This is a genomic window from Sphingomonas sp. (assembly GCF_029239295.1).
Taxonomy (GTDB): domain Bacteria; phylum Pseudomonadota; class Alphaproteobacteria; order Sphingomonadales; family Sphingomonadaceae; genus Sphingomonas.
This window is the reverse complement of record NZ_JAQZBC010000007.1, coordinates 1-166644: the sequence shown is the minus strand read 5'-3', so window position 1 is coordinate 166644 and position 166644 is coordinate 1. Positions and strand designations below refer to the sequence as shown.

165 protein-coding genes, 1 pseudogene and 2 riboswitches are annotated in these 166644 nt (G+C 66.4%); of the genes and pseudogenes, 65 read left to right on the top strand and 101 right to left on the bottom strand.

Features of this window, described 5'->3' with window-relative positions:
• Positions 1-150 precede the first annotated feature (150 nt).
• The 10 genes and pseudogenes from yut to K0S66_RS16775 all read right to left on the bottom strand — a co-directional run bounded on the left by yut (position 151) and on the right by K0S66_RS16775 (position 7693).
• Positions 151-1185 carry an urea transporter gene (gene yut, locus K0S66_RS09505; RefSeq protein ID WP_301075106.1) on the bottom strand — a complete coding sequence of 345 codons (1035 nt, stop codon included), beginning with the start codon at positions 1183-1185 and terminating at the stop codon, positions 151-153.
• An 18-nt stretch (positions 1186-1203) separates the two neighbouring features.
• A complete protein-coding gene (locus K0S66_RS09500; protein WP_301075105.1) occupies positions 1204-2139 on the bottom strand; it encodes an urease accessory protein UreD in 936 nt (311 codons plus the stop codon).
• Positions 2140-2141: 2 nt separating this feature from the next.
• Positions 2142-2789: an urease accessory protein UreG gene (gene ureG, locus K0S66_RS09495; protein WP_301075104.1), complete on the bottom strand. Its 648-nt coding sequence runs from the start codon at positions 2787-2789 to the stop codon at positions 2142-2144.
• Positions 2790-2811: 22 nt separating this feature from the next.
• Positions 2812-3525, bottom strand: coding sequence for an urease accessory UreF family protein (locus K0S66_RS09490; RefSeq protein ID WP_301075102.1), 714 nt, complete (start codon positions 3523-3525; stop codon positions 2812-2814).
• On the bottom strand, positions 3515-4156 hold the full coding sequence (locus tag K0S66_RS09485; RefSeq protein ID WP_301075101.1) for a hypothetical protein: 642 nt from the start codon (positions 4154-4156) through the stop codon (positions 3515-3517). Before K0S66_RS09485 ends, K0S66_RS09490 begins: the two co-directional genes overlap by 11 nt.
• 44 nt (positions 4157-4200) lie before the next feature.
• A complete protein-coding gene (locus K0S66_RS09480; RefSeq protein ID WP_301075100.1) occupies positions 4201-5919 on the bottom strand; it encodes an urease subunit alpha in 1719 nt (572 codons plus the stop codon).
• 138 nt (positions 5920-6057) lie between these two features.
• Positions 6058-6375: pseudogene (locus tag K0S66_RS09475) on the bottom strand (urease subunit beta); the annotation flags it as partial.
• A 15-nt stretch (positions 6376-6390) separates the two neighbouring features.
• Positions 6391-6693, bottom strand: coding sequence for an urease subunit gamma (locus K0S66_RS09470; RefSeq protein WP_301075098.1), 303 nt, complete (start codon positions 6691-6693; stop codon positions 6391-6393).
• Positions 6694-6896: 203 nt separating this feature from the next.
• The gene (locus tag K0S66_RS09465) at positions 6897-7295 is read right to left on the bottom strand and encodes a CrcB family protein (RefSeq protein WP_301075097.1); all 399 of its coding nucleotides are present in this window, start codon (positions 7293-7295) and stop codon (positions 6897-6899) included.
• On the bottom strand, positions 7280-7693 hold the full coding sequence (locus K0S66_RS16775; protein WP_366520808.1) for a hypothetical protein: 414 nt from the start codon (positions 7691-7693) through the stop codon (positions 7280-7282). Before K0S66_RS16775 ends, K0S66_RS09465 begins: the two co-directional genes overlap by 16 nt.
• Between K0S66_RS16775 and K0S66_RS09455 the strand changes: the two genes are divergently transcribed.
• Together K0S66_RS09455 and K0S66_RS09450 are read left to right on the top strand one after the other, a co-directional pair.
• On the top strand, positions 7620-7820 hold the full coding sequence (locus K0S66_RS09455; RefSeq protein ID WP_301075094.1) for a hypothetical protein: 201 nt from the start codon (positions 7620-7622) through the stop codon (positions 7818-7820). The two genes, K0S66_RS16775 and K0S66_RS09455, sit on opposite strands and share 74 nt — an antisense overlap.
• Before the next feature lie 217 nt (positions 7821-8037).
• Positions 8038-8658: a HupE/UreJ family protein gene (locus K0S66_RS09450; protein ID WP_301075093.1), complete on the top strand. Its 621-nt coding sequence runs from the start codon at positions 8038-8040 to the stop codon at positions 8656-8658.
• Positions 8659-8781: 123 nt separating this feature from the next.
• On the opposite strand, the gene K0S66_RS09445 is transcribed toward K0S66_RS09450, so the two are convergent.
• From K0S66_RS09445 to K0S66_RS09420, 6 genes are all read right to left on the bottom strand, one after another.
• Positions 8782-9486 (bottom strand): hypothetical protein, encoded by a 705-nt coding sequence (locus tag K0S66_RS09445; RefSeq protein WP_301075092.1) that lies wholly within the window; start codon positions 9484-9486, stop codon positions 8782-8784.
• An 86-nt stretch (positions 9487-9572) separates the two neighbouring features.
• Positions 9573-9839, bottom strand: coding sequence for a hypothetical protein (locus K0S66_RS09440; protein WP_301075091.1), 267 nt, complete (start codon positions 9837-9839; stop codon positions 9573-9575).
• A gap of 247 nt (positions 9840-10086) precedes the next feature.
• On the bottom strand, positions 10087-10737 hold the full coding sequence (locus tag K0S66_RS09435; RefSeq protein WP_301075090.1) for a hypothetical protein: 651 nt from the start codon (positions 10735-10737) through the stop codon (positions 10087-10089).
• A 194-nt stretch (positions 10738-10931) separates the two neighbouring features.
• Entirely contained in the window at positions 10932-11489 is a 558-nt protein-coding gene (locus K0S66_RS09430) for a glycine zipper 2TM domain-containing protein (protein WP_301075089.1), read from the bottom strand.
• A 64-nt stretch (positions 11490-11553) separates the two neighbouring features.
• Positions 11554-12018: a thioredoxin-like domain-containing protein gene (locus tag K0S66_RS09425; RefSeq protein WP_301075088.1), complete on the bottom strand. Its 465-nt coding sequence runs from the start codon at positions 12016-12018 to the stop codon at positions 11554-11556.
• Positions 12019-12064: 46 nt separating this feature from the next.
• Positions 12065-14161: a TonB-dependent receptor gene (locus K0S66_RS09420; RefSeq protein WP_301075087.1), complete on the bottom strand. Its 2097-nt coding sequence runs from the start codon at positions 14159-14161 to the stop codon at positions 12065-12067.
• Between the two features lie 95 nt (positions 14162-14256).
• Between K0S66_RS09420 and mntR the strand changes: the two genes are divergently transcribed.
• Positions 14257-14688, top strand: coding sequence for a manganese-binding transcriptional regulator MntR (gene mntR / locus K0S66_RS09415; protein ID WP_301075086.1), 432 nt, complete (start codon positions 14257-14259; stop codon positions 14686-14688).
• Between the two features lie 48 nt (positions 14689-14736).
• Here the strand turns inward: mntR and K0S66_RS09410 are convergent, their stop codons facing one another.
• From K0S66_RS09410 to K0S66_RS16770, 3 genes are all read right to left on the bottom strand, one after another.
• Entirely contained in the window at positions 14737-16689 is a 1953-nt protein-coding gene (locus K0S66_RS09410) for a S9 family peptidase (RefSeq protein ID WP_301075085.1), read from the bottom strand.
• A gap of 75 nt (positions 16690-16764) precedes the next feature.
• Positions 16765-17898: an N-acetylglucosamine-6-phosphate deacetylase gene (gene nagA / locus K0S66_RS09405; RefSeq protein ID WP_301075084.1), complete on the bottom strand. Its 1134-nt coding sequence runs from the start codon at positions 17896-17898 to the stop codon at positions 16765-16767.
• Positions 17895-19679, bottom strand: a complete 1785-nt coding sequence (locus K0S66_RS16770; protein WP_366520807.1) for a copper homeostasis protein CutC — start codon at positions 19677-19679, stop codon at positions 17895-17897. Before K0S66_RS16770 ends, nagA begins: the two co-directional genes overlap by 4 nt.
• A 316-nt stretch (positions 19680-19995) precedes the next feature.
• Here K0S66_RS16770 and K0S66_RS09390 point away from each other — a divergent pair, with 316 nt between their 5' ends.
• Positions 19996-20541: a TetR/AcrR family transcriptional regulator gene (locus K0S66_RS09390; RefSeq protein WP_301075083.1), complete on the top strand. Its 546-nt coding sequence runs from the start codon at positions 19996-19998 to the stop codon at positions 20539-20541.
• A 65-nt stretch (positions 20542-20606) separates the two neighbouring features.
• Here K0S66_RS09390 and K0S66_RS09385 read toward each other — a convergent pair whose 3' ends face one another.
• Genes K0S66_RS09385 through K0S66_RS09375 form a run of 3 tightly spaced genes read right to left on the bottom strand, consistent with a single transcriptional unit; the run spans position 20607 to position 24819 of the window.
• Positions 20607-22079 carry an efflux transporter outer membrane subunit gene (locus K0S66_RS09385; protein WP_301075082.1) on the bottom strand — a complete coding sequence of 491 codons (1473 nt, stop codon included), beginning with the start codon at positions 22077-22079 and terminating at the stop codon, positions 20607-20609.
• A complete protein-coding gene (locus tag K0S66_RS09380; RefSeq protein WP_301075081.1) occupies positions 22079-23638 on the bottom strand; it encodes an MDR family MFS transporter in 1560 nt (519 codons plus the stop codon). The genes K0S66_RS09385 and K0S66_RS09380 overlap by 1 nt, the downstream gene beginning before the upstream one ends.
• Positions 23639-23640: 2 nt before the next feature.
• Entirely contained in the window at positions 23641-24819 is a 1179-nt protein-coding gene (locus tag K0S66_RS09375) for an HlyD family secretion protein (RefSeq protein ID WP_301075080.1), read from the bottom strand.
• A 181-nt stretch (positions 24820-25000) separates the two neighbouring features.
• On the opposite strand from K0S66_RS09375, the gene K0S66_RS09370 reads away from it, so the two are divergent.
• Both K0S66_RS09370 and K0S66_RS09365 read left to right on the top strand, forming a co-directional pair.
• Positions 25001-26641 carry a mechanosensitive ion channel family protein gene (locus K0S66_RS09370; RefSeq protein WP_301075079.1) on the top strand — a complete coding sequence of 547 codons (1641 nt, stop codon included), beginning with the start codon at positions 25001-25003 and terminating at the stop codon, positions 26639-26641.
• A gap of 31 nt (positions 26642-26672) precedes the next feature.
• A complete protein-coding gene (locus K0S66_RS09365; RefSeq protein ID WP_301075078.1) occupies positions 26673-27959 on the top strand; it encodes a glycoside hydrolase family 130 protein in 1287 nt (428 codons plus the stop codon).
• Positions 27960-28045: 86 nt separating this feature from the next.
• Here K0S66_RS09365 and K0S66_RS09360 read toward each other — a convergent pair whose 3' ends face one another.
• The 8 genes from K0S66_RS09360 to K0S66_RS09325 all read right to left on the bottom strand — a co-directional run bounded on the left by K0S66_RS09360 (position 28046) and on the right by K0S66_RS09325 (position 35836).
• Entirely contained in the window at positions 28046-28429 is a 384-nt protein-coding gene (locus tag K0S66_RS09360) for a VOC family protein (RefSeq protein WP_301075077.1), read from the bottom strand.
• A 77-nt stretch (positions 28430-28506) separates the two neighbouring features.
• Positions 28507-29613: an S-(hydroxymethyl)glutathione dehydrogenase/class III alcohol dehydrogenase gene (locus tag K0S66_RS09355; RefSeq protein WP_301075076.1), complete on the bottom strand. Its 1107-nt coding sequence runs from the start codon at positions 29611-29613 to the stop codon at positions 28507-28509.
• An 84-nt stretch (positions 29614-29697) separates the two neighbouring features.
• On the bottom strand, positions 29698-30723 hold the full coding sequence (locus K0S66_RS09350; protein WP_301075075.1) for a histidine kinase dimerization/phosphoacceptor domain -containing protein: 1026 nt from the start codon (positions 30721-30723) through the stop codon (positions 29698-29700).
• Positions 30723-31166 carry a response regulator gene (locus K0S66_RS09345; RefSeq protein WP_125946616.1) on the bottom strand — a complete coding sequence of 148 codons (444 nt, stop codon included), beginning with the start codon at positions 31164-31166 and terminating at the stop codon, positions 30723-30725. The genes K0S66_RS09350 and K0S66_RS09345 overlap by 1 nt, the downstream gene beginning before the upstream one ends.
• A complete protein-coding gene (locus tag K0S66_RS09340) occupies positions 31163-32674 on the bottom strand; it encodes a sensor histidine kinase (RefSeq protein ID WP_301075074.1) in 1512 nt (503 codons plus the stop codon). Before K0S66_RS09340 ends, K0S66_RS09345 begins: the two co-directional genes overlap by 4 nt.
• A gap of 58 nt (positions 32675-32732) precedes the next feature.
• Positions 32733-33491 carry a 3'-5' exonuclease gene (locus tag K0S66_RS09335; RefSeq protein WP_301075073.1) on the bottom strand — a complete coding sequence of 253 codons (759 nt, stop codon included), beginning with the start codon at positions 33489-33491 and terminating at the stop codon, positions 32733-32735.
• Positions 33492-33560: 69 nt separating this feature from the next.
• Entirely contained in the window at positions 33561-34928 is a 1368-nt protein-coding gene (gene pgmG, locus K0S66_RS09330; RefSeq protein ID WP_301075072.1) for a phosphoglucomutase/phosphomannomutase PgmG, read from the bottom strand.
• A gap of 185 nt (positions 34929-35113) precedes the next feature.
• Positions 35114-35836 carry a cytochrome c family protein gene (locus K0S66_RS09325; protein WP_301075071.1) on the bottom strand — a complete coding sequence of 241 codons (723 nt, stop codon included), beginning with the start codon at positions 35834-35836 and terminating at the stop codon, positions 35114-35116.
• A 100-nt stretch (positions 35837-35936) separates the two neighbouring features.
• On the opposite strand from K0S66_RS09325, the gene K0S66_RS09320 reads away from it, so the two are divergent.
• Both K0S66_RS09320 and K0S66_RS09315 read left to right on the top strand, forming a co-directional pair.
• Positions 35937-36827 (top strand): prephenate dehydratase, encoded by an 891-nt coding sequence (locus K0S66_RS09320; RefSeq protein WP_301075070.1) that lies wholly within the window; start codon positions 35937-35939, stop codon positions 36825-36827.
• Between the two features lie 85 nt (positions 36828-36912).
• Positions 36913-39024 carry a S9 family peptidase gene (locus tag K0S66_RS09315; protein ID WP_301075069.1) on the top strand — a complete coding sequence of 704 codons (2112 nt, stop codon included), beginning with the start codon at positions 36913-36915 and terminating at the stop codon, positions 39022-39024.
• A 172-nt stretch (positions 39025-39196) separates the two neighbouring features.
• On the opposite strand, the gene nudC is transcribed toward K0S66_RS09315, so the two are convergent.
• The 3 genes from nudC to K0S66_RS09300 are packed head-to-tail and all read right to left on the bottom strand — an operon-like array spanning position 39197 to position 42434.
• Positions 39197-40063 carry an NAD(+) diphosphatase gene (gene nudC / locus K0S66_RS09310; RefSeq protein ID WP_301075068.1) on the bottom strand — a complete coding sequence of 289 codons (867 nt, stop codon included), beginning with the start codon at positions 40061-40063 and terminating at the stop codon, positions 39197-39199.
• The gene (locus K0S66_RS09305; protein WP_301075067.1) at positions 40060-41400 is read right to left on the bottom strand and encodes a serine hydrolase domain-containing protein; all 1341 of its coding nucleotides are present in this window, start codon (positions 41398-41400) and stop codon (positions 40060-40062) included. Before K0S66_RS09305 ends, nudC begins: the two co-directional genes overlap by 4 nt.
• A complete protein-coding gene (locus tag K0S66_RS09300; RefSeq protein WP_301075113.1) occupies positions 41391-42434 on the bottom strand; it encodes an A/G-specific adenine glycosylase in 1044 nt (347 codons plus the stop codon). Before K0S66_RS09300 ends, K0S66_RS09305 begins: the two co-directional genes overlap by 10 nt.
• A gap of 56 nt (positions 42435-42490) precedes the next feature.
• Between K0S66_RS09300 and K0S66_RS09295 the strand changes: the two genes are divergently transcribed.
• From K0S66_RS09295 to K0S66_RS09285, 3 genes are read left to right on the top strand one after another with little or no spacing between them, the layout of a single operon-like run.
• Positions 42491-43003, top strand: a complete 513-nt coding sequence (locus K0S66_RS09295) for a DciA family protein (protein WP_301075066.1) — start codon at positions 42491-42493, stop codon at positions 43001-43003.
• Entirely contained in the window at positions 43000-43671 is a 672-nt protein-coding gene (locus K0S66_RS09290; protein ID WP_301075065.1) for a thioredoxin domain-containing protein, read from the top strand. Before K0S66_RS09295 ends, K0S66_RS09290 begins: the two co-directional genes overlap by 4 nt.
• A gap of 37 nt (positions 43672-43708) precedes the next feature.
• Positions 43709-44452: a thioredoxin domain-containing protein gene (locus K0S66_RS09285; RefSeq protein WP_301075064.1), complete on the top strand. Its 744-nt coding sequence runs from the start codon at positions 43709-43711 to the stop codon at positions 44450-44452.
• A 45-nt stretch (positions 44453-44497) separates the two neighbouring features.
• On the opposite strand, the gene dapF is transcribed toward K0S66_RS09285, so the two are convergent.
• The 3 genes from dapF to K0S66_RS09270 form a co-directional block, all read right to left on the bottom strand.
• Positions 44498-45421, bottom strand: a complete 924-nt coding sequence (gene dapF / locus K0S66_RS09280; RefSeq protein ID WP_301075063.1) for a diaminopimelate epimerase — start codon at positions 45419-45421, stop codon at positions 44498-44500.
• A 58-nt stretch (positions 45422-45479) separates the two neighbouring features.
• Positions 45480-45935 (bottom strand): DUF6456 domain-containing protein, encoded by a 456-nt coding sequence (locus K0S66_RS09275; protein ID WP_301075112.1) that lies wholly within the window; start codon positions 45933-45935, stop codon positions 45480-45482.
• Positions 45936-46034: 99 nt separating this feature from the next.
• Positions 46035-46769, bottom strand: a complete 735-nt coding sequence (locus tag K0S66_RS09270; protein WP_301075062.1) for a phosphatase PAP2 family protein — start codon at positions 46767-46769, stop codon at positions 46035-46037.
• Between the two features lie 110 nt (positions 46770-46879).
• Here K0S66_RS09270 and K0S66_RS09265 point away from each other — a divergent pair, with 110 nt between their 5' ends.
• Positions 46880-47161, top strand: a complete 282-nt coding sequence (locus K0S66_RS09265; protein ID WP_366520805.1) for a type II toxin-antitoxin system prevent-host-death family antitoxin — start codon at positions 46880-46882, stop codon at positions 47159-47161.
• Positions 47158-47424 (top strand): Txe/YoeB family addiction module toxin, encoded by a 267-nt coding sequence (locus tag K0S66_RS09260; protein WP_301075061.1) that lies wholly within the window; start codon positions 47158-47160, stop codon positions 47422-47424. The genes K0S66_RS09265 and K0S66_RS09260 overlap by 4 nt, the downstream gene beginning before the upstream one ends.
• On the opposite strand, the gene K0S66_RS09255 is transcribed toward K0S66_RS09260, so the two are convergent.
• The 4 genes from K0S66_RS09255 to K0S66_RS09240 all read right to left on the bottom strand — a co-directional run bounded on the left by K0S66_RS09255 (position 47418) and on the right by K0S66_RS09240 (position 52715).
• The gene (locus K0S66_RS09255) at positions 47418-48329 is read right to left on the bottom strand and encodes a GIY-YIG nuclease family protein (protein WP_301075111.1); all 912 of its coding nucleotides are present in this window, start codon (positions 48327-48329) and stop codon (positions 47418-47420) included. The two genes, K0S66_RS09260 and K0S66_RS09255, sit on opposite strands and share 7 nt — an antisense overlap.
• Before the next feature lie 212 nt (positions 48330-48541).
• Positions 48542-50401, bottom strand: coding sequence for a phosphomethylpyrimidine synthase ThiC (gene thiC / locus K0S66_RS09250; RefSeq protein WP_301075060.1), 1860 nt, complete (start codon positions 50399-50401; stop codon positions 48542-48544).
• A 45-nt stretch (positions 50402-50446) separates the two neighbouring features.
• Positions 50447-50555, bottom strand: a riboswitch (TPP riboswitch).
• 62 nt (positions 50556-50617) lie between these two features.
• The gene (locus K0S66_RS09245) at positions 50618-51610 is read right to left on the bottom strand and encodes a ferritin-like domain-containing protein (RefSeq protein WP_301075059.1); all 993 of its coding nucleotides are present in this window, start codon (positions 51608-51610) and stop codon (positions 50618-50620) included.
• Positions 51611-51659: 49 nt separating this feature from the next.
• Positions 51660-52715 (bottom strand): ferritin-like domain-containing protein, encoded by a 1056-nt coding sequence (locus tag K0S66_RS09240; RefSeq protein WP_301075058.1) that lies wholly within the window; start codon positions 52713-52715, stop codon positions 51660-51662.
• Positions 52716-53002: 287 nt separating this feature from the next.
• Between K0S66_RS09240 and K0S66_RS09235 the strand changes: the two genes are divergently transcribed.
• The 6 genes from K0S66_RS09235 (at position 53003) to K0S66_RS09210 (ending at position 61541) form a co-directional block, all read left to right on the top strand.
• The gene (locus tag K0S66_RS09235; RefSeq protein WP_301075057.1) at positions 53003-55315 is read left to right on the top strand and encodes a TonB-dependent receptor; all 2313 of its coding nucleotides are present in this window, start codon (positions 53003-53005) and stop codon (positions 55313-55315) included.
• A 3-nt stretch (positions 55316-55318) separates the two neighbouring features.
• Positions 55319-56626: an MFS transporter gene (locus tag K0S66_RS09230; RefSeq protein ID WP_301075056.1), complete on the top strand. Its 1308-nt coding sequence runs from the start codon at positions 55319-55321 to the stop codon at positions 56624-56626.
• The gene (locus K0S66_RS09225) at positions 56623-58269 is read left to right on the top strand and encodes a carboxylesterase family protein (protein ID WP_301075055.1); all 1647 of its coding nucleotides are present in this window, start codon (positions 56623-56625) and stop codon (positions 58267-58269) included. The genes K0S66_RS09230 and K0S66_RS09225 overlap by 4 nt, the downstream gene beginning before the upstream one ends.
• The gene (locus K0S66_RS09220; protein WP_301075054.1) at positions 58266-59837 is read left to right on the top strand and encodes an AMP-binding protein; all 1572 of its coding nucleotides are present in this window, start codon (positions 58266-58268) and stop codon (positions 59835-59837) included. The genes K0S66_RS09225 and K0S66_RS09220 overlap by 4 nt, the downstream gene beginning before the upstream one ends.
• Positions 59824-60582 carry a TetR/AcrR family transcriptional regulator gene (locus K0S66_RS09215; RefSeq protein ID WP_301075053.1) on the top strand — a complete coding sequence of 253 codons (759 nt, stop codon included), beginning with the start codon at positions 59824-59826 and terminating at the stop codon, positions 60580-60582. The genes K0S66_RS09220 and K0S66_RS09215 overlap by 14 nt, the downstream gene beginning before the upstream one ends.
• A 65-nt stretch (positions 60583-60647) precedes the next feature.
• Complete coding sequence (locus tag K0S66_RS09210) at positions 60648-61541, top strand: SDR family NAD(P)-dependent oxidoreductase (protein ID WP_301075052.1); 894 nt, start codon at positions 60648-60650, stop codon at positions 61539-61541.
• Positions 61542-61583: 42 nt separating this feature from the next.
• Here K0S66_RS09210 and K0S66_RS09205 read toward each other — a convergent pair whose 3' ends face one another.
• From K0S66_RS09205 to K0S66_RS09185, 5 genes are all read right to left on the bottom strand, one after another.
• A complete protein-coding gene (locus K0S66_RS09205; RefSeq protein WP_301075051.1) occupies positions 61584-62267 on the bottom strand; it encodes a Fe2+-dependent dioxygenase in 684 nt (227 codons plus the stop codon).
• A 60-nt stretch (positions 62268-62327) separates the two neighbouring features.
• A complete protein-coding gene (locus tag K0S66_RS09200) occupies positions 62328-64736 on the bottom strand; it encodes a TonB-dependent receptor (protein WP_301075050.1) in 2409 nt (802 codons plus the stop codon).
• 84 nt (positions 64737-64820) lie between these two features.
• Positions 64821-65075, bottom strand: a complete 255-nt coding sequence (locus K0S66_RS09195) for a ribbon-helix-helix domain-containing protein (RefSeq protein ID WP_301075049.1) — start codon at positions 65073-65075, stop codon at positions 64821-64823.
• A 120-nt stretch (positions 65076-65195) separates the two neighbouring features.
• A complete protein-coding gene (locus K0S66_RS09190) occupies positions 65196-65468 on the bottom strand; it encodes a hypothetical protein (protein WP_301075048.1) in 273 nt (90 codons plus the stop codon).
• Between the two features lie 55 nt (positions 65469-65523).
• Positions 65524-65793 carry a hypothetical protein gene (locus tag K0S66_RS09185; RefSeq protein ID WP_301075047.1) on the bottom strand — a complete coding sequence of 90 codons (270 nt, stop codon included), beginning with the start codon at positions 65791-65793 and terminating at the stop codon, positions 65524-65526.
• A gap of 162 nt (positions 65794-65955) precedes the next feature.
• Here K0S66_RS09185 and K0S66_RS09180 point away from each other — a divergent pair, with 162 nt between their 5' ends.
• Together K0S66_RS09180 and K0S66_RS09175 are read left to right on the top strand one after the other, a co-directional pair.
• Positions 65956-68007, top strand: a complete 2052-nt coding sequence (locus K0S66_RS09180) for a carbon starvation CstA family protein (protein ID WP_301075046.1) — start codon at positions 65956-65958, stop codon at positions 68005-68007.
• Entirely contained in the window at positions 68004-68183 is a 180-nt protein-coding gene (locus K0S66_RS09175; RefSeq protein ID WP_301075045.1) for a YbdD/YjiX family protein, read from the top strand. Before K0S66_RS09180 ends, K0S66_RS09175 begins: the two co-directional genes overlap by 4 nt.
• Positions 68184-68205: 22 nt before the next feature.
• On the opposite strand, the gene metH is transcribed toward K0S66_RS09175, so the two are convergent.
• From metH to K0S66_RS09130, 9 genes are all read right to left on the bottom strand, one after another.
• Positions 68206-70926: a methionine synthase gene (gene metH, locus K0S66_RS09170; RefSeq protein WP_301075044.1), complete on the bottom strand. Its 2721-nt coding sequence runs from the start codon at positions 70924-70926 to the stop codon at positions 68206-68208.
• A gap of 87 nt (positions 70927-71013) precedes the next feature.
• Complete coding sequence (locus K0S66_RS09165; protein WP_301075043.1) at positions 71014-72087, bottom strand: homocysteine S-methyltransferase family protein; 1074 nt, start codon at positions 72085-72087, stop codon at positions 71014-71016.
• A 45-nt stretch (positions 72088-72132) separates the two neighbouring features.
• Positions 72133-72858 carry an ABC transporter ATP-binding protein gene (locus tag K0S66_RS09160; protein WP_366520804.1) on the bottom strand — a complete coding sequence of 242 codons (726 nt, stop codon included), beginning with the start codon at positions 72856-72858 and terminating at the stop codon, positions 72133-72135.
• Positions 72859-72875: 17 nt separating this feature from the next.
• Positions 72876-73844, bottom strand: coding sequence for an iron ABC transporter permease (locus K0S66_RS09155; protein WP_301075041.1), 969 nt, complete (start codon positions 73842-73844; stop codon positions 72876-72878).
• Entirely contained in the window at positions 73841-74662 is an 822-nt protein-coding gene (locus K0S66_RS09150) for an ABC transporter substrate-binding protein (RefSeq protein WP_301075040.1), read from the bottom strand. Before K0S66_RS09150 ends, K0S66_RS09155 begins: the two co-directional genes overlap by 4 nt.
• A gap of 79 nt (positions 74663-74741) precedes the next feature.
• A complete protein-coding gene (locus K0S66_RS09145) occupies positions 74742-76589 on the bottom strand; it encodes a TonB-dependent receptor (RefSeq protein ID WP_301075039.1) in 1848 nt (615 codons plus the stop codon).
• A 120-nt stretch (positions 76590-76709) separates the two neighbouring features.
• Positions 76710-76910: riboswitch (cobalamin riboswitch) on the bottom strand.
• 21 nt (positions 76911-76931) lie between these two features.
• Entirely contained in the window at positions 76932-77546 is a 615-nt protein-coding gene (cobO, locus tag K0S66_RS09140; RefSeq protein ID WP_301075038.1) for a cob(I)yrinic acid a,c-diamide adenosyltransferase, read from the bottom strand.
• A 43-nt stretch (positions 77547-77589) separates the two neighbouring features.
• The gene (locus K0S66_RS09135; protein ID WP_301075037.1) at positions 77590-77991 is read right to left on the bottom strand and encodes a hypothetical protein; all 402 of its coding nucleotides are present in this window, start codon (positions 77989-77991) and stop codon (positions 77590-77592) included.
• Positions 77992-78053: 62 nt separating this feature from the next.
• Positions 78054-78347 carry a hypothetical protein gene (locus K0S66_RS09130; RefSeq protein WP_301075036.1) on the bottom strand — a complete coding sequence of 98 codons (294 nt, stop codon included), beginning with the start codon at positions 78345-78347 and terminating at the stop codon, positions 78054-78056.
• 101 nt (positions 78348-78448) lie between these two features.
• Here K0S66_RS09130 and K0S66_RS09125 point away from each other — a divergent pair, with 101 nt between their 5' ends.
• From K0S66_RS09125 to K0S66_RS09090, 8 genes are all read left to right on the top strand, one after another.
• Complete coding sequence (locus K0S66_RS09125) at positions 78449-79393, top strand: J domain-containing protein (RefSeq protein WP_301075035.1); 945 nt, start codon at positions 78449-78451, stop codon at positions 79391-79393.
• Between the two features lie 27 nt (positions 79394-79420).
• The gene (locus K0S66_RS09120; protein WP_301075034.1) at positions 79421-80386 is read left to right on the top strand and encodes a YihY/virulence factor BrkB family protein; all 966 of its coding nucleotides are present in this window, start codon (positions 79421-79423) and stop codon (positions 80384-80386) included.
• Positions 80383-81186 (top strand): enoyl-ACP reductase FabI, encoded by an 804-nt coding sequence (gene fabI / locus K0S66_RS09115; protein WP_301075033.1) that lies wholly within the window; start codon positions 80383-80385, stop codon positions 81184-81186. Before K0S66_RS09120 ends, fabI begins: the two co-directional genes overlap by 4 nt.
• Positions 81187-81190: 4 nt before the next feature.
• A complete protein-coding gene (locus K0S66_RS09110; protein ID WP_301075032.1) occupies positions 81191-81715 on the top strand; it encodes an N-acetyltransferase in 525 nt (174 codons plus the stop codon).
• Positions 81712-82788: a chorismate synthase gene (gene aroC, locus K0S66_RS09105; protein WP_301075031.1), complete on the top strand. Its 1077-nt coding sequence runs from the start codon at positions 81712-81714 to the stop codon at positions 82786-82788. Before K0S66_RS09110 ends, aroC begins: the two co-directional genes overlap by 4 nt.
• 153 nt (positions 82789-82941) lie before the next feature.
• A complete protein-coding gene (locus K0S66_RS09100) occupies positions 82942-83238 on the top strand; it encodes a hypothetical protein (RefSeq protein WP_301075030.1) in 297 nt (98 codons plus the stop codon).
• Between the two features lie 120 nt (positions 83239-83358).
• The gene (locus tag K0S66_RS09095) at positions 83359-83571 is read left to right on the top strand and encodes a hypothetical protein (RefSeq protein ID WP_301075029.1); all 213 of its coding nucleotides are present in this window, start codon (positions 83359-83361) and stop codon (positions 83569-83571) included.
• A gap of 110 nt (positions 83572-83681) precedes the next feature.
• Positions 83682-84725 carry a cell wall hydrolase gene (locus K0S66_RS09090; RefSeq protein WP_301075028.1) on the top strand — a complete coding sequence of 348 codons (1044 nt, stop codon included), beginning with the start codon at positions 83682-83684 and terminating at the stop codon, positions 84723-84725.
• A 27-nt stretch (positions 84726-84752) separates the two neighbouring features.
• Here K0S66_RS09090 and K0S66_RS09085 read toward each other — a convergent pair whose 3' ends face one another.
• The 3 genes from K0S66_RS09085 to K0S66_RS09075 are packed head-to-tail and all read right to left on the bottom strand — an operon-like array spanning position 84753 to position 86406.
• On the bottom strand, positions 84753-85388 hold the full coding sequence (locus K0S66_RS09085; RefSeq protein WP_301075027.1) for a heme exporter protein CcmB: 636 nt from the start codon (positions 85386-85388) through the stop codon (positions 84753-84755).
• Positions 85385-85987, bottom strand: a complete 603-nt coding sequence (ccmA, locus tag K0S66_RS09080) for a heme ABC exporter ATP-binding protein CcmA (RefSeq protein WP_301075026.1) — start codon at positions 85985-85987, stop codon at positions 85385-85387. The genes K0S66_RS09085 and ccmA overlap by 4 nt, the downstream gene beginning before the upstream one ends.
• On the bottom strand, positions 85984-86406 hold the full coding sequence (locus K0S66_RS09075) for a metallopeptidase family protein (protein WP_301075025.1): 423 nt from the start codon (positions 86404-86406) through the stop codon (positions 85984-85986). The genes ccmA and K0S66_RS09075 overlap by 4 nt, the downstream gene beginning before the upstream one ends.
• Before the next feature lie 42 nt (positions 86407-86448).
• Here K0S66_RS09075 and K0S66_RS09070 point away from each other — a divergent pair, with 42 nt between their 5' ends.
• Positions 86449-86742 (top strand): 4a-hydroxytetrahydrobiopterin dehydratase, encoded by a 294-nt coding sequence (locus K0S66_RS09070; protein WP_301075024.1) that lies wholly within the window; start codon positions 86449-86451, stop codon positions 86740-86742.
• 39 nt (positions 86743-86781) lie between these two features.
• Here the strand turns inward: K0S66_RS09070 and K0S66_RS09065 are convergent, their stop codons facing one another.
• Positions 86782-87990: an MFS transporter gene (locus tag K0S66_RS09065; protein ID WP_301075023.1), complete on the bottom strand. Its 1209-nt coding sequence runs from the start codon at positions 87988-87990 to the stop codon at positions 86782-86784.
• A 149-nt stretch (positions 87991-88139) separates the two neighbouring features.
• On the opposite strand from K0S66_RS09065, the gene K0S66_RS09060 reads away from it, so the two are divergent.
• From K0S66_RS09060 to K0S66_RS09040, 5 genes are all read left to right on the top strand, one after another.
• The gene (locus K0S66_RS09060) at positions 88140-89864 is read left to right on the top strand and encodes a DEAD/DEAH box helicase (RefSeq protein WP_301075022.1); all 1725 of its coding nucleotides are present in this window, start codon (positions 88140-88142) and stop codon (positions 89862-89864) included.
• Between the two features lie 98 nt (positions 89865-89962).
• Complete coding sequence (locus tag K0S66_RS09055) at positions 89963-90967, top strand: NAD(P)-dependent alcohol dehydrogenase (RefSeq protein WP_301075021.1); 1005 nt, start codon at positions 89963-89965, stop codon at positions 90965-90967.
• A gap of 109 nt (positions 90968-91076) precedes the next feature.
• Positions 91077-94310 carry an amidohydrolase family protein gene (locus K0S66_RS09050; RefSeq protein ID WP_301075020.1) on the top strand — a complete coding sequence of 1078 codons (3234 nt, stop codon included), beginning with the start codon at positions 91077-91079 and terminating at the stop codon, positions 94308-94310.
• A gap of 83 nt (positions 94311-94393) precedes the next feature.
• Positions 94394-96223: a DUF885 family protein gene (locus K0S66_RS09045; RefSeq protein ID WP_301075019.1), complete on the top strand. Its 1830-nt coding sequence runs from the start codon at positions 94394-94396 to the stop codon at positions 96221-96223.
• Positions 96224-96358: 135 nt separating this feature from the next.
• Positions 96359-97039: a nitroreductase gene (locus K0S66_RS09040; RefSeq protein WP_301075018.1), complete on the top strand. Its 681-nt coding sequence runs from the start codon at positions 96359-96361 to the stop codon at positions 97037-97039.
• Positions 97040-97170: 131 nt separating this feature from the next.
• On the opposite strand, the gene K0S66_RS09035 is transcribed toward K0S66_RS09040, so the two are convergent.
• Together K0S66_RS09035 and K0S66_RS09030 are read right to left on the bottom strand one after the other, a co-directional pair.
• Positions 97171-98187: an alpha/beta hydrolase gene (locus K0S66_RS09035; RefSeq protein WP_301075017.1), complete on the bottom strand. Its 1017-nt coding sequence runs from the start codon at positions 98185-98187 to the stop codon at positions 97171-97173.
• The gene (locus K0S66_RS09030) at positions 98184-99266 is read right to left on the bottom strand and encodes a zinc-binding dehydrogenase (RefSeq protein ID WP_301075016.1); all 1083 of its coding nucleotides are present in this window, start codon (positions 99264-99266) and stop codon (positions 98184-98186) included. Before K0S66_RS09030 ends, K0S66_RS09035 begins: the two co-directional genes overlap by 4 nt.
• A gap of 164 nt (positions 99267-99430) precedes the next feature.
• Between K0S66_RS09030 and K0S66_RS09025 the strand changes: the two genes are divergently transcribed.
• Positions 99431-100957, top strand: coding sequence for a hypothetical protein (locus tag K0S66_RS09025; RefSeq protein WP_301075015.1), 1527 nt, complete (start codon positions 99431-99433; stop codon positions 100955-100957).
• Between the two features lie 47 nt (positions 100958-101004).
• Here K0S66_RS09025 and K0S66_RS09020 read toward each other — a convergent pair whose 3' ends face one another.
• Complete coding sequence (locus K0S66_RS09020; protein ID WP_301075014.1) at positions 101005-101865, bottom strand: SDR family oxidoreductase; 861 nt, start codon at positions 101863-101865, stop codon at positions 101005-101007.
• Complete coding sequence (locus K0S66_RS09015; RefSeq protein ID WP_301075013.1) at positions 101862-103079, bottom strand: LLM class flavin-dependent oxidoreductase; 1218 nt, start codon at positions 103077-103079, stop codon at positions 101862-101864. Before K0S66_RS09015 ends, K0S66_RS09020 begins: the two co-directional genes overlap by 4 nt.
• Before the next feature lie 157 nt (positions 103080-103236).
• On the opposite strand from K0S66_RS09015, the gene K0S66_RS09010 reads away from it, so the two are divergent.
• Positions 103237-103905, top strand: coding sequence for a TetR/AcrR family transcriptional regulator (locus K0S66_RS09010; protein ID WP_301075012.1), 669 nt, complete (start codon positions 103237-103239; stop codon positions 103903-103905).
• Between the two features lie 65 nt (positions 103906-103970).
• Here the strand turns inward: K0S66_RS09010 and K0S66_RS09005 are convergent, their stop codons facing one another.
• From K0S66_RS09005 to K0S66_RS08965, 9 genes are all read right to left on the bottom strand, one after another.
• On the bottom strand, positions 103971-105293 hold the full coding sequence (locus K0S66_RS09005) for a cystathionine gamma-synthase family protein (protein WP_301075011.1): 1323 nt from the start codon (positions 105291-105293) through the stop codon (positions 103971-103973).
• Between the two features lie 74 nt (positions 105294-105367).
• A complete protein-coding gene (locus K0S66_RS09000) occupies positions 105368-105796 on the bottom strand; it encodes a hypothetical protein (RefSeq protein ID WP_301075010.1) in 429 nt (142 codons plus the stop codon).
• 51 nt (positions 105797-105847) lie between these two features.
• Positions 105848-106624, bottom strand: coding sequence for a hydroxyacylglutathione hydrolase (gloB, locus tag K0S66_RS08995; protein ID WP_301075009.1), 777 nt, complete (start codon positions 106622-106624; stop codon positions 105848-105850).
• Positions 106590-107021 carry a VOC family protein gene (locus K0S66_RS08990; protein ID WP_301075110.1) on the bottom strand — a complete coding sequence of 144 codons (432 nt, stop codon included), beginning with the start codon at positions 107019-107021 and terminating at the stop codon, positions 106590-106592. The genes gloB and K0S66_RS08990 overlap by 35 nt, the downstream gene beginning before the upstream one ends.
• Positions 107021-107479 (bottom strand): VOC family protein, encoded by a 459-nt coding sequence (locus tag K0S66_RS08985; protein WP_301075008.1) that lies wholly within the window; start codon positions 107477-107479, stop codon positions 107021-107023. The genes K0S66_RS08990 and K0S66_RS08985 overlap by 1 nt, the downstream gene beginning before the upstream one ends.
• Before the next feature lie 10 nt (positions 107480-107489).
• Positions 107490-108245, bottom strand: coding sequence for a hypothetical protein (locus tag K0S66_RS08980; protein ID WP_301075007.1), 756 nt, complete (start codon positions 108243-108245; stop codon positions 107490-107492).
• A 10-nt stretch (positions 108246-108255) separates the two neighbouring features.
• Positions 108256-108972 carry an alpha/beta hydrolase gene (locus tag K0S66_RS08975; protein ID WP_301075006.1) on the bottom strand — a complete coding sequence of 239 codons (717 nt, stop codon included), beginning with the start codon at positions 108970-108972 and terminating at the stop codon, positions 108256-108258.
• Positions 108973-109045: 73 nt separating this feature from the next.
• Positions 109046-109324, bottom strand: coding sequence for a DUF6356 family protein (locus tag K0S66_RS08970; protein WP_301075005.1), 279 nt, complete (start codon positions 109322-109324; stop codon positions 109046-109048).
• Entirely contained in the window at positions 109321-110730 is a 1410-nt protein-coding gene (locus K0S66_RS08965) for a Mur ligase family protein (protein ID WP_301075004.1), read from the bottom strand. The genes K0S66_RS08970 and K0S66_RS08965 overlap by 4 nt, the downstream gene beginning before the upstream one ends.
• A gap of 86 nt (positions 110731-110816) precedes the next feature.
• Here K0S66_RS08965 and K0S66_RS08960 point away from each other — a divergent pair, with 86 nt between their 5' ends.
• The gene (locus K0S66_RS08960; RefSeq protein WP_301075003.1) at positions 110817-111638 is read left to right on the top strand and encodes an LD-carboxypeptidase; all 822 of its coding nucleotides are present in this window, start codon (positions 110817-110819) and stop codon (positions 111636-111638) included.
• A gap of 15 nt (positions 111639-111653) precedes the next feature.
• Here the strand turns inward: K0S66_RS08960 and K0S66_RS08955 are convergent, their stop codons facing one another.
• Positions 111654-112376: a folate-binding protein gene (locus K0S66_RS08955; RefSeq protein WP_301075002.1), complete on the bottom strand. Its 723-nt coding sequence runs from the start codon at positions 112374-112376 to the stop codon at positions 111654-111656.
• A 49-nt stretch (positions 112377-112425) separates the two neighbouring features.
• Between K0S66_RS08955 and pyrC the strand changes: the two genes are divergently transcribed.
• On the top strand, positions 112426-113466 hold the full coding sequence (pyrC, locus tag K0S66_RS08950; protein ID WP_301075001.1) for a dihydroorotase: 1041 nt from the start codon (positions 112426-112428) through the stop codon (positions 113464-113466).
• Between the two features lie 21 nt (positions 113467-113487).
• Here pyrC and clpS read toward each other — a convergent pair whose 3' ends face one another.
• Together clpS and K0S66_RS08940 are read right to left on the bottom strand one after the other, a co-directional pair.
• Positions 113488-113814: an ATP-dependent Clp protease adapter ClpS gene (clpS, locus tag K0S66_RS08945; protein WP_301075000.1), complete on the bottom strand. Its 327-nt coding sequence runs from the start codon at positions 113812-113814 to the stop codon at positions 113488-113490.
• 93 nt (positions 113815-113907) lie between these two features.
• A complete protein-coding gene (locus K0S66_RS08940) occupies positions 113908-114456 on the bottom strand; it encodes a DnaJ domain-containing protein (protein ID WP_301075109.1) in 549 nt (182 codons plus the stop codon).
• A gap of 78 nt (positions 114457-114534) precedes the next feature.
• On the opposite strand from K0S66_RS08940, the gene K0S66_RS08935 reads away from it, so the two are divergent.
• From K0S66_RS08935 to K0S66_RS08920, 4 genes are read left to right on the top strand one after another with little or no spacing between them, the layout of a single operon-like run.
• Entirely contained in the window at positions 114535-114825 is a 291-nt protein-coding gene (locus K0S66_RS08935) for a BolA family protein (protein WP_301074999.1), read from the top strand.
• Positions 114822-115526, top strand: coding sequence for a glutathione S-transferase (locus K0S66_RS08930; RefSeq protein ID WP_301074998.1), 705 nt, complete (start codon positions 114822-114824; stop codon positions 115524-115526). The genes K0S66_RS08935 and K0S66_RS08930 overlap by 4 nt, the downstream gene beginning before the upstream one ends.
• 25 nt (positions 115527-115551) lie before the next feature.
• Positions 115552-115980, top strand: coding sequence for an NUDIX domain-containing protein (locus K0S66_RS08925; RefSeq protein WP_301075108.1), 429 nt, complete (start codon positions 115552-115554; stop codon positions 115978-115980).
• On the top strand, positions 115970-116872 hold the full coding sequence (locus tag K0S66_RS08920) for a pirin family protein (RefSeq protein WP_301074997.1): 903 nt from the start codon (positions 115970-115972) through the stop codon (positions 116870-116872). Before K0S66_RS08925 ends, K0S66_RS08920 begins: the two co-directional genes overlap by 11 nt.
• Before the next feature lie 39 nt (positions 116873-116911).
• On the opposite strand, the gene K0S66_RS08915 is transcribed toward K0S66_RS08920, so the two are convergent.
• Positions 116912-118051 (bottom strand): DUF2332 domain-containing protein, encoded by a 1140-nt coding sequence (locus K0S66_RS08915; RefSeq protein WP_301074996.1) that lies wholly within the window; start codon positions 118049-118051, stop codon positions 116912-116914.
• Between the two features lie 75 nt (positions 118052-118126).
• Here K0S66_RS08915 and hisG point away from each other — a divergent pair, with 75 nt between their 5' ends.
• The 4 genes from hisG (at position 118127) to K0S66_RS08895 (ending at position 120784) form a co-directional block, all read left to right on the top strand.
• Positions 118127-118792, top strand: a complete 666-nt coding sequence (gene hisG, locus K0S66_RS08910) for an ATP phosphoribosyltransferase (protein WP_301074995.1) — start codon at positions 118127-118129, stop codon at positions 118790-118792.
• Positions 118789-120072, top strand: a complete 1284-nt coding sequence (hisD, locus tag K0S66_RS08905; protein ID WP_301074994.1) for a histidinol dehydrogenase — start codon at positions 118789-118791, stop codon at positions 120070-120072. The genes hisG and hisD overlap by 4 nt, the downstream gene beginning before the upstream one ends.
• Positions 120073-120136: 64 nt before the next feature.
• Positions 120137-120592: a transcription antitermination factor NusB gene (gene nusB, locus K0S66_RS08900; RefSeq protein WP_301074993.1), complete on the top strand. Its 456-nt coding sequence runs from the start codon at positions 120137-120139 to the stop codon at positions 120590-120592.
• A 15-nt stretch (positions 120593-120607) separates the two neighbouring features.
• A complete protein-coding gene (locus tag K0S66_RS08895; protein ID WP_301074992.1) occupies positions 120608-120784 on the top strand; it encodes a DUF4169 family protein in 177 nt (58 codons plus the stop codon).
• A 25-nt stretch (positions 120785-120809) separates the two neighbouring features.
• Here the strand turns inward: K0S66_RS08895 and K0S66_RS08890 are convergent, their stop codons facing one another.
• Complete coding sequence (locus K0S66_RS08890; RefSeq protein WP_301074991.1) at positions 120810-121250, bottom strand: MAPEG family protein; 441 nt, start codon at positions 121248-121250, stop codon at positions 120810-120812.
• 192 nt (positions 121251-121442) lie between these two features.
• Here K0S66_RS08890 and rpmF point away from each other — a divergent pair, with 192 nt between their 5' ends.
• The 5 genes from rpmF to K0S66_RS08865 all read left to right on the top strand — a co-directional run bounded on the left by rpmF (position 121443) and on the right by K0S66_RS08865 (position 124447).
• Entirely contained in the window at positions 121443-121622 is a 180-nt protein-coding gene (rpmF, locus tag K0S66_RS08885; RefSeq protein ID WP_046409716.1) for a 50S ribosomal protein L32, read from the top strand.
• 76 nt (positions 121623-121698) lie between these two features.
• Positions 121699-122730, top strand: a complete 1032-nt coding sequence (gene plsX, locus K0S66_RS08880; RefSeq protein WP_301074990.1) for a phosphate acyltransferase PlsX — start codon at positions 121699-121701, stop codon at positions 122728-122730.
• Positions 122727-123695 (top strand): beta-ketoacyl-ACP synthase III, encoded by a 969-nt coding sequence (locus K0S66_RS08875; protein ID WP_301074989.1) that lies wholly within the window; start codon positions 122727-122729, stop codon positions 123693-123695. Before plsX ends, K0S66_RS08875 begins: the two co-directional genes overlap by 4 nt.
• Before the next feature lie 84 nt (positions 123696-123779).
• Positions 123780-124082, top strand: a complete 303-nt coding sequence (locus K0S66_RS08870; protein WP_301074988.1) for an integration host factor subunit alpha — start codon at positions 123780-123782, stop codon at positions 124080-124082.
• Entirely contained in the window at positions 124079-124447 is a 369-nt protein-coding gene (locus K0S66_RS08865; protein WP_301074987.1) for a MerR family transcriptional regulator, read from the top strand. Before K0S66_RS08870 ends, K0S66_RS08865 begins: the two co-directional genes overlap by 4 nt.
• A 60-nt stretch (positions 124448-124507) precedes the next feature.
• Here the strand turns inward: K0S66_RS08865 and thiD are convergent, their stop codons facing one another.
• Genes thiD through K0S66_RS08840 form a run of 5 tightly spaced genes read right to left on the bottom strand, consistent with a single transcriptional unit; the run spans position 124508 to position 128062 of the window.
• Positions 124508-125275 (bottom strand): bifunctional hydroxymethylpyrimidine kinase/phosphomethylpyrimidine kinase, encoded by a 768-nt coding sequence (gene thiD / locus K0S66_RS08860; protein ID WP_301074986.1) that lies wholly within the window; start codon positions 125273-125275, stop codon positions 124508-124510.
• Positions 125276-125307: 32 nt separating this feature from the next.
• Positions 125308-125547 carry a DUF1272 domain-containing protein gene (locus K0S66_RS08855; RefSeq protein WP_301074985.1) on the bottom strand — a complete coding sequence of 80 codons (240 nt, stop codon included), beginning with the start codon at positions 125545-125547 and terminating at the stop codon, positions 125308-125310.
• A 9-nt stretch (positions 125548-125556) separates the two neighbouring features.
• Positions 125557-126000, bottom strand: a complete 444-nt coding sequence (locus K0S66_RS08850; RefSeq protein ID WP_301074984.1) for a thioesterase family protein — start codon at positions 125998-126000, stop codon at positions 125557-125559.
• 40 nt (positions 126001-126040) lie between these two features.
• On the bottom strand, positions 126041-126820 hold the full coding sequence (locus K0S66_RS08845; protein ID WP_301074983.1) for a sulfite exporter TauE/SafE family protein: 780 nt from the start codon (positions 126818-126820) through the stop codon (positions 126041-126043).
• A gap of 33 nt (positions 126821-126853) precedes the next feature.
• Positions 126854-128062 carry an LL-diaminopimelate aminotransferase gene (locus tag K0S66_RS08840; RefSeq protein WP_301074982.1) on the bottom strand — a complete coding sequence of 403 codons (1209 nt, stop codon included), beginning with the start codon at positions 128060-128062 and terminating at the stop codon, positions 126854-126856.
• A 113-nt stretch (positions 128063-128175) separates the two neighbouring features.
• Between K0S66_RS08840 and K0S66_RS08835 the strand changes: the two genes are divergently transcribed.
• Together K0S66_RS08835 and K0S66_RS08830 are read left to right on the top strand one after the other, a co-directional pair.
• Entirely contained in the window at positions 128176-129870 is a 1695-nt protein-coding gene (locus K0S66_RS08835) for an alpha/beta fold hydrolase (protein WP_301074981.1), read from the top strand.
• 137 nt (positions 129871-130007) lie between these two features.
• Positions 130008-130448 (top strand): phasin family protein, encoded by a 441-nt coding sequence (locus K0S66_RS08830; protein WP_301074980.1) that lies wholly within the window; start codon positions 130008-130010, stop codon positions 130446-130448.
• Positions 130449-130646: 198 nt separating this feature from the next.
• Here the strand turns inward: K0S66_RS08830 and pnp are convergent, their stop codons facing one another.
• From pnp to K0S66_RS08805, 5 genes are all read right to left on the bottom strand, one after another.
• Positions 130647-132992, bottom strand: a complete 2346-nt coding sequence (gene pnp / locus K0S66_RS08825) for a polyribonucleotide nucleotidyltransferase (RefSeq protein WP_301074979.1) — start codon at positions 132990-132992, stop codon at positions 130647-130649.
• 152 nt (positions 132993-133144) lie between these two features.
• Entirely contained in the window at positions 133145-133414 is a 270-nt protein-coding gene (rpsO, locus tag K0S66_RS08820; protein ID WP_301074978.1) for a 30S ribosomal protein S15, read from the bottom strand.
• Between the two features lie 21 nt (positions 133415-133435).
• On the bottom strand, positions 133436-134329 hold the full coding sequence (truB, locus tag K0S66_RS08815; protein ID WP_301074977.1) for a tRNA pseudouridine(55) synthase TruB: 894 nt from the start codon (positions 134327-134329) through the stop codon (positions 133436-133438).
• An 11-nt stretch (positions 134330-134340) separates the two neighbouring features.
• Positions 134341-135027: a site-2 protease family protein gene (locus K0S66_RS08810; protein ID WP_301074976.1), complete on the bottom strand. Its 687-nt coding sequence runs from the start codon at positions 135025-135027 to the stop codon at positions 134341-134343.
• A 63-nt stretch (positions 135028-135090) separates the two neighbouring features.
• Positions 135091-135687, bottom strand: a complete 597-nt coding sequence (locus K0S66_RS08805) for a thymidine kinase (protein ID WP_301074975.1) — start codon at positions 135685-135687, stop codon at positions 135091-135093.
• Positions 135688-135844: 157 nt separating this feature from the next.
• On the opposite strand from K0S66_RS08805, the gene K0S66_RS08800 reads away from it, so the two are divergent.
• Complete coding sequence (locus K0S66_RS08800) at positions 135845-136309, top strand: DUF4126 domain-containing protein (RefSeq protein WP_301074974.1); 465 nt, start codon at positions 135845-135847, stop codon at positions 136307-136309.
• Here the strand turns inward: K0S66_RS08800 and purT are convergent.
• Positions 136306-137478 (bottom strand): formate-dependent phosphoribosylglycinamide formyltransferase, encoded by a 1173-nt coding sequence (purT, locus tag K0S66_RS08795; RefSeq protein ID WP_301074973.1) that lies wholly within the window; start codon positions 137476-137478, stop codon positions 136306-136308. The genes K0S66_RS08800 and purT overlap by 4 nt on opposite strands.
• A 130-nt stretch (positions 137479-137608) precedes the next feature.
• On the opposite strand from purT, the gene K0S66_RS08790 reads away from it, so the two are divergent.
• Positions 137609-138334 (top strand): haloacid dehalogenase type II, encoded by a 726-nt coding sequence (locus K0S66_RS08790; protein WP_301074972.1) that lies wholly within the window; start codon positions 137609-137611, stop codon positions 138332-138334.
• 15 nt (positions 138335-138349) lie between these two features.
• Here K0S66_RS08790 and rbfA read toward each other — a convergent pair whose 3' ends face one another.
• The 6 genes from rbfA to rimP form a co-directional block, all read right to left on the bottom strand.
• Positions 138350-138739 (bottom strand): 30S ribosome-binding factor RbfA, encoded by a 390-nt coding sequence (rbfA, locus tag K0S66_RS08785; RefSeq protein ID WP_301074971.1) that lies wholly within the window; start codon positions 138737-138739, stop codon positions 138350-138352.
• Between the two features lie 44 nt (positions 138740-138783).
• Positions 138784-141636 carry a translation initiation factor IF-2 gene (gene infB / locus K0S66_RS08780; RefSeq protein ID WP_301074970.1) on the bottom strand — a complete coding sequence of 951 codons (2853 nt, stop codon included), beginning with the start codon at positions 141634-141636 and terminating at the stop codon, positions 138784-138786.
• Positions 141633-142379, bottom strand: a complete 747-nt coding sequence (locus K0S66_RS08775) for a DUF448 domain-containing protein (protein ID WP_301074969.1) — start codon at positions 142377-142379, stop codon at positions 141633-141635. The genes infB and K0S66_RS08775 overlap by 4 nt, the downstream gene beginning before the upstream one ends.
• Before the next feature lie 72 nt (positions 142380-142451).
• Positions 142452-142688 carry a 4-oxalocrotonate tautomerase family protein gene (locus K0S66_RS08770; RefSeq protein ID WP_301074968.1) on the bottom strand — a complete coding sequence of 79 codons (237 nt, stop codon included), beginning with the start codon at positions 142686-142688 and terminating at the stop codon, positions 142452-142454.
• Positions 142688-144310 carry a transcription termination factor NusA gene (gene nusA / locus K0S66_RS08765; RefSeq protein ID WP_301074967.1) on the bottom strand — a complete coding sequence of 541 codons (1623 nt, stop codon included), beginning with the start codon at positions 144308-144310 and terminating at the stop codon, positions 142688-142690. Before nusA ends, K0S66_RS08770 begins: the two co-directional genes overlap by 1 nt.
• The gene (gene rimP / locus K0S66_RS08760; protein WP_301074966.1) at positions 144310-144861 is read right to left on the bottom strand and encodes a ribosome maturation protein RimP; all 552 of its coding nucleotides are present in this window, start codon (positions 144859-144861) and stop codon (positions 144310-144312) included. Before rimP ends, nusA begins: the two co-directional genes overlap by 1 nt.
• A 246-nt stretch (positions 144862-145107) precedes the next feature.
• Here rimP and K0S66_RS08755 point away from each other — a divergent pair, with 246 nt between their 5' ends.
• The gene (locus K0S66_RS08755; protein WP_125945859.1) at positions 145108-145251 is read left to right on the top strand and encodes a lmo0937 family membrane protein; all 144 of its coding nucleotides are present in this window, start codon (positions 145108-145110) and stop codon (positions 145249-145251) included.
• Between the two features lie 30 nt (positions 145252-145281).
• Here the strand turns inward: K0S66_RS08755 and K0S66_RS08750 are convergent, their stop codons facing one another.
• The 4 genes from K0S66_RS08750 to K0S66_RS08735 all read right to left on the bottom strand — a co-directional run bounded on the left by K0S66_RS08750 (position 145282) and on the right by K0S66_RS08735 (position 149587).
• Positions 145282-145680: a polyketide cyclase gene (locus K0S66_RS08750; RefSeq protein WP_301074965.1), complete on the bottom strand. Its 399-nt coding sequence runs from the start codon at positions 145678-145680 to the stop codon at positions 145282-145284.
• Positions 145680-147005, bottom strand: coding sequence for a dihydrolipoamide acetyltransferase family protein (locus tag K0S66_RS08745; RefSeq protein WP_301074964.1), 1326 nt, complete (start codon positions 147003-147005; stop codon positions 145680-145682). Before K0S66_RS08745 ends, K0S66_RS08750 begins: the two co-directional genes overlap by 1 nt.
• A gap of 103 nt (positions 147006-147108) precedes the next feature.
• A complete protein-coding gene (locus tag K0S66_RS08740) occupies positions 147109-148113 on the bottom strand; it encodes an alpha-ketoacid dehydrogenase subunit beta (protein ID WP_301075107.1) in 1005 nt (334 codons plus the stop codon).
• A 190-nt stretch (positions 148114-148303) separates the two neighbouring features.
• Entirely contained in the window at positions 148304-149587 is a 1284-nt protein-coding gene (locus tag K0S66_RS08735; RefSeq protein ID WP_301074963.1) for a 3-methyl-2-oxobutanoate dehydrogenase (2-methylpropanoyl-transferring) subunit alpha, read from the bottom strand.
• 222 nt (positions 149588-149809) lie between these two features.
• Between K0S66_RS08735 and K0S66_RS08730 the strand changes: the two genes are divergently transcribed.
• From K0S66_RS08730 to K0S66_RS08710, 5 genes are all read left to right on the top strand, one after another.
• Complete coding sequence (locus K0S66_RS08730; RefSeq protein ID WP_301074962.1) at positions 149810-150565, top strand: protein ImuA; 756 nt, start codon at positions 149810-149812, stop codon at positions 150563-150565.
• Entirely contained in the window at positions 150474-152699 is a 2226-nt protein-coding gene (locus K0S66_RS08725) for a DNA polymerase Y family protein (RefSeq protein ID WP_301074961.1), read from the top strand. Before K0S66_RS08730 ends, K0S66_RS08725 begins: the two co-directional genes overlap by 92 nt.
• Before the next feature lie 36 nt (positions 152700-152735).
• The gene (locus K0S66_RS08720) at positions 152736-156089 is read left to right on the top strand and encodes an error-prone DNA polymerase (protein ID WP_301074960.1); all 3354 of its coding nucleotides are present in this window, start codon (positions 152736-152738) and stop codon (positions 156087-156089) included.
• A 72-nt stretch (positions 156090-156161) separates the two neighbouring features.
• Complete coding sequence (locus K0S66_RS08715) at positions 156162-157472, top strand: cytochrome P450 (protein WP_301074959.1); 1311 nt, start codon at positions 156162-156164, stop codon at positions 157470-157472.
• A complete protein-coding gene (locus K0S66_RS08710; RefSeq protein ID WP_301074958.1) occupies positions 157469-158338 on the top strand; it encodes an acyl-CoA thioesterase domain-containing protein in 870 nt (289 codons plus the stop codon). Before K0S66_RS08715 ends, K0S66_RS08710 begins: the two co-directional genes overlap by 4 nt.
• Before the next feature lie 47 nt (positions 158339-158385).
• Here the strand turns inward: K0S66_RS08710 and K0S66_RS08705 are convergent, their stop codons facing one another.
• Together K0S66_RS08705 and K0S66_RS08700 are read right to left on the bottom strand one after the other, a co-directional pair.
• A complete protein-coding gene (locus K0S66_RS08705; RefSeq protein ID WP_301074957.1) occupies positions 158386-159390 on the bottom strand; it encodes a fumarylacetoacetate hydrolase family protein in 1005 nt (334 codons plus the stop codon).
• Between the two features lie 64 nt (positions 159391-159454).
• A complete protein-coding gene (locus K0S66_RS08700) occupies positions 159455-161386 on the bottom strand; it encodes an energy transducer TonB (RefSeq protein ID WP_301074956.1) in 1932 nt (643 codons plus the stop codon).
• Positions 161387-161530: 144 nt separating this feature from the next.
• Here K0S66_RS08700 and K0S66_RS08695 point away from each other — a divergent pair, with 144 nt between their 5' ends.
• Together K0S66_RS08695 and K0S66_RS08690 are read left to right on the top strand one after the other, a co-directional pair.
• Positions 161531-161869 (top strand): hypothetical protein, encoded by a 339-nt coding sequence (locus K0S66_RS08695; RefSeq protein ID WP_301074955.1) that lies wholly within the window; start codon positions 161531-161533, stop codon positions 161867-161869.
• Between the two features lie 83 nt (positions 161870-161952).
• Positions 161953-163107: an acyl-CoA dehydrogenase family protein gene (locus tag K0S66_RS08690; protein WP_301074954.1), complete on the top strand. Its 1155-nt coding sequence runs from the start codon at positions 161953-161955 to the stop codon at positions 163105-163107.
• Positions 163108-163170: 63 nt separating this feature from the next.
• Here K0S66_RS08690 and K0S66_RS08685 read toward each other — a convergent pair whose 3' ends face one another.
• Together K0S66_RS08685 and K0S66_RS08680 are read right to left on the bottom strand one after the other, a co-directional pair.
• A complete protein-coding gene (locus K0S66_RS08685; RefSeq protein WP_301074953.1) occupies positions 163171-164715 on the bottom strand; it encodes a methyl-accepting chemotaxis protein in 1545 nt (514 codons plus the stop codon).
• Complete coding sequence (locus tag K0S66_RS08680) at positions 164712-164906, bottom strand: hypothetical protein (RefSeq protein ID WP_301074952.1); 195 nt, start codon at positions 164904-164906, stop codon at positions 164712-164714. Before K0S66_RS08680 ends, K0S66_RS08685 begins: the two co-directional genes overlap by 4 nt.
• A 403-nt stretch (positions 164907-165309) precedes the next feature.
• Between K0S66_RS08680 and K0S66_RS08675 the strand changes: the two genes are divergently transcribed.
• The coding region (locus K0S66_RS08675; protein WP_301074951.1) for a DEAD/DEAH box helicase at positions 165310-166644 on the top strand (1335 nt) is incomplete at its 3' end.

Genomic DNA, 166644 nt, shown 5'->3' with positions numbered 1-166644 from the left:
GAACAGCGCCAGCGCGGGCGTCATCATGAGGACCAGCGCCGTGCAGCCTAGCAGAAAGGCGGTATCGCCCGGTTCAATTCCTCTCATCAGCGCTTCCTCTCAGGAATAGGTGGTCAGGCAGGAGCTTTCATGTGCAGGCGGCGCGCGGCCCTATCGGCTGCGGTTGGTGACGGGTGGAAGGGGCGGAGGGTCGGCGGGCGCGTGACCGGCAGGCTTCAGCGCATGGTCGGTCACGGGCTTGTGCGGATGCGGCGGCGCGAATTTGCGCGGCGCGATGAAGAGGTACATCGTCAGCACATAGGCGGCGGTGTAGGAGGGCAGCCCAATCGGCGCGAGGATCAGGTCGAACGCGCCCTGGAAGAACACCGTGACGATCACGCCCAGCGCGGCATAGACGACCACGACCGGTGACGGCTGAACGAAGACGACGCTCAGCGCCATTGCGGTCAGCACCGGGCTGAACCCGTATAGCCCCTGCGACACCAGCGCCGGATCGGCGCGCATCACGAAGGCTGTCACCATGGCGAGAAGCGATCCGCCGACCGCCGCAATTCCGGCCGGGCGTGAAGCGATGAAGATACCCAGCAGGATGATCGCGCCGCTGATCCAGCTGCCCAGCAAATAGACCTGCCCGATGTTGCGGAAGAAGATCTCCACGCCCTCGACCGGCCCGGGCAGACTGGCGGCGCCAAGCTGATAGTCGGTCGCCAGTTTCTGCGTTTCGCTCAGGATGCGCAGCGATCCGAAGGAATAGGCACCGGCCAGCATCAGCCAGGCGATCAGGACGAAGGGGCCGGTCGATCCCGGGACCCCCCAGCTCTTGGTAAGCGTCGCGGCGAAGGCTGCGGTGACGACCGTGGTGAGCGCGGCGCCGATGATGATGTAGAGCCACAGTTCGGGAGACGGTGCGACGAAGGTCGGCAGCGCGATCCCGATCAGGATGCCGTTGAAACCGAACAGGCCGGACAATCGCGCGGGCTCGTCGAACGCGAGCATGTTGGCGACGGCCGTCGCGGCGATCACACCAACGACGGCGCCGATCGAGGTTGCCCATACACCGGTGACAAAGGACGCATAGAAGATCGCGAGGAAGAACAAGGCCCCGGTGATCGCATTCTCCATGAAGAAGACTTGCGAGGTGCCCTTCAGACAGGTCGTAATGAAATTGTTGTTTTCACCACGCATGATCATTCCCCAAGAATGTCATTGCCAAAGGAAATCTGTTGCCAGTGTTCGCCCGCAGGCTTCTTCGCGAACCACCGCCCAGAAGCGCCTGACCTCTGCACGCACGTCGTAGCTTTCGATTCCGACCGCGCGGAACATGAGACCAGCGCCATTGGGCAGCCGCGACACGCCTGACATCGCGCGGGGATGGTCGGAGCCGGCGTTGATTGTCATCCGCGCGTCGATCCGCGCCGTCGTGTCGGGCGGTGTCAGGCACAGGACATTGGCGAAGGCGTCGTAGCCGCGCGCCACCGCCGGCAGGTCGAGCGTGTCGTTGCCCTTCTCGATCAGCAGCTTCTCGGCGAACAGCAATCTGCCGTCGGGCCGTCGCGCGCGCACCCGCATCGACAGAAGGTCGAAGCCGAACCGCTCCAGCGCATGGTGATGCTTGCGCCCGGTCATCACCATTTCACCGTAGAGCACGGTCGCCGTCTCATCGGCGGTGATCTCGGTTTCGCTGATGAAGCGTGACGTCCGATAGGGGATGGTGAAATTAGGCAGATATTCCAGATAGGATCCCGCCGCTGCGCGGATCTCCTGATGCTGGGACGCGTAATTGGCGTCCATCTGGTGAATACGGTTCGCGCCCTGCGAGGTGACATGCGCGCACGCCCCCTCCCCGACGCGGATCGCGATATGATAGCGATCGCCCTGCAGGATCCCGCCGCCAACCGAGATGATCGAGACAATCGGCAGCTCGGGCATCGCCTCGTCCCAGTACAGCGCCTGCTGCACCAGCAGCGGCGCCACCCGATAGAGATCGTCGAGCACCGAGCGGTCGTCGCGTCGCGAAAAGCCGAGGCGCAGCTCGCCGATCTTGCCCGGTCCGGCGGCGCGCATTTGCGCGGGTTCGGTCTGGAAACCTGCGAGCTCCCGGTATCCGTCGATCCGTGCCAGTTGCTCGTGCAGGGCCATGGCTATCCCTGCGCCGCCACCAACGGGGCCGGGCTCACGTCGAACAGCGCCATGTCCATGATCATGTCCATCAGCGTCTCGACGCCCTCGCCGGTCTTGCAGTTGGTGAAGACGAAGGGCTTGGTCCCCCGCATCAGGCGGGAGTCGCGATCCATCACCTCAAGGCTTGCGTCGACGTAAGGCGCCAGGTCGATCTTGTTGATCACCAGAATGTCCGACTGGCAGACCCCGGCGCCGTTCTTGCGCGGGATCTTGTCGCCCGCCGCCACATCGATGACGTAGATGTAGAAATCGGCGAGCGCGGGGCTGAACGTCAGCGTCAGATTGTCTCCGCCGGATTCGATCAGCACGACATCGCTGTCGGGATAGCGGCCCTCCAGTTCCTCGACCGCGGCAATGTTCATCGACGGATCCTCGCGCACCGCGGTGTGCGGGCACGCGCCTGTCTCGACCCCGACGATCTTCTCCTCCACCAGAATGCCCTGCAGCGTGCGCCGGACCTGCTTGGCATCCTCGGTGGTCACCACGTCGTTGGTGATGATGAGCGGCCGGACGCCGCGCTCGATCAGGCGCGGGGTGATCGTCTCAATAACCGCCGTCTTGCCGGACCCGACCGGCCCCCCGATGCCAATGCGCGTGATCTTCTTCATCTCTTGCTCCTGGTTGGGCAGGTCAGTTCATGAACAGGCGCAGGTGCGTCTTGGTGTGATGTGCGACGACGACTTCGAACACCGGTGCGAAGCTCGACATCTCCTCAAGCTCGAGCGAGCGGACCACGCGGTAATGGTCGCGGGTCGAGCCTTGCGCCTCGAACAGCAGCCGCTGCGTGGCGACGTGATCGATCCGCATCAGCCGAAGCGCGGCGTTCAGGATCATCGACGCCAGCCCATATTGGTGGACGGTGAAGGCGTCCGCCTCATGCGCGCCAAGGCTGTCGAGCACGATCGCCTGCGCCACCGGCAGGCAGCCCGGCGTTGCGCCGCTACGTATGTCGTCCAGCCAGCGGCTGAGCAGCGGCGATGGCGCGATGGCGGTTGCGAGTTCAGCGAACTTCTTGCCCATCCGGGCCAGCATCATCTGCTGTTCCTCGCCCACCCGGCGGATCCACAAGGCGCTGTCGGCCTCCAGCAGCGCATCATAATCGCCGCGCGCCGCGGCGCGGCACGCGTGGAGCAGCGCGACACCGTCCATATAGGCGGCCTGCCGTAGGATCAGCGTCAGATAATCCTTAAGGCTCGCGGCATCGGTGACGATGTTCAGCTGGACCGCCGATTCCAGCCCCTGCGAGAAGGAGAACGCCCCCACGGGCAAGGTCGAATCGGCAAATTGCAGCAACCGCGCCAAACGGCCCACGTCGGGGCCGATCAGCTGCGCCTCAGCGTTCATTGGCCAGGATCCGTTCCTGTCCCTGAACTTGCCCGTTCACCTGCCCGCTCACCGGGCCGCCTGCCTGCGCGCCCGCCGGCCCATCTGCCTGGCCGTGATGATGGTGCGGCGTGGCGTCCGCCCCGCCGAACAGCAGCCGGATTTCACTCGGATCAAGGCGCTGGGCGACATCCTCGCCCGGCTCGAACCGGATCGATGCATGCTGGAACGCATGCGTCCGCATCACCGATGACATGACCTTTCGATCGACCGACAGCGGCACGTAGATCGTCTGTTTCTTGATCACCGCCGGCCAATGCTGGTTGCCCAGCGCATGGCCGATCTCGAACACGAGGCGAAGCATCTCGGACTGCGGCATCAGCGCCGGCATGTCCAAGTCGATGACCATCACCTCGCTCAGCGGGATGCGCGCGACGACGATGCGGCTAGTGGCCGGATCATGGTAGAGAACGTCGCCGTCGTGGAGATGCTCTGACCGCGGCAGCGAAATGGCGAGTTCGATCCCGCTGGGCGTGTTCTTGCGCAGCCGGCTCTTGGGTGCTTCCCATTGTTCGAGGACGAGATCCTCGACATTCGCCCCCTTCCACACCTGATCCCTGATATTACCGAGCGTCTTTTCGACCAGGATCATCATTCTCTCCGCTTGGTGTCGAACTCTCGTCCTCGCGCCGGACGTCAGCTGAAGAAGTGCAATTGCGTCAGCGGCAGCGTCTGCGCCGGCTCGATCGTCGCGTGCGTGCCGTCGACCGTCACCGCGAACGTCTCCGGGTTCACCTCGATCACCGGCAGCGCATTGTTGCGCACCATGCTCGACTTGCCGATCGTCCGCGTGGCGTAGACCGGCATCACCTGCGACTGGAGCTCGTACCGGTCGGCGATGCCGTCATCGAATGCCGCGCGCGAGGTGAAGGTCACCCGCGTGCGCGCCAGTGCGGAGCCCATCTGTCCGAACATCGGGCGGTAGATCACCGGCTGCGGCGTCGGCAGCGACGCGTTGGGATCGCCCATCAACGCCCAGGAGATGAAGCCGCCCTTGATCACCATCTTCGGCTTCGCGCCGAAGAACGCCGGCGACCACAGCACCAGGTCCGCCATCTTGCCGACTTCGACCGAACCGATGATCTGGCTCACGCCCTGCGCGATCGCCGGGTTGATCGTCACCTTGGCGACGAAGCGGAGCACCCGTTCATTGTCGTTGTTCGACTGGTCGCCTGGATAAGCGCCGCGGCGGACCTTCATCAGATGCGCCATCTGGACCGTGCGCAGCCAGGATTCGCCCACCCGGCCCATCGCCTGGCTGTCGCTGGAGATGATCGAGATCGCGCCCAGATCGTGCAGCACGTTTTCCGCCGCGATCGTCTCGGGCCGCACGCGGCTCTCGGCGAACGACACGTCGGTCGGGATCTTCGGGCTAAGGTTATGGCAGATCATCGTCATGTCGAAGAGCTCGGCCTGCGAGTTCACGCCATAGGGCAGCGTCGGATTGGTCGAGCTGGGCAGGACATTGGGCTGGCCGGCGACGCGGATGATGTCGGGCGCATGGCCGCCGCCCGCACCCTCGGTATGATAGGTGTGGATCGTTCGCCCTTCGAAGGCGGCGATGGTGTTTTCGACAAAGCCGGCTTCGTTCAGCGTATCGGTGTGGATGCAGACCTGCACGTCGAACCGGTCGGCAACGCTCAAGGCGGATCGGATCGCCGCAGGCGTGGAACCCCAATCCTCATGGATCTTCAGCCCCATCGCACCGGCGACGAGCTGCTCCTCGATCGGCCCGGCGGTCGAGCAATTCCCTTTGCCCAGAACACCGGCGTTCACCGGCCACCCGTCGAACGAGCGAAGCATCGCCTCGATGTTCCAGGTGCCGGGCGTGATGGTCGTTCCGTTGGTGCCATCGGTCGGCCCGATGCCGCCGCCGAACAGCGTCGTGATGCCATTGCTGAGCGCGGCCTGCGCCTGCTGCGGCGAGATGAAATGGACGTGCGCGTCGATGCCGCCGGCCGTCAGGATCAGATGTTCGCCAGAGATGGCATCCGTTCCCGGCCCGAGCGCCAGCGCCGGTGTCACATTGGGCATGATCGACGGGTTGCCCGCCTTGCCGATGCCGCAGATCAAGCCGTTCTTGATGCCGACGTCGGCCTTGATGACGCCCTGGATCGCATCAACGATGGTGACGTTGGTGATGACGAGGTCGGGCGCGCCACCGATGCTGGTCAGCTCATTGTCGAACCCCATGCCGTCGCGCAGCGTCTTGCCGCCGCCATAGACCGCCTCTTCGCCATAGACCCGCAGATCCTTTTCGATCTCGATATAAAGGTCGGTATCGCCAAGCCGGATCTTGTCGCCGGTGGTCGGACCATACAGGTCCGAATATTGACGCCTGGAAATGTTCGCCATGGTTCAGCTGCCTGTTCTTGAGGGGGGCAAAAGGATCGGCGCTGCTCAGGACTGATCCTTGAACCCGTAGCGCGCGATCCGCTCCTTCGCGTCGGCCAGCCGCGGGCGGAAAGCGTCGTAGCTTTCGTTGCCGACCCAGCCGTTCACCAGCCCGTTGAACCCGATGGCCCGCTGCCTGCCCTGGAAGGGAACAAGCACGATTTCCTTCTCGTCCCCGGGCTCGAACCGCACGGCGGTGGTCGCCGGGATGTTCAGCCGCTGGCCGAATGCCTGTTCCCGGGGGAATTCGAGCGCCGAATTGACCTCGAAGAAATGGAAGTGCGATCCGACCTGGATCGGCCTGTCGCCGGTGTTGCGAACCTTGATCGTGGTCGTCGGATAGCCGGCGTTGATCTCGATATCGCCCGACGCAAGCACGAGCCCGCCGACCGGCGCCTTATCTGTTTTGGCCGCCATCGCAGCGATCCTTCCTTATTGGACGGGATTGTGGACGGTCACCAGCCGGCTACCGTCGGTGAAGACCGCCTCCACCTGGACGTAGGGGATCATGTCGATCACCCCGTCCATGACGTCCGCCTTGGTGATGGTCTTGCGCGCCAGCTCCATCACCTCCTCCACCGTCTTTCCGGCGCGCGCATTGTCCAGCGCGGCAGCGGCGATCAGCGAGACCGCCTCGGGGTGATTGAGCTTCAAGCCGTCGTCCTTGCGGCGCTGGGCAACCATGGACATCATGTAGATGAGCAGCTTGTCGGTTTCTCGCGGCGTCAGATGCATGGCTAACCTCTGAAGTCTGGATATCTTTCGGGCGACGCGCATCTTCTTGTTCCGCGTGAAAAAACCGGCGGAACACCTGATGTTATCGACACCGATACTGCATGTTATCGCTGGTGCCGTCTGTGATATCTACGTAGCGCCTGCGATCATCTCGGCAGCGTCCGCCACATCGGCCTTTGCCATGCGGTGCGACGCTGCGTTGCTCAGCGGTGCGCGTCGCGAGCGCCCATCGACTCGCCCACTTTGAGGCCGGCCATGACCAGAACGAAACCGACGATCAGATTGGCGCCGACATAGACCAGGCCGACACGCATGCCGACGGCTGAACCTGCCATCAGGACAAACGTGGCATAGACCAGGCTGGAGAAGGTCGACATGCCGCCGCACACGCCCGTTCCCAACAGCAGGTTCGCATCATTCCCCAATGCCTGGCGGGAATGCAGACCGTTGATCAGGCCGAGGATGAAAGACGCGACGACGTTGGCGACGAAGATCGACCACACGAACCCGTCCCTGGCGGTTGGCACGCCCAGCATCAGCAATTCCCTGATCACCGCGCCTACCGCGCCGCCGACAAACACCAATGCTATTGCGCGGACCATGATGGCCTCCTTGTTGCGCGACTCCAGCTTGCGTCGCCGCAGCGCTCACAGCCGCGGCTGCGGTGTGTTTGACTAGCCACCCGCGCGCGCCAGCGTCGCGCCAAGCCTGGCTGCGGCGATGCCCACGGCCAGCTGGACGATAATGTACGCTGCTGCCTTTCCTGCCCCGCCCCGCGCTCCGCCCGCGCGGAACAACTTAGCGGTATCGAGCTCCATGGTGCTGAAGGTGGTATACCCCCCCGCACGCCAGTCAGGATCGCTGATTTCAGGAAGCTTCCATACCGGTCATGCCATTCGACCGAGAACAGGATCGACAGATAGCCGATGACAAAGGCGCCGGTGATGTTGATCACCACCGTGGACCAGGGAATGCCGCCGGGTTTGGGGCTGGACACCATCTTGCCGACCAGCCAGCGGAGCAGCGAGCCTGCACCACCACCCAGCGCAACAAGGGCTATGTCGGTCAACACCATATCCACCCACCTGCGCAAAGGTTTGCGGCGCGTGACGCATCCCATCCGGTGAAACCGCTGAACCCGGCGGGAGCTACGCCCCGACCGAAACGGGTCACATGGCTGTGATAATCACCTGCCCGATGCGATGAACCCGACGACCGGGTTGCTTTCGAACGACGTTACTGCCGGCCACCCGCGTGGGCACCATAGTAATATCCCTGATCAACTTCTGCATAACGTTCCGCCATTCGTTCGCCGGGGAAGCGACAAGCGAATGGAGCGATGGGATGACTGGTAACGCCTCCAAGGCCCTGACGAATTCGATCCGCCTGCTGGGGGGTGGCCTGCTCATGCTTCCCGGCGTAGCGCTCGCGCATCCTGGCCATGACGTGGCCGGCGGCGCCGTCCACGGCCTCATGCACCCGTTCACGGGACTGGATCACGCGCTGGCGATGCTGCTGGTGGGCATCTTCGCCTATCAGCGTGGCGGCCGCGCCCTTTGGTCGCTGCCGCTGGCGTTTCTCGCGGCGATGGCCGTCGGCGGCATCCTCGGTTTTGCCACCCCGGCGTCCGCGATGGTGGAGGTCGTGATCGCCTTGTCGGTCGTCGTTCTCGGCGCCGCCGTGGCGCTCAACGTCAAAACCCAGACCGCGGTGGCCGCTGCGGTCGTTGCGCTCTTCGCGATCTTTCACGGTTTTGCGCATGGGTCGGAAATTCCCGCAGCCTCGGGCGCGCTTCCTTATGCCGGCGGCTTCCTGCTCGGCAGTTCGATTCTGATGACGATCGGGATCGGCTCAGGCGCCGTGTTGAACAACGCGATTGCAGGGCGCGGCGTGGCTCAGGTGATGCGCTCCGCAGGCGCCGTCGCAGCAATAGTGGGCGTCGGCCTGCTCACCGGCATCGCCTGATCGCGGCATCGTGGCCGGGCGGCGATCGGCCGCCCCGGTCCCTCCTGCCCTTCACCAGCGCCGCGCGTCTCGCCGGCGCTGTCGTCGTTTTCCCGACTGCTGCCGAGGTGCGTCGTTGATCGGTCAGGCGCCGGCGGTCAGTGCGTGGACACGCAGGCGGGGGAATACGTCTTCCAGCGGCTTGCTGTCGGGCAGCACGTAAACATAGCCGCCGTTCTTCTGGAACAACGGACGCAGGCTGTTGCCGAAGAAGGCGCGCGGCACGTTGATGCAGCCAAAGGTGATGCGATTGTCGTCGGGTGTTTCCGACAGCATCCGCTCGCGCCGCTTTTCCTTCTTCGCGGCATCCCCGGGGATGGGGTGAATGGCGACGCTGTTGGCGTAATCGACCCACAGCACGCGCTGCTGGCCATAGGCGTAGCCGAACTTCGCCAGAAAGCGGCCGGCCGGCGTGGTCTTCTCAGCGGGGCCGATCTCACCCAGCTTCTTGCTGCCCACCCCCGGCGTCGCATCGTCGCCCGGGGCAATGCCAATCAGGGTTGGCACCTGGGCCAGCGGCTTCCCCTTGGCATCGTACAGGATCAGCGATGCCGTGTTCTTGTCGAGAATGGCATAGGGCAGCTTGCGATTATCACCGGATACGGCGATCCATGCCGCGACCCGCTGCGTGTCGGGCGAGGGGTTGATCACCACCGGGGCGGCGGCTGCCGCGGCCGGGCGCGCCTTCGCCTTCACCTTGGGCTTGGCAGGCGGGGCCTTCTTCGGCGCGGCACCTGCGCCGGTGGCGACCAGCGCCGCACCGGCGAGCATCAATACGATCTTGATCATCAGATCCCAGGTCAAGAATGGCCGCCCGCTGCGGGACGGCCACCCATTTAGTCACAATGCAAGTGTCGGCGACAGGCGCCGGTGCATCAGTGGCGCGGTCGCTTACCCCGGCGCTCCTGCTCCTGCATGCGCTGTTCGACACCGTCGACCCGGCCGTTCAGCTGATCGAGCCGCTGCCCGTTCTGCTGCGTCTGGCCGGATGCCGCCTGTGCCTCTGCCAGCGCCTGCTTGGCGGTGCTGTCGGTTGCCTGCAGCTGCGTTTCGATGGCGTCGACGCGCTGGCTCACCGGCGCGATCTGTTCGCGCACGTAAGACTTCGTCGCGCAGCCACCAAGCATCGTGGCCGCAGCCATAATCACAATCACAGGGGCAAGTTTCGTCATTGCTGGGAGCATTGCTCTCTTCCATTAATTATTAGCCAAGTGAAGGAGCGCCTGCAGACACATTCCTGCAATAGAGATGTCGGTGAATTGGGGCAGTTGCACGGTGAAATGAGCGCTTGAAGCCACTAAGCGCCAACCTTAACTTAGTTAATCTTACCTACTGCATAACGCTGTTCTTTTCAGCTGAACCGATCCTGAACCAATTCATCGCAACTTCTTACCGTTTCGAATCGCGCCGCTGCGCGGACGCGAACGGATCCAGCGGGATTCGCCCACCGTCCTTGGTCCCCTTCGTGACCTTCGCCGGCACCGCCCGATAGACGTCTACGCACTTGCGAAGTTCCGCGACCGCTGCCCCGCTGCCGTCGAGCGTCAGTTCCTCGACCGGCACATCCCCGCGTCGCACGTGAAGAAAGGTGGATGTCGCCATGGTACGCGGAAAGGTGTCCCCGAAACTGGTCACGAACCCCTTCTTGCCGTTTGCCGCGATCCCGATCGCCGCCCGCTTCGGAAAGGAAGCGTTGGAGAAGCGGTAGGTGAGCCTCAGCTGCTCTTTCTCCCGGATCGACCAATTCGGGTTCAGCAGGGTCAGCCGATTGCTACCGTCGGTATCCAGTCCGAACAGCAGCGTGGTCTGACGCGCCCCGCCATAGCTGCGCGTGAGGAAGCAGCCGTTCCGGTCGCTGCTCGGCGCCACCACCCAGGCGCCGACATCGCGCGTCGCATATTCCTGCGCACCGGCCGCCCCGCTCACCGACAAAGCGGACCCGGCCACCGGAAGGAGAAGCAACGAGCGGCGGCGGATCAGGACGCCGATCGGTCGGCCGGTCAGGCGGAGAGACTGCAGAAAGAAAGAAACGGCGGGCAACGGGGGCTCCTTCGGCTGCAAATGGCGCATCAGCGTGCTGAGGCACACCAACGCACGTGCATCCATATCATTCCCGTTGATGAACCGCCGATGGGCAGCAGGCACCGCCACCGCCCCCGCAACCCAGATCGATGATCGTCTCGGCGATCAGCAACCGGGTTTGCGGAGGCGGCGGTTCGTTCAGCGTGCAACGTCTAGCGGCAGATCACCTGGCCCTGGTCGATCGCCGTACCCAGCGCGGCACCGGCGCCGGCACCGATCAGCGCGCCCAGCGGGCTGGAATCGCCGTTGTCCAGCAATCCGCCCAGCAATCCGCCACTGATGCCGCCAATGATCAGACCCGTGGTCCCGTCGCTGCGCCGGCAATAATAACGCCCATTATAGCCGCGATAGATACGGTCATACCGCCCAAGCCGGCGCGGCCTGTAATAGCGCCCGTTGCGATAGAATTGGTCGGCATAATACCATGGCTGCCCTGGCGGCGGCCGGTTGTAGTCATAGCGTACCCATGGGCGACGGTTCTGGCCCCAGTTCGGCGGCGGAGGCGGCGGCGGCCGCGTACCCGGCGGCCGGCTCCAGACAGGATTACCGGGCGGCCGGGCAGGCCCGCCCATCTGCGGTGGACCAGGCGGCGGGTTGGCTCCCGGCCGCCCTGGGCCACCGCCCGGCGGCGGTCCCGGAGGTCCCTGCGCCTGCAATGGTCCCGCAAGGGCGGCGGTGGCGATCAGGGCACCAGCAATCAGCAGACGCATGTTACTCTCCCAGCGTACTCTCCGGGAGCATCGGCCCACATGGCCGACATTCCGATTCGATAAATCACGTACCGGCGCCCGCCGCAGGTCTGCCTGAACCGGGCGGCCGGTCCAACAGCCAGCGAAGCGTCCCGCGGGGCGCGCTGTCGTCATCCGCCCTCCAGCTCGTTGCGCGTTGCCGTCCATCGCGATCAACGACGACCAGCCCCGGCAGCGCCGTTCCGCCCAACGCGCGTAACGCGCGTCGCCGGTGCGCATCGCACGGCAGCAGCAGCCACGGCATTCGGCTGGCCCGCGCATAGTCCAGCGCCGCCGCACAGCTGCGATCATCGCTGACGAAGATCACTTCCGTGCCCATCGCCCGCAGCCGCGGATAGGCGGCGATCAGCTCGGGAACGAACGCGCGGCACGGTCCACACCAACTGGCGCCATAATAAAGCGCGACCTGTCGCACGTCGTCTGCCACCGCGCTGCGCGCGACCCGGCCTTTGTCCAGCCGATGCAGCGTGCCCGCAAAGGGGTCGGGCATGGTCGCGCCGCCGCCGAGGCAGCAGGCGGCCAGTAGAAGCCACAGCCTAGAAGTGCGCATTGATCCGCACGAACAACGTGCGGGGCTGGCGTGGGCCATAGACGTAATCGCTGTCGCGCTCGGGCCCTGACTCCAGATCGCGCTGACGCACATCGGTCAGGTTCTTGATCCCGAACGTCACGTCCACTTCGCGGCCGGTGTCGCCCACCGGAAAGTGCCGCGTCCCGGTGAGATCGAGCACCAGGAAATCGTTGCTGCGGCGAACGGCCCCCAGTCGGTTGTTCAGCACCCGCATTGGCCCGGTGTAGCGCGCCGCCAGAAACGCGTCGAAGGACGGCGTCATCCGCCAGACCGCCTGCCCCACCCCGGACAGGCGCGGCGATTTCAGATACCGCCGCGTGGCGAGCACCGTTCCTGCTTCGTCGAAGACCACCTGCGGATCGTCATAGCGCGCGTCGATATAGGCAGCGCCCACGCTGGCATTCAGCGTCGACGTGAAGCGGTAACCCAGCGTCATCTCCGCGCCCGCGACGCGGCTACCGCCGGCATTCACCCGCGTCTGGAACAGCGATCCGTCGTTCGCCGTCTCCACCGCCCCCAGGAAGAAGGTGTCGCGCAACCGCGTGAAATAGGCCTGCCCGTCCAGCGTGACCGCCCCGTCATTCCACGTCGGCCGCCAGTCAAAACCGATCGCCACGCTGTCCGCCCGCTCGGCCGCCAGCCCAGGAGCATTCACGACCCTGATCGGCGCCGCGCCCAATATGGCGACATGGATATCCTCGCTGAACACCTCCGGCGCGCGATAGCCGGTCGAGTAATTGGCCCGCAGCACCAGCGAGGGGCTCGGCGACGCCCACAGGCCGATACGCGGTGAGGCGATCACCGACGACAGCGCTGAACTCTTGTCGAGCCGCGCCCCGAGGATCAACCGAAGGCCCGTGCCAAGCGTCCATTCGTCCCGAACGAACGCGCCCAGCGTGTCGAAGCTGCCCGACACCAGCGTCGCCAGCCGGGTGCGATCGACATCTTCGGCGCGGTCAGTGACGCTTTCACGGCGATATTGCACTCCGCCCAGCAGGGAATGAGCGCCGGCACTGGCCTCCAGTCTGACCTCGCCATAGTCAAAGCTGTCATGCGTTCGGCCATATTGCCGCCGGCTGATCGCGACCGCCTCCGCCAGCGCCGCCGCGTCGAAACCGCTCGCCCCCGGATCGGTTTCCACATCGCCCAGTCCGCCATAGAAGCTGCGACGCTTCAGCCGCGACAGGGCGTAGGTGGCGATGGCGCGCAAATCCGGGCCCAAATCCTGCGTGACGCTGATCGTGCCGCGATGCACGTCGCTGTCGATCTGCTCGGCAATGTTGGCGAGATAGGCTGCGCGATCGAAGGCGTTGCCGCCCCGACGGCGTTCGCTGGTAAACTGGTAATCCACCGCAACCGTGGTGGCGTCACCGGGCCGCCATTCACCGCGCGCACCCACGGTGACCAGCTTGCGCCGCGCAAGCTCGCTGTAGCCGTCATCGTTCAGGTCGATCGCCGGGCTGTGCTCCGCCTGCGCGAACAGGTTGATGAAGCCGGTGGAAAAGGTCTTCGCCCCCAACAGTGAACCGAACACGCTGGATCGCCCCGCCAGATGCTGGACGTCCATGGCCGCGCGGATCGTGTCGCGCTCGGGGCGCAGGGGAATGACGTTCACCACCCCCGCCACGGCGCCGGGACCATAAAGGACCGACGCTCCGCCCTTCACTACCTCGATCCGGTCGACCAGCACCGCCGGGATCTGCTCAACCCCATAGACCGCGGCGACGCCCGTCATCAGCGGCAATCCGTCGAGCAGGATCTGGTTATAGGCGCCCGGTAGGCCGAGCAGCTGGATCTCGGTCGTGTTGCAATTCTGGCAGTTGCTCTCCGATCGCGCGGCGGGAAGGAAATCGATCGCGTCGGCCAGATTGCGCGGCGCTGCGCGCTCCAGCACCGCGGGCCCGATGATGTCGGTTCGCACCGGCGCTTCCCGCAGGGATCGCGGCGTGCGCGTTCCCGTCACCACGATCGCCCCGTCCGGCGCTGCTTGCGGTTCCGCGTCGACCGCCGTCGCTGTCAGCGCCGTTGCCGCCGTCACCATCGCCGCTGCCAGATTCATCATTCCCTCCACTAAGGGAGTTAGCCATTGCTAAATTATCGGCATGGATGCAAGTTCCCTGCTTGGGCTTTAGCTAGGACAGCGGTTATGGAGCGCGCATGTCGCTTTCCGCTGCTGACCGTGCTGCCGCCTTCCGCAAGACGCGCGAGGCGAACCTGACCGAAGTGTCGGAGGATTATGTCGAGCTGATCGGCGATCTGATCGCCACCGAAGGCGAAGCGCGGCTGACCGATATCGCCGAGCGGCTCGGCGTGGCGCAGGCAACCGCGTCAAAGGTGATTACGCGGCTACGGCGCGACGGCCTGGTCGAGAACAAGCGATATCGCTCGATCTTCCTGACCGAACGGGGGCGCGAGATCGCGGACGCTTCCCGCGAACGGCACCGCGTCGTGCTCGATTTTCTCCTAGCGCTAGGGCTCGATCCCGCAGTCGCGCGCGCGGACTCGGAAGGGATCGAACATCATGTCAGCGCCGAAACGCTGGCGAAGCTGGAGGCGCTGACCGCGCGCCTCACCAGCGAAGGCAATTAACCGGGCGACTGCGGCCCCCCGGCCCGACCTTCGCTGGGCGCGGCGGCCTCAGCGCGCCGGCTGCTGCTCGAACAGGCGGCGCAGGAACACCGTTTCCACCTCGCGGCGAAGGTCGTTGTTCGGCTTCTTCATGAAGCCATGCCCCTCGTCGGCGAACAGGACGTACCAGGTCTCATTGCCGTTCGCGCGCAGCTTCTCGACCACCTGATCGGATTCCAGCTGCGGCACGCGCGGGTCGTTGGCGCCCTGCATTACCAGCATCGGCTTCTTGATGCGATCGACGTTGGTGATCGGCGAGACGCGCTGCAGCACCGCGCGCATCTTGGGATCGCGCTCGTCGCCATATTCGGCGCGGCGATTGTCGCGGCGATAGGCCTCGGTCTTCTCAAGGAAGGTGATCCAGTTGCTGATGCCATAGCGCTCGACGCCGCCGACCAGGCGATCGGAATAATGCGTCATCACGGCGAGGCTCATGTACCCGCCATAGGATTGGCCATAAACCGCGACGCGATTGGCATCGAGGTTCGGCTGCTGCGCGATCCAGTCGAGCAGCGCGCCGATGTCCTTGACCGAATCCTCGCGCTTCTCGGCATTGTCGAGGTTGAGGTAGCGCTTGCCATAGCCGTCGCTGCCGCGGACGTTGGGCAGGATCACCGTCGCCTTCAGCACGTCGGCGAAATATTGCGCGCCATAATTCCAGATCGGCCGCGTCTGCGCCTCCGGCCCACCGTGGATGTCGATGATTACCGGGGTGCGCGTGCCCGCGGGCACGCCCTTCGGCCGATAGACGAAGGCCGGCACCGACAGGCCGTCGAACGACTTGAAGCGAATGAGCTCCGGCTCGGCGAGCTGCGCCGGATCGAGATCGCCGAGTTCCGACGTCGTCCAGCGGGTGAGCTGCCCCTCGTCGACGTCCCAGCTCCAAACGTCCCCGGCCGAGGTGGCGGAGGTAAGGCCGATCGCGAGCTGCTTGCCGTCGGGCGAGAATTTCAGCGCGGTCAGCACGCCCTTGGGCAGCGTCGGCTGCGGCAGCGCGCGGCGGGTGATGCGATCCTGCACCACGACGCGGGAGAAGCCGTCCTCGTTCACGGCATAAGCGAGCACCCGGCCGTCATCGGTCAGGTCATAGCTTTCGACGTCCCACTTCAGGCCCGGCGTCAGCACCATCTGCGCGCCGGTCGCAAGGTCAATCTCGACCAGCTGGCGCGTGTCGTTGCCGCGATCCGAAATGGCGATCAGCTTCTTGCCGCCGGGCAGGTAGCGCGGATCGTTATAGACCGCCGCCTCCGCTTTGGGTGCGATGCGACGTGCCTTGCCGGTGGCGAGATCGAGCTCGAACAGCTGGTCCTCGCGGTTCGACAGGCTGCGCACGAAGATCAGCCGCGACTTGTCGGGCGCGATATCCGCCGGGGCGACGGCGCCGTCCGCCTGATACAAGGTGCGCGGCGCGCCGCCGGCCTTCGGGTCGACGCCGAGGATCGTATAGGCTGCGCTGCCCTTCGTGGCGCGTGCCCAGGCGAGGAGGCTGCCGTCCTTGCTGAACACAGGCGAGCCGTTGCGCGTGCCCGCCTGCGTCAGCTGCTGCGCGGTGCCGGTGAGGCCACGGGTGTAGAGCTGGAACCACTCGTCGCCGCCGGTGTCACGCGTCATCACGAAGCGATCGGTACCGGGGATGACGGTGGCGCTGGCGATCGGTTCGGCGCCAAAGGTGATCTGGGTGCGCGTCGCACCGGGCTTCGCCACATGATGCAGCTGCTGCGTCGCGCCGAAGCGCGTGGCGATCAGCATCGAGCCGTCGGGCAGCCAATCCTCGAACTGCGCCGCCCGGCTGTTCTGGTAACGCTGCACCGCCTCGCGCACATCGGCGGGGATCTCCGGCACGCCCGACAGCGTGGCGCTGCCCACCTGACGCTGGCTGACGGTCTGCTGGCTGATGGTCTGGGCGGAGGCGCCGGCGGCAAGCGCGACGAGGGTGAGCGATGCGGCGAAGTGCTTGAACATAGGGCCCTGATCGAACAGCTACCGTGCCACCGTCAAGCCATGGTGGCCCGGAATGACCCCGCGCCGCTCGAGACGCTACGCTTCACCAACGCGGCGACCGGCGATCCACGTGCCCCGCGCGCCAAGATCCGCGCCCAGCCAAACCATATCGGCCCGCATGCCCGGACGCAGCGCGCCGCGATCGCCAAGGCCCAGGAACGCCGCCGGCGCGCCGGACGCCATCATCGACGCTTCCGCCACCTCGAGCCCCAGCATCCGCACTGCGTTGCCAACCGCCGTCGCCATGTCGAGCGCTGACCCGGCCAGCGTCCCATCGGCCTCGACGCACACGCCATTCTCGATCCGTATCGTCTTGCCCTGCAGCACGAAATGATCGGCATCGGTGCCGACCGTCGACATCGCATCCGTGACCAGCATGAAGCGATCGTGCGGCCGCGCGGCCAGCGCGATCCGCAGCGCCGCCGGCGCGACATGCCGACCGTCGACGATCAACCCGGCATAGGCCGTCCGGTTCTCGATCGCCGCGCCGACCACGCCAGGCTTGCGATGGTGCAGCGGTGACATCGCGTTGAACAAATGGGTTACCCCCGTCACGCCGGCCTCGAACGCGCTTTGCATCGTCGCGTAATCGGCGTCGGTATGCCCCGCCGCCACGATCACGCCGGCCGCCGCGAGCGCGCGGATATCGTCCGGTGTGGTCATTTCCGGCGCCAGCGTCACCAATGTGCGGCCGTGGGTCAGGCTGGACAGCAGCGCGATCTTCTCCGCGTCCAGCCGGATGAAGTGCGCCACGTCATGCGTGCCGCGCCGCCGGGGATTGAGGAACGGCCCCTCGATATGGATGCCTAGCACCCCCGGCACGCCGGCGGCGATCGCCTGTTCGGTCGCCCGCAGCGCACGATCGATCTTCTCGGGCGTGTCGGAGATCAGCGTCGGCAGAAATCCCGTGGTGCCAAAGCGCGCATGCGCCGCGCCGATCGCCGCGATCGTCTCGACGCTCGGATCGTCGTTGAACAGCACGCCGCCGCCGCCGTTCACCTGCGTGTCGATGAACCCCGGCAGCAGCCATCCCTCGGCTAGGTCGATCCGTTCTGCCCCGGCGCGATCAGCATCTGGCGCCGCGACGCGATCATCCTCGATCAGCAGATGCTCCGCCGTCCGGCCGTCGCCGAGCACGACGGTGCCGTTCTCGAACAGGAACTTGCTCATCGTGTTTCGGTCACCTTCCTCAAATGCGGCGGCGCGTCGGGATCGACCCCTCGCGCAATCGCCAGGGCGTTTACCATCCGATAGAAGCTCTGGATCTGCAGGATCGGTTCCAGCACCGGATCGCACGCAATCGCCGGCAGCGCGCCGGCGCCACCCGCATCTGCCAGCAGCGTCACCGCACCGCGCTTGCCAAATTGCGCCGCGGCGGCACGCACGTCATCGCCGGTCGCATCCGAGCTGGCAAAGCCGAGCACCGGAAAACCGCGTCCGACGATCGCCATCGGCCCGTGGCGAACCTCGGCCGCCGAAAACGCTTCGGCATGCAGCCCGCAGGTTTCCTTGAACTTGAGCGCCGCTTCCTGCGCCACGGCAAAGCCATAGCCGCGCCCGAGCACGAACAGGTCGCGCGCACCGACCAGCGGCGGGATCGCCGCGCCCCAGCGCAGCGCGAAGGCCCGCGCCAGCGCGTCGGGCAGCGCTGCCAGCCGATCCTGCAGCGCGGTGTCGCCTGCCCATGCAGCGCCCAGCGCCGCCTGCGCCACGAGCGAGGTGATGTATGATTTCGTCGCAGCGACGGACCGCTCGGGGCCGGCGCACAGCGGCAGCACCTCGTCGGCGCAGGCCGCCAGCGGCGATTCCTCGTCATTCACCATCGCCACCACGAACGCGCCGCCGGCCTTGTACGCTTCGGCCGTGGCGAGAAGATCGGGGCTTTGGCCGGACTGCGAAATCGCCAGGCACAGCGCGCCTCTGGCGTGAAGCGGCGTGCGATAGAGCGACGCGATTGACGGCGCGGCGGAGGCAACGGTGATCCCTGTCTTCGTCTCGAACAGATATTTGCCGAACGTGGCGGCATGGTCGGACGATCCACGCGCACACGTCACGACAAAGGGTGGCGGGTTCGCTCGCAACCGCTGTGCCAGCCTGGCGATCACCTCGCCATTGCGCGCGAGGAAGCGGGCGGCGGCCTCGGGCCCCTCGCTCGCCTCAGCATGCATCAACGTGCCTGACGGACCACGCGGGAGCGACCCGGCGACCATTGGTTTCCCCGGCACCGCGGCCGGACGGTGCAGCGCGGCGCGCAGACGGGCGACTTCCTCCCAATCGGTTGCGCGCGCCAGTTCGCTGTCGAACCCCAGCTTGAGCGCCGGTGCCCAGGTGGCGCGCGGACGCGACGCCGATGCCTGAACCGCGCGGACCCCGGTCTGCGTTGCCAGCGCGGCAACGGTCGCGCCGCGGATGCCGCCACCAGCCATGATCTCGACTCGCCCGCCCGCCAGTTCGCCCATCCGGCGGATGGTGGCCGCGCCCTCCGCGGCGGTGGCAACGCCGCCCGATGTCAGGATCGTCGCGACGCCAAGCCGCGCCGCGATCGCCACCGCCACTGTCGGGTCGGGCAACAGATCGACCGCACGGTGCAGCGTCACATCCATTCCGACGGCACGGGCGACCAGCTCCTCCAGCATCGGAACGTCAAGCTCGCCCTGCTGTGTCAGCGCGCCGATGACGACACCCGCCAGGCCCTCGGCCCGCGCTGCATCGATGTCGTGCAGCATCGCAATGCGCTCCGCCGCGTCATAGCAGAACCCGCCGTCGCGCGGCCGGATCATCGCACGGACCGGAACAGGTGAGCTGGCCGCCAAGCGCATCAGCCCGGGCGTCGGCGTCAGCCCTCCCAGCCCGAGTGAGGAACACAGCTCGATACGATCGGCCCCGCCGGCGATGGCCGCCGCAAGGCCGGATGCGTCGTCGACGCAAATCTCGATCAGGACCTCACTCATGCGCTCAGCCTTCCGTCAGCTCGTGCGCCGCGCCGGTTCGCTGCGCCGGTTGCCTGGTTGCGCCACCTGCCCGATGTCCACCGGCCGCGTAATAGAGGATATGTGCATGCGCGCGCGCTCTTTGGGTTCGAGAGCTCATACCGCCGAGTTATATGGGTCGCCGACCGCGCTCCCGCGAACGGTGACCGGTGACCGGCGACCGGTGGCGCAGCATCAACCGTCGCCTGCCCGCCTGATCGCCGCGCCCGGTTGCCTTTCCGGCGCTCGCCCGCCTAATCAGCGTCCATGATCGCGCGCAACACCGGAGCACGCCGCCATGCGCCGTGATGCGCGCGCGCGGCGCGAGGCGCTGCTGGAGGCTGCGGCCGCCTCTTTCGATGCCGAGGGTTTCGGCGTCCCGCTGGAGGATATCGCCGCGCGCGCTGGCGTAGGGCGCGGCACGCTGTACCGCAACTTCAAGGACCGGCTGGACCTCGCCTTCGCGATCTTCGACCGCCAGATCGCGGTATTCGAGGAGCGGTTCGATCCCACCATGCCGATCGCAGAGCTGCTGCCGCTGCTGGTGCGCGACGGGCTGTTCTCCTGGCAGCTGTTCACCCGGCTGCGGCTCGACATGCAGCTGTCGCGCGACAATCTGGTCACCTTCGCCGCGCTGGGCGACCGGTTGGAGCGGCTGTTCGCCGGCTCGGTGGAACGGGCTATCGCCCGCGGCGAGCTGCGCCCTGACGTCACGCCGCGGCATCTCGTCACCGCGATGCGGATGATGTGGGGCTTCATCGTCGACAAGCAGGTGAATGACGCGGTCGAGGCGGAGATCGCCGAGGCGCTGGATCTCGTTCTGCGCGGCCTGGCCCCCCGCTAACGGATGTCCCGCTGACGGATGCCGCGCTGCCTGGTGCCAAGCTGACCGGCGCAGCACCGCGACGATCAGCCGCCGGTTGATGGCGGCGCCTCTCCTGCCGGTGTCTGGGGCGTCCAGCCCAGCCCCAATGCCTTGTTCACCGCCACGAAGCTGTTGGTCAGCTGCGCCTTGGCCTGCGCGACAGCCATCGCCGCCGACAGCCGCTGCCTCTCGATGTCGAGCTGGTCGATCATCGTGCTGGTCCCCGCCTCCACACGCTGTCGGTTCAGCGTGGCGGCGCGCGACGCCGATTGTTCGGCACTCACCAGCCGCGCCAGCTGGCGGCGCGTCGCGGCGAACCGCGACAGGCTGGTCTCCGCATCCTGCAACGCGGCCAATACCGTCTGCCGGTAATTGGCCTCCGCCTCATCGCGTTGCGCTTCGGACTGGCGGACGGCCGCGGCGGTGCGGCCGAAATCCAGGAACGACCAGCTGATCTGCGGCGCCAGCAACGTGGTGAGGTTACCGGGGTCCAGCACATCGCCCGGCGACGTGCCGCCCAGCCCCAATATCCCCATGAACCGGATCGCGGGATAGCGTTTGGCCTCGTTGACGCCGATCGCCGCCGTGCTGGCGGCCAGTGCCCGTTCCGCCGCCCGGATGTCAGGCCGGTTGGCGATCAGCGTGCCCGGATCACCAACTGCCACCATCGCTGGGGGCAGCGGCACAGCAACCGGCGTTGCCAATGTCGCGTCCAGCGTCCCCGGTGTGCGGCCGGTCAGCAGCGCCAGCACATCGCGATATTCGTCCGCCTGCGCGGTCAGCGGGATCGCCTGCGCGTCGGTGCTTTCCAGATCGGTCTTCAACCGCTCGACCTGCAACGCCGATACCGTCCCCGCAGCGAACCGCTGCTGCATCAACGCCAGCCCCTGACGCTGAAGCGAGGCGGACTGCGCGTTCAGCCGAATCCGGTCCTGCACATCGCGGTAATTGACGTAGGCCTGCGCCACTTGCGCAGACAGGCTGACCTGCGCATCAGCCAGATCGGCATAGCGCTGACCAACCGCCGCCTGCGATTGCTCGACGCCCCGCCGCAGGCCGCCGACCAGATCCGGCTCCCACGACGCGTTGAGGCCAAGGTTGTAGAAATCGAGGCCGTTCGTCGCCGATCCGGTGCCATTACCGGCCGAACCCGCCTCACTTTCTCCCAAATCGATGCCCGGCAACTGGGCCCGCAGATAGGTACCGTTGGCGCTGAGGCTCGGCGCGCGATTGGCGCGTTGCTGCCGCGCCTGCGCTTGCGCCTGGCGGATCCGCGCCTCCGCTGCGGCAATGGTGGGGCTTTGCGCCAGCGCATCGTCGACCAACCGGTTCAGCGTCGCATCGCCCAGCGTTTCCCACCAGCGCGCCACTGCCGGCGCCGGCGCAACCGCTTCCTGGCCCCGCACGAAATGCCCCTTCCCTGCGGCCCCCGCGCCGACCGCCGGCGGCCCCTTATAGTCCGGCCCGACGGTGCAGGCGCCAAGCAAAAGGAACGAAAGCAATAGGGTGGAGCGCATCAGTGCATCGCCGCGGGCGCGGCATCCTTGGGTAAGGGACGTAGGAACAGGACCAGCGGCAGCACGATCATCGTGCCCACGCCCATGATCCAGAAGATATCATTATATGCCATCACCAGCGCCTGTGCCTGGATCTGCTGCGCAACCGAGCCGATCGCGGCCGGCGCACCGCCAAGCGTCTGGCTAAGCGCGGAAACATAATCCTGCACCATCGGCGAATTGGCATTGAGCGTTTCTTCCATCCGCCGTGAGTGGAGCCATACGCGCTGCTCCTGCAGGATCGAGATACCGGCCAGTGCAAAGCTGCCACCCAGGTTGCGCACCGCGTTGAACAACCCGGATGCGTCACCCGCATCCGCCGGCGGCACTGACCGTACCACCGCCTGGCTCAGGAACAGCATCCCCAGGATCTGGCCGACGCCACGCATCAACTGGGACACGGTGAAGTCCCCGCCACTCGTTCCGGTCGTCAGCGCGGAATCCAGAAAGGCCGACCCCGCCATGATCAGCAGACCCGCACCCACGGCCAGCCGGATGTCGACGCTGCGCAGCAGGAAGGGAACGATGGCCATCATGACCAGACTGGGCAGGCCGGAAAGCAGCACGACCTTGCCGGATTGCAGCGCGTTGTAGTCGGCCAGCGCTGCCAGAAACTGCGGAATGACATAGGAGGTGCCGTACAACACCATGCCCAGCACCAGCCCCATCAGTGCGACCGAGCCGAATTGCCGGTCGAGCAGCAGGCTGAGCTTGATGATCGGCCGCGTCGCGGTTCGCTGACCGATCAGCAGCAGCACGAAACCGATCACCGACACCAATGCCATCAGCCGGATCAGGCCGGAATCGAACCATTGCTCGCGCTGACCATCCTCAAGAAACACGGTCAGCCCGCCAAGCCCCAGCGCCAGGCCGGCAATGCCAAGCCAATCGGCATTGCCCAATTCGGTCATGTCCGCCTTCTCATGCTTCAGGCCGACGAGCAGCATCGTGACGAGGATCGCGCAAATCGGCACGTTGATGAAGAAGGCGTAATGCCAGCTGATATTCTCCGTCAGCCATCCGCCGACCAGCGGGCCGACCACCGGCCCCAGAATGGCGGTGACGCCGAACAGCGCGATCCCGATCGGCTGCTGGCGCGGCGGCAGCCGCTGCGCGATGATCGTCTGCGCGGTGGGGATCATCGCGCCGCCGGTGAACCCCTGCCCCACCCGCCCGATGATCATCATCGACAGCGTGGTGGCGGTGCCACAAACCACCGAAAACAGTGTGAACAGGCCCGCCGCAGTCAGCAGAAAGGTGCGCAGACCAAGCAGCCGCTGCAGCCATGCGGCCATCGGGATGACGACGATTTCCGCGACCAGATAGGCTGTCGCGACCCACGTCCCCTCAGTGCCGCTTGCCCCGATCTCTCCCTGAATCACCGGCAGCGCAGAATTCACGATCGAGATGTCGAGCGTCGCCATCAACGCGCCCAGCGTGCCTGCGGCCACCGCGACCCAAGCCGACGCGTCAGCACGCTCCGGCACGGCGGATGCCGTCGGGATCGCTGCACTGGCCATGTTCAGCGCTTCCGGTCCGTCAGCTGTTCCTGCTGCTTGCGGATCTGATCCAGCTGCCCCTTCGCGCTCCGCGTATCGACTGTCACCGTCACGGACAGGCCCGGCACCAGCAGCCGCCGCGCCGCCGGGGTCGCCTCCAGTTCGATACGGACCGGCACGCGCTGGACGATCTTGGTGAAGTTGCCCGTCGCATTCTGCGGCGGCAGCAGGGAGAATTGCGCGCCCGTGCCCGGCGACACACTCGCAACGCGCCCAAGCAACTTGGTGCCATCAAGGGCATCGACTGCAATCGTCGCCGGCTGCCCGGGACGCATCAGCGCGAGCTGCGTTTCCTTGAAATTCGCTGTCACATAGATCTGCCGCAGCGGCACCACCGACATCAATCGCGTGCCCGCTGAGGCGAACTGCCCGACGGTGACTGTCCGATCGCCAATGCGGCCGGCGACCGGCGAGCGGATGATCGTGGACGAGACGTCCACATTCGCCGCCTCTAGCTGCGCGGCCGCGCCCTGCCGCTGCGCGCGCGACTGGCCGATCTGCGCCTCAAAAGTCGCGACCTGACGTTGTTGCGCGGCAAGCGCCGCTGCCTGAGCGCGGGCGTTGGCGGCGGACTGCTCGGCCGCGGCGCGCAGCTGTGCCAATTGCTGGCGGCTTTCAGCGCCGGAGGCGGCCAGCGGTGTGTAGCGGCGGACTTCTTCGGCATCGTAACGCGCCTTCGCTTGCGCGGCGGCAAGCTGGGCCTGCGCCTGCTCGATCGCTGCGCGCTGCTGGGCGATCTGGGCGCGCGTCGCGTTGGCGCTCGCCTCTGCCTGGGCGATCTGCGCCTCGGCCTGCGCCGCGTGCGCCCGATACGAACGCGGGTCTATGCGCACGAGCGGCTGGCCGGCGACAACATCCTGATTGTCGCTTACCAGTACCTCGGCAACATAGCCGCTGACCTTAGGAGCGATGGTGACCAGATCGGCGCGGATATAGGCGTCGTTCGTCTCCTGCATGAACTTGCCAGTGGTTTCGTAGCGCACGAACCACAGCACCCCGCCCCCCAACACGAGCAGGACGACAAGGATCAGGATCAGTCGCGTGCGCCCGCTCAGGCGGCGGCGCGGCTTTGCCAGATCCTCGTCGCCCTGTGCCTCAGCGACGGTCGCCTGTTCTTCGGTCTGCTGTGGGTGCTCGCTCATGTGGCCTTTGTCATGCTGCCATTCGCGCGGCCCTATAAGCGGACAGCGTGTCCGCTATCAACCTTCCTGCTGCCACCGTGGCGCTCAGTGCGCCCAGTGGTTCCTCGGCTGCCACGACCGGTGCGACCGTTCGGGTAAGACTGGCGTTGTTCAACCGGCTCCCTCAACCCAGCAGGTCTTCGTGGCTCGAACCATTCGTCACTTCCTTCTTCTGTTATTCCTTGTCGGCCTGACGCCGGCGATCGCGCCCGCGCAGGAAGCGGCGACGTCGAACAGTACCGCCCCGACGGTTGCCCCCGATCCGTTTGGCCGCGAAACCCCGCGTTCGTCCGTCACTGGGCTGATCGAGGCGCTCGCCAAGCGTGATTATGCACGCGCTGCCAATTACTTCGATCTGCCGGTGCAACAGGACGCGCGCGTTTTGGACGGCGCGTCGGAGCTCGCCCGCCGTTTGCAACGCCTGCTCGACAGCGGCGGGTCGCTGACGCCCTTTGCCGGCCTCTCCAACGAACCCGGCGGCCGGATCGATGATAATCTGCCTGTCGACCGCGAGTTGATCGGCGATTTGCGGATTGGTGAGGGCGAGGCGCCAATTACTCTGGTGCAACGCGAGGTTGATGGCCGCCGGGTTTGGCAGATCTCCCACGACACGATCCGCCGGTTGATGACCGTGCCCGCGACGCATGTCACGCCGCCGCCGACGTCCACTGTCCCGAGCGTCAACGTTGCCGGCGCGCCCGTCGAGGATTGGGGCCTGCTCGCCGGCGTCGCCGCACTCAGCTTCGTTGTTCTACGCCTATTGGCGACACTGGCGCTCACCCTAATGCGGCGCGGTATCTCCGATCCCGATTCCAGCGGCGTGTACCGTTTCTTCCACGCCGCCCTACCGCCGCTCAGCCTCTTTATTGCGGTGATTGCGTTCTACGGCTGGGCGGAACGGCTCGAGGTCGCGATCGTCGCGCGGCAGACGCTGCTTCGTTATGCGGGCGGCGTTGCGGCGATTGCGCTGGTCTGGTTCGGGTTGCGATTGGTCGATGCCATCGCCGACGTGACTATCGCGCGCATGACCCGGCGGGCGCGCCGTCAGGCGGTATCGGTCGTGACCCTGCTTCGCCGCGCGGCGAAGATCCTGCTGCTGGTGTTCAGCATCGTAGCCGTCCTGGACACCTTCGGGATCGATGTGACGACCGGCATCGCAGCGCTGGGTATCGGCGGTATCGCGCTGGCGCTAGGCGCCCAGAAGACTGTGGAAAATCTCGTCGGCAGCGTGACGGTAATCGCCGACCGTCCGGTGCAGGTGGGTGACTTCTGCCGGGTGGGCGACGTGGTCGGCACGGTGGAGGACGTCGGTATCCGCTCCACCCGCATCCGCACCAACGATCGGACGATCGTCACCATCCCCAACGGCGACTTCTCATCGCGGCAGATCGAGAACTACGCCAAGCGCGACCGCTTCCTGTTCAATCCGGTCATCCGGCTGGATTACGGGACCCCGGCCGAGAAGATTCGCGAAGCGGTCCGCATCATCGAGCAAGTGCTGAAAAGCCACGATAAGGTACTGCAGGATGGGCCACGTGCCCGTTTCGCCAGTTTTGGCGAGAGTGCGCTGGAGGTGGAGATCTTCGCCTACATCAACCTCGGCGACTTTGGCGAAAGCACGGTGGTTCGGCAGGAACTGCTGCTGTCGATCTATGAGGGGCTGAGCGGGGCGGACATTCGCCTGGCAGTGCCCGCCCGCAGGCTCTTCTTCGTCAATGATAATGCCGAGGAGGCAAGCAGCGACGACCCCGCGGTACCATCGGCCGAACTCGACCGTTCATGATCATCTTCTTCACCGGACAGGAAAACACCTGATGAAAGCAGCGGACGTTTTCACCACGCTGGATATCGAACTAAAGCCCGATCCGTCCCGCACCGTGATCCGCCCGTTCAGCTTCGACTATCCCGATGGTTTCGCCGACAATCGGCCAGCCCGCATGAAGCAGGTGGCGGATCGCCTGCTCGCGCTGAGCCCGGCGATGCGCAAGCGGATGCGCATGTTGTTGGCGAAGCCGATGCACGAACGCCATCGCAATGCGGACGAGACGTTCTTGCGCCGGTATGACGAAGTTGCCGCATCGCTCGACCTGCCGACAACGATCGACAGCACTGACCGCCTATTGCTCGGCGCCTATTACAGCCAGGAATATGCCTTCGAATCCGCGGCGCTCTTCAACCCCAGCATCATCCGCGTGCCCGACGCCGATCCCGATGACGATAAACTGCCGTTCCTGCTGTCGCTGCGCGGGATTGGCGAAGGCCATATCTCATCGGTGACGTTTCGCACCGGTACGTGGGACGGCAGCGACCGGATCGAGGTCGCCCCGGCCAGCGAACATGGCATCCCGCCCCGCATCGATCGCGAACATGAGGGGTGGACCCGCCTGCTGTGCAACGACAGCGACGATGTCTCCGAAACCGTGCTCTTTCCCGTGTTGCCCAGCCAGCGGTCAGGCATCGAGGATCTGCGGCTCGTCAATTTCACCGACGATGATGGCGCGCGCAGCGTTATCGGCACTTACACCGCCTATGACGGGATGAACGCGAGGGCGGAACTGCTGCGCGGCGTCGATATGCGGACGGTGGAGATGCGCGCACTTACCGGCCGAATGGCAGCCTATAAGGGCATGGCGCTGTTCCCGCGCCGTATCGATGGCCAGTTCGTCATGCTTGGCCGACAGGACAATGAGAACATCTGGCTGCTGCGGTCCGACACGCTGGAGAATTGGGAGAACGGTGAGCGCATCATGGGTCCCAAATACCCGTGGGAATTCGTCCAGATGGGCAATTGCGGTTCACCGATCGAAATCGACGAAGGCTGGCTGGTATTCACCCACGGCGTCGGGTTGATACGCGGCTACAGCATTGGGGCCTGCCTGCTCGACAAGCAGGATCCGTCGAAGGTGCTGTTCCGGACTGCGTCGCCGCTACTGTTCCCCAGCGCCGAACAGCGCGGCGGCTATGTACCCAACATCACCTACAGCTGCGGCGCGTTGCTGCACGGTCGTCGAATCCTGCTGCCTTATGCGATCGGCGACGAATACAGCGCCTTCGCCATCGGCAATGTCGACGATCTACTGTCCGTGATGGTCCCCGCGTAACCCCGCCGCCGGACGTCCGACGCTTCCTGTCCCGCTGATTAGCCGAACCTCCCTCTCCCCCACGATGGGGGAGAGGGACAATGCGATCAGGCAGCCATGCGGTGCATAGCGCACAGCTTATTGCCGTCGGGATCGCGCAGATAGGCAAGATAGAGGTTGGCAAATCCGCCCTCGCGCACGCCTGGTGCGTCCTCGATCGGGGTGCCGCCATTCTCGGTGCCGGCCTTGTGCCATGCGTTCGCCTGCTCCGGCGATTCCATCGCGAAGCCGATCGTGGCGCCGTTGGCGTGCGTCGCCGGCTCGCCGTCGATCGGCTTGGTGACGAGGAACAGCCCGCCATTGTGCATGTAGATCAGGCGGCCCTTGTCGTCCTGCATCGCGGGCTTGCCACCGACCGCGGCGAACAGCGCGTCATAGAATTTCTTCGAACGATCGATATCGTTCGATCCCACCATCATGTGGCTGAACATTAAAACTCTCCCCTAGAACTCCGGTCCAACGCCGGTACGGACGCCATAGTCCGTGCCGGCGCCATCGTCATCACGCCTCAGTAAACCACCACGCTGCGGATGCTCTCGCCCGCATGCATCAGGTCGAACCCCTTGTTGATCTCCTCCAGCGTCAGCCGGTGAGTGATCATCGGATCGATCTCGATCAGCCCGTTCATGTACCAGTCGACGATCTTGGGGACATCGGTCCGCCCGCGTGCACCGCCAAAGGCCGTTCCCTTCCAGACACGGCCCGTGACCAGCTGGAACGGACGCGTCGCGATCTCCTTCCCGGCCTCGGCGACCCCGATGATGATCGACTCACCCCAGCCGCGATGCGCCGCCTCCAACGCCTGGCGCATGACCACCGTGTTGCCGGTGCAATCGAAGGTGTAGTCTCCGCCCCCATCGGTCATCGCGATCAGATGCTGGACGACATCGCCAACATCCTTCGGGTTCACGAAGTCGGTCATGCCGAACTTGCGGCCCCATTCCTCGCGGTCCGGGTTGATATCGACACCAACGATACGCGCGGCACCGGCGAACTTGGCGCCCTGAATCACGTTCAGACCGATGCCACCAAGGCCGAACACGATAACGGTCGCGCCGGGCTCAACCTTCGCGGTATTCACGACCGCGCCCACGCCGGTGGTGACGCCGCAGCCAATGTAGCAGCTGGTGTCGAACGGCGCGTCGGGGCGAATCTTCGCGACCGCGATTTCGGGCAAGACGGTAAAGTTCGAGAAGGTCGAGCAGCCCATGTAATGGAAGATCTGCTGGCCCTTGTAGCTGAAGCGGCTGGTGCCATCCGGCATCAGGCCCTTGCCCTGCGTCGCCCGGATCGCGGTGCACAGGTTGGTTTTCTGGCTGAGGCACGACTTACATTGGCGGCATTCCGGGGTGTAGAGCGGGATGACGTGATCGTCGGGAGCGACGCTGGTGACGCCGGGGCCGACCTCACGCACGATGCCGCAGCCCTCATGGCCGAGGATCGAGGGGAAGATGCCCTCGCTGTCGAGGCCGTCCAGCGTGTAGGCATCGGTGTGGCAGATGCCGGTGGCCATGATCTCGACCAGCACTTCGCCAACCTTTGGCCCTTCGAGATCGAGCTCGACGATCTCCAGCGGTTTCTTCGCCTCGAACGCGACGGCGGCACGGGTCTTCATGGAGCGCTCCTTTGCTGATGCGCGGCCTTTAGAGAAAACGCCCGCGCATCGTCACCCCGCGTCAGCCCTAATCCGGGCGCCGTGTCAGGCCAGCGCGGCCCGCAGAATCGCGCGTGTGCCGCGATGGGCGGAATCATACTCCACCGTTGTCTGCAGGCTCTGCGCCATGGCGCGGATCAGCTTCGTGCCGACGCCCGTTCCGCCAGGCGAAATGCCGCCAGTCATGCCCACGCCATCATCTTCGACCGCGAGCAGGAACACGTCGTCGCCGTCGCGGTGCAATGCCACGCGCACTTCGCCGCTACCGCTGGGATAGGCATATTTGCAGGCGTTGCTGACAAGTTCGGTAACGATGACGCCAAGCGATACGGCCCGATCCGTGGGCAGCAGGATGGGATCGGCCACCAGACGAAGGGCCCGCGGCTGCTCGACCGTCGACCAGGTCAGCGCCAGTTCGTCGACCAGGGCGCCGAGATACTCGCGCATGTCGACATGTTCGACATCGCCGCCGGTGTACAAACGACGGTGGACCTGAGCGATCGCGCTGATCCGACGCTGCGTATCCTCCAGCGCCGCGCGGGCGCCCGGATCCGTGAGCGCGCCGGCCTGCAATCGCACCATAGCGGATACAAGCTGGAGAGAATTGGCCACGCGATGATTGACCTCGGCCAGCAGTGCCTCGAGCCGGCGGTTCGACAGGCGCAGCTCCTCCTCGGCATCAGCCTTCTGCCGTTCCAGCTGCGCGCGTGCCACCACTGCCTTGAACGAAGCGTCGAGCAGGTCGAAGAAATCGTCGCCAACCGATTTGACGACATATTCCGACGCGCCCGCGCGCAGCGCCGCGACGGCCACCCGCTGTTCTTCGGAACCGGTCACATAGACGACGCTGGGCGGATCCGGCAGCTCGCGCAGGCGCGCCAGCGTCTCCAGCCCGTCGATACCCGGCATATAGTGATCAACGGCGACCAGATTGAACTTCTGCTCGGCGGCCAGCTGCACACCGAGTTCACCGCCGTCCGCGGTCGTGACGTCCCATCCACGTCGCGCGAGGGCACGCGACGCCAACCGGCGTATGCCCTCGTCATCGTCGATGTAGAGAATCCGGTTCATCAGTCCGCGACGTCAGGGACCTGGATCACCGACAGGAACAGGCCGAGCTGACGGATCGCCTGGGCGAAGCTCTCATAGTTCACCGGCTTGGTGATGTAGACGTTCGCGCCCAGATCATAGCAGCGCTGGATCTCGCGGCTGTCGTCGGTGGTGGTCAGCACAACGACCGGCGTCCGCTTTACGGGGCCGTCCGACCCCTTGATCTTCGCCAGGATGTCCGTGCCGCTCATGTCAGGCAGGTTGAGATCGAGCAGCACCAGCGCCGGCCCGTTCAGCATCGGCCCCTCGGGCGAGTTAAACAGATAATCGAGCGCCGAGGTGCCATCGAGGAAATGCTTGATGTCGTTCAGGATGCCCGCGCGACGAATGTTCTTCTCGATCAGTCGGGCATGACCTTCGTCGTCCTCGATCATCACGATGCTGACGGATTGATGTGCGTTCATGACTTTTCCTGCAATGTCAGCGTCGATGGAAGCGATACGCGGAAGGTTGCGCCTTCGCCAAGCGCAGACCGCAATGTGATGGTGCCGCCCATGCGATACGCCAGTGCGCGAACGTGTGCCAGACCGATGCCCTCTCCGGGCTGATCCTGTGCGCCCGACCGGCGAAACAGATCGAAGACGCGCTCATGGTCGCGCGGGTCGATGCCCCGGCCGTTGTCGGCCACTTCGATCCAGATCCTGTCGCCAACCGTCCCGCCGCTCACGTCGACTTCAATGGGGCGATCGGGGCTGCGATACTTCACCGCGTTCTCGATAAGGTTGGACAGGATCTGCTCCACCGCGACGCGGTCGGAAACGATGCGGGGCAGCGTGCCGCGAACGTTCAGCGTTGCGCCGGTCTCGTCCAGCTTGTGCGCCATCGAATCGCGAATGCCGTCGACGAGACGGTTCAAGTCTAGCGGCTCGGGCGCCAGCACGCGGCGCCCCTGACGAGACAAGGCCAGAATCGCATTGATCAGGCGATCCATCTTCTGCGTCGATGTCCGGATGAAGCTGATCGATTCCGGAAGGTCTTCACGCGCGGCGAGTTGCGCCTCCTGCGTCAACAACTCCGGCGCTTCGGCTTCGATACGCTCGATCTGCTCGCGCAGCGCAGCGGTCGCCGATTCCAGCTCGGCCGTGAAGCCCATGACGTTGACCAGCGGCGAGCGAAGGTCGTGGCTGACAATATATGCGAAACGCTGAATCTCGTCATTGGCCCGCGAAAGATCCGCGGTGCGATCGACGACGATCGCTTCCAGGCTTTCGTTGAGCTGCTGAAGCTGTTCGCGCGATTGCGTCAGATCGGTCGTGTACCGCACGACGACCAGCAGCGATGCGATGGCGACCGCGAGCAACAGCAATCCGGCGATCGTCAGCACCGAATAGAACAGGTTGATACCCCGTTCCTGTTGCCGATCACGATCCGCCAGCAGCGCCCGCTCCTCCTGCGACATGACGTCGAACAGGTCGCGGATCTCGCGGAGACGCGCGGCGCTCATCTCTTCGCGGAACTCCGTCGCGGCCTGTGCAACCTCGCCATTGGCGACGAGCTCAACCGATCGCGCACGCAGATCGAGAAGCTGCGACAGCTCGCTCTCCAGCTTGCGGATGTTCGCCTGCTGCTTGGGATTGTCGTACGTCAGCTGCCGAAGGCGCTTCGCCGAGCGCGGCAAGGCAGCGGCCGCCTCGCGATAGGCCTGCAAAAAGCCCGCTGTCTCGGGGGCGAGGATGAAGCCGCGCCGCGTTGTTTCGCCTTGCTCGATCAATCGCCGCATATCGGCAATCGCAAGCTCGACCTCATAAGTGTGCGAGACAGCGGCGCTATGGCGCGAGAACTCGCGCGTCATCCACGCAGCAGCAATGCCGGCAACGATCAGAGCAACGAAGCCCACCGCCATGAAAGCGATGAGCACGCGTCCGATCCGCCCTTCGCCAACGGCGAGGCCTTGCTCCTTTTCCGCCGCCATCTGCAGAGCGTCTACGGGCGCACCGCACGGAACGCCAGAGGCACTGTCCTGTCATGCATCAAAGAAGCAGGTCCTGCGCGCTCATCCGGCCGACAAGTCCCCCGCCCCGGCGCCGGGCCAGTTCGGTTTCGGCGGTGAAGCGGACATCCGGGTCACGATCGCCGAGGAACTTGATAAGACTTTCGTCCTCGACCTCGTTCCAGGGTTTCCCTCGATCGGCGCCAAAGCGCACGCGGGGCAGCAGCGCCGGAATGCTCGACCATTCGATCAGTTGCGCGACACTGGCTTCGTTCAGCTGATCACGCAGATGGTGCGCGGTGACATAGGCGTCGGGGAAGGCGCGGTGCGCGGGAAGACCGCGCTCATGATCCAGCCCCTCGGGCTTGCGCCAATAGCGGAGCACCTGATTGGAAAAGCTGGGGCTGTCCGGCCACAGCCGCAGCGCGCATTTCCAGGTGCAGATCCACTGTGCGCCATGAGTCATGGCGGATGTGCAGAATTGCTGTTCGAAATCGGCGCGATGGGCCGCCAGCGCGACCCGCCGGGGATAGGGATCCAGCACGGCCCGCGCGACGTCATGCCACCAGGGCGCATCGGCGACGTCTTCGTCGCGAATGTGGTGGATCGCCTGGGTGATCGGCGGCATCGATCGGCCCGGATTGACCAGCCGGCTCCCGCCCTCTCCATAAAGCTCCCAGCGCCCGTCGGCGCCCAGGGCGACATCCTGCCACCCGATCTCACAGACGCCATGAGTCGGAGGGGCGTTACCGGTGGTCTCTAGATCGACGACACGGATGATACTGGGTTGCTGACGCATGGCCCCCATGTGGAGATTGCAGATGGCGCTGTCATCACCCGCGATGTCACCGCGCTTACACGCCCACGGTTATGCGCGGGAAACCCCGCTTTGCGCCAGCTGCTCGTCGATCGCCGCGACCAGGCGGGCAAGCGCCTCTTCGTCCCGCGCTTCCGCCCGTGCGGTCAGCATGGCCTGGGTATTGGAAGCGCGAAGGAGCCACCATCCATCGGACGTGGTCACCCGCGCACCGTCGGTCCGGTCGACCTGTGCGCCGCTCGCCGCCAGCCGCGCCAGAACCTCCTCCACCACGGTTTCCCGGCGGTCCTCGTCCACCGCGAAGCGCATCTCGGGCGTGGCGACCGACTGCGGCAGTGCGTCGCGCATGTCACTCAGCGCGCACCCGCTTTCGGCGACGGCCCGGATCAACGCCACCGCGGCGTAAAGCGCATCGTCGTGGCCGCCCAGTTCGCCGAAGAAGATGTGACCGCTCATCTCTCCCGCAAGCGGCGCGCCAACCTCGTGCATCATCGTCTTGATGTTGCTGTGGCCGCTCTTCCACATCACCGGTCGACCGCCGAGTTGCGCGATCCGGTCGAACAGGGTGGCGCTGGCTTTTACGTCGGCGACGATCGCCGCGCCGGGGATAGTCCGCAGCGTCGATTCGGCCAGGATCGACAGCAATTGATCGCCTGCGATTGTCCGCCCCTGCCCGTCGACAACTCCGATGCGATCGCCGTCGCCATCAAAGGCAACGCCAAAGTCCAGCTGCTCCGCCTCCACCAACGATCGCAGGGCCGCCAGATTGGCGTCCTCCGTCGGATCGGGATGGTGATTCGGGAAGTGGCCGTCCACCGTCGTGAAAAGCAGGTGATGCTCGCCGGGCAGTTGGGCGGTCAGTTGCTCGATCGCCGGACCGGCTGCACCATTGCCAGCGTCCCAACCGATACGAAATGCCGGCAAATCACGGGCGCTCGCCAGCAAAAGACCGACATATTCGTCCAGCACGTCGGCCTTGCGCACCGTTCCGGCACCGCTGGCCAATTCACCTTCTTCCGAAAGGACCGCCAAGGCTTCGATCTGACGACCGAAAAAGGGGCGGTTGCGAAGCACCATCTTGAAGCCATTGTCGTCGGCGGGGTTATGGCTTCCCGTCACCTGGATGCCGCCGTCGACGGAGCCGTGCCGCTCGGCATGGTAAAGCATCGGCGATGGGCCGATCCCGATGCGGACGACGTGAATGCCGGCCTGCATCAGCCCTTCGATCAACGCTTCCTCGAGGGTTGGCGAGGATAGCCGGCCGTCGCGCCCGACAACGATATGGCTGCCGCCCGCCCCATGGACGATCGTTCCAAAAGCGCGGCCGACCGCGGCCGCATCCGCCGCGCCGAGATTTCGGCCGAAGGTGCCCCGGATGTCATATTCTCGAAGGATCGTTGGGCAGAGGCGATGATTCATCGCGGCAGCCTAGGGATGAGCCGGTCGAACCGCCATCCGGGACAAGGGCTGTCGCCCTGCAAATCCGTCACATTGCGGCACGACGTTTCCTGATCGTGCCGGACGCTCGTCGCCCGCCGCCGCAACGGGGCGCGCCTCCCGCAGGAAGGTAGGTCCGGCGCTTGGTCACGCGCCGGACGATACCGTTACCGGCCGGTCTGCTTCTGTGCCGCCGGGTCGACCGACGGGGCACCGCTGGCCGGCGTGCCAGTGTTGGCGATGTCGCCCGTTTCGCCGCGCACGTCCGTCGCCACCGCATCAACGGCGTTGGCAGCATCGGGTGCTGCGCCACCAGCGCCCTCGACGGCATTGCCGCCGTCGGTCGCGGGAGCAGCGTCGGCAGCAGGTGCGGCCGGCAGCGGCAGGTTCGAGCCCTGCTGGTTCATGTAGAGGATCAGATTGGCGCGATCCTGCGGATTGGACAGGCCGGCAAAGGTCATCTTGGTACCCGGTGCGAACTTACGCGGGCTGGTGAGCCACGCGTTCATCTTGTCGAAATCCCAGTTGCCGCCGACCTTCTTCAGCGCGTCGGTGAAGGCGAAGCCGGCGCGGCCATGCGCAACCGGATCGCCCATGATGGCATAAAGGTTCGGCCCGATGCCGTTCGCGCCACCCTGGTTGATGGTGTGGCAGGCAGCGCACTTCTTGAAAACGTCGCCGCCCTTCGCCGCGTCCGCGCTGGCGAGCAGGGTCGCGATCGGAACCTCGGCTGCGCCGCCGCCACCAGCCTCCTCGGCTGCTTCGATCGGGTAGCCCTGCTTCTCCACTTCGCCCGAATGGAAGATCATGCCACCGGCGATCGACAGCCCCAGCGCGGCGCCACAGGCAGCAAGAACCCAGCCTGCAATCGTGTTGGTGCGATCATCCATTGTCTAAGGTCACCCCTCCAAAGTCGTGCGTCCATAGAAAAGCCCTCGGCAGACGGCAAGCGCTTGAGACGAACAAGATCGTCGCTTAGCGGTCAGAACGATGGAAAACTTCGCAGCGCCCGCCCGTCCGATTGTCGCCCGCATGATCGCGGCGGCCGCGAATGCGCCTGAGCGGACGGTCGCTTTTCAGGGCGCGCCCGGCGCCAACAGCCATGTCGCGGTGCGAGAAGCACTCCCCGACGCGCTTCCGCTCCCCTGCTTTTCCTTCGAGGATGCGATCGACGCGGTGAAGCGCGGAATTGCCGATCGCGCGATGATCCCGATCGAAAATTCGCTCCATGGGCGCGTCGCGGACATTCACTTTCTGCTGCCCGAATCCGGGCTGGTCATCACAGGCGAGCACTTCCTGCCGATTCGCCATGCGCTGATGGGCGTGGGCGGGCGGGCCGACGTTCGGGAGGCGATGAGCCATCCGCAGGCGCTGGGCCAGTGCCGTCACTGGCTGAAGGCGCACGACATTCGGCCAATCGCTTACCCCGATACGGCCGGGGCGGCCGCCGAGGTGGCCGAACGCAACGTTCCCTCGATCGCCGCCCTCGCCCCGCCCGCGGCGGCGGACATCTACGGGCTCAATCTGCTCGCCACCGACATTGCCGACGCTGATCACAACATGACCCGCTTCGTCGTGCTCGCGCGCGGCGACAAGCCGCCGGTCGGGGATGGTCCGTGGATGACCACCTTCATCTTCGAGGTGAAGAACGTGCCTGCCGCCCTGTACAAGGCGCTGGGCGGATTTGCGACCAACGGCGTCAACATGACGAAGCTGGAAAGCTACCAACGCGGCGGCACCTTTGCGGCGTCGGATTTCTACGCCGATGTCGAAGGAAAGCCAGGCGACGTGAATTTCGACCGGGCGCTCGAGGAACTGGGCTTCCACACCAAATGGGTGCGCGTCCTTGGCACCTATCGGCGGGCCAGAAAGCGCGGCTGACCGGCACGCAAGCGCGCCTCTGCATCCGCTTGCGTCCTGTCGCGCCTATCGTATCAGCAGTGACAAGGTTTGTTGGGGGATGATGATGCGGAAGATGTTGCTGGCCGGTGTGGCCTTCACCCTCGCGGCCAGCGCCGCCGCGCAGATGCCGGCGCCGCCCCGTGCCGCGAAAAAGCCGTATCAGGTCACATCGCCCAACGGCGCGCGCACCGACGAATATTACTGGTTGCGCGACGACACCCGGAAAAACCCGGAGATGCTCGCCTATCTCCAGGCGGAGAATGGCTACACTGACGCCGCGCTCGCCGCGCTGAAGCCGTTGCAGGACAGGCTGTACCAGGAGACGGTCAGCCACATCAAACAGGACGATACCAGCGTCCCCTATCGCAAGAACGGCTATTGGTATCAGACGCGCTTCGAAACGGGCGCCAACTATCCGATCGTCGAACGCCGCAAGGGCGAGAAGACCGCGCCGGCAGAGATCATGTTCGATCAACCCGCCATGGCGAAGGGCCACAACTTCTTCGCGCTCAGCGATTGGCAGGTCAGCCCCGACAACCGCCTGGTCGCTTATGCCGAGGATACCGTTGGCCGCCGCCAGTACACGCTGAAGGTGAAAGACCTTTCGACCGGCCGGCTGCTGACCGATACGATCACCAACGTTGAACCCAACATCATCTGGGCCGACGACAATCGGACGATCCTCTACATCGCCAAGGAGCCGACAACGCTCCGCGGCTACAAGGTGATGGCGCATGTCCTCGGAACGCCGGTGGCGCAGGACAAGCTGCTCTACGAGGAGAAAGACGACACCTTCCAGATGGGTATCGGCCGCACCACGGACGACCGGTTCATCTGCGTCTTCACCCAATCGACCGTCAGCGACGAGCAGCGCTGCGCTCCCGCTGCGACCGCACCCACCGCATTCCAGACGCTGGCGCCGCGCAAGCGCGAACTGCGCTATACCGCGGATCACATGGATGGCCGCTGGATCATCCGAACGAACCTGCGCCACAAGAACTATACGCTGATGTCCGTGGCCGACGACGCGATCGCCAGCGGCACCGCCACGTGGAAAGACGTGACGCCGGCGAGCGACACGGTCTTCATCGAGAATTTCAAGCCGTTTGCGGGCTTCATCGCGATCGACCAGCGCGAAGGCGGCAATCGCATCATTCGCCTGCTCGACAGTGCGGGCAAGTCGCTGCCCGTGAAGGCGGACGAGCCCGCCTATCGCATGGCGCTGGACGTCAATGAGGAGCCGGACACGCCGTGGGTGCGCTACACCTACGGTTCGCTCGTCACGCCCACCACGACCTATGAGGTGAACGCCAAGACCGGTGAGCGCCGCGTGCTGAAGGTCGCGCCGGTACCCGGCTACGATCCCGCCAATTACGTCACCGAACGCGTCTGGGCGACCGCGCGAGACGGTACGAAGATCCCGGTCAGCGTGGTGTACAAGAAGGGCGTGAAGCGCGACGGCACGGCGCCGCTCTTCCAATATGCCTATGGCAGCTACGGCAGTTCAACCGATCCCGCGGTGGACCCGGGTCGTATCGGCATGCTCGATCGCGGCGTCGTTTATGCCATCGCGCACATCCGGGGCGGGCAGGAGATGGGCCGCCAATGGTATGATGACGGCCATTTGCTCAACAAAAAGAACAGCTTCACCGACTTCATCGACGTGACGCGCCACCTCGTCGCGCAGAAATATGCCGCCAAGGGCCGTGTCGCCGCGATGGGCGGTTCTGCGGGCGGGCTGCTGATGGGCGGCGTCGCGAACATGGCGCCGGAGGATTACAAGGTGATCGTCGCTCAGGTGCCGTTCGTCGATGTGGTGACGACGATGCTGGATGCTTCGATCCCGCTCACCACGTTCGAATATGACGAATGGGGCAACCCGGCGCAGAAGCAATATTACGACTATATGCTGAGCTATTCGCCCTACGATCAGGTGGCGGCGAAGGCATATCCGTCGATGTATGTCGGTACCGGGCTGTGGGACAGCCAGGTACAATATTACGAGCCAGCCAAATGGGTTGCGCGCCTGCGTGACAAGAAGACCGACAGCAATCCACTGCTGTTCCGGGTCAATATGGAGGCGGGGCACGGCGGCAAATCGGGGCGTTTCGAGCGGTATCGCCAGAACGCAGAATGGGGCGCCTTCGTTCTCCAGCAGCTCGGCGCGGCCGACTGAAAACGGGGGCGCCGGTCGGCCTCGTCAGGAGGTCGGTCGGCTGCCCCTCGGCCGCACCAATGATACGAGCGGCCTGCCTCCGGATGCTTTCGGCCTCTTGCCGAAAGGGCGACGCTGACCGGCGCCAACATGTCCGTGACCCCGACGCTGCGCCGGGGTCACCACGATCATCTCACCCCTCTGCCGCCCAGCGCGTCAGCAAGGTATGCGCGATGGCATAGCTGGGCGGGGCCACGAACGGGCCGTCGCCAGCGAGCGCGGCGCGCACCTCGTCGCGGGTGAACCACCCCGCGGTTTCCAGCTCATTGTCATCCAAGGTGATCGCATCGTCCTCGGCAATGCCGACACAGGCGATCATCAGCTGCGAGGGGAAGGGCCAGGGCTGGCTGGCGACATAGCGCACACCCGATACGCGCACGCCGGCCTCCTCCTGAATCTCGCGCGCGACCGCTTCCTCGATTGCCTCGCCTGGCTCCAGGAAGCCGGCCAGCGCCGAATAGCGGCCGGCGGGCCAGCTCGGCTGGCGGCCGAGCAGCGCGCGGCCATCATGTTCGGCGATCATGATGACCACCGGATCGACGCGCGGAAAATGCTCCGTCCCGCAACTGCCGCACTTGCGGCCCCAGCCGGCGCGAAAGGAATCGGTCAGCGTGCCGCAATTGGCGCAGAAGCGGTGCCGGGCATTCCAATCGAGCACCGAGCGCGCCATGGCGTAGGTCGCAGCCTCACCCGCCTCCAACTGATCGAGCGCGCGGAACAGCGCGGGCGAGCGGAGCGGCGGGGCCGGTACGCCCTCCGGCGCGGCGGCGAAGCGTGGCCGCCCCTCATCAAAACCGAGCAGCACGATATGGGCATCGTCCGGCGCCTCGGTCACCATCGTCCAGCTCAGCCGGCCGTCCTCGGTGATCTCCGGATCATAGCCGTCGAGTTTCAGCAGCCGTGCGCGCCAATCGCCCATCGCGGCGGAAAATGCCTCGGCATCGTTGCGGTGATCGGCGACGCGCGAGAGGGTGCCGCCGGTAAAGCCAGGCGCGCTCATCGAGCCATCAGCCGCTGCACGTCGCTGGCCAGCGCCGGGGGGATGCTTTGCCGCAGTCCCCACTTCTCGGCCGGAAAATATTGCACCATCACCGTTCCCCGCATCTTCTTCACCGGATCGACCCAGGCGATCGTTCCGGCCGCGCCGCCCCAGCCGAACGTGCCCTTGGACGGCGTGCCGCCGGGCGCATCGCTGAGGTAAACCGAGCCGCCGGCGCCGAAACCCATCTTCGCCGACATGGCGCCGCCGGTCCCGCCGCCGAGCCCCTCGAAGAGGACGCCCTGTGGCAGCAGGTTCGACATGGCGAGCGCCGCCGTCTCGGGCTTCATCACCTGCTTCCCGTCCAGCGAGCCGCCGTTCGCGAGCATGTGGAGGAAGCGATCATAATCGCGCGCCGACGACACCAGGCCAGCGCCGCCATACGGGAAGCTGGGCGGGTTAAGATACACCGAGCCGACGCCCGGATCGATCGGGGTGCGGTTATCGCCGACAAAGGCATAATTGGTCGCGAGACGGCCAACCTCGCTGGCCGGCACCGACCAATAGGTCGATTTCATGGCCAGCGGATCCAGCAGGCGGGTCTGGACGAAGCGGTCGAACGGCATGCCGCTCGCCTTCTCGATCACCGCGCCCATGACATCGAGGCCGATCGAATAGCTCCACTTGGTGCCCGGCTCCGCAATCAGCGGGACCGAGGCCACACGGTTGGCGAACTCGGCAAGATTGGTCGGGCGCGCGGCGCGGGCGCGGCCCTCCAGCTGGCGGTTCACCTGCCCCGGGAGGATGCCGAGCCGCTCATATTCCTTCAGCAACGGCCCCTTGGCCGAGATGTTGTACGCGAGCCCCGCGGTGTGGGTGAGCAAGTGACGGATCAGGATCGGGTTCTTCGCCGGCACGCTGTCGAGCGAGGTGTCGGGATTGGTGAGCACCCGCATGTTGGCGAAGGCAGGGAAATATTTGCTGACCGGATCATCGAGGTTGAGCTTCCCATCCTCGACCAGCAGCATCGCGGCGATGCCGGTGATGGGCTTCGTCATCGAGTAGATCCGCCACAGACTGTCGGGGCCGGCGGTGCCGGCGTTGGCGCCGTCGGCTATCCGCCCAGCGGCGACGAACTCGGGCGGGCGATCACCGATACCGAACGCGGCGACGATGCCTGGCATCTTGTTTGTCTGAACCAGATTGTCGAACAGCGCCTGCGTTGCCGGGAGGCGGGCATTGCCCGCCGGCTTGATCGCAGGTGCGGGTTGCGGCGCCAACTGCGCCTGTCGCGCGATGCTGGTACCCGCGATCACCGCCGTCGCGGCAACTGCCGCAGTGAGCCACCTTATGTGCATCCCATCCTCCCCATCGCTGCCGCCGCCTTGGCGAATATCGTCGGAAGACCAGCCGCATCGAGATCATCGACCGGCCACCACTCTCCCGCATCCACCGCTGAATGCGCGTCCCAACGCCCGCGGGCAAGCGACAGTTCAAGCGTGAAATGGGTGAATCCGTGGGTCACGCGATCGTTGAGCATGACCCAATCGCAGCCTTGCGGCGCGCCCGCCAGACCGGGCGGCGCATCGCACCACTCACCGGTCGGAAGCGCGCGCATCCCGCCGAGCAGGCCACGCGGCGGACGGCGGACGAGCAGCACTTCGCGCAGCGCGGCGCCGTCGGGCGCCCCCGTCGCGATAGGCGCGGCGTCGCGTTCCAGCCAGAAGATCGTGCCGAAGCGGACCGGCCGGGCCTTCTTCGCCGGCTTGACCGGATAGGCTTCCTCGACCCCGGCGGCATGCGCGGCGCATGCGTCCTGCAGCGGGCACAACAGGCATTTGGGCCGTTTCGGCGAACAGATGGCGGATCCCAGATCCATCATCGCCTGGGCAAAATCGCCGGCGCGTGCCGGCGGCGTGATCGTCTCAGCGGCCACCCGCACCGCTTTCTTGTCCGCGGCACGGAACAGGCGAGCGACCACTCGCTCGACATTGGCGTCGATCACCACCGCGCGCCGCCCGAAGGCGATCGCCGCCACCGCCGCAGCGGTATAATCGCCCAGGCCCGGCAGCGCGCGAAGCCCCGCCTCGTCATCGGGCAAGCAGCCGCCATGATCGGTGACGATCGCTCTTGCCGCGCGCACCAGATTGCGGGCCCGGGCATAATAGCCAAGCCCGGCCCAGGCAGCCATCACCGCCGCCTCGTCGGCCGCAGCAAGGCTTTGCACATCGGGCCAGCGCGCCACCCAGGCCTCGAAGCGCGGCCGCACCGTCGCCACGGTCGTCTGCTGGAGCATGATCTCCGACAGCCACACGCGATAGGGGTCCGGCCGCTCACCCGGCAGGGCACGCCACGGCAGGGTGCGGCGGTGCCGATCGTACCAGCTCAGCAATTTGTCGGCGATCGAGCGCTTGGCGTCCACATGCCGGCTATGGCATGGGACGCGGGATGAGCAAGCGGGTCCGCGCCTCCGAAGCTGAACCGGCACGATCCAATCGTTCGCGCCAGGTGTCAGAACTGCTCCCCAGCGTGGGGGGCGCGGCGTTTCGTCGCTTCGGTTTCGTGCAATCGTCGATCGTCACCCGCTGGCCCGAGATCGTCGGCGAGCGGCTGGCCGCCGCCAGCGCGCCCGAATCGATCAAATTTCCCGTCGGCAAGAAGCAGGACGGCACGCTGACGCTGGTCGCGCGCGGCGCGCATGCGGTGATGATCCAGCATGTGACGCCCGAGATCATGGAGCGGGTGAACCTGTTCTTCGGCTATCCGGCAGTGGCCAAGGTGGCGATCCGCCAGGGCGACGTCGCCGCCCGGCCCAAGCCGCGCACCGCGCCCGAGCCACGCCCCGTGCCGCCCGAACTGGGGGCCAGCCTGAAAACGATCGAAGACCCCGAATTGAAGGCCGTACTGGAGGCGCTTGCCGCCGGGATCGGCGCCACCAGTGGATTGCCCAGCATCAGATGAAGAAGCTCGCCCTGCTCGCCGCGCTCGCCATCACGGCGCCCTTGTCCGCAGCCACCCAGCGCCCCTGGGCCAGTGTGGCGACCCCTGCACCGCAGGGAAGCTTCGTGATCGGCAACCCCGCCGCGAAGGTGAAGCTGGTCGAATATGTCAGCTACACCTGCCCCCATTGCGGGCATTTCACGCGCGATTCGGCCAAGGTGCTGAAGGACCAGATGATCGCATCCGGCTCCACCAGCGTGGAGATCCGCAGCTCGGTCCATGATCGCTACGATCTGGTTGCCGCGACGCTGGCGCGCTGTTCGGGGCCCGCACTGTTCCCCCGGATGCACCAATTGCTGTTCGACCGGCAGGAGGAGTGGCTGAACAAGGCCGTCGCCTTCGATCCCGTCGGTGGCCAGAACCCGGCGGGCAACAGCCAGGGCGAAAAGATGCGGACGCTCGCCAAGGGCGCGGGGCTGGTGGACATCGCCAAGGCGGCCGGGATGACCGAGCCTGCGATCAACGCCTGCTTCACCAACGAGGCCAATGTCGCCGCGACGCTGAAGGTCGCGCAGGCGATGCAGGGGAAGATCAAGGGCACGCCGACCTTTGAACTGAACGGCAAGCTGATCGAGAACGCCGACTGGACGACGCTCGAACCAATGCTGCGCAAAGCGGGCGCGAAGTAAGCCCGACACCCGAATAATCGTTCAACGGAGTAAAAGCATGAACCTGCGTCTTGCCGCCACCGCACCGATCATGGGCGCCGCGCTGGCGCTGCTCGCCGCCTGTGGCGACGGCAACACCACCAACACCGCAGCGCCCAATTCGATCGCGGCCGCGCCGGCACCAGCAGGGCAGGATTGGACGCAGACCGTGTCGAAGACGGCGGATGGCGGCTATGTGATGGGCAATCCCAACGCGCCGCTGAAGCTGGTCGAATATGGATCGCGCACCTGCCCGACGTGCGGCAATTTTGGCCGGACCGCCACGCGGCCGCTGGAAGACAATTACATCAAGAGCGGCAAGGTTTCGTACGAATTCCGCGACTTCCTGGTCCATGCGCCCGATCTTGGCGTCGCGCTGCTCGGCCAGTGCGCCGGTCCGGCACCGTTCTTCGGCATGCTGGAGCAGATGTTCGTCGACCAGGACCAGTTCCTGTCGAAGCTGGAAAGCGTGCCGCAGGATTTCCAGCAGCGCCTCCAGAGCATGACGCCGGCGCAGCAGGCGACTGCCTGGGCCGAGCATCTGGGCTATCTCGATTTCGTGAAGCAGCGCGGGCTGACCGAGGCGCAGGCGCGCCAGTGCCTGACCAACACGCAGCAGATCGAGGAACTGGCCAAGGTTTCCGAAGTGGCGATGCGCGACAAGCAGGTGACCGGCACGCCGACGTTCTTCCTCAACGGCGAGAAGATCGACGCGGCTAGCTGGCCGCAGATCGAACAGGCGTTGAAGGCCGCCGGCGCCTGATCCCGCCTGTCGGTCCCGCCGCCGCCTGCGCAGCCGGCGGCGGGATCAGATCCGTGACCAGGCCTCGATCTCGTCCGAACGGCGCTCGGCCACGATCAGGTCGCTGGCGCGGCCCGCCTCCACCGTTACCGACCCCGACCATTCAAAAGTCGCATTGCCGCTGAGCGTGACCATGCCGTCGGCCGCGGCCGAGGCACGCACCAGGCCGCCGCGATTGCGCACCGTGACCGGCTGATCGAACGGCAGCCGCCCGGTCAGCCCCGCCACGAACGTCGACGCGCCCATCGCGCTGCCGCACGCATTGGTGAGGCCGACGCCGCGTTCGAAGGTGCGGACGAACAGCTCGCGATCGCTGCGCTGCTGGACGAAGGAGACGTTGGCGCGATTGGGCAGCCAGTCGGGCGCGGATTCGCAGATGGTGCCGATGCGGACCAGTTCCGCCTCATCAACCTGGTCGACGAAGGCGATGAGGTGCGGGTTGGGGATGGCGACGGCGGTGAAGGCGAGCGTCGGCGACAGGCGCGCGATCGGGCGGTCGATGATCTCGTCCCCCTCGCCATGGAGCGGCCAGTCGGCGATCGAGAGCGTCGCGGGCCCGGCGGTCTCGCGCACGGTATAGACACCGGCGGCGAGATCCCCATCGCGCGCCACCGCCGCGCGGCTGGTCTTCAGCTGAACGATCGCCTGGTCGAGCCCGAGCGCCTCCAGCCCGGCGCGCGCGACACAGCGCAGGCCATTGAGGCAGGTTTCGGGTTCGGAGCCGTCGGCATTGAAGATGCGCATGCCGAAGGCGGCGGCGTCGTTGCCATCGGTGAGCAGGAGGATGCCGTCACCACCGACCGGGCCATCGCGATCCGCCAGCGCGCGGGCGACATCCGCCCAGGCGTGATCGGAAAGGTCGGCGCCGCGCGCGTCGATCAGCGCGAAATCGTTTCCCGAGCCGTGGCATTTGATGATGTCGAAGCGCATGGCGCCGGCATATCGGCCGCCCGCCCCCGCTACGCAAGCGGCGGCGGGGGAGTTGCTGCTATGCCAGCCGGTAGTGATCGGCGAGGCGATCGAGCGCCATGGTAAGGACGAGGCGGCCGGAGCGGGCGGGCCAGCCGAGCGCCTTTTCTGCGACGGGCAGCCCCTCGCCTGCGCACACCACCCGCCACAGCACGTCGGAGAGGCCGCGCCCGACGCCGGCGATCGCCGCATCGAAGCGCCGCTTGGCGGCGAGATGGGCGGTGGTCGGATCAAGCCCGGTGCCCGAGCCGCCGTCGACGCGCGCGGACCAGCGCATCGTGACCGAGGGTGCAATCGCGGCGCGTTCGTAATCGGCGCGCAGTCGCTCGCCCGCCTCCACCTGCCGTGCGTCGACGAAGCCGCGCGCGCGCAGCCACGACAGCGGCGATTCGGCCACGTTGACGGTGACGCTGCGCCGCCCGCGCTGGCGCGCCACCAGCCGTCCGTCCGGCGCGATCCCGCGCTCCTCCAGCATCCGCATCGGAAATGTTCTCCTTGTGTTCCGGAGCATCCCCTGCCACGGCTGGCCGCGTGTAGGACAGCGGCAGCGTTGTCGTCGGTGTGCTGGCGGCGATCAGCTGTGTCGCCGCAGCCGCAGCCATGAGCCAAGCGCCCACCAGGCGAACGCCCAAAGGATGCCAGCGCTCCATCCCGCCAGCACGTCACTGGGCCAGTGCACGCCCAGATAGACCCGGCTGAACCCGATCAGCCCGACCAGCACGATGGTGGCGCCGAACAGGTACCAGCGCGCGGCGGCACGCGGCACGATCTGCATCACCATCAGCGTGATGGTGAAATAGATGATCGCGCTGTTGCCGGCATGGCCACTGGGAAAACTGGCGGAGGCGACCTCCACCAGATGATCGACCAGTGCCGGCCGATCGCGCCCGACCAGCTGTTTGCCCAGCGAGATGGCGAGCGAGCCGGATACGGTGCCGCCCAGCACCAGCGCCGCGGTGAGGAAGTGGCGGCAGGCCACGAGAAATCCGAGCGCGAGCACGACGATGAGCGTCAGCACGGTGCCGCCACCCAGCGCGGTGATATCGATCATCGCCCCCTGCAGCCATGAGGGGCCGATCGGCACGGACTGATCACCCGGAGTGCGCAGCGCGAGCATGATCGCATGATCGAAATCGAACTGGGTCCCGCGTGCGATCGTTCCGCCGAGCAGCGTGACGATCAGCACTGCCCCGGCGAGCGCCGCGAGCGCGATGAAGACGTAGGGCGGATGACTGATCCCGCCGGGCGCGGTCTGATCCGGCGTGGCGGGCGTCGCGGCGAGTTGCTCGAGCGGGGATTCGGGAGGCATGGCGGGGGTGTAGCAGGGATGTGCGGGAGCGCAGTCCCCTTGTTGGGCTGTGTGTGGCGGGCGGGTTTTGCTGACGGGCGCCCCGCTCGCATCGCGACACCGCTTGAACAATGTACAAAGATACGTACATTGCCTTGATGCAATCGATCAGCATTTCCGAGGCGCGTGCCAACATGAAGGCGCTGGTGGATCGTGTGGTGGCCGACAAGGCGCCGATTGCGATCACGCGCCAGAAGGGCGAGGGCGCGGTGCTGATATCCGAAAGCGAATGGGCCTCGATCGAGGAGACGCTCTACCTGCTGCAATCGCCGGCGAACGCACGCGAATTGCTGGCGAGCATCGCCGAGCTTGACGCGGGCAAGGGCAGCGAGCGCGACCTGATCGAACCGTGAGGCTGATGTTCTCCGACCGCGCCTGGAACCAGTATTTGCACTGGCAGGGCGACGATCGGCGCGGACTGGAGCGCGTCAATGCGCTGATCAAGGAATGCCAGCGCGATCCGTTTCGCGGTACCGGCAAGCCGGAGCCGCTCGCCGGCAACCTGACCGGCTGGTGGTCCCGCCGGATCAATCGCGAACATCGTCTGGTGTATCGGGTGAGCGGCAGTGGTGAGGCCCAGACGCTGGAGATCGCGCAGTGCCGGTATCATTATTGAGAAGTCGGGGTGTTCACCGCCTGTTGGATCTTCCAGTCGGCATACGTCTGTTTAGAGTCTTTCACCTTCCACTCTGTTCGTCCGTTTGAATTCCGATCGAGGATTACTGCGGCTGCCGCAGACGGACTACTGAACGAGTAAGGCCTGACGAACTCCAAGAGGCCGTCTCCCGCCGGCTTCAGGAATTGCTCGTCGATTAGCGTCTGCTTCAGTACCGAATAAGTGGTGCCAACGTATCCAGTGTCCGTGAGACATCGGGAGCCTTCGAGAACGACAAACTCCCCGTCCTCTTCAACCGCCTCCGCCGTGACACCCGACCGGTGCCGGATTTCAAATTTGATGTCGTGCGCCGTTCTCTGCGCTGCCGGTGTTGACAGTTCAGCCACTGCTCTTGGCTGAGGCTTCAGCATGTCCAAACCCACCACCGGCAAAATGATCTGCAGGTTCAAAAGAAACTGCTCCATGTTTGCCTGATCAGCCTCGGGCAGACGACGGCGGTGCTCGGCAGGGAAGGTGCCGTTGTCGAGTTCAGTGCGCTTTGCGCTAAGCGCCATCTGAATCAGCCGTGCTTCAAGATACTCGACGTGTCCCTTTGAAAGATCGTCATCGCTGGTGGTCACGGCAATTGCGGTTTGCCAGAATCCCCGCTGGCCCGCGCTTTGTTTGATTCTCTCGGCGACGCTGTTCGCTGAGCCGATGTAAGCACGAGTAGCCCCGTCCTTTATAGGGTCGGGACCATAGAGAATGTAGACTCCGGTTCGATCCAGTTCTGGCCGCGCCGTCAGTGCAGCAAACGTGGCATCGGTCGCCACAAACGTGAGCCCCGTCCATCCGTGGATTGTGGCCTTGCGCAATCCCGTAGGTGTGCCATCGACCAAGAAGAGCTGGATCGTTCGACCGAACACGCTAGCCAAACTCTCGCTCCCCTTTTCGCAACACTGAGGTGGTAGCGGCCGGCTTAAGTATGCTCAATCGTGTTCGCGTCCGCTAGGACGCATGTAGAGTCCGTGAACGGTTCCAACGCTAGCCGGGCACCCCGCCGGGCGTGACCCCCAAAACGATTGTACCCGCGGCTGGTGGGCCGCGGGTACGTGAGGTTCAGCGGTGTGACACCGACCTAGTCGTGTTCGCGATCGCCGGCGCCCATGTAGAGTTCGCGGCCGGTTTCCTCGTAGACGTTGCTCATCTTCGCCATGCCGGCCTCTGCCTCGGCGGTGGCGAGGAAGCCTTCGCTGCCCTGGTTCTGGAGGCGCGCGAAGTCGCGCACTTCCTGCGTGATCTTCATCGAGCAGAACTTCGGGCCGCACATCGAGCAGAAATGCGCCGTCTTGGCGCCTTCGGCGGGCAGCGTCTGATCGTGATACTTTTCCGCCGTGTCGGGATCGAGGCTGAGGTTGAACTGATCGCGCCAGCGGAATTCGAAGCGGGCGCGGGATAGCGCGTCGTCACGCATCTTGGCCGCAGGATGCCCCTTGGCGAGATCGGCGGCGTGGGCGGCGAGCTTGTAGGTGACGACGCCGACCTTCACGTCATCGCGATCCGGCAGGCCGAGATGCTCCTTGGGCGTGACGTAGCAGAGCATCGCGGTGCCGTACCAACCGATCATCGCGGCGCCGATGCCGCTGGTGATATGGTCATAGCCCGGCGCGATGTCGGTCGTCAGCGGCCCCAATGTGTAGAAGGGTGCTTCGCCGCACACCTCCAGCTGCTTTTCCATATTCTCCTTGATCTTGTGCATCGGCACATGGCCGGGGCCCTCGATCATCACCTGCACGTCCTGCGCCCAGGCGCGGTGGGTCAGCTCGCCAAGCGTATAGAGCTCGGCGAACTGCGCCTCGTCATTGGCGTCGGCGATCGAGCCGGGGCGAAGGCCATCGCCCAGCGAATAGGCGATATCATAGGCCTTCATGATCTCGGTGATCTCGTCGAACCGCTCGTAGAGGAAGCTCTCCTTGTGGTGCGCGAGGCACCATTTCGCCATGATCGAGCCGCCGCGGCTGACGATGCCGGTGACGCGCTTGGCGGTGAGCGGCACGTAGGGCAGGCGGACGCCGGCGTGGATGGTGAAATAATCGACGCCCTGCTCGGCCTGCTCGATCAGCGTGTCGCGGAAGATCTCCCACGTCAGGTCCTCGGCGATGCCGCCGACCTTTTCGAGCGCCTGATAGATCGGCACGGTGCCGATCGGCACGGGCGAGTTGCGGATGATCCATTCACGCGTGTCGTGGATGTTGCGGCCGGTGGAGAGGTCCATCACTGTGTCCGCGCCCCAGCGGATCGACCAGACGAGCTTGTCCACTTCGGTGGCAACGTTCGATGCGACGGCGGAATTGCCGATGTTGGCGTTGATCTTCACGAGGAAGTTGCGGCCGATCGCCATCGGCTCGCTCTCGGGATGGTTGATGTTGCTGGGGATGATCGCGCGGCCGCGGGCGACCTCGTCACGGACGAACTCGGGGGTGACGTAATCGGGGATGGCGGCGCCGAAGCTTTCGCCGTCGCGGGCATATTCGCGCAGCATCTCGCGGCCGAGATTTTCGCGCGTGGCGACATATTCCATCTCGGGCGTGATGATGCCGCGGCGGGCGTAGTGCATCTGGCTGACGTTGGCGCCGGGCTTCGCACGCAGCGGACGCTTCACGACATTGGGGAAGGGCTGGACGCCGCCGGAGCGGTCGGGGCCGAGCTGGCCGTTATCCTCCGGGCGAAGCTCGCGCGCGTCGTATGCCTCGACATCGCCGCGGGCCATGATCCAGTCGCGGCGCAGGGGCGCGAGGCCGGCGTTGATGTCGATGCTGACGGTCGGATCCGTGTAGGGGCCGCTGGTGTCATAGACGTTGAGCGGCGGCTCTCCACAGCCCGGCTCCAGATCGATCGCGCGCATCGCCACCTTGAGTGGACCGACGTGAATCTTGCGGGAGCCCCGGATGGGTCCGGTGGTGACACCGATTTCGGTGCGTGCGGGTACATCGGCCATGCGTCACTCTCCTCATGGTCGAAGAGTGAAAGACGGATTGCCGGTAGTGGCTTGCCGCTCCCTCCCTCCGCCGGTGTCAACCGGATCAGGTTCAGCGGGTCGGGGGCTCGTGCCCCCCTCTCAACCGCCGTCAGCGGTCCCCCGGGGATGTGGCCGTTCTACGCGCCCCGAGCGGCGCGGTAAAGCCGGGCGCGGGGATGCCGCGCCCGAGAATGATCAGTTGGCCGCGCTCGACTTCACGTCGCCGTTCAGCCCGGCGGGGAAGAAGCCGCCAGACGTCACCGCTGCCTTGTTGAGATAGAAGACGTTCAGCACCTGCGGCGCCGAGCGGCTGAAGATGATGCCGTTGCCGTCCGCCGGGGTGATGTTGGCCGCGCCGCTCGCGCTGACGACGCCCTGGTCGAGATCCGCGCCGCCATCGAGCGAATCGCGATAGTCGCTCAGCAGCCCGGCACGCGCGCGGATCGAGGGCCGTTCGTAGATGGCGGTGCGGATGAAGCCGGCGTGATATGCCTGCGCGCCCGCGATGCCGGTGAACGCCAGCCGCGTGGTGTTGAGATTGGCGAGTGCGACCAGCCCCTTGTAGGCGGTGACGATCACGTCCTGCAGGAAGAAGGCGGCAAGCAGGAAATTGTCCTCATTGGCATAGGGGCTGAACAGCTCCCCTGCCCCGACCGCCGTGGCGTTGCGCGCGGCGACGGTGAAGGCGCCATCGGCCGCACCGGAAATGTTGATCGCTGGCTGGGCCACGCCCTCGACCCCGATCAGGCTGCGCAGGAATGCGACGCGCGCCCGCGAATCCTGCGCGATCTCGCGCGCGCAGGCACCAATCACGCGATCGGCGAAGGGCACTGCCGCCCCGCCCGTCACGCCGCCCAGCGCGCCCGTGCCGCTCAGCAGCGCGGCATCGAGGCCGGTGCCGGTCGTCGCGTAGGAGAAGAATTGCGCCTGGAGATATTCGAGCTGGAGCGCGAAGTTCAGCGCGGCGCGATCGGCGTTGCTGGTCGACGTCGGCGTCGGTGACGGGGTGGGCGACGGACCCGGCGCGGGGCCATCGCCGTCATCGTCATCGCCGCCGCAGGCCGACAGCAGGGCAAGGCCGCCAGCGGCGATCGAGGCGCCCCCGGCAAGCTGGAGGAAACGGCGGCGTTCTGCGCGGCGCGCCTCGGCGGCGTCGAGCATCGGCGGAATGGTGTCCTGGTCGGTCATGGCGAAAGGATCCTGGAAACGGGGACAGACGGGCGCGGCAGGCGCCGCCTCAGCCGCGGGTCGGGGTCGGTGACGGGGTTGGCGTCGGCGTAGGGGCCGGCGTCGTGGTCGACTTGATCGTGCCGTTCAGCCCGGCGGGGAAGAAGCCGCCGGTCGAGATCCCGGTCGCCGCGTTCAGGTACAGGATGTTCAGCACCTCCGCCGGGGTGCGGGTGAACACCTGCCCCTTGCTGTCGAGCGGCGCCACATTCGCGACCGTCGCGCCGGCGGCGTCGGTGGTCGGGCGAACCCCCTGGTCGAAATCGCTGGACGTGCCGTCCAGAGTGTCGCGATAGTTGGAGATCGCCTCCGTCGCGTCGATCAGCGACGGCACGGTCAGGCCGCGGCGGTACAGCGCGAGACGCACGGTGGCGGCATGTTCGGCCTCCACCTGCATGATGCCGGCCACTGCCTCCGCCGTCGTCGGCGTGCCAAGGAAGCCCAGGATGCCGGCGTAAGCGGTGACGCTGACGTCCTTCAGCATATAGAGGCCGAGCAGGAAGTCGTCATCGCTGCCATAGGGATCGAAGCCGGCGCCGGCACCGATGAGGCCGGCCGCGCGGGCAAGCGTGCTGAACGCGCTGGTCGGCGCGGTGCCGAGATCGATCGCCGGCTGCGCGACGGCATAGACCGTGCTGGCCTGCGAGCGCAGAAACTTCACATGCGCCAGCGCATCGGCGGCCATTTCCTGCGCGATGGAGGCGAGCGCGGGATCGGCAAAGGTCTTCTGCCGGCCGCCGTTGGCCGCGCCAGCGGTGCCCGTGCCCGAGATGTCGGCGGCGACCAACACCTTGCCGGTCGTCGCGACGGCGAGGAAATTAGCCTGCAGATATTCCAGGTTCAGCGCGAAATTGATCGGATCGACTTCGCCCAGCGATTGCGCGCTGGCCGGGGTGCCCAGCGCCAGTGCGCCCGCACCGACGGCAGCGGCGCCAGCCACGGCAGTGAAGAAACCGCGGCGGTGCACCCCCGCAGTGCCGGACGCCTGCGGCGCCTCAATCAACGGATCCGTCTGCGACATCGCGGCTTCCTTCTTCTTGTGCACGCACACCGGCAGGCGCGTCACCGCCGGTGCCTAACTCCGTTCGCTGTCGAGTTCCTGAACGGATCGACAGCGTATCGCTAGCGGGAAACCGCGCGAAGGGGAATGACTTACGCGACCGACAGCGCTGCACTCCCGTCCGAGAGGATGTCCAGCCCCTCCCTAAGTACCCCTGCGCAAAACGTTCACCCGCTTGAGAGTGAGTATTGACTCGATCCGGGATCGTGGGCAATCGAGCAGCATCAAACTCGCATTACGGGTTTCAGGGAGGGGATTACGTGAGGGCCATGTTGCTCGCGTCCGCCACGGCGATGACGCTTTTTTCCATTGCACCGGCAGCTGCGCAGGACGCGGCAGTTCCAGCGCAGACCGCAACCGATGCGACCGTGGGCCAGGCGGCTGACGAGACGACGGAAAGCGGCGACATCTTTGTCACGGCGACGCGCCGTGCGGAGCGCATCCAGGATGTGCCGATCAGCGTCAGCGCCTTCCAGCAGCAGGAGCTGACCGAAAAGGGCATCGTCGGTTTCGAAGGCATTGCGCGTGAAACGCCGGGCGTAGTGCTGAACCGCCCGACGCAGAATTTCAACAATTTCACCGCGCGCGGCATCGCCACCAACGGCTATAATGCGAACCTGCAGAGCTCGGTCGCGGTCTATATCGACGAGCTGCCGGTCTCCACGATTGGCAACACCACCGTCGTCGACCCGAACCTGTTCGACGTCGAGCGGGTCGAGTTCCTGCGCGGGCCGCAGGGCACGCTGTTCGGTTCGGGTTCGCTGTCGGGCGCGATGCGCATCCTGACCAAGAGCCCGGACCTCAATCATTTCGACACGTCGGCGCTGATCGACATCGGCCTGACCGGCCGCGACAGCCTGCGCCAGCGGTATAACGTGATGGTCAACGTGCCGATCATCGACGACAAGCTCGCGATCCGCGCGGTCGGTTTCTACCGCCATGAAGAAGGCTATCTCGACAATGTCGGGACCGGCGTGCGCAATTCGAACACGCTGGTGAACGCCGGTGGCCGCGTGGCGCTGCTGTGGAAGCCCACCGACCGCCTGTCGATCAAGCTGCTGGGTTCGTACGAGGACAGCGATCCGAAGGATTCCTCGCTCACCAGTCCGTCGCTGGGCCGCGAGAAGCGCATTTCGGACCAGCCCGACCGCTTCACCGGCAAGCAGCTGATCGCCAATGCGACGATCGACTATGAGTTCGATTTCGCGCGGCTGACCAGCTCCTCGACCTTCTCGGATTTCGACCAGCGTTTCTGGCTCGATCTGGCCGGCACCTTCCCGCAGGGCGCCTTCCCCGGCTCGCCGATCGCCTTCGGCCTCGATGCCAACGCCTATGACAAGGTGTTCGTGCAGGAGACGCGACTGGTATCGACGCTCGACGGTCCGCTGCAATTCACGCTGGGCGGATTCTATCTCAACCGTCGCCGTGACACCGATTTCTTCTACCGTTCGTCCGACTCGTTCCTGGCGGCGCGCGGCCTGACCGGCCTGCCGGATCAATATTATCAGAAGCAATATACCTATCAGAAGAACGAGGAACTCGCCGCCTTCGGTGAGCTGACCTATCGCTTCTCCGATCGCTTCTGGGTGACCGGTGGCATGCGCTACGGCCGCATCTCCGCGCAGGGCTTCACCGAGGCCGGTGGCTATCTCGCGATGGCGACCTATCCGGAATATGGCGTCGACCTGAACTATCTGCAGCTGGCGTTGGGCGATGGGCGCAACCTCGCGTTCAATCGCTTCCCGGCATACGAAGCGGTCACCGGCGTGAAGGCCAAGGGCCAGAAGCCGCAGTGGAAGGCCAGCGCATCGTACAAGCCGACCGAGACGGTGACGACCTACGCCACCTTCTCCACCGGCTTCCGCGCCCCGATCGTCAACGCCTTTGCCGGCCGCGCGAGCGTGGTCGACCAGAATGACATCATCATTCCCGACGGCGCGTCATCCGATCGCCTGGAAAGCTACGAGATCGGCGCCAAGGGCCGCTGGCTCGACGGCCGCGTGACGATCAACCTGGCGGCGTATCTGATCGACTGGAGCAACATCCAGGCGCAAGCCAACCGCGTGTCGGATTCGGTGCAGTTCGCCACCAACATCGGTGCGGCGCGCAGCAAGGGCTTCGAGGTCGAGATGGGGATCATTCCCGCGACCGACGTCTTCATCGGCTTCAACGCGGCGTACAACGATTCCAAGATCACCAGCCTGACCGCGGAAGAAGCCGCGATCTCCGGCGCGGTGCTTGGCCATCGCCTGTCCGCACCGCGGCTTCAGGGCGCGATGTACACCTCGATCGGGTTTGACCTGGGCGAAAGCAGCAAGGGCACCTTCGCGGTGAACGCGCAATATGTGGGGTCGTACAACAGCTCGTTCCCCAACACGCCGGGCAACCCGAACCTGCGCCTGTCGACCTTTGGCCAGACCGACGAATATGTGAACGTCAATCTGAACCTCGGCGTGAAGCGGGGCGCATGGACGGGGCAGCTGTATGTCGAGAACGTGTTCGACGATCACTCGATCACCTACATCCACCCGGAGGCGTTCCTGGTCAGCCGCTTCGGCACGCTGCGCCCGCGCACCGTGGGCATCCGCCTCGGCTACGGGATCTGATCGATGAGCGCGGCGACGGGCGCGCCGGTTGAAGCGCACGGGGCTGGTCCCCGTGCGCAGCGGCCGGCCTGGGTGCTGGTGACGTTGACCTTCGTCTATGTGCTGAACTTCCTCGATCGCCAGCTGATTGGCATCGTGGCCAAGCCGATCCAGGATTCGCTGGGCGTTACCGACGGCCAGCTGGGCCTGATCGGCGGGCTGTATTTCGCGATGTTCTATTGCTTCATCGCGATCCCCGTCGGCTGGCTGGCGGATCGATCCAGCCGCGTGACCGTGCTGTCGCTGGCCTGCGCGATCTGGAGCGGCGCGACCGTCGCCTGCGGGCTGGCGCAGAATTACACCCAACTGGTGATCGCGCGCATGACCGTCGGCTTCGGCGAAGCGGGCGGCGTGCCGCCATCCTATGCGATCATTACCGACACCTATCCGCCGGGCAAGCGCGCGGCCGCGTTCGGTATCTTCAATCTCGGCCCGGCGATCGGCGCTGCGATCGGCGTCGCGTTCGGCGCGCTGATCGCGGAACATTTCGGCTGGCGGATGCCGTTCATCATCATCGGCGTGATCGGCATCGTGACTGCCGTGCTGCTGCGCATCTTCATGCGCGAACCGGCGCGCGGCGCGACCGATCCGGAGGGGGCCAAGGCGATCGCGGCGGTGCCGCCGGCAGGCTTCTGGTCCACCGTGCGCATGTTCCTGACCAACCCCGTGCTGATGCTGGCGGCGCTGGGCAGCGGGGCGACCCAGTTCGTCACCTATGGCCTGGGCAATTTCGCCGTCCTGTTCCTGATGCGCGAAAAGGGCATGGAGCTGAGCGACGTCGCCATCTGGTACGCGCTGGTGCTCGCGATCGGCATGGGCGGCGGCATGGTGCTCTCCGGCCGGATCATCGATCGCATGACGCGCCGCACGCGCACTGGCTATGCGACCGCCCCGGCGATGTCGCTGGCGATCGCGATGCCATTCTACCTCGGCTTCATCTGGGCGCCGAGCTGGCCGATGGCACTGATGCTGCTGTCGGTGGTCATGGTGTTCAACTATTTCTACCTCTCGGCGTCGGTGGCGCTGGTGCAGGAAGAGGTGCGGCCGGACCAACGCGTGCTGTCGGGCGCGCTGCTGCTGCTCATCATGAACTTCATCGGGCTGGGCCTGGGGCCGACGTGGGTCGGCCAGGCGAGCGACTGGTTCAAGGCGCAGGGCGATGCCCATGCGCTGCAGACCGCGCTTTATACCCTGACGCCCTTCTATCTCATCGCGATCGCGCTGTTCCTGTGGCTGGCGCGGCTGCTTCGCCGCGAGGGAAATCGCGCATGATATCACTGACCGGCGCCGCACTGGCGGCGTCCCTGCTCAGCGCGGCCGTTCCGGCGGCCGCCTCCGCCGCGCCTGCCGGTGCCCCGATCGTCCGCGCGCCCGATGGCGCGGTGGCGGGGAGCACGCAGGGCAAGGTGCGGGTGTTCAAGGGCATTCCCTATGCCCAGGCACCGATCGGCCCGCTGCGGTGGAAGCCGCCGGTGCCGGCCACGCCATGGGCCGAGGTACGCGAGGCGACGTCGTTCGCCGCCGCCTGCGTCCAGCCGCGGTCCTCTGCGCCCAGCATCTACGCCAATCCGCCGCAACGGATGAGCGAGGACTGCCTGGCGCTCAACATCTGGGCGCCGCGCGAGGCGAAGGACCTGCCGGTGATCGTATGGATCCACGGCGGCGCGCTGGTCAGCGGCTATGGCCATGAGGCGATGTACGACGGCGCGAAGATGGCGGCGCGCGGCGCGATCGTGGTGTCGATCAACTATCGGCTCGGCATCCTCGGCTATCTTGCGCATCCCGAATTGAGCCGGGAATCGCCGGACGAGATTTCGGGCAATTACGGCCTGATGGATCAGATGGCGGCGCTGCGCTGGGTCCAGCGCAATATCGCGGCGTTCGGCGGCGATCCGGCCAATGTCACCATTGCTGGCGAGTCCGCCGGCGCGCTCAGCGTCATGTATCTGATGGCCAGCCCCGAAGCGGGCGGCCTGTTCCAGCGCGCGATCGCGCAGAGCGCCTACATGATCACCGCGCCCGAGCTGAAACAGGCGCGCCATGGCCTGCCCTCGGCGGAGGACGCCGGCGCGCAGATCATGACGACGCTGGGTGCCAAGGATCTCGCCGACCTGCGCGGCATGGACGCAGAGACGCTGACGCAGAATGCGGCGATGAAGGGCTATGGTCCGTGGGGCACCGTCGACGGCAAGCTCCTGAAGCGCCAGTTGGTCGACACGTGGGATCGCGGCGAGCAGGCGCCGGTGCCGGTGCTGACCGGCTACAATGCGGGCGAGATCCGATCGCTGCGCATGTTGCTGCCCCCCGCCCCGGCCGATGCCGCGGCCTATGAGGCGACGATCAAGGAGCGGTACGGCGACCTCGCCGAGCCGTTCCTGCGGCTTTACCCGTCGAGCGACGTGGGCGAATCCATGCTCGCGACGACGCGCGACGCGCTCTACGGCTGGACGTCGCAACGGCTGGCGATCGGCCAGACCGCGATCGGGCGGCCCGGCTACCTCTATTATTTCGACCACGCCTATCCGGCGACGAGCGAGAACGGACTTCACGCCTTTCATGCCGCCGAGATCCCGTACGTCTTCGGCACCAATGGCAGCACGCCGCCCTTGTGGCCGAAGAACCCCGATGGGGTGATCGACCGGCGGTTGTCGGCGGCGATGATGGATTATTGGCTGTCGTTCGCGCGCACTGGGCAGCCGGTGGCGGACGGCCAGCCCAAATGGCAGCCCTATGGCGAGGCGGCGCATTTCATGGCGTTTGCGCAGGCGCCAACGCCGGGCACGAGGCTGTCGCCCGGCATGTTCGCGCTGCACGAGGCGGCGATGTGCCGCCGCCGCGCAGCGGGGAACCAGCCGTGGAACTGGAACACGGGGCTTGCCTCCCCCCTACTGACAAAGGCGGCCGGTTGCCGATGATCGACGGAACGATGCAGGATTTCCCGCTGACGCTGGACAAGTTCCTGGCGCATGCGGCCAAGTGGCATCCCGACGCGGAGGTGGTCACGGCCGGCGACGACGGCGCGCTCACGCGGATCGGCTATGCCGCGCTGCATGCGCGCGCAGGTCGCGTGTCGGGCGTGCTGGCGGATCTGGGCATCAGGACGGGCGACCGGGTAGCCACGCTGGCGTGGAACAGCCAGGCACATGTCGAAACATGGTATGGCGTCATGGGCATGGGGGCAGTCTGCCACACGCTGAACCCGCGCCTGACCGCGGCGCAGCTGGCCGACATGGCGATGCAGTCGCAGGCCAAGCTGCTGGTGGCGAGCGCCGACCTGCTCCCGCTTGCCACGGCGATCGCAGAAGCCGCGACGACAATCCGGCACGTCCTGGTCATTGACGGCGAGGTGCCGGACGGCGCGGTGGGCGAGGCGCTGGAACCGATGATCGTGGCCACCACCACTCATGTCGCCTGGGGGAATTTCCCCGAGACGGCGCCGTCGGGCCTGTGCTTCACGTCCGGCACCACCGGCGCGCCGAAGGGCGTGACCTACACCCATCGCTCCAGCTTCCTGCATACGCTGCGAACCTTGCAGGCGGACGTGATGGCGATCGCGCGGACGGACGCGGTGCTGACGGTGGTGCCGATGTTCCATGCCAACGCCTGGGGCCTCCCCTTTGCCGTGCCGGCGGCGGGCGGCCGGCTGGTACTGCCGGGGCGGCGCAATGATGGCGCGAGCCTGGCGCGGCTGATCACGCAGGCGCAGGTGACGGTCGGCGTCGGCGTGCCGACGGTGTGGCTCGGGCTGGTCGAGCATCTCGACGCGACGGGCGGTGAGGTGCCGAGCCTGAAGCGGATCATCGTCGGCGGCACACCGATGCCGCCCGCGCTGATGGAGCGGCTGGAACAGCGGCTCGGCGTGACCGTGCAGACCAGCTGGGGCATGACCGAACTGTCCCCGTCTGGCACCGTGGCGCCGCCGCATGATCCGGCGCGCACCGCGGCGGTTTCGGGCAAGCCCGCGATCGGCGTCGACCTGTTGCTGACCGATGCGAATGGCGTGGCGCTCCCCGAACAGCGCGATGTCGAGGGGCATTTGCGCGTGCGCGGCGCCGCGGTGATCGAGCGCTATTTCGGGCAGGACGCCCCTGCCACGGATGCGCGTGGCTGGTTCGCCACCGGCGATCTCGCGCGGATCGACCGCGAGGGTAACCTCATCATCACCGGCCGTGCCAAGGACCTGATCAAGTCGGGCGGCGAGTGGATCAATCCGGCCGAGATCGAGGCGATCGTCGGCGCGCTGCCGGAGGTGGCGCAGGCCGCGGTGATCGGGCGTGTCGATCCCAAATGGGGCGAGCGGCCGGTCCTGCTGGTCGAACTGCGCGATGCGGCGCTCAGCGACGACGACCTGCTCGGTGCGCTTAGCGGGCATGTCGCGCCCTGGTGGGTGCCTGACGCCGTCGTCAGGCTGCCTGCCATGCCGCTTGCCCCTACGGGTAAGATCGACAAGATACGCTTGCGGGCCGAGCATGGAGGCGCTTGAGGAGAGCGGCGGGCGAGGCGTGCCAAGAAAAGGGACAGTCGACCGCGTGACCGTTACCGAAAAGCCGGAGAAGAAAACGCGCCGGCGCGCGACCAAGGCCGAACAGCGCGCCGACACGATGGAGCAGATCCTCGACGAAGCGGAGTTCCTGTTTTCCAAACACGGCCTGCACGGCGTGACGCTGAAGGATGTCGCCAAACGCGTCGGCGTTCATCACACGCTGATGAATTATTATTTCGAGGACAAGAAGAAGCTGTTCGACGCGGTCTTTGCGCGCCGCGCGGTGGTGACGAGCGAACAGCGGATGCGCGCGCTGGACGAGTATGAGGCGGCGAACGGCGAGAAGCCGACGGTGGAAGGCGCGTTGCGCGCGTTTCTCGACACCGACCTCGACCTGTACATCGAGGGCGGCGAGGGCTGGAAGAACTATGGCGCCCTCGGGGCGCTGGTCGCCAATACCCCCGAATGGGGCGCCGAATTGATGGACGAACATTTTGACCCCGTCGTCCTGCGGCTGATCGCACTGCTCAAGCGGGCGTTGCCCGACTGTGCGGAAGAAGACATTTACTGGGGCTATCACTTCGTCACGGGCGCGCTGATGGTCACGCTGGCGCGCACGGGCCGCATCGACAAACTGTCCAACGGGCTGTGCCGGTCGGATGATTTCACCGCGGTAAAGGCGCGCATGGCATCGTTCATGGCGGCGGGGCTGCGCGAGATCTGTGCGGAACGGGCAAAGGGTTGAGGCGGCACGACGCCGCCTCGCCACATCTACAATATTCACTGGCTGGTTAGTGAAGGTCTAGAAGGATGAGCAAGATGCTGGACGGAAAGGTCGCAATCGTCACGGGCGCAGGCGGCGGGCTGGGCCGCACCCATGCGCTGTACCTCGCCAGCAAGGGGGCGAGTGTCGTCGTCAACGATCTGGCGCTCGAGGCGGCCGAGAAGGTCGCGGACGAGATCAGGGCGCAGGGCGGCCGCGCGATGGCGATTGCGGCATCGGTTACCGACGAAGCGGCCGTCGGCGCGATGGTCGCCAAGGTGACCGACGATTGGGGCCGGATCGACATCCTGATCAACAATGCCGGCATCCTGCGCGACAAGAGCTTCGCGAAGATGACGATCGACGATTTTCGCCTGGTCGTGGACGTTCACCTGATGGGTGCGGCGATCTGCTGCAAGGCAGTGTGGGAGACGATGCGCGCGCAGGGTTATGGCCGGATCGTGATGACGACGTCCTCCTCTGGCCTGTACGGCAATTTCGGTCAGGCGAATTATGGCGCGGCGAAGATGGCGCTCATCGGCCTGATGCAGACGCTGGCGATCGAGGGCGAGAAATACGGCATCCGCGTGAACAGCCTGGCGCCGACCGCGGCAACGCAGATGACCGCGGGTGTGCTGTCGAGCGAGAGCCTCGCCGCGCTCGACCCGGCGCTGGTCAGCCCCGGGCTGCTCGCGCTGGTCGGCCCCGAAGCGCCGACGCGCACGATCCTGAACGCCGGCGCCGGGCATTTCGCCTGCGCCAACGTGACGCTCACCGAAGGCTGCTACGTTGGTGGCGGCGCGGACGCGGGCGAGACGTTGCTGGCGAAGTTCGAGCAGGTATCCGATCGCAGCGGCGAGATCGTGCCCGCTTATGGCTTCACCCAGGCGGAGCGCGAAGTTGCCAGCGCGCAGCGTGCAAGCGACGGCGCACCGGCCTGATCCAGTCCCGCTGCCGGCCGGGTCGTGACGATCCGGCCGGCGTCAGGCGTCGGCCCAGCGGCGCAGCAGATTGTGGTACACGCCGGTCAGCTGGATCACCGCCTGGTCACCCTGCCCCCGGTCGGCGCCGATCGTCTGCACCGCGCGGTCGAGATCGAACAGTATCCGCCGGTCGCCGTCATCGCGCACCATGGATTGCAGCCAGAAGAAGGACGCGACCCGCGTGCCGCGAGTCACCGGCGTCACATGGTGGAGGCTGGACGAGGGATAGACGACCGCATGGCCCGCGGGCAGCTTCACCCGTTGGACCCCGAACAGATCCTCGATCACCAGCTCGCCACCGTCATAGTCGGCCGCGTCCTCCAGGAAGAGGGTGCAGGATATGTCGGCGCGGATGCGAAAATCGGTCCCGCGCTGGATGCGGATCGCATTGTCGACATGCGTGCCGAAGGTCTGCCCGATGCCGTAGCGGTTGAACAGCGGCGGGAACACCTTCAGCGGCAGCGTCGCGGCGAAGAACAGCGGCGAGCGGCCCAGGGCGTCGAGCACCATCTGCCCCGCCTCGCGCGCGGCCGCGCTGTCCTCCGGCAATTGCTCGTTGCGCTTGGCAAGCGCGGACTGGTGGCCTGACGTCACATTGCCGTCGACCCAGTCGGCCGCGTCGATGATACCGCGCAGCCGGGCGACCGCTGCGGCATCGAGCAGGTCGGGGATGGCGATCAGCATGGCCTGTCGTGCGTCCTTCCGTTTGCGGCGGGGAAGGATGCGCCCTCCCCGCGCTGCCGATCAATAGCGGTAGGCGACCGTCAAGACCGCCGACCGCGCGTCGCCGGGCGTCGCCCAGCCATTATTGCGGATACGCGTGAAATACAGTTCGTCACCGATGTTCTTCACGTTCAGCTGCGCGGTGAGCCTGGGTGTGATGTCATAGGCGAGATAGCCATTGTGCACCCAATAATCGTCCGAGCGATATATGGTCGGCGCAGTCACCGTCGGCAGGTTGAACGCGAACGATCCCTGATACGTGACGCCATAGCCGATCGTCAGCCCGAACGGCAGGCGATAGGTGGTGAACAGGCTGCCGGAATGATCGGGCGTGTTCTGCAGCGGGGCGCCGCGGGCGGGATCGGGATTGGCCGCGGTGTTGCCGCATGCCGCGCTGGGATTGGCGAGGCAGAAATCGGACACCGACTGGAGCAGCTTCGGCTTCAAATAGGTGTAATTGGCGGTGATGTCCCAATCGGGCGTGATCTTGCCGACCGCGCCCAGCGAGATGCCGTCGACGCGCGAGCGGCCGTCGAGCGCCTGATCCGGCAGGGTCGGATCGTTGGAGGCGACGCGATATTTGTCGCGTTCGTTGCGGAAGGCCGCGGCGGTCAGCAGCAGGCGTCCGCCGAACAGCTCCGCCTTCGCGCCGATCTCGTAATTTTTGGCGGTTTCGGGATCGACGTTGCAGGTCGCGATTGTGCACGCGCCGTTCACGGCATTCTGCGACGGCGTCATCGAATTGCCGTAGGCGGCGTAGAGGCTCACCGCCTCGATCGGCTTGTAGACCAGCCCGACGCGGTACGAGAACAAGGTCGCATTGTTGGTGAGGCGCGGGCCAGGAATGATCGGGCCCTGCGGCGTGGTGGCCGTTGCGCCGGTGTTCGCGGCGAGTGCGTCGGTCTGGTAATTGCCGCGATTGTCCTCAAGCCGCAGCCCGCCGTTCAGCTCGATCTTGCCGAGCTTCATGGTGTCGAACAGATAGACGGCCCAATTGCTGACCTCACCGCGCTGGCGACCGGATTCGAGGCGGTTGATCGGGCCGGTGTAGACGTTGCTGCCGTACACGCGCCCCGCCGGACCGGGCACCACGACGTTGGGATTGGTGTAGTTGATCAGCGGGAAGGAGGCATAAGCAGCGGTGCCGTTCGGGTTGCGGTACACATTGCCGGTCGACAGCGTGAATTCCTCCCAGCTGTACGATCCGCCGAGCACCAGCGTATGTTCGATCGCGCCGGTGCTGACCGTCGCCCGCAGATCGAGCTGGTCGTACATCAGCAGGTTGGTGACATCGCGGTAATTGCCGCGCGGGCCGCTGATCAGATAATAGCCGACCGGCGTCGTTGCCGGGCAGTCCGCGCCCGTCGGCTGGACGTTGCCGGGCAGGCAATAGGTACCCTGCGGCGGGCCAACGATCGATAGCTGCTGCACATTCTGCCACCGCGCCAGATTGCGCAGCGACACCCGGTCGCTGAATTCATGTTCGAAGATCAGCGTGGCACGGTCGATCGTGATGTCCTGCGTATCGACATTGCGATAGCCGAAATAGTCGCTGCGATCGACGCCGGGCAGCGGCCCGTTGTTGAAGGCATTCTTGTAATAGGGAACGCCATATTGCGGGATGTTGTCGTCTTCCTCGTGGAAGTAATGCACCGTCAGCCGTGTGGGCCCGCCGAGGCCGAGCGTGGCGGAGGGCGCGATGCCCCAGCGCTTGTTGTATTCGACGTCGCGGCCCGGCACGTCATTGTGGTGCGCCATGGCGTTCAGCCGCAGCGCCAGCGTGTCAGTGGCACGCACGTTCGCGTCGATGGTGGTGCGGTAGTAATCGTCGGTGCCGATCCCGCCATCGACGCGGATCGCGGTGTCCGCCTGCGGCAGCTTCGTCACCAGGTTGATCGAGCCGCCGACCGAGCCGGCGCCGGAATAGACCGAGTTGGCGCCGTTCACGACCTCCACCTGTTCGATCACGAAGGGGTCGCCGCGGGTATATTGCCCGCTGTCGCGCACGTTATCGACCGTGATGTCGCTCGACGCCGAATAACCGCGAAGCGTGATCTGGTCGGACGGCGCCACCCCGCCCTCCGCCGCGCCAAAGGTGATGCCCGGCACGGTCGACAGGACGTCGCGCAGGGTGAGCAGGTTCTGCTCCTCGATCGTCTTGTTGGTGAGGATGGTGACGGTCTGCGGCGTATCGCGCACGGGACGCGTCGTCCGGGCGCTGGCCTGTTCGGACGTCACTTGTTGGCCAGTGACGATGATGTCGTCGCGGCGGCGATCCTCAGTGGTGACCTGCTGGCCGGCGGGATCGGCGCTGGCGGACGCGGCCGGGGCAGAAACAGCCTCCGCGTGCGCCGGTGCCGTCGCGATGAAGCCGACTGCCGCCAGCGCCAGGAACGCCGGTGCGCCTGCCGATCCTACTCGTTCAACCATGGATGGTGCCCCCGAACTGTATCAAATTATGTCCGAGAAGCTATTGAGAGTCGTTCGCACTGTCAACGATAATGCGAGTGATTATTATGTTTGTAGCGCCTCCGAGAGGATCCATGTGCGCAGCGCACTGGCAAGATTGGGAGGGTCGTCGTCGGCAATGCGCAAGGCGTCGATCTGCGCCACCAAGGCAGACAGCGGAAGCGCGCGCAGAACGGCGGCACGCTCCAGCGACTGCCAGAATAATGGTTCAAGGCTGATCGAGGTCGCGTGGCCGGCGATGGTGATCGATCGCTTGATCGGACCGACGAAGCCGCCGTCTGGCGGATGAAGCTTGCTCATCGCAGGCCGGCGCGGAAGCGGAGGGGCAGCGCCATGGCTGCCGGTGGAAAGTGCATGCAACGGTCTCTGGCTGCCGAGTGGTGGCGCGGGGATCGCGCGCACCACCGGCCGCCCCTTGGACTATTCCAGATCGGCCTCGCTGACCACAATCGGGTTCGCATCGGAGTTGCGCGACAGCGCCGACAGCGCGGCGTCGCTTACCTGATCGATGAAGCGGTTTACCATCTCCACCCCGTCGCCGTCGGGCCGGTCGCCGCTCAGCGCCTCCAGCAGATCATATTGCACGGCGAACTCGTAATCATCCCCATCGACCTCTGCGGTGAACTCGACCAGTTCGGCGTCGATGTTGTCGAGAATGCTGTTGTTGTCGATTTCAATCTGGCCTTGCGACATCGTGCCTGTCCTTCTGTTCGTCAAAATCAATGGCCATGCCCCGGCGGACCGCTGGTCACGCGGGAAGCATGCGCACCAGATCGCCAATGCCGTCCCCGGCGAAGGTGTCCAGTGGCATCTCGGGCGTCAGCCACACCGGACGCTCCAGCTTCAGCACCGCGTCGGCCTTCATCGCGGGGTCCAGATCCTGCCATTCGCGCACCGCAGCCTCCAGATTGGTGACCTCGGGCACCGCCGCATCGCCGCGCGTGACATTCTCCAGCGAGGCACTCATTTTCCAGTCGATCGACGGCGGTTTTCCCTCGCCCCATGTCGCTTCCGCCATTCCAGTCTCCGGCTCGCTGAGTTTTCAGAACTGCCTTATCGCGGGAAGCGGCGGCGCGGTTCCGCGACACGCGCACTGGAGATGGCCGAGCGCTTGGATTAGGGGCGCCAACAGAACGGCCGGGCGTACGATGCAAGCCAGGCGTGGAAGAGAGGATCGATCATGACGCGGCATCTTCCCTGGATCGTGCTGGCCATCGTCGGCGCTATCAGCCTGGGCGTCATCGCGACGGTCAGGGGTGAGCCGATCAACGCGCTGTGGATCGTCGCCGCGGCGATATCGGTCTATCTCATCGCCTATCGTTATTATGCGCTGTTCATCGCGCGTGCGGTGGTCGGCATCGATCCGTCGCGGCCAACGCCAGCGGTACGCCGCGCCGACGGCCTGGATTTCATCCCCACCGACCGGCGCGTGCTGTTCGGGCACCATTTCGCCGCGATCGCCGGTGCCGGCCCGTTGGTGGGCCCGGTGCTGGCGGCGCAGATGGGCTATCTTCCCGGCACCTTGTGGATCCTGGCCGGCGTCGTGATCGCCGGGGCGGTGCAGGATTTCATGATCCTGTTCATCTCCATGCGCCGCGACGGCAAGTCGCTGGGCGAACTGGTGCGCATGGAAATGGGCGCAATCCCCGGCACGATCGCGCTGGTCGGCGCCTTCATGATCATGGTCATCATCCTCGCCGTACTGGCGCTGATCGTGGTGCGTGCGCTGGCAGAAAGCCCGTGGGGGCTGTTCACCGTGATCGCGACGGTGCCGCTGGCCATGGTAATGGGCGTCTATACCCGATGGATCCGGCCTGGCGCGATCGGCGAGGTATCGGTGATCGGTTTCATCGGCCTGATCGCCGCGATCATCCTGGGCCAGTCGGTCGCGGAAAGCGCCGTCTGGGGGCCGATCTTCACGCTGACGCCGGTGCAATTGTGCTTCGGCCTGATCGCTTATGGCGCGATTGCCTCGCTGCTGCCGGTGTGGCTGCTGCTGGCACCGCGCGATTACCTGTCGACCTTCCTGAAGATCGGCGCGATCGCGGCACTGGCGATCGGCATCGTCGTGCTCGCCCCGCCGCTGCGGATGCCGGCGCTGACCAAATTCGCCTTCACCGGCACTGGGCCGGTCTGGGCCGGGCCGCTGTTCCCGTTCCTGTTCATCACCATCGCGTGCGGCGCCGTCTCCGGCTTCCACGCGCTGATTTCCAGCGGCACCACGCCCAAGCTGATCGCAAGCGAGGGTGATGCGCCGTTCATCGGCTATGGCGCGATGCTGATGGAAAGCGCCGTCGCGATCATGGCGCTGATCGCCGCGTCGATCCTCGATCCCGGCATCTATTTCGCGATGAACGCGCCGACCGCGATCACCGGGGGCGATCCTGTCACCGCAGCCGCCGCGGTAACGGCGATGGGCTTCCCGGTGTCAGCGGAAACACTGGCGAACACCGCGCGCGAGGTGGGCGAGACGACCATCGTCAGCCGCGCCGGCGGCGCGCCGACACTGGCCGTCGCCATGGCGGAAATCTTCAGCGCGATCCTGGGCGGGCCGGGCATGAAGGCTTTCTGGTACCATTTCGCGATCCTGTTCGAGGCGCTGTTCATCCTGACTGCGGTCGACGCGGGCACGCGCGCCGGCCGCTTCATGCTGCAGGACCTGCTCGGCCTTGCCGCGCCGCGGTTCAAGGAAACGTCCAGCTTCATGCCGGGGTTGATCGCAACGCTGCTGTGCGTCGGCGCCTGGGGCTTCTTCCTCTATCAGGGCGTCACCGATCCGCTTGGCGGGGTGAACACGCTGTGGCCGCTGTTCGGCATTTCCAACCAGATGCTCGCGGCCGTCGCGCTGATGCTGGCGACGGTGGTGCTGTTCCGCATGAAGCGCGAGCGGATGGCCTGGGTGACGATCGTTCCCGCCGGCTGGCTGGTGCTGTGTACCGGCACGGCGGGGCTGATGAAGCTGTTCCACCCCGATCCGAAGATCGGCTTCCTGGCGCATGCGCAGGTTTTCTCCGATGCGATCGCGCGCGGTGAGGTGCTGAAGCCGGCCGAATCGATGGGTGAGATGGCGCGCATCGTCTTCAACGACCGGATCGACGCGGCACTATGCGCGCTGTTCCTCGTCGTGGTGGCAGCGATCCTGTTCTACACCGTGCGAACCTGCCGCGCGGCGGCACGCATCGACCGGCCGAGCGTCACCGAAATTCCGCCTGCCCTGGAGGTCGCACGATGAGCTTTCTGGCGATGGCGGCACAGACCGCGCGGCTGATGGTCGGCCTCCCTGATTATGACGCTTATTGCCGGCACCTGGCCGATCATCACCCGGAGCGTACGCCGATGACGCGGGCGGAATTCTTCCGCGATCGCCAGCAGGCGCGCTACGGGAGCGGCGGCGGGCGCTGCTGCTGACCCGCCCGCCTGAACAAAACGCCTAGCTGAGGTTAGGGCGCAACCAGCGTTCGACCTCGTCCTTCGGGCGGCCACGACGCGTCGCATAATCGGCCACCTGATCCTGGCCGATCTGCGCGACACCGAAATACGCCGCCTGCGGATGCCCGAAGTAGAAGCCGGAGACTGCCGCGGTCGGCAGCATCGCCATACTTTCGGTGAGCGTGATTCCCGCGACGTCGCCGGCCTCATCGGCCAGCATCTCGAACAATTCGGGCTTCAACGTGTGATCGGGGCAGGCGGGATAGCCCGGTGCCGGGCGGATGCCGCGATATTGCTCACGGATCAGCGCCTCGTTGGTCAGCTGCTCGTCGGGCGCATAGCCCCATAAAGTCGTGCGGACATGCTGGTGCAGCCGCTCGGCAAACGCCTCGGCGAAGCGATCGGCCAGCGCCTTCAGCAGGATGTCGTTGTAATCGTCGACGTCGGCCTTGAACCGGGCGAGGTGCGGATCGATGCCGTGGATCGCCACCGCGAAGCCGCCCATCCAGTCGCCGTGCGTATCGATGAAATCGGCAAGGCACATATTGGCCCGCCCCTCGCGCTTCGCGATCTGCTGGCGCAGGAAGCAAAGCCGGCGGCTGTCCTCGTTCCGGCGGTCGAGATCGGGCACGCGGATATGCTCGGGCACGCTGCCGCCGTCGGGCGTGCGATGGTCGTCCGAATGGCGATGCTGGACGAACACGTCGTCGCCCCATGGTCCCTGGCCCCGATGGCACGGCCACAGCCCCACGACGCCGCGCGCGGTGAGCCACTTTTCCGCAATAATGGTGTCGAGCATTGCCTGCGCATCGGCGTAGAGCGACCGCGCGCTTTCGCCGACGATCGCGTCATCGAGGATAGCCGGAAAATTGCCGGCGAGTTCCCACGAACGGAAGAATGGCGTCCAGTCGATCAGCTCGCGCAGGTCGGCCAGATCCCAATCGTCAAAGCGGTGGAGGCCGGGCTGGAGCGGCGCGCCAGGCTTCAGCGCCATATCGGCGACGAAGCCGTTGGCGCGCGCCTTTTCCAGCGGGACCAGGTTGGATCCGCTGGCGTTGGCGCGTTTGACGCGCACGTCCTCGTAATCGGCCTTGGTCTTCGCGGCGAACTCGATCGATTGCGTCTCGGACACCAGCGACGTGCACACGCCGACCGCCCGGCTCGCGTCGAGCACATGGACCACCGCGCCCTTGTACGCCGGATCGATCCTCAGTGCGGTGTGGACGCGGCTCGTCGTCGCGCCGCCGATCAGCAGCGGCATCGTCATGCCCGCGCGCTGCATCTCCTCCGCCACCGTCACCATCTCGTCGAGCGAGGGGGTGATGAGGCCCGACAGGCCGATCATGTCGGCATCATGCTCCACCGCAGCCTCGAGAATGCGGGTCCAAGGCACCATGACGCCCAGATCGACGATCTCGAAGCCGTTGCACTGGAGCACCACGCCGACGATGTTCTTGCCGATATCGTGGACATCGCCCTTCACGGTCGCGAGCACGATCTTGCCCTTGCCCTTGGCCCCCGGCTCCTTCGATGCCTCGATGTACGGCAACAGGTGTGCCACCGCCTTCTTCATCACGCGCGCGGATTTCACCACCTGCGGCAGGAACATCTTGCCCGAACCGAACAGGTCGCCGACGACGTTCATGCCGTCCATCAACGGGCCTTCGATCACCTCGATCGGCTTGGTGGCCTGCTGCCGCGCTTCTTCGGTATCCTCGACCACGAAGGCGTCGATGCCACGGACCAGCGCGTGTTCCAGCCGCTTGGCGACCGGCCAGCTGCGCCATTCCAGTGCGGCGGTGTCGTCGGCGACGGCGCCCTTCTGCCCGCGGAACCGCTCGGCAATCGCGATCAGCCGCTCGGTCGGTGTCTCATCTTCGCGCCGCGCCGGACGGTTGAGGATCACATCCTCGCACGCCTCGCGCAGTTCCGGATCGATCTGGTCATAGACGTCGAGCTGACCGGCGTTGACGATTGCCATGTCGAGGCCCGCGGGAATCGCATGGTAGAGGAACACCGAATGCATCGCGCGGCGCACCGGCTCGTTACCGCGGAAGCTGAACGACAGGTTCGACAACCCGCCCGAGAAATGGACATGCGGGCAGCTCGCCTTGATCCGCTTCACCGCATTGATGAAATCAACGCCGTAATTGTTGTGCTCGTCGATCCCGGTCGCCACCGCAAACACGTTGGGATCGAAGATGATGTCCTCGGGCGGGAAGCCGATGCCGGTCAGCAGCTTGTAGGCGCGCTGGCAGATCTCGACCTTGCGATCCTCGGTATCGGCCTGCCCGACCTCGTCGAACGCCATGACGACGACGGCGGCGCCATAGGCCATGCACTTCCGGGCCTCGGCGAGGAACTTCTCCTCGCCCTCCTTCATGCTGATCGAATTGACGATCGGCTTGCCCGACACGCATTTCAGACCGGCCTCGATCACCTCCCATTTGGAGCTGTCGATCATCACGGGGACTCGCGCGATGTCGGGTTCGGCGGCGATCCGCTTCAGGAAGGTGGTCATCGCCTCGACCGCGTCGAGCAGACCTTCGTCCATGTTGACGTCGATGATCTGCGCGCCGTTCTCGACCTGGTTGAGCGCGACGGTGACGGCGGCGTCATAGTCGCCCGCCATGATCAGCTTCTTGAACGCCGCGGAACCCGTGACGTTGGTACGCTCACCGATGTTGACGAACTGGGTGGAGGAGGTCGGTTGAGAGGCCATGGTATCAGAAATTCCGTTCGCACTGGACGTGTCGACGCGCGCGCCCGGACCCGCCCCGACACGGGCGAACGGGCGGAAAAGGACGGCCTAGGCCGCCATGGTGAACGGCTCGAGCCCCGCGAGGCGCGTGCGCACCGGCGGCACCGGGATCGTCCGCGGCGACAGCCCGCGCACTGCATCGGCGATGGCGTTGATATGCGCCGGCGTCGAACCGCAGCAGCCGCCCAGCACATTGACCTGGCCCGCGTCGGCCCATTCCTTGACCAGCCCGGCGGTCGTCTCCGGCGCCTCGTCATAGGCGCCCAGTTCGTTGGGCAGCCCGGCGTTGGGATAGACCATGATCAGCGTGTCGCAGATCTCGCTCAGCGTCTTCACATGCGGACGAAGCTGCTGCGCGCCGAACGAGCAGTTCAGCCCGATCGTCACTGGCTTCGCATGGCGAACGGCGTGCCAGAACGCCTCAACCGTGTGACCCGACAGGTTGCGGCCCGACAGGTCGGTCAGCGTCATCGACAGCATGATCGGCACGTCGCGCCCGATCGCGGCGCCGGCCTCCTGCGCCGCCATCACGCCGGCCTTGGCGTTCAGCGTGTCGAACACCGTTTCGATCAGGATGAAGTCCGCCCCGCCCTCGATCAGGGCGTCGGCCTGTTCGCGATAGACCTGCTTCAGATAATCGAAGTCGATCTCGCGAAAGCCGGGATCGTTGACGTCGGGCGACAGCGACAGCGTCTTGTTGGTCGGGCCGATCGCCCCAGCGACGAAGCGGCGGCGGCCATCACGCGAAGCAAATTCGTCGGCGATGCGGCGCGCCATCGCGGCGCTTTCGACGTTGATCTCGCGCACCAGATTCTCGGCACCGTAATCGGCCTGGCTGATGCGATTGGCCGAAAAGGTGTTGGTCTCGGCAATGTCCGCGCCCGCCTCGAAATAGGCGCGGTGAATCGATTCGGGCACCTCCGGCTTGGTCAGCGCGAGGATGTCATTGTTGCCCTTCTGATCGTGCGACAGCCCCAGCGTGCCGGCGTAATCCGCCTCCGACAGCTTCCAGTTCTGGATCTCGGTGCCGAATGCGCCGTCCGTGACGAGGATACGTTCGCGCGCGGCAGCGAGCAGGGCTTCGCGGGCGCCATCGGGCGCAGATTGGGCGTGGCTAGGCATGAAGCGCATCATATAAAGATATCTTTATATGTTCAAGCCAGGTGGTCAGAGCGTGTTGGTCGCCACGATCACCCGGCGCCCATCGGCGCGATCGAGCACCTCCACCGCTACGCCATAGGCCTGGGCGAGATGCTCGGCAGTCATCACAACATCGGTCGGCCCGTGCGCCAGCACCGCACCGTCCTTCAGCAGCAGCACGTCATCGGCGACGGCCGCCGCCTGGGTCAGATCGTGCAGCACCACCACGACGCCCATGCCCCCCGCCGCCGCCGCACGCAGCAACGCCAGCGTTTCGAGCTGATGGAGTGGATCGAGGCTCGCGAGCGGTTCATCGGCCAGCAGCCAGTGGGGCGCGCCGGCGAGCACCCGCGCCAGCAGCACGCGCGCCCGCTCGCCCCCCGACAAATCGCGCACCGCGCGCTCTCCAAGGTCAGCTGTGCGGGTAGCCTCCAGCGCGCGGGCCACTGCGCCCGCGTCACCATCGCCGTGCGGCAGACGGCCGAGCGCCACCAGATCACGCACGCGCATGTTCCAATGCACGACCGAATCCTGCGGCAGATAGCCGATCGTGCAGGCCCGCTCGCGCGGCGAAAGGGCGGCGACATCCCTACCATCGATCGTCACGCTGCCCGCCGCGCACGGTACCAGCGCCGCGGCGGCGCGCAGCAGCGTGCTCTTGCCCGCGCCATTCGCGCCCAGCACCACGGTGACCCGCCCCGGTGCAAAGGTGGCGTTGATCCCATGCAGGATGCGCCGTCCCCGTAGGCTCACGGATAGGCCGCCGGCCGTCAGCCCCATGATCGCCCCCGCTCACCCAGCAGCAGCGCCAGGAAGAAGGGCGCGCCGATCAGCGCCATCGCCACACCCAGCCGCACCTCGCCAGCGCCGGGAACCAGCCGGCATAGCGTGTCGGCGCCCAGCACCAGCGCCGCGCCGCCCAGCGCACTTGGCACCAGCAGCGCCGACGGACGCGCGCCGACCAGCGGGCGCAGCAGATGCGGTACGACCAGCCCGACGAAACCGATCACGCCGGTCACCGCCACCCCGGCGCCGACCGCGAGGCCGGTTCCCGCGATGACCAGCGCCTGCAAGCGCCGCAGGTCGACCCCGAGCGACCGCGCCGCATCGCTGCCCAAGGTCAACGCATCAAGGCTGCGCCCGGTGATGAGCAGCAGCACCGCGCCGGCCAGCATGAACGGCGCGGCATGGCCCAGATCTGCAAAGCTGCGATCAGTCAGCGCGCCCATCAGCCAGTCGAGCACTTCGGCGACGACATAGGGATTGGGCGCAATCGAAATGAGAAAGGCGGTGAGCGCGGCGGCGAGGCTGGCGAGCACCGACCCGGCCAGCACGAACGCCGCCGCGCTTTCCGCGCGCCATGTCAGCGCCGCCAGCAGCGCCATTGCGCCGATCGCCGCCGCCATTGCCGCTGCAAACACTCCCCATTGGCTTCCCACGCCGAGCACCAGCGCAGCGACAGCACCCAATGCTGCTGCCGAAGACACGCCGAGCACACCCGGATCGGCCAGCGGATTGCGCAGCCACCCCTGCAACACCGCGCCCGACAGCCCAAGGACCGCGCCCAGCACCAGCGCCAGCAGCGCGCGCGGCAGCCGAAGTTCGACAATGATCATCCAGCGCGGATCGCTCGACCACCAGGCATCCAGCGGCACCCATGCCTTGCCCGCCATCAGCGAGCCGGCGAACAGCAGCGTGACCAGCAGCACCAGCGCGAGATTAAGCGATAGGCGGCTCATGCACCGGCGCTCCGGCGAACCGCGGCGAGCCGTTCAAGCGCCGCCGGAATGGTCGGCCCGCCGCAGTTAACCAGCGCGCGGGGGAATGGCGCCTCGCGCGTCGGTGCACCGGTCGCGGCGAGAAGGCGCCGGCGCGTCTCTGCTGTCCGCCCCCCGTTGTCGGGAGACAGGATCAGCGCGGGGGGATCGGCAACGATCGTCTCGATCGGCAGGCGGCCGGTCATCGCCAGCCCGTAATCGGCCGCGGCATCGCGTAGTCCGGCGTGGCTCATCATCTCGTGCAGCAGCGTGCCGTCGCCATTGGCGAGGTCACCGCCGATGAACAGCAAGGTCGGGAGCGGCTTTCCAATACCCCGGCTGTGCGCCAGCGCCCGCGCAATCCGCGCGTCGAGCGCGTGGCCACGATCCGCTGCGCCGACCGCGGCGGCGACTTCGGCGATCTGTGCGCGGCTCGCCGCAATGGTGGTCGGCGAATCGAGGTACAAGGTGCGAAGCCCCGCGCGGTCGAACGCCGCGCGAGTGGTGGGCGACGTGAAGCTGCTGGCGATCACCAGATCCGGCGCCAGCGCAATCACTTCCTCCGCCGTGCCCGCCGTGGCGCGGAACCGCCGCGCCACATCAAGCGGGAGCGAGGTCGCGCGGGGATCGTGCGAATAATGGCTGATCGCCGCGATCTGTCGCGGCGGCACCAGCGACAAGAGCAACTGATCGGCACAGGGATTGAGCGAGACGATCCCGCCCCGGCTCATCCCCTCACGCGTCGGCACCCCGCCGGAGCAGCCGGCGAGCAACAGCGCAAGGAGAAGGACCAGCCGCATCGTGCACCAGCCTACCGCCCCGCGACCCGCCGCGTCGCGACCAAAATGGCCGCGCCAAGGCGGACGGGATGGCGATGGCTCAATCCAGTTTCACGCGCAGACCGCCATAGGCCGCGCGCCCGATCGTGCCGTAATTGGCCACGACGCGATAATCGGCGTCGAACACATTCTCGAACCGGCCATAGATCGACAAGCGGTCATTCAACGGCAGCTCGGCGCGCAGGTTGGTCAGCGTATAGCCGTCGAGCCGCACGGTATTGGCCGCATTGTCGAAACTGTCGCCCACCGTCAGCACCGTTGCGCCCAGCGCGAGGCCGAAGGGGAAGCGGTAATCCGCCGACACGCTGACGCTGTCCTCGGGCCGGCGCGCCAGATCGTTGCCGACGAAGCCGGCACTGCGGTTCTCGCTGTCGATATGGCTATAGGATGCGTTGATCGTGAAGCGATCGACCGGACGCATCAGCAGCCCGATTTCCACGCCTTCCGCGTTGGTCCGCGCGATGTTGCTGTAGGTGAAGGTCAGCGCGTCGAAATCGATCTGGTTGCGCGTGTGGCGGTTGAAATAGGTCGCGCTGGCGACCAGCCGGTCGTCGATCAGCCGCTGTTCCACCCCTGCGTCCCAGCTCCTGGCGGTCTCCGCATCCAGCGTCGGCGTGCCGTAGAAGGGCGCGTACAGCTGGTACAGCGTCGGCGCCTTGAACCCTTCGGCATAACTCCCGCGCAGCGTGGTGCCGGTCGGCAGCGTATAAGCGGCGTTGGCGGCAAAGGTGGTGCGCCCGCCAAAGGCATCGTCATCGTCGTGGCGCACACCGCCAGTGACGGCGAGCCCGGCGAGCGGGGTCAGGATCACTTCACCCCAGAAGCTGGTGGTGCCCCGGCTGAACCGGTCGGTGCCGTCGTTCAGACGCGTCGTCTCATGCTCGGCGCCGAGCACGACGCGGATCTGGTCGTTCGCCTGCAGGTCGCCCTTGTAGGTGTAGCGTTCGCTGCGCCCGCGCGACAGGAACAGCGGGGCGGCCCCGACATCACGATCGTAATTGTCGCGGTCGATGTCGGCGATCTGGAACGCCAGGACGTTGCGGAACCGGCCGTCGAGGAAATCCGCGTTCAGCCCGGCATAGCCGTACAGTTCCTGCGCGGTCGAATATTCGCGGGTGTCGGCAAAGGCGAAGGCGGGCGCGGGAAAGCCATCCAGCTCCGTGCGGCTGTCGGCCCAATAACCACGCAGGTCGAGGCGGATGTTGGGCGCGAACGCCACTTCCACGCGGCCGCTGGCGCCATATTGGCGATAGCCGTCACGCTCGGTCCCGCGATCATAGGCGGAGATCCCATCGGTGCGCAGGTAACCGCCGGTGAGCGAGCCCGAAACGATCCCGCTCCCGCCCGAAATGCCGCCGCTGGCGAACACCGTGTCCATCGCGCCATATTCAACATTGCCGCGTGCGCGCAGCTGCTGCGTCGGCGCCTGGGTGATCACGTTGACCACGCCGCCGATTGCCTGGCTGCCCCATGGCACCGAATTGGGCCCGCGCACCACCTCGACCCGCTCCACCGAGGCAGTGAGCAGATTGGCGAAATCGAATGCGCCGCCCGGCGACGACGGATCGTTGACGCGCACGCCATCGATCAGCGTCAGCGTCTGATCCGCCTCTGCACCGCGGATGCGCACGTAGTTGACGGTGCCGACGCCGCCGTTGCGAGTCACGGTCACCCCCGGCGTGGTCTGCAACAGGTCGCTGAGCACCACCGTCTGCCGCTGTTCGATCGTCTCGCGGTCGATGATGGTCACCGCCTGGCCGGTGGTATCGACATCCTGCGGCACGCCGCTGGCCGTCACCACGATGTCGCCGCGCGGCGATGCGTCCTGCGCGAGCGCGGGCGCCGCGATCAGGGTGGCGGATGCCGCCAGCCAGTGGATGGTCTTCATTGTTATTGCCCCAACAAAAGGGCTGCGGCCGGCGCCTCCATGCACCGCCCGTCAGCCGATCCCTCTTGTCGTTCGCTCGAGGGTTTCGGCCTCGTCCGCCCGGCACACCCCGTCCGCGCGATGGATCGACGTGCGACCGGCAGGTCTCCTGGCTCTCGGGTCAGCGTGCCGCCCGGCCTTCCCGGAAGCCTCAGGCTCCAGTGGCGCGGATGGACGGCACTCGCCGATCACAGTTGCGGGGGCAGCGCGGGCATGGGGCTGATGCCCTTCCCGACTTCCCTTTTCATCCCGTCTCCGGGAACCGTTCGCGGCCGCGCCCCTAGGGCCGGCGGCCCGGCTTCGTCAATATTCGACGCCCTTCTGCGCGTTGAAGCCCGCGTTGAAGGGGTGCTTCACCTCGCCGAACTCGGTCACCAGATCGGCGATTTCGACAAGTTCGGGCCGCGCGCCGCGCCCGGTGACGCAGATATGCTTGGTCAGCGGGCGATCCTTGAGGAATGCCAGCACCTCGGCCGAAGGCAGCGTATCATCAGCCAGTACGATGTTGAGTTCGTCGAGGATCACGAAGTCGATCTCGGGATCGAGGATCAGCTCCTGCGCCCGCTCCCACCCGCGCCGCGCCGCGGCGATGTCGCGCGCGCGATCCTGCGTGTCCCAGGTGAACCCCTCCCCCATGCTTTCGAAGCTGACGAGGTCGGACGGATGATCGGTGAAGAAGTTGCGCTCGCCGGTTTCCCAAGTGCCCTTCACGAACTGCAGGATCGCGACTCGCATTCCCCAGCCGATCGAGCGGATCGCCATGCCGAAGGCGGCGGAGGACTTCCCCTTGCCGTTGCCGGTGTGGACGATCAGCAGCCCGCGTTCGAGCGTGCGGCGCGCCTGCATCCGGTCGCGCGCCACCTTCATGCGGCGCATCCGTTCGTTGTGGCGGGCGTGATCGTCGATCTGGTCGGTCATGCCCGCGCTATCGTCATGTGCCGCGCGGCTGGCAACCGGCCGCTTATTTCTTCGCCGCTGGCGCCCTTCTGTAAGGCACGAAATCGCCGAGCACGACAAATCCACGCTGGATCCGCGAATTGCGGTCGAGCAGCTGGAGCGTATCGAGGCGGCACAATTGCGTTCCGGTCGTCCGGTTCAGCAGCACGTCGAGATCGTCGAGCTGGTCAGCGCCGGTCTGCGGCTCGTTGACGTAGATGGTGCTGCCGACGCGGTAGATGATTGCTTTCTTGTCGATGATCTGCGTCGACGTGATCGCGGTGGTGCTGATGCAGCGCACCGGCTCCCCCGCGACGCGCCCGGCGAGCGCCTTTTGCAGCTGAACCTCCGGCGTGTCGCGCGCGGCGGCGGTAGCAGGGGCGGCCAGGACGGTCGCGGCGATCAGGACGGGTGCGAACATCTTCATGGCGCAACGATCAACCCCAATGGCTGAACGTGCGCTGACCATTTGCCCGCGTCAGCCGGCGATCAGCAATGCGCATAGGCCGCGTCGGTCGGCGGAGACACACCCTCGCCGTCCAGCGTGACCAGCGCGGCATTCAGGTGAAGGCTGGTGGTCGACAGCCCGAGCACGTCGGCCATACGCAATGCTTCACGGATGACATCGACCAACGGGCGGTCGGAGCCACAATATACCTCGGCGTTCATGGTCCCGTCCTTTGCCGTGCCGGGCAAGCGGCGGAAAGCCCGATAGATGGTAAATCCTGTCAGCCGTGCCGATGGCCGGGCCAGCTGCCGATCCGCCGCGCCCAGCGCCGGCATCGCCGCTCCGCACCCAACCGGCGCAGAGATGGCGGATAACCTGCATTGCACTCAACCCGGCGCTGCCCCACATAGCCGACTAATACACCAACGGGGCTACAATGGCGGATCCATATTCGACGCTCGGCGTGGCGCGTGGCGCCTCCGAGGCCGAGATCAAGAATGCATATCGCAAGCTCGCAAAGGAGCTGCATCCCGACCGCAATCAGGACAATCCCAAGGCGGCGGAGCGGTTCAGCCAGGTCACCAACGCCTATGACCTGCTGAGCGACAAGGACAAGCGCGCCCGGTTCGACCGCGGCGAGATCGATGCCGATGGCAATCCCACCTCGCCGTTCGGCGCAGGGTTCGGCGGCGGCGGCTTTGCCGGTGGACGTTCGACCAGCGGCGGCTTCCGCAGCGAGGATTTCGGCGGCGCCGAGGGCGTCGACATGTCCGACATCTTCGAAGGGCTGTTCGGCGGCCGCACCGGCGGGCCGGGCGGCGGGTTTTCCAGCGGCTTCGGCCGGCGTCAGCGCGCTGCGCCAAAGGGCGAGAATGTCGCTTATCGGCTGCGCGTCCCCTTCGTCGATGCCGCCGCGCTCGAACCGCAGCGGATCACGCTCGCCGATGGCAAGACGATCGACCTGAAGCTGCCGCCGGGCGTTGAGACCGGCACCCAGATGCGGCTGTCGGGCAAGGGCGAGCAGGGCCCGGGCGGCGCCGGTGACGCGATCGTCACGATCGACATCCAGCCGCACCGTTTCTTCACCCGCGACGGCGACGACGTCCGCCTCGACCTGCCGATCACGCTCAGCGAGGCGGTGAAGGGCGGCCCGGTGAAGGTACCGACCGTGCAGAAACCGGTGATGCTGACCGTGCCCAAGGGCTCGTCGTCGGGTCGCACGCTGCGGCTGAAGGGCAAGGGTTTCCACCGCAAGGACGGCACGCGCGGCGACCAGCTTGTCACGCTGATGATCCAGATCCCGGCCGACGACGCTGCGCTCGACAGCTTCGTGGACAGCTGGTCCGGCGGCGGGAACCCGCGCGCCGACATGGGCGTCTGACCTTTCACAGCGACAAGGGAGCATGTTTTGAGTGAGGAAGCGGGATCGCTGACGCCGGAGGATCGCAAGCATCACGGCCACGCCCGCACCAAGCTCGACCATCAACTCGCGAAGGTTCGGCCCGGCAGCTACGCCTATGAGGTGGTGAAGCGGGCGTGCGTGGGCGTCTACAACGACGGGTTCATTCACGCCGGCAACCTTGCCTATCTCGCGCTGATGACGGTGTTTCCGTTCTTCATCGTGGCGGCCGCCGTGCTCGGGGCGCTGGGGCAGGATTACGGCACGCGGCAGGCGGTGGAATCGTTTCTCCACGTCCTGCCGCCCGACGTTGCCAGCATCCTGCGCAAGCCGATTTCCGATGTGCTCGCCGCGCGGACGGGGGGGCTCCTGTGGCTCGGCGCGCTGATCGGGCTTTGGACCGTCGGCAGCTTCGTCGAGGCGATCCGGGAGATTTTCCGCCGCGCCTATGGCACGCGCAGTTCGCAGTCGCTGTGGCGCGCGCGGCTTGGCCTGACGTTCGGCATCGTCGTCTCGGTCCTGCTCGCGCTGATCTCGTTCCTGGTGCAGGGCATCCTGACCGCCGCGGAACAATTCATCTACAATCTGCTGCCCTTCGCACAGGACATCGCGCGCTGGATCGGGTTCAGCCGCGCGATCCCGGGCGTCGTCATGTTCGGCGCGCTGTGGATGCTGTTCTACTTCGTCACGCCGTCCAAATATCGCTATTCGGGCAACCGGGTGTGGCCCGGCGCCTTGTTCACGACCGCGTGGTGGGTGGGCATGACGGCGGGCTTGCCCATGGTTTTGTCCAACCTTGGCGGCTATGATCTCACCTACGGCAGCCTTGCGGGGGTGGTAGTCATGCTGCTGTTCTTCTATCTGATCGGGCTTGGTCTCGTCTTCGGCGCGCATCTCAACGCAGCGCTGGCGGAACCACCGGAGAACGGGCTAGAGGGAGCCCCCCCGGGTTCGGAAGCAAAGGCAACGATGTGAATGGATTGATGGCGGGCAAGCGTGGGCTCATCATGGGCCTCGCCAATGACAAGTCGCTTGCCTGGGGGATTGCGCAGAAGCTGGCGCAGGCAGGCGCGGACCTGGCCTTTTCCTACCAGGGGGAATCGCTGGCGAAGCGGGTGCGCCCGCTGGCTGAGCAGCTTGGCTCCAGCCGGCTGATCAATTGCGACGTGTCCGACATGGCGGCGCTCGATGCGGCGTTCGACGAACTGGCGAAGGACTGGCCGACGATCGACTTCGTCGTCCATGCGATCGGCTTCTCGGACAAGAACGAGCTGCGCGGCAAATATGTCGACACCAGCCTCGACAACTTCCTGATGACGATGAACATCTCCGCCTACAGCTTCGTCGCCGTGGCGAAGCGCGCGCGCGCGATGATGCCTGAGGGCGGCAGCTTGCTGACGCTGAGCTATTACGGCGCGGAAAAGGTCGTTCCCCACTACAACGTCATGGGCGTGGCGAAAGCGGCGCTGGAAACTAGCGTGAAGTATCTGGCGATGGACCTTGGCCCGGAAAACATCCGCGTCAACGCGATCAGCGCCGGCCCGATCAAGACGCTCGCCGCCAGCGGGATCGGCGATTTCCGCTACATCCTGAAGTGGAATGAGCTGAATTCACCCATGCGCCGCAACGTGACGATCGACGACGTCGGCGGCGCCGGCCTTTACCTACTGTCCGATCTGGCGAGCGGCGTGACGGGCGAGATCCATCATGTCGACGCCGGCTACAATGTGATCGGCATGAAGGCCGAGGACGCGCCCGACATCGCGCTGTCGTAACGCCGTGACGATTGCGATCCGTCCGGCCGCCGGCAGCGATGTCGCCGCGATCGATGCGCTGCTGCGTGCCAGCTTCCCCTGTCCGGAGGAGGCCGATCTGGTGCGCGACCTGTGCATCGCGGGCGACATGGTGCTGACGCTGATCGCACATGACGAGGACGACGATACGCTCGCCGGCGCCATCGTGTTCAGCCGGATGGACGTGACCGTCGCGGGCAAGCAGGTGGCGGCGGTCGCGCTGGCGCCGCTCGCCGTCGCTCCCGCCTATCGGCGGCAGGGCGTGGCGGAGGCGCTGGTCCAGGCGGCGCACGAACAGCTTGAGCGGGCGGGCGTGGTGCTGAGCTTCGTGCTGGGCGATCCCGCCTTCTACAACCGCTTCGGCTATGACGCCGCAGTCGCCCGTAACTTCGAATCGCCCTACGCCGGCGACAATTTCATGGCATTGCCGCTGCAAGGCGGATTGACGCCATGTGGCGTACGCGAGGGGGCGCGCCACGCGCCGGCCTTTGCACGACTGGGGGCGGCATGAGCTTCAATACCTTCGGCCGGATGTTCCGCTTCACCACCTGGGGCGAATCGCACGGGCCGGCGCTGGGCGCGGTGGTCGATGGCTGCCCGCCGGGGATCACGCTGGAAGAAGCGGATATCCAGCCATGGCTCGACAAGCGGCGCCCCGGCACGTCGCGCTTCACCACTCAGCGGCGTGAGCCCGACCAGGTCCGCATCCTGTCGGGCGTGTTCGAGGGGCGCACGACCGGCACGCCGATCAGCCTGATGATCGAGAATGTCGACCAGCGATCGAAGGATTATTCGGAGGTCGCGCTGGCCTATCGGCCGGGCCATGCCGATTATGCCTATGATGCCAAATACGGCTTCCGCGACTATCGCGGCGGCGGGCGATCCTCCGCGCGGGAGACGGCGGCGCGGGTCGCAGCCGGCGCGGTGGCGCGCGCGGTGATCCCCGGGGTGCGGATCCGTGCCTGGGTGGAGGCGATCGGTGGCGACTCGATCGACCCGGCCGCCTTCGACGACGCGCAGATAGACGCCAATCCGTTCTTCTGCCCCGACGCCGCCGCCGCCGCGCGCTGGGAGGAAAAGGTCGATGCCGCGCGCAAGGCCGGCTCCTCGCTGGGCGCCGTCGTGGCGTGCGAGGCGACCGGCGTCCCTGCGGGTTGGGGCGCACCGCTCTATGCCAAGCTCGACAGCGAGCTGGCCGCCGCGATCATGTCGATCAACGCCGTGAAGGGGGTGGAGATCGGCGATGGCTTTGCCGCCGCGGCGCTGTCCGGCGAAGAGAACGCCGATGCGATGCGGCCGGGCGACGGTGCGCCGCAGTTCCTGGCCAATCACGCTGGCGGCATCGCCGGCGGGATCGCCACCGGTCAGCCGATTCGTGTGCGCGCCGCCTTCAAGCCGACCAGTTCGATCCTGACTCCGGTGGAAACGATCAGCCGCAGCGGAGAGGCCGCGCAGATCGCCACCCGCGGCCGTCACGATCCGTGCGTCGGCATTCGCGGTGTGCCGGTCGTGGAAGCGATGGTCGCGCTGGTCCTTGCCGACCAGTTCCTGATGCATCGCGGACAGATCGGAACGGCCCGCTGAAACAACATTCGCCCAGTGGTGAATGGTCGAATCCGACGCTCGGCTGACGACTTTGGGATGAATTGACGTGAATCCCGCGACGACTGGAAGAACTTTCTGTGATCTGATGCATTCTACTCTCAGCACTTAGATAGAACAGCAGGAGAGTATCACATGAAGTATCTTGGACTCGTAGCAGCTGCTGCCCTTGTCGTCCCGACCGTCGCGATGGCACAGACCGCAACTACCACGCCGCAGTCGGCCCCAGGCAGCACGATGCCGGGTGACACGACCACGGGCACGACCGGCACGACGACTACGGAAGACGATACGATGACGCCGTCCACCCGTACGCCGACCTCGCCGTCAACCACTCAGTCGACGATGGATCCCAATGATCCCACCGATAGCACGATGAGCCCGTCGACCTCGCCGTCGACCACCTCACCTACGGTCCCGCCGCGCGGCTAATCCCCTGTCACTGCGGAATATTTGGGCCCGGCAGCAACCCTGCCGGGCCCTTTTCGTTTTCTCCCGCTCCACTCCCCTCGTCTTTTCGACCTGCACTGTTTTTTTGCCGAGTATGTTTGCATGCGCCTTGCCGCCACCGTCAGCGTCACGCTGATCGCACTGTCGACCGCCGCACTGGCCCAAATGGCCGATCCCGCGCTCTATCGGGAGCGCGGCCACGATCTCGAAGCGGCCGACCGAACGCCGCTCGCAACGGCCCCGCCCGGTCAGCCCGCCGCCATGCCCGTTGCAGCGCCAGTGCCCCAACGGGCGATCCGCACCGCCGCGCATTAACCAGAATCTGTTCAATCGCTGGACACTGCCAAAACAGGCGGCGCGCGCGGCCGCGTGATCCGCTACAGCGCGCGCATGACGTCTCCTAGTCATTCCGGGCAAGGCTGACCGTGGCAGTCGCGCTGCATTCCAGCGAGCGTGCGGCGCTGCGCCGTCAGCGCGCGCCCGGTGGATGGCGTGTATGGCGTCAGGCAGCGCTGATCGCGCTGCCGATCACGCTTGTCCTCGCCGTCCTGCTCGCTGCGGCACTTGTCTGGTCGGGGGCGATCGACCGGGATGGATGGACGTCCTCATCGCGCATGACCGTGCCGATCAGCGGGAGCGATCCGGCGCTGGCATCGCCTGGCAGCGGCACCACGGGCACGGCCCCGCTTCCGGCCGAGCCTGCGGGGCGGCTGATGGCGGCCAACAGCGCGGCGACCGGCGTGAGCCCGGCCGCGCCCTTCAGCCTGCGCGGCGCAAGCGCGCTCGATCGCGCGCGGGCGACCGAATGCCTCACCGCTGCGCTCTATTATGAAGCGGTGTCGGAGCCCGACGACGGGCTGCGCGCGGTGGCGCAGGTGGTGTTGAACCGCGTGCGCCATCCCGCCTTCCCCGCCAGCGTCTGCGGCGTTGTCTATCAGGGCGTGGAGCGCGGACGCGGCTGCCAGTTCAGCTTCGCCTGCGACGGTGCGGCGACGCGCGTCCCCGCACGCGCCGGCTGGGCACGCGCGGCACGAGTCGCGGCGGCGGCGCTCGGCGGCTATGTCTATACGCCGGTGGGGCTCGCCACCCATTACCATACCTATGCGGTGACCCCGGCCTGGAACCGGACGCTGGTGATGACGGACGTGGTGGGCGCGCACTTCTTCCACCGCTGGAAAGGGTTCTGGGGCACCGCCGCCGCCTTTCATCAGCGCTACGCCGGGTCAGAGCCGGTCGCGGGCCCGGCCCCGCGGATCGCGACGCCGGTGATTGCGCTCAACCACGCGATTGCGATCGCCCCCACCGCGCCGCTTGTCGGGCTGGCCGCGGCGCAGATCCAGCCAAAGCATCGCGACAGCAGCACCCCCTTGCAGCCGGAGGGCACGCCAGCGCCAGTTTCCGTTGCGCCGCCGACACCTGAGTCGCAGATCCTCGATCGGTGGAAGGACAGCGGCAAACCGCTGCATTAAGCGTCACGCGGGCGAGCGGCGGCGCGGCTATTCCATGCCGATCCGGATCGCCGCCGCCGCGACGAACGGCGCCCCTGCGACCAGCAGCAGGCTGACCGCTCCCAGCAGCTTCAGCCCGCCCGCGCCGCCGTCGATCGCGCCCGCGCCAAATATCAGCAACGGGATGGCGAGCGGCAGCAGCACCAGTCCCGCGATCGCGCCCGCGCCGCGCAGCCCGGCGGTGAGTGCGCCCGTCGCCACCGCCAGCGCGGCCAGCCCCGGCGTGCCGATCGCCAGCCCCGCCTCCACCAACAGCAGCGTTCGCGCGTCGACTCCCATCAACCCGGCCGCGATCAGCGCCGCCACCATCACCGGCGGCGCAAAGGCAAGCCAATGCCCGAGCATCTTCGCCGCCGCCGCCGCCGCCAGTGACTGGCCCCGCACCGCGAGCTGATCGAACACACCCGCTTCCAGATCCGGCCCGATCAATCGATCAACCGGCAGCAGCGCCGCCAGCAAGGCGGCCGCCCAGATCACCCCGCCGCCGATCCGCGCCAGCAAAGCGGCGTCAGGACCAATGGCGAAGGGAAAGAGGATCGCAACCAGCAGGAAAAAGCCGACCGTCATCGCCGCACCGCCCCCGGCATAGCCGCGCCGCGCCTCGCGCAATGCCAATGCGATCATGCCGCCATTTCCTGATGGGCCTGAAGGTCGAGCACGATTGCGCCCGGCACGTCGAGCGGCTGATGAGTGGCCACCATCACGATGCCGCCCTCTGCCCGATGCCGTGCCATCGCTTTTTCGAGCAGGTCGATAGAGGCGACATCCAGCCCGGTCGCCGGTTCATCGAGCAGCCAGATCGCCGCCCCCGCCGCGATCACCCGCGCCAGCGATGCCCGCCGCCGCTGGCCGGTCGACAGCATCCGCACCGGGACATCGGCCAGATCGCCCAGCGCGACCATGTCCAGCGCGCGCGCCATCCGGTCGGCGGGCGCGGGCAACGCATCCAGCCGCGCCCATAGCAGCAATGCCTCACCCAGCCGACGTTCGGGATCGAGCGCGCTTGCTTCCCCCAGCAGCGCCAGTCGGCCACGCGCCTCCACGGTTCCGGCAAACGGTGGCAGCAGGCCGGCCGCCAGCCGCAACAGGCTCGATTTGCCGCACCCGTTCGGCCCGGTCACCAGCGCCGCATCGCCCGCGCCCAACGTCAATGAAACGCCCGCGAACAGCAGCCGCCCACCCCGCCTGCAGGCGACATCATCCAGCGCGAGCGAGGCGCTCAATCGCTCACTGCGTCCTCGAGCGCGTGCATGTCATCGTCGCTGAGGCCGAAATGATGGCCGATCTCGTGAATGGTGACATGCGCCACCAGATCGTCCAGCCGCACCCCCGTTTCGCACCATTCCGCCAGGATCGCCTGACGATACAGATGGATGCGATCAGGCATCGCGCCGCTGTCGAACGCCGATTTCTCGCCCACCGGCCGGCCGTGATAGACGCCGCTCAGCTCGAGCGGATGCTCCAGGCCGAGGCTGGCGAGCGTTTCCTCATCCGCCTCCTCCTCGACCAGCAGCACCACATCGCCGAGATGCGCACGGAATGCGGGGGGCAGGCGATCGATCACACCAAGGGCGTGTCGTTCGATCGCTGCCAGCGAGGGCGGTTCGCCCGGAAGCTCTTGTCCGCTCATGCCTGTCGCCATAGGCGTTGCGCCTTGGACGCGACAAGCTTTGGGAGCGCAGCGATGGTCGATCAATTGAGCGAAGCCGAACGCGCAGAGGCGCTCGATGCCCTGGCCGACTGGGATTATGACGAGGGACGCGATGCGATCACCCGCTCAATCGTGTTCACCGACTTTGCCGAAGCGTTCGGGTTCATGACTCAGGTCGCGCTGATCGCGGAGCGGGCCGACCACCATCCTGAGTGGACCAACGTGTGGAATCGCGTCGAGATCACGCTGACAACGCATGACGCAGGCGGGCTGTCGGCGCGCGACATCGACCTGGCGACCGCAATCGACGCCATCCTGGACGGCTGATTGATGCCACTGGCGTGCGTCAGCGCAGCGGCGCCGACGTCACTGTCGGCTGCGCACGCCCAGCATTGCCAGCCCGCCGGCAAGCGTCAGCGCCGCCAGTACCAGCAGCACCGCGCTGAAATCACTCGGCGTCGCCAGCATCCAGGCGAGCAGCGGGCCAAGCAGCGCTGGCAGGGTATTGGTAAGGTTCAGCAGACCCAGGTCGCGCCCGCGATGCGCCGGGCTGGGCAGCAATTGCATGGCGAAGGCCGCGTGCAGCGCCAGGAATACCGCAGAGCCGATCGCATAAGCGACAAAGGCACCCGCCGCCCAGCGCCAGTCGGGCGCCATCGCCATGCCGGCCAGCCCGACTGCTGCCACCACCGCGCCGCCAATCAGCGCAGGCTTGCGCCGCGCCGATCGGTCCGAGGCGCGCCCGGCGATCAGCGCGATGGGCAGTGACAAGACGAAGCCGACCGTCAGCAGCTGCCCCACCCGCGGCGCCAGCGCGGCGGCCGACGCACTCGGCACGATGCTCTGAAAATAATAGAGCAGGTACAGCGACAGCGCATTGCCGGCGACCTGCACCAGCAATCGCGCGGCAAAGGAGATGACGATGTCCTGCCGCCGCATCGCTACCTCGCCCGCGGGCGGCGCCGACGACGCGGCCCGCCGCGCACGGATCAGCAACAGCGGCGTCACCGTTGCCCAGGTGATCGCCGCGACCATCGCCAGCCGCATTCCCTCGCTCGCCCACGCGAGGCCGACCAGCATGGCGGACACGGCCGATGCGATTGGCACCGCGGCCGCGAGCAGGCCGCCGGTCACGCCTTTTTGGCCGTCCGGCACCTCGTCCGCCATGATCGCCAGCATCGGTCCGAGCAGCGCGTTGACTGACGCCTGGAACACCGCAACCGCCGCCATGATCGCCCATGGCGTCTGGGCGAAGGTGATGCCGGCGAAGGAGACGGCGGTGGCGACCAGTCCGAATGCGATCCAGCGTCGCCGCCCGCCGCCGCGCACAACCGATCGATCGCTCAGCCATCCGAACAGGATGTTTGAACCGCTCGCCACCAAGGCGCCGACGATGACGATCGCACTGAACAGTCCGATCCGTGCGTCGCCGGCGATCTGCTCGATCTTCAGCGGCAGCAGCAGTGCCAGCAGCGGTTGATAGGCGATGACACCGCCCGCATTCGCGAGCGCAAAAAGCAGCAGGAAGCCAGCCGATCGCCGATCGCCGGGTGCAAAGAGGCGCGTATCAACCATCAGATCCGCACGATCGTGCACCACCCCAAAAAACCCGAAAAATTGCGCACAACATGGCGCGACTGGAATACAACGCCGTTCATTTTAAGCACGATCGCACACAAACAAGCCTTGCAGTGCGCGCGGAACGGGCCATTTAGCGTTCAATCATGACATTTGACACTCTTCCCGCGCCGCTTGCTGGCGCGTTAGCCGAACGCGGCTATCAGGCGCCTACCCCAGTTCAGGCCGCCGTAATCGAACCCGAGGCCGCCGGACGCGACCTCATCGTTTCCGCCCGGACCGGTTCCGGCAAGACCGTCGCCTTCGGCATGGCGATGGCATCCGAGCTGCTGGGCGAGGACGATCGCATCATCCCGTCGCGCGAACCGCATGCGCTGGTCATCGCGCCGACTCGCGAACTGGCGCTTCAGGTCAGCCGCGAACTGATCTGGCTTTACGGCCCCACGGGCGCGCGCATCGTCACCTGCGTTGGCGGCATGGATGCTTCCAAGGAGCGTCGTAACCTCAACCACGGCGCGCACATCGTCGTCGGGACTCCGGGCCGCCTGCGCGACCATCTGGAGCGCGGCGCGCTGGAACTTTCAGCGCTGAAGGTCGCGGTGCTCGACGAAGCGGACGAGATGCTCGACATGGGCTTCCGCGAGGATCTGGAGGAGATTCTCGATGCGACGCCCGATACCCGCCGCACGTTGCTGTTCTCGGCGACGATGCCAAAGCCCATCGTTCAGCTGGCCAAGCGCTACCAGAAGGACGCGCTGCGCATCTCCACGGTCGAGGAAGATCGCGGCCATGGCGACATCAGCTACCAGGCTGTCGCCGTCAGCCCGTCTGACATCGAACATGCGGTGATCAACCTGCTCCGCCTGTACGAAGCGGAGACGGCGATGCTGTTCTGCGCCACGCGTGACAATGTCCGCCACCTTCACGCCAGCCTGGTCGAGCGTGGCTTCGCCGCCGTCGCCCTGTCAGGTGAGCACAGCCAGAACGAGCGTAACGCTGCGCTTCAGGCGCTGCGCGATCGCCGCGCCCGCGTCTGCGTCGCGACCGACGTCGCCGCGCGGGGCATCGATCTGCCGAGCCTCAGCCTCGTCATCCACGTCGAGCTGCCGCGCGATGGGGAGACGCTTCAGCACCGGTCCGGCCGTACCGGGCGCGCGGGCAAGAAGGGCACCGCCGTCCTCATCGTACCGTACCAGCGCCGCCGCTGGGCCGAATCGATGCTGCGCAACGCGCGCATCCCGGTCGAGTGGGTCGAGGCGCCGACACCCGAGGACGTGCGCGCCAAGGATCGCGACCGGTTGCTCGAACAGTTGCTCGCCCCGATCGAGGTGGATGAGGAAGACGCCGCGCTCGCCGAGCAGGTGATGGCGCAGAAGACGCCGGCCGATATCGCCGCCGCGCTGGTGCGCGCTTATCGCGCCGCCATGCCGCAGCCCGAGGAACTGGTCGCCGCCACGCCGGAAGCACACCGCGCAGCGCAGCGCGAGAAGCATCGCCCCGGCTTCGACGATGTGGTGTGGTTCCGCATGAACCTCGGCCGCCGGCAGAATGCCGATCCGCGCTGGGTGCTGCCGCTCATCTGCCGCCGCGGCAATCTGACCCGCAACGACGTCGGTGCGATCCGCATCGGTCCGAACGAAACATCGTTCCAGGTTCCACGTCAGCTGGCCAACAAGTTCATGGCTGCCGTCGCGAAGAGCGCGGGCGACGATGATGTGATGATCGAAGTGTCGGATCAGCCACCCGCACAGGGCCGCGCCCCGTCGGGGCCGCGCGCCTCCGGTCCGGCTCGCAGCGGCCCCGCCCGCAGCGGCCCGCCGCGCAGCGGTCCTCCCCGTGGCGGCCCGCGTCGCAGTCACGACCGGGGCTGATCGCCCCACTTTAATCGCATCGACTTAAATCTCATTGCGCGCAACTTCCGCGCGCATTACCCCCGGCGCAACGGCCACGAGCGCCGGGGGAGAGATCGATGCGCACCATCAAGTTACAGAAGCCCGGCGGGCTGGACCGCCTTCAGGTTGCCGAAAGCGAGCGGGTAGCGCCCGGCCGCGGCGAAATCGTCGTGCGCATCGGCGCCAGTTCGCTCAACTTCCACGATTACGCCGTCGTCACCGGGATGATCCCGACCCCCGAGGGTCGCATCCCGATGTCGGACGGTGCGGGTGAAGTGGTGGAGGTGGGCGAAGGCGTCACCGAATTTGCCGTGGGGGACAAGGTGGTCTCCACCTTCTTCCCGCACTGGATGGATGGCGAACCCGCACTGGAAGTGATGCTCGACGTGCCGGGCGACGGGGCGGACGGCTTCGCGCGCGAATTCGTTACTGCGCCGACCACTTCCTTCACCCGCGCGCCGAATGGCTTTTCGGATGCCGAATCCGCCACGCTGACCTGCGCCGGCCTCACCGCCTGGCGCGCGCTGGTGGTCAACGGTCAGATGAAGGCCGGCGACACGGTGCTGGTGCAGGGCACAGGCGGCGTCTCGATCTTCGCGCTTCAGTTCGCCAAGGCCGCCGGCGCAACGGTGATCGCCACCTCGTCCTCGGCCGAGAAGATGGAGCGGCTACGCAGCATGGGCGCCGATCACGTCATCAATTATCGCGAAGACGAGAAATGGGGCGAGACCGCGCGCCGGCTGACCGGCGGCCGCGGCGTTGACCATGTGGTCGAGATCGGCGGGTCCGGCACCATGCCGCAATCGATCGCGGCCACGCGCATCGGCGGCCATATCGCGCTGATCGGCGTTCTCGCCGGGATCGCCGGCAACGTGCCGACGATGTACGTGATGCAGGGCAATCAGCGGATCATCGGCCTCACGGTTGGCGCCCGCCGCCATCAGCAGGACATGGTGCGCGCGATCGAGGCGAATGGCATTCGCCCGATCATCGACCGCCATTTCCCGCTCGAACAGATCGCCGACGCCTTCCGCCACCAGGAATCGGGGAAGCATTTCGGCAAGATCGTCCTCGACATCTGACCCGCTGCGGTGCGCCCGGGCGATGTGGCCCGGGCGCACCTAAGCCATTGCACCCGGGCACCTTCGCGCATTAGGTGCGGCAATCTTATTGTCGTAATCCGGGGACATCATGAAATTCACGGCGGCTTCGCTCGTCTCTCTCGTCGCGCTTGTTGCGCACAGCGCCTCCGCCGAAACGCCGGCCGCCAAGCCCAAGTGGGATGTCAACGCGCCCGCCGGCGCCACCATCCGCGAGGTTCCCATCCGCACCACCGAGGGCAGCTGGATGGACGTGGACGTCAGCCCCGATGGCCGTACCCTCGCCTTCTCGCTGCTGGGCGACATCTATACCATGCCGATCGCCGGTGGCACGCCGACGCGGATCGCCGAAGGCCTCGCTTATGAGGTGCAGCCGCGCTTCTCCCCCGACGGCCGGCGCATCGCCTTCACCTCCGATCGGGGCGGCGGCGACAACATCTGGGTGATGAACACCGACGGCAGCGACAAGCGCCAGGTGACCAAGGAGGATTTCCGCCTCCTCAACCAGCCCAGCTGGAGCAAGGACGGCCGCTTCATCGTCGCCAAGAAGCATTTCACCACCGGCCGTTCGCTCGGCACCGGCGAGGTGTGGATGTACCACGTCTCCGGCGGCAGCGGCGTGTTGCTGGTCAAGCGCCCCAACGAAACCCACCAGAAGGAACTGGGCGAGCCGGTGTATGCGGCGGACGGCAAGTCGGTGTTCTACACCCGCAACGTCACGCCCGGCCCGATCTTTGAATACGCGCAGGATTCGAACACCAACCTGTTCGATATCGAGCGTTATGACCTCGACAGCGGCGAAGTGACCAAGGCGGTGACCGGCGCCGGTGGCGCGGTCCGTCCGACGCCGTCGCCCGATGGCAAGAAGATCGCCTTTGTCCGCCGCGAGGCAACCCGGTCCAAGCTGTACGTCAAGGATCTCGCCTCGGGTGAGGAGCGCAAGATCTACGACGATCTGGACCAGGATTCGCAGGAGACCTGGGCAGTCACCGGCGTCTACCCCAACATGGCATGGCTGCCCGACAATTCGGGCGTCGTGTTCTGGGCCAAGGGCAAGATCCGTCGCATCAATGCCGATGGCAGCAACGCGCGCGAGATCCCGTTCACCGTCAACGATACGCGCGGCATCCTCGATGCGCCGCATCCGCAGATCGCCGTCGCGCCGGATCGCTTCACTACCGCGATGCCGCGTTTCGCCAGCGTCTCGCCCGATGGCCGACAGGTGGTGTTCGAAACGCTCGGCAAATTGTGGGTGAAGCCGGTCGCAGGCGGTGCCGCTCGCCGGCTGACGCGTGACACGGACGCGTTCGAGCTGTTCCCCAGCTGGTCGCGTGACGGCAAGTCGCTGGTTTATGTCAGCTGGACCGATGATGGCCTCGGCCGGCTCCGCGTCATCGGTGCCAATGGCGGCACCGCGCGTGATGTGATCGGCCAGCCAGGCCATTACGCGCGACCGCGCTTCTCGCCCGATGGCAAGACGATCGTGTTTGAGCGCAGCGGCCATGGCGGGCTCACCAGCCCGAAATGGGCGCAGGATGCCGGCGTGTACCGCGTGGCGAGCACCGGCGGCGATGTCACGCGCGTGCTGCGCGGCGCCGCCTCGCCGCAGTTCGGTGCGGGCAACGACCGCATCTTCATGCTGGAGGATGAGCGCAAGGACGGAAAGTCGGTGCGCCAGCTCGTCAGCACTGACCTGTCGGGTCAGGACAAGCGCGTCCACGCCAATGGCGAACTGGCGACCGACTATATCGTGTCCCCGACCGGCGAATATGTCGCCTTCCGCCAGAATTACGCCGCTTATGTCGTGCCGCTGATGCCGGGCGGACAGACGGTCTCACTGTCGCCCGACAGCAAGACGCTGCCGGTGACGAAGGTCAGCGCCGGCGGCGCCGACTATATCAACTGGTCGACCGACGGCACGCAGCTGCACTGGAGCCTGGGACCGACGCTCTACACCGCGTCGACCGCCAGCCTGTTTCCCGCCGCGCCGCGCGCGGACGGAACGCCGGCCTTTACCCCGCCGACCAGCGGCATCAGCCTCGCGATGGAGCAGGCGGCGGCCAAGCCGACCGGCACCGTCGCGATCACCGGCGCGCGGCTCGTCACCATGGCCGGCGAGGATGGCGGCATCATCGACGATGGCGTGGTGGTGATCCGCGGCGACCGCATCGTCGCGGTCGGTCCGCGTGCCTCGACCGCGATCCCCGCCGGCGCAACCGCGATCGACGCGGCGGGCACGACGATCATCCCCGGACTGATCGATGCGCACGCACACGGGCCGGCCGGCACCGATGAACTGGTGCCGCAGCGCAACTGGTCGATGATGCAGAACCTGGCGCTTGGCACCACGACGCTGCACGATCCGTCGAACCGATCGAGTGAGATCTTCGCTGCCGCGGAAATGCAGCGTGCCGGCCTGATCCTCGCCCCGCGCATCTTCTCGACCGGCGAGATCGTCTATGGCGCAAAGGCCGCGGACGTGTACGCGCAGATCGACAGCCTCGACGATGCGCTGGCGCACGTCCGCCGGCTGAAGGCGCAGGGCGGCCACAGCGTGAAGAACTACAACCAGCCGCGCCGTGACCAGCGCCAGCAGGTGACCGAGGCGGGCCGGCGCGAGAACATGCAGGTCGTGGCGGAGGGCGGATCGCTCTTCGGCCTCGACATGACTCACATCGCCGACGGCAATTCGACGCTGGAGCACAATATCCCGCTCGAAACCTTCTACGATGACGTGCTGCAGTTCTTCTCGGCGTCGAAGACGAATTACACGCCGACGCTGGTGGTCAGCTACGGCGGGCTTGCCGGCGATCCTTATTGGCGCCAGGCGACCGACGTCTTCGCGCATCCGCTGCTGAAGGCACACACTCCGCCAACGCGATTGCTCGCCGACAACGCCCGCCGCATCAAGGCGCCGGACGATAACTTCGTCGACGACGACAATGCGCGTGAGGCGCACAGGCTCGCCAAGCGCGGCGTGCTCGTCTCGATCGGCGCGCACGGCCAGCAGGCCGGCATCGGCGCGCATTGGGAATTGTGGTCGTTCGTGCGCGGCGGGATGACCCCGCTGGAGGCGCTGCGCGCAGGCACGATCGTCTCTGCCCAGTCGCTTGGCATGGCGCGCGACATCGGCTCGCTGGAGGTGGGAAAACTCGCCGATCTGGTGGTGCTCGATGCCGATCCTACGGCCGACATCCGCAACAGCGACAAGGTCCGTCAGGTGATGCTGGGTGGGCGCCTGTACGATGCCGCGACGCTCAACGAGGTCGCGACCGGATCGGCCAAGCGCGGTCGCTATTTCTGGGAAAATGGCACCGCCGACTGAGCCGTCTTCCTTCCTAACATTCAGTTGCAACCTTGCGTTCGCCGCTTTCCGGCGGCGAACGACTGTCCCCAGGAGTAAGAACCATGGATCGTCGCACCTTCCTCGGCAGCACCGGCGCCGCCGCACTGGCGACTGCCGTTCCCGCCGCCGCGCAAAAGGCGACCGCGACGGCTGCCGCCGGCGCCAACGACCAGCAGCTGCGCACGCTGCTCGACCGTTTCTTCTATGAGCGGATCGGCGAGAACCCTGAGGGCGCCACCGCACTCGGCCTCGACACTGGCGAGCGCGCGGCGCTGAAGTCGCAGCTCAACGATGGCTCGGCCGCTGGCGCGCAGAAGGATCTTGCGCGGGCGAAGCGCGAGCTGGCCGCGCTGCGCAAGATCAACCCCGCCTCGCTCTCCCCCGCCGCCCGGCTCGATTATGAGGTCGTCTCCTACCAGCTCCAGCGCAGCGTCGCGGGTGGCGAGAAGTTCACCTACGGCGCCAGCATGGGCCGTTTCACGCCTTACGTCCTCACGCATCTGACCGGCGCCTATCGCGAGGTACCCGATTTCCTCGACGCGCAGCATCGCATCAAGGATGCTGCCGACGCCGACGCCTACGTCGCCCGCGTCGCTGCCTTCGCCACCGCGATCGACCAGGATACGGAGCGCCAGCGCGCGGATGCCGCGCGCGGCGTCTTCGCGCCCGATTACGTCCTCGATACCACGCTGAAGCTGATGGGCGGTTTGCGCGATCAGCCGGCGAGCGCCACCGTCCCGGTGACGGCACTGGCGGGCAAGCTGAAGGCCGCGAACCTCCCCGACGCGCGCGTCGCCGAAGCGACCAAGATCATGAACGAGCAGGTGTTCCCGGCGCTCGATCGTCAGCGCGCGCTGGTCACCGAGCTGCGCGGTCGTGCGGTCCATGATGCGGGCGCTTGGCGTCTGCCGGACGGCGAGGCTTATTACGCCGCCGCGGTCGAGGCCGCGACGACGGTCGCCATGTCCGGCGAGGAAGTCCATCGCCTCGGCCTCGCCCAGGTGGCGGAGATCAGCAACCGGATCGACGGCATCCTGAAGGCGCAGGGCATGACGCAGGGCAGCGTCGGCGAGCGGCTGGTCGCGCTCAACAAGCGCCCGGATCAGGTCTATCCCAACACCGATGCCGGCAAGGAGCAGCTGGTTGCGCAGCTCAGCGCGCAGGTCGTCGCGATGCAGAAGCGCCTGCCCGAGCAATTCTCCTTCATCCCCAAGGCGCCGGTCGAGGTTCGCCGCGTGCCCAAGTCGATCGAGGCGGGCGCGCCGGGCGGCTATTACCAGAACGCCTCGCTCGATGGCTCGCGCCCGGGCATCTATTACATCAACCTGCGCGACAGCTTCGATCGCCCGAAGTTCGGCCTCGCCACCTTGTCCTATCACGAGGCAGTCCCGGGCCATCACCTGCAGGTGATGACTGCGCTCGAATCGCAGGACATCCCGCTCATCCGCCGCCGCGGCGGGTTCAGCGGCTATACCGAAGGGTGGGCGCTTTATACCGAACAGCTCGCGGATGAGATGGGCATGTACGAGGGCGATCCGCTCGGCCAGGTCGGGTATCTCCAGTCGCTGCTGTTCCGTGCGACGCGGCTGGTCGTGGACTCGGGCATGCACCACAAGCGCTGGAGCCGCGAGAAGGCGACCGATTACTTCATCGCCACCACCGGCATCGCGCGCGGCCGCAGCCAGAATGAGATCGATCGCTACACCGTCTGGCCGGGCCAGGCGTGCAGCTACAAGATCGGCCACACCGTCTGGGTGCGCCTGCGCGACGCGGTGAAGCAGAAGCAGGGCGCCGCCTTCGACCCGCGCAAATTCCACGCGGTGCTGCTCGACGGCGCGATGCCGCTGACCATCCTGGAACGCATGGTGACGGAGCGGATGCTGAAGGCGTAACGCCGCCACCTCTTTCCGCCATCTGTGCCACCATCTGCGCCACCATCGCGAGGGAGGCAGGATCCAGTCGATCCTGCACCTTTGCGGCGGTGGCGTTTGTGTTAGGGCTCGACGCAAAATACGGGAGAGGCACCAATGCAGACCTATGACGACGTCGTGAACGGCCGCCGCAGCATCCGCGGGTTCAAGCCCGATCCCGTCCCCCGCGCACTGATCGAGGAAGTGCTGGCGCTCGCGATGCGCTCGCCCTCTTCGCTCAATACGCAGCCGTGGAACTTCACCGTCCTCACCGGCGAGCCGCTCGACCGCATTCGCCAGGGCAATACCGAGCGCAACCTCGCCGGTGTGCCCCATTCGCGCGAATTCCGGCTGGGCGACGACTATGGCGGCGTCCACCGCGAGCGGCAGATCGAGATCGCCAAGCAATTGTTCGGTGCGATGGACATCGCGCGTGAGGACAAGGCGAAGCGGCATGACTGGGTGCTGCGCGGCTTCCGCCAGTTCGATGCGCCCGTGTCGATCGTCGTCACTTATGATCGCGTGCTGCTGGGCAGCGACATTGCACCGTTCGATTGCGGCGCCGTCACCACTGCGCTGGTCAACGCCGCCTGGTCGCGCGGGCTGGGCTGCGTCATCAACAGCCAGGGGATCATGCAATCGCCGGTGGTGCGCGAACATGCCGGCATCCCCGACGATCAGGTGATCCAGACCTGTGTCGCGATGGGGTGGCCCGATGACAGCTTCCCCGCCAACGGCGTCGTCTCGCACCGCAAATCGGTCAGCGAAGCGGCGCGCTTCGTCGGTTTCGCCGACTGACGCGCGCGCGCGGGCAGGCTGCGATCCGGAAAAAAGAAGAGCCTGCCGGCGTTCCGAACCGACGTGGAGTGCCGCGGTTCGGTGCCGACAGGCCCAGATGAACGGGCGGGAGCCCCTCCTCCCGCCGTCGTTCAGCGCGGAAAGCGCTTGTCCATCCAGCCCAGGATCGCGCGGTTCACCTCCTCGGGATATTCCTGCTGCGTCCAATGGCCGGATTTTTCGACCAGCACCTTGTCCAGATTGGGTACGTAGCGCTCCATCCCCTCGGCCATCGCCGGGCTCAGCACCACATCATTCTCCGCCATCACCATCAGCGACGGCACCTCGACCTTTTCGACGAGGTTCGCCGACGCCTGCCAGTTGCGGGTGAAATTGCGGTACCAGTTGATCCCGCCCGTGAAGCCGGTCGCGGCAAAGGTCTGTGCGAAGGCTGCGATCTCGTCATCGGTCAGGAATTGCTGATGGTCGGTCGCCGGGTCATAGAGCTTCAGCCCCTCGCCCAGTGCCAGCGTGCGCTGCTCGGCAGGCAGCTTCTCGTATTCCTTCAGCGTCAGCATCGGCTTGCGCATGAAATAGCGCATTGACCGTTCCGGATCGGCGCCCAGCGCAGCATCCGCCTCGCCCGGTTTCTGGAACCAGACGATGTACATGTCGTCGCCATAGACGTGGCGCATTGCGGCGATCGGATCGTTCTCACCGCGTGGCAGGAACGGCGTGTTGACCCCGATCACCCCCGCGCACCGCTCCGGAAAACGAAGCGCGAATTGCCACACGACCATCCCGCCCCAATCATGGCCGCAGGGAATCGCCTTTTCGATGCCCAGCGCATCCATCAATCCGGCGATGTCGCCAGTCAGGTGTTCCAGGTCGTAATCCTCGACCTTCTCCGGCCGGCTGGTCAGCCCATAGCCGCGCTGGTCCGGCGCGATCGCCCAGCGCCCCGCCTTCTCGAACGCGGCAAGCTGATGCCGCCAGGAAAAGGCCAGTTCGGGAAAGCCGTGGCAGAAGATGACGGGCACGCCCTCGCCCCGCGGCCCGACCTCATAATAGGCCATGCGGATGCCGTTGGTGTCGACATATTGCACCGGCGGCATCGCCTCGGCGAGCGCGCGCGGCGCTTCCATCGCATCGTTCATCGGGGCGCTCATGCGCGCAGCTCCGGCCGAACGACGACCTTGCACTGCTTCTCCGGGTCGGCGAGCGCGACAAAGGCGGCAGGCACGTCATCCAGCCCGACCTCGTCGGTGATCGCCGGCAGCACGTCGATCTTGCCGTCGGCGATATTGACCAGCGTCGCGGCGAATTCGCCCGCGGTGTAGCCAAGCACGAAGCGGAAATCGATTTGCTTGTTGATGCACAGGAACGGCTCGATCTTGTCGGTTTCCATGCACACGCCGGCGACGATCACCTGCGTCCCGACGGGCACCGATTCGATGATGTTCTGCAGCACGCCGGGGACGCCGACGCATTCGAAGACGATTGCCTTCTTGCCCGTCTGGCCGCTCATCATCGCGGCCATCCGCTCGGACGAGGTCCGGGGCACGCCCAGTTCGCTCCACTTGCTATGCGGCGATTCCTTCGCCGGATCGACGATGACGTCGGCGCCCATCTTTTCCGCCACCGCGCGCCGCGCGGGCGAGAAATCCGCTGCGACGACTGGTCCCAGCCCGCGCGATTTCAGCGCCGCGATCACCGCAAGGCCCACCGGGCCGCACCCGATGACCAGGTTCACCGTGTCAGGCCCCGCGGCCGACATCGCGACGGCATGTTCGCCAACCGCGAACGGCTCGGTCATCGCGGCCTGCACGTCGCTGAGCCCGTTAGGCACCTCGATCAGCATCGCCTCGCTCAGCACCATCTGCTCGCTGTAGCCACCGGGATAATTGTTCGAATAACCGATCGCCTCATAGCCCTGCGGCTTCATCGCGATCGGCATGGAAACGACACGAGTCCCCGCCTTCAGTGTCTTTGCCGATCCTGGCCCGTGATCGAGGATCTCGGCCGAGAATTCATGGCCGAAGATCATGTCCTTTGACGGGTCGGTGCGCGATTTCTCGCCGGTACGCTCGCCCAGTTCCAGCATGTTCTCGAACGAATGGACGGCGTGAAGGTCGGAACCGCAAATGCCGCAGGCCAGCGTCTTGACCAACACCTCGCCCTGGCCGGGTATCGGATCCGCTACCTCGCCGCACACCAACTGCTTGTTGCGTCTCACCACTGCGCGCATCGCAAGCCATCCCTCTCCTGTCGCCCGGCGTGGTCCGCCGGATCATCCCGCCATCGTGGCGCGGGGTGGCGTCCTGCGCAACCCCATAATCATAACATGTTTGTATTTCTTGCACGTGATCGGATTTTGCCGTATTTCGCCGTGATCAATGGTCGGAGGGATGAATGACTAGCGGTTCGGGCAGTGGATCGGGCGAACGGCAGGAGCAGGTCATCGTGGTCGGCGCCGGCATCGCAGGGCTGTGCACCGCGCTGCGGCTGGGCGGTGGCACCCGTCGTCTGACGCTGCTGGAGCGCGACGATGCGCCGCCCGAGGGTGGGCCGGACGTCGCCTTCGATCAATGGCAGCGCCGCGGCGTCGGCCAGCTGCGCCAGAGCCACGCCTTCCTCGCGCGCCTGCGCAACATCATCCGCGACGAACACCCTCAGCTGCTCGCCGATCTCTACGCCGCCGGCTGCCGCGACATCGCCTTTCCCGACATGCTGCCCCCGGCGCTGCGTGCGCGCTATGTCCCCGCGCCCGGCGACGAGGATCTGACGATCCTGACCAGCCGGCGCACGACGCTCGAACTCGTCATCCGCCGCTATGTGGAACAGCTCCCCGGCGTCGCGATCCGCAGCGGGGTAAAGGTGCGTGAGCTGATCCAGCAGCGCGACGAGCATGGCGTGATCCACGTCACCGGGGTGATCGCCGATACCGCCAACGGGCGGGAGGAAATCCACGCCGACGTGATCGTCGATGCCGGTGGAAAGGCCGCCAATCTGATCGAGCAATTGATCAAGGCCGGCGCACCGATCGGCGAAACCGCGGAAACCGCCGGCGTGCTTTATTTTACCCGCCACTATCGCCTGCACGACGGGCAGGAAGAGCCGCCACGTGGCGAAATCGCCGCCTCCGGCGATCTCGGTTATCTGAAATTCGGCGTGTTCCCGGCCGACAACCACCGTTTCTCGATCACCTTGTGCGTGCCGGAGATCGAACATGGCCTGCGCCGCGCGGTGATGGACGGCGACATGTTCCAGCGTATCTGCATGGCGATGCCCGGCATGGCGCCCTGGGTCGATCCGGCGAAATCCGAACCGGTCGGCAAGGTCATCGGCATGGGCGACCTGCACAGCCGCTGGCGCACCCTGGTGACGGACGGAAAGCCGGCCGTGCTCGGCTATTTCGCGATCGGCGACGCGCTGGTGCGCACCAACCCGCTTTACGGACGCGGCTGTTCGCTCGCGGCGGTCAGCGCCGGCGTGCTTCGCCGTGCACTCGATTCCAGCGCCGATCCGGCCGCCCGCACGCTTGTTTATGACGGCGGCATCCAGGCGGAGGTGAAGCCCTATTACGATCTGATGCTGAAGCAGGATCGCTCCGCCATTCGCCGCGCGCGCGCCACGCTGACACCGGGTCATCGCCCGCGCGTGAAGGCACGGCTCGCCAAGAGCTTCGTCGATGACGGCATCACGGTCGCTGCCCGGTCCGACATCAATCTGATGCGCGCGATGATGCGCGGCTTCCACATGCTCGAACATCCCGAGGCATGGCTGAAACGGCCGCAGAATCTCGGCAAGGTGCTGAGCTATTGGGCGCGCGGCCGCCGCCGCAACGCCGCCGCTTATGCCCCGACGCCGGGCCCGGATCGCCCCGAACTGATGGCGCGGCTGGGGCTTGATGCACAGGCGGACATGCTCGCCGCCTGACCAAGCAGGACAGGGGCAGGCGGCCGCGCCACCTGCCCCATTCCCGCTTATCCCGCCGTCGCGCCGATCGGGATCGGCGTCGCCGCCGCCACTTCGGCATCGATCGTGGCGAACAGCTTGCCCGCGGCCATCTCGTCGCGCGTCCGCTCCGGCTGCAACGTCGCCATATGGTCCAGCCGCACCAGTTCGCGCGGCACATACCAGTGCAATTTATCGCTGTGGTACGCCTCCCACACAGTCTCGGCCACTTCGCGCGGCGGAATGGCACGGAAGACGCCCGACTTGGGCGCACTCGCCGCCGCGCCCTGCGGCAGGATCGGCGTATCGATTAGCGCCGGCAACACGTCGGCCACGCGCACGCCATAGGGTTTCAGCTCGATCGCCAGCGCCTCGGTCAGTCCCTTCACCGCGTGCTTGGTCGCGGAATAGACCGCGATCATCGGCATGCCGTACGTGGCCGAGGAGGAGGATGTGGTGAAGCACATCGACCCCGGCGTCGCCTTCAGCAGCGGGATCGCCAAATGGATGCCGATCAGCACCCCGACGAAATTCACCTGCACCACCGCCAGCACATCGTCCCAGGGCTGGTCGGCGAACGGCCCGCCGCGCCCGATCCCGGCATTGTTGTAGAGCAGGTCGAGCTTGCCGCCGGTGCATTGCGCAAAGGCGTCGAGCGTCGCGCGATACGCCTCGCGATCGGTGACATCCAGCCGCTGGACGAAGCAATTCTCCGCGCCCAATTCGTCCTTCAGCCGCGCCAGCCCGTCGTCGTTGACGTCCACGCCGCCGACGAACCAGCCGTGGTTGGCAAACAGCCGCGCTGTTTCCAGCCCCATGCCCGACGCAGCACCGGTGATGAAGATCGCCTTGCGACCATTGGCGCGCGCGCCCTCGCTCGCGCCGCTCATTCCGCCGCCTCCGATTTCTTGTCGAGGCCCATCGCGACCAGGATTTCCGGCCGGATGTTCTCCGTGCCCTTCTTCTGGATATGGTCCGCCAGTCGGGCGCCGACTGCCGCCTGCGCCTCGCCGATGAAGCGCGGGCGGTTCGCAGCCGCCCAATCGATCGAAGCCTCGCGGTTCGCATTCACCCCGTTCACCGCCGGCATGACGTAACGCGCGATCAGCTCATAGGATTTCTTCTTGTTATCCCATTCGGCCCAATTGTGATCCATCATCAGGAACGCGCCGAACCCGCCCGATTGCTCGCGCAGCCGCTCGATCTGCTTGATCGCATCCTCGGGCGTGCCGATCACCGCCATGCCCGAATTGACCAGCGCGTCGACCGGGTCGCTGCCATCGGCTGGCGCAAGCGGCAACGCCGCCACCTCGCGAAAATAATACAGCCATTTGTCGAGGCCGAAGCGCACCTGCGCGCGCGCTTCCTCGCGCGTGGCGGCGACATGCATCGGCCCGACCAGCCGCCACTGGCTGCGGTCGACGCGCGTGCCGCTGTCGGCCGCCTGTTGCTCCGCGATCGCCCAGTTCGATGCCAGCGCGTTGAACCCGCCGCTCTGCGTCGCGCCGATCGACAGGAGGCCCAGGCCATGCCGCCCCGCCGCGGTCGCGCCCGATGGCGACACCTGGCTCGCCACGCTGATCTCCACCGACGGCCGGCTGTACGGCAGCATCTGCAACCGCGCCTCGTTCAGTTCGAACCAGTCGGTCTTCTTCGACACCTGCTCGCCGCGCAGCAGCGGCACCAGCACGTCGATCGCCTCGTCCATCCGGTCGCGCTGCTTGGCCACTGGAATGCCCATCATGAACGCGTCCGAAGGCAGCGCACCCGGCCCCACGCCGAACATCACCCGCCCGCGGGTGATATGGTCCAGCTGGTTGATCCGGTCCGCCAGCATCAGCGGATGATGGTACGGCAGCGAGGACACGCCGGTGCCCAACCGGATGTGGCGCGTCCGCTCCGCCAGCGTCGCAATGAACAGTTCGGGACTGGCGATCAGCTCGTAACCGGCGGAATGATGTTCGCCCAGCCACGCCTCGTCATAGCCGAGCTTATCCATGTGGACGACGAGATCCAGGTCGCGCTCCAGCGCCAGCGTCGGGTTCTCGTTCAACGGGTGAAAAGGCGCAATGAACGCCCCGAAGCGAATCTTGTCCGCCGCCATTTCTCTCTCTCCTCCTGCCCTGTTTGGCGCGGATGCTACGCCGCGCCACCAGCCGAGGCCATATGGATTCTGCAACATGTTATGATAATTTGCCGCGGCGCGGCGTTGCGGCTATTGGTTGCGGTGCCTAGGGTCACGCCATGCAGAGGAATTACGGATGAGCCGCCGCGAGGAGGCGAAGGCAGAACGCCGCCACCGCATCATCGCGGCCGCGCGTGATCTGATCAAGGAAACCGGCGATACCGGCCTGTCGATGCGCGCCATCGCGGCGCGCGCCGGCGTGTCGCTCACCACGCCCTACAATCTGTTCGGGTCGAAGCGCGCGATCGTCATCGCGCTGCTCGAGGACGTGCGCGAATTCCACGAACGTTTCTCGCAGGTGCGCAGCGCGGGCCCGGTCGACCGCATCTTCCAGGCGGTGTCGATCACCATCGCCTATCTCGCTGACGATCCCGATTTCTACCGTACGCTGTGGACCGAGGCGCTGCGCTTCGACAGCAAGGAATTGCGCGGCGAACTACAGTCGCCGCAACGCTACGGCTTCTGGTTCTCGCTGCTGAGCGAGGGCCGAAACGAGGGCGCGCTGCTCCCCGCGCTGGAGATTGATCCGCTGCTGCACGCGCTGGACGGCGTGTACGTCGCCGCCATGCTCGCCTGGGTGCTGGGCGCAATCGAGGTGCAGGAAATCGAGGCGCATGTCGGCTTCGGCTATGCGCTGGTGCTGCGCGGCGCCGCGACGCCCGAGTTCAGCGCGAAGATCGAGGAAAAGCTGATGGCCTATCAGCGCGATCTGATGAAACTGCGCCCGGCGGTCGCCGCCGCCTGAAACGTTCCGGCCGATAGCGTCGGGTGGCGCCACCCCGGCCGTTGCCGGGATGACGCCGCGCCGGGTCACGCCTTGATCGCGGCCAGTGCCTGCTCGAAATCGGCGATCAGATCGTCGGCATCCTCGACGCCGATCGAAATGCGCACCAGATTGTCGGTGATGCCCAGCGCCGCCTTGCGATCATCGGCCACCGACAGGTGGGTCATGCCGGCCGGGTGGCTCGCCAGCGTCTCGGTGCCGCCAAGGCTGACCGCCAGCTTGGCGATCTTCAGCGCATCGAGGAACGCGAACGCCTCGGTCTCGCCGCCCTTCAGGTACAGCGAGAAGGTCGAACCCGCACCGCTGCAATGGCGACGATAGATGTCCGCCTGGCGCTTGTCCTCGCCCCGCTCCAGGAAGCCGAGGTAGCCGACCTTTTCCACCTTGGGATGCGCGGCCAGGAATTCGCACACCTTGGCGGCATTCTCGCCCGCGCGGCTCATGCGCAGTTCCAGCGTTTCCAGCGACCGCAGCAGCATCCACGACGTGTTCGGGTCGCAGATCGTGCCGATCGTGTTGCGCATCAGCCGGATGGTGTTGATGTGCTCCTTCGATCCCAGCACGCCGCCCGCCACCAGGTCCGAGTGGCCGCCGGCATATTTGGTCAGCGAATAGACGACGATGTCGGCGCCCTGCTGCAACGGCTTGGCCCACAGCGGCCCAAGGAACGTGTTGTCGATCGCGATCGGCGGCTTGTTCTCGCCGGTGAAGATCGCGTCGCGGCTCGCCGCGACGGCCTCTACGTCGACCAACGCATTGGTCGGGTTGGCCGGGCTTTCGAGATAGATCAGCGCGACATTGCCGGTCGCCGCCTCGGTCAGCACCGCGTCGATCTCCTCGCGCGTCGCACCGGCTGGGAAGTCGAGCCACTTCACGCCGAACTTGCCCAGGATGCGCGCGATCAGTGTCTCGGTCGCGGCATAGAGCGGGCCCGAATGGACGATCGTGTCGCCCGGCTTCGTCATCGACAGGAACAGCGTGGCAATCGCGGACATGCCGCTGGAGAAGGTAAGCGCGTCCTCGGCATCTTCCCACACGCTCAGGCGGTCTTCCAGGATCTCCTGGTTCGGGCCGTTGAAACGCGAATAGACGAGGCCCTCCGCACCGCCTGGGCGCTTGCCCGTCACGCCTTCGAAATGGCGCTTGCCGGCAGCGGCGTTGGGGAAGACGAAGGTGGAGGTGAGGAAGATCGGCGGCTTCAGCGCACCTTCCGACAGCGCCGGATCATAGCCGTGGCCCATCATCAGCGTCGCCGGCTTCAGCTTGCGCCCGCCGATCTCTTCGACCGCCGGCTTGGGCGATACGCGGGGGGCGACGCCGGTCAGGTCGGCTTCGGTTTCCTTGGTCATTCGATAACTCCGGTCGGTGGCACGTTGATGGCCACCTTACCGTCTGCCTTACGGCCAGTGGCCATTCCCCGCCATCACTTGGCGACATACGGGGTGAAGGCTCCGATGACACAGCTGCCGGTGGGGAAGCGCGCGGTGCGATCCACCGTCTGCGCGATATCGCCGCGGCACAGCCGCGGCCCGAACTGGCGCGTCACCAGCACGTCGCCACGTGCCACGCCCTCGCAGCCGCCATTGGTGTCGCTGACGTAGATCCGGTTGCGCCCCTCACGATAGATCAGCTTGTCGCCGACCGCCCTGAGCGAGACGGTGCGGAACCGGGTATCGATGCAGTCGACGGGCGGCTGCGGGGTCAGCCGCGCGAGGTCACGTTCCAGCTGGGCACGGTCGCGCTCCTGCGGACTGGGCCGGTCGCTGCCCGTACCGGTGGCGCAGCCGCTGGCGGAAAGCGCAGCAGCACCGGTCACCGCGGCAAGCGCAAAGGATATCAGCACCTTGGCCATCGTCATCCCTCCATGCCCGCGCAGGCGGATCCTGTCGGGTCAACAACGCATCTAGCCGCGAAAACTATCCTTGGCCGCTCGTAGTTCACCCAGTTGGGCGGCGCTGCCGGCGCGAAGGAACGGATTGGTGGCCAGTTCCTCGCCAATCGTCGTCGGGATCGTCGCCTCGCCGGCGGCGCGCGCTTCATCGACGCGCACCATCCGCGCGCGGATCGCCTCATTGTCGGGCTCGGCGACCAGTGCGTAGCGCCCGTTCGACTGGGTATACTCATGCCCGCAATAGACGCGCGTTTCCGGCGGCAGCGTGGCGTAGCGCTGCATGTTGCCGAACATGTCGGCGGGCGTCCCCTCGAACAGCCGCCCGCATCCCATCGCAAACAGCGTGTCGCCAGTGAAGATCGCCGCATCGTCGGCAAAGTGGAACGCGACATGGCCCTGCGTATGCCCCGGCACCGTCGTCACCGTCGCGCGACGCGCGCCCAGCGACACCACATCACCCTCGCCCACGCCCTGATCGAGATGCCCGATCTTCTCGCGCTCCGCCTCCGGGCCGGTGATCCGCGCGCCGGTCGCGGCGACGATCGCACCATTGCCGCCGACATGATCGGGGTGCCAGTGCGTGTTCCAGATGTCGGTGATCGTCCAGCCCCGTGCCGCCGCCGCATCCAGCACCGGCTGCGCCTCGCCCGGATCGATCACCATCGTCGCGCGCGATGCGGGATCGTGGACCAGCCAGCTGTAATTGTCGCTCAGCACCGGCACGCGCACGATCTCCAGCGCGCCTGTCGCCGTGTCAGCCGGCGTCCTCTCCTGTGACAATGGCATCATAGCCCCTTTCATTAAATTCGATCAGGCAGAAACCGTGGCCGAACGGATCGGCAAAGCCGGCGATCCGGCCATAGGGTGCCGCACGCACCCCCGTCTCGTCCACCGCGCCGGCCGCGATCGCTGCCGCGCGCGCGGTGTCGAGATCGTCCACCGCGATATCGAGATGCACCGGCGTCCAGTGCCGGCGGTAATCGCGCCGCACGGGCGACGTGTCGCACGCGACGCTGCCATCGGCCTGTTCCAGAAGGTACAGCGGCGCTTCCAGCCCGAGCAGCTCGACCGCCGCGGCGCCGATCCGCCGCCCGACCCGAAGGCCGAGCGCGCGGCAGTAAAAGGTCTCCGCCCGCGCGAGATCGGGAACGTCGAGGTTCACGATCAGTCGCGCGGGCGCCGGCATCACCAGGTCCCGGTATTCGGCATCGACGCCCAGGGTTCCTGCGGCGGCTTCGGCCCGTTGAGCTGAAGCAGCTCGATCGAGATGCCGTCGGGCGTCTTCACGAACGCCATATACCCGTCCCTCGGAGGACGGTGGACGGTGTAGCCGGCGTCGAGCACCGCCTGGCACGTCGCGTAGATATCGTCGCAATCATAGGCGAGGTGCCCGAAATTGCGCCCGCCGGTATATTCCTCCGGCGCGCTGCCATCCTCTGGCGGCCAATTGTAGGTCAGCTCCACCTCGGCATGGGCGCGCTCGCCCGGCCCGCGCATATCGTCGGGCGTGGCGAGGAAGATCAGCGTGAACCGCCCCGCCTCGCTGTCCGTCCGGCGCACTTCCTTCAGGCCCAGCACCTCGAAGAACTTGATCGTCTCTTCCGGGTTCGTGACCCGGATCATGGTGTGCAGATAGCGCATCAATCCTCCGTGCTTATTTCTGTTCGTCGGTGCCGAATTGCGTCAACGCGCGCGCCGCCGATTGTCCCGCCGGCCGATCGGGCGCAAGCCGTACGGCCTCGCGCCACGCCGCTTTGGCGCCCGCTTCATCGCCCCCGGCGGCGGCGATATTGCCGGCCTCCAGTTGCACCTGCGCATCGTCGGCGGATCGGCGCAGCGCCTGCGCGATATCCGCACGCGCACGGCCCAGATCACCCATCCGTCGTGCCAGCGTCGCCGACAACAGCCAGGCGAGCGGATCGTCCGCCGCATCCTTCACGGCCAGGTCCAGGTCGGCACGTGCCGCCTTGGTGTCGCCGATCGCCACCAGCGCGCGCGCGCGATCCAGCGCCGCCTCGCCGCGTTCCAGCCCGGTGAGTGTCCCCGCCGCCAGCGCCGCGTCCAGCGCGGATCGTGCCTTGGCGGCGTCCTTCCCGGCCAGCCAGGCATTGCCCGCCTGCGCCCAATAACGTGCTGCGGTGCCATCGCGCGCCAGCTCCGTCGCACGCGCCGCTTCCTCGAACGCGGCAGCCGCCGCATCGAACCGGTCCTGTCCGGCCAGCGCCAGGCCCAGGCAGCCCCGCCCGGCGGCGCTGCGATCGAGCAACGCGCGACGCTCTGCCGCGACCGGATCCTCCGCAGCCAGCGCGATGCAGCTGGTGGCGGATGGCGCGGCAACCGATGGTGCAGCAACCGGAGGGGTCGCCACCGACGGGGTCGCGGCCTGCAGCGCAGCAAGCAGCAGGATCATGGCAGCACGATCATGACAACAGGTCCTCGACGGTTCGGATCAGCAGCGCGATATCGCTGTCGCGCGACAGGCGATGATCGCCGTCCTTCACCAGCGTCACCTGCACATCGTCCGAATGCAGCAGCTCGGCCAGCCGCACGGATTGCGCCCAGGGAACATCGCTGTCCTTCTGGCCGTGCAGCAACCGTACCGGGCAATCGAGCGCGATCGGCCCGTGCATCAGCCGACTGGCCTCGCCCGCCTGCCAGAACCGCCGCGTATAAACGGTCGGCTCGGGGCCATAAGGGTTCGGCCGTTCCAGCTTGTTATATTGCAGGATGTAGAGCTTCTCGGGCTGGCTGAAGCCCCAGTCGGTGAAATCGGGCGCCGCCGCGATGCCGACCATCCCTACCACGCGATCGGGCCGGGCGAGCGCCGCGAGCAGCATGATCCATCCGCCCATCGACGATCCGACCAGGACGACCGGGCCGCCGACGGCATGATCGATCATCGCCAGCGCGTCGTCGCGCCAGTCGGTCAACGACTGTTCCTCGAACTTGCCCTCGCTCTCGCCGCAGCCGGCATAGTCGAACCGCAGGAACGCGCGGCCTTCTTCCCGCGCCCACGCTTCCAGCGCCAGCGCCTTGGTGCCGCTCATGTCGCTGGCATAGCCGGGCAGAAACACGATCGTCGGGCCGCTGCCCTCGGTCAGGTGATAGGCAAGGCGGGGGCGCTGGGGCTCGGTCATCGGCCGCGATGTAGGGGCGACCGCGGGATTGCGAAAGGTGACAGCATCGCGATGCGGCGCCGCGACGCCGCGATCAGATCACATATTCGACGGTCTTGAGCTGCGTTTCCGCGTCGCGCTTGGCGGTGCGCTTGGCGACCATCTCGGCATGAAGCTCGGCGATCGTTCGGCTGCCGGTGGTCTTGAACGCGAACGGCAGCACGCCGTGGATCACCGCGCCGACGCCGCCCACCAGCATCCGCATCCCGAACCGCGTGGCGACACCGAAATGCTCACCATAGCTTTCCCCCACGGAGGCGGGATGGTCGAGGAACAGGCGGCGGAACAGGGTGGGATTGGTCGTACGCATCATGAGACCTTATCACGGCTACCGATCTGCGCCAGCATCTCCGCGGCCAGCAGTGGCAGCGTGTCGTCGCGCGCGCCCATCACCACGATCCGGTCGCCCGGCCGCGCGTTGGCCACCAGATGCGCCGCCGCCGCCGCCCTCTCGGCGATATGCCGCGCATTGCCGCCGCTGATCGTGATGTCGCTGGCGATATCGGCGCTGGTCACCTCGCGCGTCACCGTCCCACCCTGATAGACGGGGTCCGGCAGCACCAGCAGGTCATCGACGCCCAGCCCATCGACGAACGTCTGCACCAGTTCGCGCCGCATCGTCTTCAACGGGCCATAGCCGTGCGGCTGGAACAGGGCGAGCAGCCGGCCCGGAAAGGCATGAAGCGTCGCCAGCGTCGCGGCGATCTTATCGGGGTTGTGCCCAAAATCATCGATCACCGTGACGCCGTCGGCAGTGCCGATGACGTCGAACCGGCGCTTCAGACCGGTGTAGGCCGAAATTGCCCGGAAAGCGGCCGGCAGCGCCACGCCCGCGGCCAAAGCTGCCCCGATAGCGGCCAATCCGTTCGCGACATTATGCCGCCCCGGAACGCCCAGGCGGACGCTTTTACCGTTCAGCGTGAACGACACGGCGAACGGCTCCTCGACGATATCGCGCGCCACCAGGTCCGCCTCGCCGCCCAGCGAGAATGTCGTCACCCGCTCGCGCGGCACCCGCATCGCCAGCGCCGCGGCATCGGGATTGTCGGCGTTGACGATCCCATGGGCGGCCTTGCCGATGAAGTCGCCGAACAGGATGTTCAGCTCTTCCAAAGACTTATGGTCGAGGCTCACATTGTTCAGCACCGCGATCCGCGGCGCGTAGAGCGCGATCGATCCGTCGCTTTCATCCACTTCGCTGACGTACGGCGCCCCCTCGCCCACCAACGCGCTGGCGAACGGACGGTCGGCCCCGGCGAAATCCTTCATCACCGCGCCGTTCATCACGGTCGGGTCCATCCCCGCATCGTGCAGGATCCGCGCGATCATGCCCGTCACGGTCGATTTCCCGCTCGTCCCTGCCACGCCAATGGGCAGTTGGCTGGCGTTGAACAGCGCCGCGTTCAGAGCCGCGCGGCTCATCCGCGGGCAGCCGAGTCGGTCCGCCGCGACGATGTCGGCAACCGTATCTTCGACCGCGGCGGAGGCGACGACGATCTGCTCCGCCGACGTGATCCCGCTGCCGTCCTGTGGAAACAGCGCCACGCCCTTTGCCTCCAGGTCGGCAAACTTCGCCGGCACCCGTCCCTGATCCAGCCCCCGATCCGATCCGGCGACCGTGGCGCCGCGCCCCGCCAGGATCATCGCCAGCGGCATCATCCCCGAACCGCCGACACCGACGAAGAAGAAGCGTTTTCCTGCGATGTTGCCGTCCTGCATGGCCGCGGGCTATCGCCGCCGCGGGGCTTGGGCAAGGCGAAGGCGACAAGGCACATGACATTGCGGCCAGTGCGAGGGGCAATAGCGTGAAGATCGGCATCGTCGCGCCCGCGAACAGTGCCAGCCCGGACATGGTGGCGCCGCTCACCGCTTATGCCGCGCTCGCCTATCCGGAGGTGGAGCTCGTCTTCCACCCGCAATGCTGGGAAAGCGACGGCCATTTCGCGGGCCCCGACGCACGCCGCGCGGCGGCCTTCCTGGAATTCGCCAACGACCCCGGCTTTGCCGCCATCTGGTTCGCCCGCGGCGGCTATGGCTCCAACCGGATCCTCGACACCGTCATGCCGCAGCTGAACGACGCGGCACGGCGCAAGAAATATGTCGGCTATTCCGACATGGGCTTCATGCTCGCCGCGCTCTACACGCGCCGTATCGGTCAGGTTGCGCATGGCCCGATGCCGGTCGACGTGCTGCGCAGTTCGGGCGGCGGCGACGCCACGGTCGCCCGCTCGCTCGGCTGGATCGCGCGCGGGGAGCGACAGGGGCTGGAGCCGGGGCTCGGCCGCCGGCCGGCGGCGGCGTTCAACCTCGCCATCCTCGGCGCGTTGATCGGCACGCCCTGGCTGCCCGATCTCACCGACCACGAATTGCTTATCGAGGAGGTGGCGGAACCGCTCTACAATGTTGATCGGCTGCTGTTCACCATGGCCAATGCCACCCAGCTGCGCGGCATCGCCGGGGTGCGGCTGGGCGCGGTCACCGCGATCAAGGACAATAATCCGCGCTGGGGCGAGACGCTGGACACGATGATCCGCCGCTGGTGCCGCGACATGGGCGTGCCGTTCCTCGGCCCGGCGGAGGTCGGCCATACCCAGACCAACCGAGTTGTGCCCTTCGGCCTCGCCTAGGCCACTACCTGCCGATCAGTCGGCCGGCGCGGCGGCCAGCGCCTCAGCCAGCCACGGCGGGATGATCGCATCGCCCAGCGACTCGACCCGGCGATGCTCTACCATCAGCCCCAGCGCCGGATAGGCCGCCCGCGTGCGATCACCCGCCTCGGTCAGCGGGGCGACGACTAGGCGCCGATTCACGTTGGAGCGATAATTCATCCGGGCAGTATTCTCCTGCCCGACATAGCACCCCTTGCCGAAACTGACGCCGTTCAGCTCGCGCGCATTGCATTCCAGCCACAATGTCTCGCCGCTGCCCAGCTCGCCGGTCCCCTCCGTCACGCCCAGCGACAGGCGGTGCGCGAGCCAGCCGTCACTGGCCGCGCCCGGCGCGCCGATCCACCGCCGCCCCAGCGCGGCGAGCCGGGGATCGGGGACGCCCTCGTCACCCGACAGCGCCCAATGCACCGCCAGCGTTTCGTCGCGCGCGATCGTGATCTTTCGACGCAGGCGATACATCGTCAGCCGCTTCGCCAGCGCCTCCGCCTCCTCCGCCTGGCAATCCAGCAGCAGATCGTCGCCATCGTCCCAGACGAGGAAATCGAACAGCGCCTTGCCCTGCGGCGTCAGCACCGCGGTCCAGACGGGCAGCGGTCCGTTGACGTCGTTGGTGACCAATCCCTGGAGGAAACCGCGAACATCCTCCCCGGACAGGCGGACGACGGCGCGATCGGCGAGCATGGTGGCATTGGTCATGCCGACAAGCTAGGGCGTTCGGGCCCTATTCCAAGCTCCTGGATATCCGATGACCGACCGCCTCACCATCCGCCGCCCCGACGATTGGCACGTTCACCTGCGTGACGGCGCGATGCTGAAGCTGGTTGCGCCGCACACCGCGCGGCAGTTCGCCCGGGCGATCATCATGCCCAATCTGACCCCGCCGGTGACGGACGCTGATGCCGCGCGCGCCTATCGCGAGCGGATCATGGCCGCACTGCCCGAGGGCACCGATTTCACACCGCTGATGACCTGCTATCTCACCGACGGCGCGGATCCTGACGCGATCGCCGCCGCACATGCCGAGGGCGTGTTCACCGCGTGCAAGCTCTACCCCGCGCACGCCACGACCAATTCGGCGCATGGGGTGACCGACATCTTTGCGCTCGCCCCGGTGCTGGAACGGATGCAGGCGATCGGCATGCCGCTGCTGATCCACGGCGAGGTGACCGACAAGGATATCGACATCTTCGATCGCGAGGCGGTGTTCATCGATCGCACGTTGCGTCGGCTGGTCGCCGATTTCCCGGCGCTCAAGATCGTGCTCGAACACATCACCACGCACGAAGCCGCTGAATATGTCGCCGCGGCGCCTGATACCGTCGCTGCGACAATCACCCCCCAGCACCTGCTGATCAACCGCAACGCCATCTTCGACGGCGGCATCCGGCCGCACGCTTATTGCCTGCCGGTCGCGAAGCGCGAGCAGCATCGCCTCGCCGTGCGCAAGGCGGCGGTGTCAGGCTCGGCCAAATTCTTCCTGGGTACCGACAGCGCACCGCATGTCGCCGAGGCGAAGGAATCCTCCTGCGGCTGCGCCGGCATCTTCAACGCCCCCTACGCGCTGGAAAGCTATATCCGCGTGTTCGACGAAGAAGGCGCGCTGGACCGGTTCGAGGCGTTCGTCAGCGAAAATGGCGCCCGCTTCTACGGCCTGCCGCTGAACGAGGGCACGATCACGCTGGAACGCGCCGAGACGCTGGTGCCCGACCGGATCGGCAATGACACCGAATCAGTGGTACCGTTCCATGCCGGTGAGACTCTGGGCTGGCGGGTAGTTGCCGCCTGATCGCCGGCGGCGGGAAAAGGATCAGGCCTTTTCGAGCGTGCATTGCAGCGGGTGCTGGTTGGCGCGGGCGAAATCCATCACCTGCCCCACCTTCGTCTCCGCCACTTCGTAACTGAAGACGCCGCACACCCCGACACCCTTCTGGTGGACGTGCAGCATGACCCGTGTCGCCTCTTCCGCGTTCATGCGGAAAAATCGCTGCAGGCACAGCACGACGAATTCCATCGGGGTGTAATCGTCGTTGAGCATCAGCACGCGATAGGGCGTCGGCTCCTTGATCTTGGCGCGCGTGCGCGTCGCCACGCCCACACCGGTGCCGCCGCCGTCATTGTCTCGACGTTCTGCCATGTTCTGGATGCTGGTCATTGTTTCCGCCAAAATATGGCACGCCTTGTAGCGAGGGCAAGGGGGCGGGCGTCGCCGACACGCCCGATCGACCGATCAGGCAAACGCCGGCGCCTGGCGCAACTGCTGATAGGCAGCGATCACTTGCTGTAGCATCGCTTCATGGCTGCGGTCACCGCCGTTTCGATCGGGGTGATAACGGCGCACCAATTCGCTGTACCGCTTGCGCAGCGCCATACGGTCCGCATCGGGCGCGAGCCCGAGGACCTTGAGGCTCGCGCGGTCTTGCCCGGACAATGGCTTGCCGTCGCTGCGCTCGGGCGCAACCTCACGGCGATAACGCGCGCCGATCGCGTCCAGCGGATCGGCGAAATCAGCCCAGCGCGGTCCCTGATCACCGGCGCCGGCGCGGGCAAAGGCGCGCGTCTCACGCTCCCAACCTGCCATCGGGCGCTGCGCATGGTTGATCTCTTCCGCGCTCATCCCGTCGAAGTAATTGTAACTCAAATTGAACGCGCGGACATGGTCGAGGCAGAACCAGCGGAACGCCGGTGGCCCATCGCGTGCCGGCCCTTCCAGCGGCGGTGCCCGAAACTCGCCTGCCGCGGTACAGCCGGGCGCCTCGCACGGCCGGTCGCCTTCGATCCTTCCATGAAACCGTGCGTTCGGCCGATCCTTCGCCAAAATCAGAACATCCCCAGCAAAACGGACTATATAGGCGGCATGACCCAGCCTGCCACCGGCCCGATCCAGCACGCCATCGCCACCCGTCTCACCGACGCGCTCGGCCCGACGCACCTTGAGGTTATCAACGAAAGTGCGCAGCATCGCGGCCATGCGGGCGACGACGGGTCGGGCGAATCACACTTTCGCGTGGTGGTGGAAAGTCCCGCCTTTGCCGGTCTCAACCGAGTCGCTCGGCAGCGGCTGGTGAACCAGGCGCTGGCCGATCTGCTGCGCGATCACGTCCACGCACTGGCGATGAAGACGGTCGCCCCAGGGGAGCCACGATGACCTATCGCCTGTGGTATTGGCCCGGCCTCCAGGGCCGCGGCGAATTCGTCCGCCTTCCGCTGGAGGCAGCCGGTATCGCCTATGAGGATTGCGCCCGCACCCGCTCGGTCGATGCTCTCGTGGAGAATATGGCCGCGGGCGATCGCGCGCCCTTCGCCCCGCCCTATCTGGAGCATGACGGGCAGCGCATCGCGCAGGTCGCCAACATCCTGCTCTATCTCGGTGACCGGCACGATCTAACGCCCTCGGCACCGGCAGATCGCCACTGGATCCTGCAGTTGCAGCTGACCATCGCCGATCTGGTGGCGGAGGTGCACAACATCCACCATCCGGTCGAGCTGGGCGCCTATTATGAGGATCAGAAGCCAGAGGCGGCACGCGCGGCGAACCAGTTCCGCGCAGAACGCTTGCCCAAGTTCCTCGATTATTTCGAACAGGCGGCGCAGGCCAATCCGGGCACGTGGCTGATCGGTGACCGCTGGAGCTATGCCGATACCTCGCTGTTCCAGCTGGTCGAAGGGCTTCGCTACATGTTCCCGCGGCGCATGGCGGCGCTGGAGGGCGACTATCCCGGCGTGATCGCCATCCGTGACGCCGTCGCCGCGCTCCCCGGTATCGCCGCCTATCTCGCCAGCGAGCGGCGTGTTCCCTTCAACACCACGGGCATCTTCCGCCATTATCCCGAGCTGGACGGTGACTGAGACGGCCGTCCGCGTCGGCCGCGCGATGCGCCCCGCGGCGCGCATCCTGCTGGTCGATCGCGATTCGCGCGTGCTCCTGTTCCGCTTCACGCCCGACGATCGCGCGCCCTTCTGGTGCACGCCCGGCGGCGCCTGCGATCCGGGCGAAAGCTATCTCGACGCGGCTCGCCGCGAATTGTTCGAGGAAACCGGCATCCATGCCGATCCTGGGCCGGAGGTGGCGCAGCGGTGGGTCGATTTCCTCACCATCGAACGCGTTGAGGTCACCGCCGATGAGCGCTGGTTCCGCGTCAATATCGATGCGCCCGATATCGATCCGTCGGGCCACACCGAACTCGAGCGCCGCGTGATGACGCAGTGGCGCTGGTTCCGCCGCGATGAGATCGCCGGCTGGCCCGAAACCATCTTCCCCGACGACCTTCTCTCCATGCTGGAAGCGACCGATGACGCGTGATGACCTGATCGAACTCACCCTGCTGCCCTCGACCCACGATATCGGCGGGTTCAAGGTCCACCGCACGCTGCCGCATCGCGAGCGCACGATGGTGGGGCCGTTCCTGTTCTTCGACCAGATGGGGCCTGCTCATCTCCCGCCGGGCGAGGGGATGGACGTTCGCCCGCATCCGCACATCAACCTCGCCACCGTCACTTATCTGTTCGACGGCGCGATCGGCCATCGCGATTCGCTCGGCACACAAGCGGTGATCCGCCCCGGCGCGGTGAACCTGATGACCGCCGGTCGCGGCATCGTCCATTCGGAGCGGTCGCCGGAGGAGGTGCGGCGCGAAGGGCCGGCGCTCTCGGGCATCCAGACGTGGCTCGCGCTGCCCGATGGCCGCGAGGAACTCGATCCTGCCTTTGAGCATGTCCCTGCCGCCGATCTGCCGGTGATCGAGGGCAGCGGTGTCACCGCACGCGTCATCATGGGCGACCTGTGGGGCAAAAGGGCACCGACGACGACCTATGCGGGCACGATCTACGCCGACATCGCGCTCGCACCCGGCGCCAGCGTGCCGATCGACGCTGCCGCCGATGAACGCGCCGTCTATCTGGTCGAGGGGGAGGCGACGCTGGAGGGCCTGCCGCTGGAGCCGCAGAAACTCTACGTCCTTCGCCCCGGTATCGCGGCGACGCTGCGTAGCGCAACTGGCGCCCGCGCGATGCTCGCCGGCGGCGACGCCTTCACCACCCCGCGTCATGTCTGGTGGAATTTCGTCAGCTCCTCGCGCGAGCGTATCCAGGAGGCGAAGCGCGCATGGATGGCGCGCGAGTTCCCGGTCGTCCCGGGTGACGAGATCGAATGGATCCCCATCCCCGGTGAGCCGAACACGGTCAGCTACCCCTGAGACGCTACGCCTGAAGCCGCCCGTCGCCGGTCGGTGCGCTCACGCGCCGGCCAGGCGGCGCGTGTCTTCGTTGGCCCAATAGCCCGCGCCACCCTCGACGAAATCACCGCCCTCGGGCGTGTCGGCGGGGTCGGTCGGCGCCACCCAAGCGCCATGGGCATGGGTCTGCGCGATTCGCACCGGCTTTGCCGCGCCCGGCCACGCCTGAACCCACACCTCCTGCACCGCACTTTGCTTGTTCGGCTCCATCCGCACCCAGGCGAGCGGACGGTCGGCATCCGCGCGCGCCGCCGCCGCCAGCATCGCCGCGCGGATCCGGCCCTGCCGCTCGGCCCCCAGATATTGCCACACCACCGAATGCATCTGCACGCGGGTGACACCGCGCGGCTGCGGCTCGGCCAGCCGCGCCTCGATCCACGCCGCCGCGTCCCCCTGCTCCAGACGGGGCGGATCGGCTGCGAACATCGCCACCGCCGTCTGGAGCCGCGCCGCACGTTCGGGCGCATCGACCCAGACATAGGCCGCCAGTCGCGCCGCAGCCGCCGGATCGCGCACGTCGACCGGCTGAATATCGACCCCACGCACCGATGCGAAGCGCACGTCGGCGGGCTCCTGCATTGGCGCGTCGCCGCGCCATTCGGGGCGGATGGTGAGCGGCGATTCGGCCGGACCGACGATCGTACCGCCCAGATCGAAACGATAGCGGTCGATCAGCAGGTTCAGCCCCGCGCTCGATCCGATCTCCAGCAGCTCGATAGGCTGGCCGAACGTCCGCGCCACCTGGAGAATACCCGTCATCAGCGCCGCCGATCGGCCCGGCTCGTTCGTCTGCGGCGGCCCGTCCAGCCATGGCAGCAGCGCGGCGTCGTGCGTCACGATCACTTGGGCGATGATCTGCGCCACCTCGCTCTCGCCCTGCGTCTCGCCGCGAAACACCCGCGACAGCGCCGGGTCCGCGCCCGCCTGGTGCAGCGCGTGCAGCCCGCCCACCAGCCGCAGCGGCAGCGCGTCTGCGGTCGGCTCGCCGGCCCAGTCGAGCACGCGGCGCCCGACCGCGCTATCGCGCGACAGCGCGGTGGACAGCGCCTGGCAAAGCCGCGCGGTAATCGGCGCGTCCATCCTGGTGCAATAATGGTGCTGGATCAGGAACGCGCCGCGATTGGTCGCTTCGTCTGCCACCCGCTTCCCCTTTGTTCAGGTTATTCCCCCTGCGGCGATGTTGCGCCTGCGCGGGGCGCTGGTAAAGCCGCGCGCATGGCCGAACCGCTCGTCATTGCCGTCCCCAAGGGGCGTATTCTCGCTGAGGTACAGCCGCTGCTCGCCAGCGCCGGCGTCGTTCCTGAGGCCGCCTTCTTTGATGAGGACAGCCGGGCACTGCGTTTCGCGACGGAGGATCCCGGCATCGCGCTGATCCGTGTGCGTGCGTTCGACGTTGCGACGTTCGTGGCGCATGGCGCGGCGCAGCTCGGCATCGTCGGCTCGGACGTGCTGGGTGAATTCGCCTATCCTGAGCTCTACGCGCCGGTAGACCTCGGGATCGGCTATTGCCGCCTGTCGGTCGCCGAACCGGCAGAGCTCGCCGCGCACGATGATCCGCGCGGCTGGAGCCATGTGCGAGTCGCGACCAAATATCCGCATCTCACGGCAGAGCATTTCGCCCGCCGCGGCGTGCAGGCGGAATGTATCAAGCTGAACGGCGCGATGGAGCTGGCCCCCATGCTCGGCCTCGCCCCTCGCATCGTCGACCTGGTGTCCTCGGGTCGAACGCTGAAGGAAAACGGGTTGGTCGAGGTGGAAACCATCGTTGAGGTCTCCTCGCGGCTGATCGTCAATCGCGCGGCGATGAAGATGCGCGCGGGTCGCGTCGTTCCGCTGGTGGAGGCGTTCCGCCGCGCGGTCGCGGAGGCCGCCGCGGCATGATCCGCCTTTCCGCCCGCGACGCCTCCTTCGCGCACGATTTCGCCGCCTTGGTCGATGCGCGGCGCGAATCGGACGCCGACGTCACGCGCGACGTCACCAACATCCTGCGCAGCGTGCGCGATGAGGGTGATGCCGCGTTGAAGGCGTTCACGCAGAAGCTCGACGGCCATGATCTCGATGACGGCGGCTGGTCGATCCCGCTCGCCGATTGTGCCGCCGCCTTCGACGCGCTCGACCCGGTGCTGCGCGAGGCGCTCGAACTCGCCGCTACGCGTATCCGTGCCTATCACGAGAAACAGCGCCCGACCGGCACCGACTTCACCGACGACGCTGGTGTCCGCCTCGGCGCGCGCTGGCGCCCGGTGGACGCGGCCGGGATCTACGTTCCCGGCGGCCGCGCGGCCTATCCCTCGACGCTGCTGATGAACGCCATCCCGGCAAAGGTCGCCGGCGTCGAGCGGCTGGTCGTGGTGACGCCGACGCCAAAGGGACTGATCAACCCGCTGGTCCTTGCCGCCGCGCATCTCGCCGGCGCTGACGAGGTGTGGCGCGTCGGCGGGGCGCAGGCGATCGCCGCGCTCGCCTGGGGCACCGACCGGATCGCCCGCGTCGATGTGGTGACCGGCCCCGGCAACGCCTGGGTCGCGGAGGCCAAGCGCCAGGTCTATGGCGTGGTCGGCATCGATATGGTGGCCGGGCCCAGCGAAATCGTCGTCGTCGCTGATGGCGCGAACAATCCGGACTGGATCGCCGCCGATCTGCTCAGCCAGGCCGAACATGATGTCACAACCCAGTCGATCCTGTTTACCGATTCGGCCGATTTCGCCGATTCGGTGCTGGCGGCGGTAGAACGCCAGCTCATCGACCTTCCGACGCGCGACACGGCACGGATCGCCTGGGAGGCGAATGGCGCGATCGTGCTGGTCGACACGCTCGAACAGGCAATGCCGCTGGTCGACGCGCTCGCGCCCGAGCATGTCGAGATCGCGGTCGATGATCCACAGCCGCTGTTCGATCTGATGCGCCATGCGGGCTCCGCCTTCCTCGGGCGCTACACGCCGGAGGCGATCGGCGATTATGTCGCCGGACCGAACCACGTCCTGCCCACCGGGCGCCGCGCGCGCTTTGCCAGCGGTCTGGGCGTCAGCGACTTCATGAAGCGCACCAGCTTCCTTCAGCTCGACGCCGCCTCGCTCGCGAAACTCGGCCCGGCGACGGTCGCGCTTGCGGAGGCCGAGGGGCTGCCTGCGCACGCCCAGTCGGTCGCCCGCCGCCTCTGAGTCGCCCCGCCCCGGCGCCGCGGGGGCTGGCCGTTGTGGGCCTATACGCGTATGGGGCGCCGCCATGTCCCGTACCGCTGCTCGTACCAAGGCGCGCGCTGCCGCGCGCCTCGCCGCCACCCAGGCGCTTTATCAGCATGAGATGGAGGGCATCTCGATGTCCGCGCTCCTGCACGAATTCCACAACCACCGCATCGGCGCGACGATCGAGGACGCCGAATATGCCGAGGCTGACGTCGCCTTCTTCGACGATGTCGTCACCGGCGCCCACGCCCGCTTGCCCGAGATCGACCGGCTGATCGAAAGCAAGCTGGCGAGCGGCTGGACACTCGATCGCCTCGACAAGCCGATGAAGGCGATCCTGCGCGCTGGCACCTATGAGCTGCTGTCGCGCGTCGACGTGCCCAAGGGCGCGGTGATCAGCGAATATGTCGACGTGGCTCACGCCTTTTACGAGCGGCGCGAGGCTGGCTTCGTCAACGGGCTGCTCGACGCCATCGCACGCGAGGTTCGTCGCTGAGGAAAGGCCGCTGACATGGGCGAGCTGATCAACCTGCGCCGCGCGCGAAAGGCACGCGCCCGGACGCTCGCCGCAGATCAGGCGGCCGCGAACCGGGTCGCATTCGGCCGCACCAAGGCCGAGCGTGATGCCGCCAAGGCCGAAGTTGCCCGAATCGAGCGTGCTCTGGACGGTAACCGGCGCGAGGATTGACCGCTCGCCCGGTTCGCGACTCGCTTCAGGCGCGCGGCGCGCCCTCGACCGGCACGATCGTCATCGTGCCCGCGCTGCTCCGCTCCACCGCAATTGCCAGTGCCCAGCCGGCAAGGATCAGCGTGACGATCCACGTCGCCACTGCCCCGCCCGCGCGCAGCGGATTGGGCGCAGCCCTGCCCATGCCGAGCGGATGGGCGATTCGCGCCAGCACGAACATCACGCCGATCGCCCACAGCGCGACCAGCGATCCACGCGCCAGCTCGATCAACGCCATCAGGATAAGGACGATCGGGGCGTATTCGCCGAAATTCGCGTGCGCCCGCATCCCCGACAGCAGGCCGGGGTCACCCCCATCGCCGACCATCACCTTTCCCCTGACGCGCCCGCGCACCAGCCTGATGGCCAGCCAGATATTGATCACCGCACAGGCCGCAGCGATCGTCAGCGTCACCGGCAGAACCATCTTGCCTCCCCCTTTTATGTCCTGGTGCAAACGTGCCAGTGCGCCATTCGGGTTGCAACGTCCGTCCGATCAGCTATAGGCGCGGGGCTTCGCGATGCGCCCGGCTACCCGGCGCGGCCGGTAACCGGTCCGCGCCGAACGTCGTCGGGCTAATCGTATTTATTTCGAACAATAAAAGATCAAGGTGCCGCGATGGCCGTCCCCAAGCGAAAGACTTCTCCCTCCCGCCGTGGCATGCGCCGCGCGCACGACGCTCTGTCGGTAGAGGCATTCCAGGAATGCCCGAACTGCGGTGAACTGCGTCGCCCGCACAATCTGTGCACGGCGTGCGGTCACTATAACGGCCGCGAAGTTCTTTCGGTCGAGGGCTAATCCGCCCTCCGACGTGGCGCGCCTAGCGCTTCGTCGCTTCGGAATTGCAGATTAGGTATACGGAGTCCGTCTTATCATGGCCGACAGTTCCTGGATCGCCGTCGATGCGATGGGCGGTGACGAGGGGCTGGCGGTCATGCTGGCGGGCGTCGCACGCGCACGTCACCGTTTCGAGGGGATGAAATTCCTGCTCGTCGGTGACGAATCGGCGATCCGTGAAGGCCTGAAACGGCATCCGAACCTCAGCCAGCACGCCGAAATCGTGCATGCGCCCGATGTGATTGCTGGCGACGAAAAGGCTGGGCAGGCGCTGCGCCGTGCCAAGACCACGTCGATGGGAATCGCGATCGACTGCGTGAAGCAGGGGCGCGCAGGCGCCGCTGTGTCTTCGGGTAACACCGGCGCACTGATGGCGATGGCGAAGCTTGCGCTGCGCACGATGCCCGGCATCGATCGCCCGGCGCTGGCCGCCTTGCTCCCGACACTCGGCGACAATGACGTGGTCGTGCTGGATCTCGGCGCCAATACCGAGGTCGAGGCGAAGAACCTCGTTCAGTTTGCGGTCATGGGCGCGGCTTATGCTCGTGTGGCCATGGATCTCGAAAATCCGCGCGTCGCGCTGCTCAACATCGGCAGCGAAGATCAAAAGGGCACCGAGGAGATCCGCGATGCCGCCGCGGCCCTGCGCAACGCCCCGCACCTTCCGATGACCTTCACCGGCTTCATCGAAGGCGACCGGCTGTCGCGCGGCGAGCATGACGTGATCGTCTGCGACGGCTTCTCCGGCAATATCGCGCTCAAGACGGCGGAGGGCACGGCACGCTTTGTCGCCGATCTCCTGAAGCGCGCCTTCACCAGCTCGGTTCGGTCCAAGATCGGCTTTCTTATCTCGCGCCCGGCCACTCAGTTGCTGCGCGACCATCTTGATCCCAACAACCACAATGGCGCGGTCTTCCTCGGGCTGAACGGCCTCGTGCTGAAAAGCCATGGCGGCGCGAACGAGGTCGGGGTCGCTACTGCGATCGGCGTGGCGGCGAAGATGGTGAAGGCTGATCTCGCGCGACGCATTGCCGACGATCTCACCCGCTTTGAGAGAGAAACGGCATGATTCGCAGCCTCATCACCGGCACGGGATCGGCGCTGCCGGCGCGCTGCGTGTCGAACGCTGAGCTTGCCGAGATGGTCGACACCACCGACGAGTGGATCGTCGAGCGAACCGGCATTCGTTTCCGCCATATCGCCGGCCCGGAGGAAACCACCGCGACGCTGGCGCGTGATGCCGCCAAGGCCGCGCTCGAGGCCGCTGGCGTTGCGCCGCAGGATATCGACCTGATCGTCCTGGCCACCGCCACCCCGGACCAGACCTTCCCGTCCAGCGCCACCAAGGTGCAGGCGATGCTGGGCATCGACGATTGTGTCGCGTTCGACGTGGCCGCCGTCTGCTCGGGCTTCCTCTATGCGGTGCAAGTCGCGGACAACATGATCCGCGCGGGTTCGTACCGGCGCGCCCTGGTGATCGGCGCGGAAACGTTCAGCCGTATCCTCGACTGGGAGGATCGCACCACCTGCGTCCTGTTCGGCGATGGCGCGGGCGCGATCGTTCTCGAGGCGCAGGAGAGCGTCGGCCCCGATGGCCGCGGCATCCTGGCGACGAAGCTGCACGCCGATGGGCGGCACAACGAATTGCTCTACGTCGACGGGGGCCCGTCGACCACGGGCACCGTTGGCAAGCTGCGGATGAAGGGGCGTGAGGTGTTCCGCCATGCCGTCGTCAATCTGGCGTCGGTGATGGAGGAAACGCTCGAGAACGTCGGGCTCACTGCCGATCAGGTCGACTGGGTCGTCCCGCACCAGGCCAATGCCCGCATCCTTGATGCGACCGCCCGAAAGCTCGGCCTGCCGGCGGAGAAGGTGGTGGTGACGGTCGATCAGCATGCCAACACGTCTGCGGCCTCCGTCCCGCTCGCGCTTGATGCGGCGGTGCGTGACGGGCGTATCCAGCGCGGTCAGGTCGTCGTGCTGGAGGCGATGGGCGGCGGTTTCACCTGGGGCGCTGCCGTCGTCCGTTACTAGGACACGGTGAACTGCCACATCATTCTTCCACCGCGCGCGCGTGAATGCTAACCTGCAGCAACCGAGTGGGGAGTTGTAGCGAAAATGAGTGACGCGGGGACATTGACTAGGGCGGATCTGGCAGAATCGCTTCACCGCCAGGTGGGTCTGTCGCGCGCGGATTCGGCGCGTCTTGTGGAGCAGATTCTCGAATCGCTGTGCGGCGCACTTGCCCGCGGCGAGAATGTGAAGATTTCTGGCTTCGGCACCTTTGTCCTGCGTGACAAGGGCGAGCGCGTTGGCCGCAATCCCAAGACGGGTGTCGAGGTACCAATCGCGCCGCGCCGCGTGCTCACCTTCCGTGCCAGCCAGATGATGCGCGACCGCATCGTCGCTGCCCAGGCGTGAGCAGTTCCGACAAGGCTGAGGGCGCATTTCGCACGATCGGCGAGGTCGCCAGTGCGACGGGCGTCGCGCCACATGTCCTGCGCTATTGGGAAACGCGGTTTCCGCAGCTTCGCCCGGTCACGCGCGCCGGCAATCGGCGATATTACCGTCCAGCCGACGTCGCGCTGATCCAGCGTATCCAGCGCCTGCTCGGGACGGAGGGCTACACGGTCAAGGGCGTACAGAAGCTGCTCGCCAGCGAAAACCGCGGGGGCACGCCTGCGGCTGACCCCGCTGTCGCGCCGCGTACCGCCGGCAACACCGTTCCAATCGGAGCGCTGATCGCCATTCGTGATCATCTGCAGGACGCGCTGAACGCGTATTGATCGGCGGCGCCGGCGGATCGACCGCCCTCGCCTCTCGCATCCGTCCGCCGGCACCCGGCGTCAGAACCCGCGCGGCTCCTCCATCCGGACCAGATGGTGCCCCATCGGTCCATGTCCGCCCCCCAGTCCGGGCGCCTTCACCAGCGCCTCGCGCACAAAGGCCCGTGCGCGCTCCACCGCCTGCGTCAGTGCAAGCCCGCGCCCCAGGCCCTCGGCGATGGCGCTGGCCAGCGTACAGCCCGTGCCATGCGAATGCCGGGTATCGATCCGCGACCCAGACCAGCTGGCGATCTCTCCATCGCGGCCGATCAGCCGGTCGGTAATCACGTCGCCCTCCGCATGGCCACCCTTGGCAAGTAGCGTCGAACCGGTATCGAGCACCGCCTGCACCCCGCCCAGCGCTGCTAATTCCGGGCAATTGGGGGTGACCACGGTGGCAAGCCGCATCAGCCGTCCGAACGCCGCGGTCGTTTCCTTATCGGCCAGCACGGCGCCCGAACTGGCGATCATCACCGGATCGAACACGATCGGCACGTCGCGCAACGTTTCGATCACGTCGGCAACGGCATGCGCGGTCGTGGCGCTGCCGATCATCCCGATCTTGACCGCGTCGACGCCAATATCGTCGATGCACACCTGCATCTGCTGCGCGACCATCGCCGGCGGGATCGGATGGACGCCGCTCACCCCCAGCGTGTTCTGCGCGGTGATGGCGGTGATCGCCGTCATGGGATGGCCACCCAGCATGGTGACGGTACGGATATCCGCCTGGATGCCCGCGCCGCCCCCTGAATCGGAGCCGGCGACAATCAGGATGCGGGGCGTCATCGCGCCGCCGCCTGCGCGTCGGTCATGCCGGTTCAGCGCTTGCCATCGGCCGGCACGAAGTGCCGCTTCGTCGATGCCGGATGCTTCTTAAGCGCCGCGCCGACCCGCGCCGGACGATCGAGCAGCTCGCCGCCGCAATTAGGGCAGCGTTCGTCCATCTCGTCCGCGCAGTCCGCGCAAAAGGTACATTCGAACGAACAGATGAACGCCCCGCCCTCATCGGCAGGAAGATCGGTTCCGCAACGCTCGCAATCGGGGCGCATTTCCAGCATCGCCGATCCTTACGCGACGCGGTCCGGCTGCGCCACCATCAGCGCCTCGAGGAACTGGCGAACCTCACCGGCGATCGCCACTGGCCGACCCGTCGGCAGGTGGACGTTGACGCTGACCATGTCGATCACGGCGCAAAGATCGCCCTGCTGGTTAGCGATTTCGAACCGCTTGGTCAGGCTGGAGGTACCGATCCGTTCGATCCGCACGGACGTCTCCACGGTGTCGCCGAGCATCAACGGCTTCAGATAATCGACCGAGGCCCGCCGAACATGGAATTCCATCTCGTGCCAGGCTTCGTTCAGCGCCTCGCCGATCCCGGTCCACTCCCAGAACTCGGTCACTGCCACATCGGCGTATTCGAGGTAGCGGGAGTTGAAGACGACACGTTGCCCGTCAATTTCCGCGTAACGGACCTTGAAGGCGGTGGAAAAACTGAAACCAGGGCGGGGCACGGGAGATGTCCTTGATTGGGTAAGCGCGAAGCTGGTGCGCTTAGAATATCAGCTTCACTCCGACCACCGCCAGCGTGGTGGCAAGGATCGGGGTCAGCAGTCGGTCGGTCACGCGCGACGCAATCACGCTGCCCAGCACGATCCCGGGGATCGATCCGGCCAGCAGCGAGGCTAGCAGGATCATGTCGACCGACCCCAGCCACCAATGCCCGATTCCCGCGATCAGCGTCAGTGGCACGGCATGCGCGATGTCCGATCCGACCAGCCGGTTCACCGGCGTGAGCGGATAGAGCACCAGCAGCGCCGTCATTCCCAACGCCCCCGCCCCCACCGACGTCAGCGACACGAGCACGCCGAGCAGCGCGCCCAGCACCACTGTCAGCAGCGCCAGCGTCCCCGGCTTCATACCCTTGAAGAAGGGCTCTACCCGGGCGACGATCCGCGCGCGGAAGAAGGTTGCGATTGCGGTAGCGATCAACGTCACGCCCAGCGCGGCGGCGATCCACCCTCCGGTGTGTTCGGCGTGGACGCTCATCCGGCTGAGGGCGAGCAACGTCAGCAGCGCCGCGGGAATGCTGCCCATCGCCAGGCGGCGCACGACCAGCCAATCCACCGTCCCGCGCAGGCCATGCACTGCGCCGCCGACTGTCTTGGTCGCCGATGCGTACAGCAGGTCGGTGCCAACCGCGGTTGCCGGATGAAAGCCGAACGCCAGCACCAGCAGCGGGGTCATCAGCGATCCGCCGCCGACGCCGGTCAGCCCGACCAGCATCCCGACGAGCACGCCGGCCAGCGAGTAAAGCGGGTTATAGGCGTCCAAGGAACGCTCCCCGCGATGAGCCGCGTGGCTGGCTCAACCAGCGTTCCGTGCCGGCACGTTCACGCCCATGCTGGCCAGATATTTCTTCACGTTGCGCGCCGCCTGGCGCAGCCGCTGTTCATTCTCGACCATCGCGATCCGAACGAAGCCCTCGCCATTTTCGCCATAGCCGACACCCGGCGCCACAGCGACCTTGGCCTGCGTCAGCAACTGCTTGGAGAATTCCAGGCTGCCGAGGTGCGCGAGGGCGGGCGGGAGCGGCGCCCAGGCGAACATGCTGGCGCGCGGGCTGGGGATCTCCCATCCGGCGCGGGCGAAGCTTTCGACCATCACGTCGCGCCGCTTGTGATACAGCTTGCGGTTCTGCTCCACGATGTCCTGCGGGCCGTTCAGCGCAGCGCACGCCGCGGCCTGGATCGGGGTGAAGGCACCATAGTCGAGGTAGGATTTCACCCGCGTCATGGCGGCGATCAGCGTCTTGTTGCCCACGGCGAACCCAATCCGCCACCCAGCCATCGAATAGGTCTTGCTGAGCGAGGTGAATTCGATCGCGACGTCCTTGGCGCCCTTCACCTGCATGATCGAAGGCGTCGGATTGCCATCGAAATACAGCTCGGAATAGGCAAGGTCGGAGATGATCCACACCTGGTTCTCGCGCGCCCAGGCCACCAGCCGCTCGTAAAAGGCGAGATCCACTGCCTCCGCGGTCGGATTGGACGGGTAATTGACGACCAGGATGCTGGGCCGCGGCACGGTAAAGGCCATCGCCCGTTCCAGACTCTCGAAATAGCGCTCGTCGGGCGTGGTCGGCACGGCGCGGATCGTCGCACCGGCGATGATGAAGCCGAAGGTGTGGATCGGATAGCTGGGGTTCGGCGCCAGGATGACGTCGCCCGGCGCCGTGATGGCGGTGGCGAGGCTCGCCAGCCCCTCCTTCGACCCCATGGTGACGACCACCTCGTTTTCCGGATCGACATCGACGCCAAAGCGGCGGCCGTAATAGTTTGCCTGCGCACGGCGCAGCCCGGGGATCCCCTTGGACGCGGAATAGCCATGCGCGTCGGGCTTGCGCGCCACTTCGACCAGCTTGTCGATCACATGCGGCGGCGGCGGCAGGTCGGGGTTGCCCATGCCCAGATCGATGATGTCCTCGCCAGCCGCGCGCGCCGCGGCCCGCATCGCATTCACCTCGGCGATGACATAGGGCGGCAGGCGCTTGATGCGGTAGAACTCTTCGGACATGCGAACCTCGATCGTGAAGAGGCGCAACATAGACGGAGCGCGCAACCGGCGAAAGGCAGGCAGGGCTATCGCGGTCCCATAGCCACGCTATGCTGACCGGCGGAGAGTAACCAATGACCGACAGTCCCGTGCCGCCCAGTTTTGCCGACTTGCAGCAATGGACCGCGATGATCGGTCGGGCGCAGCAGATGATGCTGGAACAGAGCGTCGCGGTGCTGGATGGCAGTGCCGGCAACGCGGCTGCGGACGGCACCCCGCCGCGTGACCCCTGGGCCGACAGCATGGCCGCGTGGCAGCAATTCATCGCTGCCTCCCTCCCCCCCGAACAGCAGCAGCCATCCAGCGACAAGCGCTTCACCGCCCCGGCGTGGCAGCAGAACCCCTTCTTCGCCACGCTGCGCCAGGCCTATGAGTTCATGGCCGACCAGCTGATGCGCAGCGTGGAGACGATGCCGGGTGCCGACGACAAGCAGCGCGCCCAGATGCGCTTCGCCATGCGCAATTTCGTCGACGCGCTCAGCCCGACCAATTTCCCCTTCACCAATCCCCAGGTGATCGAGCGCACGCTCCAGACGCGCGGCGATAATCTGCGCAAGGGATTGCAGCACATGCTCGCGGATATCGCGCGCGGGCAAATGACGCATACGCCGCACGACGCCTTCGAACTCGGGCGCAATCTCGCCACCACGCCGGGCAAGGTCGTGCTGCGCACGCCGCTCTACGAACTGATCCACTACACGCCCACGACGCCGCAGGTGCTGGAAACCCCGCTGGTCATCTTCCCGCCGTGGATCAACCGTTTCTACATCCTCGATCTGAGCGAGGAAAAAAGCTTCATCCGCTGGTGCCTCGATCAGGGGATCAGCGTCTTCATGGTGTCGTGGAAATCGGCCGACGCCAGCATGAAGGAGGTCGGCTGGCGCGACTATATCGCGGCGCAGATCGGCGCGATCGATACGGTGCGCGATCTGCTCGACGTGCCCGCCGTCCACGCGATCGGCTATTGCGTGGCGGGCACCACACTGGCGGCAACGCTGGCGCTACTGGCAGCCCGCAGGGAGGCGGCAAAGGTCGCCAGCGCGACCTTCTTCACCGCCCAGGTCGATTTCACCCGAGCGGGCGATCTTGCCACACTGATCACCGACGACGTGCTCGACCGGATCGACGCGCTGTCGCCGGAGGGGTTCCTCGACGGCCGCTACATGGCAACGACCTTCAACATGCTACGCAGCCGCGACCTGGTGTGGAACTACGTCACCAACAATTATCTGCTGGGGGAGGATTACGCCCCGTTTGATCTCCTCCACTGGAACGGCGACGTGACGAACCTCCCCGCTCGCTGGCACCGCAGCTATCTGGCGGATCTGTATCGCGACAATCTGCTGGTGAAGCCGGGCGCCATCACCATCGACGGCACGCCGCTGGACCTTGGTGCCGTGCAAACACCGGCATTCGTCCAGGCCGGGAGAGAGGATCACATCGCCCCGGCCGACAGCGTATGGGAAATCACCCGGCACTTCCGCGGGCCCGTGCGCTTCGTGCTCGCCGGGTCGGGGCATATCGCGGGCGTCGTCAATCCGCCGGCCGCGCGCAAATATCGCTATTGGACCAACGATCAGCCCACCGGCTCGTTCGCCGAGTTCGTGGAGGGCGCCATCGAGAACGCGGGCAGCTGGTGGCCGGAATGGCTGTCGTGGCTGCGCAGCCATGGAACGACGATGGTCGACGCCGTGGGTGCACGCATCCCCGGCCAAGGCAAACTCCCCGCGTTGGACGACGCCCCGGGCCGCTACGTGCGCGAACGATAAGGTATCGACCGAAACCTTTTGTTGCAGCGCACAAAGACATTGCAACGAGACTGCCGGATCATTATTTTGCAGTGCAGCATAACGATGAGTGTGCCGCCACGTCAGCAGGCACGCCGTGCACCGCGAAGGAACCGACCATGATCGATGCGTTCACTGCGATGACCGAGAAGACCCGCGCGATGTTTGCCGAGGCAAACGACAATGCCCGCACCCAGTTCGAAAAGGGCTCCCGCGCGTTCGAGGACATGACCGCCTTTCAGCGTGAAAATGTCGATGCGATCGTGGAATCCTCGAAAATTGCGGCCAAGGGCATCGAGCAGATGGGCCATGATGCGGCGGCCTATGTGAAGTCGTCCTACGAGCAGGCGACCGGCGCGGTTCGCTCGCTCGGCGCGATCAAGTCGCCGGCTGACTTCTTCCAGCTGCAGAGTGATTTCGCGCGCACCTCTTTCGACGCGTTCATGGCGCACGCGTCGCGCTCGACCGAATCCGCGCTGAAGCTCGCCGGTGAGGTCGCTCAGCCGGTGTCTAACCGCGTCGCGCTCGCGGTCGAGAAGGTGAAGACCGCCGCCGCCTGATCCTCGGGCGGGCGCATCCCGCCACCGTTGATCTCATGCACCCCGGGGCCTTGCTCCGGGGTGTTTTGCTATGGGCAATGCAGATCCTAGTAACACGCCCCTCTGCGGCCCGCGCACGCAACGAACCGGATTCAACAGAAAAGGGCCTCGGCATCGCTGCCGGGGCCCTTCCTGTCTCACCCGAGGGCGAACGATCGCTTAGTCGCGGTCGCGGTCGCCGGTCAGGAACGCCGGGGCGAACTCGGGCGCAGGGCCCTTGTCGTCATTGGCGTCATTGCCACCTTCGCGGCGCGGGCCGCGGTCGCGGCGTGGGCCACGATCGCCGCCACGGTCACCACCGCGCTCGCCGCCACGACCACCACGGTCGCCGCCGCCGTCACGGCGCGGACCACGATCACCACGCGGTTCGCGCGGTTCGCGGGCCGGACGGGTATCTTCCAGCTCTTCGCCGGTTTCCTGGTCGACGACACGCATCGACAGGCGAACCTTGCCGCGCGGATCGATCTCGAGGACCTTGACCTTCACTTCCTGGCCTTCGGACACGACGTCGCCCGGCTTCTCGACCCGCTCGTTCTTCATTTCGGAGACGTGGACGAGACCGTCCTTGCCACCCATGAAGTTCACGAACGCACCGAAATCGACGATGTTGACGACCTTGCCGCTGTAGATCTTGCCGACCTCGGCTTCTTCTACGATGCCCTTGATCCAGTTGATCGCGGCTTCGATCTGCGAGTGATCGGAGGAGCTGATCTTCACCACGCCCTCGTCGTCGATGTCGACCTTCGCACCGGTGGTGGCGACGATCTCGCGGATCACCTTGCCACCCGTGCCGATGATATCGCGGATCTTCGACTTGTCGACCGTGATCGTCTCGATGCGCGGCGCATGGGCGCTGAGCTCGGTGCGGGTTTCACCCAGCGCCTTGTTCATCTCGCCCAGGATGTGCGCACGGCCTTCCTTCGCCTGATGCAGCGCGGCTTCGAAGATCTCGCGGGTGATCCCGGCGATCTTGATGTCCATCTGCATCGTGGTGATGCCCTCGGACGTGCCGGCCACCTTGAAGTCCATGTCGCCGAGGTGATCCTCGTCACCCAGGATGTCGGACAGGATCGCGAAATCCTTGCCTTCCAGGATCAGGCCCATGGCAATGCCGGACACCGGACGCGCGATCGGCACGCCTGCGTCCATCAGAGCCAGCGAGCCGCCGCACACCGATGCCATCGACGACGAGCCGTTCGACTCTGTGATGTCGCTGGTCAGACGGATGGTGTACGGGAACTCTTCCTTGGTCGGCAGCACCGGGTGCAGCGCACGCCATGCCAGCTTGCCATGGCCGACTTCGCGACGGCCCGGCGCGCCGAAGCGGCCCACTTCACCGACCGAGTACGGCGGGAAGTTATAGTGCAGCATGAAATGCTGGTACGACAGGCCGTTCAGGCCGTCGATCATCTGCTCCGCATCGCGGGTACCAAGCGTCGCGGTCGCGATCGTCTGGGTTTCGCCACGCGTGAACAGTGCCGAGCCATGCGCACGCGGCAGGAAGTGCGTTTCCGCCTCGATCGGACGGATCTGCGTGGTGGTGCGGCCGTCGATGCGCTTGCCGTCCTTCAGGATTGCCTGACGGACGATGTTCGCCTCCAGCTTCTTCACCAGCTTCAGCGTGCCGAGGTACTGGGCGGGATCGCTTTCCTTCAGGTCAGCAAACGCCTCGCGTGCCTTGGCGCGCGCCTCGTTCAGCGCATTCTGGCGCTGCTGCTTGTCGGTCAGCTTGTAGGCGGCGGCAATGTCCTTGCCGATCACCTTGTCGAGCTTCTTCAGCGTTGCCGACTTGTCGTCGACGGGCGCCAGCTCCCACGGATCCTTGGCGGCCTGCTCAGCGAGCTTCACAATCGCCTTCACGACCTCACGGCAGGCGTCATGCGCGAACAGCACGGCGCCCAGCATGATCTCTTCCGACAGCTCCTTGGCTTCGGATTCGACCATCATCACCGCGTCGTAGGTGGCGGCGACGACCAGGTCGAGCTGACCCTCTTCGACCTGCTTGTCGGTCGGGTTGAGGATATACTCGCCGTCGATATAACCGACGCGTGCTGCGCCGATCGGGCCCATGAAAGGCACGCCCGAGATGGTGAGCGCGGCCGACGCGGCGACCATCGCCAGGATGTCCGGCTCGTTCTCGCCGTCATAGCTCAGCACCTGAGCGATGGCGTTGATCTCGTTGTAGAACCCTTCCGGGAACAGCGGGCGGATCGGGCGATCGATGAGACGCGAGACCAGGGTCTCCTTCTCGGTCGCGCCACGCTCACGCTTGAAGAAGCCGCCCGGGATACGACCGGCGGCGGAAAACTTTTCCTGATAGTGGACGGTGAGGGGGAAGAAATCCTGCCCTTCCTTGACCGTCTTGGCAGCGGTGACGGCACACAGCACCACCGTCTCGCCGAGCGTCGCCATCACGGCACCGTCGGCCTGGCGGGCGACCTTGCCCGTTTCGAGCGTCAGGGTTTTTCCGCCCCACTCGATGCTTACCGTTTTCTTGTCGAACATTTCGTTTCCTTCACTCCCCACACCCGATGCGCGGGGGGCCTGCTTGAGCCAGTGTCGGCTCCTGCCAGTCGGCCTTATTGCCTTCTGGCAATGTGCGCCCGCACCCGCGGGCCGCATATGCGAGAAGGGCGCCGCGAGGGCGCCCTTCTGAATTACTTGCGAAGACCGAGCTTCGCGATGAGGGCGAGGTAACGATCGCCTTCGGTCTTGCGGAGATAGTCGAGAAGCGAACGACGCTTGTTGACCATCATCAGCAGGCCGCGACGCGAATGGTTATCCTTGGCGTGGCCCTTGAAGTGCTCGGTCAGGTTCCGGATCCGCTCGGTCAGGATCGCGACCTGAACTTCCGGCGAACCGGTGTCGCCTTCGGCGCGGGCGTGATCCTTGATGAGTTCCTGGCGGCGTTCCGCAGTGATCGACATGTGTTTTCCTTCGACATCGTTTTATAGGTTGAAGCCGCGGACGACACGACCCTCGCGGGCCTGGACCTCGATCAGCGCCACCGGCACATCGTGCAGGCAGGCAAAATACTGGCCATCGTCGGCAACGATCCCGGCCAGAACACGCCCCTGGCGGAGCGCCCCTGCCTGGTCGGGAGTGAGGGGTAGAGCCGGGATGTCGTCCAGCCCCGCCCTCAACGGCAGGAGAATATGTTCAAGGGTGCGCGCCTTAGCGGCTTCGCTCAAATTGTCCAGCGATATCGCTTGGGAAAGGCCGAACGGACCCGCCTTCGTCCGTCTGAGATAGGTGACATGGCCGACGGTTCCAAGGGCCAGCGCAATGTCCCGCGCCAGGCTGCGGATATAAGTACCCTTGGAAACATGCGCGGTCAGCGTCGCCTCCTCCAGCGCACCTGCGCCGGCCGCCTGGGTCACGCTCAGCGCGAACACCGTCACCGCCCGCGTTTTCAGGATCACCTCTTCGCCCGCGCGCGCCAGGTCATAGGCCCGCTGCCCGTCGACCTTCAGCGCGGAGAACGCCGGCGGCATCTGCTCGATCGGCCCGGTGAAGTCCGCCAGCACCGCCGCCAGCGCATCGCGCGTCGGGCGCACGTCACTGGTCGCGATCACCTTGCCCTCGCCGTCCAGCGTATCGGTCTGCTCGCCGAAGCGGATGGTGAAGTCGTACACCTTGTCGCTGTCGAGCATCCGCCCGGCAAGCTTCGTCGCCTCGCCCAGCGCGATCGGCAGCACGCCGGATGCCAACGGGTCCAGCGTGCCGCCGTGGCCCACCTTCGCCTTGCCATATCCGCCTTCGCGCAGCGCCCGCTTCACCGCGCTCACGCCCTGTGTCGATCCAAGCCCCAGCGGCTTGTCGAGGATCAGCCAGCCATGCATGTCGAAAGTCCTCAGGCGAACAGCTGCGCGAACGCGAGATACTGGCGCACCAGCCAGTCCGCCGGCGGTCCGACGATCTTGCCCACGATGCTGGCGCTCGGCCAGATCATCGGCACGACCACCAACAGGACGATGATCAGCGGAAAGCCGAAGCGCGCCAGCTTCGCCCATTCCACCGCGAGCCGCCGCGGCAGCACGCCTTCCACCACATGCCCGCCATCGAACGGCGGCAGCGGCAACAGGTTGAACACCGCCAGGAAGATGTTGATCAGCAGGAAGTTGACCAGGTTGGCGAAGATGAACTGGCTGATACCCTCGGGCGGCCCGCTCATCTGCCCGTAGACGACACCGATCGCGATCGCCGCGATCGCCGCCAGCAGGAAGTTCATCCCCGGTCCGGCCAGCGCCACCGCCACCATGCCCCAGCGCGGATTGCGCAGCCGCCGTGCATCAACCGGCACCGGCTTTGCCCAGCCGAACACCGGCGCCTTGGCGAGCGCGAGGCCCAGCGGCAGGATGACGGTGCCGATCGGATCGACATGGCGGAGTGGGTTGAACGACAGCCGGTTGAGCTCAGCCGCGGTCGGATCGCCCAGCGCGCGGGCCATCAGGCCATGCGCCACTTCGTGAAAGACGATCGCGATGATCAGCGGAATGATCCACACCGCCGCGGCGTAGATGGGATTGTCGGGTGTCATGATGCCGGCGAGATAGGGGGGCGAGGGTAAGAGCGCCAGCGATTGCCGCCGCCCGCCCGCGTTCTACGCCTCCCCGACGGCGCCTCGCTCCAGCGCCGCGGTGAAATGCCGCCGGCACAGCGCGACATAACGGTCGTTCCCGCCGATCACCGTCTGTGCGCCCGCCGCGACCGGGCGCCCCTGCCCGTCCACCCGCAGGTTCATCGTCGCCTTGCGCCCGCATTCGCAGACCGACTTTATCTCGATCAGCGCATCGGCCAGCGCCAGCAGCCGCGCCGATCCTTCGAACAACGCGCCCTGGAAATCCGTACGCAGCCCGTACGCCAGCACCGGAATGCCATCCACATCCGCCAGCCGCGCCAGTTGATCGACCTGCGCGGCGGTCAGGAACTGCGCCTCGTCAACCAGCACGCAGGCCACCGTTTCCTCGACATGGCGATCGAGCACACAGGCAGCGATATTGGTCGTCGGGTCAAACATAGTTGCCGGCGCCGACAGGCCGATGCGTGACGTGATCGTTCCGGCGGCAAAGCGATCATCGATCGCCGCGGTGAACAGCATCGTCGCCATGCCGCGCTCGCGGTAATTGAAGTCGGCCTGCAGCAGGTTGGTCGATTTTCCCGCGTTCATGCTGGCATAATAGAAATAGAGCTTGGCCATGCCGTGCTGTTCCCCATCGGCGCGCGCCGCGCCACTGTTTTCCCGCGATCGGTGATCTACCTCCATCAGTGTTTCACCGGGGCATTGTTTTGCCGCAGTACGGGATACGAAATGGCGCCCAGCGATTGTTCGCGCGAACCAATGGAGGAATTCGCCGATGCTTCGCTCCTACCTCATCGGGCTTGCCGCGGGTCAGCGCGGGATCGTGCCGTTGGCCGCCCTCGCCGCTGCCGGCCGTCGCGGCGCCCTGCCCGATGACATGCCGCTCGCCAAATTGTTCAAGAACCCGCTGATCGCCTGGGGCGCCGTTGCATTCAGCGCCGCGGAAATGGCCGGCGACAAGCAGAAGACGGCGCCCGACCGCATCGTACCGATCGGCCTTGCCGTGCGCAGCGTTACCTCCGCTTACGCCGGCGCCGCGCTGGCACCCAAGGGTCAGCGCGTTACCGGCGCCGCCGTCGCGCTCGGCACCGCGCTCGCCAGCTCATACATCGGCTGGCGCATCCGAATGGCGGCACTTCGCCGCTACGGCCAGACGGCGAGCGGCTTCGTCGAGGATGCCCTGGTGCTCGCCACCGGTGTCGCTGCGGCCGACCCGCGCCTCGTTAAGCGCGCCGCTTAAGCCGGATCGTAGCTTAGCCGCACCTTCGACGCCGCTTCCGCCGCGATGCGCCGGGCGTCGTCGGTGGTGGCGGCACGCGCCAGCGCCACGCCCATGCGCCGATAGGGCCGCGTCGTCGGCTTGGCGAAGATCCGCACGTCCACTTCGCCTCCCGGCGTTGCAAGTGCCTCGGCAATCCCGTCGTAGCGCACCGTCTCCGACGCACGATCCGCCAGGATCACCGCCGAGGCGGACGGGCCGTAGCTGGTCAGCGTCGGGATCGGCAGGCCGAGGATCGCGCGGGCGTGCAGGTCGAACTCGCTCAAGGATTGCGAGATCAACGTCACCATCCCCGTGTCATGCGGGCGCGGCGACAGTTCGGAGAAGATTACCTCGTCATCCTTGACGAAGAACTCAACGCCGAACAGGCCATAGCCGCCTAGGTCATCCACCACCTTGCGCGCCATGTCTTGGGCGTTGGCGATCGCCTGTTCCGACATGGCGGCGGGCTGCCAGCTTTCCTGATAATCGCCGCGTTCCTGCCGGTGACCGATCGGCGGGCAGAAGACGACGCCATCGCGCGTGCGCACCGTCAGGAGCGTGATCTCATAGTCGAAATCGACGAACTCCTCGACGATCACTCGCGCCCGGTCGCCGCGCATGTTCGCGACGGCATAATCCCACGCCGCCTCCAGCTCCGCTTCGCTGCGAACCGTGCTCTGCCCCTTGCCTGATGACGACATCACCGGCTTGATGACGCACGGCAGCCCGGTGTGCGCCGCGCCCGCGCGCACCTCGTCCAGCGTTTCGGCATAGCGATAGCGCGAGGTGCGCAGCCCCAGCTCGACTGCCGCCACTTCGCGGATGCCATCGCGGTTCATCGTCATCATCGTCGCCCGCGCCGAGGGCACGATCGTCGTCCCTGCCGCTTCCAGCTCGGCCAGCACTTCGGTGCGGATCGCCTCCACCTCGGGAACGACGAAATCGGGGCGATGCTTCGCCACCGCGGCGCGCAGCAGGTCGGCGTCCAGCATCGAGAATATCTCGCGCGCATCCGCCACCTGCATCGCTGGCGCGTCGTCATAGCTGTCGCACGCGATGACATAGCAGCCGAGCCGCTTGGCCGAGATCACGAACTCGCGCCCGAGTTCGCCCGAACCGAGCAGAAGGATTGTTTCCGTGAACGCCATGCCGCACCGCCTTGCTGTTGCCGGTGGCGTGAGTGGCCCGATTGCCACGGCTTGTCCACGGGGAGCATCACTCGTAGCACGCGGCAAAAGGGCGGACCGCGACGCGCCGGTTCAATCTGCGAGGGGATGAATGGCCGGTTCCGATTTGCCCAGGGTGCTCGCGTTCGACGTGTTCGGAACGGTGGTGGACTGGCGCACCAGCATCACCGCGGAATCCGCCACCTTCCTCGCGCGGATCGGCCGCGACGATCTTGATCCCGCGGCCTTCACAGACAAGTGGCGCCGCCGCTACCTCACCGGCATGGCGGCCTATGCCAAGTCGGGCCGCGACTTCACCATCCTCGACGTGCTCCACCGCGAGATGCTGGGCGAAACGCTGAAGGATGAAGGCGTCGATCCCGCCAAGCTCGACGAAGCATTGCTGCAGGACTGGACCTTCGCCTGGCGCCGCCTCACCCCCTGGCCAGACTCGGTGGAGGGGCTGACCCGCCTGAAAGGCCGCTTCCCGATGGTCACCCTGTCGAACGGCAATATCGCGCTGATGCTGGAGATGGCGCGGCGCGGTGGCCTGCCCTGGGACGCCATCATGGGCGCCGAAGTCACCCGCGCCTACAAGCCCGACCCCCGCGCTTACCTAGGTACCGCGGAAATCCTCGGCCTCGCGCCGCAGGACGTGTGCCTCGTCGCCGCGCATCACAGCGATCTCGCCGCCGCGCGCGCTTGCGGCCTCAAGACCGCGTTCATTGCGCGGCCGATGGAATATGGCGGACGGGCAGCGCCCGACGCAAAACTGGCGCAGAATTGGGAATGGTCAGCCGACAGCCTCACTGACCTGGCGGAAAAGCTCGGCTGCTGATCCGCAGCCGGCGGCTTATTCCCCGCTGGCTTCCAGGTCGCGCGCCACGGTGGGCGAGCGCAGCAGCTGGTCGATGTGGCTGCCCTCGTCGAAGCTCTCGTCGCTCAGGAACTTGAGCTTCGCGGCATATTTCATCTTTACCCGCCGGGCGACTTCGCGCTGGAGATAGGCGGTGTTGGTGCGCAGCGCCTTCAGCACCGCGTCCTCGTCCTTGCCCAGCAACGGCTTCACGAACACGGTCGCATGACGAAGATCGGGCGACATGCGCACTTCGGTGATGCTCACCAGGTGCGATGTCAGCACGTCGTCATGCACGTCGCCGCGCTGCAGGATCTCTGACAGCACGTGACGCACCTGTTCGCCTACGCGCAGGGTACGGACGGATTTTTCTGGTTGATCGGTCATTGTCGCAAGTCCCCTCTCCCCCGTGGGGGAGAGGGTTCATGTCCTTACAGCGTGCGTTCGCGCAGCTCGACCTCGAACGTTTCGAGGAAGTCGCCCGGACGGATGTCGGTGAAGTTCTGCGTGAACGTCACACCGCATTCGAGACCCGCGCGAACCTCCGGCACGTCGTCCTTGAAGCGCCGCAGCGAGGCAATTTCGCCATTGTAGATAATGACGTCGTTGCGCGTGATGCGGGCCTTGAGCGCCTTGCGGATGACACCTTCGACGACCAGCAGACCAGCCGCCTTGCCGTGCTTGCCGGCCGAGAAGACGTCGCGGATTTCCGCACGGCCAACCACGGTCTCGAACGCTTCGGGACCAAGCTCACCCGCCATGCCGGCGCGGATCTCGTCGATCAGGTCATAGATGACGTCGTAATATTTCAACGCCACCTTGTGCCGATCGGCGATCTCGCGAGCCTTCGCATTGGCGCGGACGTGGAAGCCGATGATCGGCGCCCCCGAGGCCGCAGCCGCGTTCACGTCGCTCTCGGTGATGCCACCCACGCCCGAATGCAGGATGCGCGCGCGAATGTCGTCGGTCGAGATCTTGTTGATCGCGGCGACGATCGCCTCGACGGTACCCTGCGTATCGGCCTTGACGACCAGCGGATATTCGATCGCCTTGTTCGCTGCCAGGGCAGAGAACATGCTCTCGAGACTCGCCGGTGCCGACGTCGTGCGCTTCTGCGTCAGCACGCCCTGGCGATATTCCGCCACTTCGCGTGCCCGTGCCTCGGTCTCGACCACCTGCAGCTGATCACCAGCCGACGGGGTGCCCGACATGCCGAGTACCTCGACCGGCGTCGACGGGCCCGCTTCCTTGAGCTGGCGACCCTTGTCGTCGACCAGTGCACGCACCTTGCCGCTTTCGGCGCCGACAACGAACACGTCGCCAACCTTCAGCGTGCCACGCGTGACCAGCACCGTCGCCACCGGGCCACGGCCCTTGTCCAGCTTGGCCTCGATCACCGTGCCCTCGGCATCGCGATCGGGGTTCGCCTTCAGATCCATCAGCTCGGCCTGCAGCTGGATCTTCTCGATCAACTGGTCGAGCCCGGTCTTCTTCAGCGCGGAGACTTCGACGTCCTGCGTCTCGCCGCCCATCTCTTCGACCTGGATGTTATGCTCCAGCAGGCGCTCGCGCACGCGCTGGGCATTGGCATCGTGCTTGTCGATCTTGTTGATCGCCACGATCATCGGCTTGCCAGCCGCCTTCGTGTGATTGATTGCCTCGATCGTCTGCGGCATCAGCCCGTCGTCAGCGGCCACCACCAGCACGACAATGTCGGTCACGTCCGCACCACGCGCCCGCATGGCGGTGAACGCTTCGTGGCCCGGCGTGTCGAGGAAGGTGATCTTCGACTTGTCCTTCAACGTCACCTGATAGGCGCCGATGTGCTGCGTGATGCCACCGGCCTCGCCGCGCACCACGTCGGTGCCGCGCAACGCGTCGAGCAGGCTGGTCTTGCCGTGATCAACGTGGCCCATGATCGTGACGACCGGCGGACGCGGCTTCAGATCGGCATCATCGTCCGGTGCGGTATCCAGCACCAGGTCGATGTCGCTGTCGCTGACGCGCACGACATTGTGGCCGAACTCGGTGACGAGCAGCTCTGCCGTATCCTGGTCGATCGTCTGCGTCATGGTGACGGGCGAGCCCATCTTGAACAGCGCCTTCACCAGGTCAGCGCCGCGCTCCGCCATACGGTTCGCCAGCTCCTGGACGGTGATCGCCTCAGGCACCTGAACGTCGCGGACCTGCTTGGCCTGCGGCTCGCGCGGGCCAGTCCAGCCGCGCTTTTCCTTTTCGCGGGCACGCTTCAGCGCGGCGAGCGAGCGGGCGCGGGCGCCATCCTCGTTCAGCGCGCGAGTCACGGTCAGCTTGCCGCCACGACGCTCGTCGCCCTTGCGGTCGCGCTGCTGCGGACGCGCTGGCGCTGCGTTGTTGCGCGGCGTCGCCTGGCCCGTGGGCAGGCTGCGCTGCTGCGGCGCGGACGAACCGGCGGACGAACCGCTGGCCGACGGAGCCGTCGCGGCAGCAGGAGCCGGCTTCGGCTCGGGCTTGGGCTGCGGCTTCGGGATCTCGGGGCGAGCAACCGGCGAGAAGCGGCGCGGGGCCGGCATCGACGGATCGCGACCCAGCACCGGCGGTGCAGGCGGCGGGGCCGGTGTCGGCTTGGGCGCGGGCGGCGGCGGCGGTGCCGCAACCGGGGCAGCCGGCGCGGGCTCAGGCGCGGCCGGCGTCTCGACGACCGGTGCCTTGGGCTCGGGTGCCGGAGGCGGCGGCGGCGGGGCCACCGGACGGAACATGATCGGCGCACCGGTGCGCACCATCAGCGGCTCTTCGGCCGCGGGTGCTGCGGGCGCAGCCGCCGGGGCCTCTGCAACGGCCGGCTCCGGTGCTGCCGGCGCAGCTTCGGCCGCAGGCTCGGCCTGGGCAGCCGCCGCCGCTGCGGCACGCTCTTCGACGCGACGCTTCTCGTCCTCGGCTGCGCGGGCACGCTCGGCCTCCTCGCGGTGCCGCAATTCTTCCAGCGCACGCATGCGCTGCTCTTCTGCTTCGCGAAGCAGGCGGGCCTGGCGCTCCTGCGGCGTCTCGTCCGACGGTGCGCGCGGGGGCGCGGCCTGCGGCGCGGGCGCTGCCGGTGCCTCGACGGGCTCCGGTGCGGCTGCCTGCTCGACCGGCGCCGGATCACCCGGCTTGCGGAACGTGCGTGCCTTCTTCGTCTCCACGATCACCGTATTGGAGCGGCCGTGGCTGAAGCTTTGCTTCACCTTGCCGGTCTCGACGGTGCGTCGGACGCCCAGCGGCGCGCGCATGCCAAGTTTCGGCTTGTCGTTGTCGGTCTCGCTCACTCAAATTCCTCGTGTGTCGTCACGGCCGGTATATGCCCGGAAAGCTCGGGCGCCGATGCGCCTTGCGCGGCCGTTGCGCAAGGTGCGGAGGTCAGACCACCCACCAAAGTACCACTTTGATGAGCTTCTGGGCTATCAGGGCCGATAAAGCGGCGCCAGCGATCGAGCGCTTCGCCCAACCTGCCGGCCGCCATGCGGTCGGTGACGCCGATATGTACCACGTTTTCGCGGCCAAGCGCCATCGACAATATGGGGCGCGGCATCGGCAGAACCAAGCCCCCCAGTCCGCTGCCTTCGCGGTTCGAGCCGACTCGCCAGGCCTGGGCCAGCTTGCGCCGCCCGTCCTCGCTGGCATCGGCAGCATGATATAGCGCGTGAAGCCGCCCGGATCGCGCCGCCTCGGCGATTCGATCCGATCCGGTCAGCACCGCGCCCGAACGCGCTTCCAGCCCCAGCCGGTCGAGCGCGTTGCGCTCCAGCGCGCTGGCGATCAACGCCGGCAGATCGTCCGGGATGGTCATCTCGCCGGTCTTGAATGCCCGCGCCAGCGCCCCGCGCAGCTTGCCCTTCTGCTGCGCGACGGCCAGTTCGGCAGCGGTCACGGCAATCCACGCGCCACGACCTGGCGCCTTGGCGCGCACGTCGGGCAGCACGCGGCCATCGGGCGCCATGACGAGTCGGATCAGGCCGTCCCTGGGCGATTCCTCGCGCGACAGGATACAGGTGCGGATCGGATCGCTCATGCGCGCGCCTCCCGCCCGGCAACCGCGTGGCTGCCGGCCTGATCCCGCACCAACTGGCGGATCGCTAGCCGATCATTGTGAGGGTTCCGCATGCGCGTCTCCCTCTTTGGGCGCCACGGGCGAGTCGCGATCTACGATCAACACGCCGCCAGCACCGTAATTCTCCGTCGAGACTTCCTCGATCACGATCTGGACCGCGGCCGGGTTCTTGCCCAGCCGCGAGACCAGCGAGGACGTGACGTCAGCCACGATCCCCGCCTTCTGCTCCTTGGAAGCGGAGCCTGCCAGTCTGATCGAAACGAACGGCATCAGGCCTCCGACTCCTCCGTCACGGCGTCGGCGGGCGCGGGCGCCGCGTCCTCATCCTCAAACCAGTGTGCACGGGCGGCCATGATGATCTCATTGCCCTGCTCTTCGGTCAGGCCATATTCGCCCAGTACGCCACCCTTGTGCTCGGGACGGCGCGGTGCGTCCTCGTTGCGGCGGCGCGGCTCGACGCGCTTCTTCTCGATCAGCTCGTCCGTGGCGAGGTCGGCGATATCGTCCAGCGTCTTGAGGCCGGCCTTGCCCAGCGTGACCAGCATGGCTTCGGTCAGGTGCGGCAGCTCGGCCACCGCATCCTCGACGCCCAGCGCCTGGCGCGCTTCGCGATTGGCCTGCTCGCGACGCTCGATCGCTTCGGCCGCACGGCTCTGCAGCTCCTGCGCCAGATCCTCGTCAAAGCCTTCGATCGCGGCGAGTTCGTCCAGCTCGACGTAGGCGACTTCCTCCAGCTCGGTGAAGCCTTCGGCCACCAGCAGCTGGGCAAGCGTCTCGTCGACATCCAGCTCGTTCTGGAACGTCTCGGTGCGCGACACGAATTCCTGCTGGCGCTTCTCGCTCGAATCGCTCTCGGTCATGATGTCGATCGCCTTGGCGGTCAGCTGCGAGGCAAGCCGCACGTTCTGGCCCCGACGGCCGATGGCCAGGCTCAGCATGTCGTCCGGAACGACGACTTCGATACGCTCTTCTTCCTCGTCGATGATCACGCGGCTGACGTTCGCCGGCTGCAGCGCATTGACGACGAAGGTCGCGATGTCCGGCGACCACGGAATGATGTCGATCTTCTCGCCCTGCATTTCCTGCACGACGGCCTGAACGCGGCTACCCTTCATTCCGACGCATGCGCCGACCGGGTCGATCGAGGAATCGTGGCTGATGACGCCAATCTTGGCGCGGCTGCCCGGGTCGCGGGCGGCGGCCTTGATCTCGATGATGCCATCGTAGATCTCGGGCACTTCCTGCGCGAACAGCTTCTTCATGAAGTCGGGATGGGCGCGGCTCAGGAAGATCTGCGGTCCGCGGTTCTCGCGCACTACCTTCATGATCAGGCTGCGGATACGGTCGTTCACGCGCACCACTTCGCGCGGGATCTGCTGGTCGCGGCGGATTACGCCCTCGGCGCGACCCAGGTCGACGACGATGTGGCCGAATTCGACGCGCTTGACGACGCCGGTGATGATCTCACCCGCGCGATCCTTGAATTCCTCATACTGGCGCTCGCGCTCGGCATCGCGGACCTTCTGGAAGATGGTCTGCTTGGCGGCCTGCGCCTGGATGCGGCCGAATTCGATCGGGGGCAGCGGATCGACCAGGAAGTCGCCGACGGTGGCGCCCTTCTGCAGCTTCTGCGCGCCGTTGACATCGACCTGCTTGTAGATGTCGTCGACCTGCTCGACCACTTCGACGACACGCCACAGGCGAAGGTCACCGTTGTTGGGATCCAGCTTCGCGCGAATGTCCATTTCCTGGCCGTAGCGCGTACGCGCCGCGCGCTGGATCGCATCTTCCATCGCTTCGATGACGATCGCCTTGTCGATCATCTTCTCGCTGGCGACGCTGTTGGCGATCGCGATCAGTTCCGCACGGTTCGCGGTGACGCCGGTAGCCATTACTCGGTTTCCTCTGCTTCGATTTCTTCTTCTTCCGCGCCCTCGATGGAGAGCGGGACGGTTGCAGCGATCAACTTGTCGGTCAGCACCAGCTTCGCATCGATGATCCGACCGAAGGGAACACGCGCGACCGTGCCGGTGCGGTTGCGGATGGCAATTTCCTCGCCCTCCACGCCGGCGATCTCGCCGCGAAACTGCTTCTGCCCCTCGAGCGGCTCGTCCAGCGTCAGCTTCGCCTCATGGCCCGCCCAATCGGCATAGTCGCTGAGGCGGGTGAGCGGACGGTCGATGCCGGGGCTCGACACTTCCAAGCGATACGCGCCCTCGATCGGGTCGCGACCAGCCTCTTCCAGCGCGTCGAGCACGTCGGAAATGCGGCGCGACAGATCGGCGCAATCGTCGATCGTCAGCTGCCGCGTGTCCGGCCGCTCGGCCATCACCTGCAACGTACGCTCGTCACCCTTGCCGAACAGCGCGACACGCACGAGGTCGAATCCGAGTGCCTTGGCCTCGGTTTCGATCAACTGGGTCAGCGCGGCAATATCCGCCATCGGGTCTCCACATACACACAGGTTGTTGCCGCCGCGAAGCCTTGCCCCGCGACCCCTTGCATCTGGCGATGTAAGAGAAAGCACGGCCAATATAGATCGGGATGCGATGATGGGCAATCCCCCCACCGTGCGCCGGAGACGCCGACTTGCTCAGAGCGGCCCTGATTGTTGCACAATGTTGCCAGCGGGTCGGAACGGTCGCCCGGCGGCATCGTTCACCAGACAACACTTTGAAAGGAAGATGCCTTGCTCTGGACGATCGTCGTTATCCTGCTGGTCCTATGGCTCCTCGGCTTCAGCCTGCATGTCGCGGGCGGCCTGATCCACATCCTGCTGGTGATCGCGCTGATCGTCGGCTTGGTGCAGCTGTTCACCGGCCGCCGCGTCTAGCGGCAAAGGCCGGGCCGGCGCGGCGGATCGTCAGCCGCGCTCGGCCAGCGCCTTCAGCGTCGCCAGGTCCTTGCGAATCCAGCGGCGGTCGCGCGCAAACGTCTCGTCGTCCATACCGGGCTGGCGAAACAACGTCAGCTGAACCTCCGCGCCCTCGCCATTGGCGATGATGCGCAGCGGCACCTCGACCGGCGTACCACCGTCGGGGATCACCCGATGATCCATCACGCCATAGTCGTTGTGCGGGGTGAAGAAGACGCGGATGCCGCCCTCCGCACCGTCGCCTACCCACGAATCGCCATCCTCGCGCAACGCGAACTCGCTGAGCCCGGAGGCCCAGCGCGGGAAGGCTTCGGGGCGCCAGAACGCCTCATAGACTTCCCGCCACTGTCGCGCGATCGTGACCGAAAGGACGATCGCCGGGCGCATCAGTCGGCGAACAGCAGCACGGGCGTCTCAAGCAGCTTCTTCACTGCCTGGACGTAGCTTGCCGCATCCCAGCCATCGACCACGCGATGGTCGCAGCTGATCGACAGGTTCATCAGCTTCGCCCGAACGATGTCATCACCCCCAAAACCATTAGGGCGAAAAACAGGACGCTCGACGATCTTGTTCGGCCCGATGATCGCCACCTCCGGCCGGTTGATCACCGGCGTCGTCGCAATGCCGCCGAGCGGCCCGAGCGAGGTGACGGTAATCGTCCCATTGCCCAGTTCCTCGGGCTTCAGCTTCTGCGTGCGCGCCGCTTCCGCCAGCCGCCCGATCTCTGCCGCCAGCTGCCACACGTTCTTGTCCTGCGCGTCGCGGATCACTGGCACGGTGAGGCCGGCGTCGGTCTGCGCGGCAATCCCCATGTGCACCCGGCCGGACCGCGTCACCACGCCCGCCTCGTCGTCATAGCGCGCGTTCAGCATCGGGAAGTCGGGCAGCGTGCGGCAGATCGCGACGATCAGGAACGGCAGCATGGTAAGCTTCGGCCGGCCCCCGCGATTGTCGTTCAGGTCCGCCCGCATCTCCTCCAGCGCGGTCACGTCGATCTCGTCGACATAGGTGAAGTGCGGGATGTTCCGCTTCGATGCGGCCATGTTTTCGGCGATGCGGCGACGCATCCCGATCACCTTCACCTGCTCGTCCGCCCGCGCGCGGCTGGCGTGCGGCGGGTGATAGCCCTGCCCGCCGGCATAGCGCAGATACGCATCGAGATCGGCGTGGCGGATGCGGTCGCCTTCCGACACCTTCACCTGGGAAAGGTCGACGCCCAGATCCTGGGCGCGCGCCCGCACCGCTGGGGAGGCAAGGACGGCAGCCGCCGGGGACGCAGCAGGAGCCACATCGGCATCCGGCGCAGCAGCCGCCGGCGCGGCGGGGGCAGGCGCGGGCGCGGCCGGGGCCGGCTCGACCACCTCTTCGACGCCCGGGTTCTCGGCCTCGAACGCCTCGACCTCATCAGCGCCGCCCAGCTTCTGCTCGACGTCCGCCGCGGCCTCACCCTCCGGCTCCGTCGCGCCCTCAGCATCGGTCTCGATCACCACCAGCATCGCGCCGATCGCGATCTGGTCGCCGACCTCGCCCGCCAGTTCGACGACGGTGCCCGACACCGGCGACTCCATTTCCACGGTTGCCTTGTCGGTCATCATGTCGGCGATATTCTGGTCTTCCTCGACCCGGTCGCCCACCGCGACATGCCAGCCGACGATCTCCGCCTCGGCAATGCCTTCGCCGATATCGGGCAGTTTGAAGGTGAAACGCGCCATAGCCTGATCCAAATCCGTTCGTGTCGAGCGAAGTCGAGACACTGTCTCGCAAACCCCGCCCCTCGACTTCGCGCGGGACGGACGGGGCGGGTGGGACTGGGTGTCAGTCCTTCATGATCTTTTTGAGCGCCATCCCGATACGCACCGGGCCAGGGAAATAGGCCCATTCCAGGCTGTGCGGATAGGGCGTGTCGAATCCGGTCACGCGCTCCACCGGCGCCTCGAGATGATAGAAGCAGCGTTCCTGCACCAGCGCCGACAGCTCCGCGCCGAATCCGCCGGTGCGCGTCGCCTCATGCACGATCAGGCACCGCCCGGTCTTCTTCACGCTTTCCTCGATCGTCTCGATATCGAGCGGCACCAGCGTGCGCAGGTCGATGATCTCGGCGTCGATGCCGGTATCCTCGACCACCTGCGCACAGACGTGCACCATCGTGCCATAGGCCAGCATCGTCACGCCCTGGCCTTCGCGCACCACCGCCGCCTTGCCCAGCGGGATCTTGTAATAGCCGGTCGGCACCTCGCCTGCGGGATGCTTTGACCAGTTCGCCGCCGGGCGATCCCAATGGCCGTTGAACGGACCGTTGTAGATGCGCTTGGGCTCGAAGAAGATGACCGGGTCATTATCCTCGATCGCGGAGATCAGCAGCCCCTTGGCGTCGTACGGCGTCGACGGGATCACCGTCTTCAGCCCCGCGACATGGGTGAAGATGCCCTCGGGGCTCTGCGAGTGTGTCTGCCCGCCGAAAATGCCGCCGCCGAACGGCGATCGCACGGTGATCGGCGCGGTGAACTCGCCGTCCGAACGATAGCGCAAGCGCGCCGCCTCGCTGACCAGCTGGTCCAGCGCGGGATAGATGTAATCGGCGAACTGGATCTCAGGGACGGGACGCAGGCCATAGGCGCCCATGCCGATCGACACGCCGATGATGCCGATCTCGGTGATCGGCGTGTCGAACACGCGCGTCTTGCCGTATTTCGCCTGCAGGCCGGCGGTCGCGCGGAACACGCCGCCGAAATAGCCGACGTCCTCGCCCATCACCACGACATCCGGGTCGCGCGCCATCATCACGTCCATGGCCGAATTGATCGCCTGGATCATGTTCATACGCGTGGTGGCAGCGGCTTCGGCGTCCCCCGCGGTCTCGGCCACATTGGTTTCGGTCACGTCACTCACCAGGCCAACTCCGTCGTTCCCGCACGGGCGGAAATCCATTGCCGCTGAGGCTGCGGCGTCATCGATGCGTTGCGTTCAATGCCCCGCGCCTCTGCGCGGACAGCGCTTCCAGGCGGAAGCGTCACTTGCGATCCCACGGCCGGCCGCTCTCGGCCTCTTCGGCCATCATCTGCGCCTGCTGTTCGCGCAGATGCCACGGCATCTCCTCGAACACGCCGTCGAACAGCGTGTCGAGCGGCTGGTGCAGGCCATGGCCCAGGATGCCGTTCTTCTCGGCTTCCTTCTGCGCGACCTTCACCTCGTCGGCCACTTCCTTGTCCATCGCCGCATGACGCTCCTCGTCCCATTCGCCGATGGTGATGAGGTGGTCCTTCAGCCGCCGGATCGGGTCGCCCAGCGGCCACGCCGTCGGCTCACCCGCGCTGCGATATTGCGACGGATCGTCGGAGGTCGAATGGCCTTCCGCGCGATAGGTGAAATGCTCGATCAGGGTCGGGCCCTGGTTGGTCCGCGCGCGCTCTGCCGCCCATTGCGTCGCCGCATAGACCGCCAGCGCATCATTGCCGTCGACGCGCAGGCCAGCGATGCCATAGCCCACGGCGCGCGCGGCAAAGGTCGTCGCTTCCGCGCCGGCAAAGCCGGAAAAGCTCGAAATCGCCCACTGATTGTTGACCACGTTGAAGATCACCGGCGCGCGATAGACGGTGGCAAAGGTCAGCGCGGAGTGGAAGTCGCCTTCCGCGGTCGAACCCTCGCCGCACCAGGTGGCGGCAATGCGCGTGTCGCCCTTCGACGCTGACGCCATCGCCCAGCCCACCGCCTGCGGATATTGCGTCGTCAGATTGCCGGAGATCGAGAAGAAGCTGAACCGCTTTTCCGAATACATGATCGGCAGCTGCTTGCCCTGCAGCTTGTCGCCCGTGTTCGAATAGATCTGGTTCATCATGTCGACCATCGGACAGCCGCGCGCGATCAGCAGGCCCTGCTGGCGATACGACGGGAAGCACATGTCGTCGGCATCCAGCGCATAGGCTTGGGGCACCGCCACCGCCTCCTCGCCCAGCGACTTCATGTAGAAGCTCGTCTTGCCCTGGCGCTGCGCGCGGAACATGCGTTCGTCGAACGCGCGCACGGTCGCCATGTGGCGCAGCATCCGCCGCAGCGTGTCCGGCGACAGCTTGGGATCCCATGGGCCGACGGCGCGATTGTCGTCATCAAGCACGCGGACCATCGTATAGACGAGGTCGGTGAAGCCGCGTGCGTCCTCGGCGGTATCGGGACGGCGCACCGATCCCGCGGCGGGGATCTCCACATCCGAAAAGTCGACCGTGTCGCCGGGGCGGAACTTGGGCTCGGGCACATGCAGCGCGAGCGGGGGCAGATTGCTGCGGGCGGCGTCCGCCATAGTTTCTCCGGTTACTAGTTACACCGGCACAACGCGCCGGTGAGCAGATCGAATCCTTGTTATAAAATTTCAACGCACTGCGCCAGCGTCCTCGACGACCGGAAATGAATCGACCGGAATCACCCCTGTTCGGAGCGACCTGTCCATGATCGCGAGTCGCCTGATTGACTCCGGCGGCTGTAGGAACAAAAGGGGAACTAGAGTTTTGAGCGAGTCGTGCCCGTGCCATCCCCTGCCACCATTGCCGAGCTGAGAGAAACGCTCCGCGCCATCGAAGGCGATGGCCATCGTCGGCGCGAAACATTGCCGTTCGGGGTGGCCGATGTCGATTCGCGGCTGGGCGATGGCGGGTTGCGGCTCGATGGCTTGCATGAGGTTTCGGCGAAGGGCGCCGACATGTGCGACGATTCGGCTGCCACCTTGTTCATGGCCGGGATTGCCGCGCGCGCCTGGGGCCCGATCCTGTGGGTCGTGCGTCGGCGGGATCTGTTCGCGCCCGGCCTCTACCAGGCCGGCCTCTCGCCCGAACGCGTCCTGTATGCCGAGGCGTGCGACGATGCCGAATTGCTCGCGCTGATGGAGGAAGGGCTGCGTCACCGTGGTCTTGGCGCGGTGATCGGGGAGGTGAAGCGCGCCGGCATGGCCGCCACTCGCCGGCTGCAACTCGCTGCCGAGGGGGGCCGAACGATCGCGCTGCTGATGCGCCGCCATGCGCGCGAGGATGCCGATCCCTTGGGCACGCCGTCTGCCGCGCTCACCCGCTGGCGGATCGGCGCCGCGCCCTCCGTTCCCCTGCGCAGCGGCGCCATGGGGCGTCCGCGCTGGTCCGTCTCGCTGGTGCGGCAACGCGGCGGCGAACCTTTCGATACTTTACTGGAGGCCTGCGATGACACGGGTCGTCTCGCTCTACCTGCCGCACTGGGCGATCGATCGCGTGCGCCGGGCAGAGCGTCGCCGCGCACCAACGCCGCGGCCTGAACCGGGCACACCGCTCGATCTCGCGCCCCTAACGGCGGCGGTGACCGAGGAACAGGTGCTGCAATGCGACGCGCCGAAGAACACCGGCTGGCGCCCCGGCGCCCGCTGGGCGCGCACGGATGCGGCTGCGCCTGCCGAAAAACCATGGTCGCAATCGACGTGCGCCGATGTCGCGCGCCAGGTGGAGGCCATGCCTGCCCACCAGCGGCCACCGATGCGTGAAATGGGTCGCCGCAGCGAAGCCGCCGATCATCCCTTCCGCGCCATGCCGCCGGACGAAGGCGCACGCCCGGTGCCCACGACACTTGCCCTCCGCTCCGATCCGCAGCCGCTGCGGCCTGATCCCGAGGACGTGCCTAATACCCGCTGGCGCGGCTTCGACGGCCTCGATCCCAACGCCGACGATCGCGCCGCCACCGCCCTCGCGCGGTGGAATGCCATGCCTTCGGTGCGCCACCCCGGCGAAGGGCCGCATCCCGACAAATACGCCCGCTGCGGCTCCAACGATGCCAGCGCCCACGTTCCGGGCGTCGCGCCCTTTTTCGACACCGGCCGCACCCTCGCCAACACCGTCGCCCGCGCCTCCAATCTCCAACACCCCGCGCCCCAATCCCATAAGCGCGATGTTCGAGAAGTTTGCGCGCCCCTTATCACCGTGCACAAGGTGGGCAGCCGCATCGAAATCGCCGCCGCCTCGCCCGAAGCACGCGCCCTCGGCCTCACGCCCGGCATGGCGCTGACCCAGGCACGCGCCGCCGTGCCCGATCTCGACGTCCGCGACGCCGATGCGGCGGGCGATCTCGACGACCTTCAACGCCTCGCCACCGCATTTGCCCGGCGCTGGTGCCCGGTGGTCGCGCTGTCCGACGAAGACGGCCTGTTTCTCGAGATCAGCGGTACTGCCCATCTCCACGGCGGCGAGCTAGCGATGGCACGCCGCCTGCTGCGTCTGCTCGCCCGGCTGGGCATCACCGCGCAGCTGGCGATCGCCGACACCGCCGGCGCCGCCTGGGCCTTTGCGCGCCAGGCCGCGCCCGCCGCGATCATCCCGCCCGGCGCGCATGGCGATGCGCTCGCGTCCCTCCCGGTCACCGCGCTTCGCCTCGACGAGCCCGCGCGCGAGCTGCTCGCCCGGCTCGGCGTCGACACGGTCGGCGAACTCATGGCGATGCCTCGCGCCCCGCTTGTCCGCCGCTTCGGCAAGGCAATCGCGCAGCGGCTCGACCAGGCCACTGGCGCCCTGCCAGAGCCGCTCGATCCGATCATCCCGGTGCAGCCGATCGCCGTCACTCGCCGTTTCGCCGAACCGATCGCCACCGCCGATGCCATCGGCCACTGGCTGACCGGCCTCGTCGATGATCTGGCGGAGGCGCTGGCCAAGGCCGGGGTTGGTGCCCGCGCGCTGGCCTTTGTCGCCGCCCGCGTGGATTCAACCGATCAGGTGATCCGCATCGGCCTTGCCCGCGCCACCCGCGAACCGTCGCACCTTCTGCGCCTCATCTCCCGCCGCATCGAGGAAATCGACGTCGGCTACGGCCTCGACGCGCTGACGCTGCATCTCGTCCGCGCCGATCCACTCGGCCCGGAGACGCTGGGGGCGGCGCTGGCCGAACAGCAGGCGCCCGATCTCGCCCCGCTGGTCGACACGCTCGCCAACCGCATCGGCCCCGCGCGGCTATGGCGCCACCAGCCGATCGAAAGCGACGTGCCCGAACGTTCGGTCGCCCCGCTGCCGCCGCTCGATCCCCCGGCAACCGCTGCCACCCGCCTGAAGCGCGACGACGTGCGCCAGCTCGATGCCCGTACACCCGATCATCCCTGGCACCCGCGTTGGCCACGCCCCGCCCGGCTGCTGCGTCGCCCCGAGCCGATCGATCACGTCATGGCCGAAATGCCCGACCATGCGCCCCGCCGCTTCACCTGGCGCGGACGCCCGCATCGCGTCATCCATTCCGACGGTCCCGAACGGATCACCGGCGAATGGTGGCGCCGCCGCGGGGAGCGCGAGGGGGTGCGCGATTATTTCCGCGTTGAGGACGAACAGGGCCACCGCTTCTGGCTGTTCCGCCGCGGCGACGGCCTGCGTGCCGAAACGGGCGATCTCAGCTGGTACATCCATGGCACCTTTGCGTGACATCGCTGGCCGCCGTGTTTCCAGGGCACCTGCGCCGTGACCTACAGCGAGCTTCAGGTAACGACGCATTTCTCGTTCCTGCGCGGCGCGTCCTCGTGCGAGGAACTGTTCGCCACCGCCGCGCTGATGGGGATGCCCGCGCTCGGCATCACTGATCGCAACTCGGTCGCCGGGGTGGTGCGTGCGCTGTATGCCACCGAACAGGTGCGCAAGGATCAGGGGCTGGAGATCCGCTCCATCCCCGGCTGCCGGCTCGACCTCGTCACCGGCGAATCGCTGCTCGTCTGGCCGGAGGATCGCGCCGCCTGGAGCCGGCTCACTCGCCTTCTCACGCTCGGCAAGTCACGCGCCGACGCGCAGCGCGGCGAAAAGGGACAATGCTTCCTGCATTGGGAGGATGTCGCTGCTTATGCCGATGGTCTGGTTGGGGCGCTGGTGCCGGGACGCAGCGGCACGGCGCCGACCGCGCTCGCCGCCACTGCCGACATTTTCGGCAAGCGCGGCCATGCCTGCCTCACTCCATGGCGCCGTCCTGGTGAGCGGCTGCGCTTCGCTGAGACGGCAGCAGCGGCTGATGCTTATGGCCTGGGCCCGCTCGCCACCGGGGACGTGCTCTACCACAAGCCCGACCGCCGCATGCTGCAGGACGTCGTCACCGCGATCAGAGAAAAATGCACCATCGACGAACTTGGCTTCCGCCGCGAGCGGCATGCCGATCGCCATCTCCAGCCACCGGAGGAAATGGCGCGCCGCTTCGCCGATCATCCCCAGGCGCTCGCCGCAGTGGAGGGGATCGTCGAACGCTGCACCTTCTCGCTACGCGACCTCGATTATCAATATCCCGACGAGATCATCATGTCCGGCCGCACCGCGCAGGACGCGCTGGAACGCCTGTCGCGCAACGCACTGGCAGAACGGTTCGATGGCCCCCCGCCTGACGCCTATACGAAGCAGTTGGAGCATGAACTGCGGCTCGTCGCGACAATGGGCTATGCGCCCTATTTCCTCACGGTGAATTCGATCGTCAGCTACGCGCGCTCGATCGAGATCCTCTGCCAGGGTCGTGGCAGCGCCGCCAATTCGGTGATCTGCTTCGTGCTCGGCATCACGTCGATCGATCCGATCAAGCACCAGTTGCTGTTCGAACGTTTCGTCTCCGAGGAACGCCGCGAGCCGCCCGATATCGACATCGATTTCGAGCATGAGCGGCGTGAGGAAGTGATCCAATGGATCTATGAAACCTATGGCCGCGACCATGCCGCGCTGACCGCGGTGGTTAGCCGGTTCCGCACCCGGGGCGCGATCCGCGAGGTGGGCAAGGTGCTTGGCCTGCCAGAGGATATGACCTCCGCCCTCGCCGGTCAGGTATGGGGCTGGTCGAACGAGGGCGTGCCCGACAGCCATGTCGAGGCGCTGAATCTCGATGCTGGCGAACCGCGCCTCGCCCTGGCGCTTGAGCTTGCCAAGGAATTGATCGGCACCCCGCGCCACCTGTCGCAGCACCCCGGCGGCTTCGTCCTGACGCGCGATCCGCTGCACGATCTCGTGCCCATCGAACCTGCCGCGATGGTCGACCGCCACGTCATCGAATGGGAGAAGGAGGATATCGAGCATCTCGGCTTCATGAAGGTCGATATCCTCGGCCTCGGCATGCTCGGGTGCATGCGCCGCGCGTTCGATCTGCTCGGCGAGCACAAGGGCATCGCCATGACGATGGCCAGCGATCCCTTGCAGGACGACGATGAGCCAACGTTCGAGATGATCCGCCAGGCCGATACACTCGGCGTGTTCCAGATCGAGAGCCGCGCGCAGATGAGCATGTTGCCGCGCATGAAGCCGACCAATTTCTACGACATCGCCATCCAGGTCGCGATCGTCCGTCCGGGCCCGATCCAGGGTGACATGGTGCATCCCTATCTGAAGCGCCGGGCTTTATCTCCAGCGGAGCAGGCGAAGATCGACTATCCCAGCCCCAAGCTGAAGGACGTTCTGCAGAAGACGCTGGGCGTGCCACTGTTCCAGGAACAGGCGATGCAGGTGGCGATCCTCGGCGCGGGCTTCACCCCAGGCGAGGCGGATCAACTGCGCCGCGCCATGGCGACGTTCAAGATGACGGGCGGCGTCGGCATTTTCCGCGAGAAGCTGATCGCCGGCATGCGCGCCAACGGCATCGCGCTCGATTTCGCCGAACGGCTGGTGAAGCAGATCGAGGGCTTCGGCAGCTACGGCTTTCCCGAAAGCCACGCGGCGAGCTTTGCCAAGATCGCCTACGCCTCGTCATGGATGAAATGTCATCATCCCGACGTGTTCTGTGCGGCGCTGCTCAACGCTCAACCAATGGGCTTCTACGCCCCTGCGCAAATCGTCCGCGACGCGCGGGCGCATGGCGTCGAGATCTTGCCGGTGTGCATCATGACCAGCGATTGGGACACCGCGCTGCTGGAGCCTGAAACGGTGCCACAGTCACGTACCCTCGACGCACGGGATGAGGAGGCTCAATCTCTCGCCCCCGCTCCCGAAAATCGCAGGGGCGGCAAAGTGCTCCACCCGCTCCGCCTCGGCCTGCGCATCGTCCACGGGCTTTCCGCCGCCGATGCGGGCAAGATCATCACCGCCCGCGCCGCGCGCCCGTTCACCTCGGTCGAGGATGTATGGCGCCGCTCAGGCGTGCCGCTTGCCGCGCTGGAGAAACTTGCCAAGGCCGACGCCTTTGCCGGCATGGGGTTCGACCGGCGGCAAGCGCTATGGGCGATCCGCGGCCTTGGCGACACGCCGCTCCCGCTGCTCGCTGCCATCGAGACGAAGGAGGATCCTGTCCACCTGCGGGCGCTCACTGCGGGCCGCGAAGTCGTGGAGGATTATCGCGCCACTCAGCTCACGCTTCGCCAGCATCCGCTCACCTTCCTGCGCGATCGATTGCGTGAGCGCCGCTGCGTCCGGTGCGAGGAGCTTAAGACCATCAAGGAAGGCTCACTGGTCGACGTCGCCGGCATCATCCTCGTCCGCCAGCGGCCGGGCAGTGCCAAGGGCGTGCTGTTCATTACCATCGAGGACGAAACTGGCGTCGCCAACGGCATTCTGTGGCCCGACCGGTTCGAGGCGCAGCGCCGCACCGTCATGTCTTCCGCCATGGTCAGCATTCGCGGCCGCGTGCAAAAGGAAGGGATCGTGATCCACGTCGTCGCGGACCTGATCACCGATCTCACCTGGATGCTACGCGAGGTGGGGGAGATCGATCTTCCTTCGCTTGTCGCCCGAGGCGACGGCGCCACGCACCCCGGCGCGCCCGATCGTGGCGACGCCGGGTGGAAGCCGCGCAACCGCACGGATTATCACTATCGCGACCGACCGGAGGATGTGATTCCGATCCGCAGCCACGACTTCCATTGATCTTGATAAAGCGATCGGCTTAGGTTTCGCGCGAAGCCGGCACCCGACCGGCAGATGGATAGGAGAGACCGCATGGCCACCGCCGCCCTCAGCCGCGAGCCCAAGATCGGCGTGACCCCGCACGTCCCGCTGCCGACTGACAAGGCTGCGTTCGATGCCGCCATCGTCGATCCTGACAGCTACGCGCATGAAGAACGCTACCATGCGATCTTCAAATATCTGCGCGAGGAAGCGCCGGTCTATTGGTGTGAGCCGGACGGCTATCGCCCGTTCTGGACGGTGGCGCGCCACGCCGACATCCGCCGGGTCGAACTCGACAACGAAACCTTCCTCAACGATCCGCGGCTGACACTCGCGACGGTCGCCGATGAGGAACGCATCATGGCGCTGACCGGCGGCAACAAGCTGACGCGCAACCTCGTCAGCATGGACAATCCCGATCACAAGCACTTCCGCGCCATGACGCAGGGCTATTTCTCGCCCAAGCACATGAAGCAGCTGGAAGAGGATATCCGTACCCTCGCTCGCGACAGCGTCGATCATATGGCAGCGCTCGGCAACGAGTGCGATTTCGCCGCGGAAGTCGCGATCTGGTTCCCCTTGCGCGTCATCATGCTGACGCTGGGCGTCCCGCGCGACGACGAACAGTTCCTCATGAAGATCACGCAGGAAGTGTTCGGCGCGCAGGATTTCGACCACATGCGGCCGGAGGAAATGGGCGGGCTGTTCGCCACCATCGCCGAATTCAACGCCTGGTGCGATCGCATCACTGCCGATCGCAAGGCCAATCCGCGCGAAGACGTCTCCACCATTATCGCCAATGCGACGCTGACTGACGGCTCGCCGATGGGGAATATGGAGGCGATGAGCTACTACCTCATCATCGCCGCCGCCGGCCACGATACGACCAGTTCCTCCTCGTCCGCGGGTCTGCTCGAACTGATCCGCAACCCGGCCGAAATGCAGAAGCTGCGCGATAATCCATCGCTGCTCCCCAACGCCGTGGAGGAGATGATCCGCTGGGCCAGCCCGGTGAAGCATTTCTTCCGCACCGCGGCTAAGGATACCGAAGTTGCCGGCGTGCCGATCAAGGCAGGTGACGGCCTCGTCATGGCCTATCCATCCGCTAACCGCGACACCGCTGTCTTCGACGATCCTTTCACCTTCCGGGTTGACCGCGCCAACGTGCGGCAGCACCTGGCGTTCGGTTATGGCCCCCACCTGTGCCTGGGCCAGCACCTCGCCAAGTTGGAGATGCGTATCCTGTTTGAAGAACTGCTCGCCCGCTTCGATGATTTCGAACTTGCCGGCGACCCGTCATGGACCCGCGCCAGCTTTGTGAGCGGCATGAAACATCTCCCGATCCGGTACCGCGCCAGGTGAGCCGACACGATCCCGAGAAACTCTACCCCGGCTTTCCGGGCACCGAGCCTGACGACCATATCCGCACCATCCCCGCCTGTGCCGCGCTCGGCATGACCCAGCGCGCGATCATCGGACAGCCGGTCTTGACCACGCTCGACGCAGCGCTTCCCGCGGTGTGCGATGCGCAAGGACGGATCTCGCGCGGCGCGGCGCTGGTGCTCGCCGACCAGGCAACCGCCGGCGGCGTCTTCACCACTTTGCCGCGACCCACACCGATGATGACGCTCGACCTGCGGGTTGACTGGTTCGGCCCGCTGCCCGCGTCGCCGATCAGTTGCACTATCGACGAAGTGACGCGCGAGGGCGATCTGGCGCTGTCACGCGGCCGGCTGGTCGCCGACGGCAAGCCGGTCGGCGCCGCCACCGCGCGCTATCTGATCGGATCGATGCCCGGCGGCACCCCGGGCCGGATGGACGAGCGGCATGACGTATTGCCGCCATCGCCCGCCGCCACCTTCGCCGACTATCTCGGTGCCGACGCCTCGCCCGATGGCATGACGATGCAGCCGCGGGTCGAACATGTCGGCGCCCCCCTGCCGGCCTATCACGGTGGCGTCATTGCCGGTCTGCTCGAACACGCCGGCGTATCATCGATCGACGCGGCCTTCCGCCCGCTCGATATCGAGATCCGCTTTCTGGCGCCCGCGCTCGCCACGCTGCCGCTGGTCGCACGCGTGGTGCCCCGCCGCATCGGCCGCCGGGCGATCACGCTCGATATCGAGGCGCATCAGGGTGATCCCAATCGCCCCGTGGCACTTGCCCGGATGCTCGCGATCACCGATCCCGCGGGCGATCCCGTGCGGCACGATCTGCCGCACGGCTAGTCCCGTCGACAATCCGGGCGGGCAGAACCCGCCCGGGCGCTGATCATTCAGCCGCCCACCGTCTGCTCGATCACGCCGAAGATCGGGTGATGCCGGTCGTCCTCGGCCCAGATCCGGACGGTATCGCCCTTCTTCAGGAACGGCGTCACCGGCTTGCCGCCCGCGATCGTCTCGATCGTCCGCACTTCGGCAATGCAGGAATAGCCGACGCCGCCTTGCGCGATCGGCTTGCCCGGCCCGCCATCGGCATCGCGGTTCGAAACGGTACCCGACCCGACGATCGTCCCCGCACCCAGCGCGCGCGTCTTCGCCGCATGCGCGATCAGCGTGCCGAAATCGAACGTCATGTCCTCGCCCGCTTCGGCTCGACCGAACGGCTGGCCGTTCAGGTCGACCATCAGCTTGCGGTGCAGCTTGCCGTCCTGCCACCAGTCGCCCAGCGTATCGGGCGTCACGAACACCGGTGAGAAGGCCGACGCCGGCTTGGACTGGAAAAAGCCGAAGCCCTTGGCGAGTTCGCCGGGGATCAGGTTGCGCAGCGACACGTCGTTGGTCAGGCCGACCAGCCGAACCGCCGCCAGCGCATCCTCGCGGCTCGCGCCCATCGGTACGTCGCCGGTCACGACCACCACCTCGGCTTCCAGGTCGCAGCCCCAGCTTTCGTCGCCCAGCGGAATCGGGTCACGCGGTCCCAGGAACCCGTCGGATCCGCCCTGATACATCAGCGGATCGTGCCAGAACGTCTCTGGCATTTCCGCCCCGCGCGCCTGACGCACCAGCGCCACGTGGTTCACGTAGGCCGAACCATCCGCCCATTGATAAGCACGTGGCAGCGGCGAGGCAGCCTCATGCTCATGGAAACGCAGCCGCGGGATCACCTCATGCTCCAGATCGGTCGCCAGCAGTTGGAGGTCGATCGACACCCGGTCCCAATCGTCCAGCGCCGCCTGCAGCGTTGGCGCGATATGGCCGGCATCGGCGCACCAGGCGAGATCGTTCGATACCACGACGAGCTTGCCGTCACGGCCATGCTTCAAACTCGCTAGTTTCATCCGTCACCTCTCTTTCAGCCGTCCGGCATAGGCGCGCGTCGCCGATCAAGTCGAGAGCGGTCGATCACGGCATCTTGAATACGATCGAACGCTGCTGCCCCGAACAGGCGAGCGCGCCCTCCGGGCGGTAGCTGCTGGTAAACCGCGCGCCCCGCACCACGCCGATTGCGGCATCGTTGAAGATGAACGGCGGGTAGGCCGCGACTGCCCGCTGCGTCGCCGTGCGTCCGTCTGCCGTAACGTCGAACTCCGCGCGCACCCACCCTTCGAAGCCGTGCCGGACCGCAGCGTCAGGATAGTCCGAACTGCCGCCGCCATGGCGTGTCGTCGCGGGCGTCAGGCCTAACAAGGAGCATTGCTCCGCCGTCAGCCCAGTTTGCCGAAATGCTGCCTGCGCCCCGGCATAATCACCCGCTTCCGCCAGGACATTTGCCTTCTGCAGCAGCGCCGCCACCTTCAAGGGGTGGCTTACAGGAAGTGGGCCGGTGACCACCGCTTCGAGCAACGGGAGGGCATCCGCGGGCGGCTTGGCCTTGTACCGCGGCGCCACAATGGCCAGTCGCAGCGTCGCCGCGGCGACCGGGTCGGCCGCCACATCGGGCTGGGCCAAGGCTTCACGCTTCGCCTCGCGGTAGCTGGTGCCGACATAACTTTTGGTCTCAATGCTGGCCAGCAGCACCTGTGCGGCCGGTGGCGCGCCGAGTTCCGCGGCGCGCGCTCGCGCCTGATCCCGCATTGCCTCGCGCTCCTTCTGGTCCACCAAGGGGCTGAGCGCGACGGCCAACATGCCTCTCAGTCCGGCAGGGCCGCCTTCATTTGCCGCCGCGCGTTGCAGCGGCAGCGCGCGCGCCTCGGGCAGGTCGGCCCAGTCAGCACGGCTCAGGCCACGGCTCTCGAACCATGCTGCCATGGCCTCACGCGAAGGAGCATAGATCGACGGACGCTCGGACGTGCTAATGCAGCGCAGTTCGATCCGGGTTGAGGCGCGGAAGAACAGCGGGATTGCTTTCGCATCCTCGGCTTTCCACGACCAACCACGCACGGCCTCGGCGAAGGCGATCGCGCTGGCTCGACCGCCGGTGGTGTAGATCGGCGTCACGTCGGAAACATGCCCGTCGTCATGAAGCGTGAATTCGACGATCGTGACATCCTCTGGCTTTATGCCAGCGGCAGGATTGCAGGTCGGCGGCTCCATTTCCACCGCCGTTCGGAACGGTGCATCCTTCATGCGGCCTGCCCCTGTGTACACGAGGTAGCGGCGTGCCGCTTCAACATCGTTGTTGCGGAGCGCGGCGATCGCCAGATCGGAACGGGTTGCGATGTCATCCAGCGACACCTTCATGCCCAGCCCGCCCTGCTTGGCCAGGCTGTCTCGCAGCACGTCATAGGCTTCCTTGTCGCGCCGTTCGTTCAGCAAGACGCGGGCATAGATGGTCTGCACGCGCGCGACATCACGCTTGCTGAGCCCGGGCGTGCTGGTGACGATGGCCTGCGCCGCTTCCGCGTGACGAAGCGCTCGCCCGTCGCGATCGAACATCAATGCCTGGGCCATCATCAGCTGCGGCAAGATGCGGGCTGCACCTTGGGATTTTTCCAGCGCTCGCTGAAATTCGGCGACGGCCGCGTCGTTGTCTGACCGCCGAAGAGCCACTTGCCCCAGCATGATATAGGCATCGCGCACGTCAGCGTCGAAGTCAGCGCCCCGTGCCTGCAGCTGCGGCAGACCGCGCCTGATCGCCGCCTCCCCCTCTGCATCGCGGCCGACCACCACCAGGCAGCGGCCCTTGCGCACATCAGAAGCGGAACGGACCAGCCCGTTACGCTGCGCGGCTCCCGATTGCTCGATCGCCTCGAAGCCTGCGATCGCCTCCTGGCACTTGGCCGGCGTAGCGGCGGCCAGGGTGGCAGCGTCAAATCGTTGTTGCAGGCTGGTCGCCCCGGTCGCGGCTGGTGCCGCCGCTTGACCGGCAGCCAGCAAGGCCAGCAGATACAGCATGTTACATCCCCCCTAATGGCGGCAGAAGAACCATGTTTGCAAACCGGTGTCGAGATGCGACGAAGCATGGGATTGCCGCCATCGCGGCTGCGATCGCGTGCTCGGCTTCTCCGGCGGCGGGGCAAGCAGATTCCGAAGAGCAGCGTGCTGCTGCTGGTGGCGAGCTGGTGTGCGCCCTGTCATGCCGAACTGGCGGTACTCGAAGACATTGCTCGCGCAGCGGGGCCGTTCGCCGTTCGCGTGATGCTGGTCGATGACAGCCGGAACAGCCATCGCATGGTGGCGCGCGTACCACAGCACCGCCGCTGGATACCCGAGCCAGCGGTCATGACGGCAGCGCGCAAGGATCTGCTCGCCCGCACGCCCGGCCTCCCCTTCGCGGTCGCGATCGGCCCTGATGGGCGGCCCTGTGCAGCGCATCGTGGCGGCCTCAATGCAGCGCGCGCTAAGGCGCTGGTCAATCGCTGCGATCGGCCGCAGTGACCCCCTCACCATAACAAAAGTTACTTGACCCATCCAGCCGCGCTGGCGACAAGCAGTGCAGTAAATTTCCGGAGAGGTTTCGAATGTCGCTCGACCAGATTGCGGGCCGTTTCGCGTACAACGAGGATCACGAAGCGTTCCGCCAGACCGTGCGCAGCTTCCTGGCCAAGGAAGGCGTGCCGCACGCGGATCAATGGGAAAAGGATCGCCTTGTTCCCAAGGCCTTCTGGCAGAAGGCCGGCGAGGTCGGCATGCTCTGCCCGACCGTGCCGGAGGAGTACGGCGGCCTGGGTCTCGACTTCGGATATAATGCCATCGTCGATGAGGAAATGGCCTATTCGGGCGTTCCCGCCGGCTTCTCGCTCCAGTCGGACATCGTCGCCGGTTACATGGAAACCTACGGCTCCGAGGAGCAGAAGAAGGAATGGCTGCCCAAGATGGTGTCGGGCGACGTGATCACCGCGATCGCGATGACCGAACCGGGCACCGGCAGCGATCTTCAGTCGATCCGCACGACTGCGAAGAAGGACGGCAATCACTACGTCATCAACGGCTCCAAGACGTATATCACCAACGGTCAGAACACCGATCTGACGCTGGTCGTCGCGAAGACCGATCCCGATGCGCAGCCCGCCTATAAGGGCATGTCGATCATCCTCGTTGAGAGTGATCGCGAGGGCTTCAGCAAGGGGCGCAAGCTCGACAAGATCGGTCAGGACGCCGCCGACACCTCGGAGCTGTTCTTCGAGGACGTGCGCGTGCCGATCACCAATTGCCTCGGCGAAGAGGGCATGGGCTTCATCTATCTGATGAGCCAGCTGCCGCAGGAACGTCTATCGATCGCCGTCAGCACCATGGCCTCGTCGCAGAAGGCGTTCGACGACACCGTCGCTTTCGTGAAGGAGCGCAAGGCGTTCAAGGGCACGGTGTTCGATTTCCAGAACACCAAGTTCGTCTTGGCTGATCTCAAGGCGAAGCTGCAGGTCGGCTGGGCGCACCTCGACTGGGCAATCCAGCGCCACCTGAAGGGTGAGCTGACCAACGAGGAAGGCGCCGCGGCCAAGCTTTGGCACACCGATCTTCAGTGGGAGGTCATGGACAAGTGCCTCCAGCTGCACGGTGGCGCTGGCTATATGAACGAATATCCGATCGCCAAGATGTGGCGCGGCGCGCGTGTCAGCCGGATCTACGGCGGCACAAACGAGATCATGAAGGAAGTGATCGGTCGCAAGCTCTAAGCCTGCCGGACTGATCGACCATCGAACGCCCCTTCCGCCACCCGGCGGGAGGGGCGTCGTGATTCAGGCGGCGATCGATTGCTCGCCAGTACGCAGCTGTTCCACGAAGCCATCGGTGCTTCGTCTAAGGCGCCGGGCATGGTCCGACAGCGCTCCGGCCGCCTCACGGACCTGCCGGGACAGCACGTCGGCCTCATTCGCGGCCTCCGCTACCTGCGCGATCCGCTGTTCGATCATGTCGACCCCGCGCGCAGCCTCGTGCGCCGTGCGCTCGATCTGCGCGGCGACACCGCGCTGGCCGGAGACAGCGCTCTTGATGTCGTCCGCCGCGGCGGCGACGCGCGACACCGCATCCGCCGCGCCAACGATACTGGCCTCGGTAGAATGAACCCCGTGGCGAACGCTGCCGATCAGCGACACGATCTTCTCGCTGGCGCGCGCCGTCCCGCCGGCCAGCTGCTTTACTTCGCCGGCCACCACCGCAAACCCGCGCCCGGCCTCACCGGCGCGTGCCGCCTCGATCGTGGCGTTCAGCGCCAGCAGGTTGGTGCGCGTCGCAATCTCGTGGATCTCGGCAACCAGACCGTTGATGTCACCGGCGCGCGCCGCCAGATCCAGCACGGCAATCTTGCCATGTTCAGCATTGCGCTGAACGTCGCCAGTCAGCATCGCCTGCGCATTGGCGCTTTCGGCGATCCCGCCGATCGAATCGGTCAGTCGCTGAACGGCGTCCGCGACATCCTGCGTCGCGCCCGCCGCCTGATACGCGCCGACCGCCACTTCGCTGGCCTGCCGCCCCGCTTCCGCCGCGATCCGGGTCAGCGTTGCCGACGACCCTTCCAGCGTCGCCGCCGCACCCTCGATCGCAACGGCGACACCGGCGACCGACCGCTCGAAATCATCCGCCAGCGCCATCAACGCAGCGCGGCGTTCGCCCTCGATTCGGGATTCGGCCGCTTCTCTCCGCTCCCGCTCCGATTGTGACCGCTCCTCGGCCGCTTGTGCGGCGGCAAGGGCCGCGATCGCCCTGCCTCTTTCGGCCTCCGCCACGCGGATCAGTCGCTCGCCCTCCTCACGCGCCGCATCCTGCGCCACGATCAGGACGCGCAACCGCGTCGTCAAATAGGTCAGCGCCGCAAACTCCAGCACCACCGCAAGTGCATGGAAAAGCACGCGATGCAGCGCGCCTCCATTCTCGAACACCCATCCCGGCAGCACGTAGGACAGCACCAGGTGGTGAAGGGCGATCAGCCCCGATGCCAACGCCAGCGGCCGCCAGTCACACAGCACCGCAATCACCGCCAGGGCGACGAAAAAGTACATGTGCGCGTCCATCTGCCACGCCGAACCCGCGAGCAGGTAAACGTAGATCGCCGGCATCGCCGCTGCCACCACGCCGCAGCTCATTCGCGCGGCCAGATCATGCCGGCCTCTCAGCGCCATGATGGTGGGGATGATGTTCACCACCGCCGCCGCGGCAATCGCGAGGACCGTACCGGGCGCGTTCATCGCTACGCCCCAGATCAGCAGCAGCGGCAGGCACAACCAGCCTACACCCACCACCACGCGAACCCCGCGCATCCGCAGGGTATCGAGCGATGTCATCATGCCCGCCCCCCACAGAGCGCCGCCGGCGCGGCCATCGTCAGCACGCCGGCCCGCAGAAGCGGCCAGAACAGCGCGTCACGATCCCCCCGCACGATCACGCCGCCGCCCGGCCCCGCCGCGAGCAGACGTGCATCCGCTGCTAGCGCAATGCGCGCAGCGGGCAGACCCGGCCGTAGCGGGATCAACATCATGTTCCCGTGCAAAGGCGGCGCCAACGCAAGCGTCCCGAGCGCGACGACCGCAATTGCGATCTGCGCTGCAACGACGCTTAAACTACATCGCACCGGCGCGTGCGGGAATGAACCAGAACCCATGAGGTACCAGTGACCTAACAACGGTTAGGACTAGGTAAAGCATCCGCCGTCGGCCAATGCAGACGCGGGCATCGTCAGCCGCTCGAATGCTGATACTTGACTTTTCCGCCTCTGGCCTGCATTTGCCACCAATCGAGACGTATGCAGCGTGATCGGGCTTCGTGCCCAGGCTCCGTCTCGGTCGATCGAACCGGCTTCCCAAGTCACGCGGGGTGTCTATTTTCCCCCGTTTCCTGCGCATCTTTGATGTTGCGGGCTGCGACTATTCATAGGTTTATTCATGTCATTTTCCGATCTCGGTCTCGCCGAGCCGCTCGTCCGCGCGCTTGAAGCGAAGGGCTATGAGACTCCGACGCCGATCCAGCGCGATGCCATTCCGACGGTTCTCACCGGCCGCGACCTTCTGGGCATCGCCCAGACCGGCACTGGCAAGACCGCCGCTTTCGTCCTTCCCTCGATCCAGCGGCTCGTCGGCAGCGAGAAGCGGGTCTTGCCGACGCACGTCCGCATGCTCGTGCTGGCACCGACGCGCGAACTGGCCAGCCAGATCGCCGACAATGCGAAGCTCTACGCCCGCCATTCGCGTCTGAGCGTTGCAACCGTATTCGGCGGTACCAGCATCAACAAGAACCGGCAGGATCTGTCGCGCGGCGTCGACATCCTGGTCGCGACCCCGGGCCGACTGCTCGATCTGGTTGAGCAGGGCTTCTGCAACCTGACGATGCTGGAAATCCTCGTGCTCGACGAAGCGGACCAGATGATGGATCTAGGCTTCATCCACGCGCTGAAGAAGATCGTTCGGATGGTCCCGCGCCGTCGCCAGACGCTGTTCTTCTCGGCCACCATGCCCTCGTCGATCCGCGAACTGGCCGACCAGTTCCTCAATGATCCGCAGACCGTCTCGGTCGTTCCGGCGTCGACAACAGCCGAGCGCGTCGATCAGCAGGTAGTGCTGGTCAACCAGGCGGAAAAGCAGGCGCTGCTCACCATCCTGATCCAGGAAGAGAAGGTCGATCGCGCGCTGGTCTTCACCCGTACGAAGCACGGCGCCGACCGCGTCGTGAAGCTGCTCGCCGGCAACGGCATCGCTTCGAACGCGATCCACGGCAACAAGAGCCAGCCGCAGCGCGAGCGCGCGCTTGCCGCCTTCAAGAGCGGCGAAGTGCCGATCCTGGTCGCGACCGATATTGCCGCCCGCGGCATCGATATCTCAGGCGTCAGCCACGTCTTCAACTTCGAGCTGCCGAACGTGCCGGAACAATATGTTCACCGCATCGGCCGCACCGCCCGCGCGGGCGCCAGCGGCATCGCCATCTCGTTCTGCGCTGATGACGAGCGTCCGTACCTCAAGGACATCGAGAAGCTGACTCGCCAGAAGGTGCCGGTACGTGCACTTCCGGCGGACTTCATGAAGCGCGCCGATGTGTTGAAGGCGGCCCGGATCAAGGCAATTGGCAACGATCCCGCTCCGCGCGAGGATCGTCCCCGGCAGCAGCGCGGCCCCGCACGTCCCAAAGCGACCCACTCGCCGACCGCGACGCGCGACTACGCCAACGCAAGCCGTCGTGGCGGGCCCGGCGGCGCTGGTGGCGCTCGCGGCGGACGCGGCCGAGGC

Excerpts from the sequence above, each read along its gene's own strand:
- K0S66_RS09295 (WP_301075066.1), top strand. The coding sequence starts at position 42,491 with ATGAGCAAGCGGGTCCGCGCCTCCGAAGCTGAACCGGCACGATCCAAT.
- nudC (WP_301075068.1), bottom strand. The coding sequence starts at position 40,063 with ATGAGCGCGCCTGGCTTTACCGGCGGCACCCTCTCGCGCGTCGCCGAT.
- K0S66_RS09220 (WP_301075054.1), top strand. The coding sequence starts at position 58,266 with ATGATCGACGGAACGATGCAGGATTTCCCGCTGACGCTGGACAAGTTC.
- K0S66_RS08735 (WP_301074963.1), bottom strand. The coding sequence starts at position 149,587 with ATGGCGGACGCCGCCCGCAGCAATCTGCCCCCGCTCGCGCTGCATGTG.
- K0S66_RS08840 (WP_301074982.1), bottom strand. The coding sequence starts at position 128,062 with ATGTCCGAAGAGTTCTACCGCATCAAGCGCCTGCCGCCCTATGTCATC.
- K0S66_RS09355 (WP_301075076.1), bottom strand. The coding sequence starts at position 29,613 with ATGAAGACCCGTGCCGCCGTCGCGTTCGAGGCGAAGAAACCGCTGGAG.
- K0S66_RS09135 (WP_301075037.1), bottom strand. The coding sequence starts at position 77,991 with ATGAAGATGTTCGCACCCGTCCTGATCGCCGCGACCGTCCTGGCCGCC.
- dapF (WP_301075063.1), bottom strand. The coding sequence starts at position 45,421 with ATGCGCTTCGACATCATCAAATGCCACGGCTCGGGAAACGATTTCGCG.
- K0S66_RS09265 (WP_366520805.1), top strand. The coding sequence starts at position 46,880 with ATGTACAAAGATACGTACATTGCCTTGATGCAATCGATCAGCATTTCC.
- K0S66_RS09490 (WP_301075102.1), bottom strand. The coding sequence starts at position 3,525 with ATGAACGCTGAGGCGCAGCTGATCGGCCCCGACGTGGGCCGTTTGGCG.
- K0S66_RS08740 (WP_301075107.1), bottom strand. The coding sequence starts at position 148,113 with ATGAACATGATCCAGGCGATCAATTCGGCCATGGACGTGATGATGGCG.
- K0S66_RS08990 (WP_301075110.1), bottom strand. The coding sequence starts at position 107,021 with ATGCCGGCGCCCGCGCGACTGATCGTGAACCTCGACGTTCCCGATCTC.
- K0S66_RS08970 (WP_301075005.1), bottom strand. The coding sequence starts at position 109,324 with ATGATGCGTACGACCAATCCCACCCTGTTCCGCCGCCTGTTCCTCGAC.
- purT (WP_301074973.1), bottom strand. The coding sequence starts at position 137,478 with ATGGCGTTCACGGAAACAATCCTTCTGCTCGGTTCGGGCGAACTCGGG.
- K0S66_RS09230 (WP_301075056.1), top strand. The coding sequence starts at position 55,319 with ATGAGCGCGGCGACGGGCGCGCCGGTTGAAGCGCACGGGGCTGGTCCC.
- K0S66_RS09305 (WP_301075067.1), bottom strand. The coding sequence starts at position 41,400 with ATGCACATAAGGTGGCTCACTGCGGCAGTTGCCGCGACGGCGGTGATC.
- K0S66_RS09335 (WP_301075073.1), bottom strand. The coding sequence starts at position 33,491 with ATGCGTCAGCAACCCAGTATCATCCGTGTCGTCGATCTAGAGACCACC.
- K0S66_RS16775 (WP_366520808.1), bottom strand. The coding sequence starts at position 7,693 with ATGGTGTCCAGCCCCAAACCCGGCGGCATTCCCTGGTCCACGGTGGTG.
- K0S66_RS08805 (WP_301074975.1), bottom strand. The coding sequence starts at position 135,687 with ATGGCCAAGCTCTATTTCTATTATGCCAGCATGAACGCGGGAAAATCG.
- K0S66_RS09445 (WP_301075092.1), bottom strand. The coding sequence starts at position 9,486 with ATGATCAAGATCGTATTGATGCTCGCCGGTGCGGCGCTGGTCGCCACC.
- K0S66_RS09345 (WP_125946616.1), bottom strand. The coding sequence starts at position 31,166 with ATGAACGCACATCAATCCGTCAGCATCGTGATGATCGAGGACGACGAA.
- K0S66_RS08895 (WP_301074992.1), top strand. The coding sequence starts at position 120,608 with ATGGGCGAGCTGATCAACCTGCGCCGCGCGCGAAAGGCACGCGCCCGG.
- yut (WP_301075106.1), bottom strand. The coding sequence starts at position 1,185 with ATGCGTGGTGAAAACAACAATTTCATTACGACCTGTCTGAAGGGCACC.
- K0S66_RS09180 (WP_301075046.1), top strand. The coding sequence starts at position 65,956 with ATGACGCGGCATCTTCCCTGGATCGTGCTGGCCATCGTCGGCGCTATC.
- K0S66_RS09360 (WP_301075077.1), bottom strand. The coding sequence starts at position 28,429 with ATGTTCAGCCACATGATGGTGGGATCGAACGATATCGATCGTTCGAAG.
- rimP (WP_301074966.1), bottom strand. The coding sequence starts at position 144,861 with ATGGCGGATATTGCCGCGCTGACCCAGTTGATCGAAACCGAGGCCAAG.
- K0S66_RS08980 (WP_301075007.1), bottom strand. The coding sequence starts at position 108,245 with ATGATCCTGCTGCTTGCTGCGCTGCAGGCCGCGACCCCGTCGGTGGCG.
- plsX (WP_301074990.1), top strand. The coding sequence starts at position 121,699 with ATGGCCGACAGTTCCTGGATCGCCGTCGATGCGATGGGCGGTGACGAG.
- K0S66_RS09095 (WP_301075029.1), top strand. The coding sequence starts at position 83,359 with ATGCGCCTTGCCGCCACCGTCAGCGTCACGCTGATCGCACTGTCGACC.
- K0S66_RS09480 (WP_301075100.1), bottom strand. The coding sequence starts at position 5,919 with ATGGCGAACATTTCCAGGCGTCAATATTCGGACCTGTATGGTCCGACC.
- K0S66_RS09200 (WP_301075050.1), bottom strand. The coding sequence starts at position 64,736 with ATGGTTGAACGAGTAGGATCGGCAGGCGCACCGGCGTTCCTGGCGCTG.
- K0S66_RS09225 (WP_301075055.1), top strand. The coding sequence starts at position 56,623 with ATGATATCACTGACCGGCGCCGCACTGGCGGCGTCCCTGCTCAGCGCG.
- K0S66_RS08685 (WP_301074953.1), bottom strand. The coding sequence starts at position 164,715 with ATGATGACATCGCTCGATACCCTGCGGATGCGCGGGGTTCGCGTGGTG.
- K0S66_RS09125 (WP_301075035.1), top strand. The coding sequence starts at position 78,449 with ATGGCGGATCCATATTCGACGCTCGGCGTGGCGCGTGGCGCCTCCGAG.
- K0S66_RS09040 (WP_301075018.1), top strand. The coding sequence starts at position 96,359 with ATGCAGACCTATGACGACGTCGTGAACGGCCGCCGCAGCATCCGCGGG.
- K0S66_RS08775 (WP_301074969.1), bottom strand. The coding sequence starts at position 142,379 with ATGAGCGATCCGATCCGCACCTGTATCCTGTCGCGCGAGGAATCGCCC.
- pgmG (WP_301075072.1), bottom strand. The coding sequence starts at position 34,928 with ATGAATCATCGCCTCTGCCCAACGATCCTTCGAGAATATGACATCCGG.
- K0S66_RS09035 (WP_301075017.1), bottom strand. The coding sequence starts at position 98,187 with ATGAGCGCCCCGATGAACGATGCGATGGAAGCGCCGCGCGCGCTCGCC.
- K0S66_RS09000 (WP_301075010.1), bottom strand. The coding sequence starts at position 105,796 with ATGGCCAAGGTGCTGATATCCTTTGCGCTTGCCGCGGTGACCGGTGCT.
- K0S66_RS08725 (WP_301074961.1), top strand. The coding sequence starts at position 150,474 with ATGACACGGGTCGTCTCGCTCTACCTGCCGCACTGGGCGATCGATCGC.
- clpS (WP_301075000.1), bottom strand. The coding sequence starts at position 113,814 with ATGGCAGAACGTCGAGACAATGACGGCGGCGGCACCGGTGTGGGCGTG.
- K0S66_RS09325 (WP_301075071.1), bottom strand. The coding sequence starts at position 35,836 with ATGGATGATCGCACCAACACGATTGCAGGCTGGGTTCTTGCTGCCTGT.
- K0S66_RS09055 (WP_301075021.1), top strand. The coding sequence starts at position 89,963 with ATGCGCACCATCAAGTTACAGAAGCCCGGCGGGCTGGACCGCCTTCAG.
- K0S66_RS09385 (WP_301075082.1), bottom strand. The coding sequence starts at position 22,079 with ATGCGCTCCACCCTATTGCTTTCGTTCCTTTTGCTTGGCGCCTGCACC.
- K0S66_RS09465 (WP_301075097.1), bottom strand. The coding sequence starts at position 7,295 with ATGGTCCGCGCAATAGCATTGGTGTTTGTCGGCGGCGCGGTAGGCGCG.
- K0S66_RS09500 (WP_301075105.1), bottom strand. The coding sequence starts at position 2,139 with ATGGCCCTGCACGAGCAACTGGCACGGATCGACGGATACCGGGAGCTC.
- K0S66_RS09455 (WP_301075094.1), top strand. The coding sequence starts at position 7,620 with ATGACAAAGGCGCCGGTGATGTTGATCACCACCGTGGACCAGGGAATG.
- K0S66_RS09425 (WP_301075088.1), bottom strand. The coding sequence starts at position 12,018 with ATGCCCGACCCCTTTGCGGGCACGCTGCATCGGCTGGACAAAGGCCGG.
- K0S66_RS08715 (WP_301074959.1), top strand. The coding sequence starts at position 156,162 with ATGGCCACCGCCGCCCTCAGCCGCGAGCCCAAGATCGGCGTGACCCCG.
- K0S66_RS09045 (WP_301075019.1), top strand. The coding sequence starts at position 94,394 with ATGGATCGTCGCACCTTCCTCGGCAGCACCGGCGCCGCCGCACTGGCG.
- K0S66_RS08835 (WP_301074981.1), top strand. The coding sequence starts at position 128,176 with ATGACCGACAGTCCCGTGCCGCCCAGTTTTGCCGACTTGCAGCAATGG.
- K0S66_RS09275 (WP_301075112.1), bottom strand. The coding sequence starts at position 45,935 with ATGCTGGAGGAGCGCGGGATCGCGCCGGACGGACGGCTGGTGGCGCGC.
- mntR (WP_301075086.1), top strand. The coding sequence starts at position 14,257 with ATGTCGCTTTCCGCTGCTGACCGTGCTGCCGCCTTCCGCAAGACGCGC.
- K0S66_RS08855 (WP_301074985.1), bottom strand. The coding sequence starts at position 125,547 with ATGCTGGAAATGCGCCCCGATTGCGAGCGTTGCGGAACCGATCTTCCT.
- K0S66_RS09235 (WP_301075057.1), top strand. The coding sequence starts at position 53,003 with ATGACGCTTTTTTCCATTGCACCGGCAGCTGCGCAGGACGCGGCAGTT.
- nusA (WP_301074967.1), bottom strand. The coding sequence starts at position 144,310 with ATGGCTACCGGCGTCACCGCGAACCGTGCGGAACTGATCGCGATCGCC.
- K0S66_RS09190 (WP_301075048.1), bottom strand. The coding sequence starts at position 65,468 with ATGTCGCAAGGCCAGATTGAAATCGACAACAACAGCATTCTCGACAAC.
- K0S66_RS08870 (WP_301074988.1), top strand. The coding sequence starts at position 123,780 with ATGAGTGACGCGGGGACATTGACTAGGGCGGATCTGGCAGAATCGCTT.
- K0S66_RS09020 (WP_301075014.1), bottom strand. The coding sequence starts at position 101,865 with ATGAGCGGCGCGAGCGAGGGCGCGCGCGCCAATGGTCGCAAGGCGATC.
- aroC (WP_301075031.1), top strand. The coding sequence starts at position 81,712 with ATGAGCTTCAATACCTTCGGCCGGATGTTCCGCTTCACCACCTGGGGC.
- K0S66_RS08975 (WP_301075006.1), bottom strand. The coding sequence starts at position 108,972 with ATGACCGAGCCCCAGCGCCCCCGCCTTGCCTATCACCTGACCGAGGGC.
- K0S66_RS09285 (WP_301075064.1), top strand. The coding sequence starts at position 43,709 with ATGAACCTGCGTCTTGCCGCCACCGCACCGATCATGGGCGCCGCGCTG.
- K0S66_RS09215 (WP_301075053.1), top strand. The coding sequence starts at position 59,824 with ATGGAGGCGCTTGAGGAGAGCGGCGGGCGAGGCGTGCCAAGAAAAGGG.
- K0S66_RS09365 (WP_301075078.1), top strand. The coding sequence starts at position 26,673 with ATGAAAGCAGCGGACGTTTTCACCACGCTGGATATCGAACTAAAGCCC.
- rpmF (WP_046409716.1), top strand. The coding sequence starts at position 121,443 with ATGGCCGTCCCCAAGCGAAAGACTTCTCCCTCCCGCCGTGGCATGCGC.
- K0S66_RS08955 (WP_301075002.1), bottom strand. The coding sequence starts at position 112,376 with ATGACCAATGCCACCATGCTCGCCGATCGCGCCGTCGTCCGCCTGTCC.
- K0S66_RS08705 (WP_301074957.1), bottom strand. The coding sequence starts at position 159,390 with ATGAAACTAGCGAGTTTGAAGCATGGCCGTGACGGCAAGCTCGTCGTG.
- K0S66_RS08790 (WP_301074972.1), top strand. The coding sequence starts at position 137,609 with ATGGCCGGTTCCGATTTGCCCAGGGTGCTCGCGTTCGACGTGTTCGGA.
- ureG (WP_301075104.1), bottom strand. The coding sequence starts at position 2,789 with ATGAAGAAGATCACGCGCATTGGCATCGGGGGGCCGGTCGGGTCCGGC.
- K0S66_RS09010 (WP_301075012.1), top strand. The coding sequence starts at position 103,237 with ATGAGCCGCCGCGAGGAGGCGAAGGCAGAACGCCGCCACCGCATCATC.
- K0S66_RS16770 (WP_366520807.1), bottom strand. The coding sequence starts at position 19,679 with ATGAGTGAGGTCCTGATCGAGATTTGCGTCGACGACGCATCCGGCCTT.
- K0S66_RS09060 (WP_301075022.1), top strand. The coding sequence starts at position 88,140 with ATGACATTTGACACTCTTCCCGCGCCGCTTGCTGGCGCGTTAGCCGAA.
- K0S66_RS09470 (WP_301075098.1), bottom strand. The coding sequence starts at position 6,693 with ATGCATCTGACGCCGCGAGAAACCGACAAGCTGCTCATCTACATGATG.
- K0S66_RS09340 (WP_301075074.1), bottom strand. The coding sequence starts at position 32,674 with ATGGCGGCGGAAAAGGAGCAAGGCCTCGCCGTTGGCGAAGGGCGGATC.
- K0S66_RS09145 (WP_301075039.1), bottom strand. The coding sequence starts at position 76,589 with ATGAAGACCATCCACTGGCTGGCGGCATCCGCCACCCTGATCGCGGCG.
- K0S66_RS09410 (WP_301075085.1), bottom strand. The coding sequence starts at position 16,689 with ATGTTCAAGCACTTCGCCGCATCGCTCACCCTCGTCGCGCTTGCCGCC.
- K0S66_RS09430 (WP_301075089.1), bottom strand. The coding sequence starts at position 11,489 with ATGCGTCTGCTGATTGCTGGTGCCCTGATCGCCACCGCCGCCCTTGCG.
- truB (WP_301074977.1), bottom strand. The coding sequence starts at position 134,329 with ATGCATGGCTGGCTGATCCTCGACAAGCCGCTGGGGCTTGGATCGACA.
- K0S66_RS08745 (WP_301074964.1), bottom strand. The coding sequence starts at position 147,005 with ATGGCGCGTTTCACCTTCAAACTGCCCGATATCGGCGAAGGCATTGCC.
- K0S66_RS08965 (WP_301075004.1), bottom strand. The coding sequence starts at position 110,730 with ATGCAGGACGGCAACATCGCAGGAAAACGCTTCTTCTTCGTCGGTGTC.
- K0S66_RS09100 (WP_301075030.1), top strand. The coding sequence starts at position 82,942 with ATGAAGTATCTTGGACTCGTAGCAGCTGCTGCCCTTGTCGTCCCGACC.
- pnp (WP_301074979.1), bottom strand. The coding sequence starts at position 132,992 with ATGTTCGACAAGAAAACGGTAAGCATCGAGTGGGGCGGAAAAACCCTG.
- K0S66_RS08700 (WP_301074956.1), bottom strand. The coding sequence starts at position 161,386 with ATGCTGTATCTGCTGGCCTTGCTGGCTGCCGGTCAAGCGGCGGCACCA.
- K0S66_RS09375 (WP_301075080.1), bottom strand. The coding sequence starts at position 24,819 with ATGAGCGAGCACCCACAGCAGACCGAAGAACAGGCGACCGTCGCTGAG.
- K0S66_RS09440 (WP_301075091.1), bottom strand. The coding sequence starts at position 9,839 with ATGGCTGCGGCCACGATGCTTGGTGGCTGCGCGACGAAGTCTTACGTG.
- hisG (WP_301074995.1), top strand. The coding sequence starts at position 118,127 with ATGGCCGAACCGCTCGTCATTGCCGTCCCCAAGGGGCGTATTCTCGCT.
- hisD (WP_301074994.1), top strand. The coding sequence starts at position 118,789 with ATGATCCGCCTTTCCGCCCGCGACGCCTCCTTCGCGCACGATTTCGCC.
- K0S66_RS09315 (WP_301075069.1), top strand. The coding sequence starts at position 36,913 with ATGCGGAAGATGTTGCTGGCCGGTGTGGCCTTCACCCTCGCGGCCAGC.
- K0S66_RS08750 (WP_301074965.1), bottom strand. The coding sequence starts at position 145,680 with ATGCGCCCGGCGATCGTCCTTTCGGTCACGATCGCGCGACAGTGGCGG.
- K0S66_RS09150 (WP_301075040.1), bottom strand. The coding sequence starts at position 74,662 with ATGCGGCTGGTCCTTCTCCTTGCGCTGTTGCTCGCCGGCTGCTCCGGC.
- K0S66_RS09015 (WP_301075013.1), bottom strand. The coding sequence starts at position 103,079 with ATGGCGGCGGACAAGATTCGCTTCGGGGCGTTCATTGCGCCTTTTCAC.
- pyrC (WP_301075001.1), top strand. The coding sequence starts at position 112,426 with ATGACCGACCGCCTCACCATCCGCCGCCCCGACGATTGGCACGTTCAC.
- K0S66_RS08800 (WP_301074974.1), top strand. The coding sequence starts at position 135,845 with ATGCTTCGCTCCTACCTCATCGGGCTTGCCGCGGGTCAGCGCGGGATC.
- K0S66_RS09420 (WP_301075087.1), bottom strand. The coding sequence starts at position 14,161 with ATGATGAATCTGGCAGCGGCGATGGTGACGGCGGCAACGGCGCTGACA.
- K0S66_RS09390 (WP_301075083.1), top strand. The coding sequence starts at position 19,996 with ATGCGCCGTGATGCGCGCGCGCGGCGCGAGGCGCTGCTGGAGGCTGCG.
- K0S66_RS09450 (WP_301075093.1), top strand. The coding sequence starts at position 8,038 with ATGACTGGTAACGCCTCCAAGGCCCTGACGAATTCGATCCGCCTGCTG.
- K0S66_RS08810 (WP_301074976.1), bottom strand. The coding sequence starts at position 135,027 with ATGACACCCGACAATCCCATCTACGCCGCGGCGGTGTGGATCATTCCG.
- K0S66_RS09030 (WP_301075016.1), bottom strand. The coding sequence starts at position 99,266 with ATGCGCGCAGTGGTGAGACGCAACAAGCAGTTGGTGTGCGGCGAGGTA.
- gloB (WP_301075009.1), bottom strand. The coding sequence starts at position 106,624 with ATGATGCCATTGTCACAGGAGAGGACGCCGGCTGACACGGCGACAGGC.
- K0S66_RS08680 (WP_301074952.1), bottom strand. The coding sequence starts at position 164,906 with ATGATGTTGATCCCGCTACGGCCGGGTCTGCCCGCTGCGCGCATTGCG.
- thiD (WP_301074986.1), bottom strand. The coding sequence starts at position 125,275 with ATGACGCCCCGCATCCTGATTGTCGCCGGCTCCGATTCAGGGGGCGGC.
- K0S66_RS09185 (WP_301075047.1), bottom strand. The coding sequence starts at position 65,793 with ATGGCGGAAGCGACATGGGGCGAGGGAAAACCGCCGTCGATCGACTGG.
- K0S66_RS08925 (WP_301075108.1), top strand. The coding sequence starts at position 115,552 with ATGCGCCCCGCGGCGCGCATCCTGCTGGTCGATCGCGATTCGCGCGTG.
- K0S66_RS09320 (WP_301075070.1), top strand. The coding sequence starts at position 35,937 with ATGGAAAACTTCGCAGCGCCCGCCCGTCCGATTGTCGCCCGCATGATC.
- K0S66_RS09175 (WP_301075045.1), top strand. The coding sequence starts at position 68,004 with ATGAGCTTTCTGGCGATGGCGGCACAGACCGCGCGGCTGATGGTCGGC.
- K0S66_RS08770 (WP_301074968.1), bottom strand. The coding sequence starts at position 142,688 with ATGCCGTTCGTTTCGATCAGACTGGCAGGCTCCGCTTCCAAGGAGCAG.
- rpsO (WP_301074978.1), bottom strand. The coding sequence starts at position 133,414 with ATGTCGATCACTGCGGAACGCCGCCAGGAACTCATCAAGGATCACGCC.
- K0S66_RS09205 (WP_301075051.1), bottom strand. The coding sequence starts at position 62,267 with ATGCTGATCGCCATCCCCGACCTGCTCGATGCCGCAGCGGTCGCCCGG.
- nusB (WP_301074993.1), top strand. The coding sequence starts at position 120,137 with ATGTCCCGTACCGCTGCTCGTACCAAGGCGCGCGCTGCCGCGCGCCTC.
- K0S66_RS09085 (WP_301075027.1), bottom strand. The coding sequence starts at position 85,388 with ATGATCGCATTGGCATTGCGCGAGGCGCGGCGCGGCTATGCCGGGGGC.
- K0S66_RS09270 (WP_301075062.1), bottom strand. The coding sequence starts at position 46,769 with ATGCCTCCCGAATCCCCGCTCGAGCAACTCGCCGCGACGCCCGCCACG.
- thiC (WP_301075060.1), bottom strand. The coding sequence starts at position 50,401 with ATGGCCGATGTACCCGCACGCACCGAAATCGGTGTCACCACCGGACCC.
- K0S66_RS09050 (WP_301075020.1), top strand. The coding sequence starts at position 91,077 with ATGAAATTCACGGCGGCTTCGCTCGTCTCTCTCGTCGCGCTTGTTGCG.
- K0S66_RS09485 (WP_301075101.1), bottom strand. The coding sequence starts at position 4,156 with ATGATCCTGGTCGAAAAGACGCTCGGTAATATCAGGGATCAGGTGTGG.
- K0S66_RS08920 (WP_301074997.1), top strand. The coding sequence starts at position 115,970 with ATGACGCGTGATGACCTGATCGAACTCACCCTGCTGCCCTCGACCCAC.
- metH (WP_301075044.1), bottom strand. The coding sequence starts at position 70,926 with ATGGCCTCTCAACCGACCTCCTCCACCCAGTTCGTCAACATCGGTGAG.
- K0S66_RS08930 (WP_301074998.1), top strand. The coding sequence starts at position 114,822 with ATGACCTATCGCCTGTGGTATTGGCCCGGCCTCCAGGGCCGCGGCGAA.
- K0S66_RS09245 (WP_301075059.1), bottom strand. The coding sequence starts at position 51,610 with ATGACCGACCAGGACACCATTCCGCCGATGCTCGACGCCGCCGAGGCG.
- K0S66_RS09155 (WP_301075041.1), bottom strand. The coding sequence starts at position 73,844 with ATGAGCCGCCTATCGCTTAATCTCGCGCTGGTGCTGCTGGTCACGCTG.
- K0S66_RS09130 (WP_301075036.1), bottom strand. The coding sequence starts at position 78,347 with ATGCCGGCGCTGGGCGCGGCGGATCGGCAGCTGGCCCGGCCATCGGCA.
- K0S66_RS08830 (WP_301074980.1), top strand. The coding sequence starts at position 130,008 with ATGATCGATGCGTTCACTGCGATGACCGAGAAGACCCGCGCGATGTTT.
- K0S66_RS09025 (WP_301075015.1), top strand. The coding sequence starts at position 99,431 with ATGACTAGCGGTTCGGGCAGTGGATCGGGCGAACGGCAGGAGCAGGTC.
- K0S66_RS09350 (WP_301075075.1), bottom strand. The coding sequence starts at position 30,723 with ATGAACCGGATTCTCTACATCGACGATGACGAGGGCATACGCCGGTTG.
- K0S66_RS08890 (WP_301074991.1), bottom strand. The coding sequence starts at position 121,250 with ATGGTTCTGCCGGTGACGCTGACGATCGCTGCGGCCTGTGCGGTGATC.
- K0S66_RS09065 (WP_301075023.1), bottom strand. The coding sequence starts at position 87,990 with ATGGTTGATACGCGCCTCTTTGCACCCGGCGATCGGCGATCGGCTGGC.
- rbfA (WP_301074971.1), bottom strand. The coding sequence starts at position 138,739 with ATGACCGATCAACCAGAAAAATCCGTCCGTACCCTGCGCGTAGGCGAA.
- K0S66_RS09380 (WP_301075081.1), bottom strand. The coding sequence starts at position 23,638 with ATGGCCAGTGCAGCGATCCCGACGGCATCCGCCGTGCCGGAGCGTGCT.
- K0S66_RS09005 (WP_301075011.1), bottom strand. The coding sequence starts at position 105,293 with ATGACCAAGGAAACCGAAGCCGACCTGACCGGCGTCGCCCCCCGCGTA.
- K0S66_RS09165 (WP_301075043.1), bottom strand. The coding sequence starts at position 72,087 with ATGCCTAGCCACGCCCAATCTGCGCCCGATGGCGCCCGCGAAGCCCTG.
- nagA (WP_301075084.1), bottom strand. The coding sequence starts at position 17,898 with ATGAGCAAGTTCCTGTTCGAGAACGGCACCGTCGTGCTCGGCGACGGC.
- K0S66_RS09195 (WP_301075049.1), bottom strand. The coding sequence starts at position 65,075 with ATGAGCAAGCTTCATCCGCCAGACGGCGGCTTCGTCGGTCCGATCAAG.
- K0S66_RS08935 (WP_301074999.1), top strand. The coding sequence starts at position 114,535 with ATGACCCAGCCTGCCACCGGCCCGATCCAGCACGCCATCGCCACCCGT.
- K0S66_RS09290 (WP_301075065.1), top strand. The coding sequence starts at position 43,000 with ATGAAGAAGCTCGCCCTGCTCGCCGCGCTCGCCATCACGGCGCCCTTG.
- K0S66_RS08875 (WP_301074989.1), top strand. The coding sequence starts at position 122,727 with ATGATTCGCAGCCTCATCACCGGCACGGGATCGGCGCTGCCGGCGCGC.
- K0S66_RS09075 (WP_301075025.1), bottom strand. The coding sequence starts at position 86,406 with ATGGCGACAGGCATGAGCGGACAAGAGCTTCCGGGCGAACCGCCCTCG.
- cobO (WP_301075038.1), bottom strand. The coding sequence starts at position 77,546 with ATGACCGACCAGATCGACGATCACGCCCGCCACAACGAACGGATGCGC.
- K0S66_RS09210 (WP_301075052.1), top strand. The coding sequence starts at position 60,648 with ATGAGCAAGATGCTGGACGGAAAGGTCGCAATCGTCACGGGCGCAGGC.
- K0S66_RS09070 (WP_301075024.1), top strand. The coding sequence starts at position 86,449 with ATGGTCGATCAATTGAGCGAAGCCGAACGCGCAGAGGCGCTCGATGCC.
- K0S66_RS08690 (WP_301074954.1), top strand. The coding sequence starts at position 161,953 with ATGTCGCTCGACCAGATTGCGGGCCGTTTCGCGTACAACGAGGATCAC.